Raw genomic sequence first — 215,246 nt, forward strand, 5'->3', positions numbered from 1 at the left:
GGCGCAGGGCGCGCGGCTCACCGGTCTCGCTGCTGCCGCTGCGGCCGGATTTCGCAACGATATCCGACAGTTCCTTGAGCGCGTTAATCTGCTCGGCGACGGCGCGGCGGATGGCCGAGGTCGATTCCTTGGCCTCCTCCGGCATCTCGATGACGCCTTTCTTGAGCTCGGCGCGGGTGAGGTCCAGCTCGCTCTTGATGGAGCCCGCAGTGCGCCGCATCTCCTCGGTCGCGTCGGCGAAGCGGCGCGTCGCCGAATCGACGACCTCGGCGATGGCGGTGCGAATCTTCTCCGCCGATTCCATCGTCCGGCCCTCGGCATTCTGCATCGTCTGGCCCACAAGAGTCTCGAAGGAGCGCATGACTTTCTCGAGGTCTTCCGACTTCTTGACCAGACCGACGGCGAGGTCTTCCAGCGACGACTGCCGCTCCAGTGTGTGCTCGAGATTGCTCTGCGCGGAGCTCAGCAGGTCCGAGGCGCTCGACAGCAGGCGGCTGTGCTCGTCGAACTTGGTCGCGATCGAGGCGACCTCGCGCAACGTCGCCGACGACAGATCGGTGAGCCGCGTCGTGTTGGAATCAACGAGGCGCGCCGAGCTGGCAAAGGTCTGGGCCGCCTTCTCGGTGGTCGCCGCGAAGCTCTGCGTGCTGCCGCTCAGGCGCTCCTCGACCTGGCCGAGATTGACGGCCGCCTGGTCGATCAGCTGACTGAGCTGCGCGCTGGAGGTGGTCATGCGGCCGATAAGGTCGGCAACGCTGTCGGCCAGCGTCGAGCGGGCGCCCTCGACCGCCGAGAGCGTCTCCGCGGTACGGTTGGCGAGCGCATTGACGAGGGCCGCGTTTTCGCTGCGCAGCTTCTCGGTCGCCTGTTCGGTGACCTCTTCCATCCTCTTTTGCAGCTCGGAGCCGCCCTGGGCGAAGCGCTCGACCAGCGGACGCGCCGTCTCGTCGAGAATCTTCGACATTTCGGCGGAGCGCGCCGCAAGGATGGTGTTGAGCTCGCGGGTGTTGGCGCCGATGGTCTTTGCCGCCTCGTTGGTGCTCTGGCCGATATGCTGGCCGACCGCGGTGAAGGTTTCGGCAATGACGTTGGCGCGCGAGATGAGCTGCGCCTCGGCGCTGGAGACCTGCTCGTTGAGCCTCTGACCCATCGTTTCGGCGCCATAGGCGAGCCGGTTCTCGACGCTCGCAACCTGCTCCTCGACACGGGCCGCGGCCGCAGCGGCGCTCGAGGCCAGGCGTTCGTCGGCACCGGCGAGCGCCTGCTCGATCTCACGGGCGTGGACGGCGAGTTCCTGGCCGGTCTGGCGGGCACGGTCGGCGACGCGCTGCTCGGTGGCGGCGAATGCGCCGACAATGGTGTCGGCATGTTCGCCGATGGTCGAGGTGCTGCTGGCGATGCGCGACACCAAACGGTTGTCGGCGTCGTCGAAGATGTGGGCAATTTCAGACGCCCGCGACGACAGCGCCTCCGAACCTTCGGCAATGCGCGAGATCAGATGCTGGTCGGCGGCGTCGAAGATGCGGCCGAGATCCGAAGCGCGGGCGGCCAGCGCTTCGGCCGATTCGGTGATGCGCATGCTGAGGCGCTCGTCCGCGCCCTCGAAGTTGCGCAGGATGTCGCCGGCGCGGGCTGCGAGCGACTGCGCCGTTTCGACCGCGCGGGCGACCAGTTTCTGGTCGGCGGCGTCGAAGGTGCCGGCGATCTCGCCGGCGCGGGCGGCGAGCTTGTCGGCGGTTTCCTCGGCACGGGCCATGAGCGCGTTGGACGCGTCATCGGCGCGGGCCATCAGCATACTCGAGGTGTCCTGCGCGCGCTCGTGCAGGCGGCGGTCGGCCTGCTCGAAGGCGTTGGCAATCTCTTCGGCCCTGGCGAGCAGCGCAGCCGAAGTCTGTTCGGCGCGTTCGGCGATCTTGCGATCGGCGTCGCTGAAGGCAGCGCCCGCCTGCTCGTGCAGCGTGCTGGTGATTTCCATCACCTTGTCGCGCAGCGCGCCGGCAACGAAGACTGCGGTCTTTTCGAGGACGCCGCGGACATTGTCGACGCCGGCCGAAAGCGCACGCTCCATGGTGCCGGCGCGTTCTTCGATGACGCCGGTCTGGCGGCTGAAGGCCTGCTCGATCTTCTCGACATCGGCAGCGATCGCCGCCGAGATGTCGCTGCTCTTGGCCGCGATCTGGTCGATATGGCCGGACACCGAACGGTCGACGTCCTTGCGCGCTTCGGCGAGCTTGACGAGGTCATCTTCCAGCGCGCGGGCCAGCATGTCGCGGCCTTCGGACAGCTTGCCGATGTGACCGGCGATGACGCCGTCGATCTCCGAGCGGCTTTCCGCCAGCTTCTGCAGATCGGATTCAAGCGCTCGCTTGAGGATGTCGCGACCTTCGGCGAGCTTTTCCACCTGGCCGGAGACCAGCCCGTCGATGCCGGCGCGGCTCTCGGCGAGCTTGGCGAGGTCGGCCTCGAGGGCGCGCGTGAGGACATCGCGGCCTTCCGCGAGCTTGTCCACCTGGGCGGCAACGAGGCCGTCGATCGAGACGCGGCTTTCGGCGAGCTTGGCGAGGTCCGCTTCGAGCGCACGCTTGAGGATATCGCGGCCTTCGGCCAGCTTCTCCACCTGGCCAGCGACCAGACCATCGATCGAGGACCGGCTTTCGGCCAGCTTGGCGAGATCGTCCTCCAAGGCCTTGGACAGGGTCGAGCGGTCCTGGACCAGCCTGTCGGCGTGGGTCTGCATGAGGCCGCTGGCTTTGGCCATGTCGGCATCCAGGACGCGCGACAGCTCGGCGCGATGGTCGGCGATCTTCTGCGAATGATCGACGATGGCGCTCTGGATGGTGTTGAGGTCCGCTTCCAGCGCGCGTTTGAGGATATCGCGGCCCTCGGCAAGCTTCTCGACCTGGCCGGCCACCAAGCCATCGATGCTGGAACGGCTCTCGGCCAGCTTGGCCAGATCGTCCTCGAGCGACTTCGACAGCACGGCGCGGTCCTGGACGAGCCTGTTCTGGTGATCGGAGATTGCGCCGCCGACGGTCTGCAGGTCGGCCTCCAGGGCCTGCGACAGCTGAGCGCGTTCCTCCTGCACCTTCTCGGAGTGTCCCGCAATGGCACCCCTGATGGTGTTGATGTCGGCTTCCAGGGCGCGCTTCAAGATATCGCGGCCTTCGGCGAGCTTCTCGACCTGGCCGGCGACCAGGCCGTCGATCGAGGCGCGGCTCTCGGCCAACTTGGCGAGATCGGATTCGAGCGTCTGGGACAGCAGGCTGCGGTCCTCGACAAGCCTGCCGGCGTGGCTGTCGATCAGGCTTCGGATTCCGCTCAGGTCGCTCTCCAGCGCGCGGCTGAGTTCACCCCTGTCCTCCGCGAGCTTGGCCGAATGGGTCTCGATCAGGTCCCTTATCCCGGCGATGTCGGTCTCCAGCGCCTTGGCGAGCACGGCGCGGCCCTCGGCGATCTTCTCGACCTGGCCGGCGACCAGGCCGTCGATCGAGGCGCGGCTGTCCGCCAGTTTGCCGAGATCGGCCTCCAGCGCGCGCGCCAGAATGTTGCGGCCCTCGGCCAGCTTGCCGACATGTCCAGCGACCATTTCGTCAATTATGGTGCGGGCTTGCACGAGTTTGCCGGAGTCTTCGTTCAGCGCCTGGGAGAGGCGGTTGCGACTCTCTTGGAGTTGCTCAAGATGGGCGCCGAGCGAGGCGTCGATGGCCGCGTGGGACTCGTTGACCTTGCGCAGGTCCTCTTCCAGCGCGCGAGAGATAAGGCTGCGGCCCTCGGCCAGTTTTTGGACCTGACTGGCCACGGCCTCATCGATGCCGGCGCGACTCTCGGCGAATTTCGCGAGGTCCTCCTGCATGGCGGCGGCCATACGGTTGCTGCTGTCGGAGAGCTTCCGGCTGTGGTCTTCGATGGCTTCGTCAATGCCGGCGCGAGCATCGGCGAGGCGCTGGATGTCGGAGTCGAAGGCGCGCGACACGACATGGCGGGCCGCCTCCATGCGTCCGGCGAAATCCGTGGCGCGGGCTTCGAGCATGGAAGAGGTCGACGAGATGATGTCGGCCATGTCGGCACCGATCTGGGTCTTGCCCTGATCGATCATCGACGACAGCTGGTCCTTGCTCTCGGCGAAGGTGTTGGCGATCTCGCGCGCACGTTCGACCAGAGTTTCGTTGATCTGGCGGGCACGCGCTTCGAGCGCGGCATTGAGCTTCTGGGTGCCGGTGTCGAGTGCTTCGGCGCGGGTCTGGAACTCGCTGATCAGCGCCTGGCCGCGCTCGGCCAGCGTCCGCTCGATGCCGCTGAGGCTTGCTTCGAACTCGGAGTTCAGTGTGCGGGCGGCGCCGCCGAGCAGCGAAACCATGCCGTTGGTGCGATCGTCAAGAAGATCGGTCAGCGAACGGGTAAGGCCGTCCGTGGTGTCGGTCAGCTTGGCGATGCGGGTGTCGAGCAGGCTGGCGAAGGCCTCGCCCGAGGTCGACAGGCGGTCAGTGATCGTGTCGAGCCGGGTTTCCACCGAATCGAAGATCGACAGCGAGCTCTCGTTGATGCGATCGATCAGCGTGTCGCCCGAATTGTTGATCGTCATCGACAGCTTGGTCGAGGCATTGAGGATCGAATCGCGGATGATATCGCTGGCGGCACCGATCTCGTCGCGCAGCGTCTCGTGCGCGCCGTGGATCGAAGCGCGCACGCGCTCGGCATGGCTAACGACAGCTTCGCGCTCGCTGCCCAGCCCGTCGACCAGCGAGCGGATACGCGCTTCGTTCTCGGAATAGGAGCGCTCGATCTGGTTGACTTCGCTGTGGACGAGGGTTTCGAGCTCGACGGCGCGGGCCAAAGTGCGTTCGATGCCTTCACCCATGGCGGCGACCTCGCGGCGAACGGCCTGACCGATCATCATGACGCGGTCTTGGGCAAGGTTTTCCGGCTCGGCGAGGCGGAAGGCCACTTCGGTCATGGATTGCGCGGCGATGCGCATTTCCTGCGCGCGCCGGATCATGGCGGCGAAGGCCCAGAACAGGATGACTGGGATGATCGCCGCGACCGCCAGGCCGATCAGCTCGGGGCGGGCGAAGAACTGGTCGAGAGTGCGGATCTGCCAGATGCTCGGCCCGAACAGCAGGTTGGCGAGGCCGCCGGCGCCCGCGATCCAGGCGAGTGAAATGAACGCGATCACCCAGTAAACGGTGCTCGAAGCGCGCCGGTTGAGGCCATGCAGAAGCGTCCGGTAATCCTTTTGGCGATCGTCATTGGCCGGCGTGAAACCGGCAGGAGCCGGCGTAAAACCGTTCGGTTGCGAGGCGCGCGATTCGAGCGGGCGCAGTTCCGCCGGCTTCGGCTGGGGCGCCGCCTTCGCGGCCTGAGGCTCATTTGCCGGCTCGATTCTATGGCTGCGGCCTTCGCGCGCCAGTTCATCCGCGGCCGCCGAAATCTGGGCCTCGAGATCTTCCATCGACGCCGCCATGTCGAGCCCGCCTTCGTCGCCGTTCAGGTCAAGGTCAAGCGCCTTTTCCAGTTCCGCGGCCACGTCGCTCTCGAGAGATTTGGTCGTCGTCGGTTTCTTAGCCATGCCTTCGCTACCCTGTACTAGCTGCCGCGGGACTTATGATTTTGGCCTGATTCTGGCTTGTCTGGTCCCAGACAGGAGGCTGAAAATGGACGTTCGTATCGTAATGACACACACGGGTAAAGAAAACATGCATTCCCGGCGATACGTAAAACTTTAAATATAAGGTTAACGAGAGCGTGATTTGGCTGCCTCCGTGACAACATTTTTCCCCGGCAATCGTTAACCCGTTGGCGACGGGAATCCGCCTATTTTCGGGCCGCCGGCCGCCCTTTCTTGGAGTAGCAGTGCGTATGCGTGGCGAGATTGGTATTGCGTTTTCCATGCCCGGCGGGGACGTGTCGGGGACGGCAGGTTCGCGACCTGTGGATATGGCCCACCTTGCGCGGCAGACGATGGATGATCGCGCGCTCGAACAGGAGGTGCTGGCGCTGTTCGTGCAGCAGGCGCTTTCGGTGCGCGACAAGATCGTCGATGCCGATGCCAAGGAACGGGTGCTCCTTGCACACGGCCTGAAAGGCTCGGCCCGCGGCATCGGCGCCTTTGCCGTCGCCGAATGCGCTGCAGCCATTGAAAAGCAGCCTGAGGATGGTCGCATCCTGAGGAAGCTGGGCGTGCTGATCGATGAAGTGCGGGACTTCATCGCCGCCATCAGCCGGTAGTCCTCCAGGGAGCACATCCAGAAAAAACGTCATGCGGTGGCGCTTTCGCGCCGCAGTTGACTTGTCCGGCGGAGTGATTATCTCGGCTGCGACTCCTCAGGTGACAAATGGCCAAGCTGACTTACATCGCCAATGACGGTACTCAATTCGACGTGGAGGCCGAGAACGGCTCGACCGTCATGGAAAACGCGATCCGCAACGCGGTGCCCGGCATCGAGGCCGAATGCGGCGGCGCCTGCGCCTGCGCGACCTGTCATGTCTATGTCGACGAGGCCTGGACGGGTGAGGTCGGCGAGCCGGAAGCGATGGAGGAGGACATGCTGGACTTCGCCTACGACGTCCGGCCCAACTCGCGCCTGTCCTGCCAGATCAAGGTGCGCGACGCGCTCGACGGGCTGGTCGTGCGCGTTCCCGAACGGCAGGGCTGAACCAAGTCTCCATTTCCAATTTTGCCGTGGCTGCTTGGCAGCGGGCCAATGCTCATGCACTGTCGCCAGCATTCCCAAAATGGGGCGGAGCTGATGACGGACACGATCAAGACGGACGTACTCATTGTCGGGGCAGGGCCGGTCGGCCTATTCGCCGTGTTCGAACTCGGGCTCTTCGACATGAAGTGCCATCTCATCGACATCCTCGACCGTCCCGGCGGGCAATGCGCCGAACTCTATCCGGAAAAGCCGATCTACGACATTCCCGGCTGGCCGATGATCACTGCGCAGGGTCTGGTCGACAAGCTGCTCGAACAGATCCATCCCTTCAAGCCGGACTTCACTTTCAACCGGATGGTCTCAAGCCTCGAAAAGCTCGAGGACGGCAGCTTCCGCGTCACCACGGACGAGGCTGAGGTGTTCGAAGCCAAGGTGGTGGTGATCGCCGCCGGCGGCGGCTCATTCCAGCCCAAGCGACCGCCCATCCCGGGCATCGAGAGCTACGAAGGCAAGAGCGTGTTCTATTCGGTCCGGCGCATGGAAGATTTCCGCGGCCACGATCTCGTCATCGTCGGAGGCGGCGATTCGGCGCTCGACTGGACGCTCAACCTGCAGCCGATCGCCAAAAGCGTGACACTTGTCCACCGGCGTCCGGAATTCCGGGCTGCGCCCGACAGCGTCAACAAGATGTACGCCATGCAGGAGATGAAAGAGCTGGAATTCCTGGTCGGTCAGGTGAGCGGGCTCGCAGGCGCCGACGGCCAGCTCTCGTCCGCCACCATCAAGGGTGGCCCGGATGGCGACATCGAGGTGCCATGTACGCGCATGCTGCCGTTCTTCGGCCTCACCATGAAACTCGGGCCGATCGCCGAATGGGGGCTGAACCTGCATGAGAACCTCATCCCGGTCGACACCGAGAAATTCCAGACGTCGGTTCCCGGCATCTTCGCCATCGGCGACATCAACTGGTATCCGGGCAAGCTGAAGCTGATCCTCTCAGGTTTCCATGAGGTCGCCCTGATGGCGCAGGCCGCAAAACGCATCGTCAGCCCGGGCGAGCGCATCGTCTTCCAGTACACGACCTCGTCGACCAGCCTGCAAAAGAAGCTCGGCGTCCACGATTGACGTGATCATTCGGCGAGCACGGGCGCTGCGTGCTCGTCCTTGCCGCGCAGCGGCTTTTCCGGCATCAGCGCCAGCGCGATCAATGCCAGAACAAGAGTGATGCCGGCGGTGAGGAAGATCATCACGAACGGCATTGCCGATGTCAGCTCGATATGCGTCTGCGAGCCCTCGGCGGCGAGCGGCAGGCCGTAGCCGAGCGCGACGGCGCCGAGCAGGGCGACGCCAAGCGCGCCGCCCAGTGTGCGCAGGAAGGTCAGGACGCCAGTCGCGACACCGAGATGGGCGCGATCGACCGCATTCTGTACCGAGACGGTGCTGACCGGGAAGGTCGTGCCACTGCCGAGGCCAATGAGGGTCGTCAGGATTTCGACTTCGAGCAGCGACGCGTGTGTCGCAATGGCACTCAGCACCCCGATGCACGCGATCGCCAAACTGACGCCGACCATGGCAATGCGCTTGTAGTGGACGAAGCGCGGGATCATGCGGCCGCTGAAAGTGGCACCGGCAACGGTGCCGAGCAGGAGACCCAGCATGGCGATGCCGGATTCACTGACCGAGAGCCCGACGACCGATTGCAGATAGACCGGCAGGTAAACCGACGCCCCGATATTTGCCGCCTGCAGCAGGAACATCGACAACGTGCCGGCGAGCACGATCCGGTTGCCCAGCACCTCGAGCGAGATCAAAGGCTCACTGGCCCTCAGCAGCCGCAGCGCGAACAACGCCCAGAACGCGGCCGAGCAGGCCACCAGCCCAAGGATTTCCGGCGAGAACCACGGATAGGTGCTGCCACCCCAGTTGAGCGCCAGAAGCAGCAGCGCCGTGGCGATCACCAAGAGCACTGCGCCCAGCCCGTCGATGCGGTGATGTTTTGCCGCGATCGGCAACTTCTTCAGCGGATTGTTGATGATGGCCATCGCCAGGAAGCCGATCGGCAGGTTGATCCAGAAGATCAACGACCAGTGGAGATGCTCTGCGAAGACACCGCCAAGCAGCGGGCCGGCGACGCTGGCCACCGCCCAGGTGCCGGAGATCCATGCGGCGTAGCGGGCCCGCTCGCGTGGCGGCACCAGATCGCCGATGACGGTTTGCGTCAGCGCGAAAAGGCCGCCACCGCCGGCCCCCTGGATCGCCCGGCCGATGACCAGCACCAGCATGTTGGGGGCCAGGGCGCTGACCAGCGATCCCAAAAGAAAGATCAGGATGGCGGCGTAGATGACCGGCCGGCGGCCGTAGACGTCGGAAATCTTGCCGTAGAGCGGCGCCATCGCGGTGGCCGTCAGCAGATAGCCGGTCACGATCCAGGGCAGGTATTCGGCGTGGCCGAGCGCGCGCGCGATCGTCGGCAAGGCAGGCGACACAATGGTCTGGTCAAGCGCCGCCAGAAGCATCGACAAGAGCACGCCGCCGATGATGGCGTTTTTCTCGCTCTCGCTGATCGACGGCGAGGCCGTTGTCCTCATCGTCGTGCGATTGTCGACGGTCTGGTCCATGCGTCACTCTTTCAAGGTCGGTGCGCCGTCGGCAAGAAGCAGCCGGTGCGGGGCGTCCTGCGCCCGTCATTCGTATCTCGGTTTCCAAAGTCCGCCGGACGGCAAACCCGATATATGTCGGTCGATATAGGCCGTTTTCGACCGATGCTCGAAAGTTTTCTGGAATCTGGCACCATTGTTTCGGCGGTGTTGGCTTTCGCCGGCACCACCGGTCAAATGGTCAAGCCGGCGGCAACCGCCCGCTTTGGGTGCGCTGCATCCGGTAGCGCAGGAGCCGGATGATTCGGCTCTCGAAATTGACGCTTTCGACGCGGTCGAACTGCACCTGGGCGCGATCGTGCTTGGCGAGGATGGCGGCCGAGATCTGGGCGGCCTGGGCCTTCGCGGCTTCGCAGGTCCTTTGCGGATAAGTCGCCTTCAGCGCGTCCTCGAGTTCGCGCGCGTGGTTCTTGGCGATCTCGACATGGCGCTCTTCGTGGCGCTTGATGTCGGCCGACAGCGTATCCCAGAACAGCCTGACCTGCGGATCCGCCTTGCGCGGGCGCCGCCATTCCGGGAGGATCACCTTGACCTTCACGGTCACCTGCGCGTTCGCGATCCGGCAGGAATTCGCGGTCTGCGCGTAGCTGACGCGGGTGGTGAAGGCCATCTGCGTTGCGCCCGGATGCCGGGAGCCGGTGCTCTTCACTTCCGGTCCGTTTTTCGTCAGCTGTTTTTCGATGTCGTCCAGCGTGCGGCCGCCGACGCTGAAATAGCTGTAGGTCTTCACCAGATTCGCCGCGGCGGCCGGCGTGGCGGCCAGCGTGAGCATCAGGGCGCAGAGCAGGGAACGGTTCATCATGTTGCCTCTTCACGCACCTTGCTTTACGGCCGTTGCCGGCGCAACGAAATTGATTTCGCGCGGATCACGCATGGTTGATGGACAATGACGACAAGGCGGTGGCAGCTCGCGCATGGACGCCATCTCGACCTCGGCCCCAAGTCGGTCGTGGTCGGCATCCTCAACGTCACGCCGGATAGTTTTTCCGACGGGGGATTGTTCATCGCGCCGGAGAAGGCGATAGCCCAGGCGCGCCGCATGGCGGAAGAGGGCGCGGCCATCATCGACATCGGCGGGGAATCGACGCGGCCCGGTTTTGCCCCGATCAGCGCCGAAGAAGAGCAGACGCGGGTGCTGCCGGTCATCGAGGCGCTCGCGGCATCGGGCGAGGCGCTGATTTCGGTCGACACCTATCGCGAGGACACCGCGCGGCGGGCCGTCGCTGCGGGGGCGCATATCGTCAACGATGTCTGGGGACTGCAGCGCGAGCCCGGCATCGCGAGAGTCGCGGCCGAGACCGGCGCCGGCCTCATCATTATGCATACCGGCCGTGAACGCCAGAAGCTGCCGGACGTGATCGAGGACCAGCTTCTGTTCCTCAGCAAATCGCTGGAGATCGCGCGCGCCAGCAATGTTGCCGAGGACCAGATCGTGCTCGACGCCGGTTTCGGCTTTGCCAAGGAAACGACGGAGGAAAATCTCGATCTGATGGCGCGGTTCTCCGAGCTTCAGGCGCTCGGCTTTCCGCTGATGGCGGGAACGTCGCGAAAGCGTTTTATCGGCGGCGTCACCGGGCGCGAGCCCGCTGAGCGCGCTGTCGGCACGGCGGCCACGAGCGTCATTCTGCGGCTCAAGGGAGCCGATCTTTTTCGCGTCCACGATGTCGCAATCAACGTGGATGCGCTGGCGATGGCCGATGCTATGCTGGCGCGAGAAAAACTTTCTTCCGGACGCTGACGATGTATGTCATCCGCATGAAGAACTGCGCCTTCTTTGCCCGGCACGGCGTGCTGGACGAGGAGGAGACGCTCGGTCAGCGTTTTTATGTCGACGCCGAACTCACCGTCGAGCCCAGCCGGCCGCTGGAGGACGATTCGATCGAGGATACCGTCAATTACGGCATCGCCTTTGCGGTCATCGAGAAGATCGTCACCGGGCACCGGCGTTTCCTGATCGAGGCGCTGGCGCTGGAAGTGGCGAAAGCGCTGGCGGCGCGCTTTCCGCAGATCAGGAAAGCGGAAATTACCGTGCGCAAGCCGAACGCCCCGGTTCCGGGCGTGCTCGATTATGTCGAGGTGACAGTTGTCTGGCCTCAATAGCGCCGTCTACCTTAGCCTCGGCGGCAATCTCGGCGATCCGGCGAAATCCATGGCCGCGGCGCTGCGCATGCTGGACGGCGACGACAAGACGCGCGTCACCGCTGTTTCCTCACTGTACCGGACGCCGCCGTGGGGCAAGCTCGACCAGCCGGATTTTCTCAATGCCTCCGCCGGGATCGAAACCGCGCGCTCGCCACGCGGCCTGCTCGATCTCTGCCTGGACGTCGAGAGGCGCCTGAAGCGGGTGCGCGAGGAACGTTGGGGGCCGCGCCTGATCGACATCGACATTCTGGTGTTCGGTGACCGGGTGATCCACGAGACGGGCCTTGAGGTTCCCCACCCGCGCATGCTGGAGCGGGCCTTCGTGCTGGCGCCGCTGGCCGAGATCGCGCCCGATCTTGTGGTCGGCAACAAAAGCGTGTCGGAGCGGCTCGGCGCCGTCGATATTTCGGGGATCGAGCGGCTGCCGTCCGGCCGCGAGTGGTGGCTCGCTTAGATTAGCCGAGGGTGGGATTGGTTGGAGGAAGACGGATCTTGGCCGTGGCGATCATCCATTCAACCACTTCCACGGACGCTTCAGACTCAAACAGGGTCACGGTCATCTTCCTATCGAAATCCGAAAAGAAAATCTGGGCCACAATGTGCCCGTGTTGGTCGGCGAGTTCCAGATACATGCCATCGCGTTGGACGTCGCTTCCGATCGTGGCTTCGTAGGTCCGCCCTGCTAGCACGATCATGTGTTGATTATCCGCAGTTTGCCTGTTCAGCCGGAGAAACCGCCGCCCTCGAGAAACGTCTTTTCCTCGGGCGTCGTCTCGCGGCCGAGCATTTTGTTGCGGTGCGGAAAGCGCCCGAAGCGCTGGATGATCTCCAGGTGCTCCTTGGCGTATTTCAGATAATCCGGCGCCCTCGCCGCTGTAAGTTCGAGCGAGCGTTCCTGATCCGCGAGCGACTCCGAATGCTCAAAGGGGAGATAGAGGAAGACACGGAGTGACTCTTCAAGCGCCATATCATGACCGGCGGCGATCGCCCGATCGGCGAAATGCCTGGCCAGCGGATCGGTCGCGTACATATGCCCGGTGCCGCGGAAGCAGTTGCGCGGAAACTGGTCGAGCAGGATCATCAGCGCCAGCGATCCTTCGGCATGCTCGCTCCAGGCGTCGCATTCGCGCCGGGCGGCGGCGTGGTGCAGCTCGAGGAAGCAGTCGCGGAAGCCGGAGTCGAACGCGTCGTTCTTCTCGAACCAGGCGTCCTCGCCGGCATCGCGCCAGAATTTGGTGACGGCAAGCGCCCGCGGGTCGAGTTCTGCCATGCGTTGCTCCTCAGCTCTTCGTCTCTGCCTTGTTCAGCACGCCGGCCGTCTCTTCGTTCAGCGCCCGGCCGGCGCGGCGCGGCTGCGCGAGCGGGGTCGGGATCGGCGTGCCGATATTGCCTTTGAGAAAGCGCTGGCCGGCGCGGATACCTTCGGCGAGCTGTGTCTCGATGCGAGCTGTGTCGCGGCGGCGAACGTCCTCGATCACCTCGGCTACCTCCTCCGGATCGACGCCCAGCGCTTCCAGGGCCGAGCCGCCGAAGACCAGCGCCGATTCAAAGGTCTCGCGCAACTGATAGTCGACGCCGGCGCGGATGAGTTGCAGCGCGGTGCCGCGGTCGAAGGCGCGCGCCAGGATAGTGACCAGCGGGAATTCGGCCTTGATCAATTGCGCGATTCGCACGGCCACGTCCGGTTTGTCGACGCAGATCAGCACGGCGCGCGCGCGGCCAGCGCCCGCCGCACGCAGGATGTCGAGCCGCGTGCCGTCGCCGTAATAGACCTTGAAGCCGAAATCGGCCGCCGCCTGGATCATCTCGACCTCATTGTCGATGATCGAGACGTCGAGGCCGCGCAGAAGCAGCGGCTGGCTGGCGATCTGGCCGAAGCGGCCGAAGCCGATGATCAGCACGCTTCCGGTTAGCCCGTCGGCGATGTCGACGCCTTCCAGCGATTGCTCGTCGCGCGGGGTGAGGTAGCGCAGTGCCAAGATAGCCACGGGCGTCAGCACCATGGAGATGATGACGATTGCGGTCAGCGTGGAATTGGCCTGGCCGTCGATGATGCCGACGACGGCGGCCGAGGAATAGAGCACAAAGGCGAATTCGCCGCCCTGGGCCATGACGACGGCGCGCTCGAGCGCCTCGCGATGGCCGCTCTTGAGCATACGCGCGACCAGATAGATGCCGAGCCCCTTCATGACCATATAGGCGACGACATAAATGGCGACTAGGCGCCAGTTCTGGGCGACGACGCCAAGGTCGAGCGACATGCCGACGGCAAGAAAGAACAGGCCGAGCAGGATGCCGCGAAACGGCTCGATATCGGCTTCGAGCTGGTGGCGGAAGGTCGATTCGGAGAGCAGCACGCCGGCGAGGAACGCACCCATCGCCATCGACAAACCGGAAAGCTGCATGGCTAGCGCCGACCCAAGCACCACCAGCAGGGCGGCGGCCGTCATCACTTCGCGGGCGCGGGCATCGGCCAGGATGCGGAAGAGCGGGTTGAGCAGATAGCGACCGGCCACGACGAGGCCGACGATCGCCGCGATCCCGATCCCCACTTCGGTCAAGCGCTCAGACAGGCTGGTCTCCGCGCCCCCCGGCGCCAGGAACGCCACCAGCGCCAGAAGTGGCACGATCATCAGGTCTTCGAGCAGAAGGATCGAGACGATGCGCTGCCCTTTGGGCGCGGCGATCTCGCCGCGCTCCTCGAGCAGTTGCATGACGATCGCGGTCGAGGTCAGCACGAAGCCGGCGCCGGCGACGAAGGATTGCGCGATCGGAAAGCCTCCGGCCAGGCCGACAAGCGTCAACAGAACGGCGCAGACGCCAACCTGCAGCGCGCCGAGACCAAAGATTTCCCGGCGCAGGCCCCAGAGTCGCGACGGCTGCATTTCCAGGCCGATGATGAACAGGAACATGACGACGCCAAGCTCGGCGACGTGAAGGATGGCTTCCGATTCGGAAAAAATGCGGAGGCCGAACGGCCCGATGACCACACCGGCAGCGAGATAGCCGAGGATGGAGCCCAGCCCGATGCGCTTGAAGATCGGCACGGCGATCACGCCGGCAGCGAGCAGCGCCACTACCTGTACGAGATCGCTGCCCGATGCTTCAGCCGCCATGACTACCGTCCTTTCGTTTCAGCACTCCTTGCATGCAGCGGGAGTGCGAGGCAAGGGCAGGGGGCCTGGCAGGAAGAGCAGGGGTGTCGGCCCGAAAACGAGCGTGTGCCGTCAGGCAAACTCCCGCTGCAGCTTCGTACACAAGTTTACGGAGCCCGGTCGTTGCGCGCCGCCACAATCAAAGGTTAAGGCCGGTAGGCTTTGGCTATGGAGCTTCAGCCATTGGAGGGCAGCGGCGATGGGCCGCTGCCTTTTTTTGAGGAGATGACTGACATGAAGAAGTTTTTGCTCGTTGCCGTTGGCGTTGCGGCGCTGGCCGTTTCGGCCTGTTCGAAGGGACCGGAGTGCACACAGGAGATCGCCGCCAAGAAGGCGCAGGACATGGCTGCCGCGCTTCAGGAAGCAATCACCAAGGATCCGAGCAAGGCGGCTGATCTGACGGCCAAGGTGCAGGCCGTGACGACGAAATATCAGAATGCCACGACGCTGGACGAAGCCTGCAAGGCATATGACGAAGTGACTGCCGCCATCAAGGGTTGAGCCAAGTCAAAACGAAAGAAGGCGGTGGCCATTGGCTGCCGCCTTTTGTCTTCCTCGATCGCCTTTGCTCAGTTCTTCGCGATCGAGCCGACTTCGACCGTGTCGACCCGCTTTAGGCTCATGCCGATGACCGGCACCAGCTGCTTGTCGACGCGCACGGCGACCGTCACGGTCATCGAATTGTCGTCGGGAACGCGCGCCTGCATGACGCCGTTCAACTGATTGCGGTTAATGGTGAAGACGACCTTTTGGGGATCGACGACATTGCCGCCGACAATGTCCATGCCGTTGCCGGTCGAGCCGCCCATGAAAGTGCCTTTGTAGCCATCCCGGCCCCGGCGTTCGACCGTCGCCGACATCTTCTGGGTGAAGACGCCGACCCGGCAGTCGCCGTCTAGCGTCATGCCGACCTTGCCGTCCGGCGTGGAACCGTTGAAATTGCAGGTGAATTTCGTGCCCTTGTATTTGCCGGCGATGATTTCGCCAGGGCCGACCCATTTGCCTTCGACCGAGCGGAAAAACTGCTTGTCAGCCTCTGCTCCAAAGGCCCTTTCGACGAGGCCGAGCGGTACGGCGGCCGCAACCGTTGCGGTCATGACGCAGGACAAGATTACGCTTCTCATTGACAACACCCGGCACGAACGAGTCTGCTGTTGGAACCAGAGTGACCATGAAGAAGATTGGTTAATGCTTCGTCACTGGCGACCGTTTCTGCATTCACCTTACTGCTCGCTTCGGCCATCCTTTCGCGTCGCGAACGAGGTCAATGCCGAGAGGAAATCGCCTAGCCCCGGTCGCTTTACCGCAATGAACGGCAGCGGGCGCGTCGTTTCCATCGCCGCGATGCCGATGCGCGCCGTCATCATGCCGTTGACGACGCCTTCACCAAGCTTTGCCGAGAGCTTCGCGGCAAGGCCGTGGCCGACGATCTGCTGCACGAAACTGTCGCCGACGGCGATCGAGCCGGTCACCGCGAGATGGGCAAGCACACCGCGCGCCAGGCGGAAGAAGCCCAGCGTGCCGGGACGGCCGCCATAAAGTTCCGACAGGCGCCGGATCAACCTGCCGGCTTCGAACACGACATAGGCGACGTCGACCAACGCGCGCGGGCTGACCGCCGTCACTAGCGAGACGCGCTTCGCGGCCTCCAGGATCATCATCTTGGCGCGGGCATCGAGCGGCGACAGAATCTCGGTCTCGGCGAGCCGCACCAGATTGGCGCCATCGATGATCTCGCCTCGCAATTCGGCGAGCGAGCGGCGGCCGGCCGCAGTCTCCGGTTTAGCTGCGACAAAGGCGGAAAGCTCGTCGACCAAAACGCGCGCGGCCTTGGGGTCGTCGCGCGCAACCGCATCCACGGCCCGTCGCTGTAGTTTCTCGACCTCAGCGAGGCGTGCGATGGCGAGGAACTCGCGGATCAGGACGATAAGCAGCGACAAAAGCGCGATGGCCGCCATGCCGGCCGCCAGCCAGCCCAGCCATTCGGCGCGCGCGAAAAGATCACGGATGAGCTGATCCGTCCACAGGCCCACCGCGAGCGAGACAAGCACGCCGAAAGCTCCGAAAAACAGGCGTGCCAGCAGCGTGCGCCTCCTTGGAGCGGTCGCCTGTGGCGGCGGACCCTGCTCAATATCCGGCTGGTCGAAAACGTCGATCTCCGAGGGAATGACCACGGCGACATCGGCCCTGGCGGCGCGTGGCCTGCGCAGGGGCTGTTCGGTGCGATGCTTCTGCGGCGCCTCGTGCCTTGGCGCGGGCTCGGGCTCGATGCGGAAGGCCGCCGGTTTGCGGGGCGGATTCATGCCAGACGATCTCCGATCAGGAACTGAAGCGCGCGGTCGAGGCGAATATGCGGCAAAGACAGCGTGACGCCTTCGGCCGTCCGCTCGAGCTTCGGCGGACGAAAGCGCACGAAACGGATCGCCGGTTCATTGTGTTCCGCCTGCTGCCCGGAAGCGTCGAACACGGGATCGACCTTTTCCGGCAAGTCACCGGGAAATATGGCTGTTTCGGCTTTGCCGTCGAATGTCTCGCCGTTGATCTTCTCGCCTTTCAAGGGCGTGCCGATGATCACCGGCAATGTCTCGCGGCCTTGCTTCACGATGCCCTCGCGGGTCGAGCGCACCGCCGCCATGGCGACCACATCGACATCGGCGCCGCTGAAATTGGCCCGCGCCACCGCGCGGTCGGCGAGGCGGCGCACGATCGCCTGCAGCCGGTCATGGCTTTCGTGGTGCAACTGGTCAGCTTTGGTCGCCGCCACCAGGATGCGGTCAATGCGCCTCGAAAACAGGTCGGTGACGAAATTGCCCCGCCCGGGTCGGAAGCAGGAGAGGATTTCGGTGACGGCCCGTTCGAGGTCGGCCATGGCGGCCGGGCCGGCGTTGAGCGCCTGCATGGCGTCTATCAGCACGATCTGGCGGTCGAGCCGGGTGATATGCTCGCGAAAGAACGGTTTTACGACATGGGTCTTGTAGGCTTCGTAGCGGCGCTCCATCATCGCCTGCAGCGATCCGGGGCGGCGCCGTTCCGACAATTTCATCAGCGGCGCGAAGGTCAGCGCCGGCGAGCCTTCGAGATCGCCCGGCATCAGGAAACGACCCGGCGGCAGCGTCGACAGCGCACGTTCGTCGAGCTTGCAGGCCGTGAGATAGGCGGCGAAGCTTTCGGCGAGACGGCGCGCCGTCATCTCGTCCGCGTCAGCGTCCGGATCGACCGAGGAGGCCAGCTCCTGCCACGCCTGTGACAGGTCGGAGCGGACCGGCAGGGCGGCCAGCTCCACCGCCTCGCGCGAAAAATCGGCGAAAGATCTACCGAGCAGCGGCAGGTCGAGCAGCCATTCGCCGGGATAATCGACGATGTCGATCGACAGCTTTCCGGCCGAAAACAGCCGGTTCCAGCCGGAGGCCGACTCGTATTCGATGGTCAGCCTCAGCTCTGAAATGGCGCGCGTCGAATCCGGCCAGACACGGTCGTCGACCAGGGCCGCGACATGGTCCTCGTACTGGAAGCGCGGGACGGCGTCGTCCGGCTGCTCCTCGAGCAAGGCGCGGGCGATGCGGCCCGATTTTTGCGCTTCGAACAGCGGCAGCCGCCCGCCATGGATAAGGTTATGGACGAGAGCGGAAATGAACACCGTCTTGCCGGCGCGGGAGAGGCCGGTGACGCCCAGTCGCAGGGATGGGGAGAAGAGCCCGGCGGCCCGGCCCGACAACGTGTCGAGCGCAATCCTCGCCTCGTCGGTGAAAGTGGTCAGCGATGATGCCAAATCTGCCTCTGGGTCGCCCGTCAGGGCCCGATATAGGCCTTGGGCAAGGCGTTTGAAATGGTGTCAGAGATCGGCGGGACTGAGAAAGGCCTCGAGATAACCACGGCCTTGACCTGCTTCACCGAGATTGCCGGGAAAACGCACGACGGCGAGTCCGGAAGTGGGAAAGCCGTGGTTGAGCATGCCTCGCGCGGTCTCATCGCCGTCGCCCGACACCGCCATGGCCAGGTCCTCGGTCATCGGATTGTGGCCGATCACCAGCAATGAGCCGGCCCCGCCGTTCTTACGAATGATTTCGAGGTAACCGGCGGCATCTTCGCTGTAGAGTGTGTCGAAGAACAGCACCCGGCCGGTGTCGGTGCGGCCCGCAAGGCCTTCCAGGGTCTGCCGTGCTCGCTTGGCGTTGGAGCAGAGCGTGACATCCGGCACGTAGTCCCGGGCCCGCATGGCGTCACCCATCGCCTCAGCGTCGGCCATGCCCGATTCGTCGAGCGGACGATCGAAGTCACGAACACCGGGCAGCGCCCATCCGGCTTTGGCATGCCTCAACAGATAAAGTCTGCTCAACCGGCTCCCCCTTTATGTTGAATACGCTGAGCGTTTTGGCGATTAGTCACCAGAACGGTGTCGTGCACAATGGCATAGGACGCGCAACCGCGCCGAATCGCTGATGATTTCGATCCCGACCGTTGAGAAATGGCCGCCGCGAATGCCTGCTGCTGCGAAGACTAACAAATGCGTGAAACTGTTATTGTTTCCGCTTGTGCAGCCCCTTGTCCGCGAATATATAGGCGCCAAATTTGGGGTTGTTGGGTGAGTCGAATGAACGACATCGTTACCGCCGATTACGTACCCTCCGAAGACGAGCCGTTCATGAACGAACGGCAGAAATCATACTTCCGCCAGAAGCTTATCACATGGAAGAATGACATCCTTCGCGAAGCGCGTGAAACACTCGAAATCCTCCAGCAAGAAAACGCCAACCATCCCGACCTAGCCGACCGCGCCTCTTCCGAAACCGACCGAGCCATCGAACTGCGCGCCCGCGATCGCCAGCGCAAGCTGATCTCGAAAATCGACTCCGCGCTGCAGCGGATCGACGAAGGCACCTATGGCTATTGCGAGGAAACCGGCGAGCCGATCGCGCTGAAGCGGCTCGACGCCCGCCCGATCGCGACGCTGTCGATCGAGGCGCAGGAGCGCCACGAACGCCGCGAGAAGGTCTACCGCGACGACTGACGCGGGTTGGGACAGACGCAGGTTTTGCGAAAATGGCCGGATCTTTCCGGCCATTTTCTTTTTTGAGCGGCAATCCTTTGGGGGTCAGCGTTTGTGGCTGGCCAGCTCGCCGAGAAGCTTGGTCATCTCGTCATCGAGCGAGGGCTTCGCCGCCGGCTTGCTTGCCGGTTTGGAATGGGACTCCTCCAACGATGCCTCGAGCTCGTGCATCAGTGTGTCGTCGATCGAGTCGTTGGAGGGCTGCGGCGGGGCCTGCCGGCCAGTGCCATTCGTCCCATACGCAGGGAGCGGCATGACTTTCGCGGCCGGGGGAGGCGGTACCGGCGGCTTTGCCGGAGGGGGCGCCGCGCGCGGGCGCGACACGGGCTCGCTCACGGGAGCCGGCGCCGGTGCGGTCGGCTGCCTGGCCGGGGCGGGTGCGGGCTGAGGCGCCCGCGGGCGCGGCGCGGCGGCCTGCTGCTGGCCGCTGTCTCCGGTCAGCGCCGGACGGCGAGGTGCTGCCAGCCTTATGTCTCGTTCGACCACGACATCAGTCGGGCCGCCGATCAGGATGAGGTGTTCGATATCGTCGCGCCGCACCAGCACCAGCCGGCGGTGGCTGTCGACAGCGGTGGCGTCCATGACGGCGAGCCGTGTCTTGCGATTCCGGCCTCCGGCAACGAAGGTGCCGAAAGTCAGGTTGCGGACTACCTTGATGACGAGCAGGACCACGACCAGCAGAACAAGGGCCGCGAACGTCCATAGAATTGCAGCGACATAACCCGGCCCCGCTACGCTATCCAGCCACTGCAGCATCGGTGCACCCAATCGCCTTTGAAGTGACGCGACACTAGACCTTAGGGACTAGCCTCCGCAAGGCGACATCACCCATCGTGAACAGTTTGAAACATGAATCGTTGATTTTATCGGACATTTGCCGTCCGGGCCTTTTCCGCTACAGGAGAATGTGATTCAACCGGCCGTTCGCGGGTGTCGGGGCATCGGAATCACGAGCAGGGGGCACATGGCCAAGGAAACGCGCGGCGATTTCTATCCGGTACCGATCGTCGACCAAAACACGCGTCCGGGCGCCATCGCCAGGCTCATCATCTTCATCGTCGTTTTGACCGGCGCGGCGGTCGTTTTCGGGTTGTTCCGCGAGCGCCTCGGCGATCCGTTCCTGCTCGGCATGCTTGGCGTGCTCGCCATGATCGGCGTCGGCTTTCTGTTCGCGACGGCGATCGGCTTCGTGCAGATCGCCCCGCGTTCAACCGGCGACGAGCTGTCCAAAGCGTTCGTCGATTCAATGTCGCAAGGCCTCCTGGTCACCGACACCAAGGGTCGCGTAATCTACGCCAACCGGGCCTATGCCGAGATGACGGGGGCCGCTTCGGCGGCGGACCTCAAGACGGTCGAGGGGCTGCTTTCGGACGTCCCCGAGGCTTCAATGACCATCTACCGGCTGGCGTCCGGCCTGCGCGACGGCCAGGCTGGCGACGGTGAATTTCGCCTGGCGCAGTCGATCAAGCCTGGGGCCGAGCCGGGCGCGCGCTGGTACCGCGTCCGTGCCCGCGCCTTCAATGTGCCGGGCCAGCGGCTGCCGATGCTTGCCTGGCAGATCGCAGACATCTCGCAGGAGCGGGCGGAACAGGAGCGTTTCTTCCTCGACCTGCAAAAGGCGATAGACCATCTCGACCACGCGCCCGCAGGCTTCTTCTCGGCCGACCAGGAAGGCCGCGTTACTTATATCAATGCGACGCTTGCCGAATGGCTAGGCATCGACCTTGCCAGCTTCACCCCGGGCGCGGTCACGCTGCCGGAGATCGTCGCCGGCGACGGCATGGCGCTCGTCCGCTCGGTCAAGGCTGATCCCGGCGCCACGCGCAACGCCGTCATCGACCTTGATCTGACGACAATGAGCGGCCAGGCACTGCCTGTCCGCTTCATGCACCGCGTTTCGGCAAGCCGCGAAGGAGTGAACGGGCCGACGCGCACCATCGTGCTCAACCGCACCCAGGGAGAGGACGCGTCCGCCGACCTGCGCGCCTCGGAGGTGCGCTTCACGCGTTTCTTCAACTCGACGCCGATGGCGATAGCCGGCGTCGATGCCGGCGGGCGCATCCTGCGCACCAATGCGCCGTTCCTGTCGCTGTTTTCGTCCGTCGTCGACCGAGACGCTGTCGACCGGCGCGTGCGTTTCGAGAGCGTGGTGCATGAACGCGACCGGCCGGCCTTCGCCGCCGCCTTCGAGAAGGCGCGGCAGCGGCAGGCCAATATCGAGCCGATCGACTCGTTGCTGCCCGGGCATGAGGAGCGCCACATCCGCTTCTACGTGAATGCCGTCGCCGACGGGGCCGGTAGCGAGGGTGCGGAGGAATCGGCCATCGTCTACGCCGTCGAGACTACCGAGCAGAAGGCGCTCGAGGGCCAGATGGCGCAGAGCCAGAAGATGCAGGCGGTCGGCCAGCTTGCCGGCGGCATCGCGCACGACTTCAACAACGTGCTCACCGCCATCATCATGGCGTCGGACCTCCTGCTCACCAACCACCGGCCGTCGGACCCGTCCTTCCCCGACATTATGAACATCAAGCAGAACGCCAACCGGGCGGCGTCGCTTGTTAGGCAGTTGCTGGCCTTCTCGCGCAAGCAGACCTTGCGGCCGGAAGTTCTCAACCTGACCGATGTGCTTGCCGATCTGCGCATGCTGCTTGCCCGCCTGGTGGGCAACGATATCAGGCTAAAGATCGACCACGGGCGGGATCTGTGGCCGGTCAAGGTCGACATCGGCCAATTCGAGCAGGTGGTGGTTAATCTCGCCGTCAACGCGCGCGATGCGATGCCCACCGGCGGCGATCTTACCGTGCGCACCCGCAACGTCATGGCCGAGGAGTGCAAATCCTTCCCGTATCGCGAGCTTATCCCGGCAGATTATGTGCTGGTCGAGGTCGAGGACACGGGCAGCGGCATCGCGCCGGAGGTGCTGAAGAAGATATTCGAGCCGTTCTTCACCACAAAGGAGGTCGGCAAGGGAACGGGCCTTGGCCTCTCGATGGTCTATGGCATCATCAAGCAGACCGGCGGCTTCATCTACTGCGATTCCGAAGTCGGCAAAGGCACGGTGTTCCGCATCTTCCTGCCGCGTCACGTGACGGAGGTGAAGAAGGCGAGCGAGCCTGCCGACACTGCGGCGGCGGCAGCTCCAGCCAAGCCGGCCGACACGGCGAAGGACCTCTCAGGTTCGGCGACCGTGCTTCTGGTCGAGGACGAGGACGCCGTTCGCATGGGCGGCGTGAGGGCGCTGACTTCGCGCGGCTACACCGTTCACGAGGCTTCCTCCGGCGTCGAGGCGCTGGAGGTCTTCGAGGCGCTCGGCGGCAAGGTCGACATCGTGGTGTCCGATGTGGTGATGCCGGAAATGGACGGGCCGACGCTGCTCGGCGAATTGCGCAAGCGCCAGCCGGACATAAAATTCGTCTTCGTTTCCGGCTATGCCGAGGACGCCTTTGCCAAAAACCTGCCGGCCGACGCGCATTTCGGCTTCCTGCCCAAACCATTCTCGCTCAAGCAACTGGCGACGATCGTCAAAGACGTGCTGGAATCTTAAAGCGCATCGGTGAAGCAGATCAGGCGACGCGCTTCAGATCATTGCTTGATGCAGGTCGTTTCCCCAAAAGCGCTGCGCCCTTTTAGGCGACATGTCTTAAACAGCTACCGCTTGCACATTGCAGCGAGCCTGCCATGATGGCGATCGGATGGGTCCTGTCATGGGGGTGATAGCGCGTGACGCCGCACATCGAGGCGGGCAGGGGAGATTATGCCGAAACGGTGCTGCTGCCGGGCGACCCCGAGCGCGCGCAGTGGATGGCGCAAACTTTTCTGGAGGCGCCGCGCTGCATCAATCTCCGTCGGGGCGCCCTCGGCTTCACTGGCCGTTTCCGCGGTAAGCCGGTCAGCATCCAGGCAACCGGCATCGGCGTCTCTTCTTTCCTGATCTATGCCCATGAGTTGCTGGACTATCATGGCGTGAAGACGCTGATCCGCACAGGAACATGCGGCGCATTGTCGGATGACGTTCCGCTGCGGGGCTTGGTCGTTTCAAGCGCCGTGCGCGCCGAGGGCCCAATCAGCGGGCAGGTGTTCGGACTTTACCAGCCGGCCGGCCCCGATGAGGCGCTCCATGCGCTGGCGCTGCAGCGGGCCGCCGATCTCGGCATTGCCTGCAGCGCCGGCCTGACCGTCTGCAGCGACATCTTCCATCATCCCGATGGCCGCGCCCGCTTCGACGAGCCCAGGGCGCTCGGCGCGCTGGCAGTCGACATGGAAACCAGCGCGCTCTACCGCATCTCGGCGCAGTTCGGCGCGCGCGCCCTATCGCTGCTGACCGTGGTCGACCACGTCGCCGCCGACGAGCAGACCGAGTATTCCGAACGCCAGGCGCTGTTCACCGACATGACCCGCCTGGCACTGGAAGTCGCGGTCACTGCTTAGGCGGTTTCCGCTTCAACTGCCCCTCGGCTGTCGGCCGGTGACCCGCAGATAAAGCGGCAGGTTGTGCGCAGCATCGAAGCGAAGTTCCTTGTTCGATCAATGTTTCGTGCAGGTGGAGGCGGTAAAGGCGCCGTCCTGCTGCTTCATGATGATGTCGAAGGAGGGAGCGCCTGGATCGTCGAGCGTCGCCTGTGTCAGCGAGATCGAGTTGCCGCCGCTCGTATAGCCGCCGAGCGGGCCGAGCCAGCTGATCTCGCCATTGGCGTCCATCTGGTAGTTGTAGGTTCCCGACGTGCCGAAGGTCACTGGGCCGCTATAGACATTGCCCTTGATGGTGATGTCGCCGAGATTGATGAAGAGGCCGAGCAGATAGACCTCGCAATGATAGACGCCGTCCGGAAGCTTGCCTTCGGCGAAGTCCGCGCCGGCCTTGCCCACGGCCGGCGCAAGAAGCAGCAAGCTCAGAAGAATGCGAATCGGGAAGGCCATGCGGTCGCTCATTTCGGCGGCGACCTTGCCCCATTTTGCCGCTGCCCCGCAACTGGCCGGCGAGTGCCGGCACGGAGACGAGATTAAGCATTGGGCAATTTCATGATTTGGGTAAAATCTAGGCAGAGCTGCGCAATGTTTTCTCAAACCCAGGGTGCTTGATCGGCGTCGTTTTATTCGCTTATCAAGAGCTAAGTGTTTGTATTTAATAACTATTTCTCCTGATCCCCGCATGCGTCCGCGTTTGGCACGTCGCTTGCAACCAAGTTTGATGAGATCGGATCGTCAACCATCACCGGTTGACGAGCGGAAGGGTTGCCTTCGAGGGGAAGGCGCTCGACCGGAGCGCGGCGTATGACCGCGCCCGGTCGGGCATCGCATCGTGCCGCAGGGCAGGGAGATTTCTCCGCTGCTCACGGTGCGCGAAATCTGAAGTCCGGCTTCGCGCCGCTTCGGCGCGGCGTCCGCAACATCTCTTCGAGGTGTTTGCGGTGCTGAAGCAAATGCCTTCGCGGCGCGGCGGCGACCTGTGCGGCGACCAGCGGCAGCTCGCCATCGGGCGGGCGCTGGTGATGCGGCCGAAGCTACGCACGCCGTCGCCGGTCTCGCGATGCAGAATAGATTCCTCGTGCGGACGCCTAGATCATTGCGGATTATGCACCATTAATGACGCTTCCAAGTAACGGAATGGATCCTTGGGTCTTCGCTCCGGTTCGCGTCGTTACGCGGAAGGATGACGAAGTGTTCGACGGCTCTGGTGTGGCCAATAGCGCATGCTAGTCTTTGCATGGCCTTGGTGAGTCGGGCTCTTTCCGTATCAGTCGAGATGAAGGGGGATGGCGCGGGCTCCGCCCGCAAGGTCCGCGCAAGCAAGCTCGCCTAGCTTTCCCCGCAGTGATTGTCGGTCGATGCGTCCAACAAAAGCTTGCCAGGGGAAGGCGATGGAACGTTTTGTCGAGGACTATCAGAAGCGGCGGCTGACCGAGCGCGTCGATATCATGACGGCGATCAACATCCTGATGTCGCAGGGCTACGACGAGGATGATCTGCTCGGCGAAATAACCAAGGTTTTTTACGTCGACCTCGACGCCTATAACGAAGTAATCGGGCACCATTGACGGCTTGAGCCGCAAGACTTTAACCGTTCCGGAATTGCTCTGAGCTTCAAGCGCAGCGGTGGATGTCGAGCACGCGGCTGCGAGGGAAGACTCCGACATTCCGTAAGGTCAGAGGACGAACACCGACAACAGCAGTATGATGCCGACTGCCATCATCACCAGACCTGGCCAATTCTGAGATAGGCCGAGGAAACGGAGTCCGCGTCGCCGCGGCTCCAGTGTGGGGCCTGGTGTTGCCAGGTTCGGCGCCGGACGGTCCGGCGCTGTAGATGCCGGGTCACTCAGGCGTCCGCGCCTCAAAGTGGCGCCTGCCATGTAGACGACGCCTGCGATGGTAAGCAACGCACCGAGGATGACGGTCATCTTCCCTCGCTCCTTTCCGACGCTGCGGGATGTGGCGAGCGTTTCGCGAGGTCGCCGTACCGATCTTTCGGCGAGATAACCCTCCGCCGACCTCGCGATCGGCTGGGACAGAACGGTCAACATGGCCGGCAGGTTCCGACAAGCCAACTGCCGACGGCGTGCCGCGCCGGGCAAACTTCCGGCGTTCCAACAAAGAGCCGCGCCAGTTTAGGCCGCCACCCGCTTCATCAGCGCCATGGCACCGAAGGGCGCACGCACCTTGCCCTCGCTTATGAAATAGGCGAACACGTCGCGCGGCTTGACCGGCGCGTCGGTCTTGGGATCGGCGCGCGGCAGGTCGGCCGGCTGCCCGCCTTCCGCCCAGGTCTTGACGCGGCCCGCCCATTCGTCGAGCCCTTTCGGCGTGTAGCAATCGGGATTGTCGTCGCTGCCGGTTTGCAGGCGGGCATAGACGAAATCGCCGGTGACGTCGGCGATCGCCGGATATTTGGCGTGGTCGGCATAGACGATGGCGGCATTGTATTTGCGCGCCAGAGCCGGAAATTCCGGCACGATGAAGGTGTCATGCCGCACTTCGAGCGCATGGCGCAGCGGCACGCCGTCCTGTTTCTCGGGCAGCAGCTTCAGGAAGGCCTCGAGATCGTCGGCATCGAATTTCTTCGTCGGCGCGAACTGCCACAGGATCGGTCCCAGCTTGTCGCCGAGCGCGACAATGCCCGAGCCGAGGAAGCGCATTATCGATTCCCCGGCCTCGCCAAGCACGCGGCGGTTGGTGACGAAGCGGTTGCCCTTGAGCGAAAAGACGAAGCCCTCCGGCGTGTCGTTCGCCCACTTGACGAAGGTCGGCTCCTTGAAGCTGGAATAATAGGTGCCGTTGACCTCGATGCTCGGCACCTGGCGGCTGGCAAAGTGCAACTGCTTGGCCTTGGCGAGCTTGTCCGGATAGAAGGAGGTGTCCCAGGGCTCGAAGGTCCAGCCGCCCATGCCGGAGCGGATCTTTCCTTGGCTCATCGTCTTCCTCCTCCGAGTTTTGAGTACGGCTCAGGCTGCTTTGTCGACCGGCTTGGCCATGTCGACCAATATCCATCCTGGCCGGTATGGGTTGGCGCGGCGACCCGTCTCCCGATAGCCGTAAGCCGAATAGAGCGCGATGTTCCGCTCCATGCGCGAACTGGTGTAGAGCCGCACCTCCGGCACGCTCCATGACCGCGCCTGCTCGTCGGCGAAGTCGAGCAGCCTGATGCCGAGCTTCCTGCCCTGGAAGGCCGGCGAAACGGCAACGCTGAAGATCATGGCATGATGGTCGTGCCGCTCGAGGACAAGCAGCCCGGCCAGATCGGAACCATCCTCCAGCAGCCAGACCTCGCCGCGCGCAATGCGGGGTGCATAGTCCTCGGTCACCGGGATCGGCGGCGCGCCGAACAGGGCGGTATAGGGGGCGTAGGCGTCCGTGGTTATCGCGACGACAGCTTGGAGATCACCTGCAAGCGCTTGCCTGATCTTCATTTGAGACTGTTCCAAACGCTTGCCGACCCACTCGCTCACTCGGCCGCTTCGCGCTTGCCCCCGGGGCGCCGCTCCAGAAGCTCCTTCAGGAACTGGCCGGTGTAGCTGTGCTTTTCGCGCACGATCGCTTCCGGCGTGCCGGAGGCGACCAGCTCGCCGCCACCGTCGCCGCCCTCGGGGCCGAGGTCGAGCACCCAGTCGGCTGTCTTGATGACTTCGAGATTGTGCTCGATCACCACCACCGTGTTGCCCTGGTCGACCAGCTCATGCAGCACTTCGAGCAGCTTGGCGACGTCGTGGAAATGCAGGCCGGTGGTCGGCTCGTCGAGGATGTAGAGCGTCTTGCCGGTCGCCTTGCGCGACAGTTCCTTGGCCAGCTTGATGCGCTGCGCCTCGCCGCCTGAGAGCGTCGTCGCCTGCTGGCCGATATGGATGTAGCCGAGCCCGACCTGCTTCAGCGTCTCGAGCTTGTCGCGCACGCCGGGCACCGCCGAGAAGAACTCGACGCCTTCCTCGACCGTCATGTCGAGCACGTCGGCGATCGACTTGCCCTTGAACAGCACGTCCAGCGTCTCGCGGTTGTAGCGCTTGCCATGGCAGACGTCGCAGGTGACGTAGACGTCGGGCAGGAAGTGCATCTCGATCTTGATGACGCCGTCGCCTTGGCACGCCTCGCAGCGGCCGCCCTTGACGTTGAAGGAGAAACGGCCCGGCTGATAGCCGCGCGCCTTAGCCTCCGGCAGACCGGCGAACCAATCGCGGATCGGCGTGAAGGCGCCGGTATAAGTGGCGGGGTTGGAGCGCGGCGTGCGGCCAATCGGCGACTGGTCGATATCGATGACCTTGTCGAGGAACTCCAGGCCCTCGATGCGATCATGCTCGGCCGGATGCTCGCGCGAGCCCATGATGCGGCGTGAGGCCGCCTTGAACAGCGTCTCGATCAGGAAGGTCGACTTGCCGCCGCCGGAGACGCCGGTGACGCAGGTGAAAGTGCCGAGCGGGATCTCCGCCGTGACGTTTTTCAGATTGTTGCCGCGCGCGCCGACGACCTTGATACGCCGGTTCTTTTTCGCCTCGCGGCGCACCGCCGGCGTCGCGACCTCGAGCTCGCCCGACAAATACTTGCCGGTGATCGAGGCGGGCGTCGCCATGATCTGCTGCGGCGTGCCTTGCGCGATGATCTCACCGCCATGGATGCCGGCGGCCGGGCCGATATCGACGACATAGTCGGCATGCAGGATGGCGTCCTCGTCATGCTCGACGACGATCACCGTGTTGCCGATGTCGCGCAGGTGCTTCAGCGTATCGAGCAGGCGGGCATTGTCGCGCTGGTGCAGACCGATAGACGGCTCGTCCAGGACGTAGAGCACGCCCGTCAAGCCTGAGCCGATCTGCGAGGCCAAACGAATGCGCTGGCTCTCGCCGCCCGACAGCGTGCCGGAATTGCGCGACAACGTCAGATAGTCGAGGCCGACATCGTTCAAGAAACGCAGGCGCTCGCGGATTTCCTTCAGCACCCGGACGGCGATCTCATTCTGCTTTTCGTTGAGCTGCGCCGGCAGATCGGTGAACCACCGGTCGGCCTTGCGGATCGACAGCTCCGTGACCTCGCCGATGTGCCTGCCGGCGATCTTGACTGAGAGCGCTTCCGGCTTCAGCCGGTAGCCGTTGCAGGCGGGGCAGGGGGTGGCCGACATGAAGCGCTCGATCTCCTCGCGCATCCAGGCCGATTCCGTTTCTTTCCAGCGCCGGTCGAGGTTGGGGATGACGCCCTCGAAGGTCTTGGTCGTTTTGTAGGACCGCAGGCCGTCGTCATACTGGAAGGTGATCTCGCGCTCGCCCGTGCCGTGCAGCACGGCCTGCTGCGCCTCGGCGCTCAGATCCTTGAACTTGTCGCCGAGCTTGAAGCCATAGGCCTTGCCCAAGGCCTCAAGCGTCTGCGCGTAATAGGGCGAGGTCGATTTCGCCCACGGGCTGATGGCGCCGTCGCGCAGCGAGACATTCTCGTCCGGCACAATGAGGTTGGCGTCGATGGCGCGCTGGCTGCCGAGGCCGTCGCAGGTCGGGCAGGCGCCGAACGGATTGTTGAAGGAGAACAGCCTGGGCTCGATCTCGGGAATGGTGAAGCCGGACACCGGGCAGGCGAATTTTTCCGAGAACATGATGCGCTCATGCGTCTCGTTCTTCGACTTGTTGACCGAGTCCTCGCCCGTCCGGCTGGCGTCGAGCGGCTTGTCGGCGAACTCGGCCACCGCAAGCCCGTCGGCGAGCTTCAGCGCCGTCTCCATCGAATCCGCAAGCCGCGTCGCCAGATCGCCGCGAACTACGATGCGGTCGACGACCACGTCGATGTCGTGCTTGTATTTCTTGTCCAGCGCCGGCACGTCGGCGATCTCGTAGAAGACGCCGTCGACCTTGACGCGCTGGAACCCCTTCTTCTGCAGCTCCAGAAGTTCCTTGCGGTATTCGCCCTTGCGGCCGCGCACGATCGGCGCCAGCAGGTAGAGACGCGTGCCCTCGTCCAGCGCCAGCACGCGGTCAACCATCTGGCTGACCGTCTGGCTTTCGATCGGCAGGCCGGTGGCCGGCGAATAGGGAATGCCGACGCGGGCGAAGAGCAGGCGCATATAGTCGTAGATTTCGGTGACGGTGCCGACTGTCGAGCGCGGGTTGCGCGACGTCGTCTTCTGCTCGATCGAGATGGCGGGAGACAAGCCGTCGATCTGGTCGACGTCCGGCTTCTGCATCATTTCCAGGAACTGGCGGGCATAGGCCGAAAGGCTTTCGACATAGCGACGCTGACCCTCGGCATAGATGGTGTCGAAGGCAAGCGACGACTTGCCGGATCCCGACAGGCCGGTCATGACGATCAGGCTGTCGCGCGGCAGGTCGAGATCGACGTTCTTGAGATTGTGTTCGCGCGCGCCGCGAATGGAAAGATATTTTTGGTCGGCCATCGCCGGTCGCCGCCTCAGGTCTGGAATTTGCTGGATTGGCGGGTTTGTCCCGGCCATCCCCTATGTAGGTAATCTCGTCGCCGCGTCGAGAGACGCCACAATCTCGACCAAAGCGTTTAACCGCCTTTCGCGCGAGCGGGCAAGCGGAAAGAACAAAGGCCGAACACCCTCCTGACAAAGCGCTGTGGAAACAGCGGCTGCAAAAACCGTCGCGACCGATCAGTCGAAGGCATTCGACCTTACCTGGACGTAACCTCCGATCGATCACATTTTTCTGTAACCGGCTCTTCAACGGTTGACGTCTCGGACCCATGGGGGCAGTCTCAAAGGCGTCAACGAAGCCGGCCGTCTGTCGATGGCCTCGTCACCCAGAGGTGGCCTGCGAGACGCCGCAGGCTTCAGCGATTTGCGCTTCGGACGACATTGCCACAACGGACCAGGAGCGGAGCATGACGCCACCGGACAGTCCCTTGAGGCTCCACGAAGCGATGGAGCCGCGGCGGGCATAGTGCCAGGGTAGGCGTGAGCGCCTCCCGAAAAACGTGACCTGCCGATTCCTACAATCAGAGACCATAGTCGGATCGTCGGCTGAAAGCCGCGTTGCATCCGAAACAGAACGCCGGCAGTCCACTCCCGGCTAAAATTGGGTTTCAGATCCATGAAAGCCCCGTCCACCTGCGGAAGCAGTGGCGGGGCTTGCATTTTGCGAGCCGGAGGTCCGTCGCCGGCGTCCGCAATGCGGGGTAAGCTTCAGTGGTTGGGAGGCCTGATGGCGCCCGTTGCCATGTCGATGGTTATGCTGCCCGAAATCCTGACATCGGTGTCGCCGATCTTGAACGTGCCGTTGCTGCCGGCTGGCAGTGCGTCGTCAGGCTCGGGCTGCGGCGCGGGCTTGGCGATACGGTAGTCGCTGCTCACGCCGGGCAGTTTTTGTGTCGAATTGTCGTCGGCAAAAGCGGCGGTGCCGACCGCAAGCACGCCGGCGACTGCGACAACGGCAAAACCCAGATTCGTCAAGGAACGCGCTCGGATCATGCGCGAACTATAGAGGCGCGCCGAAGGCGAGGCCAGATGCGCCGCAATCAATTTGCCGCGCGGTCAGGCCGCCTTCTTGCGCGTGTCGTAGACATGGTCGACGAGCCCCCAGGCCTTAGCTTCCTCGGCGGTCATGAAATAGTCGCGGTCGAGCGTGCGCTCGACCTCGTCGTAGGTCCGGTCGCAATGCTTGGCGTACAGCTCCGTCATGTGGCGCTTGGTGCGCAGGATGTCCTCGGCGTGGCGCTGGATGTCGGAGGCCTGGCCCTGGAAGCCGCCGAGCGGCTGATGCAGCACGATCCTGGTGTTGGGCAGCGCGATGCGCCGACCGGGCGAGCCTGCCATCAACAGGAATGAGCCCATCGAGGCGGCAAAGCCCATGCACACCGTCGACACCGGGCAGGAGATGTACTGCATGGTGTCGTAGATGGCGAAGCCGCTGGTCACCACGCCGCCCGGCGAGTTGATGTAGATCGATATCTCCTTGTCGGGATGATCCGATTCCAGCGACAGGAGCTGCGCGCAGACCAGCGCCGACACGCCGTCATTGATCTCGCCGTTGATGAAGACGATGCGTTCGCGGAGCAGCCGCGAGAAAATGTCGAAGGCGCGCTCGCCGCGGCTCGACTGCTCGATTACCATCGGCACGAGATTGGCAAAGGCGCTCATCGCAGATCTCCTCGTTCTTTGGTCAAGCCGCGCGCAGCGCCATGCTTGGCGCGTTGGCGGCAGCTGGGCTTTTGCGCGCGTCGAGCGAAATCCGGCAGCGGGCGCCGGAAACGGCGACGACAGGTTGCGCGACCGTCGCGAAACCATCATGGACGATGCTGAGATGCGTGCCGCCGGAAACCGTGCGCGCGAGCGTGAAGGTGACAATGCTGTCGAAGATGGGGCCGTCGAATGCCGGTAGCCGGTCGGCAGCGTCCACGCCCGGTCGCTCGCGCCAGGAATAGCGCAGCAGCTTGCCGGGGTCGGCCTCGAGCACTTCGCACTCGATTGGCGCGTTTGGTCCGGCAAAGGCAAAGCGCTCACCGATCGCCGGCTTGATGTCGTTGGGCATCAGCCACGCGGCGAGCAGTTCCGGCTCGGTGAGCGCCCGCCAGACTTTTTCCGGCGGATCGGGAAGCTCGCATTCGAAGCTGAGCGGCGCGTTGGCCGCTGCCGGGTGTTTGGCAATCGTCATTGGTCCATTTCCTTCAGAACCCTCTTCAAACGCTCGATGCGCTCCGGCCAGAAGGCGCGGTAGCGTTCGATCCAGCCGAGCAAGGGATCGAGTCCTTGCGGGTCGGCGCGGTAATAGGCGTTGCGGCCGGCGCGCCGCTCGATCACCAGTCCGGCGCCGCGCAGCACGGCAAGATGCTGTGAGACGGCCGGCTGCGACACGCTCACGCCGGCGCGCAGCTCGGACACCGTCAATTCGCCGGCCGCGAGCCGCTCGTAGACGGCCCGGCGTGTCGGATCGGCCAGCGCCCGGAAAATCTCTGCTTCGATCATGCACAAAGCATAAGTCGATACTTATTGGTTTGGCAAGCGCCGTTTTAGGCCGTCCAGCGTCTCACCGGCTCCGCCGCTCCGTCGAAGCTTGCCTCGAAGATTGGCGATGCGAGCACGGCATGGATGTGAAGCGTGCCGGAAGCTACGTTTCGAAAGCCATGCTTGCGGTGCGCGGGAATGATCAGGGACTGCCCGGCGGCAAGCACGGCCCGTCGGTCGTCGACCCACATTTCGGCTTCGCCGGCAATCACCGTCAGTACTTCCTCGACTTTGTGCGCATGCGTTGGTGCGCCGCTACCCGGTCCGACCCACTGCTCGAATATGCAAAGGCCCGCCGCGCCATTGGCGGCGGCAACATGCATGCGGGTTTCGACTCCGGCGCGCCACGTTTCGCGCGGCTGATCCTCATGCGAAACAACGTTCATTCCGATATCCCCCTTGTTTCCTGCCCAGGAATACTACCTGTTGCTGACATTCCTTGACAGAAACAGCGGTCAAGACTAGAACGAAGAGAGAACAAAAACCTTGTGGGAAAAGCCAGCCTTCGCGGGCATGGGCGAACCGCAGGCTGTAAGGTGAGCGACTTAAAATTTGTTTCGGATGAGCGCGGAGAAGTACGATGGCGGGTAGCGTCAACAAGGTCATTCTGGTCGGCAATCTCGGGGCGGACCCTGAAATCCGCCGCCTGAATTCGGGCGACCCGGTCGTCAACATCCGCATCGCCACGTCGGAAAGCTGGCGCGACAAGAATTCCGGGGAGCGCAAGGAAAAGACGGAGTGGCACAATGTCGTCATCTTCAACGACCAGCTCGCCAAGGTGGCGGAGCAGTATTTGAAGAAGGGCATGAAGGTCTATGTCGAGGGCCAGCTGCAGACGCGCAAATGGCAGGACCAGACCGGCAACGATCGCTACACGACCGAGGTCGTACTGCAGAAATTCCGTGGCGAGCTGCAGATGCTCGACGCGCGCGGCGAAGGCGGCGGCCAGGTCGGCAGTTATGCCGGCGGCGGCAACAGCCGGGGTTCCGATTTCGGCCAGTCGGGCCCGAACGAAGGCTTCAGCCGTGGCGGCGGTGGCGGTTCCAGGGGCGGTGGCGGTGGTTCATCGCGCGAGCTGGATGACGAGATTCCGTTCTGAAGGTCTCGCAATCGTCGTTTGAGGGGAAGGCGCGATGTCGCTCGGACCGTTGCTGACAGCGCCTCCTCCCATTCCATGGCACGCGTTCGCCGCCTTCGCCGCGCTGGCGATAGGCGGGGCGCAACTGGCATTGCCGAAAGGCACGACACGCCACCGCGTCTTGGGCTATGCCTGGGCCGCGCTGATGCTGGTCGTCGCCGTCTCGAGCTTCTGGATCCAGCGGATACGCCTGATCGGGCCGTTCAGCCCGATCCACATCCTGTCGATCCTGGTGGTTGTCACCGCCCCGCTGGCGGTCTGGTATGCGCACACCCATAAAGTGGCCGCGCATCGCAGCGCCATGATCAAGCTCTACCTATTTGCGCTGATCGGCGCCGGCATCTTCACGTTGGTGCCCGGCCGCATCATGCACACGGTCGTATTCGGCCAATAAACAATTTCGAGCGAAAGTGCGTCGCGGTTTTCCGTCCGGAATTGCCTATAGTTGATAGTTGCGGCGATAGTCCGCTTGCAAAGCAGCGTCTAAGGAAGATCATCGTGAAAGCACGCGTCAAATGGGTTGAGGAACGCACCTTTGTCGGCGAGTCCGGCAGCGGTCACAAAGTCGTGCTGGGCACGGCGCGTGGGCCGGAAGGCCGGACGCCAGGGCCGAGCCCAATGGAGCTGGTGCTGATCGGCACCGGCGGCTGCTCGGCCTACGACGTGGTCCATATCCTCGAAAAAGGTCGCGAGGCGGTCGAGGACTGCGTGGTCGAGCTGGACGCGGATCGTGCCGAGACGGAACCGCGCGTCTTCACCCGCATCCACATGCATTTCATCGTCAAGGGTCGCGCGATGTCGCACGACAAGGTGAAAAGGGCGATCGACCTGTCGATCGAGAAATACTGCTCGGCCACCGCGATGATGGCCAAGACGGCGGCCGTCACGCATGATTTCGAGGTGGTCGATACAGCAGTGAAATAAGGCAGTAGGGATGCTGCTCAGGCAGCCATCAGCGCCCTGACGCCGTCGGCGACGAACTGCACCGCAAGCGCCGCCAGGATGACGCCGAGCAGCCTCGTCAGGATCGAGCGGCCGGTCTGACCGAGGATGCGGTCGATGCGCTCTGCCAGCACGAACACCAGAAAGGTGAGCACAAGACAGATCGCGATGATGCCGACCAGCGCCGCTTGCGCGGCAAAGCCCTCGAAGTGTCCTGACAGCAGCACTGTCGCCGATATCGCGCCGGGACCGGCGATCAGCGGGATCGCCAGCGGAAAGGCGGCGATGTTGTGGATCATGTCCTTGGTGATGGCGACGTCGCCGATCTTCTCCTTGCGGTCCTGACGGCGCTCGAACACCATTTCGAAGGCGATGAAGAAAAGCAGGAAGCCGCCGGCGACGCGGAAGGCCGGCAGCGTGATGCCGAACACCGACAGGATCGAGGCGCCGGCGACGGCGAACAACGCCATCACCAGAAAGCCGATCACCGAAGCTCGCACCGAGACTTGCTGGCGCTCGTCCCGGTTCATGCCACGCGTGACGGCGAGGAAGAGCGGTGCCAGCCCGGGCGGATCGATGGTCACCAGGATGGTGACGAAGGCGTTGAACAGGGTGTCGAAGCTCGGCATCGCTGGTCCCCTCCCGCCTGGCGAAGCCCAAGCCCTGCATTCGTAGAGCAAAGCGGGAGCGGTGGGAACAGGACGGGAGGATTTCAGCCGGCTATTCAGCTTTGCTGCAATAAGCCTCGAGCCGGTAGCCGTCAGGGTCGATTACGAAGGCGGCGTAGTAGTTGTCGCCATAGGCGACGCGCAGGCCGGGCCGGCCATTGTCCTTGCCACCCGCAAGCAAGGCCGCCGCATGGAAAGCGTCGACGCCGGCGCGTGTCGGTGCGGCAAAGCAGAAGTGCAGGCCGGAGTCCGCGTCGGCCGGGACCGGCCGGCCGGCCTCATTGACCCAGAGTTCTACGGTCCTGGCGCCGTAGCCGAGCGAGCCGGGTGACTGGCTGAGGCACGAGTAGCCGAGGGGCTCCAAAGCGGCGTCGTAGAAGCGTTTCGAGGCGTCGCAGTCGCGGACGCCGATCGAGATATGGTCAAGCATCGTTTTCTCCATGATTACAGGTGGTTGATCGGTCAGGCTGGAGTCGAGCGCCGCGCCAGGAACTCGACCTCCATGCGCCAGGTTTTGCCGCCGTCATGCGAACGCTCGCCAAGCCAGCGGAAGGCGTTCTCGGTGATGTGCGAAAAGCTCCAGCGCACCGAGGAGCCGGTGCCGTCGGCGCCGATCTGCACGATTGTGTCGCCTTCGGCGCGGCCGAGCTGGCGGCTGTAATACTGGTTGCGCGGATCGCTCCAGAAGATATGCCAGGCGTCCGCGCCGGGGTCGTAGACGCGCAACGTCGTGCCGTAGAAGGTCCATGGCCCGAGAGAGGCTTGCACCCCGGCATTCCGCGCCGGCAGGATCCAGACGTCCTGGACCGCCCTGCCCTCCAGAACCCAGCCGAAATGCACCTCGCCGCGCCCGGTTAACCTGGTGCCGTCCTCCAGCGTGCGCGTGGCGTCGAAGGTCCAGGCGCCGATGAAGCGGCCGTAGAGTTTGAGCTTCTCGGCGAGATCCGGATTGGGAGCGTCGCTGTGCAGGGCTTCGGCAAAGGGATCGGTCATGGTTGCTGCCTCGTTTGTCAGGAGAGGCGAGCAATAGGGGCATGGCGGGGTTCTGGGCTTGGGAAAAATTGCTATTTTTTCGCGATGGCGACGACTGAGAAAAACCTGGCCTCAGGGCATGGCTGGCAGGTGTCCGACGTGATCTGCACGGCTCGCGCCGGCGACCGCCCGTTTGAGGAACAGCATCGCGGTTTCTGCCTCGCCGCCGTGACCAGAGGCACGTTCCGCTACCGGACGCGCCAAGGCACCGCAATGCTTGCTCCAGGCGCCATCCTGCTCGGCAATCCGGGCGCCTGCTACGAGTGCGGCCACGAGCACGGCGCCGGCGACCGCTGCCTCTCCTTCCATTTTTCGCCGGCCTATATGGAGCGCGTCGTCGCCGATGTGCCGGGCGCAAGCCGGCTCGGCTTTGCCGACCCACGCCTGCCGCCCTTGCCGGTGCTGGCGCCGTTGCTGGCGCAAGCGGAGGCGGCGCAGCAAACGGGCGACGGCGAGGCGTTCGAGGAACTCGGTCTGCGCATTGCCTGCGCGGTGGTCGGGGCTGCGGCCAATTCGTCCGAGGTTGCCTGGACACCCAGCGCCCGCGACCAGAAACGCGTAGCCGAGGCGGTGCGTTTGATCGAGCTCAACGCCGATCGCCCGCTTTCGCTGACCGAACTCGCCGACGGCACGGCGACCAGCCCGTATCATTTCCTGCGCACGTTCCGTCATGTCGCCGGCATGACGCCCTATCAGTTCCTGCTGAGGACCAGGCTGCATCGGGCCGCGGTGCGGCTGTGCGCGTCGAACGAAGCGATCTCGACGATTGCTTTCGATGCCGGCTTCAACGACCTTTCGACCTTCAACCGGAGGTTCCGGCGCGAGATGGGAGAAGCGCCCGGCGCCTACCGCTGCAAACGGGCGGGCAGACGCGGGCATTAGCCAAGGCCGTTCGGGATCGACTTGGCCTGCGAGCTCAAAGTGTGGCTTTGGCCATATCGTCGCAATCAGCGGTATCCATTTGAAATTGCCGCCGAAATTGTCTTTGGAAAAGTGTGGTAGCCATTGGAGTTTCAGCCCGGCTTCCTATATAAGCGGCGAGTGATTCCCGACTGGATTGTGACCTGATTTGACCGACCAGAAGACACCGCGCGGGCCGGAGGGCGGCCCCACCGGCATCGAGCCGATTTCGATCATCGAGGAGATGCAGCGCTCCTATCTGGATTACGCCATGAGCGTGATCGTCAGTCGGGCGCTGCCTGACGTGCGCGACGGCCTGAAGCCGGTGCACCGCCGCATCCTCTATGCCTCGCATGAGAGCGGCTATCACTGGAACCGCAAATATGTGAAGTCGGCGCGCCCGGTCGCCGACGTGATGGGTAAATACCATCCGCATGGCGACGCCTCGATCTATGACGCGCTGGTGCGCATGGCCCAGGATTGGTCGCTGCGCGTGCCCCTGATCGACGGTCAGGGCAATTTCGGCTCGATCGACGGCGACCCGCCGGCGGCGATGCGCTACACCGAGTCCCGGCTGACCAAGGTTGCGCATGAGCTGCTGGAGGACATCGACAAGGAAACCGTCGATTTCCAGGACACCTACGACGCCTCCGCCACCGAGCCCAAGGTGCTGCCGGCCCGCTTCCCGAACCTGCTCGTCAACGGCTCGGGCGGCATCGCCGTCGGCATGGCCACCAACATCCCGCCGCACAATCTGGCCGAAGTCTGCAACGGCGCCATCGCCATCATCGACAATCCGGCGATCGACCTGCCTGCGCTGATGGAGATCGTGCCCGGTCCGGATTTCCCGACCGGCGGCATCGTGCTTGGCCGCTCCGGCATCTACAATGCCTATTCGACGGGCCGCGGCTCGATCGTCATGCGCGGCCGCGTCAACATCGAGGCGCGCGGCAACGACCGTGAATCGATCATCATCACCGAGATTCCCTATCAGGTGAACAAGGCGGCGATGATCGAGAAGATGGCCGAACTCGTGCGCGAGAAGCGCATCGAGGGCATCTCCGACATCCGCGACGAGAGCGACCGCCAGGGCTACCGTGTCGTCGTCGAGCTCAAGCGCGAGGCGGTCGCCGATGTCATTTTGAACCAGCTTTACCGCTTCACGCCGCTGCAGACCTCGTTCGGCGCCAATATGGTCGCGCTGAACGGCGGCAAGCCGGAAGTGCTGACGCTGATCGACATGCTGAAGGCCTTTGTCGGCTTCCGCGAGGAGGTTATCAGCCGGCGCACGAAATATCTTCTGCGCAAGGCGCGCGAGCGCGCCCATGTGCTGGTCGGTCTCGCTATCGCCGTCGCCAACATCGATGAGGTGATCAAGCTGATCCGCACCGCGCCAGATCCGCAGACGGCGCGCGAGCAGTTGATGGAACGGCGCTGGCCATCGCACGACGTCGCTCCGCTGATCCAGCTGATCGATGATCCGCGCCACCGCATCAACGAGGACGGCACCTACAATCTATCCGAGGAGCAGGCCCGCGCCATCCTCGACCTGCGCCTGCAGCGCCTGACCGCGCTCGGCCGCGACGAGATCGCCGACGAGTTAAACAAGATCGGCGCTGAAATCCTTGATTACCTTGACATCCTGTCTTCTCGCGCGCGCATCCAGCAGATCGTCAAGGACGAGCTGATCGCCGTCCGCGACGAGTTCGGCACGCCGCGCCGCACGGAACTCGCCGAGGGCGGGGCGGACATGGAAGACGAAGACCTGATCCAGCGCGAGGACATGGTCGTCACGGTCAGCCATTCCGGCTACATCAAGCGCGTGCCGCTGTCGCTCTACCGGGCGCAGCGCCGCGGAGGCAAGGGCCGCTCCGGCATGTCGACCAAGGAAGAGGATTTCGTCACCCGGCTATTCGTCGCCAACACGCATACGCCGGTGCTGTTCTTCTCCTCGCGCGGCATCGTCTACAAGGAAAAGGTCTGGCGCCTGCCGGTCGGCAACCCGCAGTCGCGCGGCAAGGCGCTGATCAACATGCTGCCGCTCGAGCAGGGCGAGCGCATCACCACCATCATGCCGCTGCCGGAGGACGAGACGAGCTGGGGCGAGCTCGACGTGATGTTCGCGACCACGCGCGGCACCGTGCGACGCAACAAGCTGTCCGACTTCGTCCAGGTCAACCGCAACGGCAAGATCGCCATGAAGCTGGAGGAAGAAGGCGACGAAATCCTCGGCGTCGAGACCTGCACGGACAATGACGACGTGCTGCTGACGGCGAATTCCGGCCAGTGCATCCGCTTCTCGGTCTCCGATGTGCGCGTCTTCCAGAGCCGCAATTCCGTCGGCGTGCGCGGCATCGCCATGGCCGAAACCGACCGCGTGATCTCGATGTCGGTGATCGAACATGTAGATGCTTCACCGGCTGAGCGCGCGGCCTATCTCAAGCGTGCGGCATCCGAGCGTCGGCTTGCCGCCGGCGGTGCAGCCGAGGAGGAAGAGATCGCGCTGACCAATGAGGAGATCGGCGAGGAAGCCGAGCTTTCCGACGAGCGCTACGAATTCCTCAAGATGCACGAGCAGCTTGTGCTGACGGTGACCGAATACGGCTACGGCAAGCGTTCCTCGTCCTATGATTTCCGCCTGACGGGTCGCGGCGGCAAGGGCATCCGCGCCACGGATGTCTCGAAAGTGGCCGAGATCGGCCGGCTGGTCGCGACCTTCCCGGTCGGCAACGACGATCAGATAATGCTGGTATCGGATGGCGGGACCGTCATCCGCGTGCCCGTCGATGGCATCCGCTTCGCCAGCCGTGCCACCAAGGGGGTGACCATCTTCAACACCGCCGAAGGTGAGAAGGTGGTGTCGGTCGAGCGGATTTCGGAGCCGCAGTCGGACGAGGAAGCCGAGGAAGCGCCTTCGGGTGAAGCCGACACCGCAGAAGATTCGGGCGAGGGAAATCCCGAATAGCCTTACTGCGCGCCACCGGCCCTTGGCCGGTGCGATCATGGCTGGAAGTCAGCGGCGGTGGTACAGGTTGCGGCCTACGAAGCCATCGAGCCGCTTGGTGTTGGTCTTGATGCGCACCCGCGCCGCTTCCTGGTGCAACCCGAATGCGGTGGCGATCAGCATCACGATGGTCATTGCAGTGGCAAGCATGTAGATCAGCATTTGCGTGTTCTCCTGCGATCACAACGATAAAGATGGTGCTTTGGTTTCATCTCCTGAAGCGGCAAGCTGGTGAATGCTGCGTGAAGCGTTCGTGATTGTCGCATTCGTCTGTCGTTGACGTCCGTGAAAAGGTTCACGATCGGGCGCAGCAATGGGATTTGCCTTTGTCGGAGAGGCTCGCTAGAAGCCTGCCATGACCGAACGCACCGCCCTTTACGCCGGCTCCTTCGACCCGCTGACCAATGGTCACCTCGACGTGTTGAAGGCTTCGCTTGCCGTGGCCGACACCGTCTACGCTACAATCGGCATTCATCCCGGCAAGACGCCGCTGTTTTCCTTCGAGGAACGCGTGAAGCTGATCGAGGCCGCGACCAAGGCGGAATTCGGCCGCGACAGCGACCGCATCAAGGTCGTCTCGTTCGATGGGCTGGTCATCGACGCCGCCAGGAAGCATGGCGCCTCGATCATCATCCGCGGCCTGCGCGACGGCACCGATCTCGACTATGAGATGCAGATGGCGGGCATGAACGAGACCATGGCGCCGGAGCTGCAGACGGTTTTCCTGCCGGCCAGCCCGTCTGTGCGCACCATTACCGCCACACTTGTCCGCCAGATTGCGTCGATGGGCGGCGACATCCGCCCGTTCGTGCCGGCGGCGGTCGCAGGCGCCCTCACTGCCAAATTCGCGAAATAGTGCATGTCGCCCAAAGGTGGATCCCGGTTTTGGGGCAACGACATGCACCCAAACAAAGACTTTCGGAGAACCTCATGCAGCTGAAAAAGCTTGCTTCGTTGCTTGTCGTGCTTGCCGGCGTTTTGGCGGCGTCCTTGCCGGCCTCGGCAGCCGACAAGGAAAACACCATGATCATCACGCTGAAGGACGGTGACGTGACCGTCGCGCTGCGTCCCGATCTGGCGCCGAAGCATGTGGCGCAGATCAAGAAGCTGGTGCGCGAGGGCGCCTATGACAATGTCGCCTTCCATCGCGTCATCGACGGCTTCATGGCCCAGACCGGCGACGTCAAGTTCGGCAACATGAAGAAGGGTTTTAATCCCGAGGCTGTCGGCACGGGCGGATCCGACCTTCCCGATCTGCCTGCCGAGTTCTCGCAGACCGAGCAATTCACCCGTGGCGTGGTCGGCATGGCCCGCTCACAGGACCCGAACTCGGCCAATTCCCAGTTCTTCATCATGTTCGCGCCCGCGCCGAACCTCGACGGGCAGTACACCATTGTCGGCAAGGTGGAGAGCGGCATGGATCTGGTGGACAAGATCAAGAAGGGCGATGAGGCGGACAACGGCACGGTCAAGGACCCGGACCGCATGATCAAAGTCCGCATCGCTGCCGACAGCAAGTAACTGCTCGATTTTCAAAAGGATTTTCTGACATGGCTGAGATCAAGGACCGCGAGAACGCGCTCATCATGGAAACGACCAAGGGCGAGGTCGTCATCGAAATGTATCCGGACCTTGCGCCCGGTCACGTCGCGCGCATCAAGGAATTGGCGCGCGAGGGCGCCTATGACGGCGTGGTGTTCCACCGTGTCATCGACGGCTTCATGGCGCAGACCGGCGACGTCAAGTTCGGCAACTCCTCGAAGCCGACCTTCGCCCCGTCGCGCGCTGGCATGGGCGGCTCCGACAAGCCGGACCTCAAGGCCGAATTCTCCAACGCCAATCACGGCCGCGGCACCTGCTCGATGGCGCGGGCGCAGAACCCGAACTCGGCGAACTCGCAGTTCTTCATCTGCTTTGACGATGCCTCCTTCCTCAATCGCCAGTACACGGTCTGGGGCCAGGTCATCGAAGGCATGGAGAATGTCGACAAGATCAAGCGCGGCGAGCCGGTGCAGGATCCCGACAAGATCGTGTCGCTGAAGGTCGCGGCCGACGTCAAGTAAGGCATAGTACGATGATGGGCGCAGTCTGGTCCCTGCTCGGCATCCTGTCCGGCGCCTTCATCGCCATCCAGGCGCCGATCAACTCGCAATTGGCGCGCGGCCTCGGCCTTCCGGTCGCGGCCGCCGCTTTCTCGTTCCTGTCGGGCGCCGTCGTTCTCGGTATCATCGCGATCGCCGTGGTGAAGCTGCAGGGCCTCTCGCTCGACTGGAAGGCGCCGGCACCCTGGCTGTTCGTCGCCGGCGGCATGCTCGGCGGATTCTACGTCACGCTCTCCACCATTCTTACGCCGCGCATCGGCGCGGCGGCGCTGATGGCCTTCCTGGTCGCCGGCCAACTGATCGCCGGCATGCTGGTCGACCGGGCCGGCTTCCTTGGTGTTGCCGTGCGCGAGGTCTCGCTTGGCCGCGTGGCCGGCGCCGTGCTGCTGCTCGTTGGAGCGCTGCTCATCCGGCTCTACTGATGCGCGTCGATCTTTTCGACTTCGACCTGCCGGAGGAGCGCATTGCGCTGCGCCCGGCGGAGCCGCGTGACAGCGCCAAGCTATTGGTGGTCAAACCGGGCGAAACGCTGCGCGACCGCACCGTCAGCGATCTGCCGTCGCTGCTGAGAGAAGGCGACGTGCTGGTATTCAACGATACCAAGGTCATTCCGGCCCAGCTGAAAGGCATCCGCAAGCGCGGCGAAGCGATGGCGCAGGTCGAGGCCACGCTGCATATGCGGCTCGCGCCGGACCGCTGGCGGGCCTTCATGCGGCCCGGCAAGCGCATCGCCGTCGGCGACCGCATTCATTTCGGCCACGACCAGAATTCCTGCTTCCTCGGCCAGCTCGACGCGACAGTGATCGAGAAGGGCGAGGCGGGCGAGGTGTTGCTCGGCTTCGACCTCTCGGGCGTCTTTCTCGACGAGGCAATGCACGCCGTAGGCCATATCCCATTGCCGCCATACATCGCCTCGAAGCGAGATGACGACGAGCGCGACCGCAGCGACTACCAGACCATCTATGCCAGGGAAGAGGGCGCGGTCGCGGCCCCCACCGCCGGCCTGCATTTCACGCCGGAGTTGTTTGCAGCGCTCGAAGCCAAGGGCATCGAGCGGCGCTTCGTCACGCTGCATGTCGGCGCCGGCACTTTTTTGCCGGTTAAGGCCGACGACACCGCCGACCATAAGATGCACGCGGAAACGGGCTTGGTGAGCCAAGAAACGGCAGACGCGCTCAACGCTGCAAGGGCGCGGGGAGGGCGGCTTGTCGCCGTCGGCACGACCTCGCTGCGCCTTCTGGAAAGTGCTGCGCGTGAGGATGGCAGGATCGAGGCCTGGTCCGGGCCGACCGATATCTTCATCACCCCCGGCTACCGCTTCAAGACAGCTGACATGCTGATGACCAATTTCCATCTGCCGCGCTCGACGCTGTTCATGCTGGTCTCGGCCTTCAGCGGACTGGACGCGATGCGTTCGGCCTATGCGCATGCCATCGAGAGCCGCTACAGGTTCTACTCCTACGGGGACTCCAGCCTGCTTTATCGAGCGGAGACGAGCGATGGACGATGATCTAGAGAGAATGGACCGCGAGGCGCTCATCGCGGAAGTGACAAAGCTGCGCGCCGGTATCCGCGCGCATCGCGATGCGACCGGCCATGATCTCTGCTGGCATCATCCCGACCTCTGGGACCTGCTGCCGGAGAAGACCGAGCCGGCGATCGCCGTGCCGCCGTGGCCGAAATTCATGCGCGGCTGCATCCGCTACCGGCAGTCGCTCGACAAGCAGGCACCCGGCGCCCCGGTGCACGACAAGGAATTCGATGGCTGAGACTTTCTCTTTCAAGCTGCTCGCCACCGACGGCAAGGCGCGGCGCGGCCTCATCAGCATGCCGCGCGGCGAGATCCGCACGCCGGCCTTCATGCCGGTCGGCACCGGCGGCACCGTCAAGGCCATGTATATGGATCAGGTGCGCGGCGTCGGCGCCGACATCATCCTCGGCAACACCTATCATTTGATGCTCAGGCCAGGCGCCGTGCGTGTGGCGAAGCTCGGCGGCCTGCATGAATTCGCGCGCTGGCCGCACCCGATCCTGACCGATAGCGGCGGCTTCCAGGTAATGTCGTTGTCGAAGCTGAGGAAGCTTAGCGAAACGGGCGTCACCTTCCGCTCGCATATCGACGGTGCGCGCTACGAGATGTCGCCGGAGCGGTCGATCGAAATCCAGGGGCTGCTCGATTCCGATATCCAGATGCAGCTCGACGAGTGTACGGCGCTTCCCGCCAAGCCGAAGGAAATCGAGCGCGCCATGGAACTGTCGCTGCGCTGGGCCGAACGCTGCAAGACGGCGTTCGGCGATCAGCCGGGCAAGGCGATGTTCGGCATCGTGCAGGGCGGCGACAGTGCTGTGATGCGCGTGCGTTCGGCGCAGGCGCTGGCGGCTATGGACCTCAAAGGCTATGCCGTCGGTGGGCTGGCGGTCGGCGAGCCGCAGGCGGTGATGCTGGAGATGCTGGGCATAACCTGCCCGGAACTGCCGGCCGACAGGCCGCGCTACCTGATGGGTGTCGGCACCCCGGACGACATCTTGAAATCCGTGGCACGCGGCATCGACATGTTCGACTGCGTGATGCCGACGCGCGCCGGCCGCCATGGTCTGGCCTATACGCGCCGCGGCAAGATCAACCTGCGCAACGCCCGCCATGCCGACGATCCGCGTCCGCTGGACGAGGAAAGCGACTGCCCGGCCGCGCGCGACTATTCGCGCGCCTATCTCCATCATCTCGTGCGCTCGCAGGAGTCGCTCGGCGCAATGCTGCTCACCTGGAACAACCTGTCCTACTACCAGAAGCTGATGCAGGACATCCGCGCCGCGATCGAGGCAAAAGCCTTCGAGACGCGCGCTGCCGAGATTTCGGAATACTGGGCGAGGGGCGATCTGCCGGCGCTATGAGCGCTTTTATGTGCTCACCGAAGTCGCGGCGCGCAGGCTGCAGCCGGTGATCTTAAAGCTGCCGTCGGGCTGCTGTTCGAGCGTGTACACCGCCTCATAGTCCTTGCCATCGGGCCCGACGATCAGCACCTGCTGGACGATCGAGGCCGGCCCGGTCTGCTCCACCTTGCCGAAGGAATAGTTCTGCGGCCTGCGCACCGGCGCATAGCCGTTGGTCACCATGTTCATGAAGGTGTCGACGGTCGGGAAGATCCGCTTCACATTTGGCGCGGCGAAGCTGTAGGCGGTGGCGCCGTCATCGGCGAGAAAGGCCTTGAGCTGGCTGTCGATGACTGTTTGCGCCGCTTTGATCTCGGCGTCACCGGCGAAGGCCATGGATGCAAGAACCATCGGAACGAGAGCGAGTGCGAACAATACGCGGCGCATGGCCTGTCTCCAGAATTCGCGTGGAACAACTATCATACGCTGGCCGGCGTGCCGTGGTTTCACCGTTTCGCAGATTTCTTGCCTGCATGGATGCCTCCGCTAGGACCTGACCTGAGGTGTTCCCGAACTGTCCTTGGTGGCGTCCCCGGGCCGGTGTGGCATGCCAATCGCGGAGTTGCGGCAAGCGGCCGCCAAGGCGCGTGCAGCCTGATGCTTGAAAGCCCGTCGCCAGTCTGCCACAAGGGCCGCTCATTCGCGAAGACTGGCAGGACCGGGAAATGAAGGCATTTTTCGTGCAGATAAAGTGCGATCTGGGCAAAGCCTATGAGGTCGCCAGCGCGCTCGCCGATGCCGAGATCGCCTCCGAAATCTATTCGACCGCCGGCAATTACGACCTGCTCGCAAAATTCTATGTCGACGACGAGGAAGACATCGGCCACTTCATCAATGAACGGGTGCAGATCCTGCCTGGAATCAAGGACACCTTCACCATCGTCACTTTCCGGGCGTTCTGATTTGCCGTTTGATGCCCGCTCACCGGGCATGAACTGACCCGGCGTCGCTCCCGCTGCCCTAATCGTAGGCAATTTGCATAGGACGGCCGCCAGCGCCGCCCAAATCATCGATTGCGCTTGATTTTCTCCAGCCGGGCCAGTGAAATGGCTTCAGAGGGGAGTACGCGATTGGCAGCGTTCGACGAAATGCTTCCGGAAGTCTCCGGATTGAGAAGACCATACCAGGCTTATGATCGCTGGCTGAAGGAACAGGACCCGGCCAGGCTCACCCAGAAAATGGAGGACGCCGAACGCGTCTTCCGCAAGACCGGCATCACCTTCGCCGTCTATGGCGAGCAGGAAGCTTCCGAACGGCTGATCCCCTTCGACATCGTCCCGCGCATCATTTCCGGCCAGGAATGGCGCCGGCTGACGCAGGGCATCGAGCAGCGCGTGCAGGCGCTCAACGCCTTTCTCGACGATATCTACCACCGCCAGGAAATCCTGCGCGCCGGGCGCGTTCCCAAGGAGCTGGTGGCGAAGAATGAAGCGTTCCTGCCGGAGATGATCGGTGTGAGACCGCCGGCCGGCGTCTACACCCACATCATCGGCGTCGACATCGTGCGCATCAGCGAGAATGAATTCTACGTGCTCGAGGACAATGCCCGCACGCCGTCGGGCGTCTCCTACATGCTGGAGAACCGCGAGACGATGATGCAGCTCTTCCCGGAGCTGTTCCAGCAGATCAAGGTGCGGCCGGTGGAGAACTATCCGCAACTGCTGCGCCAGTCGCTGGCGGCGGTGCGGCCGCAGAGCGCAAAGGGCGCGCCGACCATCGCGGTGCTGACGCCGGGCAGCTACAACTCCGCCTATTTCGAGCACGCCTTCCTCGCCGACCAGATGGGCGTGCAACTGGTCGAAGGACAGGATCTGCGCGTGGTCGACGGCCATGTCACGATGCGCACCACCGAGGGCTACAAGCAGATCGACGTGCTTTACCGGCGCGTGGACGACGCCTTCCTCGATCCGCTGACCTTCCGGCCGGATTCCGCGCTCGGCGTGCCGGGCATCATGGATGTCTATCGGGCCGGCAACATCACCATCGCTAACGCGCCGGGCACCGGCATCGCCGACGACAAGGCGATCTATTCCTACATGCCCGAGATCGTCGAGTTCTACACAGGCCGCAAGGCGATCCTCGGCAACATCCCGACCTGGCGCTGCTCGGAACCCGACAGCCTGAAATATGTGCTGGAGCACATCGGCGAGCTTGTCATCAAGGAAGTGCACGGCTCCGGCGGCTACGGCATGCTGGTCGGCCCCGCGGCGACCAAGAAGGAATGCGAGGCGTTCGCCAAGAAGCTGCAGGCCAAACCCGGCAACTACATCGCCCAGCCGACGCTCGCGCTGTCGACATGCCCGATCCTGACCGAGAAGGGGCTGTCGCCGCGCCATGTCGATCTCAGGCCTTATGTGCTGGTTTCGGATCGTATCCAGATCGTCCCGGGCGGCCTGACTCGCGTCGCGCTCAAGGAGGGGTCGCTTGTGGTCAACTCTTCGCAAGGCGGTGGGACGAAGGATACGTGGGTGTTGGATGATTAAAGAGCGAATAGAGAGTAGCGAATAGCGAATAGCGAATAGGGAAAGAGGGGGATCCGACGCAATCAATTCTTACAGGGACCTAATTGTTTGGAAGGTGGCCAAGCTGACGAAATCGGAAAAATGCTGCGATCGATGATCAGGAGCCTTCAATAGAGATCATGAAATCTTTTTTTCGCTACTCGCTACTCACTATTCGCTATTCGCTCGACACCGGAGCAAGCTGACATGCTTCTCGGCCGCACCGCCAACGGTCTCTACTGGATGAACCGCTATATAGAGCGGGCCGAAAACATGGCGCGCTTGGTCGATGCCGGCCTGCGCATGGCGCTGACGCGGACGCAGAACGCGTCGGAGGAATGGAACTCCGTGCTGCTCAGCGCCGGCTCCGACCTGGCCTTCTCGCAGAAATACCAGGACTACACTGTCGCCAACGTCTCGGATTTCCTGCTGCGCGACACTTCGAACCCGTCGAGCACGATGGCCTCGATCGAGACGGCGCGCAACAATGCGCGCATGGTGCGCACGGCGCTGACGCGCGAGACCTGGGAGAGCATCAACGAGGCCTGGATGTCGCTGAAGCGGATGCTGGCACGGCCGATCGACGAGCGCGATCTGCCGACGGTGCTCGATGCGATCAAGCGCGAGACGGCGCTGATCCGCGGCTCGTTCTACGGCACGATGCTGCGCAACGAGATCTTCGACTTCTCGCAGCTCGGCACCTATGTGGAGCGCGCCGACAACACGGCCCGCATCCTCGACGTGAAATACTATGTGCTCTTGCCGTCGATCTCCTGGGTGGGCTCGACACTCGACAATTATCAATGGGAATCGATCTTGCGCTCGGTGTCGGCGCACCGCTCCTACCGGTGGGTGTATGACGCGGACTACAAGCCGACCAACATCGCCGACTATCTGATCCTCAATGTCCGTATGCCGCGCTCGCTGACCTTCTGCTATCGCTTCCTGGGCGAGCATCTGAGATTCCTCGCCGACGACTATGGCGAGCGCCATGCCTGCCACGCCACCGCCGAGAAAATTCAGACGATGCTGAAGAAGGGGTCGATCAAGGATATTTTCGACCACGGCCTGCATGAGTTCCTGGCGGAATTCATTCGTGACAACACCAGGCTGGGGGATGAGATCGCCCTGGACTACCGGTTCTACTGAGCGCTGGAGAGACAGGCGCCATGCGGCTCAAGATCACACACCGGACCGAGTACCGCTACGATGCACCGGTGCAGTACCTGTTGCAGCGGCTGCGCCTGATGCCGGTTAGCGGATCGACTCAGACGGTTGCGTCCTGGGTGATCAAAATCGACGGCGCGCGAGAGGAGGTTCGCTTCACGGACCATTTCGGCAATGACACGCAGCTGGTGAGCGCCGAGGGCGGCCAGCACACCATCATAGTCGAGGCGGCGGGCGAGGTGACGACGCGCGACACTGCCGGTGTGTCCGGTGCGCATCATGGTTTCGCGCCGCTCTGGCTGTTCAGCCAGCAAACGCCGCTTACGACCGTCGGCGACGGCATTCGCGACCTGGCCGCGTCGGTCGGGGAGGGGACGGATATCGACAGGCTGCACAAGCTGATGGGCGCGATCCGGGAGCGCGTCGCCTATAAGCCCGGGACGACCAGCGCCGTGACGCCGGCGGAAGAAGCGCTGACGCTCAAGGCCGGTGTCTGCCAGGATCACAGCCACATCTTCACCGCCGTGGCGCGCGTGATGGGCTTCCCCGCGCGCTATATCAGCGGCTATCTGATGATGGATGCCTCGGTCGAGCAGGCGGCAAGCCATGCTTGGGCAGAAGCGCATGTGCCGAGCCTGGGGTGGGTTGCCTTTGATCCCGCCAACGGTATCTCTCCCGACGAACGCTATGTAAGAGTAGCGACGGGTCGGGACTATCGCGATGCCTCGCCTGTGTCGGGAATACTGCTGGGGCAAGCGGAAGAGAAGCTTGCCGTCACCGTCACGGTAGAGCAGTAGTCTCTGCCAAGATTCACCAGAAGAGCGACCATGACCTATTGCGTCGGCCTCAAGATCGATCGTGGACTCGTGTTCATGTCGGACACGCGCACCAATGCCGGCATGGATTCGATTTCGACCTTCAGGAAAATGCATGTCTGGGAAGAGCCTGGCGAGCGCGTCATCGTGCTGATGTCTGCAGGCAATCTTGCCACGACGCAAGCCGTGGTCAGCCTGCTGGACGAGCGCAACAAGGCGGCCGGCGACCGTCACGAGAAGCTGCTCGAGACCCCGTCAATGTACCAGACGGTGCGGCTGGTCGGCGAGACGGTGAAAGAGGTGATCGCACAGTCTTCGCCCGCCGGCGATCAGGCGGATTCCTATTTCAACGCCTCCTTCATCCTCGGCGGCCAAATCAAGGGCAGCCAACCCCGGCTGTTCATGATCTATCCCGAGGGCAATTTCATCGAGTCGACCGACGACACGCCATTCTTCCAGATCGGCGAGACCAAATACGGCAAGCCGATCATCATCCGTGCCTATGACCGTACGATGAGCCTGGCCGAGACGGTGAAGCTGCTGTTGGTCTCCTTCGACTCGACGCTGAAGTCGAACCTGTCGGTCGGCCTGCCGCTCGACCTGCTCTTCCTGGAACTGGATGCTTTCAAGGTCGGCCTGAAGAAGCGGATCGGTCATGACGACCAATATTACCGAACCATATCGGATGGCTGGTCCAACGCGCTAAAGGCGGCCTTCGCCAGCCTGCCTGATTTTCCCGGCTAGGGCGTTCGCCTACGAGGCGCATTATATTTAACATGTTAATTAAAGGTCGAAGTGGCGGGCCGATCAAGGTCCGGCGGCTGCTGAGAGGATACATGGACAAGAAAGAATTCCGCGATTGGTCGAGGCGAGCCGCAGATTGGGGCGTGGACTACCGGTCCAGCCTGCGCGATCGTCCGGTGCGGCCGGCGATCGCGCCCGGCGACATATTCAGGAGCATCGAAGAGTCGCCGCCCGAGACGGCCGAGCCGATGGAAAAAATCTTCGCCGATTTCGAAACGAAGATCGTGCCCGGGATGACGCATTGGCAGCATCCGCGCTTCTTCGCCTATTTCCCGGCCAACGCGGCGCCGGTCTCGGTGGTGGCCGAGTATCTCGTCTCGGCGATGGCCGCGCAGTGCATGCTGTGGCAGACCTCGCCGGCGGCGACAGAGCTCGAGACGCGCATCGTCGACTGGATGCGCCAGGCGCTGGGCCTGCCCGAAGGATTCTCCGGTGTCATTCAGGATTCGGCTTCGTCGGCGACGCTTGCCGCGGTGCTCACCATGCGCGAGCGGGCGCTTGACTGGCAGGGAAACAGACAAGGTCTCGCCGGCCAGGCGAAGCTGCGTGTCTATTGCTCCAACCAGGTTCACACCTCGATCGACCGAGCGATCTGGGTCGCCGGCATCGGCGAGGAGAATCTCATCCGTATCCCGGTAACCGGTCGTTTTCGCGCGATGGATACGGCGGCGCTCGAGGCGGCAATTATCGCCGATCGCGAGGCCGGCCTGCTGCCGGCGGGCATTGTCGCCTGCGTCGGCGGCACCAGCACTGGCGGCACCGACGACATCGCTGCCGTAGCGGCCGTGGCGAAGCGGCACGGCCTTTACCTGCACGTCGATGCGGCCTGGGCCGGGTCGGCGATGATCTGCCCGGAGTACCGGCATTTCTGGGCCGGTGTCGAGAGCGCCGATTCCATCGTCTTCAATCCGCACAAATGGCTCGGCGCGCAATTCGACTGCTCGATCCAGTTCGTCAGCCAACCGGAAGACCTTGTGCGCACGCTGGCCATCAAGCCGGACTATCTCAAGACCAGAGGTCATGACGGCATCATCAACTATTCGGAATGGTCGGTGCCGCTTGGCCGCCGATTCCGTGCGCTGAAACTCTGGTTCCTGCTGCGCGCCCACGGACTGGAAGGATTGCGCAAGATGATCCGAAACCATGTAGCCTGGAGCGAGGGACTTGCCGCACGCCTGGCCGGGGAAGCGGATTTCGAGCTCGTCACCGAGCCGATGTTGTCACTGTTCTCGTTCCGCCATCGCGCTCCTCAGGGTGCCGATCCAGACGAGCACAATTTGCGTCTCGTCGATGCCATCAACACGGACGGACGCATCTATTTGACGCAGACGCGCGTCGATGGTCGGGTGGCGATCCGCTTTCAGGCAGGACAGTTCGAGACCACGGCCGGCGATATTGATGCGGCCTTCGATGTCGTCACAGAGATTGCGCGCCGGCTTACCATTGAGGCAACAAACTGATTGCAGACCGGTTTGCCTTTGCGAGAAGGTGAATTTCCTTAGCCGGCTGTCCCTTTCCATCACTTTCGTTTTCCGATATAGACGGAAAAAACGAAAATGAAGGATAGCGGATGTTCCTTTCGCCCCGTCACGCCGAGATCATCCAGATGGCGAAGGACAACGGCCGGGTGCTGGTCGACGACCTGGCGACACATTTCAGCGTGACGCCGCAGACCATCCGCAAGGACCTCAACGATCTCTGTGACCAGCGGCTGCTGACGCGCATCCATGGCGGGGCGCTGTTCCCGTCCGGCATCGAGAACATGGAATACGAGGCGCGGCGCAAAATCGCTGCCGATGAGAAGGAGGCGATCGGCCGCGCGGCGGCCAGGCTCATTCCCGACAACGCCTCGCTGTTCATCAATATAGGCACCACGACGGAAGCTGTCTCAAAGGCGCTTCTCGACCATAACGGGCTTATGGTCATCACCAATAACATCAACGTTGCCAATAGGATGCGGATCTATCCTTCGATCGAGGTGGTGATCGCCGGCGGCGTTGTACGCGGCTCCGACGGCGGCGTCGTGGGTGAGGCCGCGGTGGATTTCATTCGCCAGTTCAAAGTCGACTACGCCGTCATCGGCGCCTCGGCCATCGACCATGACGGCGCGCTGCTCGACTTCGACTTTCGCGAAGTGAAAGTGGCGCAGGCCATCATCGCCAATGCGCGTCATGTGATTCTCGTCTCCGACCGGACAAAATTCGAGCGCACGGCGCCGGTTCGCATTGGTCACCTGTCGCAGGTGAACACCTTCATCACCGACCGTTGCGACATCCCTTCGGTGCGCCGGATTTGCGAGGAAACGGAGGTTCGTTTGATCGAGACAGCGCTCGGATAACGTCTCTTCACGGACATCTCACGCACCTGTGATATTTCGTTTGACATTCGGATCGAGTTCGAAATAATCCCGCCACGGTTTCGCGAAACACAAAAATGGTGCAATGCGAAATCGTGGAGGAACCCTGTGGACGCATCTCCGATCCATGACATTTTTGTCATAGGCGGCGGCATCAATGGCTGCGGCATCGCCCGCGACGCCGTTGGCCGCGGATTTTCCGTATACCTCGCCGAGATGAACGATCTCGCCAGCGGGACTTCCTCCGGCTCGACCAAACTGATCCATGGCGGGTTGCGCTATCTCGAGTTCTACGAATTCCGGCTGGTGCGCGAAGCGCTGATGGAGCGCGAGGTTCTGTGGAAGAACGCGCCGCATATCATCTGGCCGATGCGCTTCGTGCTGCCCTACGCCAAGGGCCTGCGTCCGGCCTGGCTGATCCGGCTCGGCCTTTTCCTTTACGACCATATCGGCGGGCGCAAGCTGCTGCCGGCGACCAAGACGCTGGACATGGCCACCGATCCGGCCGGCAAGCCGCTGAAGCCGCTGTTCCGCAAGGCGTTCGAATATTCGGACGGCTGGGTCAACGATGCCCGCCTCGTGGCGCTCAATGCCCGCGACGCGGCCGACCGCGGCGCCGTCATCCGCACTCGCACCAAGGTGGTCAGCGCGCGCCGCGAGAGCGGGCTGTGGACGATCAAGATCCAGAACGTGCTGACCGGCGAGATCGAGGAAGTCCGCGCGCGTCTTCTCGTCAACGCCGCCGGGCCGTGGGTCGATCAGGTATTGGCAAAAACCGTCGGCCAGAACGATGTGCACAATGTTCGGCTGGTGCAGGGCAGCCACATCGTCATCGGCAAGAAGTTCGACGATCCGCGCGCCTATTTCTTTCAGAACAAGGACGGACGCATCATCTTCGCCATTCCTTACGAAGAAGAGTTCACGCTGATCGGCACCACCGACCGCGACTTTCCCGGCGATCCGCATGAGGTGAAGATCAGCGATACCGAGATCGACTATCTTTGCGCCGCCGCGAGCGAATATTTCGCCCAGCCGGTCAAGCGTTCGGACATCGTCTGGACCTATTCGGCGGTGCGCCCGCTTTATGACGACGGCGCCTCGAAGGCGCAGGAGGCGACGCGCGACTATGTGCTGAAGGCCGATGGCGGGGAGGGTGCTGCCCCCTTGCTCAACGCCTTCGGCGGCAAGATCACCACGTTCCGCCGGCTGGCGGAATCGATGCTGGAGAAGATCGAAGGCTTTCTCGGCAAGCGCGGCAAGCCATGGACCGCCAACGCGCCGCTGCCCGGCGGCGATTTTCCGGCGACCGGGTTCGACGAGCAGGTATCGAGGCTCAAGAACGCCTATCCGTTCCTCGACCAACGGCTGGCACGCAGGTTGACCCGGCTTTACGGCACGCGCGCGGAGAAGCTGCTTGGCCTCGCCAAGTCGAATGCCGATCTCGGCCGCAATTTCGGTGCCGACCTCTACGAAGCCGAGGTGCGCTACCTGGTCGAGAACGAGTGGGCGATCACCGCCGAGGACGTGCTGTGGCGCAGGACCAAACGCGGCCTGCATTTCAGCCGCGAGCAGACGGCGGCATTGGAAGAATTCATGCGCGGGTTGAGCAGCCGCCATGTCGCCGCGGCGGAATGAGGATCGAGCGCTGATGCGCAAGGCCTGGGAGGAGGCGTGATGCTGGAATTGAGGAACGTGACGAAGGCGGTCGGCGCGCAGGAGCATATTCGCGACGTGTCGCTGACGCTTCAGCACGGCTCGCTGAATGTCCTGCTCGGGCCGACGCTTTCCGGCAAGACCAGCCTGATGCGGCTGATGGCCGGGCTCGACGCGCCAACTTCGGGCTCCGTCTGGTTCGACGGCAAGGACGTCACCGGACAGCCGGTGCAGAAGCGCAACGTTGCCATGGTCTACCAGCAATTCATCAACTACCCGGCGATGACGGTGTACGAGAACATCGCCTCGCCGCTTCGGGTTGCCGGCGTCGAACAGGCCAGGATCGACAAGGAGGTGCGCAACGCTGCGGCACTTCTCAAGCTCACGCCCTATCTCGACCGCACGCCGCTCAACCTCTCGGGCGGCCAGCAGCAGCGCACGGCGCTTGCCCGCGCCATCGTCAAGAACGCCAGCCTGGTGCTGCTCGACGAGCCGCTCGCCAATCTCGACTACAAGCTGCGCGAGGAATTGCGCGCCGAACTGCCGAAGATTTTCGCCGCGGCGGGCACGATCTTCGTCTATGCCACGACCGAGCCGCACGAGGCGCTTTTGCTCGGCGGCAACACCGCGACGCTTTCGGAAGGTCGCGTCACGCAGTTCGGCCCAACCGTCGAGGTGTTCCGCAAGCCGGTCGACCTGGTGACGGCGCGGACCTTCGCCGACCCTCCGCTCAACACCATTGTGCTCGCCAAGAAGGGATCGGACTTCCTTCTCGAAGGAGGCGTGAAGCTGCCGGTGCCGCCCGAACTGCTCGGCATTCCGGATGCCAGCTACACGATCGGCTTCCAGCCGCACCATTTGTCGCTGGAGCGTCCCAACCCCGGCGCCGTGCCGGTGCGGGCCAAGGTCACCATCACCGAGATCACCGGCTCGGAAAGCTTCGTCCATCTCGACTTCGCCGACGCGCGCTGGGTGATGCTCGCGCACGGCATCCTCGATTTCGAGACCGACGACGAGGTCGAGGTGTTCATCGACCCGCGCCACATCATGGTCTTCGACCAGAACGGCCGCGCGGTGACTGCGTCGAAGCTGGCGGCCTGAGGAGGGAGCGATGGCACGCATCGACGTCAACCACATCCGCCACTCCTACCTGACCAATCCAAAGAAGGATTCGGATTTCGCGCTGAAGGAAGTGCATCACACCTTCGAGGACGGCGGCGCCTATGCGCTGCTCGGGCCGTCCGGCTGCGGCAAGACCACCTTGCTCAACATCATCTCGGGGCTGCTCCATCCCTCGCACGGCCAGCTTCTGTTCAACGGCCGGAACGTGACCAATCTGTCGACGCAAGAGCGCAATATCGCCCAGGTGTTCCAATTCCCGGTCATCTACGACACCATGACCGTCTACGACAATCTGGCCTTTCCGCTGCGCAACCGCCGCGTGCCGGAGGCCGATGTCGACCGCAAGGTGCGCGAGACGCTCGACATGATCGATCTCGCCTCGATGGCGAACCGGAAGGCGCGCCGGCTGACCGCCGACCAGAAGCAGAAGATCTCGCTCGGTCGAGGACTAGTGCGCTCGGACGTCAACGCCATCCTGTTCGACGAGCCGCTCACCGTCATCGATCCGCATATGAAATGGGTGCTGCGTTCGCAGCTGAAGCAACTGCATCGCCGCTTCGGCTACACCATGGTCTATGTCACGCACGACCAGACCGAAGCGCTGACTTTCGCCGATCGCGTCGTGGTCATGTATGACGGCGAGATCGTGCAGATCGGCACGCCGGCCGAGTTGTTCGAGCGGCCGCGCCACACCTTCGTCGGCTATTTCATCGGTTCGCCGGGCATGAATGTGCTTCCGGTTGCGCTCGAAGGCAGGACGGCGTTGCTCGGCTCGCAGCGCATCGAACTGCCGGGCGCACCCAAGGCCGAAGCCGGTCCCGTCGAGCTCGGCATCCGTCCCGAATATGTCCGGCTCGGCCGCGAAGGCATGGCGGTTTCCGTCAGCAAGGTCGAGGATGTTGGCCGCCACAAGGTGGTTCGCGCCAATCTCGAGGGCAAAGAGATCGCCGCCGTCATCGGCGAGGACGATGAGGTGCCGACCGAACCCAGGGTCCGCTTCGATCCGGCCGGCATCAACATCTATGCCGATTCATGGCGCGTCGAGATGGGGGCGTAGATGGAAAAGACCTGGAACAACAAAGCCTGGTTCCTCGTCCTGCCGGTGTTGGTGCTGGTGGCCTTCTCGGCCGTCATTCCGCTGATGACCGTCGTCAACTATTCGGTGCAGGACACGTTCGGCAACAATGTCTTCTTCTGGGCCGGCACCGAGTGGTTCGAGGAGTTGCTGGCGTCCGACCGCTTCTGGGAAGCGATGGCGCGCAACCTGATCTTCTCCTTCATCATCCTGGCGATCGAGGTGCCGCTCGGCATCTTCATCGCGCTCAACATGCCGAAGAAGGGATGGGGCGTGCCGGTCTGCCTGGTGCTGATGGCGCTGCCGCTGCTCATCCCATGGAACGTCGTCGGCACGATCTGGCAGGTGTTCGGCCGCAACGACATTGGCCTGCTCGGCTACTACGTCAACGCATTCGGCATCGACTACAACTATGTCCAGGATCCGATCGACGCGTGGGTCACCGTCATCATCATGGACGTGTGGCACTGGACGAGCCTGGTCGTGCTGCTCTGCTATGCCGGCCTGGTTTCGATCCCGGACGCCTTCTACCAGGCGGCCAAGATCGACGGCGCCTCGCGCTGGGCGGTGTTCCGCTATATCCAGCTGCCGAAGATGCAGCGCGTGCTGCTGATCGCGGTGCTGCTGCGCTTCATGGACTCCTTCATGATCTATACCGAGCCCTTCGTCGTCACCGGCGGCGGTCCCGGCAATTCGACCACGTTCCTGTCGATCGACCTCGTCAAGATGGCGCTCGGTCAGTTCGATCTCGGTCCGGCGGCGGCCATGTCGCTGGTCTATTTCCTGATCATCCTGTTGTTGTCGTGGGTGTTCTACACCGTGATGACCAACTACGACGCGGAGCGCTGAGATGGCGAGCGCAAACGAGACGACACGCGTAAGCGAAGCGGCGGTCACCGAGGTAGGCAGCACCCTTTCGCAGGACGAGGTGGCGAAGCTGATGCGGCGCCGGGGCGAGGAATCGCGCTGGTGGTGGATTGTGCCGACGCTCTACATCGTCGTGCTGCTGCTGCCGATCTACTGGCTCATCAACATGAGCTTCAAGACCAATGCGGAGATCGTCTCGTCGCTGACGTTGTTCCCGCACAATCCGACGCTGGCAAACTACCGCACCATCTTCACCGATGCGTCCTGGTATTCGGGCTACATCAATTCGATCACCTATGTGGTGATGAACATGGTGATCTCGGTGGCCGTGGCGCTGCCCGCGGCGTACGCCTTCTCGCGCTACCGCTTCCTCGGCGACAAGCACCTGTTCTTCTGGCTGTTGACGAACCGCATGGCGCCGCCGGCGGTGTTCGCCCTGCCGTTCTTCCAGCTCTATTCGGCCTTCGGCCTGATCGACACGCATATCGCGGTGGCGCTGGCGCACTGTCTGTTCAACGTGCCGCTGGCGGTGTGGATCCTGGAAGGCTTCATGTCCGGGGTGCCGAAGGAGATCGACGAGACCGCCTATATCGACGGCTATTCCTTCCCGCGCTTCTTCGTAAAGATCTTCATGCCGCTGATCGCGAGCGGCATCGGTGTCGCCTGCTTCTTCTGCTTCATGTTCTCTTGGGTGGAGCTTTTGATCGCCCGCACGCTGACGACGACCGACGCCAAGCCGATCGCGGCCACCATGACCCGCACCGTCTCGGCCGCCGGCATGGACTGGGGGCTGCTCGCCGCAGCCGGCGTGCTGACGCTGATCCCCGGCGCGCTGGTGATCTGGTTTGTGCGCAACTATATCGCCAAGGGCTTCGCCCTGGGGAGGGTGTGATCGATGAACCTCGACTTCTCCTGGATGGCGTGGACGTTGCCGACGGCGGCTTTCTTCGGAACGGTATTGCTGCTGCTGGTCGGCATGGCGGCCTGGGAATATGCCTCGCCGGGCGGCAATCCGCGCGTTGGGATCCTGCGCTTCGAAACGACGCGCGGCGACCGCCTCTTCCTGTCGCTGCTCGGCAGCGCCTTTATCCATCTCGCTTGGCTGGGTCTCGTAGGACCCAACCTGTGGTGGGCTCTCGCTCTCTCCGTGGTCTACGCGATCGGCGTATTCCGATACGTATAGAGGGGGAAATAGTTGGAGCGGCCGCGTGCCGGCGGCCGCTCCAGATCGCACTTGCAACCTAAGACTGGAGGAAACACATGCGACGGCAAATTTTTACATCAACGACAGCCATTGCACTATTGCTGGGCGTCGGTAACGCCTATGCCGGTATGGACGAGGCAAAAGCCTTTCTCGACAAGGAGATAGGTGATCTGTCGACGCTTTCGCGCGCCGATCAGGAAAAGGAAATGCAGTGGTTCATCGACGCAGCCAAGCCGTTTGCCGGCATGGACATCAAGGTCGTGTCGGAAACCATCGCCACCCATTCCTATGAATCGCAGGTGCTGGCGCCGGCCTTCTCGGCCATCACCGGCATCAAGGTCACCCACGACACGATCCAGGAAGGTGACGTCGTCGAGAAGATCCAGACCCAGATGCAGACCGGTCAGAACCTCTATGACGGCTGGGTCAACGACTCCGACCTGATCGGCACGCACTGGCGCTACCAGCAGGTGCGCAACCTGACCGACTGGATGGAAGGCGACGGCAAGGACGTCACCAATCCGAATCTCGACCTGAAGGACTTCATCGGCACCTCGTTCACGACGGCGCCCGACAAGAAGCTCTATCAACTGCCGGACCAGCAGTTCGCGAACCTCTACTGGTTCCGCTACGACTGGTTCAACGACGAGAAGAACAAGGCCGACTTCAAGGCCAAGTACGGCTACGACCTCGGCGTTCCCGTCAACTGGTCGGCCTATGAGGACATCGCCGCGTTCTTCACCGGCCGCGAAATCGATGGCAAGAAGGTCTACGGCCACATGGACTACGGCAAGAAGGACCCGTCGCTCGGCTGGCGGTTCACCGACGCCTGGCTGTCCATGGCCGGCAACGGCGACAAGGGCATTCCGAACGGCCTGCCGGTCGACGAATGGGGCATCAAGGTCGACGAGAATTCGCGGCCCGTGGGCTCCTGCACCGCGCGCGGCGGCGACACGAATGGTCCGGCTGCCGTCTACTCGATCCAGAAATACCTCGACTGGCTGAAGGCCTACGCTCCGGCCGAAGCGCAGGGCATGACCTTCTCCGAATCCGGCCCGGTTCCGGCGCAGGGTGGGGTGGCCCAGCAGATCTTCTGGTACACCGCTTTCACCGCCTCGATGGTCGACGCCAGCGCCAAGGCGGTGCTGAACGACGACGGCACGCCGAAGTGGCGCATGGCGCCGTCGCCGCATGGTGTCTACTGGAAGGACGGCATGAAGCTCGGCTACCAGGACGTGGGTTCCTGGACGTTGATGAAGTCGACGCCGACCGACCGCGCCAAGGCCGCCTGGCTTTACGCCCAGTTCGTCACCTCGAAGACCGTCGACGTGAAGAAGAGCCATGTCGGCTTGACCTTCATCCGCGAGAGCACGATCCACGACAAGAGCTTCACCGAGCGCGCTCCGAAGCTCGGCGGCCTGATCGAGTTCTACCGCTCGCCGGCCCGCGTCCAGTGGTCGCCGACCGGCACCAACGTGCCTGACTATCCGAAGCTCGCTCAGCTCTGGTGGCAAGCGATCGGCGATGCGTCGTCGGGCGCCAAAACCGCGCAGGAAGCGATGGACTCGCTTTGCGCCGAGCAGGAAAAGGTCATGAGCCGCATCGAAAAGTCGGGCGTCCAGGGCGATATCGGCCCGAAGATGGCCGAAGAGCATGATCTCGAATACTGGAACAAGGACGCGGTCTCGAAGGGCAACCTTGCGCCGCAGTTGAAGATCGAGAACGAAAAGGAAAAGCCGATCACCATCAACTACGACGAGCTGGTGAAGAGCTGGCAGCAGCAGTAACTGCATGACGCAGGCCCGCGAGCCTGTGTAGGAAATGCAGGGGAGGCGGCTTGGCCGTCTCCCCTGTTGCATGAGAAGTGGAGGGACGGAATGAGCGGTTTTGTGCTGGCCATCGACCAGGGAACGACCTCGACCAGGGCGATCGTCTTCGACAGCGAAATGAAAGTCGCCGGCACGGGCCAGCAGGAATTCACGCAGCATTATCCGGCTTCCGGCTGGGTCGAGCATGATCCGGAAGACATTTGGGCAAGCGTGCTCGCGACAGTGAAGGCGGCGCTGAAGGCTGCCGGTTGCGCAGCATCGGATATGGCCGCGATCGGCATCACCAACCAGCGCGAGACGGTGGTCATCTGGGACAAGGCGACGGGAAAACCGATCCACAACGCGATTGTGTGGCAGGACAGACGAACCGCGCCGCTTTGCCAGAAGCTCAAGAAGCAAGGGCTGGAGAAGACGTTCACGAAAAAGACCGGGTTGCTGCTCGATCCCTATTTCTCCGGCACCAAGATCGCCTGGATGCTGGACAAGGTGAAGGGCGCGAGAAAGCGCGCCGAGAAAGGCGAATTGCTCGCCGGCACGATCGACAGTTTTCTCATCTGGCGCCTGACCGGCGGCAAGGTACACGCCACCGATGCCACCAACGCCTCGCGCACGCTGGTCTACAACATCGAGAAGAATGTCTGGGACGACGAGCTGCTGTCCATCCTGAACATACCGGCCGCGGTCCTGCCGCAGGTGAAGGACTGCGCCGATGATTTCGGTGTCACAGAAAAGAGCCTTTTCGGCGCCGAGATGAGGATTCTCGGGGTCGCCGGCGACCAGCACGCAGCGACCATCGGCCAGGCCTGTTTCGAGCCGGGCATGATGAAGTCCACCTACGGCACCGGCTGCTTCGCGCTGCTGAACACCGGCGCCGATCTGGTGCGCTCGAAGAACCGGCTCTTGACCACCATCGCCTATCGGTTGAACGGCAAGACCACCTATGCGCTGGAGGGCTCGATCTTCATTGCGGGTGCCGCCGTGCAATGGCTGCGCGACGGCATCAAGGTGATCGGCAAGGCCGAGCAGAGCGGCGCGCTGGCGGCGACCGCCGATCCGGCGCAACAAGTCTATCTGGTGCCGGCCTTTGTCGGCCTGGGCGCGCCGCACTGGGACGCGGATGCCCGCGGCGCGATCTTCGGCCTGACGCGCAATTCAGGCCCGGCCGAGTTCGCGCGCGCGGCGCTCGAATCCGTCGCCTTCCAGACGCGCGACCTGCTCGACGCCATGCGCAAGGATTGGAAGGGCGCTTCCGCCAAGACCGTGCTGCGGGTCGACGGCGGCATGGTCGCATCGGATTGGACCATGCAGAGGTTGGCCGACATCCTCGACGCGCCGGTCGATCGGCCGACCATCCTGGAAACGACCGCGCTGGGTGCCGCCTGGCTTGCCGGATCCAAAGCCGGCGTGTGGCCGAAGGCGAAGGAGTTTGCCAAGACCTGGGCTCTCGATAAGCGCTTCAAGCCGGATATGGACGCCGCCACCCGTTCCGCCAAGCTGAGTGGCTGGCGCGACGCAGTGCGCAGGACGCTGAGTGTGCAATGAGGGGCGCGGGAGACACGGCAAGGCGAGGGGGCATGAAGCATCCGGACTGGTACCCCGCATGGCGTGACGAGGCTTTCGACCAACTGAACGCCAAGAACCATCGTTTGGAGGATGAATTCCGCCTCGGCAGCTGGCAGCGCTACGACTATGACTTAACCACCGGAAAACTGCTTTTTTCGGCAGATGGTGTCGTCAAGGTGGTCGCTCACATACAGATTGCCGGCTCTACAAGCGCCAAGGCGGACAACTGGCTATGGGCTTGGGCAAATTCAAATTTGCCGGGCGACCTTCTCAGCGACGCCAAACTGGTTCGGTCATTCGGCGAGGAGAAGGGCATAGACGAACTGGCGCAGGCTTATGTGCTCGACGTGGCCGATGACCTCGAAGCGCTTGGTTGGGGACTGACCGGTGCCATGGTTCGGATTTGCAACGCGCTCGGAGCCTATCGCTCACCGCGAGGGGAAGGCGGGGGCCTGTACCTGATATTGAAAAGCGTCAACTGGGCCAGCTGAATGAACAGAGAGCCCGTGCCTTGCGGCACGGGCTCGGTCAACGACCCTGGATACTGACTGGAGGCTGTCAGTAGGGCGAAACGCACTGCTGACGCGGGCCGTTGTAGGGCTGGAAAGTGTTGTCCGAGGCGCGATAAGACCGATAACGGTCATAGCACCACTGCACATGCGCATCGCCGCCACGATAGACGCGGTTCTGGCTGTTGATGATGGCGCCGGTAATCAGCGCGCCGGTGGCGAAGGCAGCGAGCGGGAACCAATAATCGCCATGCCGGCGATAGCCGCGGCGATATTCACGGTAGCCGCGATGGCCATTCCAGTAGACGACGCCGTCCCGACGCGAGAAATCGCGGTTGAAGCTGCGGTGTCGTCTCCAATCCCGATACTGCACGGTCTGGACATCCGACCAGAGGCCCTGGGATTGTGGCACATAGGCCGGCTGAGCGTTGACCGGCACCATCTCCGCCGCGATGAACGACGCCGAGAGGGCGGCTGCCATCAGGCCTGATGCGATCCTTTTCATCGATGTACTCCTCAAGGGTTTGGTAATCGTCCCTGTGTTGCGAAACGAGCCTGGGTTGCAATGGTTCCCGCATCTCCATCAACCTGTTGTTATCGTAGGGCTTTCTGAAGCGGCCCGGGTCCGGGTGATTGGTGGAGGCACCGAACGCTTCTCCCGGCCACCTTAAGCGCTCCCTTGGAATCCGTTCAAAAATCCGCCTTGGAAGCCGGTGTTTTTCCGGTTGACCGGTCGCGGCACTCTCCCTATGTTCCGCGCAATTTCGAGGGCGGCGTTTTGAGCCCGCGGGAGCGCGTAGCTCAGCCGGTAGAGCAACTGACTTTTAATCAGTAGGTCATGGGTTCGAATCCCATCGCGCTCACCAAAAATTCACGAAAGATCAATGTCTTAGGGATCCTGTTCTTAACAGAGCCGGAACGTGCGATTTTTGCGCGACCCCGTGCGACATTGGGAAAAGTCAACAGGGTCCATCGCCTATGCTGCGATCCGCAGGATCCTCGACATGTCGCGGTTGGCGCGATCCTGTCGAGAGCACAATGGCAGAGAGTGACGGCTGAGTGCCCTAGCTGGTAGCGCTGCCGGGACGGCTATTTTGGCCGCCACGGGCGGCAAATGGGCAACGCTCGTTTCTGATGGAGCCAACTGGGTTATCATGCAGGCGGCGTAATGCTATGAGGCGCGCATGCGTCTCGTGACATTGCTCCTGCTTCTTCTCGCCCTCCCTGCCAGCGCTGGTCAGGTCGAACGCCTAGGCCTGCTCATCACGCCATCGATGCTCCCCGCTGGGATCGGCGACAATATCGACGGCCCGTCGCTGGTCGAGATGCCCGATTGGGTGCCGAACAGGCTAGGTAGGTACTATCTCTACTTCGCGCATCACAAGGGCACCTATATCCGACTGGCCTATGCCGACCGGATCGAGGGGCCTTACAAGATCTATGAACCCGGCACGCTTCGCCTTGACCAGTGCCGGCCTTGCGAAAACCATGTCGCGTCGCCTGACGTTCACATCGATGAGGCGACGAAAACCATCAGGATGTATTTTCACTCGCCGTCTGCTTTCTCCGGCCATGAGCAGATGAGCTTCCTGGCGACGTCCCGCGATGGCCTGAATTTCCAGACCGAAGGCGCCGAGCTCGGCATCTACTACTTCCGCGTTTTCGACTATGGCGACGCGACCTACGCGCTAGGCAAGGCTCGCCTCTATCGCTCCACAGACGGCGGCAAGTCGTTCGTCGGCGGCCCGGCGATCTACAGCGCCCCCGGATCGAACCCGCAGAGGTTCAACGAACCCGGCAACATTCGGCACGCCGCCGGCCGCGTCGTTGGCGATACGCTTGAAGTCTATTTCAGCCGGCAAGGCGACGCGCCGGAATCAATCATGCGTGGCACGATCGACCTGACTAAGCCATGGCTCGACTGGACGCTGACGAATATAGAAACCGTCCTGAAACCGGAGATGCCATGGGAAGGCGCAAACCTGCCGGTCAAGCCGTCGCACGCCGGCAAGGAAGCTGCGCAGGCGAATGCGCTTCGCGATCCCGCTTTGTTTGAGGATGGTGGAAAAGTATTTCTTCTCTACAGTGTCGCCGGCGAGCAGGGTATAGCAATGGCTTTGATCCCATCTGCCGCATCGCAGGGAAGCGCGAAAGGCAGTCGCTAGGTCAGTCTGGGGGCGGGCTGTTGTGAAAATCTTTGTCCATGGCGGGATGCATAAGACTGCGACAAAATCGCTGCAATGGCTTCTCTACCAAAAGAGAGCGCTGTTGATCGAACGCGGAATTTTTTATCCGGATATTGGAGCGCTGCACCATCACAGCCTGCTCAGTACGAAGCGCAAAGGATGGTCTCCTCAGCTTTGCACGAACGAAATTCGAAACGCGGAGGCCGCAGGCGCCCACTCGCTTATTCTCTCGGCCGAAGGGGTCTCTATCTTATCGGCTGGGCAATTTCGCCAACTGAGCAGCACCTTTCGTGGCCATGATCTGACCTATATCTTTTGCCTGCGTCACTGGGCCAGTTACATGCCGTCCCGATGGTCGCAGTACTGTCGACGTCGAGACACCCAAACATTCGCTGACTATGTAGCAGCGGCTTCGAACCCTGCTCTCCGGCACGTGGATCTGCATTTCGACGATGTTTTGGGGAATGCGATCACCAGTGCTGAATGTGGCTTGAAGGTGGTTTCCTACAATAATGCGCTGGCTACTGACGGGGTGCTCGCGGCCCTGCTCCGCGCCTTCGACTTTGATGATAGTCTCGTGTCCGCACTCAACGATGAAGAAACATGGACTAATACGCGGGACGCGTGGCGCACGGTCGAAATTTCTAGACTGCTCAACGGTGCGTTGGCCTCGCGCCGTGGTCTTCGCCAGAATGAACTTTTTCGGGCTGTTGGCGAACGCAGGACATGCAGCGAGTTCTTCGATCTCTCGTCGCGCTTTGCCATGGTTGACGCTCAACTGATGTCCGATCTCGGCGATATGTTGGAAGATCGAGCCGAGGTAATTCGGTTCCCCGGCGCCGTGGGCTCCGACGTCGAGAGTTCGCTAAACTCCAAATACCTTCGGAACGTCACCAACCCGATAGACGGCAAGCTTTTTGCTACTACCGGCTGGTCTGAAGTGACTGCCACAAACATCACGTGGGAAGAATTCGAAGGCAAAGCACAGACCATTATGGATAGGGCTCTCTCGGAGATCGGCCTAAGCTAGAGCCCCTCGAAGATCTCCCAATTGACATTGCGCCAACAGGCTTGATATCGCATTGTTACCCACTGCACTCCGAGAACGCTGTTTTAGCAATTGCTTGCAATCAAGCCAAAGCAGGATCATGCTTATGAAACGGGCGGAGGAGGCCATCAAAGCTAGGCGGTGGTTGAATGGGTAAAGATCATGGACGCGGTCTGTTACGTCCCGGGCGCATTCTGTCTCTTGTCGGTTCTGGTGAATGTCGCAATGGCGTTTATCGTCATAGCACCGTTTGCCGCTACGCGCCTGCTCGTGTTGAGGATGCACGAGAACTCCGTCGAAAGCTTGCAGCCAGTCTAACCATACCCGACCAGGTGGCATTTGGCCTTCCTGTCTCGTCTTGGGACGGGAATGCTTGGCATCGGCTTTGCACCCCAGACATGGCCGGCTTGATCCCCGGCAGCTCGTCGGGCTTGAAGGCCGTTGTTGGGGCCTCGCCCGGCGAGTTCTTCCCAAAGTGACCCTGCCGGCGCTGCTGCTCTCTCGCTTCCATGTCAGCTCGCGTTGATAATAAATTGAGGCATCCTTGGCGCAGCATCCCGCCTAGGCCGCTCAACAGCCTTCCGTGAATTCTGACTGCCAGGTTCCGCAAGATCGCTTGCGGCGAGTCACTCATGCTCGGCATGCGGCTTGCGCGGGCAGGACGGTTGCGCGATGCTGCCGTTGGGGAGTGGTGTCGCAATATCGATTCTGTGGAATCACCACTATGTTCGTTGACTACTATGAGCTGCTCGAGATCAGCCCGAACGCGAATTCGGAAACGATCGAGCGGATATTTCGTTACTTTGCCATGCGCTACCATCCCGACAATCGGGATACCGGCAATGAGTCACGCTTCAGCGAAATCGTAGAAGCCCATAATACGCTCAAGGATCCAGTCAAACGCGCCCAATACGATGTCCAGTATAGAGACCATTTGAGCGTTCGCCGCGAGCTCGCCGAAGAAGCCAGCGATGCCAAAGGGCTTGAACGGGACGTTGTCATCCAGGCCAAGCTGCTGTCGCTTCTCTATGTAAAACGTCGACAGGATGTCAACAATCCTGGCATCGGCGATGAAGAGCTCGAACGCTTGTCGGGCTGCCCGCGAGAACATCTGGAATTTCATCTTTGGTATCTGAAGGCAAAGAGCTGGATAGCAAGGATCGAAAACGGGATGTTCGCGATCACCGTAGACGGCATCGATCGCGCCAATTCAGAGCATCGCCGTGAAACCGTCGCAACCAGGCTGCTGGATCATGCAACTTGACGATGCCCTCTGATACTGCCGGCTGATCGGTTGCTTTTACATTCGCGAATGCTTGTGTTCGAATTCGCCGGGGCCATGGTTGCCCGGCGAGTAGGATCGATCCGGTGTGGGCCGGCCGCGCCATGCCTGGTTCCGTGCAACCTGGCAGGTAGCGTCAGGATGGCGGCCCAAGGGGAGGATAAATTGCCCGAGAAGAAGGTGATTGCCGTCAAAGACTGGACTTGCGCCATGAGTGACGAACTCGGCCGCGTGGCCCTGACCGTCAATCCGACAGACGGTGAGCCGATCCTGGTCTTGCTGACGATCTTTCAGGCGGCAAAGATGGGGCGCGAGCTGCAGTCGCCGAAACGCGTTCAGTTTTCCATCTAACTGGGATCGAGACGTCGGCAAAGGCTGGAGCGGCACCCCAACCTTGTCGCCAGGCGGGGTGGCGGCTAAGCTCGATCCTTCCCGAAGGAGAGCTCGACCATGGCACTTGACCTTTCGGTGGATGCTTCAGCCGCTAAAGCGGCGACGCTGCCTGGCAAATATCTGTTTGGCCCGGTCGCCGATTTCCTCATGCTCGGCGGCAGCGCGTTTCTGATCCTGCCCATCCTGTTCCTGGTGCCGCTCGAATATGAAGGCCTCGTCGCTGCAACCATGGTCGTCGTGGCATATCTGGTCAACTACCCCCACTTCGCCCACTCGTACCAGATTTTCTATCGCAATTTCGGGCGCAAGGTGAGGGGCAACGGATACGAGAAGAGCCTGCAGCTTCGCTATATTTTCGCGGGCATCGTCGTCCCCCTGATCATGGCCGCGTTCTTTGCATATGGCGCGGCAAGGGCGGACTCTCGGCTGCTGGGATACGCAGCCAACGCCATGTTCTTCTTCGTCGGTTGGCACTACGTCAAGCAAGGCTACGGCATGCTGATGGTCGACGCCGTGCTGAAGCGTAAATTCTTCGACGATCGTGACAAGAAGGTGCTGCTGGTCAACAGCTATGTCGTGTGGATCCTGGCATGGCTCCAGACGAACACGGCGGTGACCCAGGGGAAATATTACGGCCTGGAATATTACACATTCGCGGTCCCTTCCTGGATAACCAACATTGCCCTGCTGGCGGCCGTCGCCTCGACGGCGGCCACGGTTCTGATGCTGATCAACCGCTGGCACAGAAATGGTCATGCGCTGCCGTATAACGGCATCGTAGCCTATGTCGCGTCGCTCTATCTGTGGATCCTGATTGCGAGGATAAACCCGCTCTGGCTGCTAGTGGTGCCGGCGCTCCACTCGCTGCAGTATCTGGCCGTGGTCTGGCGCTACCAGACGAACGTCGAGCGCGACGTCGCGGATGCCGCACAAGATCCGCAACCGAAGGTACTGTCCTTTCTCGGACCTCTCTACAGGCTTAGGGTTCTGGGATTCATCGTCGGGGGTGGTGCGCTCGGATATCTCGGCTTCTGGCTTATGCCGATGGCGATGACTGCCTTGATCCCCTACGACAAGCAAGTCCTCGGGTCCTCGCTGTTCTTCTTCATCGTGCTGATCTTCATCAACGTGCACCACTATTTTCTGGACAATGTGATGTGGCGCCGCGGCAATCCTGAAGTGTCCAAATACTTGTTCCGCTAACGCTGAAGCCGCAGGTCGGAGCGGCAGCCGGGTTCACGCCACCAACGACACATTCCCGCCGGCATGGCGCTCGAGGCGTCCGGCGAGGTCGAGCTCCAAGAGCACCATGGCGATCTGCGCGGCGCTCAGGCCTGTGTGGCGGATGATCTCGTCGACCGCGATCGGCGTCGGGCCGAGCGCTTCCAGCACGTCGGCGCGTTCGTCTTCGCCGGGCGGCGGCATTGCCGACAAGTCGGGCGCCTCGGCGAGCGGCATGGTCCTTGGCGGGCGAGTGCCAGCCAGCGGTGCCAGCGCGCCCAGAATGTCGGCCGCTTCGGTGACGAGCGTGGCGCCGTCCTTGAGCAGCGCATTGCTGCCGGCGGCACGCGGGTCGAGCGGCGAGCCCGGAACCGCGAAGACCAGTCGGCCCATCTCGCCGGCCAGCCTGGCGCTGATCAGCGAACCCGAGCGCTGTGCGGCTTCGACCACGACGAGCCCGAGCGCAATGCCGGCGACGAGGCGGTTGCGGCGCGGGAAATCCTGCGCTCGCGGCTGCCAGCCGAAGGGCATTTCCGAAACGATGGCGCCGCCGCGCTCGGCGATGTCGTCGCACAGACCGGCATTTTCCGGCGGGTAGGGCACATCGAGGCCGCCGGCCAGCACTCCGACCGTGCCGGTCGAAAGGCTCCCCTGATGCGCCGCGGTGTCGATGCCGCGTGCGAGGCCGGAGACGATGGCGTAGCCCTCGCGACCGAGGTCGCTCGCCAGCATGCGCGCCATCTTGATGCCGGCGAGCGAGGCGTTGCGGGCGCCGACGATCGCCGCCGCAGGGAGACGGAACACCGCGCCTTCACCCTTCACCGCCAACAGCGGCGGCGGGTTGTCCAGGGTCTTCAGCAAAGCGGGATAGTCTGCTTCGCCGATGCCGACGAAGCGGGCGCCGGCGCGCCGGGCCGCTTCCAACTCCGCCTCGGCTTCGCCGGCGGAGGGAATGCGAGCGATGCGGTTGGCGCCGCCCGAGATCATCAGCTCGGGCAGCATTTCGAGCGCGGCTTCGGCCGAGCCGAAGCGATTGATCAGTTCGCGAAAAGAGGCAGGGCCGACGTTCGGCGTGCGGATCAGGCGAAGCCAGGCAAGCCGTTGCCGCTCGCTAAGGCGCGGGCCGGCGACCGGAGCACTCACCCCTTCGCCCCGATCTTGCCCTCGGTGCCGGCGAGCAGCCGCGAGATGTTGGCGCGGTGCTTGACGAAGACGATCAGGCTCATCAGCGCGAACAGGCCGGCGATCTGAGGCGTGCTGATGAAGTAAAGCGCGATCGGCACGACCACCGTCGCCGCGAGCGCCGCGAGCGAGGAGTAGCGGAACAGGAAGGCCATGGCGAGCCAGACAACGGCGAAGACAACCATGCCCTGCCAGGCAAGCCCGAGCAGCACGCCGAGGTAGGTGGCGACGCCCTTGCCGCCCTTGAATCCTAGCCAGACCGGAAAGAGATGGCCGAGGAAAGCGCCGAAGCCGGCGAGCAGTCCGAAGTCCGGCGAGAAATGTCCGGCGATCAGCACTGCCGCGGTGCCCTTCAGCGCATCGAGCAGCAGCGTCGCAGCGGCGAGCCCCTTGTTGCCGGTGCGCAGCACATTGGTCGCGCCGATGTTGCCTGAACCGATCTGGCGGACATCGCCGAGACCGGCCGCGCGGGTAATCAAAAGCCCGAACGGGATCGAGCCGAGCAGGTATCCGAAGATCAGTGCGAGCCCGTAACCCATTGTCCCCCACCTATTTCAGCCGATCCAGCTGCTTCCGGCTTTGGTCGATTGATGTTCAGGCCGAAAACACTGTGCGGCCCGCTACCATGGTTTGCAAGACTTTGCCCTGAAGGCGCGCGCCTTCGAAACAGGTGTTCTTCGACCGCGAGTGCAGGCCGCTCTCGCTGACGATCCAGGGCTCGTCAAGATCGACCAGCGCAAGATCGGCCGCGGCACCCGGCTTCAGCGTGCCGCCGGGCAGGCCGAACAGTCTTGCCGGCGCGGTGGACAGGGTCTCAACCAGCCTGAGCAGCGGCACATCGCCATTGTGGTAGAGCCGAAGTGCTGCGCCAAGCAGCGTCTCGAGCCCGATCGCCCCGGCGGCGGCATCCGCGAAAGGCAGTCGCTTGGTATCGACATCCTGCGGGTCGTGCGAGGAGACGATGAGATCGATCGTGCCGTCCTTGATCGCCTCGACCATCGCCATCCGGTCGTCCTCGGCGCGCAAGGGCGGGGTGAGCCGGAAAAAGGTGCGGTATTCGCCGACATCGTTCTCATTGAGCGACAGATTGTGGATGGCGACGCCCGCCGTGACATTGGCGCCGTCGGCCTTTGCCCGGCTCACAGCGCCAACCGCCATCGCAGTCGAGATCTTGGCGGCGTGATAGGCGCCGCCGGTCAGCCGCGCCAGCGCCAGGTCCCGCTCCAGCGGGATGAGCTCGGCCTCGCGCGGGATGCCGGAAAGGCCGAGCCAGCTCGCATAAAGGCCCTCGTTCATCACGCCGGCCGAGGCAAGGTCGGCATCCTGGGTTTCATGCGCGATCACGCTACCGAAATCGCGGGCATAAGTCAGCGCGCGGCGCATGACCAAGGCGTTGGCGATCGTGTGTCGACCATCGGTGAAGGCCACGGCGCCGGCTTCGCGCAGCAGGCCGAACTCGGTCATCTCGCGGCCGTCGAGACCCTTGGTGATTGCCGCCGCTGGGAAGATGTTGACGCTTGCGGTGTCCCTTGCCGTGCGCAGCACGAATTCGACCAGCGCCACATTGTCGATCACCGGATTGGTGTCAGGCATCATGACGATGGAGGTGACGCCGCCGGCTGCCGCAGCGACGCTTGCCGAGGCGATGGTCTCGCGGTGCTCACCGCCGGGTTCGCCGATGAAGACGCGGGCATCGATGAGACCCGGAATAATCGTCTTGCCGGCGCAGTCGATGACGACAGCGCCTTCAGGGGCGCCCTGGTTCAGCGCCGCCTTGCCGGCAGCGACGATGCGGCGGCCGTCGACGATGACGGCGCCGATCTCGTCGACACCGCGCGAGGGGTCGACGATGCGGGCCTTGTCGAAGACCGTCACGCTCATGCGCCGCGTCCCTCCTGGTTGCGGCGCGGGTCTAACAGCGCTTGCATAACCGCCATGCGCACGGCTACGCCCATCTCTACTTGTTCCTGGATGACGCTCTGCGGCCCGTCGGCGATCTCCGAGGCGATCTCAACGCCGCGGTTCATCGGCCCGGGATGCATGACCAGCGCGTCCTCCTTGGCCGCTTTCAGCTTCTCGGCGTCGAGGCCGAAATAGCGGAAATATTCGCGGATCGACGGCACGAAAGCGCCTTCCATGCGCTCGCGCTGCAGGCGCAGCATCATCACGACGTCGGCGTCCTTCAGTCCTTCCGCCATCGAGCGCGAAACGATCACGCCCATCCTGTCGATGCCCGCGGGCAGCAACGTCGAGGGTGCGACCACCCGCACCTGCGCGCCGAGCGCGTTCAAGAGCATGATGTTCGAGCGCGCGACGCGCGAATGCAGAATGTCGCCGCAGATCGCCACGATCAGCTTCGACAGCGGGCCCTTGGCGCGGCGGACGGTCAGCGCGTCGAGCAGCGCCTGCGTCGGGTGCTCATGCGCGCCGTCGCCGGCGTTGACCACCGAGCAGCCGACCTTTTGCGCCAAAAGTGCTGCCGCGCCCGCCGACTGATGGCGGATGATCAGGATATCCGGACGCATGGCGTTGAGCGTCATGGCGGTGTCGATCAGCGTCTCGCCCTTCTTCACCGAAGAGCTCGCCACCGACATGTTCATGACGTCGGCCCCGAGCCGTTTTCCGGCGAGCTCGAAGGACGATTGCGTGCGGGTCGAGGCCTCGTAGAAGAGGTTGATCTGTGTCCGGCCGCGCAGCGTCGAAGTCTTCTTTTCAGATTGCCGCGAGATCGAGACGGCCCGGTCGGCGCGATCGAGCAGCAGCTCGATATCAGCGGGGGAAAGATCGCGGATGCCTAGAAGATGGCGGTGAGGGAACAGCGGCAGGGACGAAGCGTCGGTCATCTCAAGGCGCTGCTATAGGGTGCGGTCCGGCCAGCCGCAAGCGCCAGCTTTGGATTGCGCGCGTTCTCCCCGGTATTTTCGTCGCGCGCCTTGCATTGCTTGGCTATAAGGCCCGATGGCTTCGGATTCGCGACCGCGGCCTTGAGATGGTAAGGACCTCTCTGCCAACTGAAGGATTGGGCGTGACCGACGAGGTGATCAACCAGCCGCCGCCACTGACGGGCGGCAACGCATGGCGGGGCGATCCGTTGCTCATCCAGCTTGCCGAGCGTTTTTCCGATTCCGTCCGCAAGGATCTGGACGGGCTCGGCAGGTTCGTCATGACGCAGGAAGCACAGGAACTTGCCCGGCTCGCCAACACCGACACACCGAAGCTCAGGACGCATGACCGCCAGGGCCGACGCGTCGATCTGGTCGAGTTTCATCCCGCTTATCACGCGCTCATGCGACGCTCGGTTGCCGGCGGCCTGCATTCCTCGGTTTGGGAAAACGGCGATGCCGAGATCGGCCGCCGGCATCAGGTGAGGGCGGCGCGCTTCTACCTGACCGCGGAGCTCGAGACCGGACATCTTTGCCCCATCACCATGACCAGCGCTTCGCTGGCGGCGCTGATGGCGAGCCCAAAGCTGTTCCGCGAATGGGCGCCGCGCGTGACAACGCGCAAATACGACCAGAGCCAGAAGCCGCCGGTGCAAAAGACCGGGCTTACCCTCGGCATGGGTATGACCGAGAAACAGGGCGGCACCGACGTGCGCGCCAATGTCACAAAGGCCGAGCGCGCGGGAAACGGCTTCTATCGGCTGACCGGGCATAAATGGTTCATGTCGGCGCCGATGTCCGACGCCTTTCTCGTGCTCGGCCAGGTGCCGGAAGGGCTTTCATGCTTCCTGGTTCCGCGCATTCTGGGCGACGGCTCGGGCAATGGCTTCCGTTTCCAGCGCCTGAAGGACAAGCTCGGCAACCGCTCCAACGCCTCGTCGGAGGTCGAGTTCGCCAATGCCATCGGCGAGATGGTCGGCGAGCCGGGCGCCGGGATCAAGACGATCATGGACATGGTCACGCTGACCAGGCTCGACTGCGCCGTCGCTTCGTCAGCGCTCATGCGCGCCGGGCTGGCCGAAGCCGTCCACCACGTGCGCCATCGCCAGGTGTTCGGCATCAGTCTGGTCGATCAACCGCTGATGCAGCGGGTCCTTGCCGACATGGCGCTCGACGTTGCCGCCGCGACGGCGCTGTCGTTCCGGCTGGCGCGTTCCTTCGACGAGGCGGCGAGCGATCGCGGCGAGGCGGCCTTTGCCCGCGCCATGACGCCGGTGGTCAAATACTGGGTATGCAAGATCGCACCGGCCTTGCTTTACGAGGCGATGGAGTGCCTCGGCGGCAACGGCTATGTCGAGGAAGCGCCGCTTGCTCGCTATTACCGTGAGGCTCCGGTCAACGCGATCTGGGAAGGCTCCGGCAACGTCATGGCGCTCGACGTGCTGCGTGTGCTTGGCCGCGCGCCAGGCCTGTTCGAGGAGGTGCTGGCCGGCATCGACCGCGACCTCGGCGCCGGCGGGCGGGGTACCATCGGCGTGCTCAACGCGGCCATGCAGGTGGCTTCGACCGACCAAGGCTCGGCGCGCCTGCTGACCGAACAGCTGGCACTTTCGGCGGCGGCGGCGGAGCTGCGCCGGCTGGGGGCAGGGCGGATCGCCGACGCCTTCGTCGAAACAAGACTCGGCGGCCAATGGCGCACCACCTACGGCATGCTCGATTCGCGCCATGACGCGCGCATGATCATCGACACGCTCTACCCGCCGCTGAGCTGAGCAGCCTGAAAGGCGTTCGATCGCCGGCCTGTGGATTGCCGTTAACCTTAACGAATGGTTTCCGTTGCGGGGAGGCTTCGCGGAGCCCACTCTGTCCACCGGAGTAGGGAAATGTTAACCATGACGATCCCGTGCTCCCAGGCAGGAAGCGCATGCGGCACGTTTTGACATCATTTCTGGCCTTGCATTGGGCGGTCGTCTTCGCCCTGCTGGCCTACATCTGCATGGATGGCAATCGCGGCATCGCGTCGGCGCTCGGCGTGCTTGGCGTCTCGCTGCAAAGCAGCCGTTTCCCGGATCTCGATCATGCTCTCGTCGTGGCGCTGCTCGCGGTCGCTCTGCTGATCGTCGCGCTGCTGTTCTGCTGGGCCTTCGTCGAGACGCTGCTCAACATCGCGACAAGGCCGGATGCGGGCGATACGGTGGTGCGGATAGCCTTCATCTGCGCCTCCTTCCTGCTTTCGGTGATTCTCGTCGGCGGCGCCGCGCAAGGCATCAACGGGTTGTTCATGGTCGTCGCCATCCAGATGACGGCGCTGCTCGCCTCTTATGTCGCGGTGCTCGCCGAGCGACGCTCGGCTCTCGCCGCGGTGACCTTGCATGAAAGCGAAGCCAGCCTGGTTTCCCATCGCATGGCGGCGGGCGTCGCGCACAGCTCGCTCCTGTCCCGCATCTCCAGCCGACCGGAAACCAGACCCGGAGGTCGCCGCTGATGCGCGCCTTGTTCGCATTCTGGGCGGCCCCGCTGGTCCTGTTCTGGGGCTGGTTCTTCCTGTCTCTCAACGACATCAATTTCGGCTACGTGATGCTCAGCCGCCAATTGCACGACCTGGTCTTCCAGCTTTACGGCCAGATGCTCGGCGTCGATCCGGGAATCATCCCCGGTATGGTGGCGCGGGCCTGTGTGTTCGACAGTTTCCTGCTGCTCGGGCTGGTGGCATTCCGCCGCCGGCGCCAAATCGCCGAATGGATCAGGCGGCGCCGGGAAGGCCCTGTCAGCCCTGATCAGCTCGGCCGAGCGACTGGAGTCGGTCCAACGCTCCCTGCAGAATAAAGGCCGCCGCCGCCGAATCGATCTTGCCGGCGCGCTTTTTGCGCGAGAAATCCATCTCGATCAGCGTCCGTTCCGCCGCGACCGTCGACAGCCGCTCGTCCCATAGCACGAAGGGCAGGTCGGACAAGGCGGCCATGTTGCGCGCGAAGGCGCGGGACTTCTGGGCGCGCGGACCTTCCGATCCGTCCATGTTGACGGGAAGGCCGAGCACGATCGCGCCGACATTGTCCTTCTCGAGCTGAGCCAGCAACTGGGCGGCATCGAGCGAAAACTTCTTGCGCAGGATGACCGGGCGCGGATGGGCAAAGGACAGGCTTCGGTCCGACACCGCCACGCCGATCGTCTTGTCGCCCAGATCAAGCCCGGCGAGCGTGCGGCCGCCCGCGAGAAGTGCCGGCAATTCCTCGATGCTTATGATGCCCAACCGCTCGTCCTGGTTAGTCGCCGCGCGGCTTTTTGATCGGCCGCGGGACTTTCAATTTGCTTTCGGCGTTCTATCCTCTGGCAACGAGAAAATCGAGGAATCCCTTCATGAAACTGACCTGGTATGGACATTCGGCATTCCGCATCGAGACCAACGACGCCAAGATCCTCATCGACCCGTATCTGGTCGGCAATCCGTCATGGACGGGCGGCTGGGAAAATCCAGCCGAAGGGGTGACGCATGTTCTTCTGACCCATGGCCACAGCGATCATATCAGCGGAGCCGCCGAGGTGCTGAAGAAGAGCGGCGCCATGCTTGTCGCCAATTTCGAGATCTGCATGTATCTCGTCGGCCAGGGGGTCAGCGATAAGAAGATAAATCCCGGCAATATAGGCGGTACCGTCGATTGCGGTCCCTTCACCACCACTTTCGTCCAGGCTTTGCACTCCTCTTCGTTCGGCGGACAAGACGGTACCAACACCTATCTCGGCAATCCGGGCGGGCTCGTGCTGCATTTCCCGGAGGACAAGACGCTCTACCACATGGGCGACACCGACATTTTTTCCGATATGGGGCTGATCAACGAATTGCATGAACCGAAGATCGGCATCGTGCCGATCGGCGATCGCTTCACCATGGGCGGCGCGGTGGCTGCCCTAGCCTGCCGCCGCTTTTTCCGCTTCGATACGGTCGTTCCCTGCCATTTCGGCACCTTCCCGATGATCGACCAGACCGCCGACAAATTCGTCGCCGGCATGGAGGGATCCGGCGTCAAGGTGGCGCTGCCCGAGATCGGCAAGGCGATCACGATCTAGGCGTTCGCCCTATGTAGTAGGGTACACTACCTAGAGCGGCGCCCGAAGCACCGCATCCCGGTCGGCGGCATGATCTATGTTGCGCCGCAAGCGCGGCGCCGCTATAGCCCGCACTGGTTTTCCCGAGGCAAATAGACATGTCCGTTGATCTTCAGACCGTGAAGCGCGTCGCGCACCTTGCCCGCATTGCGGTGAGCGAGCAGGATGCCGAGCGCATGACAGGCGAGCTGAACGCCATCCTTGGCTTCGTCGAGCAGTTGAACGAGGTGGACGTCTCCGGCGTCGAACCGATGACTTCGGTCACGCCGATGGAGATGAAGAAGCGGCAGGATATGATCACCGACGGCAACAAGGCGGTCGACATCGTCGCCAACGCGCCGGCCACGGAAGAGAATTTCTTCCTCGTTCCCAAGGTTGTGGAGTAAGGGCAGGATGGCCGTCGAAATCGGCGTCGAGACGCCCTTGCAGGACGACGTGCGCGCGCTGGTCGCAGAACTCAACACCGCGCTGCTCGAACTGACGCCGCCGGAACATTGCTATCACCTCACCGTCGAGCAGATGGCTGGCCACGACACGACCGTGTTCGTCGCCCGCGACGCTGGCCTTGCGGTCGGCTGCGGCGCGCTGAAGCGTCATGCGGACGCGGTCGGCGAGGTCAAGCGCATGTACACGCGGCCCACGCATCGCGGCCAGAAGATCGGTGCCCAAATCGTTGCGCGGATCGAGGGTCTGGCGCGGCAGGAAGGCCTGAAGCGCCTGGTTCTGGAGACCGGCGATCGCCACCCTGCCGCCTGGGCCGTCTACGAACGCGCCGGGTTTTCGCGTTGCGGCCCGGTGCTGGATTATCCCGACTCGGAATGGTCGGTGTTTTACGAAAAGAGCCTTACCTGATGAGCGACCTCACACATCTCACCATTTCCGAGGCCCGCGCCAAGCTGCGCGGCAAGGAGATTTCGGCTGCCGAGATCACCGAAGCCTATCTCTCGGCGATCGAGCGCGCCAATCCGGTGCTCAATGCCTATGTCGCGGTGACCGGCGACAAGGCGCGCGAGATGGCCAAGGTTTCCGACGCGAAGCTCGGCAAGGGCGAGGGCGGGGCGCTCGAAGGAATTCCGCTCGGCATCAAGGATCTGTTCGCCACCGAAGGCGTCCACACCCAGGCCTGCAGCCATGTGCTCGACGGTTTCCAACCGCGCTACGAATCGACCGTCACATCCAATCTGTGGGCCGACGGCGCCGTTATGCTCGGCAAGCTCAACATGGACGAGTTCGCCATGGGCTCCTCCAACGAGACCTCCTATTACGGCCCGGTCATCAATCCTTGGCGGCGCTCGCGCCTCGACACGGTGGTGACGCCGACGACGCATCAGGGCGACGGCGGGTTTGTCTCGGCCGGCGGCGCGAAGACCGCGCGGACGTTGGATAACGCCCAGCTGGTGCCGGGCGGCTCCTCCGGCGGATCGGCTTCCGCGGTCGCCGCCTTCCTCTGCGCCGGCGCCACCGCGACCGATACCGGCGGCTCGATCCGCCAGCCGGCAGCCTTCACCGGCACCGTCGGCATCAAGCCGACCTATGGCCGCTGCTCGCGCTGGGGCGTGGTCGCTTTCGCGTCCTCGCTCGACCAGGCCGGTCCGATCGGGCGCGATGTGCGCGACGCCGCGATCCTGTTGAAGTCGATGGCCTCCTCCGACCCGAAGGACACGACGTCGGTCGACCGGCCGGTGCCGGACTACGAGGCGGTGATCGGCAAGCCGATCAAGGGCATGAAGGTCGGCATTCCGAAGGAGTACCGCGTCGACGGCATGCCCGAGGATATCGAGGCGCTCTGGCAGAAAGGAATTGCCTGGCTGAAGGATGCCGGGGCGGAGATCGTCGATATCTCGCTGCCGCACACCAAATACGCGCTGCCGGCCTACTACATCGTGGCGCCGGCCGAGGCCTCGTCCAACCTCGCCCGCTATGACGGCGTGCGCTACGGGTTGCGCGTGCCCGGCAAGGACATCGTCGACATGTATGAGAAGACGCGCGCCGCCGGCTTCGGCCGCGAGGTTAAGCGCCGCATCATGATCGGCACCTATGTGCTTTCCGCGGGTTACTACGACGCCTACTACCTGCAGGCGCAGAAAGTGCGCACGCTGATCAAGCGCGATTTCGAGACCGTCTTTGCTGCCGGTGTCGACGTCATCCTGACCCCGGCCACACCGTCGGCTGCCTTCGGCGTCGCCGACGAGGACATGAACGCCGATCCGGTGAAAATGTATCTCAACGACATCTTCACCGTGACGGTGAACATGGCCGGGTTGCCGGGGATATCGGTGCCCGCCGGCCTTGACCGCAAAGGCCTGCCGCTCGGCCTGCAGCTCATCGGCAGGCCGTTCGACGAGGAAACGCTGTTCCAGACCGCCCACGTCATCGAACAGGCCGCGGGCAGGTTCCAGCCGGACAAGTGGTGGTAGCGTTGTCCCTCATCTAGTCCGTTAGCGTTGTGGCGTCCTTTGCGCGTCCAAACGGACGCGCGGCGCCGTAATGGGGTGAGGGATGTTCTATTATCTTTCCAAGATCCTCTGGTTTCTCGTCCAGCCGCTCAATCTGGCGATCTTCCTGCTGCTCGCCGGTCTGCTGGCGGCGCTCTTCCGCCGCCCTCGGCTGGCCGGCACCGGCAGCGTGCTCGCCTTCCTGATCCTCGCGCTTTCGGCCTGGACCTCGCTTGGCGCAATGATGCTCAATCCGCTGGAGGAACGCTTTCCCAAGCCGCCGCTGCCGGACAAGGTCGACGGCATCGTCGTGCTCGGCGGCGGTTTCGAGGGCGCGATCAATCTGGCGCGCGGCGGCTATGAGCTGAACAGCGGCGGCGATCGCATGGTCGAGACGGCGATCCTCGCTAGGCGTTTTCCGCAAGCGAATGTGGTCGTCTCCGGCGGCAATGGCGAGCTTTTCCTGGACGGCGAGGGCGATGCCGACACCGCGCCGCGCCTGCTTGGCGCGCTGGGGGTCGCGCCCGATCGCCTGATTCTTGAGAACAAGTCCCGCAACACGTACGAAAATGTAGTCTTCACCCGCAGGCTGGTCGAGCCGAAACCGGGCGAGACATGGCTGCTGGTGACGTCTGCCTTCCATATGCCGCGCGCCAAGGCGCTGTTCGACAAGGCCGGTTTTCCAACCGTCCCTTGGCCGGTCGATTACCGGACCTCAGGCAAGGAAGGCATCGGTCTGTTCCGCGACAATCCGGCCGATTCGCTGCAGGCGACCACCATGGCGATCCGCGAATGGATCGGGCTCTCCGCCTATTGGCTGTCGGGCCGCATCGATCAACCTTTCCCGGCGCCGGGCGGCTGACCGAGCACTGCCTGGCGCGCGGCCGAGAAGAACTGGCGCCGCACAAGCACGGCAAGCAGCACCAGCGTCGACAGCACGAACACCGTCGGGCCGACGAACGAGCCGAGATAGCCGATCGAGAAGAAGACGGCGCGCAGGCCGGAATTGAAATGCTTGCCGGCAAGCACGTTCATGCGGGTGGCCCGCCACACCGCCGCCCCGCTGACCGGATTGCGCGAGGCCTCGCCATGCGGGACCGGCACGGCACCGATCAGGATCGAGCAGTAGTTGAACAGCCGGTAGGCCCAGCCGAATTTGAAGAAGGCGAAGGCGAGGATCAGCACCAGGCCGAACATCTTGGTCTGGAAGGCTTCGCGGGAGGATGCGGAGGCCAACGGCAGGTCAGCCATTATGGTTAGAACCCGGTCGGAAGCGCCGAGAAGGGCAAAGCAGCCGCCGAGCGCGATCAGAGAGCTCGAGGCAAAGAAGGCGGTGCCTTGCTGCAGCCCGGACATGATGGCGGTGTCGACTATGCGCACCTCGCGCTCGGCCATGTTGCGCATCCAGGCTTCGCGCTGAGCGTTCATGGCCATGGTCAGCGACACGCGGCTAACGAGCTTGCCGTCGGAGGCCAGCGTATGCAGCACCCAGACGACCAGGAAAAAGGCCAGAGCGGCCAGGTCTGTCGCCGAAAGATGAAGGGAATCGCCCATACGTTCTTTTACCACAGGCCGGGCGCTTCGACGGCGGAAGCAAGCGGTACATGTCGCTGCCGGAGCAAACAAGGTCGGCTGACGCCGCGCCGCGACATGCAAAACAGCGGAAACATCGCGAGAATTCCTATATGTAAGTTTTGAGCGGCCTCCAGGAGACAGCGGCGCGTGTTCCTTTCGGTTTTCGACCTGTTCAAGATCGGCATCGGTCCATCGAGCTCGCATACGATGGGGCCGATGACGGCTGCCCGCCGTTTCCTCGACGAGATCCTCGCCGACGACTGGCCGCGCCCGGCCGGCGTCAAGGTCGATCGGATCGGCGCCAGCCTGCACGGCTCGCTCGCTTATACCGGCATCGGCCATGGCTCGGACCGCGCCGTCATCCTCGGACTGGCCGGCGAGACGCCGCAGACGGTCGATCCGGATGAGGCGGATAGCATCGTTGCCCGCATCGGAACGGAGAAACGGATTTCACCGCCTGGGCATCCGGCCTACCGCTTCGACCCGGCCAAGGATCTGGTGCTCGACCGCAAGACGCCGCTGACCGGCCACGCCAACGGCATGGGCTTCTATGCCTACGATGCGTCCGACCGGCTGCTGCTCAAGCGCATCTATTATTCGATCGGCGGCGGCTTCGTCGTCTCCGAGGAAGAGTTGCAGCGCATGAAGGCCAAGGGCTCGGTGACGACGGAAGGCAAGAAGGTGCCTTATCCGTTCAAGAACGCCGTCGAGATGCTGGCGATGGCGGCCAAGAGCGGGCTTTCGATCGCCGAGATGAAGCGGTCCAACGAGGAAACGCATATGTCGCGCGAGGAGCTGGACGCCGGCCTCGACGCGATCTGGAGCGCCATGACAGGCTGCATCGACCGCGGGCTGTCGCAGGACGGCATCATGCCGGGCGGACTGAAGGTGCGGCGCCGCGCACGCCAATTGCATGACAAGCTGCAGGAACAGTGGCAGCAGAACCGGCCCAACCCCTTGCTCGCCAATGACTGGCTGTCGATCTATGCCATGGCGGTGAACGAGGAGAACGCCGCCGGCGGGCGCGTGGTGACTGCGCCGACCAACGGTGCCGCCGGCACGCTGCCGGCAGTGCTGCGCTACTGGCTGCATTTCCATCCCGAAGCTGACCAGCCGAGCATCCGCGACTTCTTGCTGACGGCCGCCGCCGTCGGCGGCATCATCAAGTCAAACGCTTCGATCTCGGGCGCCGAGGTCGGCTGCCAGGGCGAAGTGGGATCCGCTTCGGCAATGGCGGCGGCCGGGCTTTGCGCGGTCATGGGAGGCACTCCGGAGCAGGTCGAGAACGCCGCCGAAATCGCGCTCGAGCACCACCTCGGCATGACCTGCGATCCGGTCGGCGGCCTGGTGCAGGTGCCCTGCATCGAGCGCAATGCGCTGGGCGCGGTCAAGGCGGTGACAGCCGCCTCGCTCGCCATCAAGGGCGACGGGACGCATTTCGTGCCGCTGGATGCTGCGATCGAGACCATGCGCCAGACCGGTCTCGACATGAACGAGAAATACAAGGAAACCAGCCTCGGCGGACTCGCTGTCAACGTGGTCGAGTGCTGACCTTGCCCTTTCCACCGGCGGGCTTGGTTTGCCGAAGCGATCGAAACGGCCACGCTGGCCTCATGATTTGGCTGCAGTCGGCCTGTGCATAATCCCGCTTGGCGTTGAATGCCTTCGGCGCTGTCGCTAGATTGCGGGCATGTCTCTCAATCTCGTCAAACTCTGCGTCGGCTGCGACAGCGTCGAGGACCTGGAAGAGTGGATCGCCTTCCGTCTCGACGAGCGGTGCCGCGCTGGCGAGCCGGCCGAGCACTGGCACACCACGCGCATGGTGCCGACGCGCGGTGGGGAGATCACCGATGGCGGCTCGCTCTACTGGGTGATCAAGGGCAACGTCCAATGCCGGCAGCTGATTACGGAGATCCGGCCTTTCGTCGATGGCGAAGGCATCGGCCGCTGCCATCTCGTGCTTGATCCCGAAGTGGTGCGCACCGACTGGCAGCCGCGCCGCGCCTTCCAGGGCTGGCGTTATCTTAAGCCCTCCGATGCGCCGGCCGATCTCGGCAAGGGCAGGGCCGCATTGGCCGAGATGCCGCCGAAACTGCGCCTGGAGCTTGCGGAACTCGGCCTGCTGTAGGACTGCAGGTCCTCATCTTTCGCTTGCTGGCCCTTCGACCGGCTCGGTATGGGGCTTGCAAGCGCCGCCCCTGCGCCACATCTTGATTTTGATGCACAATCATTTGGATGGCGGTGCAAACTGATGGGCGTGATCATCGCATTGGCAGCCGTGCTCCTGATGCTTTTCGGCGCCGCGACAATCTTTGTGCGTGCCGACGCAGCGAGGATGGCGGACAGTCTCAGAACGCTTGGGCCCGCGCTGTTGGGCCTGATCGGCGCGACGATGCTCGTGGTCGGCCGCAGCAGCTTTGGCGGCCTGCTGATGATTGCGGGTGCAGGCTGGTATGCCTGGATGCGGGCGAGGCGACCGCCACCGAAGCTTGTCGCGGCCAAACGCTCAACCGTGCGCACCGCGGCTCTCGAAATGGAGCTCGACCACGACAGCGGCAAGCTCGAAGGCCTTGTTCTCGCCGGCCATTACGAGGGGAGAATGCTGAGCGCCATGGGGATCGAGGAGCTGCAGCAACTCCATGTCGAGCTGCGGCCGGACCCGGAGAGCCGCCAGCTGCTAGAGACGTATCTTGACGGCCGTTTTCCCGTCTGGCGCAAGGACGCGCAGCCGGACAGTGGCGAAGGGCTGGGTGTTGCGCCAGGTGCGGGCGCCATGACTAAGGAGGAGGCCTACAAGATCCTTGGTCTTGAAGCGGGGGCTGCCGCGGCGGATATCCGCAAGGCGCACCGCCGCCTGATGCAGCGCCTGAACGCCGATGTCGGCGGCACGTCTGTCCTGGCGGCGCGGATCAATGAAGCCAAGGACGTCTTGCTCTCCAATCACGACTAGTCTCCTTCGACGCGGAACTTCCCGGGAGGTTCAAAAGCCGCCTATTGCTGGACGGCGTAGCACTCGATCTTCTTTCGCTTCAGGGCGTCGCAAGCTTTCCAGGCTGCGTCCTTCGAGCCGAAACCGCCGAAGCGGGCGCGGTAGTAGGTGACGCCGCCCTTGTCGAACGCGACCGTGAAGCCCGATGCGTCGGCCAGCACCTTCGGCGCCTGCTTGGTCGTCTTGTCGAGAAGCGCCTGAGCCCCCGATTGCGTCGGCGAGGACGCGACCTGCACCACCCATCCCGACGGCAGCGAGGCCGTCTTGACCGGATCGATGGCCGGGGCGGCGGCTGCGGCCGGCTCGGCGTAAGCGGCAACCGCCTGCGACGTGGCTTCGGGCTGTGATGCGGTTTCGGTCTCTGAGGTGGTTTCTTGGGGCGCGGGTGCCGGAGCCATGGCGGCCACCGCAACCGTCTTCACCTTCCTGACCTGGATCACCGGCTTGGTTTCCTCAGCGACCGGCGCGCTGTCATCGGCTGACGCGACTTCGGTGTCGTCGACAGCCGGTTTTTCGTCCGGAGTCGGCGCGTCATGCTTGGGCAGGAGGACCTTGGCCAGAGCCTTGATCGGATTGCCGCCGCCCGCCTTGGCGATCAGGTTGCCGCCGCCGCGGGTCGAGGCGCGCGGCAGATAGGTGTTGATCAGTGAAGCCATCTGGTTGTCGCGGCTGCGGCCGGAAGCGCCGCCCATCACCACTGCGACGAGGCGGCGATCGCCATCGGCGACTGAGGAGACCAGGTTGTAGCCGGAGGCGCGCGTGTAGCCGGTTTTGATGCCGTCGACACCCTTGATGCGGCCGAGCAGGCGATTATGGCCGTTGATGCGCTGGCGGCCATAGAGGAACGAGCGCTGCGAGAAATAGCCGTAATATTGCGGGAAGTGCTCGCGGAGCGCGATGCCGAGCATCGCCATGTCGTGCGCCGTGGTGAACTGGCCCGGGTCGGGCAGGCCATTGGCGTTGCGGAAGACAGTGCCGTTCATGCCAAGCTGGCGTGCCTTGGCCGTCATCATGCGGGCAAAATTGTCTTCGCTGCCGCCGAGTAACTCGCCCAGCGCGGTCGCCGAGTCGTTCGCCGACTTCGTCACCATCGACAGGATCGCGGTCTCGACCGGCACCGACCCGCCGGCGCGCACGCCGAGCTTGGTCGGCGGCTCGGACGCGGCATGGGCCGAGAACGGCACCGGCGTGTTCTTGCCGATCCTGCCCTTCGCCAATGCCTCGAAGGTGAGGTAGAGCGTCATCATCTTGGTGAGCGAAGCCGGATAGCGCCGGCCGTTGGCGTCGGCCGAATAAAGCACCCTTCCGGTCTTGGCGTCGACGACAATCGCGGCAGACTTTGCCGCCATCGCGGAGGCGACATCGGCGGCGACAATCGTCACCGCGAGCGCGGCAATCATGATCGCCTTGAAGGAGAATGAAGATTTGGAGACGAAGCCCGACAACGCCTGACGCACCGTTACTTACCCTGAATTTTCGTTGCCCCGGAGGCGGCAGAGGGGTGCCTGCCTCACTTCCGGCCAAGCTATCGCGGTCAGCGTTACCAATCCGTTTATGGTAACCGCCGCGTTCACCATTTTCTGGCGATTTGAGCCTCTGTTTATTCGAACTTTAGCGGTCGCCTGTCGCGCGGAGCCCTTGCGGCCCAAGGCAATCTTGACTTTTGTGCAGCGCACAATATATTCCGGTGCATTGCACAAGGGCGCCCGGGGCTAAATGGGCGTTTCAACCAAGGGAAGGCATGAAATGACCCAGACCTATGAGGACTTCGCGAAATACGGCAAGGAGTTTGCCGACACCGGGCTGAAGAGCTTTGCCTCGCTCACCAAGGGTGCGCAGGCGATCGCGACCGAAGCCGGCGAATACACCAAGAAGAGCTTCGAGGCCGGCAGCGCCGCCTTCGAGAAGCTGTTCTCGGCCAAGTCGATCGAGAAGGCCATCGAGATCCAGACCGACTACGCCAAGCAGAGCTACGAGAGCTTCGTGGCCGAGGCCAGCAAGATCGGCAATCTCTATGCCGAGCTCGCCAAGGAAACCTACAAGCCGTTCGAATCGGTCGTCGCCAAGGCGAAGTAATTTCGTCCGATCACATCGGGCAGGCTAGCCGGCCCGCAAAAACAACCCGGTCGCGGAAGCGCGGCCGGGTTTTTTCATGCGCCGCCGCAACCACCCGCGCCTTGCCGCATTCACGATTGAGAAATTCGCTGAAGTTTGCGTACCTAGCCATATTGTCAGCTAAACAGAAGGGCTTAAAATCGGCCATCGAAGACCTACATGTTGAACTCGCATGAGGATTCGAAAAGGCAGGACTACGTGACGATCGGTTTGACTGCCACGGCAGGCGTGGTGCGAATGCAAGGTGACGGCGACCGCAACGATCCCGGTCGCGGCACGGCGGTCATCACGCGCACCAAAACCAAGACAAAAAAGCCCAGCCTCTACAGGGTCCTCATCCTTAACGACGACTACACTCCCATGGAGTTCGTGGTCCACGTCCTGGAGCGTTTTTTCCAGAAGGACCGCGAGGCCGCCACACGCATCATGCTGCATGTTCATAATCATGGAGTGGGCGAGTGCGGGGTCTACACATTCGAGGTGGCCGAGACCAAAGTGTCTCAGGTCATGGATTTCGCCCGACAGAATCAGCATCCGCTGCAATGCGTGATGGAGAAGAAGTGAGGTAACATGCCGGCTTTCTCCCAAGGCCTGGAAAAGGCGCTACATCAGGCGCTGACATTCGCCAACGAGCGGCATCATGAATATGCAACGCTCGAACACCTGCTGCTGGCGCTCATCGACGACACCGAGGCGGCCGCGGTGATGCGCGCCTGCAATGTCGATCTCGACGAGCTCAAGCACACCGTTCTGACCTATATCGACACCGAGCTTGACAATCTCGTCACCGGTTACGACGAGGATTCGAAACCGACCGCCGGGTTCCAGCGCGTGATCCAGCGCGCCGTCATCCATGTGCAGTCGTCCGGCCGCGAGGAGGTGTCCGGGGCCAATGTGCTCGTCGCAATCTTTGCCGAGCGCGAAAGCCATGCGGCCTACTTCCTGCAGGAACAGCAGATGACCCGCTACGACGCGGTCAACTACATCTCGCACGGCATCGCGAAGCGCCCCGGCGCTTCGGAGTCGCGCACGCCGCGCGGCGCCGACGATGAGCAGGGCGGCCAGAACGGCGCCGAGCCGCAGGAGGACGGCGGCAAGAAGAAGCCGCAGGACGCGCTGACGGCCTACTGCATCAACCTCAACAACAAGGCCAAGGCCGGCAAGATCGATCCGCTGATCGGTCGCGAAAGCGAGATCAATCGCACCATCCAGGTGCTGTGCCGGCGCTCCAAGAACAATCCGCTCTATGTCGGCGACCCCGGCGTCGGCAAGACGGCGATCGCCGAGGGCCTTGCCAAGCGCATCGTCGAAGGAGACGTGCCCGAGGTGCTGCAGGACGCCACCATCTTCGCGCTCGACATGGGCACGCTGTTGGCCGGCACGCGCTATCGCGGCGACTTCGAGGAGCGGCTGAAGCAGGTCGTTAAGGAGCTCGAGGACTATCCGGGCGCGGTGCTGTTCATCGACGAGATCCACACCGTGATCGGGGCAGGGGCCACGTCCGGCGGCGCCATGGATGCCTCGAACCTGTTGAAGCCGGCGCTGTCGTCCGGCGCGATCCGCTGCATCGGCTCGACAACGTACAAGGAGTTCCGCCAGTTCTTCGAGAAGGACCGCGCGCTGGTGCGGCGCTTCCAGAAGATCGACGTCAACGAGCCGACCATCGAGGACGCCATCGAGATCATGAAGGGCCTGAAGCCCTATTTCGAGGAGTTCCACAAGGTCCGCTACACGAGCGAAGCGATCAAGGCTTCGGTGGAGTTGTCGGCCCGCTACATCAGCGACCGCAAGCTGCCGGACAAGGCGATCGACGTGATCGACGAGACCGGCGCCTCGCAGATGCTGGTGCCTGAGGCCAAGCGCAAGAAGACGATCGGCATCAAGGAAATCGAGGCGACGATCGCCACCATGGCGCGCATCCCGCCGAAGACGGTTTCGGCGGACGACGAGAAGGTGCTGCAGGGTCTCGATGTCGAGCTGAAGCGCGTCGTCTACGGTCAGGATACCGCAATCACAGCGCTGACGTCGGCGATCAAGCTGGCGCGGGCGGGCCTGCGCGAGCCGGAGAAGCCGATCGGCTCCTACCTGTTCTCGGGGCCGACCGGCGTCGGCAAGACGGAAGTGGCCAAGCAACTCGCGGCCTCGCTCGGCGTCGAGCTGATCCGCTTCGACATGTCGGAATATATGGAACGCCACACCGTCTCGCGGCTGATCGGCGCACCTCCCGGCTATGTCGGCTTCGACCAGGGTGGACTGTTGACCGACGGTGTCGACCAGCATCCCCATTGCGTGCTGTTGCTCGACGAGGTGGAGAAGGCGCATCCGGATCTGTTCAACATCCTGTTGCAGGTGATGGACCATGGCAAGCTGACCGACCACAACGGCAAGCAGATCGACTTCCGCAACGTCATCCTGATCATGACGACCAATGCGGGCGCATCGGACGCTCAGCGCGCGGCGATCGGCTTCGGCTCGACCAAGCGGGAGGGCGACGACGTCGAGGCTATCAACCGGCTGTTCACGCCCGAATTCCGCAACCGTCTCGACGCGATCATTCCGTTTGGCTCGCTGCCGATACCGGTGATCCATCAGGTGGTGCAGAAATTCGTCATGCAGCTCGAGGCTCAGCTTTCCGAGCGGGGCGTCACCTTCGACCTGTCGCCGGACGCGATCGCCTGGCTGGCCGACAAGGGCTATGACGAGCGCATGGGCGCGCGTCCGCTCGGCCGCGTCATTCAGGAGCACATCAAGAAGCCGCTGGCCGACGAGGTGCTGTTCGGCAAGCTGAAGAAGGGTGGCACGGTGCGCGTCACCGTCGAGAAGAAGGAAACCGGCGAGACCGGCCTGAAGCTCGAATCGTTGGCCGATGAAGCTCCGGTGAAGCCGAAGAAGGAAGAGCCGGAGGACGCGCCGAAGCCGAGGAAGGCGGCGGCGAAGAAGCCTGCCGCCAAGAAGGCCGTGGCGCAGAAGCCGGAGCCGAAGGGCAAGGACGGCGGCAAGCGAAGCCTGGTGCCGCAGCTGCCCCGCAAGGGCTGATCGACCTGAAGCGCGTCCCGCTGAAACGGATTCAGGCGGCGCGCGCTAGGTGCTTGTTACCAAAACGGCCGCCCGTCTTTGGGCGACATGCATTGCAGTCAAAAAGCCCCGGCAACGGGGCTTTTTGATTGGGAGGAACCGGCACGTGACGGCTGGCCAAATCATCCATACGGAATGGCGCGCGGCCCTCCGGAAGTCGAGCATTGCCGCCCCGGGAAATGTTTGCTGGCTGCAGAGTCAAGCAACGCCGTCCGGCGCGAAGCGTGTCAGGAAATATCCGCACGCCTTCCAGATCATGATCGACAAGAGCGCACCCGCGTAGCCGTCGATGGCATAATGCCAGCCAAGCGCGACTGAGCCGACCATTATCATGGCAGCGAATGCCCACATCAGGATACCGGCCGGCCGGGAGCGCCGCGTTGCGTACAAAGAGAAAAGCACCGCCATCGCCACGTGCATGGACGGGAAAGCGGATATGCCGATGCTGCCGACGGTCGCGCCGGTATAGCCGCTCCATAGCATGTCCTGCGTGCTAAGCGCCCAGATCGGATAGATGCGATCGGCGGCGGCGAGTGCCTGCATGAGGGGACGGAAGTCACCGCCGAGTCCCAGTCGCTCGTAAAAGCACGGCCCTGCCGACGACAGCCCCATCGCCAGGAAGAAGCCGCCAAGCGTCCATATCAGCATGAAGCTCATCAGGAACTGATGACGCAGCTTCGTATCTTTGCGCGTGATGCAGGCGGTGAAAACCGTGGCGATGAGCACGATGAACCAGAAATTGTAGGCGAGATTGAGCATCCTCAATGCAAATGGCGACTGGACGACAAACCACAGCCATTCGTCCGGGGCTCTACCGAAATGCAGGATCCGATCGGCGTGGGCCAGCGCCTTGTCCCATGCAAAAGGGGAGAGGATTGCGATGGCTCCTTTCAGAACACCGACGGCGGATACGAAGGCGATGCTGGCGGTCAGGCCGTTGAGGCTGTTGGCCGTGCGTTCGGCGTCGCCGAAAAAGCTGCCCAGCGATTTCAGGAAGGTGCCGAGCGGTTCGGGATCCCGTTTGACCAGCGCAAGGTGGAGAAAAATCCCAAGTGCAAAGACGCAACCGCAGATCCAGAAAGCGATCAAAAGGTACTCAATGTATTCTTTCAATATGCCGAAATCCGGCATGTTTCCGGTGCGCATGCCGATCGCTATTGCCAGAAGCAGAGCGCCGACGGCCAAGGCGTGAAGCAATCTGTGTCGTCGAAAGGCGTGTGCCAGGGCGATCAGAAAAGCCCGTCCGCCAGCCATCCTCGCAAGGGGGGTCGACGCCGCAACCGAATTGTCCATGGTTTGAAACCCAATAGCTCGCCACGCCCCAGCGTTCTACAGCGAGATGGTTCGATATTTCCTAACCAAACGATTCGAGTGCAAACGGTCGCATCCGGGCGCCGCACGCGGCCGGGGAAAACGCGCCGGGGTTGTCGCGGCAAACCGATATAGGATCGTCAGTGCGAGGCTGTCAGTCGGCCTTCAACGGCGACGGGACCGCGCGCTTTAGTTCCCTAGGGCCGCGCGGATCTTGCCGGCGTTCTCGGCCAGCACTTCCGGCTTTTCCATCTGCCCGGAATGGGGCTTCAGCGGCACGCCGTCGAAGCGCGGAATGACGTGGACATGGAGATGATAGACGGTCTGCCCGGAGGCCGGCTCGTTGAATTGCATCAAGGTGACGCCGTCGGCATTGAAGGCCTTTTTCACGGCAACCGCCACCTTCTGCACCACGGCAAACAGCGGACCGAATGTTGCCGGATCGGCGTCGAGGATATTGCGCGACGGCGCCTTCGGCACCACCAGCGTGTGGCCGACTCCTTGCGGCATCACATCCATGAAGGCTACGACCGCATCGTCCTCATAGATGCGGTGCGAGGGGATTTCGCCGCGCAGGATTTTCGCAAAGATGTTGCCGGGATCGTAGGCTTCGGCCATGGCGGGCACTCCGGATTAGGTGTCGTCGTCCGGTGTAGCGAAGCCGCTTCCGAGCGGCAAGACGATTGAGCCGATCTGTCGGCAGCGCGGTCGGCCATCGCTGTTGCATGATCGCAGGTGTTGTCGTCTGATACGTCAATGTCAGGATGGAGCGACTGTGAAGTGGATCGTCGCCGGATGGCTGTTGTTGTTCATTGTGTCGGCGCTGTTCTTCATCGCCGCCGCGTGGCGCGCAGGCGATCTGCTGGCGCTTGGCGGCGGCATTTTCTTCCTGGTTGCCTGCTTTTCGTTCCTCGTTCCGATCGCGGCCCGAAAGCCGCAATGACTGTGGATGGCAAGGCCCGAGCTATTCCTTGAGATCCTTGCGGAACGGGGTGTGCTCTTCGAGATACTCCCCCATCCGCTCCACCTCGCGCCTCTCGCGGCGAAGGTAGTCGGCGACCGCGTTGCGCAGGCCGGGATGGGCGATGTAGTGCGCCGAATGCATGGTCACCGGCTGGTAGCCGCGCGCCAACTTGTGCTCGCCTTGCGCGCCGGCCTCCACCACCTTCAACTTGCGCTCGATCGCGAAGTCGATCGCCTGATGGTAGCAGACCTCGAAATGCAGGAAGGGGTGATCCTCGATGCAGCCCCAGTTGCGGCCGTAAAGCGCGTCGGACCCGATGAAGTTGATGGCGCCCGCAATGTAGCGGCCGCTGCGCTTGGCCATGACCAGGAGAATATCCTCGGCCATGCGCTCGCCGATCAGCGAGAAGAACTGGCGGTTGAGATAAGGGCGGCCCCATTTCCTGCCGCCGGTATCCATGTAGAAAGCGAAGAAATCGTCCCAGACGCGTTCGGTGATGTCCCTGCCGGTCAGCCAATCGATGCTGATGCCGTCGGCCAGCGCCTCGCGACGCTCCTTTTTCATCGCCTTACGCTTGCGTGAAGCGAGCGTGGCGAGGAAGTCATCATAGCTCGAAAAGCCTTCGTTGAAGAAATGGAACTGTTGGTCGGTCCGGTGCAGGAAACCCGCTGCTTCGAGCGTCGCAACGTCGGGCTCGGCGGCGAAGGTGACATGCGCGGAAGACACGCCGAGCTTGTCGGTCACCAATTTCAGGCCGGCGGCGAGGCCGGCCCTCACCGCGCCTTCGTCCTCGCCCCTGCTTACGAGCAGGCGAGGGCCGGTGACGGGCGTGAACGGCACCGAGCATTGCAGCTTCGGATAATAGCGCCCACCTGCGCGCTCGAACGCGTCCGACCAGCCGTGGTCGAAGACATATTCGCCCTGACTGTGCGATTTGAGATAGCAAGGCACGGCGCCCAGCAGCTTGCCTTGCGCCGTCTCGAGCCTGAGGTGATGACCCTGCCAGCCGGTGCGCCGCACGGCACAGCCAGAATCCTCAAGCGCGCTCAGAAAACCGAATGAAACGAGGGGGTTGTAGCCGTTTGCTTTGTCGCCGCGCGTGGTTGCGGCGAAGCCGTTCCATTCATCGCAGGTGAATGCGCCGATGGTCGCCGCGACGCGGACCGAATAGTCCGCATTCGCTGTCGGTCCATCGTCGTCGTCACCCTGATCCATCCGGCTTATTTAAGCGTCCTCAGGGCAGCTACAAGTCACGTTTCAGGCACTGCCTCACAGCATGATGCCGAAAGTGCGAAGCGGTTTTCGGACGGCATCATGCTCTCTCTCAGATTGATTTCGGCGGATCTGATCCAGGTCGTTCGACCTGAAATCATCCAGCTCTAGGCGACCTTAACCAGGTCCGGCTCAAAGCCCTCGAAGGTCATCTGGTCGGCATATTTGAAGGTGAGGTCGACCGCCGGCTGGTCGTGCACGGTCCAGGTGATGACCGGCATCTTGAGCTTTTCGCGCACGAAGCTGACGAACGGGTTCGGCAGATCGCCGGCGGCGTAAGAGGTGAAGGCCAGGTTGTGCGCCAGCATGGCAAAATGCGCCTCGATCAGCTGGTCGTCCTTGCCGTAGGCGGTCAGCCCGCCGGGAATGCCCGGCGCCTCCTTGGCGAAGTCGCGGATCAGCCAATGGTCAAACGACATGATCGCCACCTTGCCAGTGTAGCGCTTGAGCAGCCTGCCGACGCTCGCGACCAATCCGCTGTCGTGGCCGGGAACACCTTTCAGCTCGACCACCAGCGGCACGCGTCCGTCGATCAGGTCGAGCGCCTCCTGCAACGTCGGCACATGATCTTTCGTGCAGCCCACCTTGAGCGCGGTGAGCTCGGCCGCGGTGCGTTGCCAGACGAAGCCATTCTCGCCTGTCAGGCGTTTCAGGTCGCAGTCGTGGATGATGACGGGAACGCCGTCGGACGAGACATGCACGTCGCATTCGATCGCGTAACCGCGGTCGGCTGCCGCGGCGAAGGCCGACAGCGTGTTCTCCCAGCGTGTCTTGTTCATGTCATGGAAGCCGCGATGCGCGACGGGGCGGGCAATCAACCAGGAAAGGTCGGTCATGTCAGGCTCGTTTCACTCGACTTCGAAGATCGCTTCGATCTCGACCGCGGCATTGAGCGGGAGCGACGCAGTGCCGACGGCGGAGCGAGCGTGCTTGCCACGTTCGCCGAGGACCGCGACGAGGAAGTCGGAGGCGCCGTTGGCGACCAGATGCTGCTCGACGAAGTCCGGCGCCGAGGCGACGAAGACCGTGATCTTGACCAGCCGGCGGATTTTTTCGAGATCGCCAAGTGCTGCCTTGGCCTGCGCCAGGATGTTGATGGCGCAGAATTTTGCGCCCTCCTTGCCGGCGGCGGTATCGATGTCGCGGCCAAGCAGCCCGCTTGCCTGCAGCTTGCCGTCCTTCAGCGGCAGCTGCCCGGCGGTGAAGAGCGTGTTGCCGGTCCGGCAGTAGGGCACGTAGTTGGCGGCCGGCGCTGCTGCGGCCGGAATGGCGACGCCGAGATCGCTTAGCCGCTTTTCGATTGTTTCGCTCATTGGTTTTCCCTATTGCTGGAAGGCGCCGCGTTGGCGGGGCCGAAATTGCTATTTTTGCCTCGCTTCCGCCACGACTTTTTTTAAGCTGGACCATCTTTCCCTGCGGCCTGCCATCGGCCGCGACGATCGGAGCACTGCATGCGCTTGACGCGCCTTTTCCTTTCCGCCGCTCTCCTGTCGGCGGCCATCCCGATGGCTCCGGCCCTTGCCGTGCCCGCGCTGCAGGCGCACCGCGCCGTCTATGATCTCACCCTCAACAAGGCGTCCGACCGCTCCGGCATCACGGGCATCTCCGGCCGCATGGTCTATGAGTTCAACGGCTCTCCCTGCGAGGGCTATACGGTGAAGTTCCGTTTCGTCACGCAGATCGTCACCAGCGAGAACACCAGGCTGACCGACCAGCAGACGACGACGTTTGAGGACGCAGAAGGCAAGACCTTCTCCTTCGTGACGAAATCCTTCGTCGACCAGAACCTCGACAAGGAAGTCAAGGGTATGGCGACCAGGGAGCCGAAAGGCCTCAAAGTCAACATCGACAAGCCCGAGAAGAACACGCTCGAGCTCGCCGCCACGCAGTTCCCCACCCAGCACCTCGTGGAGCTGATCGGCAAGGCCGAGAAGGGAGAGAACTTCTATCAGACCAATCTGTTCGACGGCTCCGAGGATGCCAATAAGGTGATGACGACCACCGTCGTCGTCGGCAAAAGAGCCGACGCCGACAAGGCGGACCCGGAAGCGCCGGCGCTCGCCGAGCTTGCCACCGACAAATACTGGCCGGTCGACATCGCCTATTTCGACGACACCGACAAGAGCGGCGAAGAGGTGCCGGAGTACCGGATCAGCTTCAAACTGCATGAGAACGGCATCACGCGCGACCTCGTCATGGATTATGGCGACTTCTCGATGACCGGCAAATTGGTGAACCTGTCGCTGTTCGATCAGGCCAAGCCCTGTCCGGCCTCGAAATAGCGGCGGGTTAACCGCTACGGCGATCCGTCGCCGAGCCTGACTTGAAGACGCCGCAATCCCGTTCCAGCATCCCGTAGGCATTTCGGGGGAAAAGCTTGGGCAGGATCGACGTGTTCGTGGCGCCGCGACCCAATCCGGCGCTGATCAAGGTGATGACGATCGTCAACCGCATCGTCATGTTGCGAGGGGTTCCCGGCTTCCGCGACCTGTTGCCGTTCAATCGGCTCGCCGGCCTGCGCGGCGTCGCCAATATCCGTCACATCGACTTTCCCGTCGCCGACCAGCAGAAGCTGCACGCCTGCTGCGGCGAAGGCCAAGCGACGTTCATCACGCCCAACCATCCGGAATTCTTCACCGACTGGATGATCGACAAGGAGATCGTCTCGCGCGTCAGCCCGCTTGCCGCCTCATGGGCAACACATGGGGTGGTGAACGGGCTCGGTCGGCTGATGCAGAAATTCTGGCTGGCCAACAATCTGATCGCGCAGATTCCCGGCAACAGCGAAGCCGCCAAGGCGCATTCGGTCGATTGGGCGCTGAAAGGCCATGGCGTGCTGCTTCATCCGGAAGGCAGCGTCGGCTGGCACGGCAACCATGTCGCGCCGCTGCTTCCCGGCGCGGTGGAGATGGGGCTGGCGGCGCTGAAGCGCGGGCGCGAAACCAACAAGGATTTCAAGGTCTGGGTGGCTCCTGTTGTCTGGAAGCTCGCCTTCATCGGCAATGTCGAGCGGCCGCTCGCCAGGGAATGCGCCTATGTCGAGAAAAAGCTGAAAATGGAAAGTGTTGCAGCCGGCTCCCTGCCGGAGCGCGTCTACAGCATCTATTCAGGCCTGCTGTCCCTCGACGAGCAGGCCTGCGGCCTGATCGCAGAGGCGGGCGCTTCCTTTGCCAGCCGCCAGCAAAGGGTGCTGGCCGAGCTTGGCCTGCGGCTCGCCGATGCCGTTGCGGCCGAACCCGACCTCGATTTGGCCGAGTTGCTGCGGCGTTCACGCCGCTGGCTGCGCGAGGGCAAGGCTGATGCGGATGAGCAAAAACGCGTGCGAAAACTGGCGGAAACTATCCAGCGCGTCCAGCGCGTCGGCTCCTGGGCCTTCGCCAATCAGACGATAACCCAGGAGGAGATCGCCGAGCATCTGAAGCGCATCCGCAACGACTATTGCAAAGGCGCTTTGCGCGATTCGATCAACCGCTTCATTCCGCAGCCCGCCGGGCCGCGCTGCGCTCACATCCGCGTGCCCGAGCCGTTGGCGCTTCATGCATATGATGGTTCGGTCGAAGAGGCGCTCGCCGTGCTGCGCTCAAGGATGCAGGAAGCGGTGTCGAGGATCGTGACCGAACTTGAAGCCGCCGGCGGCTTCATTTCCTATCCGAATCCCTTCTATCATCGCTGACTTCGCGTCGGCCCGGGGTGATTGTGAGCGGGCCGCCGATGTCGGTTGGAGTGCGGCAAGCTCGATGGCTGTCTATGTCGATGCGGCGATCTGGAAATGGGCCGGCCATCGCTGGTGCCATCTGCTCGCCGACGACACCGACGAGCTCCACCGCTTTGCCGCCGAGCTCGGCCTCAAGCGCTCGTCCTATCAGGGGCCGCCGAAGACTTCGGCGCCGCATTACGATATCACCGGCTTTGAGCGCGACCGCGCCGTGCGGCTTGGCGCGGTCGAATGCAGTCGCGAGGAGATTGTCGCCGTCTTCCGCCGCGTCAGAGTGCCGAACGGCAAGACCCGACGCTGACGGAGTTTTGATGCATGTCGTTGTCCCAGAACCGCCGAACACTTCTGGGCGACATGCATAAGTGCGCGGATCGCCGCAGGTGAGGGCGTTTTCCGGTAGCTCGCTTGCGTTTACGAGACTTCCCCTCTATATGCGCGCTCATTCCACACACGGACTTTGGTGTCTGCCCGGGAGAAATCCGGCTGAAACCTCCGGTGGCATCAGGACATAAGTCCGAAATGCCTGTGTCCGTGGAGGCCAACCGGAAAGGAACTAAAGAATGGCTCTGCCTGATTTCAGCATGCGCCAGCTTCTGGAAGCTGGTGTTCACTTCGGACACCAGACCCACCGCTGGAACCCGAAGATGGCGCCCTACATCTATGGCGCCCGCAACAACATCCACATCATCGACCTGTCGCAGACGGTGCCGCTGCTGCACCAGGCCCTGAAGCAGGTTTCCGACACCGTCGCCAAGGGCGGCCGTGTGCTGTTCGTCGGCACCAAGCGCCAGGCTTCGGACATCGTCGCCGACGCCGCCCAGCGTTCGGCCCAGTATTATGTCAACTCGCGTTGGCTGGGCGGCATGCTGACCAACTGGAAGACGATCTCGAATTCGATCCAACGCCTGCGCAAGCTCGACGAGACGCTGGCCGGCGAGGCCCAGGGCCTCACCAAGAAGGAGCGCCTCAACCTCGACCGTGAGCGCGAGAAGCTCAACAAGGCGCTGGGCGGCATCAAGGACATGGGTTCGACGCCGGACCTGATGTTCGTCATCGACACCAACAAGGAGGCGATCGCCATCCTCGAGGCCAAGCGCCTCGGCATCCCGGTCGTCGCCATCATCGATTCCAACTGCGACCCGGACAAAATCGACTTCCCGATCCCCGGCAATGACGACGCGGCCCGCGCGATCCAGCTTTATTGCGACCTGATCGCCAAGGCTGCGATCGACGGCATCGCCCGGCAGCAGGGCGCGCTCGGCATGGACATCGGCGCGTCGGCCGAGGCTCCGGTCGAACCGGCGCTCGACACTCCGGCCACTGAAGCTCCGGAAGCTTGAAAAACGAAGGCCGGCTTCGGCCTTCATCTTTCCAATAAGTTGGCGCGTTAAAGCGCTTTTGCCGGGCGCATCATCGGGATTCGATGGTGCGTCGGCGCTTTTGAAACAAAGAGGCGACAATGAGCATTTCGGCTGCACAGGTCAAAGAACTCCGCGACTTGACCGGCGCGGGCATGATGGACTGCAAGGCGGCGTTGAACGAAACCAACGGCGACATGGAAGCGGCCGTCGACTGGCTGCGCAAGAAGGGCATCTCCAAGGCCGACAAGAAGGCCGGCCGCACCGCGGCGGAAGGCCTGATCGGCGTCGATTCCGGTGTTCGCGAAGCCGCGGTCGTCGAGGTGAACTCCGAGACCGACTTCGTCGCGCGCAACTCCGCCTTCCAGGAAATCGTCGCCAACGTCGCCAAGGTGGCGCTCGCCTATGGCACGACCGAAGCAGTTGCCGCGGCCAAGTATCCGGGCTCCGACAAGTCAGTCACCGACACCATCAAGGACGCGGTCGGCACCATCGGCGAGAACATGGGCTTCCGCCGCTCGGCCAAGCTCACTGTCCCGCATGGCGCGGTGGCGACCTATGTCCACAATGCCGTCGCGGATGGCCTCGGCAAGCTCGGCGTGCTGGTCGCGGTCGAGACCACCGGCAATGAGCATGCGGCGAACGCCTTCGGCCGCCAGGTCGCCATGCATGTCGCCGCGACCAACCCGGTTGCGCTGACTGCCGAGGAAGTCGACCCGGCCCTGATCGAGCGCGAGAAGGCGATCTTCTCCGACCAGGCCCGCCAGTCCGGCAAGCCGGAAGCGATCATCGAGAAGATGGTCGAGGGCCGGCTGCGTAAGTTCTATGAAGAGGTCGTGCTCCTGAAGCAGGCCTTCGTGCTCAATCCCGACATCACCGTCGAGAAGGCGCTGAAGGATGCCGAGAAGGAGATCGGCGCTCCGGCGAAGATCACCGCCTATCTGCGTTATGCGCTGGGCGAGGGCATCGAGAAGGAAGCGACCGATTTCGCGGCGGAAGTCGCGGCCGCGGTCAAGAAATAGCCCGAAGCAAAAGTAAGGCTACAGAGCTCAGGCAACTCGGCCGGGTGTCCGCATGGATGCCCGGCCGATCTCTTGAGCGGTATCGATAAAGGCTCTGAGCTTCGGCGCCATCGATGCCCTGCGCGGGAAATAGAGGAACAGGCCCGGCTCCTCGATCGCCGTCTTCGGCAGGATCTGAACCAGACGACCCGCGGCGAGATCGGCGCGCACCAGCGGCTCGAATACGTAGGCGAGCCCGACGCCAGCAAGCGCAAGATCGATCGCCGCAAGCGAATCTGTGACGATGGCCGTGCCGCGCGTCTCGACCACGACATCCTTGCCGTTCTCGTTCAGATCCCAACGATAGAGCCCGCCGGAGCGGACAAGCCGGTAGCCGATGCAATTGTGCCTCGCCAGGTCGGCTACGTCGCGCGGCCGGCCGTGCTTTCCGATATAGCCGGGCGAGGCGACAGCCACTGCCTTGACGGGAGGCGTAAGCCGCACGGTGATCATATCCTGTGCGATCATCTCGCCCAGCCTGATGCCGGCATCGAAACCCTCGCCGACGATATCGACCAGGGCCTGGTCGGCGAAGACCTCGACCGTCACCTCCGGATAGCGTTCGGCCATGGCCGCGATCACCGGCGTGACCGCCAGGGGGATCGCGATATTGGACGCATTGATCCTGAGCAGGCCGGAGGGCCTGCCCTTGACGCCGCGGATGCGGTCGATGCGCTCGGAGATGTCCTGCAGGGCAGGGGCCGCGGTCTCCACCAGCGCCTTGCCGGCTTCGGTCAGCGAAACGCTGCGCGTGGTGCGCGCAAACAGCGGCTGGCCGATGCGCTCTTCCACCAGCCGCACCGCATGACTGACCGCCGACGGACTCATGCCGAGCTCGGCCGCGGCAAGCGCGAAGCCGCCGCGCCGAGCCACGGCGACGATCACCGGCAGATGCGTCAGCAGATCTCGATCCATTCATGAATAATATCGCATAGTCCTTGCGAACAATGCAATCTTATCGATGCCGCCAAGCTGGTCCACATTGGCGCCAACACACGGGCGGTGGGGCCGATGCGCAAGGAGAAAAAACATGAATGCTTTGAGACATGTGACCTTCGCGGCAGGACTGGCACTGGCGCCCGTCGATGCCGGCGGAGCCGAACCAATGGGCTGGCAAACGCTCGCCGACGAGCGCGCCGTCATCCGCATCGCGGATGCCATTGACCGCGCCGTCGATGCGCAGGATTGGAAACTCGCCCGCAGCTTCTTCGCCGACCGGGTTACCGCGGACTTCAGCAGCCTTTCCGGACAGCCCGCGGCCAGGGTCGCCTCCGACGATCTGATCGGCGCCTGGGCTGCCAATCTCAAAGGCAGCAAGACGAGCCTGCACCTGCGGACCAACCACCAGGTCGAAATAGAGGCCGATACGGCGACCGTCCGTTCCAACGGCTATGCCTGGAACAGGATGGAAGGCAATGGCGATCCGCTCTGGGAGGTCTGGGGCACCTATGAGCATCGCCTGAGCCGATCGGGTCAAGGCTGGAAGGTGGACGGCTTCACGTTCCGCATGACGCATGAGCGCGGCAATCCCTGGGTGAAAGCGACGCCTGGCCAATAAGCCCATACCAAACACGATCGGAACACGTCATGAGCATGAACTATTACACGCTCGGCAATAGCGGCCTGCGCGTCAGCCGGCTGGCGCTGGGCACCATGACCTTCGGCACCGAATGGGGCTGGGGTGCTGACAGGGAAACCTCCCGCGCCATGTTCGACGCCTATGTCGAGGCTGGCGGCAATTTCTTCGACACGGCCGACCTCTACACCGGCGGGACGGCAGAGACCTGGCTCGGCGAATTCGTCGCCGAGCGCGGCTTGCGCGACAAGGCGGTGATCGCCACCAAATTCACGATGAACAAGGAACCCGGCAATCCGAATGCCGGCGGCAATGGCCGAAAGAACATCATGCGCGCGGTGGACGCTTCGCTGAAGCGGCTCGGAACCGACTATATCGATCTTTACCTCATGCATGTCTGGGACAGGCTCACGCCGGCCGAGGAGGTGTTGCGCACGCTGGACGATTTGGTGCGTGCCGGCAAAGTACGCCATATCGGTCTTTCTGACGTGCCGGCCTGGTATGCCGGGCGGGCGCAGGCGATCGCCGAACTGCGCGGCTATGAGCCGGTCTCGGCCCTGCAGCTCGAATATTCGCTCGTCGAGCGCTCGATCGAACATGAATTCGCGCCTTTCGCCTCGCGTCACGGCGCCGGCATCATGGCGTGGAGCCCGCTGGCCAGCGGCCTGCTAAGCGGCAAATACCGCCCGGCGCAAGCCGGCAATGCCGGCCGGCTCGACGGGTTCCGCAACACCACGCATCCGGGTTTCCAGAAATTCAGCGAACGCAATTGGGCGATCGTTACGGAACTCGAGAAGGTGGCTTCCGAACTCGACCGAAGCATGGCGCAGGTGGCGCTGAACTGGGTTGCGGCGCAGCCGGGTGTGGCCACCGTCATCCTCGGCGCGACGAAACTTGCCCAGTTGCAGGACAATCTGCGGGCGCTCGACTTTTCAATCCCTGCCGAACTTCGCAAGCGGCTCGATTCGGTGAGCCTTGCGCCCGCGCCGTTCCCGCATTCCTTTTTTGGACCCGAGATTCAGGTCAGGGTGGCCGGCGGTGTCGTGACCGGCGACAAGCCGTCCGGCTATTCGCTGCCGGTCCTGATCGAAGGCGAGGCGGTCAGCATCAGCAGCAACTGATCGGAAAAGCCTGGAATTTTGAGCGAGGGCGCGGCGTGACATCGCCGCGCCCTTCGTGTATCGGGTCGAACCATCGTGCCAGCGCCGCCAGGCGAAGCGGGGCGCCTTCGCCTCCAGATTTGCCCGCGCCGAGATTTTTCGAGGAACCAGATGACGGTGAAGCCCCTCTATCGACGTGTCTTGCTGAAAGCTTCGGGCGAAGCCTTGATGGGGGAACAGCATTTCGGCATCGACGTCTCGGTCGTCGACCGTATCGCAGCCGACATTGCCGAGGCGCGGGCGCTTGGCGTCGAAGTCGGAGTCGTGATCGGCGGCGGCAACATCTTCCGCGGCGTGGCCGTCGCCTCCAAGGGCGGCGACCGCGTCACCGGCGATCACATGGGCATGCTCGCCACCGTCATCAACTCGCTGGCGCTGCGCACCTCGCTGAACAAAATCGGCGTCGACGCCGTGGTGCTTTCGGCCATTGCCATGCCGGAACTCTGCGAAAGTTTTTCACAGCGCCAGGCGACCGCCTATATGAATCAAGGCAAGGTGGTGATCTTTGCCGGCGGCACCGGCAATCCGTTCTTCACCACCGATTCGGCCGCAGCGCTGCGCGCCGCCGAGATCGGCGCCGACGCGCTGTTCAAGGGCACGCAGGTCGACGGCGTCTATTCGGCCGACCCGAAGAAGGATCCGGATGCGGTGCGCTTCGACCGCATAAGTCATGCCGAAGTCATCAAACGCGGGCTTACGATCATGGATACGGCCGCGATTGCACTTGCGCGTGAAAACAACATTCCGATAATCGTCTATTCGATCCACGAAAAAGGTGGTTTCGGCGAAATTCTAAGAGGCGGCGGCCGTTGCACGATCGTCGCGGACAATTGACCGGGGCCGAAGACGGCTGAATGATCGCCGGTCCGGTCGAGATTAGAAGACAAGCATTGAACCGGCGAACGGGTCGAGGAGATGATCATGAGTGGCGAGTACGACGACCTCAAGCGGCGCATGGACGGGGCGATCGCGGCCTTCAAGCACGATCTCGCTTCGCTGCGCACCGGCCGCGCTTCTAGCAACCTGCTCGACGCCGTGCAGGTCCATGCCTATGGCACGACGATGCCCATCAATCAGGTGGCCAACGTCACGGTTCCGGAGCCGCGGATGATTTCGGTATCGGTTTGGGACAAATCGATGGTGAGCGCCGTCGACCGCGCTATCCGCGAGGCCAATCTTGGCTTCAATCCGATCGTCGACGGCACCAATCTGAGGATTCCTTTGCCCGAACTCAACGAGCAGCGCCGCAAGGAACTGGTCAAGATCTCGCACGGCTATGCGGAGAACGCCCGCGTCGCGGTTCGCCATGTCCGTCGCGACGGCATGGATTTCCTCAAAAAGGCGGAAAAGGACGGCACGATCAGCGAAGACGATCATCGCAAGCGCTCCGACCAGGTTCAGAAGCTGACCGATGAGATGATCAGCACCATCGATCACCTGCTTTCCGATAAGGAAGCTGAAATCATGCAGGTTTAGGGTCGGTTTCTCACCGGCTCGAAAGCGAGACCATGACAACCCCCGCGCATGTCGCGATCATCATGGACGGAAACGGACGCTGGGCCAAGGCGCGCGGCATGCCGAGGCTCGCCGGCCACCGCGCCGGCGTCGAAGCCTTGCGCAAGACGGTGCGCGCCGCGCCAGAGCTCGGCATCTCCTATCTGACGGTCTACGCCTTCTCCTCTGAAAACTGGTCGCGGCCGAAGTCCGAGGTCAGCGACCTGATGGGCCTCCTGAAGCTCTTCATCCGCCGGGATCTCGCCGAGCTGCACCAAAACGGCGTGCGGGTGAGGGTGATCGGCGACAGGGAAGGGCTGCAGCCGGACATCAGAGGCCTGCTGCAGGAGGCCGAATCGCTGACCGCGGGCAATGAGGCGCTGACCCTGGTCATCGCCTTCAACTATGGCGGGCGCGACGAGATCGTGCGCACCGCGCGCAAGCTCGCCGATGCCGTGGCTCGCGGCGAAATGACAACCGACGCCATCACGATGGAGAGCTTTGCCGGCGCGCTCGACACCGAGGGCATTCCCGATCCGGACCTCGTGATCCGCACCAGCGGCGAGCTCAGGCTGTCGAACTTCCTCTTGTGGCAGGCCGCCTACAGCGAGCTCGTCTTCCTGCCTTGCTACTGGCCGGACTTCAGCCGGGAGCACTTGGCCGACGCCCTGCGCGACTTTGCCGGCCGCGAACGCCGTTTCGGCGGGCTCGCCGCCCGCGACGTCGCCTTGTAGCGCGGCATCGATGAGCAATCTCCAGCAGCGTGTCATCTCGGCCATCGTGATGGCAGCCGCCACACTTGCGCTCACCTGGCTCGGCGGGCTGCCGTTCCGCCTGTTCTGTGCGGCGATCGCGGCGTTGATCTTCTACGAATGGACGCGCATGTCGCGCGCTGAGAACGGTGCGACGCTCGGCTTTCTGCCGGAAGTGCTGATTCTGGTCTTCATCGGCGCGCTGGTCGCCGGCCTGCCGGCACTGTGGCTGCTGCTTCTGGTCGCAGCCATCACTGTTATCGTCGCTGTTGCCGCGCGACTGCGGGGAGCAGCGCAGTGGGAGGCCTCGGGGCTGGCATACGCGTCGCTGTCCGGCTTGTCGCTCGCCTATCTGCGCGGGGACAGCCACTCAGGATTGATCGCCATCCTCTTCCTGTTCGCGGTCGTCTGGGCGACCGACATAGCGGCCTATTTCGTCGGCCGCAGGGTCGGCGGCCCGAAGCTTGCGCCATCGATCTCGCCCGGCAAGACGCAGAGCGGCGCGCTTGGCGGCGCTGTCGGCGGCATCGCTGCCGGATTGGTGCTGGCAATCGCCGCCGGGGCCGGCAATCTCACTATGCTTGGCCTCGTCGCCTTGGCGCTCTCGATCGTCTCGCAGATCGGCGATCTGTTCGAATCCTGGGTCAAGCGCCGGCACGGCTGCAAGGATTCAAGCAATCTCATCCCCGGCCATGGCGGCGTCATGGACAGGGTGGACGGGCTTGTCGCGGCTGCGTTCGCCCTGTACGTCATCGGTTGGATTGCGGCGGGCGCCGACCATCCGGCAATGGGGCTGTTTCCGAACTGACTGGCGTCGCCAATGGGCAAAACGACGCGTGCCACGGATTCGCCCGGATTGATGCCACAGTCGCGGCGGACTGTCGCGCTGGGCGAATTTTGAGGGCATGACTTGAACGAGATTCTTCACGCGCTCTTCAGCACGCAAGGCTTTGTCCTCGGCACCCTTGTGCCGTTCCTGTTCGTGCTCACCGTCGTGGTGTTCGTGCATGAGATGGGCCACTACCTCATCGGCCGCTGGTGCGGCATCGGCGTCAAGGCTTTTGCCATCGGCTTCGGCCCGGAGCTCTTCGGTTTCAACGACCGCCACGGCACCCGCTGGAAGCTTTGCGCCATTCCGCTTGGCGGCTACGTGAAATTCGTCGGCGACATGAACGCGACATCGAGCCAGCCGAGCACCGAAGACCTCGAATCGCTGAGCGAGGCCGAGCGCGAGGTCGCCTTCCACACCCAGCCGATCTGGAAACGCGCGGCGACCGTCGTCGCCGGGCCGCTGTTCAATTTCCTGCTGACGATCGCCGTGTTCGCGGTGCTGTTTTCGCTCTATGGCCGCCCGGTGATGGAGCCGATGGTGGCCGAAGTCAGCGCCGGGAGCCCGGCGGCGCGGGCGGGCATTCAGCCCGGCGATCGATTCGTCAGAGTCGACGGCAACAAGGTGGAGACCTTCGCCGACGTTCAACGCCTGGTTTCGGGCCGCGCCGGCGATGCCATCACCTTCACCATGTTGCGCGACGGCAAGGAAATCACCGTCACCGCGACACCGGAACCGATGGAGCAGCAGGATGCGCTGGGCAACAAGGTCAAGGTCGCGATCATCGGCGTGGCCAACAATGCGGAGCTCGGGCAGCCGCGACTGGTCTCCTACACGCCCGCGGGCGCGCTGGCGGCAGCTGTCGAGGAAACCGGGCATGTGATCGAGCGCACGGGGCAATTTCTGCAACGTTTCGTCGTCGGGCGCGAGGACAAATGTCAACTCGGCGGCCCGATCAAGATCGCGAAAATGTCGGGTCAGGCGGCCAAACTCGGCTTCGAGTGGCTGGTGCAGCTTGTTGCATTCCTGTCAGTCGGGATAGGGATTCTCAATCTGCTACCGATTCCCCCTCTCGACGGCGGCCACCTCTTGTTCTACGGCGTGGAGGCCGTCATAAGGCGGCCCGTGTCGGAGCGGATGATGGAGATGGCCTACCGGACCGGTCTCCTTCTGGTGCTCGGATTTATGGGCTTCGTTTTTTGGAATGATCTGTTTGGGTGCTGAAATCATGAAGGAATTTGGCTTCGGCCCCATCCATATTGAGACGCCGTTTACCATGCGTGGGGATATGCGTGACACGAAAGCCACGCAACAGGGTTAAGTAAATACAAATTAACCGGGAGCCTTGCGTGTAGGGGAAATCCGGTTAATACGGTAAGGGAAAATACCGCACGTCCGGTTTTCTCGCCGTGGGGACTACGAGAAAAAGGTACAAAAGCCCGATGAAGGCAGCATCCAAGTTTCTGAGCGCCGCGTCCGCGGCGGCTTTGTCCGCCGCCCTGGTTTTGCCAGGCGCGCTCGCAGTGCAGTTCGTTGCCACATCGGTAGCCGAAGCAGCAGTGGTCAGCAGGGTCGAGGTCAGCGGCAACCAGCGTGTCGATGCCGAAACCATCCGCAATTACATCGCGATCAAGCCCGGCAAGGCGTTTTCAAGTGCCGATATCGATAGCGCCGTGAAGGCGCTGTTCGGCACCGGGCTGTTCTCGGACGTCCAGATCAATCAGGTCGGCTCGACCCTGGTCGTCAAGGTTTCCGAATACAAGGTCGTCAACCAGGTCCTGTTCCAGGGCAACAAGAAGCTCAAGGACAACGCGCTCCAGGCCGCTGTCCAGCTGAAGCCGCGCGCGACCTTCTCGCAGCAGGCGCTCGACGCCGACGTCGAGGCGGTCAAGGCTGCCTATCGGCGTATCGGCCGCGACGACGCCGCCGTGACCACTCAGATCATGGACCTCGGCGACAATCGCGTGAACGTGGTCTTCAACATTAACGAAGGCGCGCGCACGCAGATCGCGGCGGTCAATTTCGTCGGCAACAGCGCTTTTTCCAGCCGACGCCTGTCGGACGTCATCAACACCAAGCGTTCGTCCTGGCTTTCGTTCGTGCTGCGCGACGACGTCTATGACGAGGACAAACTGCGCGCCGATCAGGAGTTGCTGCGCCGCTTCTACTACAATCACGGTTACGCCGATTTCCAGGTCGTTTCGGCCGTTGGTGAGTTGGACGAAGCCACCAACAAATACACGGTCACCATCACCGTGCAGGAAGGCGAGCGCTACAACTTCGGCGACATCAGTGTCGAGAGCACGATTCCCGAGGTCGACTCAAAGTCGCTGGAATCGGTGGTCGAGACGCACAAGGGCGATGTGTATAACGCCAAGGACGTCGAGGACACGATCGTTGCGCTCACCGAAAAGGTCGCCGGCTCAGGCTATGCGTTTGCCCAGGTAACGCCGCGCGGCGACCGCAATTTCGAGAATCACACGATCTCGGTCGTCTACACAATCGACCAGGGCACCAAGGCCTATATCGAGCGCATCGAAATCCGCGGCAACGACCGCACGCGTGACTATGTCATCCGGCGCGAATTCGACGTCAGCGAAGGCGACGCCTTCAACCAGGTTCTTATCCAGCGCGCGAAGAAGCGGCTGGAAGCCCTGGATTATTTTGAAAAAGTCGACATCTCGACGGTCCCTGGGTCCGCTCCGGACCAGGTCGTCCTAGTGGTTGACGTGGTCGAGAAGTCGACCGGTGAGTTCTCGGTCGGCGCCGGCTATTCGACCGGCGGCGACACGCCGGGCCCGTCCGTCGAAGGCTCGATCACCGAGCGCAACTTCCTCGGCCGCGGCCAGTACATCAAGCTGTCGGCCGGCGGCGGCAAGAACTCGCGCGACTACGCGATCTCCTTCACCGAGCCGTATTTCCTCGGCCGGCGCATCGCCGCGGGCTTCGATATCTACAAGTCGACCCGTGAGTACAACCATTACGATACGGACGTCACCGGCGCGACCATTCGCTTCGGCCTGCCGATCACCGACAGCATTTCGACGCAGCTGGCGTATAATATCTCGCAGGAGAAGTATTCGATCGCCGATGGCTGCTTGACCAGCGGCGTCTACGATCCGTCCAAGTGCACGATCTCCCAGGCCATCCGGGACGGCGTCGCCGAAAGCCCATGGACCAAGTCGTCTGTCAGCCTCGGCCTGGTCTACAATACCATCGACGACATGAAGAATCCGCACGAGGGTCTTTACATCACAGGCACAACGGAAGTCGCCGGTCTCGGCGGTGACGCCAAGTGGGTGAAGTTGACCGGGCGAGCAAGCGTCTACCAGACCTTGTCCGAGCAGTTGGACCTAGTCGGCCTGGTGTCGGGTGGCGCTGGCTATATCGCGGGCTATGGCAATGGCGATCTGCGCATCTTCGACCACTTCCAGAGCAATGACCGCATGATCCGCGGTTTCGCCTATGGCGGCATTGGCCCGATTGCCAGCGACACCAGTGGAGACCATCTCGGCGGCACGACCTATTTCAATGCCTCGGCGGAAGCCCAATTCCCGATGCCGGTTATTCCGGAAAGCTTCGGCTTGCGTGGCGCTGTGTTTGCCGATGCGGCAACGCTTTACGGCAGCAAGCTCGATCCTGCTTTGATCAAGCCGGGGTCGGCTGACATGCATCTGCGCGCTTCGGTCGGTGTCGGCCTAATGTGGGCTTCGCCGTTCGGTCCGATCCGCATCGATTATGCGATTCCGGTCGAGAAGCAGCCGGGCGACGACGTGCAGGAATTCAACTTCGGCATAGCGACCCGTTTCTAATCCGCGGGTTACGATGTTTCCGGGTCGTGTGATGACCCGGAATCGACTGATCCGACCTAGCTGGATAATGTTTGTGGAATGACCGATCCGGTGTTCTTCGCGCCTTCACGCCGGTATACGGCTGGCGAGGTCGCGAATCTGACCGGCGCCAATCTTATTGATTCCTCGCAGGCCGACATCGCCATCGACGCGCTGGCGCCCGCCAATGAGGGTGGCGACGGTGCGCTCGTCTTTGTCGACGGCAAGCGCAATTTCGCCTTGATGCATTCGCTCAAGGCGGCTGCCGTTCTCTGTCCCGCCGACTTCGCCAACAGGGCGCCCCAGGGGATTGCGGTGCTGGCGCATCCGCGCCCGCAGCAGGCCTTCGCCATGGTGGGGCGGCTGCTCTTTCCGCAGGCCGCCACGCCCGGGCCGATGACCGGCGAAACCGGCATTTCGCCGCAAGCGCACATCGATCCGTCCGCGCATGTCGAGGCGGGTGCGATCGTGGAGGCGGGCGCCGTGATCGGTCCCGACGTTTCTATCGGGAGCGGCACGGTCATTGCGCCCCATGCGGTCATTGGCCGCTCCTGCAAGATAGGTCGTGATGGCTATGTCGGTCCGGGTGCCAGCATCCAATATGCGCTGATCGGCAACCGCGTCATCATTCATGGCGGTGCAAGGATCGGTCAGGACGGGTTCGGCTTCGTGGCCGGCGCGAAGGGACCTGAGCGCGTGCCGCAGATCGGCCGCGTCATCATCCAGGACGACGTCGAGATCGGCTCCAACTCGACCGTCGATCGCGGTGCGATGTCCGACACGATCATCGGACAAGGTACCAAGATCGACAATCTGGTGCAGATCGCCCACAATGTTCGTATCGGCCGCAATTGCATTATAGCCGGGCTTTCGGGTATTTCCGGTTCCGTCGTCGTCGGCGACAACGTCACCATGGGTGGCGGCGTCGGCCTCGCCGATCATTTGACCATCGGTCCCGGGGCCAAGCTTGCTGCGAGAAGTGGATTCATGAGCAACGTGCCGGCGGGCGAGGTCTGGGGAGGCTATCCGGCGCAGCCAATGGCGGAAGCCATGCGTGAGATCGCGATGCTGCGCAGGCTGGCCAGGACGCGCAAGCAGGGCGACGGAAATGGCTGACACGGTTGCGACGACACTTGAGGCGGTCGACATAATGGGGCTGATGAAGCTCCTGCCGCACCGTTATCCGTTTCTGCTGATCGACCGCATCGTCGAAATCGACGGCGACGACTCCGCGGTCGGCATCAAGAACGTGACTATCAACGAACCGCATTTCCAGGGCCATTTCCCGCAGCAGCCGGTCATGCCGGGCGTGCTCATCATCGAGGCCATGGCCCAGACCGCCGGCGCGATCTGCATTCGCAGCCTCAATGCGGAAAAGCCGTCGCTGGTTTATTTCATGACCATCGACAACGCGAAGTTCCGCAAGCCGGTCGTCCCCGGCGATCAGCTCAGGATCCACGTCAAGAAGATCAAGAAGCGCGGCAACCTGCTGAAATTTGCCTGCGAGGCGATGGTGGATGGCGCAAAGGCCGCCGAAGCCGAAGTTTCGGCTATGATGGTCACCGGCTGACGGTTTCTAATGCTCATGAAAGTTCAGACATCAATCCACCCTTCCTCGGTCGTCGAAGAAGGCGCCCAGCTCGGCGAAGGTGTGCGTATCGGACCCTTCTGCCATGTCGGCGCCGATGCCGTCATCGGCGATCGCGTCGAGCTGGTCAGCCATGTCTCGGTGATGGGCGCGACCACCGTCGGCGGCTCGACCAAGGTCTATCCAATGTCGACGCTCGGGGCGCCGCCGCAGAACACCAAGCACAAGGGCGGGCGCACGACGCTGGTCATCGGCGGAAATTGCACCATCCGCGAAGGCGTCACCATGCATGTCGGCACCGATTCCAGCCGCGGCGAGACGGCGATCGGCGACAATGGCAATTTCCTGGCCTATGCCCACATTGCCCATGACTGCGTCGTCGGCAAGAATGCCACCTTCGCCAATGGGGCGACGCTCGGCGGGCATTGCGAGATCGGCGACAATGTCTATATCGGCGGCCTGACCGCCGTGCATCAGTTTGTCCGCGTCGGCGACAACGCCTTTATCGGCGGCTGCTCGGCGGTCGTCGGCGACGTCATTCCCTATGCGATCGCGGTCGGCAACCGCGCCAAGCTGCGCGGGCTCAACGTCATCGGCCTGAAGCGCTCCGGCCTGCCGCGCGCCGAAATCTACATGCTGCGAAGGGCTTACAGGGCGATTTTCGACCACTCCCGCACGGTCGGGGAGAATGTCGAGATCGCCAAGGCGGAGTTCGCCTCGTCACCGACGGCCATGAAGATGATCGACTTCATCACCAGTCGCGGCAAGCGGCATTATGCCGTCCCGCCGCTTAAGGGCGGTGGCGGCGATGACGATGGCGATGACGAGGGCTGAGCCCGCCGGGTCAGGGCTTGCACTCGCGCCGGGCTCCAGGGTCGGCATCATCGCCGGTGGCGGCAGCCTGCCGGTCGAAGTGGCGGAAGGTCTGGTCAGACAGGGACATTCGCCTTTCATCATCCTGGCCGAGGGCGAGGTGGATCGCGAAGCGGACTTTGCCGCCTACGAGCAGGCGACGCTTGCGCTCGAAGACATCGGCTTCCTGCTTCCCTTGCTGAAGCGCGAAGGCATTAGCCACCTGGTTCTTGCCGGCGAGATCAAGCGCAGGCCGCGGCTTGCGAAGATACGTCCAACGCTCAGTCTGCTGACGATAATCCCCTCCGTGGCAATGGCGCTGGCCCGCGGCGACGACGGGCTTCTGAAGGTTCTGACGCGCGGGCTGGAAAGGCGCGGTATCACGGTGGTCGGAGCGCATGAGATCGTTCCAGATCTCGCTGCCGGCGAGGGCATGCTGACCAAGGCGGGACCAAAGCAATCGGACTGGCGCGATATCGAGGCGGGCAGCGCGGCGGCCAAGGCAATCGGCGAGCTCGACATCGGCCAGGCGGCGATTGCAATTGGGGGGCGGGTTATCGCGTTGGAAGGCATCGAAGGCACTAAGGGCCTGCTCGAGAGGACGCGCGAATTGCGCGGGCACGGCAGGCTCGCCGGCAAGACGCGCGGCGTACTCGTCAAATGCGCCAAGCCAGGGCAGGAGCTGCGCGCCGACTTGCCCTCGATAGGCCCGCAGACGGTCGAGGCCGCACATGCGGCCGGCCTTGCCGGCATCGCCGTCGAAGCCGGCCGCTCGCTCATTCTCGAAGGCCCGGTGACTCTCGCGCGGGCCGATGCGCTTGGCTTGTTCATCGTCGGATTTACCGCGACGGAGCCGACCGATGGCCAGTGAGAGGCCGCTCAAGATCGCCATCGTCGCGGGCGAGGAATCGGGCGACTTGCTTGGCGCCGACATCGTGCGTGCGCTCGAGAAGACCACCGGCCGTAAGATCCGGCTCGTCGGCATCGGCGGCCGGCATCTGCAGGAACTGGGGCTGACACCGCTCTTCGACGGCAGCGAGATCGCGCTGATGGGCTTCAGCGCCGTCTTGCGCGACCTGCCGCGGCTGATGCGCCGGATCAGCCAAACAGCCGGCACCATCGCGGCGGAGCGGCCGGATTGCCTGATCACCATCGACAGCCCTGATTTTTCGCTGCGGGTCGCCAAAAGGGTCCGCGCCGCCGCGCCCGCCATCCCGATCGTCCATTATGTCTGCCCGAGCGTGTGGGCATGGCGGCCGGGCAGGGCGGCGGCGATGAAGCCCTATGTCGATCACATCCTCTGCATTCTGCCCTTCGAAGTGAAGGCGCTCACCCGACTTGGTGGGCCGCCCGGCACCTATGTCGGCCACCGGCTGACCCAGGATCCCGGCGTGCTTGGCGCCGCCAAGGCGCAGGGCTTGCCGCGGGACCTGTCGGAGGATCGCGTGAAGACGCTGCTCGTGCTGCCCGGCTCGCGCCGCGGCGAGGTGCGCCGGCTGATCGAGCCGTTCGGCAAGGCGATATCGGTCTTGCATCAGCGCGGTCACCGCTTGCGGCTGATGCTGCCGACGGTGCCGCATGTCGCCGACCTGGTGAAGGCGTCCGTCACGCGTTGGGACGAGAAGCCAGAGATCATCACCGATCCGGAGCGCAAATGGTTGGCTTTCGGCAAGGCCGACGCGGCTCTGATCGCCTCCGGAACAGTTTCGCTCGAGCTTGCGCTTTGCGGTGTTCCAATGGTCTCCAGCTACAAGCTCGATCCGATCGCGAGGCAGCTGCTGCGGCATCTGGTGACGACCTGGTCGGCGCTGCTGCCCAATTTGATCGCCGATCGCGCGCTGGTGCCGGAGTTCTACGATCAGTATGTCAGGCCGGAGAACCTGGCGCGTCAGCTGGAAGCCCTGTTTGCCGATACCGGCATGCGCGCCTGGCAGCAGGCAGGCTTCGCCGAAATCGCCAGGCGCATGGCGACCGACAGGCCGTCGGGCGAGATTGCTGCAGAGGTGGTGCTGGGATGTATCAAGAAAGCGAATAGGGAGTAGCGAATAGCGAGCAGGCTAGGCGCGAGCGCCGACGGGTTTCTTTCCCTATTCGCTACTCGCTATTTCGCTATTCGCTCAATCACCGCTTCGCAATCGGCACGTAGTCGCGCTCCGTAGCGCCGGTGTAGAGCTGGCGCGGGCGGCCGATCTTCTGGTGCGGGTCTTCAATCATTTCCTTCCACTGCGCGATCCAGCCGACGGTGCGGGCGACCGCGAACAGCACGGTGAACATGGTGGTGGGGAAGCCCAGCGCCTTCAGCGTGATGCCCGAATAGAAGTCGACGTTCGGATAGAGCTTCTTCTCGATGAAATACTCGTCGGTCAGCGCGATCTTCTCCAGCTCCATCGCGATGTCGAGCAGCGGATCATCCTTGATGCCGAGCTCGCCCAGCACCTCATGCGCTGTCTTCTGCATGATCTTGGCGCGCGGATCGTAGTTCTTGTAGACGCGATGCCCGAAGCCCATCAGGCGGAACGGGTCGTTCTTGTCCTTGGCGCGGGCGATGAATTCCGGGATGTGATCGACATGGCCGATCTCGCCCAGCATGTTGAGGGCCGCCTCGTTGGCGCCGCCATGCGCGGGGCCCCAGAGGCAGGCAATGCCGGCCGCGATGCAGGCGAACGGATTGGCGCCCGAAGAGCCGGCGAGGCGAACCGTCGAAGTCGACGCGTTCTGCTCGTGATCGGCGTGCAGGATGAAAATGCGCTCCATGGCGCGCGCCAGCACCGGATTGATCTTGTACTCCTCGCACGGCACGGCAAAGCACATGTGCAGGAAGTTGGCGGCGAAATTCAGCTCGTTCTTCGGGTAAATGAAGGGTTGGCCGATGTGGTATTTGTAGGCCATCGCCGCGATCGTCGGCATCTTGGCGATCAGCCGCATGGAGGCGACCATGCGCTGATATGGGTCCGAGATGTCGGTCGAGTCGTGATAGAAGGCCGACAGCGCGCCGACCACGCCGCACATGACGGCCATCGGATGCGCGTCGCGGCGGAAGCCGGTGAAGAAGCGCGACATCTGCTCATGCACCATGGTGTGGCGCGTCACGCGATAGTCGAAGTCGTCCTTCTGCGCCTTGGTCGGCAATTCGCCGTAGAGCAGGAGATAACAGACCTCGAGGAAGTCGCCGTGCTCGGCGAGCTGGTCGATCGGGTAGCCGCGATGCAGCAGGATGCCGGCGTCGCCGTCGATGAAGGTGATCGCCGACTCGCAGCTTGCCGTCGAGGTAAAACCGGGATCGTAGGTGAAGGCCCCGGTGGTGCTGTACAGCGCGCCGATGTCGATCACGTCGGGCCCGGTCGAGCCGCTTCGCACCTTGAATTCATGCGTCTTGCCGGCGAACTCGAGCCTTGCGGTCGACTCACGCGCCTTGCCGCCCGATTCCAGTTTTGTCGCAGCTTCGCTCATTGCAAACTCCTTTATGTTTTCTCATGCCGGCAAGGCAGTTCCTGCAAACGACACGTCGAAATCACCGGAATGCGCGAACTTGCCACCGCATTTTAGGAGGTGCGTGCCAGATTGGGCCAAGGCCTAATGTTGCACTGCGAAACACACCTTTCAATGCCAATCTTCTTGGGCCAGTTCGCTCCTAATCGATTTGATCCGCAACCCGCGCCAGGCTCTCCTCACGGCCGAGCACGGCGAGTACATCGAACACGCCGGGCGAGGTGCTGCGGCCGGTGAGCGCGGCTCTCAGCGGTTGGGCCACGGCGCCGAGCTTATGGCCGCCGGCCTGCGCAAAGTCGCGAATAGCGGCTTCCGCGGTTGCGGCGCTCCATTCGCTGGAGATCGCGGCGAGCGCGGCATGGGTACCGCGCAAAATGGCGCGGGCGTCGCTGCCAAGCAACCCCGCAGCCCTTTCGTCGAGCTGCAAGGGCCGCTCGGCGAACAGGAAGCCGGCTCCATCGACGAGTTCGACCAACGTCTTTGCCCGCTCCTTGAGGCCCGGCATGGCAGCAAGCAGCTGTGCCTGGCGCCTGTCGTCGAGCTTGGCCGCAAGCGCCGGGCCACCCTCGAGATAGGGCAGGGTGGCTACGAGAATATCAAATAGCGCCTTGTCGTCCATCTTGCGCATATGGACGCCGTTCAGCGCCTCGAGCTTGGCGAAGTCGAACCGGGCGGCGCCCTTGTTGACGTCGGCGATGTCGAACCAGGAGATCATATCCTTGATCGACATCACCTCGTCGTCGCCGTGGCTCCAGCCGAGCCTGGCCAGATAGTTGAGCAGGGCCTCCGGCAGATAGCCCATGGCGCGATAAGCCTCGACGCCGAGCGCGCCGTGGCGCTTCGACAGCTTGGCGCCGTCGGCACCATGGATCAGCGGGATGTGCGACATCGACGGCACGGTCCAGCCCATGGCGTTGTAGATTACGGTCTGGCGCGCGGCGTTGGTCAGGTGATCGTCGCCGCGGATGATGTGGGTGACGCCCATATCGTGATCGTCGACGACGACGGCATGCATGTAGGTCGGGTTGCCGTCCGAGCGCAGGATGATGAAGTCATCGAGGTCCTTGTTCGGGAATCGCACCTCGCCCTGTACGCGGTCGTGCACGACGGTCTCTCCTTCGGTCGGCGCCTTGATGCGGATGGCGCCCTTGACGCCGGGAGGCGCCTCGGAGGGGTCGCGGTCGCGCCACTGGCCATTGTAGCGCGGCGGCAGCCCCTTGGCCCGCGCCGCCTCGCGCATCGCCTCCAGCTCGGCAGGCGTCTCATAGCTGTAATAGGCCTTGCCCAGTCGTACGAGCTCCTCTGCCACCTCACGGTGGCGCGGCGCTCGCTCGAACTGCGACACGGCCTCGCCGTCCCATGAGAGGCCGAGCCAGGTCAGCCCGTCCAGGATAGCGGCTGTCGCCGCTTCGGTGGAGCGCTCGCGGTCAGTGTCCTCGATGCGCAGCAGCATCGTGCCGCCCGTGTGCCTGGCGTAGAGCCAGTTGAACAGCGCCGTGCGCGCCCCGCCGATGTGCAGATAGCCGGTGGGCGAGGGGGCAAAGCGGGTGACGACCTTGTCGGACATGGAACTCTCGGAAGAAGCTCTGAAGCGGGCATGATTGCGCGGACTTTCGCGCGGTGGGCGTTCATGTAGCATAGGAGGTCTGGGGCGCAAGGGGCAGACCCGATGGCTGGACGTGGCCGGGGTGCGGAGGATGGCGAGAAGACGACGGCTGGCGTGAGCGAGCGCCTGCTGTTTGCCGACACCGTGCCTGCTGAGGCAGTACCGGTTTGGGTTCCCGTGCCGCGTCCGGCCACCGAGATTTCGGACGGCGACGCCGTCGTGAAGCCGCCTCCGCCGGCAGCGATCGACTTGATCCGCAGGCGGTTCCGCCGTGCCTCGTTTTCCGCGATTCGCCGGGGTGTGGCCGAGGCAGCCTCCACCGAGCTCGACCGCGGCATCGGCTTCCTCCTGGTGCCGGTGTTCCTGGCCGCCGGCGTGATACTCTATTATTCCTTGAGCGCCGAGCCGGATCTTTACAGACCGCTGGCGGCGGTGGCGCTGATGGCTCTATGCGCGGCGGTTTCGCGTCCCTGGCTGAAGACACACCTGGTCTTTATGGCGGCGCTGTTTTGCGCGCTGGGCTTCGTCGCCGCGAAGGTCGAGACCTGGCGCGCCGCTACACCGATGCTCGGCTCCGAAATCCAGACGCGGCTGACAGGCCGCGTCGTCATCGCCGAGGAAATGGCCAATGGCCGCGTCAGGCTGACCATCGATCTCCTCTCGACCGCGCATCCAAAGCTGCGCTACGCACCGGATCGCGTCAGGCTCTCGGCACGCAGGATCCCGGCCGGCATGAAGGCCGGATCGCTGGTGACGGGTTACGCGCGGCTCCTGCCGCCGACCGGGCCGGTCCGTCCCGAAAGCTATGATTTTTCCTTCGACAGCTATTTTTCCGGCATCGGCGGCAGCGGATTTTTCCTCGGCGACCCGAAACTCATTCCGCCAACCGACCCGATCGCTCAGACGAGCATCGCCTCAGCCATCGAGAACGCGCGCGAAAATATTGCGGACCACATCAGAAGCACCGTCGGCGGACCCGAAGGCGAGATTGCCGCCGCACTGATCGTCGGCGTGCGCGCCGGCATTCCCGAGGACATCAACGAGGCGATGCGGCGGACCGGCATCTATCACATCATCTCGATTTCGGGCCTGCACATGGCGCTGGTCGCCGGCATGGTCATGCTTCTGCTGCGCGGCGCCTTTGCGCTGTTCCCGGATTTTTCGTCACGCCGGCCGGTGAAGAAATATGCCGCGGCAATCGCGGTTATGTCGATCGCCGCCTACCTCGTCATCTCCGGCGTGGTGGTCGCCGCCGAGCGAAGCTTCATCATGCTGGCCGTGATGCTGATCGCCGTGCTTTTCGACCGCGCCGCGCTGACGATGCGCAATTTGGCGATCTCGGCCATCGCCGTCATCCTGGTGTCGCCGCATGAAGTGGTTGGCCCGAGCTTTCAGATGTCGTTCGCGGCAACCGCCGCCCTTGTCGGCGCCTATGCCGGCTGGTCCGACTACCGCGCCGGCAAGGTGAGAGCGCCGCCGGCAAAGCGTTCGTTCCTGCGGTTCATGTCGCACAAACTGGCAGTCGGAGCAGGTGGCGCCGCGATGACGTCGATCATTGCCGGAAGTGCCACGGCGCTGTTTGCCATCTGGCATTTCCAGCGCGTCTCGCCGCTTAGCCTGCTGGCCAATCTCGCGATCATGCCGATCGTCACGATCGTGATGTTTCTCGCCGTCGCCAGCGCGGTCATGATGCCGTTCGGCTTCGACGGGCCCTTCCTCTATTTGATGGGCAAGGGCCTGGCGGCGATGATCGCGATCTCGGCGTGGATTTCGGAGTGGTCGCCGGTCGATGCCGTGGGCCTGATCTCGATCCATTCGGTGCTGCTGGCGACGATCGCGCTCGTCATCGCCACGATGGCGACTACGTGGCTCAGGCTGGCCGCGATTCCTTTCGCTGCCGCGGCCGTCATGATGATCCCGCAGGTGCGCACGCCCGACCTGCTGATCTCGGAGGACGCGCATCTGGTGGCGATGCCGATCGGCGGCGGCGAACTCGCCATCAATCGTGCCCGCTCGAACGAGTTCACCACCGATAACTGGAAACGCGCGCTCAAGGCCGAAACGATCGTGCCGCCGGAGACATTCGCCAAGGGCACGCTGGACATAGCCGATCCCGTCGACCTGCCGCCTGGATCGCCCTTTTACTGCACGGGCGATCTCTGCATTGGCCGGCATCCATCAGGCGCGATCGTCGCGCTCGCCGAAAAACGCGAAGCTGCCCGGCCTGCCTGCGACTTCGCAGACCTCATCGTCATCAACGACGCCACGGCCTACAATCCCTGCCGCGATCCGCGTGTCCTCGTTGTCACCAAGCGGCAGCTCGCGCGCGACGGCAGTGCCGCCGTCTTCTTCGATCCGCAATCGGCGACGGCGCGAGCAACCATTCAATACGCCGTCGAAAAACCGTACCGCCCTTGGCACGAACAGCGGCGCTACTCGCGTGAGGCGAGGGGGTTGGCGCCTTACAAGAAGCCCGAGAAGCCGAAAGCCAAGCCGCAGCCCCTCAGTAGCGGCGGATGAGCCCGACGAGCTTGCCCTGAACCTTGACGCGATCGGGACCGAAGATGCGCGTCTCATAGGCCGGATTGGCAGCCTCGAGCGCGATGGAGGCGCCCTTGCGGCGGAAGCGCTTCAGCGTCGCCTCCTCGTCATCGACCAGCGCCACGACGATCTCCCCGGGGCTCGCAGTGCTGGCGTTGCGGATGATGACCGTGTCGCCGTCGAAGATGCCGGCCTCGATCATCGAGTCGCCTTTGACCTCGAGCGCGTAGTGCTCGCCGCCCGCGATCATGTCCGGCGGCACTGTGATCGAATGCGTCTGGTGCTGGATGGCGTCGATCGGCACGCCGGCGGCAATGCGACCCATCACCGGGATGGAGACGGCTGAACCGGCGTCGTCGTCATTGCTGGGCGTCGGCGTGCGGGCGGGCGCCGCGGGTTTGATCTGGCGGCCGAGATTGCCTTGGCCGCCCTGGATGACGCTCGGCGAGAATTTCTTCGCCGCATTTAGGCCGGGCGCGATCGAGTCAGGTAGGCGCAGCACTTCAAGGGCACGCGCCCGGTTCGGCAGCCGGCGAATGAAACCGCGCTCCTCCAGCGCCGTGATCAGGCGGTGGATGCCCGATTTCGAGGCAAGGTCGAGCGCTTCCTTCATCTCATCGAAAGACGGCGGAATGCCGCTTTCCTTGAGCCGTTCATGGATGAACATCAGCAGTTCATGTTGTTTGCGCGTCAGCATGGCGGCCCCCATGGGTTCTGAAACCAGAATCAGAAAAACAAACCCAGAACAAACACTATCTGTTCCAGTTGTGTTCCGCAACCGTTTAAAGTTTAGTGAATGTGTTGACGTTTTGTTCAGCGTAACATCAGAACGCTGCATTCCTCGCCGGCTTCAGCCGCCGGTGCGAAGGGTTGGCGCACGATCAGGCCATTGGCATCGGCGAGCATCCTCAACATCGAGGAATCCTGGATGCCGAACGGTGTTGCGATCAACGCCCCCGCATCTTCGCGGACCACGGCGCGCACATAGTCCTGCCTGAGATCGTTGGCGTGCATTGCGACGCCTAACCGGGCCGTGCGGATTTCCTGACGGCAGGACCGGCCGCCCAGCCGCGCCAGAAGCGGCTTCAGGAACAGCTGCGAGCAGACCAGGCTTGCGACCGGATTGCCGGGCAGGCCGATGCAGCGAATGTCGCCGAGCCGGCCAAACATCAGCGGCTTGCCGGGACGCATGGCGATCTTCCAGAAGTCGAGCTGCATGCCTTCGCCGGTCAGCACGTCATGGATCAAGTCGTGGTCGCCGACGGAGGCGCCGCCAAGCGTGACGATGACGTCGGCGCCGGCCTTGACCGCCTTCTTGACCAGGGCCGCGATCGCGTCCTTGCGGTCGGCGGCGATGCCGAGGTCGAGCGCGCGCGCGCCGACCGACTGGGCCGTAGCTGTGACGCCACAGGCATTCGACGAGATGATCTGGTCGGGGCCGAGCGCGCTGCCCGGCGGCAGCAATTCATCGCCGGTGGCGATGATGGCGAGCAGCGGCTGCCGCACCACGTTGAGACTCGGATGGTTGGCCGATGCCGCCAGCGAAAGCGCCGCCGGATCGAGCTGGCGGCCTTTTTCAAGGAGCAGGTCGCCCTCGCAGAAGTCGAGGCCGCGGCGACGGACGTTTCGTCCCTCCACGGTCGGCTCGGTCACTTCGATGCCGCCGCCGCCGAGATCGCGGACATTCTCCTGGATAACGATGGTATCGGCGCCTTCGGGGAGCGGCGCGCCGGTGAAGATGCGCACGGCCTCGCCCTTGCCGACAGAGCCGGTGAAGCCACGCCCGGCGGGCGCCATGCCGATCACGGAGAGCCGGGCCGGCGCCGAGGCTACGTCGGCGGCCCGTACGGCATAGCCGTCCATCGCCGACGCATTGAAGGGCGGCTGGGTGCGCAGAGCCACCACCGGGTCGGCCAGCACCCGGCCGGCTGCTTCGGCCAGCGGCACGCTTTCGCCTGGCAGCGCGGTCGCGCCGTCCAACAGGCGTTGGAGCGCCTCGGCGACCGGAAGCAAAGCCATGCTAAGAACCTGCCTTGTAGTCGCCCGACTTGCCGCCGGTCTTCTCGACCAGCCTGATGCCGGAAATCGCCATGGCGCGGTCCGCTGCCTTGGCCATGTCGTAGATGGTGAGGCAGGCGACCGACGCCGCGGTCAGCGCCTCCATTTCCACCCCGGTCTTGCCGGTAACCCTGGCAAGCGCGCTGACCCTCAGGCCAGGGAGCGCGTGGTCGGGCTCGATCTCGACGGCAACCTTGGTGAGAAGGAGGGGATGGCAAAGCGGGATGAGCTCATGCGTCTTCTTGGCCGCCATGATGCCGGCGATGCGCGCCGTGCCCAGCACGTCGCCTTTCTTGGCGTCACCGGCCAGGATCATCTCCAGCGTTTCCGGCTGCATGGTGACATACCCTTCGGCGATGGCCGTGCGCGTCGTCTCGGCCTTGCCGCCGACATCGACCATGTTGGCTTCGCCCTTGGCGCCGAGATGCGTAAGCGCGGGCATCCTCAAACGGCCTCGGCCGGCGCCTTGCCCGTCAGCAGAAGGGCGGTCGCGGCGGCCACGTCGGCCTGCCGCATCAGGCTTTCGCCAACGAGGAAGGTGCCGATCTTGCTCTTTTCCAGCCGGCGGCAGTCCTGATGGGTGAAGATGCCGCTCTCGCTGACCAGCAGCCGGTCGTCCGGGACCATGGCGGCAAGCCTCTCGGAAACGTCGAGGCTGGTTTCGAAGGTTCTCAAATCGCGGTTGTTGATGCCGATCAGCCGCGACGAGAGGCGAAGCGCGCGTTCCATCTCCTGTTCGTCATGCACCTCGACCAGCGCGTCCATGCCGAGATCGAAGGCCGTGACTTCCAATTCACTGGCCAAGGCGTCGTCGACGCTCGCCATGATGATGAGGATCGCGTCCGCGCCCCAGGCGCGGGCTTCATGAACCTGATACGGGTCGAAGAGGAAATCCTTGCGCAGGGCGGGCAGGCCAACGGCGGCGCGCGCTGCGGTCAGAAAGCCGGGCGCGCCCTGGAAGGACGGTGCGTCGGTCAGCACCGAAAGACAGGCAGCACCGCCTTGCTGATAGGCCCTGGCGAGCGCCGGCGGGTCGAAGTCGGCGCGAATCAAGCCCCTGGAAGGGCTGGCCTTCTTGATCTCCGCAATCAGCGCGAAGCCGCCGGCCTTCCGCTTGGCCTCAAGCGCCGCAAGGAAGCTGCGCGGGGGTTCCGCATCCTTGGCCTTCGCCTTGACCTCGGCAAGCGGCGCGCTGAGCTTTGCGGCGGCGATCTCATCGCGCTTGTAGGCTTCTATCTTGCGCAGGATATCGGACAAAATTCTAACCGTTCGAAATCTCGATGAGCTTGTCGAGCACCGCGAGCGCCCGGCCGCTGTCGATGGCCTGCGCTGCTGCCTCGATGCCATCGCCGAGCGTCGTCGCCTTGCCGGCCACCACCAGCCCGGCGCCGGCATTCATCAGCACGGTGTCGCGATAAGCGCCGGCAGCGCCGCCCAGCATATCGCGCAATGCCTTGGCATTGTAGGCCGCTTCGCCGCCGCGCAGATCCTCTTTGTTATGCCGCTTCAGTCCGACCGCTTCCGGAGTGAGGGTAAAGGTGCGGATCTCGCCGCCGGCGAGCTCTGCGACCTGCGTCTCGCCCGTGGTGGTGATCTCGTCATAACCGTCGCCGTGCACGATCCAGGCATGATCGGTACCCAGCGCCTTCAGCGTCTCAGCCACCGGCATGATCCATTCGGGCAGGAAGACGCCAACCATCTGCCGGCCGACGCCGGCTGGATTCGACAGCGGCCCGAGCAGATTGAAGATGGTGCGCGTGCCGAGCTCGCCCCGGACAGGACCGACATGCTTCATCGCCGGATGATGCGCTGGCGCGAACATGAAGCCGACGCCGGCCTCCTGGATGCAGCGGCCGATCGTCTCCGGTGCGATGTCGACCTTGACGCCGAGGGCCATCAGCACATCCGCCGCGCCGGTCAGCGAGGACAGGCCGCGATTGCCGTGCTTGGCCACCGGAACACCCGCGGCGGCGATGACGAATGCCGATCCGGTCGAAATGTTCACCGAGTGCGAATTGTCGCCGCCGGTGCCGACGATGTCGATGGCGCCGCGCGGGGCTTCGACGCGGAGCATCTTGGCGCGCATCGTGGCGACCGCGCCGGAGATCTCGCTCACGGCTTCGCCGCGCACGCGCAACGCCATCAGGAAGCCACCGATCTGCCCCGGCGTCGCGTCGCCCGACATGATGATGTCGAAGGCCTCGCGCGCTTCCTCGAAGGAGAGCGCGGTGCCGGTCGCGACCTTGGCGATATATGTCTTAAGCGCGCTCATCGTGTCTGTGCTTGGGAAACGGCGGCCGGATCGATACGAACGTCATATTGCGACTGCAGCTGCGCCACCAGCTGATCTAGCAGGTCGTCGGATATGCCGGCGCTGAAAGATTTCTGCGCGTCTTCCGGGACAGAGCTGCCATCGGCACCGGCAGGTTCGAAGACTTCGGCAACCTTGAACAGGATCTGACCGTCGCCGGTGGGCGAGGGGATCAGGCCCGTGCTGCCTTCGCCGACGCCGAACATGGCCGCCGCGCCCTCCTTGCCGAAATCGGCATCGTCGGCTTCGCGCTTCAGGCCGCGCTTGGTCTGCTTCTCGAGCTTAAGCTCGCCCGCGATCACGTCGAGCGTCGCACCGGCCTTGAGGCGCTTTTCCAACTCCCCGGCCTTGGCGGTGAGCCGCTTGTCGGTCTCGGCCGCGGTCCAGTCGGCCACCACCTTCTGGCGAACCTCGTCCAGCGTGCGGTCGCGCGCCGGCGTGATCGACTGGACTTCATAGAAAACGAAGCCGTTGGCGGCAGTGGTCAGGCCTTCATTCTCGGTGTTCGGCTCGGCCTCGAAGACGGCCTTGATGAGGTCCGCCGATTGCGGCAGGTCGTTGACGATCGTGCCGTCCGGCCGCTGGCCGGTACGGTCGATGGCGTCGATGGTGACGACCTTGAGCTTTAGCTTGTCGGCCGCCTGGGCAAGCGAGGCACCGGAAGCGCGGGTGTCCTCGTAGCTGTCGTGGACGTCGAGCAGGACGCGGCTTGCCTCGCCGAGCGCAAGATCCTTGCGGATCTGGTCGGACACTTCCGAAAGCGGCTTCACCACCTGCGGCTTGATCTCGGTGACGCGCAAGAGCACCGGGCCGAAGGCGCCCTGAACCACCGGGCTGACCTCGTTGACGTTGAGCGAGAAGGCTGCGTCGGCCACCGCCTTGTCGGCGATCTTGTCCTTTGCCAGCGTGCCGAGCACGGTGTCGGCCTGCGTCTTGCCCTCTGCGGTGACGATCTTGTCGAAGGTGGCGCCGGCCTTCAGGGAGTCAAATGCCGCCTTGGCCGCGTCCGGCGTCTTGAACACCAGCTGTTCGATGGTGCGCATTTCGGGCGTCGTATAGCGCGCCTTGTTCTTGTTGTAGTCGTCAGCGACCTGCTGATCGGTGACCGCCGTCGGGTCCATGATGTCCTGCGGCTCAAGCCGGATATAGGAGAATTTGCGGTATTCCGGCGCGGCGTAGTTCTTCTTGTTGGCTTCGAAATAGGTTTTCAGCGCGCTGTCGGACGGCGCCTCGATCGGCTGGACGAGTGTCTTCGGCAGGACGAGATAGTCGATCGTGCGGTCCTCTCCGCGATAGAGCGCGACCGCCTTCAGGAAGGTCTGCGGCGCCTTGAGGCCGTCGGAAATCGCCTCGACGATCTGTTGGCGGACCGCCACCTGCGAGCGGTTCTTCAGATAGTCCTCGGGTCGCATGCCGATCTGGCTCAGCAGATATTCGAAGGTCCTGCGGTCGAACTGGCCGCCTGGACCCTTGAAGGCCGGATCCTCGCGCGTCAGCTCGGCCAGCCGGTCCTTGGAAAGGCCAAGCCCGAGCTTGCGAGCCTGCTCGTCGAGAACGGCGCCGGAGACGAGCTGCGCCAGGACCTGGTTGTCGAGGCCGAGCAGCTTAGCCTGTTCATGCGTGATGCGCTGGCCATATTGCTGCGACAGCAGGTTGATCTGGCGATCGTAGGCGAGGCGGTATTCGTTGATCGAAACCGTGGTGCCGCCGGCGGTAATCACCGAATGATGGCCAGCCAAGCTTCCCGACAGGCGCCCGGAAATACCCCAGACGGCAAAGCTCACCACCAGCAAGGACAGCAAAGCTTTCGCGACCCAGGTGCCCGCCGCGCTTCTCAAAATACCAAGCATGCCCACTTCCGATCTTTGCGCATTTTCGCATGCGCCGACTCTGAAACAAGCGCAATAGCGTCCTTCCGGCCCACTGTCGATTGCTTTGTGGCCCGATTTTGGTAGTGAGGGCGCTGCCTTATGTTGCCTGGAGAACTCGACGCCATGACCCCTGGAATCCGTCCGCTCGTTGCCGGCAACTGGAAAATGAACGGCACCAGCGCCTCGCTCAACGAGTTGAGGATGATCGGCAACGGCTTCATGAGCGGCCTCGATGCGGAGACGGAAGCCCTGGTCTGCGTTCCGGCCACCTTGCTTCACCAGGCCGCAGAGATCCTTTCGCGGACACCGGTTCGCGCCGGCGGCGAGGATTGCCACCCCAAGGAGAGCGGCGCCTATACGGGTGAGATTTCGGCCGAGATGCTGAAGGATGCCGGCGCAAGCCATGTCATCGTCGGCCACTCCGAGCGGCGCGAGCAATGCGGCGATGACGATGCGATCGTCAATGCCAAGGCTTCGGCCGCCTGGCGGGCAGGGCTGGTGGCCATCATCTGCATCGGCGAGACGCGCGCCGAGCGTGAAGCCGGCGCGACGCTCGATGTCCTGTCGCGGCAGCTCGACGGTTCCGTGCCGGCGAGCGCCACCGCCGCCAACACCATCATCGCTTACGAGCCCGTCTGGGCCATCGGCACCGGCCTGACGCCGACCGCGGCCGACGTCGCCGAGGCGCATGCCCATATCCGTGGCAAGCTGACGGCGCTGCTCGGCGATGCCGCGGCCAGAATGCGCATTCTCTATGGCGGTTCGGTCAAGCCGTCCAATGCTGTGGAGCTGCTCGGCGTCGAGAATGTCGATGGCGCGCTGGTCGGCGGCGCCAGCCTGAAGGCGGCCGACTTCCTCGCCATTGCCGAAGCCTATATGCACATGTCATAGCCGCAGACGGCGGCAGGGGCGCGGCCCAAATCGTTGCAATGGCCGCATTGCTCCCCATATTCCCGGCCACGGGCTTGGAAATGCCGCCAAAGCATTGTAAGGAGCCGCCTCCAAATCACCGGTCGTATGCGCGGCCGCGCAAGGCCTCGCCAGGATAAATTATGGAAACGGTACTGATCGTCGTTCATCTTATGGTCGTGCTCGCCCTTGTCGGCGTGGTGCTGCTGCAGCGCTCCGAAGGCGGCGGTCTCGGCATTGGTGGCGGTTCCGGTTTCATGACGGCGCGGGGCGCAGCCAACGCGCTTACCCGCGCGACTGCGATCCTGGCCGCGGCTTTCTTCGTGACCTCGCTCGCGCTCTCCATCCTTGCCCGCTACGGTGAGAAGCCGATCGACATCCTCGACAGGGCACCGGCTTCGACCTCGGGCAATGCCGGCAAGGGCGTGCTCAACCAATTGCCGGGCGCCACCGGTCCGGTGGGCAGCTCGCAGCCGGCGGCGCCGGCTGGCGGCACCGCGCCGGCCGCCCCGTCGGGCGGAATGACAACCACGACGCCGCTGTCGAATGGCGGCACCACCACGGCCCCGGCCACTGCTCCCGCAACACCGGCGCCCGCGAATCCGACCACGCCGCCGGCCGCGAACGGCGTTACCTTGCCGGTCACCCCGCAGGTTCCGAACCAGTAGCCGGACAAGCATTGCTGCCGCGATCTGTTGTTCTTTGAACACAGTCGCGGCAAATGCCGCTCGATCACGAAGATTCAACCAAATGTAACGCGTCGCTCAGCTTGAGGGCGCGCTGGCTAATCGATTATAGATTGCGCGCGGCACTTTTCGGCGTCCTTGGGGGGCGCCGGGCGACGCCGTTGGGCAACTAGCATAGAAAATCGGATCTTCGCCATGCAGCTTCGCAGCTTCATCCTTTTGGGATTCTGTGCCGTATTCGGCATGGGCTCCGCGGCCTTTGCCTCACCGGCAAACCTGGCCGCTTCGCCGTCGGTAGAGAAGACCGACGCAATTCCCGTCGCCGCCAAGAGCGACGCATCGCAGCTGAGGCTTCTCAAGAAGAAGAAAAACCCGACTCCGGACGACCTCGCGCAGATCGAAAAGCTCGAGGCCAAGATCGCTGCCGACAAGGATGCGGCCAAGCAAAAGGCGCTCGAAGCCCGCAAGCTGGCAATGCGTGAGGCGGCCAAGGCCAAGGCGGATGCGGCGCGTCAGGAATGGCTCTCCAAAAAGGGTTCGGCCGCGCCGGCCGAAGTGGCTGATGCGAAGCCCGGGAAGAAGACCGTCAAGATCATCGAACCGCTCACGCCCGTGGCGCCGATCGCCTCGCTCCAGGCCGAGGAGCCAATCCCGGCCGAGGCGATGAACATCACGGCCACCGGCAACAACGGTGAGTTGCGAAGCGAACAACCCGGCCAGAAGCGGGCGAGCAGCGGCGGGCTGTTCGCGGGCCTGTTCGGCGGTTCCTCGGTGACCTCGATCAACTATCTGCCGGAGACCCGCGCGCTTGATTCGGCGCTCGCCAAGAAGGATGCCAAGAGGCCGTTCAAGGTGAAGCCGGAGTTCGTGCCGCAGGACGTCGCCTTCACCGGCTATGAGCCCGGGACGATCGTCATCGACACGACTGCTCGCCGCCTCTACCTCGTCGAATCGTTTTCCACCGCGCGCCGCTACGCCATCGCAGTCGGCCGTGAAGGCCTGCAGTTCAAGGGGACGGTGGCCGTCGGCGACAAGCAGGAATGGCCACGCTGGATCCCGACGCTCGACATGCAGAAGCGCGAGCCGAAGCACTATGGCCAGTACAAGGACGGCATGCCCGGTGGCGGCGAAAACCCGCTCGGCGCGCGCGCCATCTACCTCTATGACGGCAAGAAGGACACGCATCTGCGCATCCACGGCACCATTGCACCGCAGTCGATAGGAACCAGCGCTTCCAACGGCTGCTTCCGCATGATCAACGAGCACGTCATGGATCTCTACAGCCGCGTTAAGATCGGCACCAAGGTCGTTATTATCTAACGCGTTGAAGCAAACTGCCGAAAGGGCCGGCACCACCGGCCCTTTTTCTTTGATCAAAGCGCGTCGCGTTGAAAGACGCTGGTGCCGCGCTTTCGAGTTTCTGTTCTGATGCCTGCCGTTCTCCCAAAACCACTGCACAGTTTTGGGCGGCATGCTTCAGAGAAATGCCCGTCCGGACACAGCGCCATCTTGGGAAAAAGCCTTCGCGGCGGTTTTTTCTCTGGCGGAATCAATCACGCCGCGTTAAGCGATGACTCCCATGGCGCGATATGTATTCATCACAGGCGGCGTGGTTTCCTCACTCGGAAAAGGCATCGCTGCAGCAGCTCTTGGGGCTCTTCTGCAGGCGCGTGGCTATCGCGCGCGGATCAAGAAGCTCGATCCCTACCTCAATGTCGACCCCGGAACGATGTCGCCGTATCAGCATGGCGAAGTGTTCGTGACCGACGACGGCGCCGAGACCGATCTCGATCTCGGCCATTATGAGCGTTTTACCGGCCGCTCGGCCAACCAGCAGGACAACATCACCACCGGCCGCATCTACAAGAACATCATCGAGCGCGAGCGGCGTGGCGACTATCTCGGCGCGACCGTGCAGGTGATCCCGCACGTCACCGACGAGATCAAGCATTTCGTCCTTGAAGGCAATGACGATTACGATTTTGTGCTGTGCGAGATCGGCGGCACTGTCGGCGACATCGAGGCGATGCCGTTCCTAGAGGCGATTCGCCAGCTCGGCAACGACCTGCCGCGCAACAACGCGGTCTATGTGCATCTCACCCTGATGCCGTACATCCCTACCGCCGGCGAATTGAAGACCAAGCCGACGCAGCATTCTGTCAAGGAATTGCGCGGCATCGGCATCGCGCCCGACATCCTTCTGGTGCGCGCCGACCGGCCGATCCCCAAGGAAGAGCGCCGCAAGCTTTCGCTGTTCTGCAATGTGCGCGAGAGCGCCGTCATCCAGGCGCTCGACGTGCCGCACATCTACGACGTGCCGATGGCGTATCACAAGGAAGGGCTGGATTCCGAAGTGCTCGCCGCCTTCGGCATCGATCCGGCGCCGAAGCCGCGGATGGAGCCCTGGCAGGCGCTCTCCAGCCGCATCCACAATCCGGAAGGCGAGGTGACGATTGCCGTCGTCGGCAAATACACCGGCCTCAAGGACGCCTACAAATCGCTGATCGAGGCGCTGTCGCATGGCGGGCTTGCCAACCGCGTCAAGGTCAAGCTCGACTGGATCGAGAGCGAGATCTTCGAGAAGGAAGACCCGACGCCGTGGTTGGAGAAGGTGCACGGCATCCTCGTTCCCGGCGGTTTCGGCGAGCGCGGCTCCGAGGGCAAGATCCTGGCCGCGAAGTTCGCGCGCGAGCGCAAGGTGCCTTACTTCGGCATCTGCTTCGGCATGCAGATGGCCTGCATCGAGGCTGCGCGGTCGCTCGCCGGCGTCGAGCATGCCTCTTCCACCGAATTCGGCCCGACCGAGGAGCCGGTGGTCGGCCTGATGACGGAATGGCTGAAGGGCAACATGCTGGAGAAGCGCAGGGCTACCGGCGATCTCGGCGGCACCATGCGCCTCGGCGCTTATCAAGCCGACCTCGCCAAGGGGTCGAAGATCGCCGAGATCTACGGCGACACGCAGATCTCCGAGCGCCACCGGCACCGCTACGAGGTGAACATCGACTACAAGCAGCGGCTTGAGGATTGTGGCCTGGTCTTTGCCGGCATGTCGCCAGACGGGGTGCTGCCGGAGACGGTGGAATATCCCGACCATCCCTGGTTCATCGGCGTGCAGTACCACCCTGAACTGAAGAGCCGCCCGCTCGAGCCGCACCCGCTGTTTGCAAGCTTCATCGAAGCGGCGGTGGAGCAGTCGCGGCTGGTCTGAACGATCGGCCGGCGACCATGCGAACTTACGTCGCGCTGCTCTACAGCATCATCCTGGGCGAGGGGCGGCGCGTTGTCATGTCCGAGCTCAAGGCGATGGCCGAAGCCATCGGGCTGAAAAACGTCCGCACGCTGGTCGCCACGGGTAATCTGGTCTTCGAGGCGCGGACGGCCAGCGTTTCCGGTCTCGAACGGCGGCTGGAAAAGGCCTTCGAAGAGACTTTCGGCCGCCATGTTGACATCATCGTGCGCGGCGCAGAAGACTGGCTGAAGCTTGCTGCCGCCAATCCGTTCCCGGACGAATCGGCAAAAGCCGGCGATCAGGTCGCGGTGCGGGTGATGCGCCGGCCGGCGCCGGAAGAAGCCGCAGCGGCTCTTACAGCCTATGCCGCCGCGGACGAGAAGGTGCTGACGGTCGACGGCGATATTTGGGTCGTCTTTTCGCGCGAGCGGCCAAGCTCGCGGCTGCTCGCCGCAGCAAACCACAAGCGCATGGGAATCGGCACATCGCGCAACTGGAACACGGTGCGCAGACTGTCCGAGATGGTCGCCAAATAGGTTGAAATAAGGGTGGCTTTCGCCGCCCCGACTACTCAAGTCTCAACCCTCCGCGCCGGAGCAGGGCGAATCCGATTCCTCGATCGTTCACCGAAATCTGAGGCAGGCGACCGTTCCGATGAAAGGCCGCTGAGAAACACCTGCACGCAATCTGGAGATGATTCTCGTTTCGAGAAGCTGGCGCAAAACGGGAGATTTGATAAGGTTTGCTCAAGTCTACATGTCAGGGGGCATCGTGAGTTTGTAAGTAAATCTCAGCCACGCTTACAAGTGCCTAGCACGACACGGGCGTGGATTACACCGAAGAAGAACTGGGCTCGGCCGGGGTAGGGATGGCAAGCTTCTTTCGGACAGCACCTCAATGCGGGGGCGATAATCGCAATACCGTTCCAAGACAGCCAAGAGCTGGCCATACCGGCACGCGATTCCTGTTGCAACTCATCGGTTCATATTAGAGCGATGCCGGGAAAGCCCGACACAGAGTTCCGCCGTGCTTCAAACGAGGAGACGGAGCGGCTCACAACGGGTGAGCCGCTGCAAAATTGTCGAGCCGTCTCGGCTCTTATCGGGCATTCAGTGGGGGTTGGGCGGCGTATACGGCTGGCCAAGAGCCTCTGAAACCGCAACAAATACACGCGTTGCAGGCGAAGAGCAGACCGTGTCGCGTGGATCGTCGGTCAGCGTCGGCTCCGCCTTGCAATCGCCGGAAGCAATGTCGCTGTTGGTCTGGACCACGGCGGCTATGTCCGCACCTGCCTTGTAAAACAAGGTCGTGTTGTAGCCTGGCAGTTCGCCCGTATGGCCCACCCAGCCGCCGATGCAACCGACGCCGATCCCGTAGCCGGCCGCGCCCGGGAAGGTCAGCCGCTCCTTCTGCGCAGCTGCCCCCAGCAAGCCGTTCCCGGTGCCCAGTGCCCGAGCATAAACCAGCAAATCGTCGATATTGGAAATCAGTTCCCCTGCAGTCCATCCCCAGGATGGGTTCCAGTTCGTCGCGTTGCTTGGTGCATCCGGCTTGGCAAAATCCCCCTGCAGGGTAAAACCCTGAGCATAGGGCACCGGCATATCCACCGAGTCACCCGGCCAGGACGTGTTCCTGAGCTTCAGCGGATCAAAGATCTGCTCCTTGAAAACCTCGCCGACGGTCTTTCCAGTAACCTGCTCCATGACCATGCCGAGCAGGATAGTGTTGGTGTTCGAATAGTTGAACGAGGCTCCGGGCTCGAAGAGAGGCGATTCAGCCACGCCGATGGCCACCAGCTCCTTGGGCGCGAAGATCGTTTGAGGCTTGGAGAACAAGACATCTTGGAATTTTGCACTTTGGGTATAGCTCGCAATGCCGCTGGTCATATCGGCGAGCTGGCGGAGCGTGATCCGATCGCCATTGGGGATGCCGGGTACGTATTTCTGGATCTTGTCGTCAAGCGACAGCTTCCCAGCTTCGGCCAGCTGCATGATCGCTGTGCCGGTGAATGTCTTGGTAACTGAACCGATGCGCGTGTGCATCCCCACAGCCATGGGTGTGCCGGCGGAAGGGTCGGCCTTGCCATACGCCGCCTTCCATATTCCGGAAGGTGTCACCACGCCGACGATGACACCCGGTGCCGCCGTCTTGGGCAGCGCGGATCGAACCGCAGCGTCAAGCTTCGCGCTGAGCTTCGAGGGCAGCGGCGTTGCCTTGGCCGGAACCGACCCATCGGCAATCACTTTTTCGATGTTCGCAACACATCGCGCGCTATCGGCTGCGAATGCATATTGGGAGGAAAAAGCAAACAGGGCGACGGAACCGATGCAGCGGACGATCAGACGAAACCCATTCTCTTCCATTGCCATTCTCCACATTTAGAAAAAGGTCGAACGAACATCATGGTGAGCAGTCAAGGATCGAAAAGTCGAGAGCAGGGCGTTTTAGAGCTCTTGGGGAGTGCACACCGCCGGCGTTGATTTGCGAGCGCAAGTTCGTATAAACGAACATTTTCAACCCGGACGGGAACTCGCCTCTCCAACCTGCGCCCTCCGCGTAAGCTTCGTTCCGAGGCAAAGATACGATAAGATAAGGTCCGGAGCCAAGGTTTGTCGCTGGGCGTGGAGCGCTTTGGCAGAACTCGCCTGGCCGGCGTTAGTGCCAGCAAAATGGTGCTCCGCGGCTTGGAGAATGGCGATGTTCGACTTCGAAAATATTGGTCCGAAGCGAAAAGCGGGAATCTTCCGAAAGTATCGGAGACTTCCACCGTTCCGGTGACACGAAGGCACGTGCTCGCAAGCTCAACCCTGCCGTTTCTCGTCGCCTTTGCCGGTGTTCGGCGGGCAGCGGGCGGATCGCAGGATCCGGTGTTTCAACTGACCAAAAGCTAAGTTCCTGATCGCAGGGTCGCGCTCCTTCAATGCGTGATCGAGGACAAAGGGTTTTACTCTTCCGATGTTGATGGACTGTTTGGCCCGCACTGGGGACTACGAGGTCGATCTATATGACAACGCGGCTTTGGCAAGGTTGGCTATCGCGTCTTACTCCCACGAATTCGGTTCCTGATATCCTTTCACGGACGACCAGCTTCTGGCGGGCTTTGCTGTTACGGACAGCTATATAGACTCAACAGGCAAGGACGTGGTCGCTGTCTCTCCTGAAGAAATGAATCCTACCATTACATCATTGAGCCCGAGGTCGAACTGCCCTGACGCAACTTTTTCGAGCGCAAAGACGCCCGCATTGGCTGGCCCGAAATGGTAGGCAAGTGAGACGAAGCAAATGGGGCGGCTTTCGCCGCCCCGACTGTGTTAAGCCTTGGCCATGCGTGCGCCGGCGCCGAGCGCCATTGTGCGCAGCACATAGTAGACGGCGCCCGCGATCGCGACCCCGAAGAACCAGCCATAGACGCCCCACCACGACGGCAGCCAGTTGGTGAAGTTGGGCAGGATCGAGGAGAAGATCGCGCCGATGCCGGCGGCGATGAAGGCGTTGACGTGCCAGCCGCCCTGGAAGCGAAACTCGCCATCTTCGCGGTAGAGCGCGTTGACGTCGACCTCGCCTTTACGGATCAGATAATAGTCGACCATCATCACGCCGAAGATCGGCCCCATCGTCGCGCCGATGATGTTGACGAAGGAGGCAGCGCTGCCTTCCCACGGCGCAAACGGATAGAGCACCAGCGCGATCAGCGCCGCGATATAGCCGCCCTTCTTGAAGTCGATCTGACGCGGGAAGACGTTGGAGAAGTCGAAGGCCGGCGAGACGAAGTTCGCCACGACGTTGATGCCCAGGGTCGCCACCGCGAAGGTCAGCGCGGCAAGCGCCGCCAGGAACCAGCTGTCGAATTTGGCCGAGATCTGGTCGGGGTGGAGCAGCACCTCGTGATAGACGTCGTAGGCGGCGATCGTGGTGACGCCGGCGACCAGCGAGAACAGGATCAGGTTGACCGGCAGGCCCCAGATGTTGCCCTTGCGCAGCGCCGCGTTGTTGGGCGCGTAGCGGGCGAAGTCGCAGAAGTTGAGGTAGAGCGCCGAAAAGTAGGTTACCCAGATTGCCGCCACCGCGAACAGCGCGGTCCACGAACCCGGCTCGCCTGGCACGCCGGCATCCTTGGTCTTGTCGAGCAGCACGTCCATCGGAATATCGCTGGTGAAGGCGAAGGTGCCCGACTTGACGCAGAGATAGATCGCCAGGATCAGCATCATCACCCAAACGGCGGGTCCGGCCCAGTCCTGGAAGCGCCGCACCGTTTCCATACCCTTCTGGATGATCAAAAGCTGCAGCGCCCATATGACGACGAAGCAGATCACCTCCAGGGTGGAATGGCCGAGCAGATGCGAGGTCCGGTTGAATTCGTCGAACCACTGCAGCCGCGTCAGCAGCGCGACGATTGCGCCCGACGCGGCGGCCGTCTGGGCGCCATACCAGAAGCAGGCGACGACGGCGCGCACCAGCGCCGGAATGTTGGCACCCCAGATGCCGAAGGAGGCGCGCGCAAGCACGGGGTAGGGAACGCCAGTCTTCACGCCGGCATAGCCGACAAGGTTCATCAGGAAGTAGATGATCAGCGAGCCGATGCCGATGGCGATGATGAAGTTGACGAAGCCGCCGCAGAACAGAAAAAGGCTCGCGGCGAGATAATAGCCCCAGAGGCTGTGGACGTCGGAAGTCCAGACGTTGAAGATTGAAAACGGCCCCCAGTTCCTGACTGTTGCCGGAGCCAGATCCTCGTTGTAGAGGTCCGGCGAAGCGCCTTGTATAGTCATTGCAACTGTCCCCTTTTGCAAAACGCGGCGTCCCCGCGTTAACTGGTGAGGGTAAGCCTGACGCTGGGGAACCTACAAGCAATCCATTTGCCGGCTTTGGCCTTAAAGTCATTCAATGAGAATCGCGCTTCTCGTCGCGCCAAAACAGGAATCGCCTTTACTTGAGTCGGCTTGCCAATCGCGCCCTGTCCGGTTCCGAACTTTTTCGACCAGCAACCAAAATTGTGTGGAACCAAACCCCTGGACATGCGTTTATGCGGGTTCGGCCGCTTTGCGGTCGACCGGGAGGATAGTGATGGATCGCTTGCATTTCTTTACCCCAGTGCGGATCGCGCGTGGGCAGGGATACCCCTTGGAGGAAGTCGACAGCGTCTCTGAAGCGATGGTGTTCCTGCGGAAGTGGCCAACGGGGAGACGCGGCCCCGTTTATCAATGCGCCGTGAATTGCTGCTCGGCAGCTATGGCTGGCAAGATGTCGGCTGAGGAGGCGAGAAAGGCTTTTGTCGGCTTTGCCCGCATCACTCGGATTCTCGACGATGAGATGGCGCTGCCTCTGGGTGGCGTTTCGATGGACAATGTCTACGCTCTGAGGCGCTAGCACGTTCGAATCCTTCGGCAGCATGAGACGTCGGCCTGAGGCCGACGTCTCGGTGGTGTTGTGTGCTTACTGGCACGAGTTGCTTCGTTTCAATTCTCCCTGAAAGAGCGTGTGAGGGAGGCTTCCACCGGGGCCAGCATGTAGTCGAGCAAAGTGTGCTCCCCGGTCAGAATCATCACTTCCGCCGGCATGCCGGGCGATAGACGGACGTCGTGCAGTTCTTCGAGATCGGCCGCGTCGACCTTGACCTTGGCGAGGAAATAGGGCTCGCCGGTCTTCTCATCCGTCAGCCGATCGGCCGACACCGAGGTGAGCAGACCGTGGATCTGCGGCAGATGCCTGCTCGGATAGGCCGTCAACACCACGCGGGCGGGCATGTCTGGATGCACCACATCGATATCCGTGGTCTTGATGCGTGAATCGATGACCAGATTGGGCTCGTTGGGCACGATATCGAGAAGCGGCTGGCCGCTGGCGATCACGCCGGATTCGGTCGTTACGCGAAGATTCATCACCGTTCCCGCAATCGGCGCGACGATGTCGGTCCTGGCCAGCACATCCTGGCGCGAGGGCAATTGGCTGCGCAATTCGGCCAGGTCGATGCGCACCTTGGCGAGATCCTCGTTGGCGCTCTCACTGTCCTGCTGGCGCAGGTTGAGGAGTTGGAACTGGGTTTCGCCGATCTGCTGATCGTTGCGGGCCACTTGAGCCCGGTTTGACGCTTGGTTGGCGCGGATATCGGCCTGGGAGCGCAGCAGCGCCAATATCCGCGGCAAGCGCTCCAGCCCCTTTTTGTAAAGCTCTTGGGCGGAAGCGATCTCCTGGTCGATCAGCCTGAGTTGCTCGGTCTCTGCGGCGATCACGTCTCTTGATCCCGCACTTTGCTCCTCAATCTGCGCGATGCGCTTGTTGAGGATCTGCGTGCGCCCGTCGCGGGTCGCGAGGCGGCTGTCGAGCAGCGCCTGCTCTTCGGCGACCACGTTTCGCCCCAGCTCGCTGTCGATCGAGGTCAGCTCCTTGGGGAAGGCGACCCGATTCTGGCCGGCAAGCTCGGCGACAAGGCGCGCCTCGGTTGCCAGCAGGCGGATATAGCGCCCCTGCAACTCGTCGTAGCGGCCCTGCGCCTCCGTAGTCTTCAAGCTGATGAGGACCTCTCCGACGCCGACCTTATCGCCCTCCTTGACATGAATCGCGCCGATAATGCCGCCTTCAAGGTGCTGGACCGTCTTGCGATAGCCTTCGGGGCTGACGACGCCATCGGCGACGACGGCACTTGCCAGAAGCGCGACGCTGGACCACACGGCGACGCCGCCGACGAAGACGATCGATGAAACATAGCCCAGCATACGCGCCGGCCGGGTCCGTTGATTGAGGTCGCCACTGATTGCCTGGAATGCATGTGACCGCCGCCGGAAGAATCGGGAAATCAGGAGCAGGACGAGCGCGCCGGCGGCCACAGTCAGAGCGATACGCGTCGGCCAACCCAATCCGTCATACCAAATCGAGGCCGCGGCGGTCAGATCCTCGGCCAAGATGCTCAGCGTGCCGGTCAGCTCACGCAGGCTGTCCGCCAGCCCGTTCAGAAGCGTCGAGAAGTCCATGGCTCACTCCACCGCTTTCAGGTTTGCCGGCGCGAAGGCGGCAATCTTGTCCCGCATGGCCCCCGGCATCGGAATGCGCCTGGGCTGGCCTGCCAGCGCGCCGAGCACCTCGTCGCGCGTGCCGAGCATCATGACCGATCCGTCGCGGAGGAGGACGATGTTGTCAGCCGTGCGCAGAAGACTGGTCTGATGGCTGACGATAACGACCGTGCGGCCGCGCTCCTTCAACTGCTGAAGCACGTTGAACAGCGCCGCCTCTCCTTCGCCGTCGAGGCCGGTGTTCGGCTCGTCGAGTACGATCAGCGGCGGGTCGCCGAACAGTGCCCGAGCCAGCGCGATGCGCTGCCGCTGACCGCGCGAGATCCGGACGCCGTGCGGTCCGACCTCGGTCCGATAGCCGTTCGGCAGCCGCAAGATCATCTCGTGAATGCCGGCGAGCTGGGCCGCGGCGATGACGGCTTCGCTGTCGACGTCGCGCAGGCGCGCGATGTTCTCGGCGATTGTTCCCGGGAACAATTGGACCTGTTGCGGCAGGTAGCCGATATGCTGGCCGAGCTCGTTCGACGGCCAATTCCAGACCTCCGCACCATCCAGCCTGACATGGCCCAGCGAGGGTCGCATCGTGCCGACGATGAGACGGCAGAGCGTGGTCTTGCCGGAGCCGGACGAGCCGATCACGCCGCAGTTCTGGCCGGGCTCGACACCGAAGCTTATCGCGTTCAGCAGGGCCTGCGGGGTTCCCGGCGCGTAATAGTGCAGGTTCTCTAACTTCAGCCGGCCTTGCGGGCGCGGCAAGGTGACGCCGACGTTCTGCGACGACCCGGTGGCGGCAAAGAGCTTGATCAGGTTCTGGCGCGCGGCCCGAGCGTTGACCAGGCTGCGCCAGGCGCCGATGGAGCGTTCGATCGGCGCCAGCGCGCGGCTGAGCAGGATGGAAGCCGCAATCATCGACCCGCCCGTGAGTTCGCGGTGCAGGACGAAATAGGCGCCGAGCCCCAGCACGGCCACCTGGAGGGCGAGGCGCAGGGAGCGCGACAGGCTGCCGATGACGGTGGTGCGCTGGAAAATCCGGGACTGCAGAGCTGTGAGAGCTTGCTGGTTTTGCTCCCAGCGCAGCAGCGCCGGCTCGGACATGCCGAGCGAGCGCAATGTTTCGGCGCCATCGACAAATTGACCGACGGCGGCCTGGCTGCGGCGCAACCCTGCGGCTGCTTCCTGGTTTTTGCGGCGAGTGAGGAAATCGTTGGCTAGAGCGCAGCAGAACAGAAGCACCGCGCCGGCAAGGCCGAGCACCCCCAATGCCGGGTGCAGAAACCACATGAACGCCATGAATACCGGCGTCCATGGCGCGTCGAGAAAGGTCAGAATGCCGTCGCCGGCAATGAAGCTGCGAAGATCGCTAACGTCCTTCAGGCCGGCTTCGACGTTGCTGCCGGCCAGGCGCGCCGCCATGGCGCGTTCGATCACCGGGACGCTGAGCTGGTCGTCCAGCCATTGGCTGATATGTCCCAGCATCATCCGGCGGGCATGTTCCAAGAGGCCATAGACGGCAATGGCGCCGATGACGGCAAGGGTGAGCCACAGCAGCGTGTCGATCGAGCCGCTCGACAGCACCCTGTCATAGATCTGCAGCATGTAGATGGTGCTGGCAAGCAGAAGAAGATTGGTTAGCAAGCTGAAGAGGAAAAGGGCCGGCGCCTGGCGGCGCGCCAGACGCATCACCTCCTGGAATTGCGGCCTTGGCTGCATCATGGAACCCCCCGTTTCGATGCCTTACTGCCGAGTTCCAACGGGGGCAGCACTTGGCCGCCCCCGCTGCTTCTGTTTCAGGCGATGTCGACGAGTATGTGCTGGACGGTGGTCATATCGCCGTCCGCGTCCGCGATTTGGACGCCGAAGTCGAGGTGCGCGTCCGGCGTCGTGGTCTGCGTCGTGGTGAAGCCGATGTCCACGATCTTGATGACGTCGTTGTCGGCGACGGCTGTATCCACACCGTTCACCTTGGCGACGTCGTTGTCCCAAATCACCAACGGGGCGGAAAGGCTGCCACCATTCGCGCCGACCGCGCTATTCAGGTCGATCGCGGTAGCACCGCCGAGAGCGGCGTTGGTACCGGCCGGCGCACTACCGGCCCCGACCAGACCGTTGCCGGACTGCATGATCTGGACGCCTTGGAGCACCCAGTTCTCACCGGCACCGTTGTAGTCGTTTCGCTCTATGATCACTAGGCCGTCGTTGTTATCAAGCTGGAAGTCGGCGGCGTATGCGGAAGGTACCTGACCCGTCTTGTAGATGTCGGCGTTCGAGATGTAGATCGCCTTTGTCGTCGTAAGCGCCGGGTTGGCAGTAGACACGAGATTAACGATGACCATCAGGTCCTCGTTGCCGATACCGTCAAACTTGATGGCCATGTCGTTAGCCGCCTGGGTCGGCACGTGATTGGCACCGTTGTCGGTCGAGATACCCGGTGAGGTGTCGAAGAACCGAAGCGTCAGTGCCTCGCCCTTCTGGATAGTGTCGCCAGCGACCCCGTTCGTGGTCTGGGTTGCAGAAACCCAGTCTTCGTTGTTGTTGGTGACGAACTGGCCGGGGTTCCACACCTTGTCACCAGCAACCGGCGCGCCGTCGTCATCGCCGAGACCTAAGGGGATGCTCGAAGTTGCCGAGTTCGCCGTGAACTGCACGAAGAAGTCCCGATCGGTCGTTTCGGGTGTGCTGTCCGCCTCGAAGAGCTTCTCCACCACGATCAACGGGTGACCGGTATTGCTCGTGGGCTGCTTGGAGAGAAGCTCACTGGTGTGCAGGATGTCCCTGGTGAAGCCCTCCACCGCGTCGTTCAAGGTGATGGTGTAGGTGTCACTGTCCTTGTTGAAGACAAGGGTACCGCCCGCCGTGGCCATCTGATTGCCGGCCGTGTTCGGGTCGCTATCGTAGGAGATTTGCCAATTGAACGAAGCTTCGGTGGCGCTTTCCGACTGTAGCGTCGCGAACGAGCTGATGAATGGGGTCGGCGTGCCAGGGACAAGACCGGTGAGATTGCCATCAAGGCTGAGCTGGATGCCGGGAAGCACGCCATCCTGGTCGACGAAGTCCGAGTGCGTGGCGTCGTAGTAGGAAGCCGGGCGGCCGTCCGAACCGATGTCGTAGCCAAAAGCACCAGATGCCGTTTGACCGACTGCGTTGCCCAAGGTCTCGTGAGTACCATTGCTTCCACCCCCGGATGCGTCACCGTCGAACGGCACCGTGATCGTCGGGCCGTCGTCCTTGAAGGTGAGGTTTTGGCCGATGTTGAGTGTGGTCGATGTATGATCACCGTCCTTGTCGGTAATGGTCGCGGTGAGCGTAACTAGGTTATCCGCGTCCAGTGTCTTGCTTTCGTCCGGGTCGCTGGTCGGATGGACCACTGCCCGGAGTTGATCCAGGGTGACGCTGCCGGTGCCGCTAACAGAGACCGTGAAGACAAGGTCATTGCTCGTGGCGGTGCGACCTTCGATCACAGTGCCATTGAGCGAGAGGACGACGGCCTGACCGGTTAAGGTGTCGGTAAGGCCGGTCGAACCAGCAGTAAAGCCGAGTGCGTAGGTGACCGTGCCTGCGCCGTCCGCACCGAAGGCCGTGCTGAAGTTCGCCGCAAAGCTCTTCGTGTCGTTAGTCGTAAGAACCGTGTCGTCGACAGTGAGCGTAGGCTCGGTGCCGGTCGTCGAGATGCTCGGGCCGTCGTCCTTGAAGTTGAGGTTCTGGCCGATGTCGAGGGTGGCCGGTGCGTGGTCGCCGTCCTTGTCGGTAACCGTCGCGGTCAGTTTGATCAAATTGTCGGCGGCCAGAGTCGTGCTCTCGTCCGGGTCGCTGGTAGGATGGACCACCGCGCGGATCTGATCGAGGGTGACGTTGCCCGAGGCATCGACAGAGACCGTGAACACGAGGTCGTTGCTCGTGGCGGTTCGACCTTGGATGACGCCGCCATTCAGCGAGAGGACGACCGCTTGCCCGGTCGCGGTGTCGACAAGTCCGGTCGAACCGGCAGTAAAGCCGAGTGCGTAGGTCACCGTGCCGGCCCCGTCAGCACCGAAGGCCGAGCTGAAGTTCGCCGCGAAGCTCTTGGTGTCGTTGGTGCCAAGAACCGTCTCGTCGACAGTCAGTGTCGGTTCGGTGCCTGTCGTTGAAATACTTGGACCGTCGTCGTTGAAGTTGATGAAGGAGCCGACTTGTTCGTTGTGGGCATTAGCAACGTTCCCAGCGAAATGCACCTCTTTGACGTCGAAATAATCTTTCTCACCGTCAATATTCGTGATGGTGAATCGGTCAAAAGTTCCGCCCGAGCCGCCCGCCGTAGTAAAATCAACCGTAACGCCTTCGCCGACGTTGTGGAGGATCATTCCGGTGCCGTTGAGATCAACTGTGATGCCAAGGGCAGAGGCCGTCGTGGCGACGCCATTCAACTTGAACGTTACTCCGGTGATATTGATCTCGGTATCGTTGTCGTCACCCGGCAACGCGGCGCCTTTTGCGTTGTCGTCGTTGTTGTAGGCGTGGACCTCGATGTCAGCTACTGTGTTAGTAGGCGTGGACTGCGAAATCGAGAAACCGGCGCCGGAGACGTTCTCGATGTGGCCTGTGTAGTTGGGCGCCAGCGGCGAGTTGGTAAAGTTCTTGCCTGCACTTTGGGTGCCGCCACTGATCAGGTCGATCTGAAGTTCACGGCCGAAGCGCACGTCCTGAGAAGAGACACCCAGACCTTGCGTGCTGACATTGACTTCAGCCTGTGTAGTGCCGTCGTGAGCCGTGACCAGAATTTTCTGTGTGCTCGCCGTGTCGGCGTCGAGGATATACCAATTGTTGTGTCCGGGAGGGGCGTCGCCGAGCTGGCTGAAATTGAGCACGGTGGTGCCGGTGACCGATGCGTACACCTTGTTGAGCAGATCGATCTGGTCGTTCGGGTCGTTCGCGTCCGGATGGAGCAACGGCACATACTGGACTAGGTACAAATCTGCGTTTGTTGCGCTGGTGCTGACCAGTCCAAACGAGAAGGCGAGATCCCCGGTCGCGGCGGGCATAGTGGCCGCACTGGAAGTGCCGATGACGCCGATCACGACGTTTGAATGCGTCGGGTCCTGGAACAGCCAAACATAGTTGCCATCCACCGTTCTAATGCCGCTGTTGACGCCAACGGTGGTGGAAAACGGCGTTCCTGAGGAATTCTGGGTAAGAACGACCGAGGTGATGGTTTCCCCTGCGTTCGCCGTGGCTACCACGAAATTGGATTGGAAGGCGACCTCCGGTGAGGTCAGTCCGCCCGAACTGTCGCGACTTAGGAGATAGGCCAAAGTGGGGTCATTGTTGCCGATGGGATTGATGTCGTCACCCTGAAGACCCGTGGTCTCGTCGATGATGATGTCTTGAGCAGTGATGTCGAGTGCCATTGAAACTCTCCCTGGTTTCAATGCGACAGGCGCGAAATCAGCCCCAACGCTGGCAGCCGGCCGCATGGGCGCGCATCCACCAGCGGAGCCGGTGCCGCGCGTCATCGTTGAACGAAACTGGAGTTATCGGCTTAACCCGGGGTAGAGGGTGTTGAGGGGACCGCCGCTTCCCCGCTCCTTGCCCCGTCAGGCAATTCTGGGCGGATGCGTCCTATGCGCATCGGTAACCCACCAACAGCGGGCACCAAGGATTGATGATAAGGGCATACTCAACCCGCCCCTCTTCAACAGGCTATTGACTGCCTGTAACGCCTCCCGCTCAGAACATGAGCACGAAAAGTTTACTCTTATTTGTGGAAACTTAAACTCGTACTGTTGCTTTTTTGGAAAAATTGTGAAGCAAAAATGGTCCAACCGAGTGTGGGACCTTTGTCCCTGCTCTTTTCAACTATTTGAAGAATGTTGTCGCCAGCATCTACCGAATCTGGATGAAGGTAGAGCGGAAACACCTGAAAAAGGCTTTGCAACCAATGCTTGCGACGCACACCATTGGTGGATGGGGCGGTCGCGCGGTCCTTTCACCGTCAGCTGACGCGCCGCGCGCCGCTCTACACCGAGTGTGGTCGCGACGGCGTCATCCAGGGCGAGGCGGGCCTGCTTGGATTCGAGGATTCCGAGCATCCCGTTGCGCAGCAATAAAACTCGGAGCCGCGAAAGCTTGTCGAAGCGAGGGTGATCACAACGCGTTCGGTTGCGACGGAAGTCAAACCTCGGCGTCGGCTAAGTACGCGGCAGTGCTGGACGCGATGGCCGCTACGCAGCGCGTTCGGATCGTGAATGGTGGGCGCTGGTTGTGCCACACGCCATATACATGTTCGGACTGTTTCCACGGCCTATCGCCGGCGGCGCTCTACCGGCAGATTGTCCACCGGATGCCATGCCGGCTGGAATATCGTGCAGCGGAACTAAAAATCCCACCGCCCCTTTAGGTATGCAGCGTTGGACCGAGAGGCGTGTTGGCGAGGGATGCCGGCACGACGCGGATGCCATCCGGGCGGTTGGAGGCGGATTTGGCAGTTGATGTGGCGCGTGCGAAGAGCGGCATTCGCCTCACGGTGATCGCGGTGGCGGCAGTGCCGCTGCTGTTTTTGTTGAGCGGTCTTGTCATCCGCTACGCCGCATTCGCATCGGTGTCGCCGGATCCGAGCCTAGCGGCCTATGCCCGCGCCTTCTGCAAATGGGATTGCTCCTGGTATGTCGGCATTTCCGAACAGGGCTATGAGCGCTTTCCCATTCCTGGCCGCAGCAATGTCGGGCGCTGGGGGTTCTTTCCGCTTTATCCGATGCTGGTGGCGGCGGTCCGCACGATTCTGCCCTTCTCCACGATCGCGATTGCGACGGCGGCATCGCTGGCGTGCGGCTACCTCTCGTGCCTGGTGGCATGGCCGCTCATGGACAGGAACATGCGGGCCTATGTGCTTTATTGCGCCTTCCTGCTGAGCGGCCCGTTCTCGTTCTATTTTGCCACCTTCCTCACCGAGCCGCTCTTCGTGCTTTTGACGTCCTGCCTCTTCCTGGCGCTCAAACGCTCGAACCATCTCGCCGCGGGGTTGTCTTGCGCGCTGCTCTCGGCAACGCGGGTCGTCGGCGTGCTGGCCGTGTTCGCGATCGTCATTCGCATGTTCGAGGAGCATCGCGCCAAGGGCGGGTCGGCCATCGGCTTCCCACGCTGGCTGCTCGGCCGGCCGGATCTCATCATCGCCATACTCATCTCGCCCGCCGGCCTGTTCGCCTACATGCTCTACCTTTACGTCACGGTCGGGGACGGCTTTGCCTTCGTGCATGTCCAGCGCGCGTTCGGGCGCGTGGCCGGCAACCCGCTGCTGTTCCTTTGGGCGGGGCTGTCCTATCACCCCGGGGCCGGTTGGTGGCCCAGTGCGCCGCAATGGAGCGCGTCGACGGCAATCGTGGGACTGGCGCTGGCGGCGGTGCTCGCGGCGCGCAGGCAAATTGGCGCGGCCCTGTTCTGCGCCATGGCCATCATCCTGCCTTTGACCTCGAATCTGGCTTCGATGGTCCGCTATGTCGTCGGCCTCGCGCCGCTGACGATGCTGACGGCGGTGCTGCTGTCGGGCTCGAAGGCGACATTGGTCGCTGCGCTGATTGTCTTCCTCTTCACCTGCTACTTCATGACCGTGGCCTGGCTTGGAGGCTATCTTGCGCTGGTCTGAGCTGACGGAATCGACCAGGCCGGTAATCCTGGGTGCCGGCTACGCGCTGGCGGGCGCGCTTGCGGCAGCCGAGATCGCCATCCTGGCGCTTGCCCTCAGCCCGAATGTCAACGACGATTACCGCGCCTATTACATCGACAAGACCACCACATGCCTCAACCGGGACGCCGTGGGGCGCTACACGCTAGGCCGGACCGTATCGTTCCGCTCCGACGGCGCCCGGGAAGCAACCACCATGATGGTCTGCGGCTGGTCGGGGCCAGTGGCGGACGGCACCCATTCGCTGGGCGAGAGCTCTCGCCTGCGCCTTACCCTGCCGCCGCTCCGCGACGGGCTTCGGGCAACGCTGGAAGTGGCCGCCGTTATTCGCCCGCCGCAGACCTGGCAGAGGATCGTCGTGTCGGCCAATGGGACCGAGGTGTATCGGGGGACGCTGTCGGGCGATGTGGCGACAACTGTGTCCTTCGTCATTCCGCACGCCGTGCTGGCTGGCAAGGCGACACTGGACATGGCCATCGAGTATCCCGACGGCATTCCGCAAAGCGCCGATGCGAGCAACATCTACAACCGCGCCATCAAGCTGAGATCTTTCCGGCTGGACACGCTTTGATCCTCAGGACGGCCCGTCATCGCGCAGGCGGCGCTCTGCAAAGACCCAGCGATCGAGCACAAGAAGGTTAAGCGCTGGGATGGCCAAGGAAGTGAGGAGAACGGGAACGGCGAGCGGCAGGCCGAATGTCACCGTCAGCAGGTACGGTGCCGCGTAAGCCATAGCGAGGCCGGCAATCGTCAGCAATACGAAACGCGGCGCCTGCGACCGGTGCGAGCCGGCCGACATGAAGGTGAAGGATTTGTGCGCCAGATAGGAAAACAGGGCGGCGGCCGCGTAAGCGGCGAGCGAGGCTTCGACGGGCGCGAGGCCGAGCCAATCCGATCGGGCAAAGATTGCGGTCAGGACGGCATAGAGGATTGTGGCGACAAGGCCGACTGAAGCGAAGCGCCCCAGGAGCTTCGCGCCGGCGACGGGACGATTCTCAGGCGCGGGCGACACAGGCATACTGCGCTCCGAGCGGCAGCCAAGCGAGCGCGCTTTCCAGTTTCCGGGCAAGCGGCTTGGCCGACGGCAGGAGCAGAAAATGCTCGCAGTGCGCGTCGCGGAAGCCCGCCTGCTCAAGCAGCGATGCCGCCTTGCCAGCGCGGAGCAGGACGGCGTCCTTGTCGAACGGGCATCTCAACACCGCCATACGGGTCAGCGGGTTGTAGGGATTGTGCTCGATGATGCAGCCAAGTCCGCCTCGCCGAACGACGCGCCGCATCTCGCGGAAGAAATCCAGCCACGACTGAGGCGGCACGTGGTGGACGACGCAACTGGCGAACGCCAGGTCGAACATGCCATCCGCGTAAGGCAGGCGTGAGGTGGTGCACACGCTGTATGCGACGTGCGGGTTCTCAGCGCTGGCACGCGCGAGTGACTCCTTCGACACGTCGCAGCCCTCGAGTCGATCGAAGACATCGGCGAGATGCGGATGAAGCGAGCCCACGCCGCAACCGACATCGAGCGCGCGCACGCCTGCGCCGCCCCGCCGGAGGTCCTGCTCGAGGACCAGTCGTCGCAGAAGCTCGGCCTTGGCACGCAGGAAGAAATCATGGCGCAGCCCGGAGAACCGGATCGAGCCCTCGACTGCCTCACTGTAGCTGGACCTATAGCTGTCGAAGAGTTCGGACATCCGCCGTGACCCCGTTCCTGGACTTGCGAAACGAAGCGCGCTTGTCGCGGGAGGCGACGCGCATCGGCCGGTCGAAGCCACTCAGCCTTTCGATAACGTAGAGCGGGCGCCGTTTGACCTCGGCATGGATGCTGCCGACGTAAAGGCCCATCACGCCGGTCATGAAAAGATTGATGCCGATTAGCAGCGACACGATCACCACCGTGGATGTCCAGCCGGCAATCACGCCGGTTTCGAGGATCCAGGCCGCGATGGCGTAAGCGCCGAACGCCAGGGCGAGAGCGGAGATGGCCAACCCGGTCAACAGCACCAGTTGCAGAGGCCGCTCCGAAAAGCCGATGATGCCATGGATGGCAAGCCGCATCATCTTCCAGAACGGGTATTTGGTTTCACCAAGCGTCCGCGCCGGGCGCTCGAACGGCACCGCCGCCTGCTTGAAACCCATCCAGCCGAACATGCCCCTGACGAAGCGGTCGTGCTCCGGCATGCGCTTGAACGTGTCCAGCGCCTTCCGGCCGACGAGGCGGAAGTCGCCGACATCGCGCGGGATCTCGACCGGTGTCATCCTCTCCAGTAGCCGATAGAACAGGCTGGCGGTAAAGCGCTTGAACCAGGTTTCGCCCTTGCGGCTGACGCGCCTTGCGTAGACGACTTCGAAGCCGTCCTTCCACTTCGCCACCAGGTCGAGAACGACCTCGGGCGGATCCTGCAGGTCAGCGTCCATGACGATGACGGCCTCGCCGGAGGCCGCTTCCATGCCGGCGCTGATGGCGATCTGGTGGCCGAAGTTGCGGGAGAGCTCGATCAGGCGGAAGCTCGGTTCGGCGGCGACCATGCCGCGCAAATAGCTCACGCTTCGATCGCTGCTTCCGTCGTCGACGAAGATGACTTCGGTGTCTCCGTCCAGTTTTGCGGTCAGTGCGCTGATCCGCTCGACCAGCCGGGGCAACACCTCCTCCTCATTGTATATCGGCAGCACCAATGAGTAGCGTAGGGACGGTGCCCGCGTCCGGATCCGCTGGACAGATTCTTGCATGGGATTGCAATGGAACACCGGCCAGAAAGTTCCATAAGCAGGCGCTAATTGCGGAAGAAATGGCGCTGTTCCTCGCCAAAAAAGGCGCGCAACGTTCGGTTGAAATCTAACCCGGTACCGACAGAAGTCCTTGGATCGAGGATTTTGATGCCCATCTTTTTCAGGCCGGGCGGATGGAGCGCCACCAGATCGCGAAAGATCGGCGCTGCATCGTGCGCCGATCTCGGCGTTCCTGCGGCGCAAAACCTTTCTTGAGATGCCCCGTGACGAACCTGGGCTCTCCAAGAGCCGGATTTTAGTTTAGGGAAGGTGTCCAATTCGTCTGCGCCCCGTGTGCACGGACGCATCGGAAACCGGAAAAACGGCCCGTCCCGTGGGGGAAAAGACCACACACGACGTGGCCCAACATTTTTGAAACAACAAAAAAATGTCGAAGTATCAAGATTTCAGAATAGCCATAGCACCAATGATGGACTGGACGGACCGGCATTGCCGGTTCTTTCACCGTCAGCTGACGCGTCGCACGTTGCTCTACACGGAAATGGTGGTGGCGGACGCAGTCATCCATGGCGCACGCGAGCGCCTGCTCGGCTTCGACGGTGCCGAGCATCCGGTTGCGCTTCAGCTTGGCGGTTCGGATCCGCGAAAGCTTGCCGAAGCGGCGGTGATCGGCGAGGCGTTCGGTTACGACGAAATCAATCTTAATGTCGGCTGTCCGTCCGACCGCGTCCAGTCGGGCACTTTCGGCGCCTGCCTGATGAAGACGCCGGTGCTGGTCGCCGAATGCATCGCGGCGATTAAGGCGGCGGTGAGAATCCCCGTTACGGTCAAATGCCGCATCGGCGTCGATGACCAGGACCCCGAACCCGCTCTCGACACGCTCGCAGACGGCATGCTGACGGCCGGCGCCGATGCGCTCTGGGTGCACGCCCGCAAGGCGTGGCTGGAGGGGCTTAGTCCCAAGGAAAACCGCGAGATCCCGCCGCTCGACTATCCGCGCGTCTATCGGCTCAAGACCAGGAAGGCCAACCAATTCATCGGCATCAACGGCGGCATTCAATCCCTTGACGAGGCAGAGGCGCACCTCGCTTATGTCGACGGCGTCATGCTCGGCCGCGCGGCCTATCATTCGCCCGGCATCCTCACCGGCATCGATGCCGCATTTTACGGCGAGGCGCCGGTCGCTTTCGACTACGCGGCGCTGATGGACGCCATGGCCGCTTACGCCGCGCGTCACATCGAGAAGGGCGGACGGCTCGGCCATGTCACGCGCCATATGGTCGGGCTGTTCCACGGTCTCCCGGGCGCGCGCCGCTACCGGCAGATTTTGTCCACCGACGCCAACAGACCCGGCGCCGGGCCAGAGGTGCTGAATACGGCGTTCGCGGCAATAGATTTCGTGGCGGCGGAAACCGAAGCCGCTTGAGGCGGATCGGCGGCAGAGCATTTCACCGTTCCACAGAAACGGCGAACCGCTCCATCTGTTTGTCTAGACGAAATTCGGGGCGGATAAGCGGGAATCTAGTCGCGCAGGATCATCCGGTCACCCCGCACCTCGAAACCCGACAGCGAGCCGATGAAGTTCATGCCGAGCAGGCTTTGCTCGAGCATGCCGGGCGCCGCGACCATCACCGGCATATCCTTGCGCACGATGCCGCCGATCGCCATCTCGTCGGTCCTGACCGTTGCCGCACGCGCCATGCCGTTGGCGGTCGAGACGTCCACGGTGTAGCTGAGCGCCGCTGGGTTGAAGCCGGCCGCCTGGGCGTCCTCCGCCGTCAGCACCGTGCTGGTCGCGCCGGTGTCGACCACCGTGCGCACCGGCCTGCCGTTGACGAGGATTCGCGCCTCGAAATGGCCATTGCCGGCCTTGTCGAGCGTCACGGTGGCACGGCCACTATCGACGCCAAGCGCCAAGGGGCTTCCCGGAACAAGGCCGGCGGTGACGCGGCTGACAACATCCTGCAGCTCGTAGCGGTACTGGTAGCCGGCGATCAGCGCCAGCACGATTGCCGCCCAGACGCCGAAGTTGCGCGCCATGTCACCGAGCGGCCGGCCAGAGCGAATAAGGCTGGCGCCGATTACCGCCACCAGGACTCCAACCCAGATCAGCCTGCTGAAATCGTTGTTCTCGATGCCGAAGGTGCGGCCGGCGGAATCATTCATCATCAGCAGGATCAAGCCGGCGCCGATCACCAGCATGACGACCCAGAACAGACGATTCATGGCCAGCCCTTTCTTACAGCCAGCTCTTTCACAGCACGCCGCGCTCGCGCGCCATGCGGGCGCGCCGCGTCTCGCGGCGGGGCCGGCGTTCGACCGTCTCCAGCCGCGCCGGCAACTCGGCCATGACTGCACGCCGGACTTCCGGCGTCATCGCGATCCACCCGGCGATCTCATCGCGCGTGCGGCCGCAACCGAAACAGAAGCCGGTTTTCATGTCGATGGAACAGACGAGTATGCAGGGAGACTCGATGGCGGTCATGCTGTTCTCTTGCCTTCACTCCACATGGTGCAACCGCAACGCCAATGCAAGCCCTTCGCGATGCGCCGTCGACCGGCGCTTTCGCGGCATTGCCGGGCGGTTGTGCCAGGCGGTGAAGGCGGCTATGCCGCTGGCTGTTCCTGCAAAGAGACCGCATTCGATATGACCGCAAAGCCTTTCGATGATTTCCGCACTCTGCTGGCAACGCTGCCGCCGGCCGACGCCGCCGCCGAAACCCGCGTTCGCACCCTGTTTGCCAAGGCCGACAAGCCGAAAGCTTCGCTTGGCCGGATTGAAGATGTCGCGGCATGGCTCGCCGCTTGGAGCGGGCGTGCGCCGCCGGCCGTCAATCGTCCGCTTGTGGCGATCTTTGCCGGCAACCACGGTGCCGTTCGGCATGGCATTTCGCCGCGGCCGGTTTCGGCGACCGCCAATGCCGTCGAACTCTGCGCCGCCGGAGGTGCAGCGATCAATCAGATCTGCATCGCCAACGATCTCGGCCTGAAGGTCTTCGACCTGGCGCTGGATATTACGACCGGGGACATCACGGAAGAAGCGGCCCTCGACGAGCGCGGCTGCGCCGCCACCATGGCCTTCGGCATGGAAGCGGTCGCGGGCGGCGCCGATCTTCTTTGCCTTGGCGATCTGGGCGTCGGCAATTCAACCATCGCGGCCGCGCTCAGCGCTGCCCTCTTCGGCGGCAAGGGGTCCGACTGGGTTGGACCTGGATCGGGGGCGGACACGGCGATGATGGCGCGCAAGGCCGAAGCGGTCGACCGGGCGCTTGCTTTCCACGGCGCCGGTCTCGGCGATCCGCTCGAAGCCTTGCGCCGCGTCGGCGGGCGCGAGTTCGCGGCAATCTGCGGCGCCATTCTCGCAGCCCGCATGCAGAAGATTCCTGTGCTGCTCGACGGGTTCGTCGCGACGGCTGCTGCCGCGGTTCTGCACAAAGCCTATCCTTCCGCGATCGACCACTGCCTGCTCGCCAGCCTGTCGCCGGAGCCGGGCCAAGCCAAAGTCGCCGAACGGCTTGGGCTCGAGCCACTGCTCGATCTTGCTGTCAGTCACGGCGAAGGAGTTGGGGCTGGACTTGCCGCCGGTCTCGTCAAGGCCGCGGCGCTCACGAGCTCCGGTATGGCGGCGGCGGTTCGGGTCCAACCGGCGTCCCGGAGCTAACGCCGGCGGGCGGCGACAGCCTTGGTCGGCAGCGCGGGCAATTCCTCCATCACTCGGCTCAGCGGGAAGATGGCGATGGCCTCGGTGCCTTCGCGCAGCTTGGAGTGCAGCTCGAACTCGCCGCCATGCATGTCGAGCAGACCCTGCACGATCGGCAGTCCGAGGCCCGTTCCCTGTTCGGCGCTCTTGATGGCGATCGAGCCCTGGCCGAAGGCGGAAAGAACCACTGGGATTTCCTCTTCCGGAATGCCGGGACCGTTGTCCTTGACCGAGATGTACTGACCGCCGCCCGCCGTCCAGCCGACGCGCACACGCACTTCGCCACCCGACGGCGTGAACTTGATGGCGTTGGACAGCAGATTGAGCGCGATCTGCCGGATGGCACGCTCGTCGCCGAACAGGCGCGGCAGCGCGGTCTCGAACTCCTGGATGACGCGGATGTCCTTGTTGCGGGCTCTCAGTTCCATCATATGGCAGCAATCCTCAACGATCGTCACCAGCACCACCGGCTCCTCGTTGAGCTGGTAGCGGCCGGCCTCGATGCGCGACAGGTCGAGGATCTCATTGATCAGATCGAGCAGATGCTGGCCAGATTCGTGCACATCATGCGCGTAATCGCGATAGGTCGGGTTGTTCATCGGCCCGAGCACTTCATTGGCCATCACTTCGGAGAAACCGAGGATGGCGTTGAGCGGCGTCCGGAGCTCATGGCTCATCGAGGCGAGGAAGCGCGACTTCGCCAGATTGGCGTCCTCGGCGCGCCGCCTGGCCTCGTCGGACATGGATTTGGCAGTCTCCACCTCGGCGATCAGCGCGTCCTTCTCGGAGCGGAAGGAGAGCAGCATCCAGGATGACTGGTTGAGATGGCGCGCGACGTAGCCGAAGAAGGGCAGGGCAGCGACCAGAAGCGCCGCCATGATCCCTTCGATCGGCATCCACAGGCGCAGGACGGCATAGACATAGACCGCGACGGGAACGGCGAAGGTCGCCAATAGCGCGCCGCCCAGGGACGATGCCATCACCGCAGTCGTCGCCATGGCGACCAGGAGCACCATGGCCTTGACGACATGGAACTGGTCGACCTGGCATGTGGAGCACCCCAGCCAGGCGAACCAGGCCCAGCCGAGGCCGCAAAGCGAATGGCCGATCAGGAAATCGCGGCGCGTCTGCACAGGGTCGAGCTCGGCCGCTTCCGCGCGCTCGACGCGCCGCGCCATGAAAGTGACGATGGCGTAGCAAAGCAGCATGAAGAGAGCCCAGACGGCGACCTGGTTGCCCAGGCCCGCGAAGCGGCCGATGGCCGCTACCACAAGCACAAGCAGAGGAATCGCGGCCGCACTGACCACCATGGCGCGTGCATGGAGCTTGAGCAGCTCGCGGTCGAAATCGAGGCTGCCGGCCTGCTGCGAAAGACGGTCACGCGTCCTGCGCACCGCGCGAGCCACATCGCTGTTGCGATGCGGTTTCCTGCGGTCCACAATGAATTTGTCCGCTGTGTCCGAGCGTAGCAAAGGCATGCAAGTTCAATTTCTGCGCGCAGCGATTTTCAGTTCGTTAAGCTACGTTCGAATGATTAAGAGACTGTTTGCCATATGAGCCGTTCCTGGTCGCGAAGACCGCGCCGGCGCTATGTTCCGCGGCCTCCGCGAAGCCTTTTGCGCAGGCTTCTGGATTACGGGCTGGCCGTGGTCCTGCTTGGCCTGTCCATCCTGGTGGCGGCGCGGCTCGACCGGTTCGAGACGCGACAGGAGCAAGGCACGGCCATCGTCAGAGACGGCGATTCGATCACGCTTGGCGCCGAGCGCATCCGCATGCGCGGCATCGACGCGCCGGAATACACACAGACGTGCCGCAAGGACGGGGCCGATTATGCCTGCGGCAGGCTTGCGCGGCAGTCGCTGGTGCGGCTGATCGCCGACAGGCCGGTCTCCTGCAGCGGCTGGCAGCGCGACCGCTACGGCCGGTTGCTCGGCGACTGCAAGGCGGGCGACACGGACCTCAACCGCGCGCAGGTACAGTCCGGATGGGCCGTCGCCTTCGGCGACTTCGAAACCGGGGAGGCCGTCGCGCGGGCTGCCAAGGTGGGCATCTGGGCTGGCTCCTTCGATCAGCCGCAGGACTGGCGCGACAGCCATCACAATCAACCCGTCGAAAGGAAGCACGGCGCACTGGCTTCGCTCGGCGATGCGTTGCGTGAGCTTGTTCGTTTCTGGTGATGCCCGCTTCGGGGGATGCTCTGTTTGCCAACATGTGGTCTTGCCAAACCGCTATGCAGTTTTGGGCGACATGCATTGCAGCGCGCCCTAAGATTGGCATGAAGATCGGAGACTAGAATGAAGCTGTTCGATGGCGGCCGGGCGCCCAACCCCAGGCGGGTTCGGGTTTTCCTGGCTGAAAAGGGGCTAGCCGTCCCTTTGGTGCCCGTGGACATGGGCGCGCTGGAGCATCGCAAGGAGCCGGTGGCGTCGCGCAATGCGCTGCGGCGGCTGCCCGTGCTCGAACTCGACGACGGGACCATCATCACCGAATCCATCGCCATTTGCCGTTATTTCGAGGAGTTGCATCCCGAGCCCGCCCTGTTCGGAACAGGCGCGCTCGGCAAGGCCATGGTGGAGATGTGGCAAAGGCGTCTGGAGCTAAACCTGATGAGCTGCGTGGCCGCCGCGTTCCGGCACATCCATCCGGCAATGAAGGAATGGGAGGTGCCGCAGATCCCGGAATGGGGCGAGGCCAACAAGCCGAAGGCCATCGAGTTCCTGCATCTCCTCGACCGGGAGTTGGCGGATAGGGAATTTGCCGCCGGCGACACCTATTCGGTCGCCGACATCACCGGGCTGATCGCCATCGATTTCATGAAGCCGGCACGCATCAAGGTGCCTGAGGAATGCGGGAATGTGCTGCGCTGGCACTCAGCGCTCTCCAGCCGGCCAAGCGCTGCTGCTTGAGGCTTGTTTTTGGAGAACCCGCCGGACATGAGCGAAGCGCTGGAGAGCCTTGCCGCCAAGGTGCGGGCTTGCCGCATCTGTGTCGAGCAGCCGCGCGGCGGGCCCCTGCCGCATCAGCCGCGCCCGGTGCTTGTGCCTTCGTCGAAGGCCCGCATCCTGCTTGCCGGCCAGGCGCCGGGCACGAAAGTCCACATCTCGGGCATGCCGTTCACCGACGCTTCCGGGGATCGCTTGAGGAACTGGCTCGGCGTCACCCCCGACGAGTTCTACGACACGGAAAAATTCGCCATCGTGCCGATGGGTTTCTGCTTTCCGGGCCAGGACACCAAGGGCGCCGACCTGCCGCCGCGGCGCGAATGCGCCACCGCCTGGCGCGCCGATCTGATGGCGCTGATGCCGCAGATCGATCTGGTGCTGACGATCGGCGGTTATGCGCAGTCCTGGCACATGGGCACGGCGCGTGGGCCGTCGCTGACGGAAACGGTCAGAAACTGGCGCGCTGTCTGGGATGCTGCAGCCGGGCCGAAAGTGCTGCCGCTGCCGCATCCGTCATGGCGAAACACCGGCTGGCTGAAGAAGAATCCGTGGTTTGAAATGGATTTGCTGCCATTCCTGCGCTCGGAAATCCGCTATCGCCTCAATTAGGCATCTTGCAAGAAATCACTCGCTTTTGCCGGCATTGGCAGAATTTCTTTCTTGTGAAAGGGCCTGATAAAAAGGATTATAGCCAAACTATTCCGCTGGAGCCTTCCCATGGACCGCCTAGACAGAAAAATTCTTCGCCTCCTGCAGGAGGACGCGACGCTTGCGGTCGCCGATGTCGCCAAGAAAGTCGGCCTGTCGACCACGCCGTGCTGGCGGCGCATCCAGAAGCTCGAGGAAGAGGGCGTCATCCAGCGGCGCGTGGCCATTCTCGACCATGAGAAGGTCAATGTGCGCGTCACCGTCTTCGTTTCGATCCGCACCAATTCGCACAGCCATGAATGGCTGCGGCGCTTCTCCGAGGTCATCCAGGAATTTCCGGAGGTGGTCGAGTTCTACCGCATGAGCGGCGACGTCGATTACCTCTTGCGCGTCGTGGTGCCCGACATTGCCGCCTACGACGCCTTCTACAAGCGGCTGATCGCCAAGATCGAGATCCGCGACGTGTCGTCCTCGTTTGCCATGGAGCAGATCAAGTACACGACCGAGATCCCGCTCGACTACATGATCCTGGACAAGGAGTCGGGGGCCAACGCGGCCTGAGCACGGCGCTCGCGCTTCCCGCTATGCGCGAAGTTGCGAGACCTAGTTCTTCTTTTTGTTGAGGAAATTCCACGGCGAGTTGACCGGGAGCGTGACGGCGTCCGGCACGCTGTCGACATCAGCCACCTCGGCCTTGCGCACGGTATAGCCGGACTGCACGATCAAGACGCCGTCCAGGATGAAGAGTTGGCTCTTCTCCATGCCGGGCTTCAGCACGCCGGTGACGGAGACCGGCTGGTATGCCTCCGCCATCCTGTAAGGATGCGCCGGCGTTACCAGCACGATCTGGTTCGGCGGCGGCGTCGGCATGTGGCTGCAGGCGCCGGTCCAAGGCACCAGCAGGAACTGGTAGACGAGGTCGCCCTCGCGATCGACCGGCAAGGCGTAGCCGGACAATTGAACGGTCTTGTCCTGCAGATTGAGCGACAGTGTCTCACCGTGATCGGGCAGTTTTGCCGCGATCATCGGCAGGTTGGCGTCCTCGGCGACCGCCTGCGTCGCCGGGCGCAAGTCTTTCCAGAAGATATGCGCGACGTCGGCCGCGGCGTCGGCTCTCGCGGTGGCGAGCATAAGCACGATCGCCAGCGTCGCGCTTGATCTGAAACGCCTGCTCATGGTGGTCATCCTCCGCCAGTCCCATTTCGGAAGCGAGTAAAAGCGTCGTGAGCTTACTTCGCTGAGATCACAGTCGTGTGGTCGCGAGCCGTTCGAGCTGTTTGACATCGGAAAGCTCCTTCACCGCGTCCTTGCCGATCCAGCGTGCCGTCTTGTCGGACGACGCCGCCAGTTTCTCGGCCAGCGCAAGGGCAGGGGCGTGCAGCGCCCTCGACCGCTTGCCGATCTGCCGCAGTGCCCAGTTCACCGCCTTGCGCACGAAGTTGCGCGGATCGCCCGCATGCCTTTCGATCAGCGGCAGAGCAGCGAGGAAGCTCGCGTCCGGCTCCTTCTTCAGATGCACCGCCGCCCAGGCCAGCATGGCAAAGGCGGTGCGGCGGACAAACTCGCGCTCGTCCTTGGCGAATTCCTCGACCAGCTCACGCCAGAACGGTGTTTCGGCGAACAGGTCGGCAACGGTATCGACAATCTCCCAACTGTCGAAATCGGCGGCCCAGCGCCGGCATTGACCGATGTCGAGCTTCTTCGGCTCGCCGGTGAAAGCGGCCATCAATCGCGCTTCGCGAATGTCGGTGTCCCACAAGAGCAGCGACCGTTCCTGGTTCTTCTTCAGCTTGCGCGCCAGCGGCCGCAGATCGGAATTGCCGACGCCCAGCGCGGTTCTCGTGTTGATGCCGAATCGCGCCATGCCGGCGCGGTTTTTCTCGCTGCCGATCGAACGCAGATGGGCGACGATCTCGTCGGCGCTCCAGCTCGGATCGGGCAGGACCATCGCCGTCTATTTTTCCAGGCGGGCGAGCAGCGAGGACGTGTCCCAGCGCCTGCCGCCCATGTCCTGCACGTCCTTGTAGAACTGGTCGACCAGCGCGGTCACTGGCAGCTTGGCGCCGTTGCGGTTGGCCTCGGCGAGGCAGATGCCGAGATCCTTGCGCATCCAGTCGACGGCGAAGCCGAAATCATATTTTCCGGCGTTCATCGTCTTGTGGCGGTTCTCCATCTGCCAGGAGCCGGCAGCGCCCTTGGAGATCACCTCGATGACCTTCTCAATGTCGAGCCCGGCCTTCTTGCCGAAATGGATGCCTTCGGCCAGCCCTTGGACGAGGCCGGCAATGGCAATCTGGTTGATCATCTTGGTGAGCTGGCCGGCGCCCGCGGGTCCCATCAGCCCGACCATGCGGGCATAGGCATCGATGACTGGCCTGGCCTTGTCGAAGGCGGCCTGCTCGCCGCCAACCATGACGGTCAGCACGCCATTCTCGGCGCCCGCCTGGCCGCCCGACACCGGCGCGTCGAGGAAGGAAAAGCCGGCCTTTCCGGCGGCTTCGGCCAGTTCGCGCGCGACTTCGGCCGAGGCTGTCGTGTTGTCGATGAAGACGGAGCCCTTCTTCATCGCGGCGAAGGCGCCGCTGGCGCCTGTCGTCACCGAGCGCAGGTCGTCGTCATTGCCGACGCAGGAGAAGACGAGATCCTTGCCTTCGGCCGCCTCGGCCGGTGTCAGCGCAAGTCTGCCGCCATGCTGGGCGACCCATTGTTCGGCCTTGGCGGTCGTGCGGTTATAGACGGTGATGTCGTGGCCGCCCTTGTTCCTGAGGTGCCCGGCCATCGGATAGCCCATGACGCCAAGACCGAGAAATGCAACCGATGCCATAAGCCTGCCTTCCAACAAAACAGAGGTTTCAGTGGCGGAAGGTCTAGGCTATGCGAAATTTTCGTCAAGGCGCGCAAAGCCGCATCGACTGGTGCAGGCCTGTCCGCTGACGACGCTCTATCGTTTGAGGTGAATGGTGATCCGGCGTTCGATCCATTCGACGCCGTGACGCAGGATTTCGACCAGCACCAGGTAGACGATCGCCACCCAGATATAGGCCTGGATGTCGAAAGATTTTGCGTAGGCGAGCTTCGCGTTGCCCATCAGGTCGTAGACGGTGATGATGGCGACAATCGCGGAAGCCTTGATCATCAGGATGAGCTCGTTGCCGTAAGGCCGCAGCGCCACGATGATCGCCTGCGGCATGATCACCTTGCGCAGCGTCTGCAGCTTGTGCAGGCCGAGCGAGGCCGCGCCTTCCCACTGGCCCCGCGGAACGCTTTCGATGGCGCCGCGCAGGATCTCTGCCTGATAGGCGGCGGTGTTGAGCGAAAAGGCAAAGACGCCGCAGTAGAACGCCTCACGGAAGAACCACCATAGTCCGACGGTTTGCAGCTCGGGGCGGAACGAGCCGATGCCGTAATAGACGAGGTAGGTCTGCACGAGCAGCGGGGTGCCGCGGAAGAAGTACACGTAGCAATAAGCCAATCCGGAAAGGATGCGGTTCTTGGACATCCGGCCGTAGGCAACCGGCAACGAGAGAATAGCGCCCGCCACCATCGAAACGGAGACCAGCGACAGGGTGGTTGCGAGCCCCTGCAGATAGGCCGGCGCGTATCTGGCGAAGAAATCGGCGTTCCAGGCGTGGACCAGATAGGCCACGATGCCGATGCCGAAAAGGCCCCAGAGGCAGACCAGCGCGTAGCCTATGATGCGCACGCGCGGCCAGCCGCGAGCCCGGGGCGGTGGCCTGTCAACCGCAATAGCCTGGCTGACGCTCATCGAGCCTCCCTCCGCCCGAGCGAGCGCTGGATATAGCCGGTGGCGACCGAGGACAGGATGGCCAGCACAAGGAAGACCAGCGCCGCGACACTGTAAAAGAGGAAGGAATGCTTGGTGACGCGCGCCGCGACACCGGCATTGCGCAGGGTTTCCGCTAGGTTGACGACCGACACCAGCGAGGTGTCCTTGAGCAGGCTGAGCCAGCAATTCTCCAGACCGGGGAAGGCGATGCGCAGCAGTTGCGGCAGGATCACCAGGCGCATCGTCTGCCATTTCGAAAGGCCAATGGCGTAGCCGCCCTCATACTGGCCCTTGGGAATGGCGCGAAAGGCGGAGAGAAAGACTTCGCTGGCGTAGGAGGAGAAGATCAGCGCCAGCACGATCATGCCGGCAATGAAGCTGTTCACGTCGATTGTCGCCTCGGGCTCGAACAGGCGGACGACATATTGCAGCAGCAGCGGCATGCCGAAGAAGAACAGGAACAGCGTCACCAGCTCGGGCAGGCCGCGAAAAACAGTGGTGTAGATGTTGGCTGCGAGCCGGAGCGCGGGCTCTTCGTGTTGCTTGGCGAAGGCGACGAAGAACCCGATCGCCAGGCCTATCGGCAATGTCGCAAGCGCCAGCGCGACCGTGACCAGCACACCAGACGCAATGTCGTCACTCCAGCCATCCGGTCCCCAACTGAGAAGTGTCCAAATGCTTTGGGCTGGCATTGGCGGGGCGTGTCTCCGTGGCGATCCCGGAATGGAGGCAGGGCGGCGAGGTGATCCTCACCGCCCTGGGCGCAAATGATCAGGACTCGGCGCCGTAGACGTCGAACTTGAAGTACTTGTCGTTGATTTCCTTGTACTTTCCGCTCTTGCGGATAGCGTCGATAGCGGAATTCAGCTTGTTGACCAGGTCGGTCTCGCCCTTGCGCACGGCAATGCCGGCGCCCGGTCCGAAGATCTCGACCGGCTGCGGCGAGGGCTGGCCGAGGATCTTGCAGCAGGCGCCGTCGGGCGAATCCAGCCACTGCTGCAGCACGACGATGTCGTCCTCGATGGCGTCGAGACGGCCATTGGCGAGATCGGCCTGTTCCTCGGGGCTGCTCGGATAGCCCTTGATCGTGCTGTCGGTGTAGGTCTTCGAGGCATAGTTGAAGTGGGTCGTCGTGGTGGCGACGCCGATCGTCTTGCCGGCGAGGTCCTCCTTGGTGACGCCCTTGAGCGGCGAATCCTTCGGCACGGCGATCGCCGACGGCGTGTTGTAATATTTGTGGGTGAAGTCGACCTTTTCCTGGCGCTCTGGCGTGATCGACATGGAAGCGACGATGGCGTCGAACTTGCCGGCCTGGAGCGCCGGGATGATGCCGTCCCAATCCTGCGCGACGAAGGTGCACTTCACCTTCATTTCGTCGCAGAGGGCCTTGGCGATGTCGATGTCGAAGCCGACCAGCTGGCCGTCCGAGGTCAGGTTGTTGAAGGGCGGGTACGCGCCTTCGGTGCCGATCCTCAGGGTCTTTTCCTGAGCCTGGGCAACGCCAAGTGTCAGCAGCGCGGCCGAAGCGGCAAGCGCGATACGCAGTGCAATACGCATGATAATCCTCTCATATTGTCATGGCCGCTGTCCCGTGCGGCTCTTGTGGGCGGAGCCTTTTTGACCGCCCGCTGCGCGGGATACTCCCACTCTTTGCAAGAAAAAAGCAACTGCAAAACAACAGCAAACGGCAATCGCCGTGTGCCGCTGCGTTACTTGGCTGGACTGACGAGACCGGTCGCGCGCTCGATAAAATCGGCTATCGATTTCGTATCGTCGAGGTTGAAGACGGGCAGCTTTTCGCCTTCGACCGGAAAGTCGGCGGCGACAGCCACGATGTTCGGGTCGTTGATCGAAAGCGGCGTCCGGTCCTTGGCCTCCAGCCGTCTCGCTTCGATCTTTTGGTGTGCTTCGCGCTTGTAGCCTTCGACCAGCACGATGTCCGAGGGCGCCAGCCGCGCCAGGATGTCGTCCAGCGTCGGCTCGTCCTCGTTGCGCAGTTCGTGCATCAATGCCCAGCGCCGGCCGGAGACGACCGCGACCTCCATCGCGCCGGCCTGGCGGTGGCGGAAACTGTCTGTGCCGGGCTTGTCGATGTCGAAGTCATGATGGGCATGCTTGACCGTCGAGACCGTCCAGCCGCGCCGAACCAGTTCGGCGACCAGCTTCTCGGTCAGGGTCGTCTTGCCGGAGTTCTTCCAGCCGGTGATGCCGAACACGCGTCTCATGGCTCAAGTCTTTGCAACAGACGCTCGGCCTCCGCAAGATCGTCGGGCGTGTTGATATTGAAGAACGGGTCGATCCGCTCGCCTCCGGCTTCGAGCATCGGAAACTCCACCTCGACAAAACCATGCCGATCCATGAAGGCCGAGACCCGTCGATTGTCCTCCTCAACCAGGAAATGGCGCAGGGCATCGCGCAGGCCGAGCGGCCAGAGTGCGAAGGTCGGGTGCCACCTGCCGTCGGAACTGGCGACCGCGATCGCGCCCGGCCGTGCCCGAGCGGCAACGGCCAATCGCTCGACGAGATCGCCAGGGAAGAACGGCGTGTCGCCGGCCGCGCTGACCAGCGACCGGTAGCCCGTGTCCGCTGCCGCCCATTCGAGGCCGGTGAGGATGCCGGCGAGCGGGCCGGCATGGTCCTCTATCGTATCGGCAAGCACCGGAAGGTTGGTGCCGGCAAACCGTGCCGGATCGCCGTTGGCGTTGAGCACCAGCGTGGCGACCTGCAGTGTGAGACGCGCGGCGACATGCTCGATCAGCCTGACCTTGCCCAGCGAAAGCAGCGTCTTGTCGCCGCCGCCCATGCGGCGCGATTGGCCTCCCGCCAGGATGATGCCTGCAACGCTTCGATCCATCGGGCCTATATGCCGTCCGGCGCCATGTCGGGTCCAGCGCTTTCGGCGGCAGGCTGGCGCCTGCCGACGAGGCGCTCGCGGTAGAGCGCGTAGAGGCCGGAGCCGATGATGATCGCGGCGCCGACGATCATCGGCAGGTCGGGGATATCGCCGAAGATGACGAGGCCGAGCACTATCGACCACAGCAGCGCCGTATAGCGGAAGGGCGCGATGAAGGAGATGTCGCCCGAGCGCATCGCCATGATGATGAACTGATAGCCGATGAGCACGAGCACGGCGGCCAGCGCCAGCAGCGCCGTCGCCTCGGCGGTCATTGGCGTCCAGCCGCCCATCGGCGGGAGCAGCAGCGCACCCAGGATCGTCATGGCCAGCGCAGTCGCGGTCGATACCAGCATGGTCGGGATCGCTTGCGGGATGCGCTTGGTGGCGAGATCGCGCACCGCGCAGCAGCCGACGCTCGCCAGCGCCAGCAACGAATAGGCGCTGAAACCCTCGAAGCCCGGCCGCACGATGATCAGCACGCCGGCAAAGCCGACGGCAATGGCGAGCCAGCGGCGCCAGCCGACGCCCTCGCCGAAGAACAGTGCGGCGCCCATCGTCACGGCCAGCGGCAGCGCCTGCAGAACGGCGGAGACGTTGGCGATCGGCAAATGGGCAAGGGCGATCAGGAACGACACGGTCGCGCCGGCTTCGCCGGCGACGCGCAACGCGACCATCGGCTGCAGCATGGCGCGCGGATCAGCAAGCGCGCCGCGCCGCCAGGCGAGCAGACCGACGAAGAGCGAGGCGAAGGCGCCACGCACCAGCATTACCTGCGCCATGTTCATCGATTCGGATGAGAATTTGGTGATCGCGTCGTTCAAGGTGAAGCCGATCATGGCCACGACCATGAACAGTGCGCCGCGAAGATTTGGCGAAAGAGGCAAGGGCGCTTCCGGGTTATGTTCTCTCGCAAGCGTCTAACAGCCAGCGGCAAGACAGCAACGTCAAAGAAATGGGCCACAGGAGGTTCCTGCGGCCCTCAATATCGGCTGCAATCCCGGAGCGATTATTTCGGTGTCAGCGTCTCGGTGCCGTTGCCGTTCTGGCCGGCGATGGTCCACAGCCCGTGCAACGAGCCGTCCTTCTCCACCTTGTAGACGACGAGGCCGATTTCCTTGCCCATCACATAGCCGGCGGAAAAGGCATCATCGTTGCGCATGCAAATGCCGTCGGAGGACGAGCCGCCGGTTTCCCAATGGATCGTGCAGGTTGTGTCGCTGGTCAGTGTGATGGTTGCCTCGCCGCCATATTTCGATCCGTCGAAATTGGTGCCGGCGACAGTGTAGGTGCCACCGATCGACTGAGCGGCCGCAGGCACCAAGGCAATCCCGAGCATTGCAAGCGAAGCCAAGAATTTGCGCATGAGAATTCCCCCTGAATGCGAAAATCGCTTCATGAGGCTAGGCCGGAACAAGTCGGCGGTAAATCGGGTGGAAGTCGGCGCGGATGGTTTATTTCCAGTGCGCCGAGCGCAGCTCAAGGGCCGCGCAGGCTGGCGGCGATCGCCCCGGTCAGCGGATCGTATTTCGCCTTAAGCGAGGAAGGATACTCGATCCAGACGGTGCGGATGACACCATCCTTTCCGAACAGGCGCCGTTCGTAGAAGACCTTGTCGCCCTTGACGCCAGAAACCACCGCCCAATTCTTCCCGGACTTGCTGTAAGTGATCTTGTAGCCCGGCCCGGTGTTTGCCTTTTCGTCGGCGACGAAGCCCTTCGGAGTGTCGTTGTCGATGTTATAAACGCCCGAGCAGGTCAGGCTGGCGCCGTCGGGCGCGCTCCATTGCTGCCCATCGCCGTTTTCTGGCTCGGGCAAGCGGTCGCTGAAAATCTCGTCGGGAAAGGTGCAGGACGTGCCGAAGCGCGCATTGACGTAGGTGAACGGCTTTGCGATTGCCGCTGTCGTCGCAATCGTCAGCAATGAGAAGGCGATCACCAAAGGCGCGCCCTGGACGAGATGAACACACTTCATGATGCCCCCAAGGTCCGTGACCGAGGGTGATCCTGCACCAAATCGGAGAAAAAATCAGCCGCCGGTGACGCTCATATGGCGCGATACCGAGGGTCGGCTGGTGCGGCGGTCGATGACGAAATCATGGCCCTTCGGCTTGCGCCCGATCGCCTCGTCTATGGCCTCGCCGACCAGCTCATTGCCTTCGGAGGCGCGCAGCGGCGCTCTCAGGTCGGCGGCGTCCTCCTGGCCGAGGCACATATAGAGCGTGCCGGTGCAAGTCAGCCGGACGCGGTTGCAGCTTTCGCAGAAATTATGCGTCATCGGGGTGATGAAACCGAGCCGACCGCCGGTCTCGGCGACCTGGACATAGCGGGCAGGGCCCCCGGTCTTATAAGGAATGTCGGTCAGCGTGAACTGGCGCTCAAGCGAGGCGCGCAGCAGCGACAGCGGCAGATACTGGTCCGTGCGGTCGGCGTCGATCTCGCCCATCGGCATGGTCTCTATGACCGTCAGATCCATGCCGCGACCATGCGCCCAGCGCAGCATCTCCGGTATTTCAGCGTCGTTGAAGTCGCGCAGCGCCACGGCATTGAGCTTGACCTTCAGGCCTGCCGCTTGCGCGGCGTCGATGCCTTCCATGACCTTGCCGAGATTGCCCCAGCGGGTGATCTGGCGGAATTTGTCGGCATCGAACGTGTCGAGCGAGACATTGATGCGCTTCACGCCGCAGTCGGCGAGCTCGGCGGCAAAGCGCGACAGCTGCGAGCCGTTGGTGGTGAGCGTCAGCTCTTCCAGCGCGCCGCTCTCAAGATGCCGCGACAGCTGGCGAACTAGGTGCATGATGTTCTTGCGCACCAGCGGCTCGCCGCCGGTCAGCCTCAGCTTCCTGACGCCCTTTTCGATGAAGACGCTGCAGAGCCGGTCGAGCTCCTCGAGCGAGAGCAGATCCTTCTTGGGCAAAAAGGTCATGTCCTCGGCCATGCAATAGGTGCAACGGAAATCGCAGCGGTCGGTAACCGACACGCGCAGATAGCTGATCGTGCGACCGAAGGGGTCGATCATGTCCATTGCAAGCGCTTCCGTGGCCTGAGCAGCGTCGTTATATACGGCTATGTGATACGATCCAACCGCGCATTCAAGATAGAAGCTCTCGATCTTTGGTAACATTCCCCGACCGACATTCTCTGTCGGCTGCCTTCTATCACCTTTTCGCACTGCGCGAACCGGCGTAGGGAAGGGCGCAACGCATATAGGAAGAAACATGACGGCGCCGAAGGAACTCAGGGTCTCGAAGGACCGCAAGCTGCTCACCGTGACCTTTGCCGGGCATCAGCCGTTCGAACTGCCGGCGGAGTTCTTGCGCGTGGCCTCGCCTTCTGCCGAGGTGCAGGGCCATTCGCCGGATCAGCGCGTGACTGTGCCCGGCAAGCGCAATGTCGCGATTCTTAAGATCGAGCCGGTCGGCAACTACGCGGTGCGCATCACCTTCGACGATTTCCACGACACCGGGATCTTCACCTGGAACTATCTTCACACGCTCGGGCATGAAAAGGACGAGCGCTGGAACGCCTACCTTGCCGAGCTGGCCGAGAAGGGCCTCAGCCGCGACCGCTAGCCTGGCGCCAAGACGTTCGATTGGGTGTCGTCAAAGCGTCATGGACATAGGTAGCGCCGGCAAAAGGTCAGGAGGCGAAAAGATGTCGCTCATCACATCGGTCGAACAGCTCGAAGCCCTCTACGGCCTGCCTGGTGAGGCCTCGGTCGTCAAGGAGCTCGACCATGTGATCCCCGAATATGCAGCCTTCATTGAAGCCTCGCCTTTCGTGGCGCTGGCGACCTGCGGGCCGGAGGGGCTGGACTGCTCGCCGCGCGGCGATCTCGCCGGCTTCGTGCGCCTCCTGGACGAAAAAACGCTGATGATGCCCGACAGGCGCGGCAACAACCGCGCCGATTCGCTGAAGAACATTATTCGCGATCCGCGCGTCGGGCTGCTCTTCCTTGTGCCGGGCTCCGGCACGACGCTGCGCGTCAACGGCCGCGCCCATATCACAGCCGATGCCGAGCTTTGCGCGTCCTTCATGGTCGATGGCAAGCCGGCACGGTCGATCACCGTTGTCGCCGTCGACGCGGTCTATTTCCAGTGCGCACGCGCCATCGTGCGCTCGGAGCTGTGGAACCCGGCAAAGCATGCCGACCCTAAGTCGCTGCCGACGCCCGGCCAGATCCTCGAGCTCACCAGCCGCAGGAATATCAATGGCGCCGCATATGACAAGGAATGGCCGGAGCGGGCAAAGAAGACCATGTGGTAGCGGCATCGAGAGCGCCGGTCAGGCCTCCTTCAGGACATCGGCGATCTTGCGCATCTGCTCGCCGATCATGTCGCACTGCTCCGGCGTCGACTGGCTCATCGCCTTCTCGATGAGCGCCATATGTACTTTCAGCGCCCGCATCAGCAGGGCCTCGCCGGCTTCGGTGAGGTTCAACCGCAGCACGCGTTTGTCCTTTTCGTCACCCTCTCGACGCAGCAGGCCGCGGGCTTCCAGTTGCGGCAATAGCATCGTGATGTTGGAGCGGCCGACCAAGAGCTTGCGAGCAAGGTCGTGCTGCGACATCCCGGGATGACGGTAGAGGTTCATCAGCACGTCGAGCTGCGCCGGTTTGAGGTCGAGCGGCGCCAGCTTCACCGCCAGCGTGCGCTCCAGCACATGACAGGCGCGCGCCACCGCAACCCAGTTGCGGAAGCGCGGATTGTCCCAGGGCAGCTCTTGCTTAATGTTCATGTTTGAACTATTATGTTCATGCTTGAACGAATGGTTGGACCGACACTATGGCATCATTTGGATTGAAGGTCATCCGAGGCGTCTTCGGCGCGGCCGAGCATGTCGCGCCGCGTCTCAGTGGCCGCGCCGCGTTCGAATTGTTCTGCCGCACGGCAAACGTCAAGGCCTTGAGCGATGGCGAGCGCCGCGCAGTCGAGCGCGCTGCGGGTTTCATGGCCGAGGCGCGCCATCACCGGCTGAAGACGAAGGCGGATTGCGTTGCGGTGCATGAGTTCCGGCCGGGGCCGGGCAGGGGCTCCCGCGGCACCGTGCTTGTCATCCATGGCTGGCGCTCGCGCACCGAATATATGCGAACTCTGATCGATGGGTTTCGCGACGCCGGCTACAAGGTGGTCTCGCTTGACCTGCCGGGCCACGGCCATTCGCTCGGGCGACATCTCAATATGGTGACCGCGGTCGACGCCGTGCGAGTCGCAGGCGAATGGTTCGGCCCGTTTGCCGCTGCCGTCGGCCATTCCTTCGGCGGCGCCGTCGCCGCCAATGCGGTTGCCGCTTCGGTGAAAGGCATGCCGCCGCTTGCGGCCGAGAAACTGGTTCTAATCGCGGCGCCGAGCTCGCTGCCGGCGATCTTCGACGATTTCAGCCACCGGCTCAATGTCGGGCCGCGCTCCCGGGTCGCCATGGCGGATCGGGTGAAGCATTTGTCGGGACGGCCGCTCAGCGATTTCACGGGCGACCGCCAGCTCGCTGAGGCTCCGGTGCCGACGCTGATCATCCATGCGCCGGACGACCGCGAAGTCCATGCCGATCACGCAAAACGATATGCGGGAGCCGGCGATCATGTGAGCTTGCATTGGGCCGAAGGGCTTGGCCACCGCCGCATCCTTGCCGACAAGGATGTCGTCGCGCGCGCCGTGGGCTTCGTCGCCGAGGAACGGCAACCGACGCTGCATTGAAAATGACTGCGGGAGACGCCTGCTGGCGTCTTCCGTCCGTAGTTGCGAATGGCTCAGTCGGCCTTCTTCTTCTGCCCTGGCTCGACCGGCAGGCCGGCAGCCTTCCAGGCTGTGTAGCCGCCAAGGATGTGTTTGACCGGGGCGAGACCCATGTCCTGCGCCGTCTTGGTCGCCAGCGCCGACCGCCAGCCGCCGGCGCAGAAGAAGACGAAGGTCTTGCCGGAGGCGAAGAACGGCTTGTGGTAAGGGCTTTCGGGGTCGATCCAGAATTCGAGCATACCGCGCGTCACATGCTTGGCGCCGGGAATCTTGCCGTCGCGCTCGACCTCGCGGGGGTCACGTAGGTCGACGAAGATGGTGCCGTCATCCTCCAGCAGCCCGGCAGCTTCCTCAGGCGAAACCACCTCGATCTCGGCATTCGCTTCGTCGAGAAGTTCGCGATATCCCTTCTTCACTGCGCATCCTCCAGGCCATGGCTCGCGCCCGCCGGAATTTCGATCACAAAGACTGCTGTTTGTCACGGGCCGATGTTTGTCAGGAGGGAAGGTCGGCCATGATCGCCAAGGCCGCACAGCGCCAACGCCTGATTGTTACCGAGGCGTCTGAAACCGGGAGCCGCCCTGCCGCATTGTGTCTCACACGGATGTGAAACTGTTCTGCAACACGGTCGCGAAAATTTATGGAAGCTTAACGGAATCAGTATGAATCGGTACAGTCGCGCATTACATCCGCCATGCGGAGGGCGGGACCGTCTAGCGGCGCGGAACGGGAAACCGGTTTCAACCGGTGCGGGTGAAGCATGAAAATCCTCGGGAACAAAATGGCCGTCATGCCGATCGCGATCGCGACGGCGCTTGCCTTCGGCCAGCAGCCGGCGAGCGCGCAGGGGCTGTTCGACATGCTGTTCGGCGGCGGCATCCGGCACAATTCCCAAGGAGAATTTCCGCCGCCGCCGAAGCCGCGCAAGGTGCAGCCTGGCACAGGCGGTAGCGTCAGGATCAGCAGCCCGACCTACAATACCTACAGGGCCGACAAGCTTGTGCGCGTCGACTTCAAGTCGCTGCTGCCCGCTCCGCCGCCCGCGACCGCGCAAGATGCTGCCTTTGTGCCCTCCGTAACCGGAAGCGCGTTCCGCGACGCGCTGGCGGGCCTGAGCGATTATGAACTCTTTGCCGAGCCCGATATCGCCAAGGCGCTCATCGCCTACTATTCGGCCAATCCGGATTTCATCTGGGTGACAGGGGATGCACCCAACAGCAGGGCGCAGGATGCCGTGCGGGTGCTTGGCGGAGCGGCGAGCTATGGCCTGACGCCTGCCGATTATTCCGTCGATGTTCCTGCGGCGGCCACGAATGCCGCCTTGCCCGAAGCGCGGACCAAGGAACTGGTTCGCTTCGAGATGGCGCTATCGGCGCGCGTGCTGCGCTACGCCCATGACGCCCAGAGCGGCCGAGTCGATCCGAACCGCATGACCGGCTATTACGATTTTCCGGGCAAGCCGCTCGATCTCGAAGGCGTGCTGAAGACGCTGGCGCACACGCAAGAGGTGCGCACCTATCTCGAATCGCGGCACCCGCAGAACCCTGAATATCAGGCGCTGCGCGTCGAGTTGGAGTCGCTCCAGGCAAGCGAGGAGAACGAGATCGTCGTCGATCCGAAGCTGCTCCTGAAGCCCGGTGAAAGCAGCCCGGAACTGCCCAAGCTTTTGACTTTGATCGCGCGCAATCTCGATGACGAGATGGGCGGTGACTTTGGCGAGACCCTCGCCCGGCTCGGCAAGAGCGAGCTTTACGGTCCTGACCTGGTGCCGGTGATCAAGGCGGTGCAGAAGCGGGCCGGCATGAAGGGCGACGGCGTCATCGGCCCGCGCACCGTCGCCTCGCTCGCCGGAACGTCCAAGGCGGACAAGGTCGAGAAGGTCATGGCGGCGCTTGAAGAGCTGCGCTGGCTCCCCTCCGATCTTGGCAGCCCGCGCGTCTTCATCAACCAGCCGGCCTTCACCGCAAGCTACATCGACAACGGCGAGGAGAAGCTGAAGACCCGCGTGGTCATCGGCAAGGTCACCAACCAGACCGCATTTTTCTACAACCAGATCAAGCAGGTCGACTTCCACCCCTATTGGGGCGTGCCGCAGTCGATCATCGTCAACGAGATGCTGCCGAGGCTGCGCAGCGATCCGGGCTATCTGGACCGCGCCGGCTATGAGGTGACGGATTCCAGCGGCAGGCGAGTTCCCTCTGCGGCGGTGGACTGGGGCGCCTACGGTGCCAAAATCCCGTTCAGCGTGCGCCAGCAGCCGAGCGAGGCCAATGCGCTTGGCGAGTTGAAGATCCTCTTCCCCAACAAGCACGCCATCTACATGCACGACACGCCGCAGAAGTCGTTCTTCGGGCGCGACATGCGCGCGCTGAGCCATGGCTGCATACGCCTGCAGGATCCGCGCGGCATGGCGGCCGCTGTGCTCGGCACGTCGGTCGACGACATCGCCGAGAAGCTGAAGCATGGTCATTCGACCGAGAATGTCACGCGCGTCATCCCGGTCTATGTCGCCTATTTCACCGCTTGGCCGGACATGTCCGGCAAGGTCGAATATTTCGACGACGTCTACGATCGCGATTCGAAGCTGATGCAGGCGCTGGATGCGACCGAAGCGGTGCGCGCACCGTCAACCTAAGCGCTCGATGAGCGGCCGCCTGAAACCGGCATCACGTCCGGCAATGAGCCAATAAACGAAACCGGCCACCAGCCCGGCCGCGACGATGATGCCAAGGTCGGCCCAGCGTTCCGGATCGTGCGGCGCGCCCGGCGAGAGCAGCATGAAACCGGCGGCCGCAACCACGCCGCCGAACAGCATATGCAGCCAGAAGCTCCGCAACGAGAAGACCTCGGCAATAAGCGCAAAGATCAGAGTCTGCATGCCGGTCGCCACGATCGTCAGGAAATAGACGAACATGCCAAGCGGCGGCACGACCAGCACGGCGACGGGCGTGAACTGCATCAGCTCGAAATAGCTTGGGGCGTTGGGCAGCGAGCTCAGCGCTGCATAGATCGCGACCAACGCGACCAATCCGACGAGCACCGCGATCAGATAGCCGGCGAGCACCATCAGGATGCGCTTTAGAACGTAGCCAACCATTCCCATGCACCCCCGTGCCCGCAATCATGGCGCGCAGTCAGCCATCAAACGTGCATCGACGCAAGTCTCGGATAGGGAGGCGCCGGCCCAGCTGCGGGCGGCCGTATCAGGCGTTACTTCGGTTCGCCGGTGACCGGATCGTAGGTGATTTCGACCTTGGCCTTGTCGGTCGTGTAATAGGTAACGGTATAGCCGTCGCTGCTCCAGCCGACCTCCTTGATATATTGGAAGTCGCTCCGCTTCTCGACCTTGGTCAGGATTTCCGAGAGCTTCTTGGCATTTTGCGGCGGCAGCGCTTGCGCTTCGGCCGCGAAAGCCGACCCGCCGACAAGGAAAAACGCGATACCGCTTGCCAAAAGAACACCGCGCATGACTGCCCTCAATCTCTCGTGGTGGCATGAACGCGCTGACAACTCGAATCCGGGCCCGTTGGTTCCGCCAACGGACCGCAACGCCTTGCTCCACAGTTGGTCCGTCACGGCCGGCGCGACTTCTATTCGCGAAAGCTTAAATAAGTAAAACGGCGTGAATCCAACAAGTAAGGAGGCTTCTGCAACATCGGACTTCAGGTAACGAACGACTAACCATGGCTTGCGCCGAAACCGCCTTCCATTAGCTGTTCGTGGTAGAGCTTTTGGCCAGACCCTGTTAGAGTCCCGGACCAACAGGGTGGCAACGGCGCGCCGAGCCTGCCGGGGATCTTCCATCGGCAAACGGCGAAGGTTTTTTGGAGCGGAAGTCGCCTGTTCTGAACCGAAAACAGGGACCGGGGGCTCAACCATGGCTGAACGGAACTATACCCGTCAGCTTGCGACAATCATTTCTATCGACGCCGTTGGTTTTTCGCGGCTGATGGGCATCGACGACGAGCGCGCCGTCGCGGCCTTCGAGGAAAGGCGCGATATCATCACCGACAGTTGCGGCGCCTTTGGCGGCCGCACGTTTGGCGTTGCCGGCGACAGCATCATGGCCGAATTCGGCAATCCAATCGAAGCCTTGCGCGCGGCGTTCGATTTCCAGGACCGGATCATGGCGCTCAATGCCTCGGCCGCGGATGAGATGCGCATGCCGTTCCGGGCCGGGATCAACACCGGAGACGTCATCGTCCGCGAGGGCCGCCTCTATGGCGACGACGTCAACATTGCCGCGCGCCTGCAGGAATTCGCTCCACATGACGGTCTAGCCATCTCAGAGACGACCTGGCACCACGTGAAGGACAAGACGGCCGCGGTTTTCACCGACCTTGGCGAGTTCATGCTCAAGAACATCGCCCTGCCTGTACGTGTGCTGATCGCCGGACGCGGCGGCAACGGCGCGGCGATTGCTGCGCCCCTGGCCGCCATCCCTACCGCTCCCGTCCATGACAGACTCGCATCGAAGGGCCCGCCGGCAATCGCGGTGCTGCCGTTTCACGGCAGCAACGGAGGCGAGCCTGACGTCGGCTACATGGCCGACGGCATTGCGGAAGACATCATCTACGGCCTGTCCAACACCCGCTGGCTCTCGGTAATCGCGAAGGGCTCCAGCTTCCAGTTTCGCGACGACCAGCTCGGAACCAGGCTCATCGGCAATGCGCTTGGCGCGCGCTACATCGTCGGCGGCACGCTGGCGCGCCACAGCGGGCAGATACGCCTCAACGCCTCGCTGACCGACACGTCGAACGGGCGCCTGGTCTGGTCGCAGCGCTTCGACCGCGACCTCATCGACATCTTCAGGCTGCGCGACCAGATCGGCAGCGAGATCGTTTCGATCCTCGACAAGGAGGTCGACCGAGCCGAGCAGGTGCGCACCTTCCAGGTGCCGTGGGAAAGCCTCGAGACCTGGCAGCTGGTGCGGCGAGGCCGCTGGCACATGAACAGGCGCACGCGCAAAGACACCGAGATCGCGCTCGAATTCTTCGAGAAGGCTTACCAAGAAGATCCGAATTCCAGCGCCGTGCTGAACGAGCTGGCATGGTGGTATTTCTGGCGGGCATGGCTGCGCTTCGGCGACAGCGACGACCTGGCCAAGGTCGAAGAATTTGCGCGCAAGTCGCTCTTGATGGACAGCCTCGACGCGCGGCCGCACGCCTATCTCGGGGCGGCCGACATCATGCGCGGCCAGCCGGCATCGGCGGCGGAGCATCTGGCCGAGGCGATCCACATCAATCCGAGCTTTGCCTTCGCCCGCTCGGCAATGGGCAGCGCGCGGCTGCTGCTTGGCGATGCCGCCGGCGCGATCCCGTTCTTCCTGGATACCGAGCGGCTGAGCCCGTTCGACCTCTACCGCTTTCACAATCTGGGCGAGCTGGCTGCCGCATACTGTTTGGTCGAGGACTGGCCGGCCGCAATTGCGGTTGCCGATCGCTCGCTCAACCTTTCGCCGGGCTATTTCTACGCCAGGTTCCTCAAAATCGGCGCCTTGATGCGGAGCGGCCGTCTTGAGGAGGCCGAACGCGAACGCGCCATTCTGGCAACCAGGCATCCCGATTTTTCTGAGCAGCGGATTCGCTGGATACCGTTCGTCGATCCTGCGAAGAACAACTTCCTGATCGCGAATTTCGGCCAGGCCAAGTCCATCGCATGATTGCTGGAACCGAACACCGATGATTGTGAAAAAAATCACATACGCCGGACCGAACCAAACCTAGGCCAGACAATAGCCGGCATCGCAGTGACGTGGACAGCCGGGGGGCTCGAACGCGCATGATCAAGTTGAAGTATTTCGCTGCTGTCCGCGCTGCCCAGAAGAGCCAGCGCCCTGTCGCCGAAATGCCGCCCTTCGATATCGACCGGCTCCGCGCCAAGGGGCTTGCGTCCCGTATCGCCGGCTTCCTTTTCAACGACCCGCGCTGGCTGCTGGCGCTGCTGCGCCGCTTCTGGCCGAACCTGGCCTTCGGCAATTTCCTGCTTGTCACCAAAGGCGTCGATGTGCGCGACATTTTGGAGCGCGGCGACGAGTTCGAGACGCCGTACGGACCGGAAATGGCGGAACTGGCCAGGGGATCGAACTTCATCCTCGGCATGCAGGACGGGGCCGCCTACCGGCAAATGAAATCGGCCGTGCTGAGCGCCTTTCCGCCGGCGGAAGTCGAAGCCGCCGTCAGGCCGATCGCCGAGCGTCATTCGCGCGACATCATGACCCGGGCCAGCCCCGGCTTCGACGCCATCGGCGGGCTGATGAAGATCGTTCCGGTACGCATCTGTCGCGACTATTTCGGCCTCGAGATCGACGATGAAACCGAATTCGCCGACTGGTCGATCGCGCTCAGCGCGCTGTTCTTTTCCGATCCGACAGCGAGCCCAACGACACGTCAGCTCGCGATCGTCGGCGGCGATCGTCTGATCAAGGTCATCGACCGCTCGATTGCCGCGATCAGGGACAGGGGAGGGAAGGACGAACGGCCGCTGGCGCGCCTCGTCGCGCTCATGGATCAAGGGCGCCTATCGCAGCCCGACATCCATTCGATCATGCTCGGCATGATTGCCGGCTTCGTTCCGACCAATGTGCTTGCCGGCGGCAATTGCCTGGACGTCATCCTGTCGCGGTCAGATGCAAGGCAGGCTGTCGACGCAGCCATTGCAGCGGGCGGTACCGGCAAACTCGATCGGGCGATCCTGGAAGCCATGCGCTTCAAGCCGATCTGGGTCGGTCCGTGGCGCTACACCGCCCGTGACGCGGTCATCGGCCAAGGCACGCGGCGAGAGCGCCTTGTGAAGGCCGGAACGGTCGTCATGCCGGCGACGCTTTCCGCTATGTTCGATCCGGAAATCGTGCAAAGGCCAAACGAATTCGACACCTCGCGGCCTTCTCGCGATTACATGGTGTTCGGCCACGGCATTCATCTGTGCATCGGGGCCGAGATCGCCCGCATTCAGATCGGCGAATGCGTTCGCGCCCTGTTCAGCAAGCCCAAGCTCCGCCGCGCGCGCGGCAGAGCCGGCAAGATGGTCAATGTCGGCGCCTATCCGGCCAGCCTCAAGGTCGATTTCGAGCGCTCGCCGCTTTGCCGCACAGTCGACCAGTCGATGGTCACCGTGGTTTGCCCGATCAGGCGTGCGGTGCCGCTGGATGCCGTGCGCGACAAGGTCGGCGCACTTGGCAACCCGGCGATCGACGAGGTGGGCAATGCGCTCGACAATGTCGGCACGGTCCACTTCGCCAGCCTGGCTGTCGCCGCCACCGGCAGGGACGAGAAATCGGACCTCGAGACGGGCGCGCTCGTACTCGAAATCTCCGGCGACGGCAGCACCGACGATGTCATCGGTGCCATCACGCAGGCCATAGGCCACCGCCTGCGGCCGATCTTAAGGGCCGTGTGCGGTCTGCCCGACGACTCTTCGCTGCAGGACTTCCTGAAGAAGCATCACATCGAGATCTCGCCGTCCTTCGGCAGCACGGCAGGGCTGGTTTTTTCCGGAACGCCTGGCCATTCGGTGCGCCGCATCCTGGCCGAGGCAGAGCTCGCCGACAGCGTGCGCGAGATCGTCGAAAAGCCGCGAGCGGGTATTGGCAACGCCCTTGCTGTGCTCACCGAGGCGCGCCGGCATGCCCAGTCGCTAGGACAGTTCGGCTGGGCCTTCGAGCCGGCTGAGAGCCTGCTGGAGCGGCCTCCGGGCCGCTGGTGGCGAGCCTTGACGACGACGCTGCTTGCGCCGGCTGTGCTCGCCACCGTCGCGATCGTCATACTTGCCTGCTGGCGCATGACCTATGTGCTCGTGTTCGGCAATCCGCACGGTGTCACCTTCACCAACGTCGCAATTGCCGGCACCGCGCTTCTGCTGGCGGTGCTGGGGCTGCTCGCGATAGCCCTGCTGTTCATCGGCTTGTGCTTCCTCAGCCTGCGGCGCCTCGAGGACAAGGACCGGCCGCAGAACACGCCGGTCGATCTCGGCGCGCTGGACAGGATACTCGCCAATGAGGACCACTGCGCGCAAAACCATCTCACCGCGATATCGACGATGAAGGCCGGCACCTTGCGGCGACTGGCGCTGAGGCTTTCCTTCTATCTGATCTCGATATCGGCGCAGAAAGTGTTCAAGCCGGGGTTCCTCGCCACCATAAACACCATTCACTTCGCCCGCTGGGTGCTGCTGCCGGGCACCGACAAGCTGATGTTCTTCTCCAACTATGGCGGCAGCTGGGAAAGCTATCTCGAGGACTTCATCGCCAAGGCCTCAGAGGGCCTGACCGGCGTATGGAGCAACACGGAAGGCTACCCGCGCACGCGTTGGCTCTTCCTCGACGGCGCGCGCGACGGGGACCGCTTCAAGCGCTGGGCGCGGCGTCAGCAGGTGCCGACGCTGTTCTGGTACTCTGCCTATCCGCATCTCAACACCGCGCGCATCCGTATCAACTCGAAGATCCGGCGCGGCATTGCTTCCGCCACCGGCAGCGAGGCCCGCAACTGGGTGAGCCTGTTCGGCTCGCTGCAGCGGCCGCAGGCAAGGCCGGCTGCAACCGTCGGCCGTGAACCGGCGCCTTCGCCCGTGGAAGAACTGGAAGCCGGCGAGATCCAATCCATTTTCTTCGGCCCGTTCGGCGCGCTTGGCCACGCGCATATGCTGGCGATCCGGGTGCCGGAAGAACTGCCGGCCATGCAACGCAGAGCGTGGCTGGACTTCGTCATCGACAAGACCAGTTTCGGCGACGGCGTGCCGGCCGGACGCGCCATGACGGTGGCCTTCGGTCCCGACGGTTTGCGCCGTCTTGGGCTGAAGGGCGGCGTCGACGACGATCCGCTGGACACATTCCCAGCTGCCTTTCGCCACGGCATGGGCAATCCAGAGCGCAGCCGCATCCTCGACGACACCGGCCCCGATGCGCCTGACAAATGGCAGTGGGGTTCGGCCACGGCGCCGGTCGACGCAGTCGTCATCTGCTACGCCGCGGAGCCGGCGGTACTGAAGGGGGAGGTTGCGGCCGCGAAGCGAAAGACGACAGGCGCGGGGATGAAGATCGTTGCCGAATTGCCGCTTGTCGTGAACCGCGAGCCAAAGAAGGACGGTGGGACAACGCAACATGCCGGCAACGACGGCAAGCCGGAGCGCGCCCGCGCCTACGAGCATTTCGGCTTTGCCGACGGCGTCTCGCAGCCGATCGTCAGGGGTACGTCGCGCGCCAGCAAGGGTGCCGCGCCGATGCACCTGGTCGCGCCGGGCGAGTTCCTGTTCGGCTATCGCGACGAGCATGGGTTCTATCCAGCCTCGCCCTCCGTCCGGGCAGCACAGGATCGGACCGGCATCCTGTCTCAGGTGCGGCGCAACCGGCAGATCCCCGGTCAGCCCCCGCCGCCGCGCGATTTCGGCCGCAACGGCTCGTTCCTGGTCGTGCGCCATTTCGAGCAGCATGTCGAGTTATTCGATGACTATTGCAAGCATGCCGCCGCGCGGGCTGCGCGCGAGACCGGCGACAACGCCATCACGCCGCGCTGGGTCGCGGCCAAGATGCTCGGCCGCTGGCAGGACGGCAGTTCGCTGGTGCGCAACCCCGATGGCCGCCCGGGTCGTGGCGTCGACAACGACTTCGCGCTCGGCGCCGAGGACCCGCAGGGGCATCGCTGTCCGCTCGGCTCGCACATACGCCGTTCCAATCCGCGCGACTCGCTTGGCGAGGATCGCGAGACGCAGATCAGGATCGGCAAGCGCCACCGCATCCTGCGCGTCGGCCGCACCTATGAGAAGAAGGACCGCAGCGGGAAGGTCGAGAAGGGGCTTCTCTTCATGTGCCTCAACGCCGACATCGAACGCCAATACGAGTTCATTCAGCAGACCTGGGTCTCGTCGAGCTCGTTCCAAGGCCTTGTCGGCGAAAAGGATCCGACGATCGGCGCGCGCGACGGCGGCGGCCGATTCTCGATTCCGTCCTGGGAAAAGGTGACGGTGCTCAGGGACATGCCGCAATTCGTCACCACGAAAGGCGGCGGCTACTTCTTCATGCCGAGCCGGTCCGCGCTGCGCTACCTGATTTCGCGGCTCTGATTCGGGTCAGAATCGTTCAGTCGTCGTCCTGCGAAGCGGCGATGTGGTTCAGCGCGGCGGCATTTGTGATGCGCAGCCCGCCGCGTTTGATGTCGATCATGTGCCGGTTGCGCCAGTCGTTGAGCGTCTTGTTGACCGACTCGCGCGTCGCGCCGAGGAATTCGCCGAGTTCCGATTGCGAAATCGGGATCCAGCCGGCGGGGTCGGCCATGACGCCGCTGAGGAACACCAGCCGTTTCGCCAGCCGGGCCTCGATGCCGAAGAAGGCCTGGTCGCCAAGCTCGCCGCTGACCCAGCGCAGCCGCGTGCACAGCAGCTCGATCATGGCGCGCGCTAGCGGTGGATTTTTTTCAATGCGATCAAAGAGTTGCGTGCGACTGAGAGAAACTAGCTCGCATGCGGTGAGGCAAATGGCGGTTGCCGTGCGCGGGCGTCCGTCGAGCGCGCCGATCTCGCCGATCAGGCTGCGCGACAGCTCGATATTGGCCACCAGCTTCTGCCCGCCCGGTGAATAGAGCGAAATCTCGACCGTGCCGCTCATCACGCCGTAGATGCGGTCGGATGCGTCCTCCTGGACGAACAGGTGCTGACCGGCGGCATAACGTTCGACCTTGCAGCCGCCGAACAGCAAATCGAACTGGCGCGGATCGATCCGCGCCAGACGCGGCAGGGTGCTCCTGTCGTCTGCGCTGGCTGTGGACATGATGCGGTTCCGCCTCTCGTTGAGCGGAAATTGTATGACAAGTGCATGCTCGATCAAGGCCTGTCTCCTTTGGTGCGATTGCGGCAACACACGACGGCCTTTGTAGATCGGGCGCCAGACGTGCGCTGCCGGCATCAAATTGTCCGGCAACTGTCCCTTGCAGCGGGAAACCGGAGCGCGCTGGCGGACGCGAACCGAACTACGAAACGCCGTTCGCGCGCGTGGCGGGAGGTGACCGACGCGCGCGAACAGCAAATCTGAAAATGGCTAGTGATCGAAACTCCCTGCCGAGCTTTCAGGTCCGGAGGCCGTTGGAGCCCATGCATCAGTGCCACCCGGTGCGATATCTGTGCGCGACGCCTCCGCGGCGTATGTGAAGGCGATCACAGAAGCGTCGCCTGTCCAGCAGCGGCTTGCCGCCGCCCTGCATGGACCAGTCCGACGACCCCGACCGACGAACTCAGCGCCTTCGAACGAAATGTCGGCGACAAGGGCAGCGGCCCGGTTGTCGGCACCCGCCGCAGCAGGCACCATATTGCGGCAGTGCTTCAAAAGGCAATTGCGGAAAATCGAAAACCGATCTATGGAGCGCGCGGCTGATTGAGGGCGGCCATCATCCTATTTGCATAGGTTCGCTGCCCCATGCCCGATAACTTCTCGCGTGTAATCGCATTTCTTGCCGTGGTTATGGCCCTGCTGTTTGCCGGGCTGCATTTCCAACAGGGCAACATCATAGCCACGCTCTACTTCATGACCGGCGCCATTCTGGTGACGGGAGTAACGCATTTGAATGTGCGCCGAGGCCTGATCTAAGCGGCCTCCCGGACGCGAGCTGCCCCGCTGCACGAAATCGAAGAGGTTCATCGCGGCCGGATCATCCAACTTTCGGTAAGTTGGATGGTGGGCGATGCAGGGATTGAACCTGCGACCCCACCCGTGTGAAGGGTGTGCTCTCCCGCTGAGCTAATCGCCCGCTCGTTGCCCGAAGGCCGAAGCGAGCCGCGATATAAGGGAGGCGCGTGCGCGAAGTCAAGGCAATGTGCCGACGTTATCCTGCGGACCGATTTCGGGTTCCTGCCGGCTCGATCTGGGCAGGCGCTCAGCGCGCCGCAGCGATCAGACGCTGGGCCAATTCCGGCGTCAGCGTGTCGAAATGCGAGATCACCAGCGTCGGTTCGAACTCGCGCACATGACGATCCGTATAGCCGAAATCGACCGCCACCACCGGAATACCGGCCGCCTTGGCGGTGTCGATGTCGGTCTGCGAATCGCCGACCATCAGGGCGTTGTGCGGATCGCCGCCAGCCAGTTTGATGGTTTCGGTCAGATGGCGCGGGTCGGGTTTGCGGAAGGCAAAAGTGTCCTGGCCGCAGATCGCGGCAAAGTATTTGTCGAGACGGAGCGCGCCGATCAGCGTCGCCGAATTCGCTTCATACTTGTTGGTGCAAACCGCCATCAGATAACCGGCGGCCTGGAAGTGGTCGAGAGCCGCGACCACGCCGGGATAGGGGCGGGACTTGCCTGGAATGTTGATCGTGTAGTGGTCGAGGAAAAGCTTCAGCAGCCGGTCGTGCTCTTCCGCCATCAGCGCCTTGTTTTGCGCCGCATGCGCGCGTTCGATCATCACGCGGCCGCCATGGCCGACGTAGCGCTTGAAGCCGGCTTGGTCGACCGCGGCAAGCTCCGCGGCCGCCAGGCTGTGGTTGAGGCTGTCGAGCAGATCCGGCGCAGTGTCGATGAGCGTCCCGTCGAGGTCGAACACGATGATCGGTCGGGTCATGGCCAGTCCTGAATAATTGAGGTTCCGCAGCCGATACAAGCTGGGCGGTGGTCAAGCAAGCCGCCTCCATCGGTCCACAGGCAGAGCCTTTGACGGGACAGGCAAAAATGCTAGGAGGCGCGCCAAACCATGGAAATCGGGGACAGGAGCGGCATGGACGCAAGGCAGATGAAGGTCGAGGCCGCGCGTGCAGCGCTCGCCCATGTCAGCAGCGGCATGCGGCTCGGCATCGGCACGGGCACGACCGCCGACGAGTTCGTCCGGCTGCTCGCCGAAAAGGTCGCGACCGGCCTCAGCGTCATCGGCGTGCCCACATCCGAGCGCACCGCGGCACTCTGCCGCGAGCTTGGCGTGCCGCTGTCGACGCTCGAGGAAACGCCGGAGCTCGACCTCACCATCGACGGCGCCGACGAGATCGATCCCGCGCTGACGTTGATCAAGGGCGGCGGCGGGGCGCTGCTGCGCGAGAAGATCGTCGCGGCGGCGTCGCAGCGCATGATCGTGATTGCCGACCAGTCCAAGATGGTCGAGACGCTCGGCCGTTTCCCGCTGCCGATCGAGGTCAACAAGTTCGGCCTGCGCGCCACCGAGATCGCGGTCGGCGCGGCGGCGGCAAGCCTCGGCCTTGCCGGCCCGGTGACATTGAGGATGACGGGGGAGCAGCCATTTGTTACAGACGGCGGCCACTTTATCCTCGATGCATCTTTTGGCCGCATTCCGGATACAAGAGCGCTTTCGAATGCTCTCTTCGCCATTCCAGGCGTCGTCGAGCACGGTCTATTCATCGGGCTGGCGTCAACCGCCGTCATCGCCGGCGGCGACGGCATCCAAACCGTCCATGCCGCCCGAAAACCAGGGAGTTCTATCTACCATGATGTTGCATAAACGGGTTCGCCGCTTTTCGACCATTCTGGCGGCCTCAGCGGTGCTTGCGCTGTCCTCGCCGGCGTTTTCGCAGGATATCAGCGAATCGCATCTGAAGGCCGCACGGGCCGCAGTTGCGGCTATCCACGCCACCGACCCGTTCGACAATATCCTGCCGCAGGCGGCGGCCGCGCTTGAGAACCAGCTGATCCAGAAGAATCCCGACATGCAGGAACTGATCGGCAAGACGGTCACCGAAAAGGCGATGGGCTTGGCGGCGCGCCGCGCCGACCTGGAGAAGGAGGCGGCGCTCGCCTACGCCAAGGTGTTTTCCGAAAAGGACCTCAACGATATCGCCACTTTCTACAGCTCGGAAGCCGGCAAGAAGCTGCTCGACAGCGGCCCGGCGGTCACGCGCGACCTGGTGAAGGCGGCCGACATTTGGCAGAACGGGGTCGCCCGCGACCTCGCCCAGCAGGTCGGCGAAACGCTCGCCGCCGCCGCAAAGGCCGCGGCTCCGGCCAAGCCTGCGAAGGATGCGACCGCTCCTGCCGACGGCTCCGCACCTGCCGATAATTCGGCGCCTGCAGACGACCAGGCTCCTGCCGACAACTCGGCTCCTGCCGACAATTCGCAGAACTGATCCGCATCAAGCGGCCGACGGCCGACTGGACCAGAAGAGCCCGGATTTCCGGGCTTTTCTTTTGCCTGCTGTCCGCCTACCTGTGACACACTTCCATTGCGCAGGAGTCCTTTCGATGGCCGGTTACGACTACGATCTCTTCGTCATCGGCGGCGGCTCCGGCGGGGTGAGGGCGGCCCGTGTGGCTGCCTCGCTCGGCAAGCGCGTCGCCATTGCCGAGGAGTATCGCTATGGCGGTACTTGCGTCATCCGCGGCTGCGTGCCGAAGAAACTTTATGTCTATGCCTCGCAATTCCCCGAACATTTCGCCGATGCCGCCGGCTATGGCTGGATGGTGCCCGAGGCAAGCTTCGACTGGCCGACGCTGGTCGCCAACAAGGACAAGGAGATCGCCAGGCTGGAGGCGATCTACAAGAGGAATGTCGAAGGTGCGGGCGGCGAGGCCTTCCACTCGCGCGCCGTGCTGGTCGATCCGCATTCCGTCTATCTCACTGCCGAAGACCGCACCGTCAGCGCCGACCAGATCCTGATCGCCACGGGCGGCCGTCCGGCTCCGCACCCGGCGCTTTCCGGCCACGAATATTGCATCTTCTCCAACGAAGCCTTCGATCTCAAGGAATTGCCGAAGGCGATCATGATCGAGGGCGGCGGCTATATCGCCGTCGAATTCGCCAACATCTTTCATGGACTGGGCGTCGACACCACGCTGGTCTACCGTGGCCAAGAAATTCTTTCGCGCTTCGATATGGACCTTCGCCGCTCGCTGCACGAGACAATGGAGAAGAAGGGGATCAGGATCCTCTGCCGTTCGATCTCGGAATGGGTGCGCAAGACCGCTGAGGGCAGACTGGACGTGCTGCTCTCCAGTGGTCAGACGCTGACCGTCGACCAGGTCATGCTGGCGATCGGCCGCATCCCGAACACGGAGAATATGGGCCTCGAAGGCGTCGGCGTTGAGCTCGGCAAGACCGGCGCGATCATCGTCGATGAATTTTCCCGCACCAGCATCGACAATATCTGGGCGATCGGCGACGTCACCCACCGCGTGCAACTGACGCCGGTGGCCATCCACGAAGCGATGTGTTTCATCGAGACAGCCTTCAAAGGCAATCCGACAGCGCCAGACCATGATACCATTCCGACGGCCGTGTTTTCGCAGCCCGAGATCGGCACCGTTGGCCTATCCGAGGACGAGGCGGTCAAGCGCTTCCCCGACATCGAGATCTATCGCGCGTCTTTCCGTCCCATGCGGCACACGCTGTCGGGCCGTGACGAAAAGATGCTGATGAAGCTGGTGGTCGACGGCGCGTCGCGGAAAGTGCTCGGCGCCCATATCCTGGGACCGGACGCCGGCGAGATGGCGCAGCTGCTCGGCATTCCGCTGAAGGCGGGGCTGAGCAAGGACGATTTCGACCGCACCATGGCCGTCCACCCGACAGCGGCGGAGGAGCTGGTCACCATGTACAAGCCGACCTATCGCGTGAAGAACGGCGAGCGCGTTTGAAGCCAAGCCGGGAAGGCGCCGCCGGCCATGCCGGCGGCGCGAAGTTTCTTGGCTAGAGGAGCGTGCCGCGCAGGATCACCAGAGCCACCGAGAAATAGATCACCAGCCCGGTGACATCGACCAGCGTGGCGACGAACGGTGCCGAGGCGCTTGCCGGATCGAAGCCGATGCGCTTCAGCGCGAAAGGCAGCATCGATCCCGACAGCGAGCCGAAGGTCACGATGCCGACCAGCGCCGCGCCCACCGTTGCCGCGATCAGCATCCAATGCGGGCCATAGTCGTAGAAGCCGAAATACTGCCAGAGCGCGATGCGGCAGATGCCGACTATGCCGAGGATCGAGCCGAGCACCAAACCGGTCGGCAGCTCGCGCAAGGCGACACGCCACCAGTCGCGAAGGCCGATCTCGCGCAGTGCCAGCGCGCGGATGACGAGCGAGGTCGCCTGCGAGCCGGAATTGCCGCCCGAGCTCATGATCAGCGGGATGAAGAGGGTGAGCACGATCGCCTTCTCCAACTCGCCCTCGTAGCTCTGCATGGCGTTCGCCGTGAGCATCTCGCTGAGGAACAGTGCGCATAGCCAGCCGGCCCGCTTCTGGATCATGGCGAGAAAGCCCATCTTCATATAGGGCTCGTCCAGCGCCTCCATGCCGCCGAAACGATGAACGTCTTCGGTCGTTTCCTCGACCATGGTGTCGATGATGTCGTCGATGGTGACGATGCCGAGGATCTTGCCGTGATCCACAACCGGCAGGGCGAGCAGATCGTATTTGGAGATCGTCTGCGCCAGCGTTTCGCGATCGGTCAGCGGCGTGACCGTGACCGGCATGCGATCCGGCGCCACCGACAGGATCGAGTCCTGAGGCTCGCCGGTGATCAGCCGGCGCAAGCCCGTCGCCCGCAGCAGGAGCTGCGTCTCCTTGTCGGTGATGTAAATCGCATAGACGGTCTCGCGCGTGCGCTCGACTTTGCGGATGTAGTCGAGTGTGCGGCCGACGGTCCAGTCCGAAGGCACGCTGACGAACTCGGTCGTCATGATCGAGGCGGCGCTGCCTTCGGGATAACCGAGAATCGAAAGCAGCGTCGCGCGCAGCGGTGGGGCAAGCGCGCCAAGCAGTTCCGAGCGCGCAGGCTCATCGAGCTCGCGCAGGATGTCGGCTGCGCGGTCGACCGACATGGCGGTGAGCAGCTTGCCTGCTTTCGCGCGCGGCAGGGCTGCGGCGAGTTCCGGCGCGCTTTCGAGCTCCGGCTGGTCGAAGATTTCGACCAACCGCTCGAACGGCACCGCGCAGAGCAGCTCGATGGCCGTCTCGCGAGGTTCGCGGTTGAGGGCTTCGACGACGTCGGCGACGTGGTCGTTGGCAAGAACACGGGCAACGGCGACCGCTTCGTCGTCCAATACGGATGCGAATTCATTCATGGCTCACTCCTTGCCGTCCGGCACGACGTGAGCCGTCAGGTCACGTCAAGGCGGACGGCGGTTGCGTTCGACTGTGACTGTCGCCAGGCATGGCGGGTTTGACCTTTCTGCTCGCGGGGTAGCGCATGACTCCCCGAAAAATCGGCTCCGATTTTCGGAAAGGATCATGCGCAATTCTAAGATTCTACAGCGTCCTTTACGCGTCCGAAGGGCGCGTGGCGGTGTAGGTTTTAAATCTGCGAGCGGGCGCAACATAGGAGCGCGTTTTGCCGAGTCAATCGCGAAGAGCGCTGAAAATGAGCGAAGCATTGCCGGATCGCGAGACTGTGATCGACAGTGGCCGCTGCCGAGGCGACGGACCAGGGCTGGGCTGATTGCTATTTCTGCTTGAGCCGCCGGAAGCGCAACCATTTGTCCTCGGCCGGCCGGGGCTGCGCGAGGATCGTCGTGAGCTCGCGCGGCAGAGCGGGAGCGAGCGGCTTCTTGGTCGCGACGCCATCGGAGATCGCCACGACGCTATGATAGAATTCCTCTCCGGAAAGCGACCGCGGCGGAACGGCCTCGTGCATCACGCTGATCACGGTTACATCGGGGCAATTGACCTTGATCGCTTCGTGGAAGGCGATCTTGCCTTCGGGGTCGAGAGCGCCGGTCGCTTCGTCGAGGAAGAGCAGTCCCGGCTGCTGCAGGATGATGCGGGCTACCACCAGCTTCTGCTTCTGCCCGCCTGACAGGACCTGATCCCAGAGCTTGCCTTCGCGGCTCTCATCGGCCAGGTGGCCGATGAATTCGCCGAGTCCGGCCTTGTGCAGCGCGGCCGCCACCAGCACGTCGGTGTGATCGTTTTCCGAACCCGGCAGACAGACGAGCTGCTTCAGCGAGACCTGCTGCAGCTTGACCTCCTGGGCGGCATAGAAGCTCGTCACCCCTTCCGGGAACACGATGGTGCCGCGACCATAGGGCCACAGACCATTGATTGCCTTGATCAGCGAGGTCTTGCCGCAGCCGGACTCACCCTTGAGGAATGTCCACTCGCCGCGGCGGAAGCGCAGGTTGGCGGCGCTCAGGAAGGGCGTCGCATCCTCGCCCTGATGCGCCAGCTCCAGCTTCTGGATGGTCAGGCCGAAGACGGGATTTTGCGTGGCATAGCTGAAGTCCGAGCGGCCGGTCTGGCGATAGAACTCCTGCGGCTGCTGGACGTTCTCGATGGCGCTGGCGAGCTCGGTCACACGCTGGCTGTTGGCTCTAAGCGTGGCGATCGCGGGCATGACATGGATGAACCACGAACACTGGCTGATCAGCTGCGCGACCATTTCGGAGCCGGTTATGTAGCCCTTGAGATCGAAGCCGTTGTGAATGAAGGGCACGAGACCGGGTCCGTAGGAAACGATGCGGGCGCCGATGAAATTGTAGATCAGCTCGAACGACATGTAGCTGGTGTTGACGACGTTCAGCCGCCCCCAGGTCTTGTCGATGTCGACATAGAGCTTGTCGTGCATCGTCTTCTGCACATCCTCGCCGTGTGAGGCGGCGACGTGGAAGCTGCGGCGCAGGAAGGTCGTCAATTCGCTGCGATAGCTGCCCTCGGCCTGTTGCATGCGGATGTTGAGACGTTCGAGTAGGCCGCCGAGCTTCACCGCAATCCAGGTGTTGAGCGGCACGTAGGTCGCGACCGCCAGGAAGGCGAGCACGGCGCTGCCATAGCTGCCGAGGAACTCCAGCCCTTTGACCTCCACCGAGGCCCCGATCAAATTCTCGCCGACGAAATAAAGCGAGGTCGCCACACCCAGCACGCCCATGGCGAGGCCGATGGCGCCGCCCGTCATGTCCTTGATCGATTCCTGGATGCGCTGGTCCATGTTGTCGGGAGCGACGATACCGCCTGCAACCGAGCCATGCTGGGCATGGAAATGGGTATGGTTGCCGTCGAGCAGCGCCCGGTTGAATTGGCTGTTCAGCCAGCCCCGCCATTTGCGATGCAAGGTTGCGGAAACGAGATTGCGCACTCCGGTGAAGCCGGCGTCCTTGAGCACGACCAACAGCACCAACATGCCGGCATTGGTCAGAAGCGTCTGGAGCGGATTGATATTGGCGGCGTCGTGGAAGAAGGCGATCGAATTCACCAGCTCGCCCGATGCCACGGCAAACCACACGCCGGCCTTGCTGGAGAGCGCTGTCAGCAGCGCGATGACGAGGGTGAGGGTCCAGGCTTCCTTCCACCGGTCGGAGAACCAGTAGGCTCGCATCAGCCCCCAGAATGTGCGCATCGACGATACCGGCGTCAGAGGCGAGGGCCTTGCCGCCTCGCTGGATGTTTGCTCCGGTATTGTACGTCGCGGTCTACCGACCCGAATCACGATCCCGCCCGAACCTTTCCTGTTTTGTTACACATGGTAACACCAATTGATCATTTTCCATTAATTTTCTTCCTCCGAATGGGAACAGGGTTACCGGCCGTGGCATGAAGGCAACAGAAAAGCTTTGCCGGCTGATATCTATCGGAGGGGAATTCGTGTTTTGGTTCAGCCGGTTGGGAACAGAGTTTCGGCTGGAAAGGACTTTCCCCAGGGGAAGCCAAAAACACGGTTTTGTGAAGGAATATTCAGCCCGATGCGCGGCCGGTCCATGGTTGAAGGGCTCGAAAAGTCCCTTCAGGAGACCTGGGGTTACCTCGAATCAACCACCGTAGACCGCGGGAATCTCTCTCAGCAGTCATCACGGGCTTCCGCGTCGGCTAGCGAAGGGGTGATGCGAACTTGGTCTAGCCCGCCGTTTCGAGCTCACCGCGCGCCTTGGCCGCAGCGACCTGGCGGATAGCATCGGCCAGCGTGTCGGCGTCCTGCGCGCCCATAACGGCATATTTGGCTTCGAGCAGGAAACAGGGCACGCCGGTGATGCCCATGCGCGAGGCGGTGGCGATCTCGTTGCGCACCGCCTCGACATCGGCATCCGTGGGCAGCAGCGTCTCGACCACGGAACCGTCCATGCCGGCTTCGCGGGCGGCTTCGGTTAGGACGGCATGGTCGCCGAGATTGGCGCCTTCCTCGAAATTCAGCTGGAAGAGGCGTCGCACCAGCCGGTTCTGCACGTCCTCGCCGGCAGGCCCCGCCCAACGGATAACGCGGTGGGCGTCCAGCGTGTTGGGAGCGACCTTGATGGCGCTGAAGGCGAAATGGATCCCTTCCGCCTCGCCGAGCGGCTCAATGCGCGCATGGATCTGCTGGATGCGTTCCTCGCTGCCGAATTTGCCCAGCATGTATTCGCGGCGATCCATGCCGCCTTGCGGAATGGTCGGATCGAGCTGGAACGGCCGCCAGCGCACGTGCACGTCGATATCGCCGGCAGCGGCGATCGCCCTGTCCAGCCGCTTCTGGCCGATGAAGCACCAGGGACAGACGACATCCGACACCACATCGATGGTGATCGAGTTCTCCGCGCTCATGCTCGTCTCCTTGCTTGGTCCGTGTCAGGCGGGGGATCGCGTCAGTTGGGCTTTCGCCACCATGTCGGCAGCTGATAGCCGAATATGGGCGTCTTTTGCGGATGTTCCAGGTAGCTCCAGTAAGCCAGCCACTGCTGCGTGTTGTATTGCATGGGCACCATGTAGTTGCCCGATATCAGCAGCCGATCGAGAACGCGAACCGCGGCGACATAGTCTTCCTTCGTGCGGGCATTCAGCATCGCGTTGATCGCCGCATCGACCGCGGGATCGGCGACGCCGGCCAGGTTGAATGAACCCTCCTGCTTGGCGGCGACGGATCCCCAGCGTCCCACCTGCTCGCTGCCGGGCGAGAGCGAATTGTTGAAACCGCTTGTGCCGATCAGCACCTCGAAGTCGAAGCGCTGCTTGCGCGACTGGATCTGATCGCCGTCGAGGCCGCGGATGGTTACATCGATGCCGATCTTCTCCAGCGTGCGCTGATAGAGAGCCGCAAGCCGCTCCTCGTCCTGCGATGACGTCATGATCTCGAAGCCGAAGGGATTGCCTTCAGGGTCGAGCATCCGGCCGTCCTCTACGTGATAGCCAGCGCTTTTCAGGAGCTCGAAAGCCGCTCGCAGCACCTTGCGGTCCTGGCCGGAGCCGTCGGTGACCGGCGGCCGCCAGGTTCCGTCCATCACCTCGGCAGGGACGCGGCCGGGGTAGGGGGCAAGCAGCGCCTTCTCCCGGTCGTCGGCGGGATGGCCGAGCGCGGACAGCTCGGAGTTCTGCCAGAAGCTCATGGTGCGATTGAACTTGCCGGCGAACAGGTTTTTGTTGGCCCATTCGAAGTCGTAGAGCATGCCGAGCGCACGCCGCACGACCGGATTGGAAAACTTCGGCAGCCTGGTGTTGAACAGGAATCCCGTCACCACGGGCGGAATACCGGTGTCGAAATATTCCTGCTTCACATCACCCTTGCGAAAGGCCGGGAAGTCGATATCGCGGTCGCGCTTGACCGGATCGGTCTCGTCGTCGAGGGCGCAGATGCCTTTCTTGAACGCTTCCGTCTTCGCGTTGGCGTTGAGGAAATACTCGATGGTGATCTGGTCGAAATTGTCGAAGCCGCGCTTCGATGGGATGTCCTTGCCCCAATAATTGGGATTGCGCTTGAACACGATGCGCTGCCCAGGCTGCACCTTGTCCACGGTATAGGGGCCGCTGCCGGTCAGCGGCTTCAGCGTGGTCTTGTCGAAAGTCTCCTTGTCGAAGGCGTGCTTGGGGATGATCGGCGTCAGCGCGACGATCAGCGGAAATTCGCGATTGGCCTTTTCGTTGAAGGTGAACTTCACGCTGTGGTCGCCGGTCTTCTCCAGCCTGGCAATCATGCTCATGCGATCGCTGTAAGGCGGGCGGCCCTTGTCCTTGAAGACATCGTAGGTGAACAGCACGTCCTCCGGCGTCACAGGCTGGCCGTCCGACCATTTGGCCTTGGGATTGAGGTGGAACTCGATGCTCTTGCGACCCGGGTCCATGTCGGCGCTGTCGGCGAGCAGGCCGTAGAGGCTGAAGGGCTCGTTGTAGTTGCGCTGCATCAACGGCTCGAAGACCAGGTTGCCGTAGACCGTGTCGATCATGCCGCGCGCGGTGGTGCGCAGGCTCTTCAGGATGAAGGGGTTGAGATTGTCGAAACTGCCGACGACGCAATAGGTGACGCTGCCGCCCTTCGGCGCGTCGGGATTGACGTAGTCGAAATGCGTATAGTCCGCAGGCAGCGCCGGCTCGCCCTGCATGGCGATGCCGTGCTTCGGTTCCGACAAAGCCGGAAGCAGCGAGAGGGCCAGAAACGAGGTCGCGGCGATCAGCCGAACGAGAACGCGGTCCATGACCGTCTCCTTGCCGGGCAGCTTGGTGATTCGACATGCACCCTAGAGCATTTCGCTCCCCGATTGAATCGGCGCGCGCCGGTCGCTTGGGTTCAGTCGACGCATCGCCGATGAGGCTCGTCCAGGGCAGGAGAACGCGGCAAGAAAACGCGGAAACCGGGCTGGATTCGGCGCCGCTGGCAGTGTAACACGCGCTCCGAAGTCATGCTGTTGCCTCATTTGGGCAACAGGTAGCGGGACCACACGGCAGGAAGAAGCCGGTCCCCGGGATCATTTGAGAGGAAAGTGCACCATATGACGAGCAACGCGTATCGCCTTTCGGTGCTGGCCGCAGGCGTGGTCGGCGTTCTGGGCGCCGGGCTTTTCACCGCTTCCGCGCAGCAGCCGCCGCAGATTCCGCAGGGCTGGTTCAAGGCCTGCACCAAGCAGGAAGACGTCGATATCTGCAACGTGCAGAACATCGTCACAGCCGGCAATGGCCAGCTCGTCACCGGCGTCAGCCTGATCGAGCTCAAGGGCAAAGTGAACCGTAAGGTGTTCCAGGTGACGGTGCCGACCGGCCGTCTCGTTCCTCCGGGCATCGGCCTGCAGATCGATTCCGGCAAGGCGCAGAAGCTCGACTATGTGATCTGCTTCCCGGATCGCTGCGTGGCCGAAGTGCCGCTGACCGACCAGCTTGTCGCGTCCTTCAAGAAGGGCCAGCAGATCACGCTCACCTCGGTCAATTTCCAGAACCAGCCGAACCCGATCAAGGTTGCGCTGACGGGCTTCAGCGGCGCCTATGACGGCCCGCCGCTGCAGCAGTCGGACATCGAGGACCGCCAAAAGAAGCTGCAGGACTTCGTCGCCAAGAACAACCAGGACTTCGCCAAGAAGCTTAAGGAAGAGCAGGACAAGGCGAAGACCGCCAACTGATTGTTGGAGCGTTTCTCCAGCATGCTAAAAAGCGAGCGGGGCAGGCGCCCCGCTTTTTTATTGTCGCTTGTTCAGCCCTCAGTGTTTCGAGTGACCTTTCGGCTCGTAGCGCCCGTCGGGCAGCTTGTCGAACATCTCGCCGATCTGCGGGTGCCGCACCGGCTCGCCCGACCGGTCCTCGAGCAGGTTCTGCTCGGATACATAAGCGATGTACTCTGTCTCGGAGTTCTCGGCGAGAAGGTGATAGAAAGGCTGGTCCTTGCTTGGACGCATGTCCGCCGGGATCGCTTCATACCATTCTTCGGTGTTGGCGAATTGCGGATCGACGTCGAAGATCACGCCACGGAACGGAAACAGCCGGTGGCGAACAACTTGTCCGATCGCGAATTTGGCCGTCTTCATCGCACTCACCACTTCGGTCCCGAGGCGCCGCAGCGGCTTGCGCGCACAGGGCGCCTAAGGTCTTGAATCTACACGTCACGCGCTCAAAAATCGACCCCGACTTTCGGCTTGGTACGATTTGGCGCAGACGTTGCTCCAATGCAATGCTTTACCGACGCCCTGGCCACCAAGCTACCTATCGGCAGGCGCAATGCTCGGCCGAAAGCGGTAGTTTGCAAATGTGCCTCAGCGCGCGGCCTGTTTCCTGAAGCCGCCGGCGAGCGCCCGAAAACCGCTTCCCGGCCGCAGGCCTTCGCGCATGAAGAAGGCGCGCAGCGGCGCGAAGCTGCCCAGCACGTTGAGGCCAGCGCTGCGCGCAAGCTGCGCCGGGAGCATGTCGGACAGCAGTGACATGTTGAGCAAGTTCACCGCACTGCTGCGCGCCAGGATGTCCGGACGGCGCCGCGTGTCGTAGGCGGCAAGGCTCAGCCTCGACCCGGGATCGTCGCGATTTTCGCTGGCGATTCCAATTAGATCGTCGATATCCCTGATGCCGAGATTGAGGCCTTGTGCCCCGATCGGCGGGAAGACATGAGCAGCCTCGCCGACAAGCGCCACACGGTTTTGCGCGAACCGACCAGGCGAGGCCGCCGAAAGCGGGTAGACTTGGCGGCCGGGCTCGACCGAGACCCGGCCGAGCATGGACTGCATTTGCTCTTCGACCCGAACAGACAGCATGGCATCGTCGAGCGCGGCCAGTTCCTGTGCCGTTTCCGGCTTCACCACCCAGACGAGACTGGAGCGCTTGCCCGGCAGCGGCACCTGCGTGAACGGCCCGGTCTCGGTATGGAATTCAGTTGAGATGAAGCCATGCTCGCTGCGATGGCTGAAATTGAGAACGAGCGCCGACTGAGGATAGGGTCGGGCGGAGGCCCTGATGCCGGCGGCCTCGCGCGCCGGCGACAGGCGCCCGTCGGCGGCAACCGCCAGCGATGCCGAGACCTCACTGCCATCGGCGAGGCTCGCATGTGCGTGGTCGGCGTCGAGCCGCCAGGCATCGACCATCGACTTTCGCCACTCAATGCCGGGATTTGCGGCGACCTTCTTGGCAAGCACCGGGATCAGGACTTTGTTCGGCAGGTTGAGCCCGAACTGCTCCTCGCCGATTTCGCTGGCGCGGAAGGTGACGGTCGGGCTGCGGATCAGCCGGCGCGTTGCGTCGACGATGCGCATCATTTTCAGCGGCGCCGCCTGCGGTCTGAGTTCGTCCAGCACACCCAGCCGGTCGAGCACCTTGAGAGCAGGGTTCATAAGGGCGGTGGTGCGGCCATCGCCGCTGGCGGCCTCGGGGCCAGCCAACGTTACGGCAAAGCCTGCCTCGGCAAAGCCGAGTGTCGCGATCAGGCCGGCCGGGCCGCTGCCGGCGATCAATATGCGAACTTTGTCACTCTGCTCCACGCCAGGCTTCCATGTTGATGGCGGCCCGTCGGCCTGCATGCGGTATAGGGCAGATCGGCGGGCTTGATCAACGCGCCGATTCGGCCCATTCGATTGGCATGAGCGCCCAGGAGCACGATTTCCGCCATCTCGACCGCGCCGGCCGCGCCACGGCGGGACTGGCGCGCAGCCCCCGCCTTGCCGTGATGCTCACTATCGGTGCGGGCGTCGTGCTTGCCTGGTGGATCCTCGCTGCCATGGCTATTCGCGGCGCCGAAAGCCGCGTTGCCGGCGGCGCTCCGGGCGATGCGCTGCTGAAGAACCTGCCGCCATTGCCGCTGCCGGATTTCCTCGACCGGTTCTTCGCTTTGTGCCTTGCGCCGGCGCCGCTTTCAGGCTCGTTGGCGGCGTCGGCGCTCGTCCTGATGTGGTTCATAATGGCGGTGGCGACGATGCTGCCCTCGGCGGCGCCGATGATCCGCACCTATTGCGAGATTGCCGATACCGCTCGGATCAAGGGAGAGCCCGTCGCCCATCCGCTGGTTCTGGTGATGGGATTTCTCGCGACTTGGCTTGCCGCCTCAGTGGCGTTCGCCGCGCTGACGCTCATAATCTATGGCTTTGTCGCCGCGGGACAGGTGCTCGATCCTGTCGTCGGGGTTGCCGGGGCCGCCGCCTTGGCGATTGCCGGCCTCTATCAGTTCAGCGGCTTGAAGCAGGCGTGCCTCAAGAGGTGCCGCAACCCGTTCTCGATCCTGTTTGCCAACTGGAGCGCGAAGCCGGGGCGTGTCTTTCGCCTGGGAGTGGAGCAGGGCGTCTGGTGTCTCGGCTGTTGCTGGGCGCTGATGCTGGTCATGTTCGCCGTGGGCGCGACGAACATCTTCTGGATGGCGCTGATCAGCCTGTTCGCTCTGATCGAAAAACAGACCGCGGGCAGGCTGGCCAGCCAGGTTTCCGGTGCGATACTGCTTGTGTGGGCCGCCGCCCTGCTATTAGTTTCCGCGTGAGGGAGATTTCGATGGCCGATCAGAGCTGGGCGATGAAGGGAGAGCTGGTACTCTCCTGCAATTGCACGGTTTTCTGCCCCTGCGTTCTGTCGCTCGGCAGCCATCCGCCGACCGAAGGCTATTGCCAGACGTGGGCCGGGTTCCGCATCGACGCCGGCCATTTCGGCGAGGTCGATCTTTCCGGCCTTAATCTTGGTCTGGTCATGGAAATCCCGGGCTATATGAGCCGCGGCAACTGGAGCGCCGGCCTGTTCATCGACAAGCGCGCCTCCATCTATGCCGTGAAGGCCCTGACAAAAATCTTCACCGGGAAGGCGGGCGGGACCACTTCGCTACTGTCGATTCTTGTTGGAAACTTCCTTGGCGTGGAACAGGTGCCGATCACCTATGAGACGCGTGACAGGACGCGCGTTTTCCAGATACCGCGGATTATCGACGGCGCGGTGACGCCGATACCCGGCAAGGACCGCGACAAAGACACCGTCATTACCAATTCCGAATACTGGATCGCACCGGAAATCATCGTGGCGAAGTCGGACAAGAGCAAGATGCGCGCCTTCGGCCGCAATTGGAATTTCGCCGGCCGTTCGGCCGAGATATGCAAGCTGGATTGGCGAGGCCCGTGAGCAAGAACACAGCGGCCCGGAATGCGGCCAAGAAAATCGCGGAGCGGATTCCGCGGCCGAAGAAGAAAGTGACGTGGCCGCAGGCGCGGGCTTTTTCCGTGCACCTGCTGACTGCGTCCGGCTCGTTCCTCGCCTTCCTGTCGCTGGTGGCGGCGAGCGAGGGACGTTGGACGGCAATGTTCTGGTGGCTCGGGCTGGCGCTCTTCGTCGACGGCATCGACGGCCCGATCGCCAGGAAGCTCGAAGTCAAGGAGATCCTGCCGACATGGTCGGGCGAGCTCCTCGACAACATCATCGACTACGTGACCTACGTGCTTATTCCGGCCTTCGCGCTATACCAGCGAGGCTTGATGGGCGAGAACCTGTCGTTCCTGTCGGCGGCGATCATCGTCGTCTCCAGCGCGATCTACTACGCCGACACCGGCATGAAGACGAAGGAGAACTTCTTCAAGGGGTTCCCGGTCGTCTGGAACATGGTGGTGTTCACGCTCTTTGTCATCGAGCCGGGGCAGTGGGTTTCCTTCGCCGTGGTCGTGGTCGCCGGTATTCTCACCTTCCTGCCGATCAACTTCATCCACCCGGTACGGGTGGTGCGGCTCAGGCCGATCAATCTCGGCATGACGCTGTTATGGTGCGCCTTCGGCGCGCTTGCATTGGCACAGGCCGCACTTGCCTCGTTCTATGACAAGATCGGGGTTCTGAGCGAGCAGGTCAGCATCTTCACCAAGGCCGGCATTACGGTTACCGGGCTCTATCTCGCCTGCATCGGCGGCATCATGCAGATGTTCCCCAATCTTGGCGCCAGGAAATCCTGACTCGATATCCAGCTTCCGTCCTTTTCCGAGAAAGTTGAGCAATGTCCAAAGCGATCCGCATTCACGCCCATGGCGGACCCGAGGTCCTGACCTATGAGGAAGCATATCCCGGCCAGCCGGGCGCCGGGCAGATTCTGATCAGGCATACCGCGATCGGCCTCAACTTCATCGACGTCTACCATCGCTCGGGCCTTTACCCGCCGCCCGGCGGCTTTCCGCTGGTCCCGGGCGGCGAGGCGGCGGGTGTGGTGCTGGCCGTTGGCGCCGGCGTCGACTGGCTGCAGCCCGGCGATCGCATCGCCTATGCCGTCAATGTCGGCGCCTATTCGGAAGAACGCGTGATCGCCGCCGACCGCGTGGTCAAGGTGCCGGACGGCATCAGCGACGAGCAGGCGGCGGCCATGATGCTGAAAGGCATGACGGCCGAATATCTGCTGCGCCGCACCTATAAGGTGAAGGCGGGCGACACGATCCTCTACCATGCCGCGGCCGGCGGTGTCGGCCTGATCCTGGGCCAATGGGCAAAGCATCTCGGCGCGACGGTGATCGGCACGGCGAGCTCCGTCGACAAGGTCGAGCTCGCCAAGGCACATGGCTTCGACCATGTCATCAATTACAAGGAGCAGGATTTCGTCGCCGGCGTCGCCGCCATTACCGGCGGCAAAAAGTGCGACGTCGTCTATGATTCCGTCGGCAACGACACTTTTCCCGCTTCGCTCGACTGCCTGAGGCCGCTTGGCATGTTTGTCAGCTTCGGCCAGTCGTCCGGGCCGATCCCGCCTTTCCCGATGTCGCTTCTGGCGCAGAAAGGCTCGCTCTATGCGACCCGCCCGACAATCTTCGTCTACAACGCCAAACGCGAGGACCTTGTGGCCTCGGCGCAAGCGCTGTTCGAGGTAGTGCTGAGCGGCGCCGTCGAGATCAAGATCAACCAGCGCTACGCGCTGAAGGACGCGGCACAAGCGCAGTCCGATCTCGAGGGCCGCAAGACGACGGGCACAACCATCCTCATCCCCTAAGCCGGCTGCCTTGTTTTTCAGCGCCTTGCCGCGCCTCAAGGCAGTGGTTTCCCCGACAAGCTTACTGGTTTCCCTCTTGCCCTGAACAGGCCTATCTTACCCCTTGAGTTTCCGCTGGAATTCTTGAAGCTCTTTCAAGTTGCGTGCCGCTTTCCGACCGAAGCCGGCCGCGCATACGATACCAGCGGGAACACAGAACATATCCGGGTAACTGGATGGGAGGCACTGTGAGTGCAAATCATGACAGGGCGAACCTGCTGGAGGTTCGTGGCCTTACGAAGATTTTCGGCACGCTGACGGCGTGCAACCATATCGACCTCAACATCGCGAAGGGCGAGATCCACGCCCTGCTCGGCGAGAACGGCGCCGGCAAGTCGACGCTGGTGAAGATGCTGTTCGGCTCGCTGGAACCGAATTCGGGTGAAATTTTCTGGAACGGCCAAGCCGTCAGGATCACCAGCCCCGGCCTCGCCAAGAAGCTTGGCATCGGCATGGTGTTCCAGCATTTCTCGCTTTTCGAGGCGCTGACGGCGGCCGAGAACATCGCGCTTTCGCTGAACGACGGCTCGCCGATCAGCGCGATTGCCGCGAAGGCGCGGGCGCTCTCCTACAGCTACGGCCTGCCGCTCGATCCGGAATCGCTGGTCGGCGATCTTTCCGTCGGCGAGCGCCAGCGCATCGAGATCATCCGTTGCCTCTTACAGACGCCCCAACTCATCATCCTCGACGAGCCGACTTCGGTGCTGACGCCTCAGGAAGCCGACAAGCTGTTCGAAACGCTGGAGCGGCTTCGCGCTGAAGGCAAGTCGATCCTTTACATCTCGCACCGGCTGGAAGAGGTCAAACGCATCTGCGATCGCGCCACGGTGCTGCGCCACGGCAAGGTCGTCGGCCACTGCAACCCGCGCCAGGAGACGGCCGCGTCGCTAGCCCGCATGATGGTCGGCAATGAGGTCAAGGCAGTGGTGCGCGCGCCGGCCAAGGGCATCGAGACCGCGCCGGCATTGCTGGAGATCCGCGGGCTTACCCGCAAGCCGGCGACGCCGTTCGCCATTCCGCTCAAGAACATCAATCTTTCGGTACGTGCCGGCGAGGTGATCGGCATCGCCGGTGTCGCCGGCAACGGCCAGGGCGAGTTTTTCGAATCCGTCTCCGGCGAGGTGCTGCAGCAGGATCCCGGTTCCGTGCGCATCCGCGGCAAGGATGCGGGCGGCGTGTCGATCACCGGCCGGCGGCTGATGGGCGCCGCCTTCGTGCCGGAGGAACGGCTCGGTCACGGCGCGGCGCCGCGGATGAAGCTGTCGGAGAACCTTTTGCTGTCGCGCCATGCCACCGACGGCAAGTCCTTCGTCGGCTCCGGCGGCATGGTCAGGAACGCTTCCGTCTACAGCGCCGCCCAGCGCATCATTGCCGCGATGGACGTGCGCAAGAGCGCTCCCGATCCGGAGGCCGCGGCGCTGTCCGGCGGCAATCTGCAGAAGTTCATCGTCGGCCGCGAGCTCGACCGCAAGCCGAGCGTGATGGTCGTCAACCAGCCGACCTGGGGCGTCGACGCCGGTGCCGCCGCCCATATCCGCCAGGCGCTGATCGAGCTTGCCCGCAGCGGCTCGGCGGTTCTCGTCATCAGCCAGGACCTCGACGAATTGTTCGAGCTGTCGGACGCGATCGCGGTCATGCACAACGGCGAATTGTCCGCGCCGCTGCCGATCGCCGAAGCCACCTTCGAGAGGATTGGCCTGTTGATGGGCGGCGCCGAGCCCGGCCACGCCGAACACAGCATGGAGACGGCATGATGCGCCTCGAACTGGTCAAACGCCCGCAGCGCTCGGCGCTGTTTTCGGTGCTCTCGCCCTTCATCGCCTTCGCGCTGACGATGATTGCCGGCGCCATCATGTTCGCGTTGCTCGGCGTCAATCCGCTCAATGCGTTCAATGTCTACTTTGTTCAGCCGATCAGCGAGGTCTGGCAACTGCATGAACTGGCCATCAAGGCGGCGCCGCTGATCCTGATCGCCGTCGGCCTGTCGGTTTGCTACAAGGCCAACATCTGGAACATCGGCGCCGAAGGTCAGTTCATTCTGGGCGGCATCTTCGGCTCGATCATCCCGGTGCTGTTCCCCGAATTCGAAGGTCCGCTGGTGCTGCCGCTGATGCTCTTGCTCGGCATGGTCGGCGGCGCCCTTTATGCGGCCATCCCGGCGCTGCTGAAAACCCGCTTCAGCACCAACGAGATCCTGACCAGCCTGATGCTGGTCTATGTGGCGCAGCTTTTCCTCGACTGGCTGGTGCGCGGACCGTGGCGCGACCCGCAGGGCCACGGCTTCCCGCAGACCATCCAGTTCGGCGACTCGGCCGTCCTGCCGGAATTGATGCCGGATGCCGGCCGCGCCAATTGGGGCTTCGTCTTCGCGCTGGTCGCCGCTGTCACGGTCTGGCTGATGATGAGCCGCATGCTGAAAGGTTTCGAGGTCCGCGTGCTGGGCTCGAGCCCGAGGGCAGGGCGCTTCGCCGGCTTCGGCCTCAGCAAGATGGTCTTCTTTACTTTCCTGCTGTCCGGTGCATTGGCTGGCCTTGCCGGTATCTCGGAAGTCTCAGGCGCCATCGGCCAGCTACAGCCGGTGATCTCGCCCGGCTATGGCTTCACCGCCATCATCGTCGCCTTCCTCGGGCGGCTCAATCCGCTCGGCATCGTCGCGGCAGGCCTGGTGCTGGCGCTGACCTATCTCGGCGGAGAGGCGGTGCAGAGCGCGCTCGGCATCTCCGACAAGGTGGCGCGCGTGTTCCAGGGCATGCTTTTGTTCTTCGTGCTCGGCTGCGACACGCTCATTCATTATCGCATTCGTCTGATCGGCTTTGCCGCGCCACGACTCGAGGCCGCGCCCAAGCTGGAGGAGGCACGCTGATGGACATCACAGTCAACATCCTTTTGACCATCGCGACCGCGGCGACGCCGCTCTTGATCGCGGCGATCGGCGAGCTGGTGGTGGAACGCTCCGGCGTGCTCAACCTCGGCGTCGAGGGCATGATGATCATGGGCGCCGTCGGCGGCTTTGGCGCGGGCTATCTTACCGGATCTCCCTGGATCGGGCTGCTTGCCGCAATCGTCGTCGGCGCGCTGTTTTCGCTGCTCTTCGCCGTTATGACGCTTTCCCTGGCGACCAACCAGGTGGCGACCGGCCTGTCGCTTACGCTGCTCGGGCTTGGCCTCTCCGGCATGATTGGCACCAGCTTCGTCGGCCAGCCTGGCGTCAGGCTGCCGAACCTCGACATCCCCGGCCTGACCTCGATACCGGTCGTCGGCAAGCTGACCTTCGGCCAGGACCCGTTGTTCTACGTCTCGATCGGGCTCACCGCCGCCGTGATGTGGTTTCTGTTCAGGACGCGCACTGGCCTCACGCTGCGCTCGATCGGCGACAGCCACGCGTCGGCCCATGCGCTCGGCATCAAGGTCATCCGCTACCGTTACCTCGCCGTGATCTTCGGCGGCGCTTGCGCCGGGCTTGCCGGCGGCCACCTGTCGCTCGTCTACACGCCGCAATGGGTCGAGAACATGAGCGCGGGACGCGGCTGGATCGCGCTGGCGCTGGTGGTCTTTGCGTCCTGGCGTCCGTGGCGGGTGCTGGCCGGCGCTTACATCTTCGGCGCGGTGTGGATCGGCCAGCTTCATGCACAGGCTTTCGGCATTCCTGTACCGTCCCAGTTTCTTTCTTCGCTGCCCTATCTGGCAACCATCGTGGTTCTCGTTCTAATCTCGCGGAACAAGCGGCTGACGATGATGAACACGCCGGCTTCGTTGGGGCAGCCATTTGTTCCGGATCGTTGACGACAACAAAAAAACGGGAAGCTCCAAGGCTTAACTCAGAGAGGTAACACGATGAAGAAACTGCTTATTGCGCTGATGACCACGGCCGCGGCTCTGTCGCTGGCGGCAACCGCCGAGGCGGCCGACAAGCTGAAGGCCTGCTGGGTTTATACGGGGCCGATCGGCGACTTCGGCTATTCCTATCAGCACGACCAGGGTCGCCTCGAGGTGGAGAAAGCGCTCGGCGACAAGGTCGAGACCGCCTATCTCGAGAACGTCTCGGAAGGCCCGGACGCCGACCGCGCCTTTGAGCGCCTGGCGCGCGAGAAATGCAAGATCATCTTCGGCACATCGTTCGGCTTCATGGACGCCGAGGTTAAGGTCGCCAAGAAGTTCCCGAAGGTGATGTTCGAGCACGCCACCGGCTACAAGACGGGCGACAATCTCGGCATTTACAACGCGCGCTTCTATGAAGGCCGCTATGTGCTCGGCCAGATCGCGGCCAAGGAATCGAAGAAGGGTCTTGCCGGCTACATCGTCTCCTTCCCGATCCCGGAAGTGGTGATGGGCATCAACTCCTTCATGCTCGGCGCGCAGTCGATCAATCCGGACTTCAAGGTGAAGATCGTGTGGGTCAATACCTGGTTCGATCCGGGCAAGGAAGCCGACGCCGCCAAGGCGCTGTTCGACCAGGGCGCCGACATCATCGTCCAGCACACCGACTCGACCGCCCCCCTGCAGGTCGCCGAGGAGCGGAAGCTGCATGGGTTCGGCCAGTCGTCGGACATGATCAAATTCGCGCCGAACGCGCAGCTGACCTCGCTCACCGACGAGTGGGGCCCGTATTACATCAGCCGCGTGCAGGCTGCCCTCGACGGCACCTGGAAGCCGGACAATGTGTGGCTTGGCATCAAGGATGGCGCCGTCAAGCTCGCGCCCTTCACCAACATGCCTGACGACGTGAAGGCAATGGCGGAGGCGACCACCAAGAAGATCGCCGATGGCTGGAACCCCTTCACCGGCCCGGTGGCGAAGCAGGACGGCTCGCCTTGGCTGAAGGACGGCGAGGTCGCCGACGACGCCACGCTGCTCGGCATGAATTTCTACGTCAAGGGCATCGACGACAAGCTGCCGCAGTAAACAGCAGCCTGGCATCAAAACAAAAAGGGCGCCCCACCGGCGCCCTTTCATTTTCAGCCAATCCCGCTTGTCAAACGGCCGAGCCGTAGAGATCGTAGGCGTCGGCGCGCTCGACCTTGACCGTGACGATCTCACCGGCGCGCAGCGGCCGACGCGACTGGATATGCACGGAGCCGTCGATCTCGGGGGCGTCATATTTGGTGCGGCCCTTGGCCGAGGTGCCATGCCCCTCGTCGATCAGCACCGGCAGCCGCTTGCCGACCTTCCTGGCCAGCTGCGTCGCCGAGATCTTCTGCTGGCGCTGCATGAAGCGGTGCCAGCGGGCTTCCTTGATCTCCTGCGGCACTTGTTCCAGGCCGAGGTCGTTGGAGCGCGCGCCCTTGACCGGCTCATATTTGAAGCAGCCGGCACGATCGATCTTCGCCTCGTCCAGCCAGTCGAGCAGCATCTGGAAGTCGTCTTCCGTCTCGCCGGGGAAACCGACGATGAAGGTTGAGCGGATGGCGAGATCCGGGCAGACCTCGCGCCAACCGCGGATCCGCTCCAGCGTCTTTTCGCCATGAGCGGGACGGCGCATGTTCTTCAGCACCTGCGGCGAGGCGTGTTGGAAGGGGATGTCCAGATAGGGAAGGATCTTTCCCTCGGCCATCAGCGGAATGACGTCGGCAACATGCGGGTAGGGGTACACATAGTGCATGCGAACCCAGATGCCGAGCTTGCCGAGCTCCTCTGCAAGGTCGAGGAACTTCGCTCGCACCTCGCGGTCGCCGAACATGCTCGTCTGATATTTGATGTCGATGCCATAGGCGCTGGTGTCCTGCGAGATGACGAGGATCTCCTTGACGCCGGCCTTGGCGAGCTTTTCGGCCTCGCGCAACACGTCGGCCGCCGGGCGCGACACGAGGTCCCCGCGCAGCGCCGGGATGATGCAGAAGGTGCAGCGATTGTTGCAGCCCTCGGAAATCTTCAGATAGGCGTAATGCCGCGGCGTCAGCTTCAGGCCCTGGGGCGGCAGAAGATCGATGTAGGGATCATGGCTGGGGGGAGCCGCCTCATGCACCGCCGCCATCACGCTCTCATAGGCCTGCGGACCGGTGATCGCCAGCACATTGGGATGCTTCTCGCGAATGACCTCCGGCTCGGCGCCGAGGCAGCCGGTGACGATGACGCGACCGTTTTCGGAAAGGGCGGAGCCGATCGCGTCGAGCGACTCGTCGCGCGCGGAGTCGAGAAAGCCGCATGTGTTGACGACAACGAGGTCGGCGCCATCATGCTTGCGGGCGATCTCGTAGCCTTCAGCGCGGAGCCGCGTGATGATGCGCTCGGAATCGACGAGCGCCTTCGGGCATCCAAGGCTGACGAAACTGACACGAGGGGCAGACATAAGCTTTTCCAGGTTTTTCGGGATCGGCGGCGCCATACCACACTAATTGCGGCATTGGTATGGGCTGGTCCTTGTTGCGGCAAAACGCAATGCGAGGCCAGATCAGTGGCCGGCCAAAGCCCGCGTCAGGTGGCGGCAGTCAGCTCACCGCGTTGTTGACATGCGGCCAGATTTCCATCGTGCCTCTGTAGACCATGTCTAGCGCGACATAGAGGATGATCAGCAGGCCGATATAGGCAATCCAACGGTAACGGTGCAGCAGCCGCGCAATGAAGCTGGCGGCAAGGCCCATCAAGCCGATCGACAGCACGAGGCCGACGATCAGCACCCAGAAATGATCACGCGCGGCGCCGGCGACGGCCAGCACGTTGTCCAGCGACATCGACACGTCTGCGACGACGATCTGCAGCGCCGCCTGGCCAAGCGTCTTGCGCGGCGCCTTGCCGGCAACCGCCTTGTCGCTGTCGAGATCGGAATTGGCGAGCGCCTCCGTCGCCTCGTGCTCGTCGGCATGGGAGGTGCGCAGCTCGCGATACATCTTCCAGCATACCCATAACAGCAGGATGCCACCGGCGAGCAACAGTCCGACGATTGCAAGCAGCTTGACGGTAACCGCCGCGAACAGGATGCGCAGCACCGTCGCTGCCACCACGCCGATCAGAATGGCCTTTTTGCGCTGCTCCGTCGGCAGGCCGGCGGCCGCCAGTCCAATGACGATGGCATTGTCGCCCGCAAGCACCAGGTCGATCGCGATGACCTGGACAAGGGCAGTCAGGCTTGCGGCGCTGAAAATATCCATCGTCTGGAGCCTTCCTGTTTGCGAAATGTCGATCTTCGAGTGTTCTAACGCCGGAGCGATTCACCGATTGATGCGATCGCGTTCTAAGTCTTTGTTTTCACGCAATTCCGGCGGGAAAAACGGCTGCGCGCCTTTCCTGGAATTGCTCTACGTGCATGGTTCCTGCACGTCAAGAGAACTCACGAAACAAGCGGTTGCCGCTCGTCTGGTTCCATTGGGTTCAAATGAGTTTGCACTCGAAAGGCCGATTTGCGCGCAACCGACCGCGGCAGTCGGTCAATCGTAAAGATTGTATTTTGCCCAGTCGGTTTCCGGGATCTCGTCACCGATCTTGTAGAGCAACTGCAGCACCTGCATGTGGTCGGGCGCAGTCTGGCACTTGAACTTCAGCCGGAACCATTGACCCTTGCTGCGAAAGGCGGCGCCGGGGCTCCTGATCGCGTCGGCGCTCATCTGGGGCGTGGCGAAGGCATAGGCCACCACACGGTCGGCCTTGAATTTGCGATCGTCGTGGCTGATCCGGTCGAGCACCTCGGCGTCGCAACGCTGTTCGAGACGAGTCTGCGGATCGAGTTTCAGCAGGCCGGCACGAAGTGCGTTGTCCATCGCCTTGGCCGGCCAGGCCAGCGCCAGAGGCGCCAGAACCATCAGGCAGAGCTTTTTCATGGGCGCGACAAGCAGCATATTCTGTCTGAGAAATCAACCAAACGCACGCGCTTGTGACATGGGTGCCGGCTCGGCCAGGCCAGCCATGCGGCACAAGCCAATCTCGGGCTTCGGCGACTGGGCTATTGCCATTGTTCCGGGGTCCGCGATGAAACGATCTCCGCTGCCGAAGAACTGTCAAGAACCTGTCAGACTTGGGTCGTATAGAGCAGGGACTGTAGAGCCTCTTTTTCTCCTCGTCGGGCGGCAGTATTGTGCTTTCAAAGTGCTGGAGCACAATCCTGCCCGGTTTCGCAGGCTCAGCCGCCGAACAGATTTGCGTTGGAATACTAAAACGAAGAACCGTCAGTGATGAGGTTTACCTGCTTATCGGATCCGTGTGACCAATGGATGGTCTATGATGTATTTTTCGACCTTCCGGCGGAATTGTCGGGCCGACTGCTGCTTGGATTAACGCAAAAGGGCGCAGAGCATTTAACTGAGCAAGCGAACATAAAAACTGTGTCGACCTGCCTGACGATGGAAACCGGCCCCGGTGGGAAGGCCGTTAGCCGGAAAGCACTTTACCAAAAATGTTTCGCTGCAGGGTAGCGCTATAGGTTCCGTGGTTTGCAAGATGATCCCATACGGAGAAACAGGCCGTGAGTGCGGCCAGAGCAAGAATCATGCGCATTGGAACTCCCCACGGCGCCCGAAAACGTCCAATGGTAAGTTCGTGTCAGATTGGAGGCTATTGCTAATATAGTGGGTAACCCTACACCGATCGCGGTATGCTACAGCAAGCGGATAGCAGGGCGAGCTACGCGGACTTTGCGCAGCCGCCGGCACTTTCCTGGTGACTTAGCGAGCGATAGCTAGTCCGATACCGATGCCAACCCCCACGGCGACCCCTAAAAAGAGCTTGCTGGCGAAGTCCAGGGCGAACGCGCGCACAGCCGTATAAATATCTGTTCGGGGCTGCCTGACAGCAGCCGCAAGGTCATCGAACATCGCTTCCATAGGTTGCCACCCGCGATTTCTTCGACCTGCAAGACTAGATCAGTTCTGGTGAGATGGGAATCCTCCGATCCATCAAAATTTAACGATCACGAAAGCTCGTTGGTAGGCACGTGTGGTAACGGTTGATTCAACCATCGCTGGTATAAAGCAAAGTCAGGTGGCGGCCCCGACAGAGGGCGGGGGGTGCTGGGCCTGCCGGAGCCGCCGGCGCGGGAGTGGGCGCTACCCGCGCTGTCCCAGAATAGGACAGCGCGGGTCTACAATTAGTTAAAGCTAATAGAATTTTGCCGGCGTGCCGCCGCTTTGTGTCGGCTGTCCTCCAGCGGTGTGTCCGCCGCCCGCCCGGCAACGTGCGGCTGAGGGGCGCAAGCCGCCGACCGTGAGGTCATGAGTCTGGTGCGCTCCTGAGATCGGTGTTCTCCACTGGACAAGAAACGTTGACGCCATGTGCCTGACGCCGGCGGCCCGGCAGGCTGGCGGGGTAGGCCAGCAAACGCCGGGCCTGACCGGTGGGCTCGGGGGCGAGACACAGCACTGGCTGCCGATAAACATACGCTTGTGCTGATGTGGCCGGTACATATCAAGAAGTTGATGGCGTAGTAGCCTAAAGGGGCCTCAGCGCACGAAAGGACGCGGCAGAGCCGCCAACCTGCCGGAGCCAGCTAGTGAAGCTTGCCCCTCGGAGGCTTGGCGGTCAGCCACTTCAATTTGACGCTGTTAAGCTCTTGTTCGAGCTCCAGCGCGAGCCGGACGATGGGGTCCGGAATGGAAATCGCGTCTCTCCCGCCCTTTGCCACCTGCGTCTTCGCCGAAAGCTCCGAGACTACTTTGGATCCGGCCGATTTCGACAGCAGTCGGGACAGGTGCTCCCGCTGCAAAGCGTGAACCTCTTCCAACAGGCTCAGGAACCTCAACGCATCCACTGTCGGCAGCCTGTTGGTTCTCAAGCGGGCAATCCGCTCGTGCTGGCGCGCGATGTGCCGCTCGCCATGTCGAACATGACGCTGCGCCATGCTGATGTAGTCTTCGAGAGACATGGCGCACAACGCGAAAACAGGCATCTCGTTCCTTCGGCAGGATCTTGCAGGACAATCGGATGGGGCACGGGACGCACCCAAGGCTCGCCGGACCAATAACGCAAAGCAGGGATTGGCGCAGATGGCCGTCCACAGCGAAACGGTCGCCGCGCAGGAGATGATATGCCGACGGGGTTGGGAATGTGGCGGAGGGAGTGCCCGCCACTCCGCCGTTTCTGGCGATTTTGCTGCTCATAACCCGTTGTAAAGCACGATAAAATCAATAAAGTCACGTTTGCGGTTATGGCAACGGGATCGGAAATGGCTCGTCATAAGCTCTCGGAAGCTGGTCTGAAGCGCATCGACAAGGCTGGCATCTATAGCGACGGGGACGGCCTATTCCTGCGCGTCAGGAAGGGCGGCAGCCGTCAATGGTTTTTCATCTACAAACGCGAAGGGAAACGGACCGAACTCGGCCTGGGCGGCTACGGGCAGGGAACGGCGCCGGTCTCGCTCGCTCTGGCACGTGAGAAGGCCGAGGCATTGCGGCAGCGCCTGGCGCGTGGCGAAGAACTCGGGATGAAGCCAAACCCGAGTCCTCGCACCATCACCTTCGAGCACTGCATGGATGAGTTGCTGAAGGCGAGGGCAGGGGACTGGAAGAACTCGAAGCATAAGGCGCAGTGGGAAATGACCCTGCGCGAATATGCGCAGCCGCTCCATGCGCTCCCTGTCGCCGATATCGCGCTCGGCGATGTCAAAGAATGCCTGCTGCCTCATTGGCAGAAACGGCCAGAGACGGCGGACAGGCTTCGTTCGCGTATTCAGGCTGTCATCGATTACGGGATCGCCCACGGATGGCGCACGGCAGGCAATCCGGCGCGCTGGCGCGGGTTGCTGGATAAGGTGATGCCAAAGCGTCAAAAGCTGTCACGAGGCCACCATGCGGCGCTGGCTTATGGCGACACGCCAAAGATGATGGCGAAGCTGCGCCAGTCTTCCGGCACGGCTGCGCGGGCCGTCGAGTTTCTGGCCTTGACCGCGACTCGCTCCGGCGAAGTTCGCGGCGCTAAGTTCCCGGAGATCGACACCAAAGCGAAAACCTGGACCATTCCGGCCGAGCGGATGAAGGCGGGAAAGGAGCACGTTGTCCCGCTCACCGATCGCGCACTTGCCCTCGTGGAAATCATGCGGCAGCGCGCAACGTCCGACCTCGTTTTCGGCGGCGGCATTGAGGATCGTCCTATCTCTGATACGGCGATGACCAAGGCGCTGCGGCTTGCCTCTCCCGACAAGGCGGCGACCCTGCACGGTCTTCGTAGCTCTTTCCGCGACTGGTGCGGCGATTGCACCAGCTTCGAGCGTGACGTTGCAGAGGCCGCGCTCGCGCACACGATCCGCGACAAGACCGAGGCAGCCTATCGGCGCAACACGGCATTGGAGAAGCGGCGTGAGTTGATGGCCGCATGGGAGGCCTATCTTGACGGACGCTGAGATTTTGATGCGGGCGCTCAACGACGAGGCGACCGAAGAAGAACAGCTTCACCTCATCGACAAGATATTGGACGCGCTCAAACTCTATGACCGGCATGTTCAGCTCGGGCTGGAAATGCAGGAAGCAAACGGCGATGAGTTGAGAACGCTCCAGGCGGTTCGCCGCTACCTTTCAGAAACAGCCATTCCGCCATGGATCACCATGCCGATCTGGCTCAGGATCACCGATCTTCGAGAAAAGTCTGTTCGGAAGTCGAACGCGTCGCTGCCGGAGGCACAGCTGTGGCCGAAGGCTTTGGCTGCAGCCGCCATTTCGCAATACATGTTGCTCGGCTTGCGGCCCCTAATAGATGCCGCCGACCACGTTGCCGCACTGACAGGCTTTGACCGGGATCTGCTAATCGACTTCCGAGAAAACACCAAGAAGGGCAAGGAAAAGACCGACAGGAAGAAAGCATACCAACACAGCATCGAGTTCTTGCAAACGATTCCCGCCGACAGGTTTGACGCCGAGATTTCAGAAATGCTCGCCCAAATTTCAGCGATCCCGACCGAAAGGAAACGCGCCGACCGTAGAAACCGTAAATAGGACCTTTGATTTACGGGGCAAACCTGCTGCATCTGAAGAGCCGTTCACGGGGACGGCATTGCTGACATTGCCGTTCCAGACCGCAAACCGGGACGGCTAAAACTTCAATGAAGTTGCCGTTCCAAGCACGGGAAACGGCACCTTGGAAGACCATCCCCTTATCTCGATAAAGCAGGCATCGGCGCTGACTTCACTGTCTCGCGGCGCCATCAACATTATGCGTCGCCAGGGCATGTTCCCCCCGGCGGTGCAGCTTGGCGAAAAGCGCATAGCCTTCGTCCGCTCCGAAGTCGATCAATGGATTCGTGAGCGCATCGCAGCCCGTACCCAGGAGGCTGCGTAAATGGCATTCGAAACCACCGATCACACCAGCGACGCCGGCCATCTGGAGCCGATGATCGAATGGCTTCGCGAGAACCGCGCCATGTGCGGCCGGCCGATCGTTCCCTTCCTCCGCCGCAAGTACGGTGTCAGCGCACTCGACGCCTGCAAGATCCTTCGCCTTTCCCGACTCCGAGACGATTGGCCGGCGGACGATCAGGGAGGCGCCCATGCTGAGGCCTCCTGAGAACGAAAAAGCGGCGGCGTGCCCTAACAACACGCCAACCGCCTTCAAGACGTCATCCCTGGCAGGAAATGACTGCACTGAGCATAGCAAAAAGCGTCGCCGCACTCAACGCCAACCTAACTCGAAATGGGCAAGCCAGAACGCCTGGCAGGCTCGAAACCTGGAGAAGCGTCGCGCTCATGTCGCGGTTCGCAGAGCGATCCGCTCCGGCAAGCTGACGAAGCCCACGCGCTGCGAAATGTGCGGTGAGGTGAAGCCGCTCGACTGCCACCACGACGATTATTCCCCGTCGCGCGTCCTGGATCTGAAATTTTGGTGTCGGCCCTGTCATGCCGGCCATCATGCGCGGCTGCGGAAACGGGGAGGCGCCGATGGCTAAAGGCCCTGTCTTTTCCCCCAATCCAGCACGCGTGATTGCAGATCAGAACCTCACGGCTCTCGACATTCGCGTTTTGACGGCGATCGCCGTGCATGATCGCTTCAGCAAAAACGGAATCGGCTGCACGGCCAGTCACACCCGACTGGCCAACCTCGTCGGCTGCCACCTCAAGAGCCTGTCTCGCTCAATCAGGACGCTTGCCGAACGCGGCTATGTCGGCGGCCGGGCGAATCCTCTGAACCCGAAATCTCGGTGCTACTACGTCGTCTACAACGACCTGGACGAGGCCATTCTGAAGTCCGTCAAGGGTAACCAGCCTGTTACCTACACAGGTAACGAGCCTGTTACCAATCAAGCGCCGACAGGTAACCAGTTCGCTACCCCACGGGTAACCAACTCGTTCCACATAGGTAACCAACTCGAAAAAAACGCTCAATCAATTCAAGGAGATGCTGGCTATAATATATTCAGTGAAACTGTAAGAGATCCTGTAGAAACAGAAAAAATATATCCCGCAGAAGCGGCGTCACCTGTGGTTCCGCCCTCCGACAAGAAGGGCAATGAGCGGGCGAACTCCGTCAGCATCGGCGCCATGCTGGCCATGGTCGAGCGTGGGACGAAGGCCGGCCAGGTCAAGAACCTGAAGCAGTGGTTCGACTGGCTTGACGGCCTTGTCGGCGATCGCGGCACCTTGGATCAACTCGACGCCAACTACTGGCGAGCCTGCCGCCTCTTCGAAGAGATCGGAGGGGCGCTCGATGCAGCATGAGAGACGTTCCGCCGAGCTTGGGAAGGAAGAGGAGCCCAGAGCCTCTGTCGGCGCTCTGCCTCCAGATGTCGGTCAGGAAACCGGCACTCCCAGATTGAAGAACCGCACCAGTGCCGAGATGAGGTCTTCGGCCGTTTCAGCATCAAGGTGCAATTCGATCAACTCGTCATCGTCGCCGATCAGTTCGATGCTTCCCAACAGCGGTTTGGTCGAGACAGTCGTTAGGTCGTTTCCTTGGTATTCGGCGATCATCCTTGATCTCCCTCATCAGCCGTCGAGGCGAGCGTATCTCCTGGTACGGTGGGGTCAATATCGATCGCAGGTTGGTCTACCTTCCGGCCTCGCTGATCTTCCTCAGTCGGCGCCGAGCTGCTTTGGCTCGCGCTTGCCCGTTTCGAATGCGGTCGCAAAGTGCGATTGCAACAGCGATCCCGCAATTCTCATCGAGCATTGCCTCCGCTTTCTTCAAGGCGAGTTCGGCTCGCTTCGCGCGTTGTCGGGCGAGCGCCACTTCCAAAACGACAAGTTCCATCTTCCGGCATTCCGTGGGTTAGCAGTCCCTTCATTAGGGCAACCGACGTGCACCGGGATTGTTCCGAATGAGTGGAGGCGGCGGGCATGAGCATTGCGCGCAAACTGGCCGCCGCCCGTCGCATGCTCGCTGATGCGACCGCCATCCTTGCCGAAATCGAGGTGGAGGCAGAGCAGGAGAAATCCTCGAGCCCGACCTGGGTAGAGACCGGAGTCGCGGCCGAGGCGCTCGGCATCCCGCTCGATAGCGTCAGAAACCTCTGTCGGCAAAAGGGCTACGGCCGCAAGCGTGGCGGGCGGTGGGAAGCCGACATCGGAGCGCTTCGAACCTATTTCGGAAAACGCGACAATCGCGACGAGACGCATCGCGTTTCGGGCGGCATAAAATGATCATGAACCTGATCAGCAAAATTATCCCCGTCGCAAGCGATGCATCCTTTTTCCGGGCAGCATTGCGCTTGCCGAAGCCGAGCGCGGAATATGTGATAGCCAAGGACGAAGCGCGCCGCGCATCCTCCAATCTTCGCTCTCTGAAAACTCGCCGAGAGGCGCTTCAGATTGAAGCGTGTGTCGACAATCCGTGCCACGACAGGCTTGCGACACAGACGTTGCACTCCATGCTTGACGACCTGGAGGCAGATATTCGAACGGCCACCGAGCGTGACCGCGAAGCTTTTGCCGATCTGGGGCGCCTGCGCTCAGCCTATCGCGACCATGCTCACGCTGCTCTAGCCGACGACATCGAGGGTCTTGGTGCACTCATTGCCCAGCGCCTCGAAGAGATTCGCGAATTGCTCGAAATTGCCGAAGCCCTCAATGGCCAGGCACGCGAAGCGCAAGTTGAAATGATGCCGACACTCATCCGCGAGGCACCGATAGCCCTGCGGCTGCTCGAACCTGTCGCCGCCACCATCAACAAAATGATCGAGAAAGGAACACGACGTTGAGCGAACCTTGGAACAGGCTTGTGACCTATCTGGCGGGCGAACGCTGCATCTACGATGGCAAGCTGTACGAAGCGCGCTTCGATTTGTGTCGCGGGCTTAAACCAGCCGGGCCTCATAGCCAGAAGTTTTGGCGGGCGCTGCCACGGATTTTTCCAGCGGCAGCACGCAAGAGCGACGGCGCTCCTCAGAAGCGCAGCCATGACGACGCTGCGCGCCAGATTCTTGAAGTGGTTCGGGAGCATGACCGCAAGAGAAAGGCGCCGACCGGCTACCTAACCCGCGACATGAGCCACAGCTGAGGCCCGCTCCATGGAAGACGGCGTTGAAATCATCAACGGAGAGCGCTTCTGCCGGGGGTTCATCACCGAGCGGACAGATCCCTATTTCCTGGCGCTCCAGCGTGGCTATCAGGAAATCGCAGCGGCTCGCCTCGAAGTCACGGCGCAGCCCGTTGAGCGGGCATGGCGTCTGATCGGTCCTGAGACCTACGAGAAGTCCATTGAGCCAGATAGCACTGGCCTTCAGATCCATGGCATCGCGGCAACGCCGACCATCAACAGCCATAAACAGGCGCTCGATTGCAAGGGCATAGAAGTAGATTTGCCGGTGCCCTTGTTCTCTGAGCACGAGGATAAAGACCAGGCGATCGGCACAGTCTTTTATGTCAGGCGCTCGCCCACCTGCCTCTATGTGCGAGCGTGCCTCCATGGTCACTTCGCGGCAAAGTACGCTGAAAAGCTCATCAAGAACGGCATGGTCTCCTGCCTCTCAATAGCGCCGGTCCGAGGGAAGAGCACGCCGCTCGCCACGGTCGATGGCATTAGGTTCTTCTCTGGGATCAAGCTCGCTGAAGTCACCATCTGCCGACAAGGCGCCAATCCGGACGCTCGCTTCGAAGTCTATCGCAAAGGCGATGATGGCAAGAAGTTCTGGGGTGCCCAATCGTCAACCCCGCGCGTCAATCCGAGCATGTTTTCTCCTGACCTGGCCGAAGCCAAAGGCATCCCATATCGCGGGCCTTGGCGCGACAGCGAGCAATACGAGGCCGGACAGTTCGCAAGCCATCAAGGGGCGCTCTGGGCCGCCCTTATCCAAAGCAAGGGTGTTCGGCCCAATGAAGCGCCAGGCGTGTGGCAGTTATGCGTAAAGCGAGGCGCCGTCGAGAGGATGGAGAAGGCCCATGCCGGCACCAGTGCTTGATCAGATTGACGTGGTGCTGAGCGAGGACCGCAAGCACGTGCTGCTCTATGGCTATGCCGGCGACCAAATCTATCTTCAGCGCGTCCACCAGTCAGAGACCGAGCTAGATCCCGATACTGTCGAGGTGACCGAAGCCAGCAAGTGGCGCGGCAAAGGCAAGCCAGACGGATGGGTGAAGCTGTGAGCGGACACCTGGCCGAAGCCGTTCAATGGTTCACTGAGCACGAATGCGACCGGCGCGGCCCAGCCGGCTCACCGTATGAACTGATGAAGCGCACGTTCGCACTGAGCTTCGATGAGGCATGCACGGTCTGCCGCGAGACACGCAAGCTTGTGGGACCGTTCCCGAGCACCCCGGGGGGGCGATCACGAACTCAGGGCTCACACCTCGTGGACCGCTCGGGCAGCTTTTTTCGCATCAAATTGAGCAAAACATTCGCGAGGTAAAACCCTAGTGGCAAAAAACCTTCAACTCGTTGCCAACAACCCGCCCGTGATCGGTGCGCCACCGAGGCCGCTCGGCCAGCACGGGATGGCTTTGTGGCAGTCGGTCAACGGGCAATACCAAATCGAAGATGCTGCCGGGATCGAGTTTCTGGTCACCGCTTGCCAGGCGCTCGATCGAGCCGAGGCTCTGAAAGCACAGATCGATGCTGATGGCGCGGTCATTCGCTCAAAATCGGGCCTGAAGGACCATCCGGCCTTGAAGCACGAAATTGCAGCCCGCTCTCTGTGCATCCGGACTCTGGCAAGGCTCGGTCTCGACCTAGAGCCGCTTCATGGCGGCCCTGGGCGGCCTGCCGGCTCCTATAGGAGCTGATGCATTGCCGACCAAACGCACGCCACGGAACCGCAACGCAAAGCGCAGGATCACCCCGGCAGCTGTCGAGGCCTTCAAGGCCGGTGACTTCAAGGCCCTGCACCGCGCCCTAGGCTTGCGACCGTGGGAAATGAGCCCTCTTCCGATCGATGTCACGCCGCTGGGCTGTGACCCAGAGCGTCCACCGAATCATCCTGACGCAACCCTCTTTGCCCAATCTTTCGGTCAGGCAGTTGAGCTGCAACGCGCTCTTTTGGAGGCGGTGCAGTGACCCAGGAAGAGCGGCTCCACATCGCCCGAAATCTGATCGTCGCTGGCATCGAAATGGCCTTCCAGGTCACCGGCAGCGGCCTGGCTGCGCTTGAAGAGACTGAGACCGCAATGGGGGCCTTCCTCGCCGCGCACAATGCGAAGCTGACGGCTGAGATCGAAACACTCGAAACACAAGGATCTGCCTAAATGGTCGCAAGCGTCGGCTCGATCAGCATCGACTTATCGACAAACGCGCAGAAGTTCGCATCCGGCTTCAAGTCGGCCGCGACCACTGTCGAAAGCCAAAGCGCGCGCATGGCCAAAAGCGTGGCGGCTGTCGAGAGGAATGTTGCCTCGATCGGCGGGACGCTCAAGACCTTTGTCGGCGGCTTGGCCGCTGGCGCCGGCATTGCCTCCATCGCCTCTCTGAGCGGAGCTTTCGACACTCTCAAGCAAACGATCAGCGAATACGACGAGATCGCCACGAACTCAAGGCAAGTGGGCCTCAAGCCGGAGACGTTCCAGGCCCTATCGTTTGCAGCCAAGCAAGCGAATGTCGAACAAGAGACCTTCAACACGTCTCTAACCATCTTCGCCAAAAATGCGGGCTTGGCAGAGAAGGGGACCGGCGCGCTGTATGCCGGCCTGAAGAAACTCAATCCTCAGCTTCTACAGAACATCATCAACGCCAAGGACCAGGAAGAGCGGCTAAAGCTCGTTTCCGATGCGCTGGCGCAGACGAACGATGCCACGCAGAAGGCGGCGCTTGCCGCAACGGTCTTTGGCAAGAGCGGCGTCGAAATGGCCCGCTTCCTCGACCAGGGCCGCGCGTCGATCGAGGCGATGAAAAAGTCCGCTCGCGACATGGGCATCATCGTCCCCGATGACCTCCTTCAGCGGGCTGGCGAACTGGACGACAAACTCGATGTTCTGAGCAAGATCATTCACGTTCAGCTCGGCGAAGCCGTCATCAACCTGGCGCCTGTCCTTGAGAAGGCGACCATCGGCTTTGCCAACTTCTCAAAGAGCGTGAATACCGCTTCCAGCGCCCTGACCGATTTCGTTAACGACCCGAGTTGGGCAACGCTCGAAAAGCTTGTGGTGTCAATCGGCGGTGAGCCCTTCAAGGAAAATAGCCTCCTCGGGCACCTCGCCAACGGCACGATGGATTTCGGCACGTCAGCCGAAGATATCTCCGCCATCACGAAAGGCATCGACTTTCTAAAGCAAAAGATCGCCGAGCTTCAGGATCAGGCCGCGAAAGGGGCCGACGTTCATATTGAACTAACGGAGGCCCAGCAGAGCCTCAATGATCTTGAGACCCGGTTGCGCCAGATTCAGGGCGTTGGCGTGTCTGCGGCCAATGAAATCCGCGCTGGCTTCGCAGAAGCCTTTCGTGCAGCCGAGAATGCCTCAATGGAAGCCCTGGCGTCGATGCGCGGCGCCGCTGCTCCTGGCTCTCTGCCAAACGTCACGCGCTACGGCGGAAACCCGAACCAGATCGAACTTCCAGACCAGAGCCGAAACGTTCAGACAAACGTCAACGGCTCTGGCGTCACTGTCACCAAATACAACGCGGATACGGCTGACAACACAAAGGAGACCGCCGGATACGCCCGCGACACGGCCGACAATATCGACACGCTCGATCGAAACACCAACGGCTATTTCCGCGACCTCGGCAACACCGTCAACAGCAGCGCGGCCACGATCAGCCATTCAGTCAGTTCGCTTTCGGACTTGATTGGCAACGAGTTCGGCCAACTCCCCAGCTACCTGATCGCAGCCCTTCAGTCACAGGGCGGAGGCCTAAACACCGGCAACATTTCGAGCGAATCTCATCTGTTCGGGCCGAACTATGACTCCCAGCACGGCAGCTATGTCGGTCCGATCCTGAATGGCGGGATAGCCCCGCACTACAGCCTCGGTTCAATGACGAGCGGCGGATCATCCGACACGCAAGTCTCCGTTGCTCAGCCCGGCTCGGACATCACGCTGAACTATTACGCCGCCCCCGGCGAAAGCACAGAAACCGCCAAGCAGCGGGCGCGCGAAATGTTCAATGAACTAACCCTTCAGGCGTCGAGGGCATAATGCTGGCACCCCTGATCGCAGGCCACGCAA

The 215,246-nt window shown here is 62.9% G+C and carries 212 protein-coding genes, 2 tRNA genes and 2 pseudogenes; 126 read left to right on the forward strand and 90 right to left on the reverse strand.

Features of this window, described 5'->3' with window-relative positions; all coding sequences use genetic code 11:
• Positions 1 to 5,566: kinesin (locus A9K66_RS03440; RefSeq protein WP_067319712.1), on the reverse strand; the 5,566-nt coding region annotated here is incomplete at its 3' end.
• Between the two features lie 290 nt (positions 5,567 to 5,856).
• Here A9K66_RS03440 and A9K66_RS03445 point away from each other — a divergent pair.
• The 3 genes from A9K66_RS03445 (at position 5,857) to A9K66_RS03455 (ending at position 7,778) form a co-directional block, all read left to right on the forward strand.
• Positions 5,857 to 6,225: an Hpt domain-containing protein gene (locus A9K66_RS03445; RefSeq protein WP_066992375.1), complete on the forward strand. Its 369-nt coding sequence runs from the start codon at positions 5,857 to 5,859 to the stop codon at positions 6,223 to 6,225.
• Between the two features lie 107 nt (positions 6,226 to 6,332).
• The gene (locus A9K66_RS03450) at positions 6,333 to 6,653 is read left to right on the forward strand and encodes a 2Fe-2S iron-sulfur cluster-binding protein (protein WP_066992377.1); all 321 of its coding nucleotides are present in this window, start codon (positions 6,333 to 6,335) and stop codon (positions 6,651 to 6,653) included.
• Between the two features lie 93 nt (positions 6,654 to 6,746).
• Entirely contained in the window at positions 6,747 to 7,778 is a 1,032-nt protein-coding gene (locus A9K66_RS03455; protein WP_067319714.1) for an NAD(P)/FAD-dependent oxidoreductase, read from the forward strand.
• Positions 7,779 to 7,783: 5 nt separating this feature from the next.
• Here the strand turns inward: A9K66_RS03455 and A9K66_RS03460 are convergent, their stop codons facing one another.
• Entirely contained in the window at positions 7,784 to 9,271 is a 1,488-nt protein-coding gene (locus tag A9K66_RS03460; RefSeq protein WP_067319716.1) for an MDR family MFS transporter, read from the reverse strand.
• A 220-nt stretch (positions 9,272 to 9,491) separates the two neighbouring features.
• Positions 9,492 to 10,112 carry a DUF922 domain-containing protein gene (locus A9K66_RS03465; RefSeq protein ID WP_067319718.1) on the reverse strand — a complete coding sequence of 207 codons (621 nt, stop codon included), beginning with the start codon at positions 10,110 to 10,112 and terminating at the stop codon, positions 9,492 to 9,494.
• Positions 10,113 to 10,196: 84 nt separating this feature from the next.
• On the opposite strand from A9K66_RS03465, the gene folP reads away from it, so the two are divergent.
• Genes folP through folK form a run of 3 tightly spaced genes read left to right on the forward strand, consistent with a single transcriptional unit; the run spans position 10,197 to position 11,906 of the window.
• Entirely contained in the window at positions 10,197 to 11,048 is an 852-nt protein-coding gene (gene folP, locus A9K66_RS03470) for a dihydropteroate synthase (protein WP_067319720.1), read from the forward strand.
• 2 nt (positions 11,049 to 11,050) lie between these two features.
• The gene (folB, locus tag A9K66_RS03475) at positions 11,051 to 11,410 is read left to right on the forward strand and encodes a dihydroneopterin aldolase (RefSeq protein WP_067319722.1); all 360 of its coding nucleotides are present in this window, start codon (positions 11,051 to 11,053) and stop codon (positions 11,408 to 11,410) included.
• The gene (gene folK, locus A9K66_RS03480; RefSeq protein ID WP_067319724.1) at positions 11,394 to 11,906 is read left to right on the forward strand and encodes a 2-amino-4-hydroxy-6-hydroxymethyldihydropteridine diphosphokinase; all 513 of its coding nucleotides are present in this window, start codon (positions 11,394 to 11,396) and stop codon (positions 11,904 to 11,906) included. The genes folB and folK overlap by 17 nt, the downstream gene beginning before the upstream one ends.
• 1 nt (position 11,907) lies before the next feature.
• Here folK and A9K66_RS03485 read toward each other — a convergent pair whose 3' ends face one another.
• From A9K66_RS03485 to A9K66_RS03495, 3 genes are read right to left on the reverse strand one after another with little or no spacing between them, the layout of a single operon-like run.
• Entirely contained in the window at positions 11,908 to 12,147 is a 240-nt protein-coding gene (locus A9K66_RS03485) for a hypothetical protein (RefSeq protein WP_067319726.1), read from the reverse strand.
• A 26-nt stretch (positions 12,148 to 12,173) separates the two neighbouring features.
• The gene (locus A9K66_RS03490) at positions 12,174 to 12,722 is read right to left on the reverse strand and encodes a DUF924 family protein (RefSeq protein WP_067319728.1); all 549 of its coding nucleotides are present in this window, start codon (positions 12,720 to 12,722) and stop codon (positions 12,174 to 12,176) included.
• Positions 12,723 to 12,732: 10 nt separating this feature from the next.
• Entirely contained in the window at positions 12,733 to 14,568 is a 1,836-nt protein-coding gene (locus tag A9K66_RS03495; protein ID WP_067319730.1) for a monovalent cation:proton antiporter-2 (CPA2) family protein, read from the reverse strand.
• 273 nt (positions 14,569 to 14,841) lie between these two features.
• On the opposite strand from A9K66_RS03495, the gene A9K66_RS03500 reads away from it, so the two are divergent.
• Positions 14,842 to 15,108 (forward strand): hypothetical protein, encoded by a 267-nt coding sequence (locus tag A9K66_RS03500; protein WP_067320126.1) that lies wholly within the window; start codon positions 14,842 to 14,844, stop codon positions 15,106 to 15,108.
• A 68-nt stretch (positions 15,109 to 15,176) separates the two neighbouring features.
• Here the strand turns inward: A9K66_RS03500 and A9K66_RS03505 are convergent, their stop codons facing one another.
• The 4 genes from A9K66_RS03505 to A9K66_RS03520 form a co-directional block, all read right to left on the reverse strand.
• Positions 15,177 to 15,704 carry a hypothetical protein gene (locus tag A9K66_RS03505; protein WP_245299552.1) on the reverse strand — a complete coding sequence of 176 codons (528 nt, stop codon included), beginning with the start codon at positions 15,702 to 15,704 and terminating at the stop codon, positions 15,177 to 15,179.
• Positions 15,705 to 15,830: 126 nt separating this feature from the next.
• Entirely contained in the window at positions 15,831 to 16,910 is a 1,080-nt protein-coding gene (locus A9K66_RS03510) for a YcjF family protein (protein WP_067319732.1), read from the reverse strand.
• Positions 16,907 to 18,376, reverse strand: coding sequence for a YcjX family protein (locus A9K66_RS03515; protein ID WP_067319734.1), 1,470 nt, complete (start codon positions 18,374 to 18,376; stop codon positions 16,907 to 16,909). The genes A9K66_RS03510 and A9K66_RS03515 overlap by 4 nt, the downstream gene beginning before the upstream one ends.
• Before the next feature lie 63 nt (positions 18,377 to 18,439).
• Positions 18,440 to 18,943, reverse strand: coding sequence for a histidine phosphatase family protein (locus A9K66_RS03520; RefSeq protein WP_067319736.1), 504 nt, complete (start codon positions 18,941 to 18,943; stop codon positions 18,440 to 18,442).
• A gap of 255 nt (positions 18,944 to 19,198) precedes the next feature.
• Between A9K66_RS03520 and dksA the strand changes: the two genes are divergently transcribed.
• Entirely contained in the window at positions 19,199 to 19,615 is a 417-nt protein-coding gene (gene dksA, locus A9K66_RS03525; protein WP_040972254.1) for an RNA polymerase-binding protein DksA, read from the forward strand.
• Between the two features lie 84 nt (positions 19,616 to 19,699).
• On the opposite strand, the gene A9K66_RS03530 is transcribed toward dksA, so the two are convergent.
• The gene (locus tag A9K66_RS03530; protein ID WP_067319739.1) at positions 19,700 to 20,410 is read right to left on the reverse strand and encodes a flagellar biosynthetic protein FliO; all 711 of its coding nucleotides are present in this window, start codon (positions 20,408 to 20,410) and stop codon (positions 19,700 to 19,702) included.
• A 208-nt stretch (positions 20,411 to 20,618) separates the two neighbouring features.
• Between A9K66_RS03530 and A9K66_RS03535 the strand changes: the two genes are divergently transcribed.
• Both A9K66_RS03535 and A9K66_RS03540 read left to right on the forward strand, forming a co-directional pair.
• Complete coding sequence (locus tag A9K66_RS03535) at positions 20,619 to 23,198, forward strand: PAS domain-containing sensor histidine kinase (protein WP_067319741.1); 2,580 nt, start codon at positions 20,619 to 20,621, stop codon at positions 23,196 to 23,198.
• Between the two features lie 176 nt (positions 23,199 to 23,374).
• The gene (locus tag A9K66_RS03540) at positions 23,375 to 24,082 is read left to right on the forward strand and encodes a purine-nucleoside phosphorylase (RefSeq protein ID WP_066992426.1); all 708 of its coding nucleotides are present in this window, start codon (positions 23,375 to 23,377) and stop codon (positions 24,080 to 24,082) included.
• 96 nt (positions 24,083 to 24,178) lie between these two features.
• Here the strand turns inward: A9K66_RS03540 and A9K66_RS03545 are convergent, their stop codons facing one another.
• Entirely contained in the window at positions 24,179 to 24,571 is a 393-nt protein-coding gene (locus A9K66_RS03545; protein WP_067320129.1) for a hypothetical protein, read from the reverse strand.
• Positions 24,572 to 25,512: 941 nt separating this feature from the next.
• Here A9K66_RS03545 and A9K66_RS29045 point away from each other — a divergent pair.
• A complete protein-coding gene (locus A9K66_RS29045; protein WP_082953673.1) occupies positions 25,513 to 25,689 on the forward strand; it encodes a hypothetical protein in 177 nt (58 codons plus the stop codon).
• A 108-nt stretch (positions 25,690 to 25,797) separates the two neighbouring features.
• Here A9K66_RS29045 and A9K66_RS03550 read toward each other — a convergent pair whose 3' ends face one another.
• The 9 genes from A9K66_RS03550 to A9K66_RS03590 all read right to left on the reverse strand — a co-directional run bounded on the left by A9K66_RS03550 (position 25,798) and on the right by A9K66_RS03590 (position 33,469).
• Complete coding sequence (locus tag A9K66_RS03550) at positions 25,798 to 26,052, reverse strand: hypothetical protein (RefSeq protein WP_067320133.1); 255 nt, start codon at positions 26,050 to 26,052, stop codon at positions 25,798 to 25,800.
• 207 nt (positions 26,053 to 26,259) lie between these two features.
• On the reverse strand, positions 26,260 to 27,063 hold the full coding sequence (locus A9K66_RS03555; protein WP_067319743.1) for a DUF72 domain-containing protein: 804 nt from the start codon (positions 27,061 to 27,063) through the stop codon (positions 26,260 to 26,262).
• Between the two features lie 30 nt (positions 27,064 to 27,093).
• A complete protein-coding gene (locus A9K66_RS03560; RefSeq protein ID WP_067319745.1) occupies positions 27,094 to 27,558 on the reverse strand; it encodes a GNAT family N-acetyltransferase in 465 nt (154 codons plus the stop codon).
• 35 nt (positions 27,559 to 27,593) lie between these two features.
• Complete coding sequence (gene uvrA / locus A9K66_RS03565; RefSeq protein WP_067319747.1) at positions 27,594 to 30,515, reverse strand: excinuclease ABC subunit UvrA; 2,922 nt, start codon at positions 30,513 to 30,515, stop codon at positions 27,594 to 27,596.
• A 750-nt stretch (positions 30,516 to 31,265) separates the two neighbouring features.
• The gene (locus A9K66_RS03570; RefSeq protein ID WP_095825348.1) at positions 31,266 to 31,532 is read right to left on the reverse strand and encodes a hypothetical protein; all 267 of its coding nucleotides are present in this window, start codon (positions 31,530 to 31,532) and stop codon (positions 31,266 to 31,268) included.
• 81 nt (positions 31,533 to 31,613) lie between these two features.
• Complete coding sequence (locus tag A9K66_RS03575; RefSeq protein ID WP_067319749.1) at positions 31,614 to 32,219, reverse strand: ATP-dependent Clp protease proteolytic subunit; 606 nt, start codon at positions 32,217 to 32,219, stop codon at positions 31,614 to 31,616.
• Positions 32,220 to 32,241: 22 nt separating this feature from the next.
• Positions 32,242 to 32,733: an SRPBCC domain-containing protein gene (locus tag A9K66_RS03580; protein ID WP_067319751.1), complete on the reverse strand. Its 492-nt coding sequence runs from the start codon at positions 32,731 to 32,733 to the stop codon at positions 32,242 to 32,244.
• Positions 32,730 to 33,044 carry a metalloregulator ArsR/SmtB family transcription factor gene (locus A9K66_RS03585; protein ID WP_067319753.1) on the reverse strand — a complete coding sequence of 105 codons (315 nt, stop codon included), beginning with the start codon at positions 33,042 to 33,044 and terminating at the stop codon, positions 32,730 to 32,732. Before A9K66_RS03585 ends, A9K66_RS03580 begins: the two co-directional genes overlap by 4 nt.
• Before the next feature lie 44 nt (positions 33,045 to 33,088).
• A complete protein-coding gene (locus A9K66_RS03590) occupies positions 33,089 to 33,469 on the reverse strand; it encodes a cupin domain-containing protein (RefSeq protein ID WP_066992456.1) in 381 nt (126 codons plus the stop codon).
• A gap of 194 nt (positions 33,470 to 33,663) precedes the next feature.
• On the opposite strand from A9K66_RS03590, the gene A9K66_RS03595 reads away from it, so the two are divergent.
• The 3 genes from A9K66_RS03595 to A9K66_RS03605 all read left to right on the forward strand — a co-directional run bounded on the left by A9K66_RS03595 (position 33,664) and on the right by A9K66_RS03605 (position 35,145).
• A complete protein-coding gene (locus tag A9K66_RS03595; protein ID WP_067319755.1) occupies positions 33,664 to 34,182 on the forward strand; it encodes a single-stranded DNA-binding protein in 519 nt (172 codons plus the stop codon).
• A gap of 34 nt (positions 34,183 to 34,216) precedes the next feature.
• On the forward strand, positions 34,217 to 34,615 hold the full coding sequence (locus tag A9K66_RS03600) for a DUF2306 domain-containing protein (RefSeq protein WP_067319757.1): 399 nt from the start codon (positions 34,217 to 34,219) through the stop codon (positions 34,613 to 34,615).
• A gap of 104 nt (positions 34,616 to 34,719) precedes the next feature.
• Complete coding sequence (locus tag A9K66_RS03605; protein ID WP_067319759.1) at positions 34,720 to 35,145, forward strand: OsmC family protein; 426 nt, start codon at positions 34,720 to 34,722, stop codon at positions 35,143 to 35,145.
• Between the two features lie 17 nt (positions 35,146 to 35,162).
• Here the strand turns inward: A9K66_RS03605 and A9K66_RS03610 are convergent, their stop codons facing one another.
• From A9K66_RS03610 to A9K66_RS03620, 3 genes are all read right to left on the reverse strand, one after another.
• Positions 35,163 to 35,792, reverse strand: a complete 630-nt coding sequence (locus tag A9K66_RS03610; RefSeq protein ID WP_066992466.1) for a MarC family protein — start codon at positions 35,790 to 35,792, stop codon at positions 35,163 to 35,165.
• A gap of 91 nt (positions 35,793 to 35,883) precedes the next feature.
• On the reverse strand, positions 35,884 to 36,261 hold the full coding sequence (locus A9K66_RS03615) for a VOC family protein (protein ID WP_067320139.1): 378 nt from the start codon (positions 36,259 to 36,261) through the stop codon (positions 35,884 to 35,886).
• Positions 36,262 to 36,293: 32 nt separating this feature from the next.
• Complete coding sequence (locus A9K66_RS03620) at positions 36,294 to 36,824, reverse strand: hypothetical protein (RefSeq protein WP_067319760.1); 531 nt, start codon at positions 36,822 to 36,824, stop codon at positions 36,294 to 36,296.
• A gap of 84 nt (positions 36,825 to 36,908) precedes the next feature.
• Between A9K66_RS03620 and A9K66_RS03625 the strand changes: the two genes are divergently transcribed.
• Together A9K66_RS03625 and gyrA are read left to right on the forward strand one after the other, a co-directional pair.
• Positions 36,909 to 37,745: an AraC family transcriptional regulator gene (locus tag A9K66_RS03625; protein ID WP_067319762.1), complete on the forward strand. Its 837-nt coding sequence runs from the start codon at positions 36,909 to 36,911 to the stop codon at positions 37,743 to 37,745.
• Positions 37,746 to 37,932: 187 nt separating this feature from the next.
• On the forward strand, positions 37,933 to 40,728 hold the full coding sequence (gyrA, locus tag A9K66_RS03630; RefSeq protein WP_067319763.1) for a DNA gyrase subunit A: 2,796 nt from the start codon (positions 37,933 to 37,935) through the stop codon (positions 40,726 to 40,728).
• Between the two features lie 48 nt (positions 40,729 to 40,776).
• On the opposite strand, the gene A9K66_RS29050 is transcribed toward gyrA, so the two are convergent.
• A complete protein-coding gene (locus A9K66_RS29050; protein ID WP_082953674.1) occupies positions 40,777 to 40,929 on the reverse strand; it encodes a hypothetical protein in 153 nt (50 codons plus the stop codon).
• A gap of 193 nt (positions 40,930 to 41,122) precedes the next feature.
• Here A9K66_RS29050 and coaD point away from each other — a divergent pair, with 193 nt between their 5' ends.
• From coaD to tgt, 7 genes are all read left to right on the forward strand, one after another.
• Positions 41,123 to 41,623 carry a pantetheine-phosphate adenylyltransferase gene (coaD, locus tag A9K66_RS03635; RefSeq protein ID WP_067319765.1) on the forward strand — a complete coding sequence of 167 codons (501 nt, stop codon included), beginning with the start codon at positions 41,123 to 41,125 and terminating at the stop codon, positions 41,621 to 41,623.
• A gap of 167 nt (positions 41,624 to 41,790) precedes the next feature.
• Positions 41,791 to 42,288, forward strand: a complete 498-nt coding sequence (locus tag A9K66_RS03640) for a peptidylprolyl isomerase (protein WP_245307383.1) — start codon at positions 41,791 to 41,793, stop codon at positions 42,286 to 42,288.
• Positions 42,289 to 42,317: 29 nt separating this feature from the next.
• The gene (locus A9K66_RS03645; protein WP_066992487.1) at positions 42,318 to 42,830 is read left to right on the forward strand and encodes a peptidylprolyl isomerase; all 513 of its coding nucleotides are present in this window, start codon (positions 42,318 to 42,320) and stop codon (positions 42,828 to 42,830) included.
• Between the two features lie 11 nt (positions 42,831 to 42,841).
• Entirely contained in the window at positions 42,842 to 43,291 is a 450-nt protein-coding gene (locus tag A9K66_RS03650) for a DMT family transporter (RefSeq protein WP_066992491.1), read from the forward strand.
• Positions 43,291 to 44,379 (forward strand): tRNA preQ1(34) S-adenosylmethionine ribosyltransferase-isomerase QueA, encoded by a 1,089-nt coding sequence (queA, locus tag A9K66_RS03655; protein ID WP_067319769.1) that lies wholly within the window; start codon positions 43,291 to 43,293, stop codon positions 44,377 to 44,379. The genes A9K66_RS03650 and queA overlap by 1 nt, the downstream gene beginning before the upstream one ends.
• A complete protein-coding gene (locus tag A9K66_RS03660; RefSeq protein WP_067319771.1) occupies positions 44,369 to 44,638 on the forward strand; it encodes a hypothetical protein in 270 nt (89 codons plus the stop codon). Before queA ends, A9K66_RS03660 begins: the two co-directional genes overlap by 11 nt.
• Positions 44,631 to 45,761: a tRNA guanosine(34) transglycosylase Tgt gene (gene tgt, locus A9K66_RS03665; RefSeq protein WP_067319773.1), complete on the forward strand. Its 1,131-nt coding sequence runs from the start codon at positions 44,631 to 44,633 to the stop codon at positions 45,759 to 45,761. Before A9K66_RS03660 ends, tgt begins: the two co-directional genes overlap by 8 nt.
• 6 nt (positions 45,762 to 45,767) lie before the next feature.
• Here the strand turns inward: tgt and A9K66_RS03670 are convergent, their stop codons facing one another.
• Positions 45,768 to 46,187, reverse strand: a complete 420-nt coding sequence (locus A9K66_RS03670) for a DUF4864 domain-containing protein (protein WP_066992501.1) — start codon at positions 46,185 to 46,187, stop codon at positions 45,768 to 45,770.
• Positions 46,188 to 46,465: 278 nt separating this feature from the next.
• Here A9K66_RS03670 and A9K66_RS03675 point away from each other — a divergent pair, with 278 nt between their 5' ends.
• From A9K66_RS03675 to A9K66_RS03750, 16 genes are all read left to right on the forward strand, one after another.
• Positions 46,466 to 46,702: an Lrp/AsnC ligand binding domain-containing protein gene (locus tag A9K66_RS03675; RefSeq protein WP_066992504.1), complete on the forward strand. Its 237-nt coding sequence runs from the start codon at positions 46,466 to 46,468 to the stop codon at positions 46,700 to 46,702.
• A gap of 168 nt (positions 46,703 to 46,870) precedes the next feature.
• Positions 46,871 to 48,283, forward strand: coding sequence for a circularly permuted type 2 ATP-grasp protein (locus A9K66_RS03680; protein ID WP_066992507.1), 1,413 nt, complete (start codon positions 46,871 to 46,873; stop codon positions 48,281 to 48,283).
• Between the two features lie 225 nt (positions 48,284 to 48,508).
• Positions 48,509 to 49,450: an alpha-E domain-containing protein gene (locus tag A9K66_RS03685; protein ID WP_066992511.1), complete on the forward strand. Its 942-nt coding sequence runs from the start codon at positions 48,509 to 48,511 to the stop codon at positions 49,448 to 49,450.
• Between the two features lie 20 nt (positions 49,451 to 49,470).
• Positions 49,471 to 50,265: a transglutaminase family protein gene (locus A9K66_RS03690; protein WP_067319775.1), complete on the forward strand. Its 795-nt coding sequence runs from the start codon at positions 49,471 to 49,473 to the stop codon at positions 50,263 to 50,265.
• Between the two features lie 30 nt (positions 50,266 to 50,295).
• Complete coding sequence (locus A9K66_RS03695) at positions 50,296 to 51,027, forward strand: peptidase (RefSeq protein ID WP_067319777.1); 732 nt, start codon at positions 50,296 to 50,298, stop codon at positions 51,025 to 51,027.
• 92 nt (positions 51,028 to 51,119) lie between these two features.
• On the forward strand, positions 51,120 to 52,547 hold the full coding sequence (locus A9K66_RS03700) for a pyridoxal-dependent decarboxylase (RefSeq protein ID WP_067319779.1): 1,428 nt from the start codon (positions 51,120 to 51,122) through the stop codon (positions 52,545 to 52,547).
• A gap of 110 nt (positions 52,548 to 52,657) precedes the next feature.
• Positions 52,658 to 53,425: a DeoR/GlpR family DNA-binding transcription regulator gene (locus tag A9K66_RS03705; RefSeq protein WP_066992523.1), complete on the forward strand. Its 768-nt coding sequence runs from the start codon at positions 52,658 to 52,660 to the stop codon at positions 53,423 to 53,425.
• A 126-nt stretch (positions 53,426 to 53,551) separates the two neighbouring features.
• Positions 53,552 to 55,078 (forward strand): glycerol-3-phosphate dehydrogenase, encoded by a 1,527-nt coding sequence (gene glpD / locus A9K66_RS03710; protein WP_067319781.1) that lies wholly within the window; start codon positions 53,552 to 53,554, stop codon positions 55,076 to 55,078.
• A gap of 39 nt (positions 55,079 to 55,117) precedes the next feature.
• Positions 55,118 to 56,197 carry an ABC transporter ATP-binding protein gene (locus tag A9K66_RS03715; RefSeq protein WP_067319782.1) on the forward strand — a complete coding sequence of 360 codons (1,080 nt, stop codon included), beginning with the start codon at positions 55,118 to 55,120 and terminating at the stop codon, positions 56,195 to 56,197.
• A gap of 10 nt (positions 56,198 to 56,207) precedes the next feature.
• The gene (locus A9K66_RS03720; protein WP_067319784.1) at positions 56,208 to 57,275 is read left to right on the forward strand and encodes an ABC transporter ATP-binding protein; all 1,068 of its coding nucleotides are present in this window, start codon (positions 56,208 to 56,210) and stop codon (positions 57,273 to 57,275) included.
• On the forward strand, positions 57,276 to 58,142 hold the full coding sequence (locus A9K66_RS03725; RefSeq protein ID WP_066992534.1) for a sugar ABC transporter permease: 867 nt from the start codon (positions 57,276 to 57,278) through the stop codon (positions 58,140 to 58,142).
• A gap of 1 nt (position 58,143) precedes the next feature.
• A complete protein-coding gene (locus tag A9K66_RS03730; RefSeq protein ID WP_066992537.1) occupies positions 58,144 to 59,052 on the forward strand; it encodes a carbohydrate ABC transporter permease in 909 nt (302 codons plus the stop codon).
• 3 nt (positions 59,053 to 59,055) lie between these two features.
• Entirely contained in the window at positions 59,056 to 59,343 is a 288-nt protein-coding gene (locus tag A9K66_RS03735; protein WP_067319787.1) for a DUF2160 domain-containing protein, read from the forward strand.
• A 77-nt stretch (positions 59,344 to 59,420) separates the two neighbouring features.
• Positions 59,421 to 61,151: an ABC transporter substrate-binding protein gene (locus tag A9K66_RS03740; RefSeq protein WP_066992542.1), complete on the forward strand. Its 1,731-nt coding sequence runs from the start codon at positions 59,421 to 59,423 to the stop codon at positions 61,149 to 61,151.
• Between the two features lie 90 nt (positions 61,152 to 61,241).
• Positions 61,242 to 62,735: a glycerol kinase GlpK gene (gene glpK / locus A9K66_RS03745; RefSeq protein WP_067319790.1), complete on the forward strand. Its 1,494-nt coding sequence runs from the start codon at positions 61,242 to 61,244 to the stop codon at positions 62,733 to 62,735.
• A gap of 32 nt (positions 62,736 to 62,767) precedes the next feature.
• Positions 62,768 to 63,247 (forward strand): DUF6882 domain-containing protein, encoded by a 480-nt coding sequence (locus tag A9K66_RS03750; RefSeq protein ID WP_067319793.1) that lies wholly within the window; start codon positions 62,768 to 62,770, stop codon positions 63,245 to 63,247.
• 67 nt (positions 63,248 to 63,314) lie between these two features.
• On the opposite strand, the gene A9K66_RS03755 is transcribed toward A9K66_RS03750, so the two are convergent.
• Positions 63,315 to 63,770, reverse strand: a complete 456-nt coding sequence (locus A9K66_RS03755) for a BA14K family protein (protein ID WP_066992550.1) — start codon at positions 63,768 to 63,770, stop codon at positions 63,315 to 63,317.
• A gap of 285 nt (positions 63,771 to 64,055) precedes the next feature.
• Here A9K66_RS03755 and A9K66_RS03760 point away from each other — a divergent pair.
• The 6 genes from A9K66_RS03760 (at position 64,056) to A9K66_RS03785 (ending at position 69,377) form a co-directional block, all read left to right on the forward strand.
• Positions 64,056 to 64,131: transfer RNA gene (locus tag A9K66_RS03760), tRNA-Lys, on the forward strand.
• A 318-nt stretch (positions 64,132 to 64,449) separates the two neighbouring features.
• The gene (locus A9K66_RS03765; RefSeq protein WP_197507438.1) at positions 64,450 to 65,430 is read left to right on the forward strand and encodes a hypothetical protein; all 981 of its coding nucleotides are present in this window, start codon (positions 64,450 to 64,452) and stop codon (positions 65,428 to 65,430) included.
• A gap of 22 nt (positions 65,431 to 65,452) precedes the next feature.
• Positions 65,453 to 66,481: a hypothetical protein gene (locus A9K66_RS03770; protein WP_156750999.1), complete on the forward strand. Its 1,029-nt coding sequence runs from the start codon at positions 65,453 to 65,455 to the stop codon at positions 66,479 to 66,481.
• A 742-nt stretch (positions 66,482 to 67,223) separates the two neighbouring features.
• Positions 67,224 to 67,763 carry a J domain-containing protein gene (locus A9K66_RS03775; protein ID WP_067319800.1) on the forward strand — a complete coding sequence of 180 codons (540 nt, stop codon included), beginning with the start codon at positions 67,224 to 67,226 and terminating at the stop codon, positions 67,761 to 67,763.
• A gap of 183 nt (positions 67,764 to 67,946) precedes the next feature.
• Positions 67,947 to 68,132 carry a hypothetical protein gene (locus A9K66_RS03780; protein ID WP_066992556.1) on the forward strand — a complete coding sequence of 62 codons (186 nt, stop codon included), beginning with the start codon at positions 67,947 to 67,949 and terminating at the stop codon, positions 68,130 to 68,132.
• 99 nt (positions 68,133 to 68,231) lie between these two features.
• The gene (locus tag A9K66_RS03785; protein ID WP_067319807.1) at positions 68,232 to 69,377 is read left to right on the forward strand and encodes a hypothetical protein; all 1,146 of its coding nucleotides are present in this window, start codon (positions 68,232 to 68,234) and stop codon (positions 69,375 to 69,377) included.
• Positions 69,378 to 69,410: 33 nt separating this feature from the next.
• On the opposite strand, the gene dprA is transcribed toward A9K66_RS03785, so the two are convergent.
• From dprA to A9K66_RS03805, 4 genes are read right to left on the reverse strand one after another with little or no spacing between them, the layout of a single operon-like run.
• Positions 69,411 to 70,538, reverse strand: a complete 1,128-nt coding sequence (dprA, locus tag A9K66_RS03790; RefSeq protein WP_067319811.1) for a DNA-processing protein DprA — start codon at positions 70,536 to 70,538, stop codon at positions 69,411 to 69,413.
• The gene (gene plsY / locus A9K66_RS03795) at positions 70,535 to 71,116 is read right to left on the reverse strand and encodes a glycerol-3-phosphate 1-O-acyltransferase PlsY (RefSeq protein WP_067319814.1); all 582 of its coding nucleotides are present in this window, start codon (positions 71,114 to 71,116) and stop codon (positions 70,535 to 70,537) included. The genes dprA and plsY overlap by 4 nt, the downstream gene beginning before the upstream one ends.
• 55 nt (positions 71,117 to 71,171) lie before the next feature.
• Positions 71,172 to 72,458 (reverse strand): dihydroorotase, encoded by a 1,287-nt coding sequence (locus tag A9K66_RS03800; protein ID WP_067319817.1) that lies wholly within the window; start codon positions 72,456 to 72,458, stop codon positions 71,172 to 71,174.
• A complete protein-coding gene (locus A9K66_RS03805) occupies positions 72,455 to 73,420 on the reverse strand; it encodes an aspartate carbamoyltransferase catalytic subunit (RefSeq protein ID WP_067319820.1) in 966 nt (321 codons plus the stop codon). The genes A9K66_RS03800 and A9K66_RS03805 overlap by 4 nt, the downstream gene beginning before the upstream one ends.
• Before the next feature lie 182 nt (positions 73,421 to 73,602).
• Between A9K66_RS03805 and A9K66_RS03810 the strand changes: the two genes are divergently transcribed.
• The 3 genes from A9K66_RS03810 to A9K66_RS03820 all read left to right on the forward strand — a co-directional run bounded on the left by A9K66_RS03810 (position 73,603) and on the right by A9K66_RS03820 (position 76,285).
• Positions 73,603 to 75,231 (forward strand): DNA alkylation response protein, encoded by a 1,629-nt coding sequence (locus tag A9K66_RS03810; protein ID WP_067319823.1) that lies wholly within the window; start codon positions 73,603 to 73,605, stop codon positions 75,229 to 75,231.
• A gap of 152 nt (positions 75,232 to 75,383) precedes the next feature.
• Positions 75,384 to 75,944 (forward strand): hypothetical protein, encoded by a 561-nt coding sequence (locus tag A9K66_RS03815; RefSeq protein ID WP_067319827.1) that lies wholly within the window; start codon positions 75,384 to 75,386, stop codon positions 75,942 to 75,944.
• Positions 75,944 to 76,285, forward strand: coding sequence for a DUF6105 family protein (locus tag A9K66_RS03820; protein WP_066992578.1), 342 nt, complete (start codon positions 75,944 to 75,946; stop codon positions 76,283 to 76,285). Before A9K66_RS03815 ends, A9K66_RS03820 begins: the two co-directional genes overlap by 1 nt.
• On the opposite strand, the gene ruvX is transcribed toward A9K66_RS03820, so the two are convergent.
• The gene (gene ruvX / locus A9K66_RS03825; RefSeq protein ID WP_066992581.1) at positions 76,227 to 76,709 is read right to left on the reverse strand and encodes a Holliday junction resolvase RuvX; all 483 of its coding nucleotides are present in this window, start codon (positions 76,707 to 76,709) and stop codon (positions 76,227 to 76,229) included. The genes A9K66_RS03820 and ruvX overlap by 59 nt on opposite strands.
• A 107-nt stretch (positions 76,710 to 76,816) precedes the next feature.
• Here ruvX and A9K66_RS03830 point away from each other — a divergent pair, with 107 nt between their 5' ends.
• From A9K66_RS03830 to A9K66_RS03850, 5 genes are all read left to right on the forward strand, one after another.
• A complete protein-coding gene (locus A9K66_RS03830) occupies positions 76,817 to 77,524 on the forward strand; it encodes a metal-dependent hydrolase (RefSeq protein WP_067319830.1) in 708 nt (235 codons plus the stop codon).
• 137 nt (positions 77,525 to 77,661) lie between these two features.
• Entirely contained in the window at positions 77,662 to 77,949 is a 288-nt protein-coding gene (gene gatC / locus A9K66_RS03835; protein WP_066992584.1) for an Asp-tRNA(Asn)/Glu-tRNA(Gln) amidotransferase subunit GatC, read from the forward strand.
• 7 nt (positions 77,950 to 77,956) lie between these two features.
• The gene (locus A9K66_RS03840) at positions 77,957 to 78,415 is read left to right on the forward strand and encodes a GNAT family N-acetyltransferase (RefSeq protein ID WP_067319833.1); all 459 of its coding nucleotides are present in this window, start codon (positions 77,957 to 77,959) and stop codon (positions 78,413 to 78,415) included.
• Positions 78,415 to 79,980, forward strand: a complete 1,566-nt coding sequence (locus tag A9K66_RS03845) for an amidase family protein (protein ID WP_067319835.1) — start codon at positions 78,415 to 78,417, stop codon at positions 79,978 to 79,980. The genes A9K66_RS03840 and A9K66_RS03845 overlap by 1 nt, the downstream gene beginning before the upstream one ends.
• An 82-nt stretch (positions 79,981 to 80,062) precedes the next feature.
• Positions 80,063 to 80,860, forward strand: a complete 798-nt coding sequence (locus tag A9K66_RS03850) for a YdcF family protein (protein ID WP_067319838.1) — start codon at positions 80,063 to 80,065, stop codon at positions 80,858 to 80,860.
• Here the strand turns inward: A9K66_RS03850 and A9K66_RS03855 are convergent.
• Entirely contained in the window at positions 80,833 to 81,552 is a 720-nt protein-coding gene (locus A9K66_RS03855; protein ID WP_067319841.1) for a DUF599 domain-containing protein, read from the reverse strand. The genes A9K66_RS03850 and A9K66_RS03855 overlap by 28 nt on opposite strands.
• Before the next feature lie 168 nt (positions 81,553 to 81,720).
• Between A9K66_RS03855 and A9K66_RS03860 the strand changes: the two genes are divergently transcribed.
• The 3 genes from A9K66_RS03860 to A9K66_RS03870 all read left to right on the forward strand — a co-directional run bounded on the left by A9K66_RS03860 (position 81,721) and on the right by A9K66_RS03870 (position 84,523).
• Positions 81,721 to 83,124: an L-serine ammonia-lyase gene (locus tag A9K66_RS03860; RefSeq protein ID WP_067319845.1), complete on the forward strand. Its 1,404-nt coding sequence runs from the start codon at positions 81,721 to 81,723 to the stop codon at positions 83,122 to 83,124.
• A 139-nt stretch (positions 83,125 to 83,263) separates the two neighbouring features.
• Positions 83,264 to 83,701 (forward strand): DUF1489 family protein, encoded by a 438-nt coding sequence (locus tag A9K66_RS03865; protein WP_067319848.1) that lies wholly within the window; start codon positions 83,264 to 83,266, stop codon positions 83,699 to 83,701.
• A 123-nt stretch (positions 83,702 to 83,824) separates the two neighbouring features.
• Complete coding sequence (locus A9K66_RS03870; protein ID WP_067319851.1) at positions 83,825 to 84,523, forward strand: molecular chaperone DnaJ; 699 nt, start codon at positions 83,825 to 83,827, stop codon at positions 84,521 to 84,523.
• 41 nt (positions 84,524 to 84,564) lie between these two features.
• Here A9K66_RS03870 and A9K66_RS03875 read toward each other — a convergent pair whose 3' ends face one another.
• Entirely contained in the window at positions 84,565 to 86,019 is a 1,455-nt protein-coding gene (locus A9K66_RS03875) for a D-alanyl-D-alanine carboxypeptidase (protein ID WP_067319855.1), read from the reverse strand.
• Positions 86,020 to 86,308: 289 nt separating this feature from the next.
• On the opposite strand from A9K66_RS03875, the gene A9K66_RS03880 reads away from it, so the two are divergent.
• On the forward strand, positions 86,309 to 86,638 hold the full coding sequence (locus A9K66_RS03880) for a phasin family protein (RefSeq protein WP_067320145.1): 330 nt from the start codon (positions 86,309 to 86,311) through the stop codon (positions 86,636 to 86,638).
• A gap of 10 nt (positions 86,639 to 86,648) precedes the next feature.
• Here A9K66_RS03880 and A9K66_RS30020 read toward each other — a convergent pair whose 3' ends face one another.
• On the reverse strand, positions 86,649 to 86,825 hold the full coding sequence (locus tag A9K66_RS30020; RefSeq protein ID WP_156751000.1) for a hypothetical protein: 177 nt from the start codon (positions 86,823 to 86,825) through the stop codon (positions 86,649 to 86,651).
• Positions 86,826 to 86,914: 89 nt separating this feature from the next.
• Here A9K66_RS30020 and clpS point away from each other — a divergent pair, with 89 nt between their 5' ends.
• Both clpS and clpA read left to right on the forward strand, forming a co-directional pair.
• Positions 86,915 to 87,241, forward strand: coding sequence for an ATP-dependent Clp protease adapter ClpS (gene clpS, locus A9K66_RS03885; RefSeq protein WP_041000825.1), 327 nt, complete (start codon positions 86,915 to 86,917; stop codon positions 87,239 to 87,241).
• A gap of 6 nt (positions 87,242 to 87,247) precedes the next feature.
• Positions 87,248 to 89,713, forward strand: coding sequence for an ATP-dependent Clp protease ATP-binding subunit ClpA (gene clpA / locus A9K66_RS03890; RefSeq protein ID WP_066992605.1), 2,466 nt, complete (start codon positions 87,248 to 87,250; stop codon positions 89,711 to 89,713).
• Positions 89,714 to 89,950: 237 nt separating this feature from the next.
• Here clpA and A9K66_RS03895 read toward each other — a convergent pair whose 3' ends face one another.
• A complete protein-coding gene (locus tag A9K66_RS03895; protein ID WP_245307377.1) occupies positions 89,951 to 91,045 on the reverse strand; it encodes a phosphatase PAP2 family protein in 1,095 nt (364 codons plus the stop codon).
• A gap of 207 nt (positions 91,046 to 91,252) precedes the next feature.
• Positions 91,253 to 91,681, reverse strand: coding sequence for an HIT family protein (locus tag A9K66_RS03900; RefSeq protein ID WP_066992609.1), 429 nt, complete (start codon positions 91,679 to 91,681; stop codon positions 91,253 to 91,255).
• Between the two features lie 157 nt (positions 91,682 to 91,838).
• Between A9K66_RS03900 and A9K66_RS30635 the strand changes: the two genes are divergently transcribed.
• A complete protein-coding gene (locus A9K66_RS30635) occupies positions 91,839 to 92,006 on the forward strand; it encodes a hypothetical protein (protein WP_197507439.1) in 168 nt (55 codons plus the stop codon).
• Between the two features lie 21 nt (positions 92,007 to 92,027).
• Here A9K66_RS30635 and A9K66_RS03905 read toward each other — a convergent pair whose 3' ends face one another.
• The 3 genes from A9K66_RS03905 to A9K66_RS03915 all read right to left on the reverse strand — a co-directional run bounded on the left by A9K66_RS03905 (position 92,028) and on the right by A9K66_RS03915 (position 94,612).
• The gene (locus A9K66_RS03905; protein ID WP_067319858.1) at positions 92,028 to 93,242 is read right to left on the reverse strand and encodes a GNAT family N-acetyltransferase; all 1,215 of its coding nucleotides are present in this window, start codon (positions 93,240 to 93,242) and stop codon (positions 92,028 to 92,030) included.
• 164 nt (positions 93,243 to 93,406) lie between these two features.
• Entirely contained in the window at positions 93,407 to 94,135 is a 729-nt protein-coding gene (locus A9K66_RS03910) for a glycerophosphodiester phosphodiesterase (protein WP_067319862.1), read from the reverse strand.
• 12 nt (positions 94,136 to 94,147) lie between these two features.
• Complete coding sequence (locus A9K66_RS03915; protein ID WP_066992618.1) at positions 94,148 to 94,612, reverse strand: RidA family protein; 465 nt, start codon at positions 94,610 to 94,612, stop codon at positions 94,148 to 94,150.
• A gap of 138 nt (positions 94,613 to 94,750) precedes the next feature.
• Between A9K66_RS03915 and A9K66_RS03920 the strand changes: the two genes are divergently transcribed.
• From A9K66_RS03920 to tsf, 5 genes are all read left to right on the forward strand, one after another.
• Positions 94,751 to 95,581: a cell envelope integrity EipB family protein gene (locus tag A9K66_RS03920; RefSeq protein ID WP_067319865.1), complete on the forward strand. Its 831-nt coding sequence runs from the start codon at positions 94,751 to 94,753 to the stop codon at positions 95,579 to 95,581.
• A gap of 95 nt (positions 95,582 to 95,676) precedes the next feature.
• Positions 95,677 to 96,972: a hypothetical protein gene (locus A9K66_RS03925; RefSeq protein ID WP_067319869.1), complete on the forward strand. Its 1,296-nt coding sequence runs from the start codon at positions 95,677 to 95,679 to the stop codon at positions 96,970 to 96,972.
• Positions 96,973 to 97,036: 64 nt separating this feature from the next.
• Positions 97,037 to 97,315 carry a DUF4031 domain-containing protein gene (locus A9K66_RS03930; protein ID WP_067319872.1) on the forward strand — a complete coding sequence of 93 codons (279 nt, stop codon included), beginning with the start codon at positions 97,037 to 97,039 and terminating at the stop codon, positions 97,313 to 97,315.
• Positions 97,316 to 97,574: 259 nt separating this feature from the next.
• On the forward strand, positions 97,575 to 98,354 hold the full coding sequence (gene rpsB, locus A9K66_RS03935; protein WP_059188654.1) for a 30S ribosomal protein S2: 780 nt from the start codon (positions 97,575 to 97,577) through the stop codon (positions 98,352 to 98,354).
• Between the two features lie 119 nt (positions 98,355 to 98,473).
• A complete protein-coding gene (gene tsf, locus A9K66_RS03940; RefSeq protein ID WP_067319875.1) occupies positions 98,474 to 99,394 on the forward strand; it encodes a translation elongation factor Ts in 921 nt (306 codons plus the stop codon).
• A 27-nt stretch (positions 99,395 to 99,421) separates the two neighbouring features.
• Here tsf and A9K66_RS03945 read toward each other — a convergent pair whose 3' ends face one another.
• On the reverse strand, positions 99,422 to 100,348 hold the full coding sequence (locus tag A9K66_RS03945; protein ID WP_067319878.1) for a LysR family transcriptional regulator: 927 nt from the start codon (positions 100,346 to 100,348) through the stop codon (positions 99,422 to 99,424).
• Positions 100,349 to 100,463: 115 nt separating this feature from the next.
• On the opposite strand from A9K66_RS03945, the gene A9K66_RS03950 reads away from it, so the two are divergent.
• The 13 genes and pseudogenes from A9K66_RS03950 to lpxB all read left to right on the forward strand — a co-directional run bounded on the left by A9K66_RS03950 (position 100,464) and on the right by lpxB (position 113,556).
• A complete protein-coding gene (locus A9K66_RS03950; protein WP_067319881.1) occupies positions 100,464 to 100,991 on the forward strand; it encodes a nuclear transport factor 2 family protein in 528 nt (175 codons plus the stop codon).
• 29 nt (positions 100,992 to 101,020) lie between these two features.
• Positions 101,021 to 102,130, forward strand: a complete 1,110-nt coding sequence (locus tag A9K66_RS03955) for an aldo/keto reductase (RefSeq protein WP_067319885.1) — start codon at positions 101,021 to 101,023, stop codon at positions 102,128 to 102,130.
• Between the two features lie 150 nt (positions 102,131 to 102,280).
• On the forward strand, positions 102,281 to 103,003 hold the full coding sequence (gene pyrH / locus A9K66_RS03960; RefSeq protein WP_067319888.1) for a UMP kinase: 723 nt from the start codon (positions 102,281 to 102,283) through the stop codon (positions 103,001 to 103,003).
• Positions 103,004 to 103,090: 87 nt separating this feature from the next.
• Positions 103,091 to 103,645 (forward strand): ribosome recycling factor, encoded by a 555-nt coding sequence (gene frr, locus A9K66_RS03965; RefSeq protein ID WP_082953689.1) that lies wholly within the window; start codon positions 103,091 to 103,093, stop codon positions 103,643 to 103,645.
• Between the two features lie 20 nt (positions 103,646 to 103,665).
• Positions 103,666 to 104,397: pseudogene (locus tag A9K66_RS03970) on the forward strand (isoprenyl transferase); the annotation flags it as partial.
• A gap of 10 nt (positions 104,398 to 104,407) precedes the next feature.
• A complete protein-coding gene (locus A9K66_RS03975; RefSeq protein ID WP_067319895.1) occupies positions 104,408 to 105,223 on the forward strand; it encodes a phosphatidate cytidylyltransferase in 816 nt (271 codons plus the stop codon).
• A gap of 102 nt (positions 105,224 to 105,325) precedes the next feature.
• On the forward strand, positions 105,326 to 106,468 hold the full coding sequence (gene rseP / locus A9K66_RS03980) for an RIP metalloprotease RseP (protein ID WP_066992647.1): 1,143 nt from the start codon (positions 105,326 to 105,328) through the stop codon (positions 106,466 to 106,468).
• A 218-nt stretch (positions 106,469 to 106,686) separates the two neighbouring features.
• Positions 106,687 to 109,056, forward strand: a complete 2,370-nt coding sequence (gene bamA / locus A9K66_RS03985; RefSeq protein WP_067319898.1) for an outer membrane protein assembly factor BamA — start codon at positions 106,687 to 106,689, stop codon at positions 109,054 to 109,056.
• 78 nt (positions 109,057 to 109,134) lie between these two features.
• On the forward strand, positions 109,135 to 110,190 hold the full coding sequence (gene lpxD, locus A9K66_RS03990) for a UDP-3-O-(3-hydroxymyristoyl)glucosamine N-acyltransferase (protein WP_067319901.1): 1,056 nt from the start codon (positions 109,135 to 109,137) through the stop codon (positions 110,188 to 110,190).
• Entirely contained in the window at positions 110,183 to 110,644 is a 462-nt protein-coding gene (fabZ, locus tag A9K66_RS03995; protein WP_066992658.1) for a 3-hydroxyacyl-ACP dehydratase FabZ, read from the forward strand. The genes lpxD and fabZ overlap by 8 nt, the downstream gene beginning before the upstream one ends.
• Positions 110,645 to 110,659: 15 nt before the next feature.
• Positions 110,660 to 111,496, forward strand: coding sequence for an acyl-ACP--UDP-N-acetylglucosamine O-acyltransferase (gene lpxA / locus A9K66_RS04000; protein ID WP_067320155.1), 837 nt, complete (start codon positions 110,660 to 110,662; stop codon positions 111,494 to 111,496).
• On the forward strand, positions 111,483 to 112,385 hold the full coding sequence (lpxI, locus tag A9K66_RS04005) for a UDP-2,3-diacylglucosamine diphosphatase LpxI (RefSeq protein WP_067320158.1): 903 nt from the start codon (positions 111,483 to 111,485) through the stop codon (positions 112,383 to 112,385). Before lpxA ends, lpxI begins: the two co-directional genes overlap by 14 nt.
• Positions 112,375 to 113,556 carry a lipid-A-disaccharide synthase gene (lpxB, locus tag A9K66_RS04010; RefSeq protein WP_067319903.1) on the forward strand — a complete coding sequence of 394 codons (1,182 nt, stop codon included), beginning with the start codon at positions 112,375 to 112,377 and terminating at the stop codon, positions 113,554 to 113,556. Before lpxI ends, lpxB begins: the two co-directional genes overlap by 11 nt.
• A 79-nt stretch (positions 113,557 to 113,635) precedes the next feature.
• Here lpxB and gltA read toward each other — a convergent pair whose 3' ends face one another.
• Positions 113,636 to 114,964, reverse strand: a complete 1,329-nt coding sequence (gltA, locus tag A9K66_RS04015) for a citrate synthase (RefSeq protein ID WP_067319906.1) — start codon at positions 114,962 to 114,964, stop codon at positions 113,636 to 113,638.
• 181 nt (positions 114,965 to 115,145) lie between these two features.
• Entirely contained in the window at positions 115,146 to 116,570 is a 1,425-nt protein-coding gene (gltX, locus tag A9K66_RS04020; protein WP_067319911.1) for a glutamate--tRNA ligase, read from the reverse strand.
• A gap of 102 nt (positions 116,571 to 116,672) precedes the next feature.
• Here gltX and A9K66_RS04025 point away from each other — a divergent pair, with 102 nt between their 5' ends.
• The gene (locus A9K66_RS04025) at positions 116,673 to 119,129 is read left to right on the forward strand and encodes a ComEC/Rec2 family competence protein (RefSeq protein WP_067319914.1); all 2,457 of its coding nucleotides are present in this window, start codon (positions 116,673 to 116,675) and stop codon (positions 119,127 to 119,129) included.
• Here A9K66_RS04025 and lexA read toward each other — a convergent pair.
• From lexA to A9K66_RS04055, 6 genes are all read right to left on the reverse strand, one after another.
• Positions 119,113 to 119,847 (reverse strand): transcriptional repressor LexA, encoded by a 735-nt coding sequence (lexA, locus tag A9K66_RS04030; protein WP_067320161.1) that lies wholly within the window; start codon positions 119,845 to 119,847, stop codon positions 119,113 to 119,115. The genes A9K66_RS04025 and lexA overlap by 17 nt on opposite strands.
• A 116-nt stretch (positions 119,848 to 119,963) precedes the next feature.
• Positions 119,964 to 121,169 carry a gephyrin-like molybdotransferase Glp gene (gene glp / locus A9K66_RS04035; RefSeq protein ID WP_067319918.1) on the reverse strand — a complete coding sequence of 402 codons (1,206 nt, stop codon included), beginning with the start codon at positions 121,167 to 121,169 and terminating at the stop codon, positions 119,964 to 119,966.
• 1 nt (position 121,170) lies between these two features.
• Positions 121,171 to 121,650 (reverse strand): cyclic pyranopterin monophosphate synthase MoaC, encoded by a 480-nt coding sequence (gene moaC / locus A9K66_RS04040; RefSeq protein ID WP_067319921.1) that lies wholly within the window; start codon positions 121,648 to 121,650, stop codon positions 121,171 to 121,173.
• A gap of 2 nt (positions 121,651 to 121,652) precedes the next feature.
• Entirely contained in the window at positions 121,653 to 122,468 is an 816-nt protein-coding gene (gene trpC, locus A9K66_RS04045) for an indole-3-glycerol phosphate synthase TrpC (protein WP_067320163.1), read from the reverse strand.
• A gap of 1 nt (position 122,469) precedes the next feature.
• Complete coding sequence (trpD, locus tag A9K66_RS04050; protein WP_067319924.1) at positions 122,470 to 123,480, reverse strand: anthranilate phosphoribosyltransferase; 1,011 nt, start codon at positions 123,478 to 123,480, stop codon at positions 122,470 to 122,472.
• Entirely contained in the window at positions 123,477 to 125,369 is a 1,893-nt protein-coding gene (locus A9K66_RS04055) for a peptidyl-prolyl cis-trans isomerase (protein WP_067319927.1), read from the reverse strand. Before A9K66_RS04055 ends, trpD begins: the two co-directional genes overlap by 4 nt.
• Positions 125,370 to 125,513: 144 nt before the next feature.
• Between A9K66_RS04055 and tpiA the strand changes: the two genes are divergently transcribed.
• The 5 genes from tpiA to A9K66_RS04080 all read left to right on the forward strand — a co-directional run bounded on the left by tpiA (position 125,514) and on the right by A9K66_RS04080 (position 130,750).
• A complete protein-coding gene (gene tpiA / locus A9K66_RS04060; RefSeq protein ID WP_066992805.1) occupies positions 125,514 to 126,281 on the forward strand; it encodes a triose-phosphate isomerase in 768 nt (255 codons plus the stop codon).
• 161 nt (positions 126,282 to 126,442) lie between these two features.
• Positions 126,443 to 126,967 (forward strand): preprotein translocase subunit SecG, encoded by a 525-nt coding sequence (gene secG, locus A9K66_RS04065; RefSeq protein WP_067319931.1) that lies wholly within the window; start codon positions 126,443 to 126,445, stop codon positions 126,965 to 126,967.
• A 213-nt stretch (positions 126,968 to 127,180) separates the two neighbouring features.
• Positions 127,181 to 128,305 (forward strand): L,D-transpeptidase, encoded by a 1,125-nt coding sequence (locus A9K66_RS04070; RefSeq protein WP_067319934.1) that lies wholly within the window; start codon positions 127,181 to 127,183, stop codon positions 128,303 to 128,305.
• A gap of 250 nt (positions 128,306 to 128,555) precedes the next feature.
• Positions 128,556 to 130,193, forward strand: a complete 1,638-nt coding sequence (locus A9K66_RS04075) for a CTP synthase (protein ID WP_082953678.1) — start codon at positions 128,556 to 128,558, stop codon at positions 130,191 to 130,193.
• A gap of 17 nt (positions 130,194 to 130,210) precedes the next feature.
• The gene (locus A9K66_RS04080; RefSeq protein WP_067319938.1) at positions 130,211 to 130,750 is read left to right on the forward strand and encodes a DUF1697 domain-containing protein; all 540 of its coding nucleotides are present in this window, start codon (positions 130,211 to 130,213) and stop codon (positions 130,748 to 130,750) included.
• A 573-nt stretch (positions 130,751 to 131,323) separates the two neighbouring features.
• Here the strand turns inward: A9K66_RS04080 and A9K66_RS04085 are convergent.
• Together A9K66_RS04085 and A9K66_RS04090 are read right to left on the reverse strand one after the other, a co-directional pair.
• The gene (locus A9K66_RS04085) at positions 131,324 to 132,577 is read right to left on the reverse strand and encodes a serine hydrolase domain-containing protein (RefSeq protein WP_082953679.1); all 1,254 of its coding nucleotides are present in this window, start codon (positions 132,575 to 132,577) and stop codon (positions 131,324 to 131,326) included.
• 948 nt (positions 132,578 to 133,525) lie between these two features.
• Positions 133,526 to 134,983 (reverse strand): NCS1 family nucleobase:cation symporter-1, encoded by a 1,458-nt coding sequence (locus A9K66_RS04090; protein WP_067319942.1) that lies wholly within the window; start codon positions 134,981 to 134,983, stop codon positions 133,526 to 133,528.
• Between the two features lie 295 nt (positions 134,984 to 135,278).
• Between A9K66_RS04090 and A9K66_RS04095 the strand changes: the two genes are divergently transcribed.
• A complete protein-coding gene (locus tag A9K66_RS04095) occupies positions 135,279 to 135,581 on the forward strand; it encodes a DUF982 domain-containing protein (RefSeq protein ID WP_067319945.1) in 303 nt (100 codons plus the stop codon).
• An 89-nt stretch (positions 135,582 to 135,670) separates the two neighbouring features.
• Here A9K66_RS04095 and A9K66_RS04100 read toward each other — a convergent pair whose 3' ends face one another.
• The 3 genes from A9K66_RS04100 to A9K66_RS04110 form a co-directional block, all read right to left on the reverse strand.
• Positions 135,671 to 137,182, reverse strand: coding sequence for an HlyD family type I secretion periplasmic adaptor subunit (locus tag A9K66_RS04100; protein WP_067319948.1), 1,512 nt, complete (start codon positions 137,180 to 137,182; stop codon positions 135,671 to 135,673).
• A 3-nt stretch (positions 137,183 to 137,185) separates the two neighbouring features.
• Positions 137,186 to 138,934, reverse strand: coding sequence for a type I secretion system permease/ATPase (locus A9K66_RS04105; protein WP_245307379.1), 1,749 nt, complete (start codon positions 138,932 to 138,934; stop codon positions 137,186 to 137,188).
• A gap of 74 nt (positions 138,935 to 139,008) precedes the next feature.
• Positions 139,009 to 142,602 (reverse strand): DUF5801 repeats-in-toxin domain-containing protein, encoded by a 3,594-nt coding sequence (locus A9K66_RS04110; RefSeq protein ID WP_067319951.1) that lies wholly within the window; start codon positions 142,600 to 142,602, stop codon positions 139,009 to 139,011.
• 1,070 nt (positions 142,603 to 143,672) lie between these two features.
• On the opposite strand from A9K66_RS04110, the gene A9K66_RS04115 reads away from it, so the two are divergent.
• Both A9K66_RS04115 and A9K66_RS04120 read left to right on the forward strand, forming a co-directional pair.
• Complete coding sequence (locus tag A9K66_RS04115) at positions 143,673 to 144,833, forward strand: hypothetical protein (protein WP_245307380.1); 1,161 nt, start codon at positions 143,673 to 143,675, stop codon at positions 144,831 to 144,833.
• On the forward strand, positions 144,820 to 145,443 hold the full coding sequence (locus A9K66_RS04120) for a hypothetical protein (RefSeq protein WP_067319957.1): 624 nt from the start codon (positions 144,820 to 144,822) through the stop codon (positions 145,441 to 145,443). The genes A9K66_RS04115 and A9K66_RS04120 overlap by 14 nt, the downstream gene beginning before the upstream one ends.
• Positions 145,444 to 145,446: 3 nt before the next feature.
• Here A9K66_RS04120 and A9K66_RS04125 read toward each other — a convergent pair whose 3' ends face one another.
• From A9K66_RS04125 to A9K66_RS04135, 3 genes are read right to left on the reverse strand one after another with little or no spacing between them, the layout of a single operon-like run.
• The gene (locus tag A9K66_RS04125; protein WP_067319961.1) at positions 145,447 to 145,890 is read right to left on the reverse strand and encodes a GtrA family protein; all 444 of its coding nucleotides are present in this window, start codon (positions 145,888 to 145,890) and stop codon (positions 145,447 to 145,449) included.
• Entirely contained in the window at positions 145,868 to 146,560 is a 693-nt protein-coding gene (locus tag A9K66_RS04130; protein WP_067319964.1) for a class I SAM-dependent methyltransferase, read from the reverse strand. Before A9K66_RS04130 ends, A9K66_RS04125 begins: the two co-directional genes overlap by 23 nt.
• Entirely contained in the window at positions 146,535 to 147,839 is a 1,305-nt protein-coding gene (locus A9K66_RS04135; protein ID WP_245307382.1) for a glycosyltransferase family 2 protein, read from the reverse strand. Before A9K66_RS04135 ends, A9K66_RS04130 begins: the two co-directional genes overlap by 26 nt.
• Before the next feature lie 184 nt (positions 147,840 to 148,023).
• Between A9K66_RS04135 and dusA the strand changes: the two genes are divergently transcribed.
• On the forward strand, positions 148,024 to 149,022 hold the full coding sequence (dusA, locus tag A9K66_RS04140; RefSeq protein WP_067319967.1) for a tRNA dihydrouridine(20/20a) synthase DusA: 999 nt from the start codon (positions 148,024 to 148,026) through the stop codon (positions 149,020 to 149,022).
• A 95-nt stretch (positions 149,023 to 149,117) separates the two neighbouring features.
• Here dusA and A9K66_RS04145 read toward each other — a convergent pair whose 3' ends face one another.
• Entirely contained in the window at positions 149,118 to 149,822 is a 705-nt protein-coding gene (locus A9K66_RS04145; protein WP_066992721.1) for a TIGR02281 family clan AA aspartic protease, read from the reverse strand.
• Positions 149,823 to 149,850: 28 nt separating this feature from the next.
• The gene (locus tag A9K66_RS04150; protein ID WP_066992723.1) at positions 149,851 to 150,081 is read right to left on the reverse strand and encodes a DUF1289 domain-containing protein; all 231 of its coding nucleotides are present in this window, start codon (positions 150,079 to 150,081) and stop codon (positions 149,851 to 149,853) included.
• A gap of 162 nt (positions 150,082 to 150,243) precedes the next feature.
• Between A9K66_RS04150 and A9K66_RS04155 the strand changes: the two genes are divergently transcribed.
• Complete coding sequence (locus A9K66_RS04155; RefSeq protein ID WP_067320173.1) at positions 150,244 to 151,257, forward strand: nicotinate-nucleotide--dimethylbenzimidazole phosphoribosyltransferase; 1,014 nt, start codon at positions 150,244 to 150,246, stop codon at positions 151,255 to 151,257.
• Here the strand turns inward: A9K66_RS04155 and A9K66_RS04160 are convergent.
• On the reverse strand, positions 151,254 to 152,774 hold the full coding sequence (locus A9K66_RS04160; protein WP_067319971.1) for a HAMP domain-containing sensor histidine kinase: 1,521 nt from the start codon (positions 152,772 to 152,774) through the stop codon (positions 151,254 to 151,256). The two genes, A9K66_RS04155 and A9K66_RS04160, sit on opposite strands and share 4 nt — an antisense overlap.
• Positions 152,775 to 152,849: 75 nt before the next feature.
• On the opposite strand from A9K66_RS04160, the gene A9K66_RS04165 reads away from it, so the two are divergent.
• The 4 genes and pseudogenes from A9K66_RS04165 (at position 152,850) to A9K66_RS04180 (ending at position 155,447) form a co-directional block, all read left to right on the forward strand.
• The gene (locus A9K66_RS04165) at positions 152,850 to 153,473 is read left to right on the forward strand and encodes a thermonuclease family protein (protein ID WP_067319974.1); all 624 of its coding nucleotides are present in this window, start codon (positions 152,850 to 152,852) and stop codon (positions 153,471 to 153,473) included.
• Positions 153,474 to 153,590: 117 nt separating this feature from the next.
• Positions 153,591 to 154,202, forward strand: coding sequence for a glutathione S-transferase (locus tag A9K66_RS04170; RefSeq protein ID WP_067319977.1), 612 nt, complete (start codon positions 153,591 to 153,593; stop codon positions 154,200 to 154,202).
• Positions 154,142 to 154,847, forward strand: a pseudogene (locus tag A9K66_RS04175) (uracil-DNA glycosylase family protein). The gene A9K66_RS04170 and the pseudogene A9K66_RS04175 overlap by 61 nt, the downstream one beginning before the upstream one ends.
• Before the next feature lie 108 nt (positions 154,848 to 154,955).
• Positions 154,956 to 155,447, forward strand: a complete 492-nt coding sequence (locus A9K66_RS04180; RefSeq protein WP_067319982.1) for an Lrp/AsnC family transcriptional regulator — start codon at positions 154,956 to 154,958, stop codon at positions 155,445 to 155,447.
• A 42-nt stretch (positions 155,448 to 155,489) separates the two neighbouring features.
• Here the strand turns inward: A9K66_RS04180 and A9K66_RS04185 are convergent, their stop codons facing one another.
• The 12 genes from A9K66_RS04185 to moaA form a co-directional block, all read right to left on the reverse strand.
• Positions 155,490 to 156,062 carry a DUF3299 domain-containing protein gene (locus tag A9K66_RS04185; protein ID WP_066992741.1) on the reverse strand — a complete coding sequence of 191 codons (573 nt, stop codon included), beginning with the start codon at positions 156,060 to 156,062 and terminating at the stop codon, positions 155,490 to 155,492.
• A 67-nt stretch (positions 156,063 to 156,129) separates the two neighbouring features.
• Positions 156,130 to 156,834 (reverse strand): DNA alkylation repair protein, encoded by a 705-nt coding sequence (locus tag A9K66_RS04190; protein ID WP_067319986.1) that lies wholly within the window; start codon positions 156,832 to 156,834, stop codon positions 156,130 to 156,132.
• Positions 156,835 to 156,840: 6 nt separating this feature from the next.
• On the reverse strand, positions 156,841 to 157,710 hold the full coding sequence (locus tag A9K66_RS04195; protein ID WP_067319989.1) for an NAD(P)-dependent oxidoreductase: 870 nt from the start codon (positions 157,708 to 157,710) through the stop codon (positions 156,841 to 156,843).
• A gap of 117 nt (positions 157,711 to 157,827) precedes the next feature.
• A complete protein-coding gene (locus A9K66_RS04200; protein ID WP_067319992.1) occupies positions 157,828 to 158,652 on the reverse strand; it encodes an ABC transporter permease in 825 nt (274 codons plus the stop codon).
• Positions 158,649 to 159,365, reverse strand: a complete 717-nt coding sequence (locus tag A9K66_RS04205; protein ID WP_066992752.1) for an ABC transporter permease — start codon at positions 159,363 to 159,365, stop codon at positions 158,649 to 158,651. The genes A9K66_RS04200 and A9K66_RS04205 overlap by 4 nt, the downstream gene beginning before the upstream one ends.
• Positions 159,366 to 159,444: 79 nt before the next feature.
• The gene (locus tag A9K66_RS04210; RefSeq protein WP_067319995.1) at positions 159,445 to 160,230 is read right to left on the reverse strand and encodes an ABC transporter substrate-binding protein; all 786 of its coding nucleotides are present in this window, start codon (positions 160,228 to 160,230) and stop codon (positions 159,445 to 159,447) included.
• A 152-nt stretch (positions 160,231 to 160,382) separates the two neighbouring features.
• Positions 160,383 to 160,898 (reverse strand): molybdopterin-guanine dinucleotide biosynthesis protein B, encoded by a 516-nt coding sequence (gene mobB, locus A9K66_RS04215; protein ID WP_067319999.1) that lies wholly within the window; start codon positions 160,896 to 160,898, stop codon positions 160,383 to 160,385.
• Complete coding sequence (mobA, locus tag A9K66_RS04220) at positions 160,895 to 161,527, reverse strand: molybdenum cofactor guanylyltransferase MobA (protein ID WP_067320002.1); 633 nt, start codon at positions 161,525 to 161,527, stop codon at positions 160,895 to 160,897. The genes mobB and mobA overlap by 4 nt, the downstream gene beginning before the upstream one ends.
• A 5-nt stretch (positions 161,528 to 161,532) precedes the next feature.
• Entirely contained in the window at positions 161,533 to 162,453 is a 921-nt protein-coding gene (locus A9K66_RS04225) for a DMT family transporter (protein WP_067320005.1), read from the reverse strand.
• 122 nt (positions 162,454 to 162,575) lie between these two features.
• Positions 162,576 to 162,932 (reverse strand): hypothetical protein, encoded by a 357-nt coding sequence (locus tag A9K66_RS04230; protein ID WP_067320009.1) that lies wholly within the window; start codon positions 162,930 to 162,932, stop codon positions 162,576 to 162,578.
• A 113-nt stretch (positions 162,933 to 163,045) separates the two neighbouring features.
• The gene (locus tag A9K66_RS04235; RefSeq protein ID WP_067320012.1) at positions 163,046 to 163,540 is read right to left on the reverse strand and encodes a hypothetical protein; all 495 of its coding nucleotides are present in this window, start codon (positions 163,538 to 163,540) and stop codon (positions 163,046 to 163,048) included.
• 54 nt (positions 163,541 to 163,594) lie between these two features.
• Positions 163,595 to 164,590: a GTP 3',8-cyclase MoaA gene (gene moaA / locus A9K66_RS04240; protein WP_067320015.1), complete on the reverse strand. Its 996-nt coding sequence runs from the start codon at positions 164,588 to 164,590 to the stop codon at positions 163,595 to 163,597.
• 193 nt (positions 164,591 to 164,783) lie between these two features.
• Here moaA and A9K66_RS04245 point away from each other — a divergent pair, with 193 nt between their 5' ends.
• Both A9K66_RS04245 and A9K66_RS04250 read left to right on the forward strand, forming a co-directional pair.
• Entirely contained in the window at positions 164,784 to 165,137 is a 354-nt protein-coding gene (locus A9K66_RS04245; RefSeq protein WP_066989863.1) for a DUF971 domain-containing protein, read from the forward strand.
• Positions 165,138 to 165,219: 82 nt separating this feature from the next.
• On the forward strand, positions 165,220 to 165,831 hold the full coding sequence (locus A9K66_RS04250) for a pyridoxamine 5'-phosphate oxidase family protein (RefSeq protein ID WP_067320176.1): 612 nt from the start codon (positions 165,220 to 165,222) through the stop codon (positions 165,829 to 165,831).
• 18 nt (positions 165,832 to 165,849) lie between these two features.
• Here A9K66_RS04250 and A9K66_RS04255 read toward each other — a convergent pair whose 3' ends face one another.
• On the reverse strand, positions 165,850 to 166,302 hold the full coding sequence (locus A9K66_RS04255; RefSeq protein ID WP_067320018.1) for a MarR family transcriptional regulator: 453 nt from the start codon (positions 166,300 to 166,302) through the stop codon (positions 165,850 to 165,852).
• A gap of 47 nt (positions 166,303 to 166,349) precedes the next feature.
• Here A9K66_RS04255 and A9K66_RS04260 point away from each other — a divergent pair, with 47 nt between their 5' ends.
• Positions 166,350 to 167,258 carry an alpha/beta hydrolase gene (locus A9K66_RS04260; RefSeq protein WP_067320019.1) on the forward strand — a complete coding sequence of 303 codons (909 nt, stop codon included), beginning with the start codon at positions 166,350 to 166,352 and terminating at the stop codon, positions 167,256 to 167,258.
• Between the two features lie 53 nt (positions 167,259 to 167,311).
• Here A9K66_RS04260 and A9K66_RS04265 read toward each other — a convergent pair whose 3' ends face one another.
• On the reverse strand, positions 167,312 to 167,713 hold the full coding sequence (locus A9K66_RS04265) for a rhodanese-like domain-containing protein (protein WP_066989852.1): 402 nt from the start codon (positions 167,711 to 167,713) through the stop codon (positions 167,312 to 167,314).
• Positions 167,714 to 168,057: 344 nt separating this feature from the next.
• Between A9K66_RS04265 and A9K66_RS04270 the strand changes: the two genes are divergently transcribed.
• Positions 168,058 to 169,932, forward strand: a complete 1,875-nt coding sequence (locus tag A9K66_RS04270) for a murein L,D-transpeptidase (RefSeq protein ID WP_067320023.1) — start codon at positions 168,058 to 168,060, stop codon at positions 169,930 to 169,932.
• Here A9K66_RS04270 and A9K66_RS04275 read toward each other — a convergent pair.
• Both A9K66_RS04275 and A9K66_RS04280 read right to left on the reverse strand, forming a co-directional pair.
• On the reverse strand, positions 169,924 to 170,394 hold the full coding sequence (locus A9K66_RS04275; protein WP_127248248.1) for a hypothetical protein: 471 nt from the start codon (positions 170,392 to 170,394) through the stop codon (positions 169,924 to 169,926). The two genes, A9K66_RS04270 and A9K66_RS04275, sit on opposite strands and share 9 nt — an antisense overlap.
• 113 nt (positions 170,395 to 170,507) lie before the next feature.
• On the reverse strand, positions 170,508 to 170,765 hold the full coding sequence (locus tag A9K66_RS04280; RefSeq protein ID WP_066989847.1) for a PepSY domain-containing protein: 258 nt from the start codon (positions 170,763 to 170,765) through the stop codon (positions 170,508 to 170,510).
• A 409-nt stretch (positions 170,766 to 171,174) separates the two neighbouring features.
• Between A9K66_RS04280 and A9K66_RS04285 the strand changes: the two genes are divergently transcribed.
• Together A9K66_RS04285 and A9K66_RS04290 are read left to right on the forward strand one after the other, a co-directional pair.
• Complete coding sequence (locus A9K66_RS04285) at positions 171,175 to 172,959, forward strand: adenylate/guanylate cyclase domain-containing protein (protein ID WP_067320029.1); 1,785 nt, start codon at positions 171,175 to 171,177, stop codon at positions 172,957 to 172,959.
• A gap of 119 nt (positions 172,960 to 173,078) precedes the next feature.
• Positions 173,079 to 177,353, forward strand: a complete 4,275-nt coding sequence (locus tag A9K66_RS04290; protein ID WP_067320032.1) for a cytochrome P450 — start codon at positions 173,079 to 173,081, stop codon at positions 177,351 to 177,353.
• Between the two features lie 16 nt (positions 177,354 to 177,369).
• Here the strand turns inward: A9K66_RS04290 and A9K66_RS04295 are convergent, their stop codons facing one another.
• Positions 177,370 to 178,056: a Crp/Fnr family transcriptional regulator gene (locus A9K66_RS04295; RefSeq protein WP_067320180.1), complete on the reverse strand. Its 687-nt coding sequence runs from the start codon at positions 178,054 to 178,056 to the stop codon at positions 177,370 to 177,372.
• A gap of 642 nt (positions 178,057 to 178,698) precedes the next feature.
• Here A9K66_RS04295 and A9K66_RS30640 point away from each other — a divergent pair.
• On the forward strand, positions 178,699 to 178,869 hold the full coding sequence (locus A9K66_RS30640) for a hypothetical protein (RefSeq protein ID WP_164750822.1): 171 nt from the start codon (positions 178,699 to 178,701) through the stop codon (positions 178,867 to 178,869).
• 85 nt (positions 178,870 to 178,954) lie between these two features.
• On the opposite strand, the gene A9K66_RS04300 is transcribed toward A9K66_RS30640, so the two are convergent.
• Both A9K66_RS04300 and A9K66_RS04305 read right to left on the reverse strand, forming a co-directional pair.
• A tRNA-Val gene (locus tag A9K66_RS04300) sits at positions 178,955 to 179,029 on the reverse strand.
• 126 nt (positions 179,030 to 179,155) lie between these two features.
• On the reverse strand, positions 179,156 to 179,836 hold the full coding sequence (locus A9K66_RS04305; protein WP_067320183.1) for a phosphoglycolate phosphatase: 681 nt from the start codon (positions 179,834 to 179,836) through the stop codon (positions 179,156 to 179,158).
• Between the two features lie 153 nt (positions 179,837 to 179,989).
• On the opposite strand from A9K66_RS04305, the gene rpiA reads away from it, so the two are divergent.
• From rpiA to gor, 3 genes are all read left to right on the forward strand, one after another.
• Positions 179,990 to 180,721, forward strand: a complete 732-nt coding sequence (gene rpiA / locus A9K66_RS04310) for a ribose-5-phosphate isomerase RpiA (RefSeq protein WP_067320186.1) — start codon at positions 179,990 to 179,992, stop codon at positions 180,719 to 180,721.
• A complete protein-coding gene (locus A9K66_RS04315) occupies positions 180,708 to 181,343 on the forward strand; it encodes a DUF2059 domain-containing protein (protein WP_067320036.1) in 636 nt (211 codons plus the stop codon). Before rpiA ends, A9K66_RS04315 begins: the two co-directional genes overlap by 14 nt.
• Positions 181,344 to 181,458: 115 nt before the next feature.
• Positions 181,459 to 182,847, forward strand: a complete 1,389-nt coding sequence (gene gor, locus A9K66_RS04320) for a glutathione-disulfide reductase (protein ID WP_067320039.1) — start codon at positions 181,459 to 181,461, stop codon at positions 182,845 to 182,847.
• A 52-nt stretch (positions 182,848 to 182,899) separates the two neighbouring features.
• On the opposite strand, the gene mgtE is transcribed toward gor, so the two are convergent.
• From mgtE to A9K66_RS04340, 4 genes are all read right to left on the reverse strand, one after another.
• Positions 182,900 to 184,264, reverse strand: coding sequence for a magnesium transporter (gene mgtE, locus A9K66_RS04325; RefSeq protein ID WP_067320042.1), 1,365 nt, complete (start codon positions 184,262 to 184,264; stop codon positions 182,900 to 182,902).
• A gap of 377 nt (positions 184,265 to 184,641) precedes the next feature.
• Complete coding sequence (locus A9K66_RS04330) at positions 184,642 to 186,531, reverse strand: ABC transporter ATP-binding protein/permease (protein WP_067320045.1); 1,890 nt, start codon at positions 186,529 to 186,531, stop codon at positions 184,642 to 184,644.
• 494 nt (positions 186,532 to 187,025) lie between these two features.
• Positions 187,026 to 187,706, reverse strand: a complete 681-nt coding sequence (locus A9K66_RS04335; RefSeq protein WP_067320048.1) for a DsbA family protein — start codon at positions 187,704 to 187,706, stop codon at positions 187,026 to 187,028.
• A 41-nt stretch (positions 187,707 to 187,747) separates the two neighbouring features.
• Complete coding sequence (locus tag A9K66_RS04340; protein ID WP_067320051.1) at positions 187,748 to 189,568, reverse strand: extracellular solute-binding protein; 1,821 nt, start codon at positions 189,566 to 189,568, stop codon at positions 187,748 to 187,750.
• A 285-nt stretch (positions 189,569 to 189,853) separates the two neighbouring features.
• Here A9K66_RS04340 and A9K66_RS04345 point away from each other — a divergent pair, with 285 nt between their 5' ends.
• On the forward strand, positions 189,854 to 190,483 hold the full coding sequence (locus tag A9K66_RS04345) for an invasion associated locus B family protein (RefSeq protein WP_095777677.1): 630 nt from the start codon (positions 189,854 to 189,856) through the stop codon (positions 190,481 to 190,483).
• 78 nt (positions 190,484 to 190,561) lie between these two features.
• Here A9K66_RS04345 and hspQ read toward each other — a convergent pair whose 3' ends face one another.
• The gene (gene hspQ, locus A9K66_RS04350; protein WP_066989816.1) at positions 190,562 to 190,885 is read right to left on the reverse strand and encodes a heat shock protein HspQ; all 324 of its coding nucleotides are present in this window, start codon (positions 190,883 to 190,885) and stop codon (positions 190,562 to 190,564) included.
• Between the two features lie 225 nt (positions 190,886 to 191,110).
• Positions 191,111 to 192,322, reverse strand: a complete 1,212-nt coding sequence (locus A9K66_RS04355) for a UbiH/UbiF family hydroxylase (RefSeq protein ID WP_067320189.1) — start codon at positions 192,320 to 192,322, stop codon at positions 191,111 to 191,113.
• A gap of 98 nt (positions 192,323 to 192,420) precedes the next feature.
• Between A9K66_RS04355 and A9K66_RS04360 the strand changes: the two genes are divergently transcribed.
• The 8 genes from A9K66_RS04360 to A9K66_RS04395 all read left to right on the forward strand — a co-directional run bounded on the left by A9K66_RS04360 (position 192,421) and on the right by A9K66_RS04395 (position 200,709).
• Positions 192,421 to 193,308 (forward strand): DUF2182 domain-containing protein, encoded by an 888-nt coding sequence (locus tag A9K66_RS04360; RefSeq protein ID WP_067320055.1) that lies wholly within the window; start codon positions 192,421 to 192,423, stop codon positions 193,306 to 193,308.
• Positions 193,309 to 193,319: 11 nt separating this feature from the next.
• Entirely contained in the window at positions 193,320 to 193,934 is a 615-nt protein-coding gene (locus tag A9K66_RS04365) for a DUF1326 domain-containing protein (RefSeq protein WP_066989810.1), read from the forward strand.
• Positions 193,931 to 194,749, forward strand: coding sequence for a phosphatidylcholine synthase (pcsA, locus tag A9K66_RS04370; protein WP_066989933.1), 819 nt, complete (start codon positions 193,931 to 193,933; stop codon positions 194,747 to 194,749). The genes A9K66_RS04365 and pcsA overlap by 4 nt, the downstream gene beginning before the upstream one ends.
• 41 nt (positions 194,750 to 194,790) lie before the next feature.
• A complete protein-coding gene (locus A9K66_RS04375; protein ID WP_067320058.1) occupies positions 194,791 to 195,768 on the forward strand; it encodes a quinone oxidoreductase in 978 nt (325 codons plus the stop codon).
• Between the two features lie 215 nt (positions 195,769 to 195,983).
• Positions 195,984 to 197,561, forward strand: coding sequence for an ABC transporter ATP-binding protein (locus A9K66_RS04380; protein ID WP_067320061.1), 1,578 nt, complete (start codon positions 195,984 to 195,986; stop codon positions 197,559 to 197,561).
• Complete coding sequence (locus tag A9K66_RS04385; protein WP_067320065.1) at positions 197,558 to 198,670, forward strand: ABC transporter permease; 1,113 nt, start codon at positions 197,558 to 197,560, stop codon at positions 198,668 to 198,670. Before A9K66_RS04380 ends, A9K66_RS04385 begins: the two co-directional genes overlap by 4 nt.
• Positions 198,670 to 199,590, forward strand: coding sequence for an ABC transporter permease (locus tag A9K66_RS04390; protein WP_067320068.1), 921 nt, complete (start codon positions 198,670 to 198,672; stop codon positions 199,588 to 199,590). The genes A9K66_RS04385 and A9K66_RS04390 overlap by 1 nt, the downstream gene beginning before the upstream one ends.
• A gap of 51 nt (positions 199,591 to 199,641) precedes the next feature.
• A complete protein-coding gene (locus tag A9K66_RS04395) occupies positions 199,642 to 200,709 on the forward strand; it encodes a BMP family ABC transporter substrate-binding protein (RefSeq protein ID WP_066989795.1) in 1,068 nt (355 codons plus the stop codon).
• Positions 200,710 to 200,779: 70 nt separating this feature from the next.
• Here A9K66_RS04395 and rimO read toward each other — a convergent pair whose 3' ends face one another.
• The 4 genes from rimO to A9K66_RS04415 all read right to left on the reverse strand — a co-directional run bounded on the left by rimO (position 200,780) and on the right by A9K66_RS04415 (position 205,618).
• Positions 200,780 to 202,093: a 30S ribosomal protein S12 methylthiotransferase RimO gene (rimO, locus tag A9K66_RS04400; protein WP_067320193.1), complete on the reverse strand. Its 1,314-nt coding sequence runs from the start codon at positions 202,091 to 202,093 to the stop codon at positions 200,780 to 200,782.
• A gap of 139 nt (positions 202,094 to 202,232) precedes the next feature.
• A complete protein-coding gene (locus tag A9K66_RS04405) occupies positions 202,233 to 202,892 on the reverse strand; it encodes a TerC family protein (RefSeq protein WP_067320072.1) in 660 nt (219 codons plus the stop codon).
• A gap of 276 nt (positions 202,893 to 203,168) precedes the next feature.
• Entirely contained in the window at positions 203,169 to 203,576 is a 408-nt protein-coding gene (locus A9K66_RS04410) for a DUF930 domain-containing protein (protein WP_066989790.1), read from the reverse strand.
• Positions 203,577 to 205,219: 1,643 nt separating this feature from the next.
• Positions 205,220 to 205,618 carry a hypothetical protein gene (locus A9K66_RS04415; RefSeq protein ID WP_067320076.1) on the reverse strand — a complete coding sequence of 133 codons (399 nt, stop codon included), beginning with the start codon at positions 205,616 to 205,618 and terminating at the stop codon, positions 205,220 to 205,222.
• Positions 205,619 to 205,894: 276 nt separating this feature from the next.
• Here A9K66_RS04415 and A9K66_RS04420 point away from each other — a divergent pair, with 276 nt between their 5' ends.
• From A9K66_RS04420 to A9K66_RS29060, 5 genes are all read left to right on the forward strand, one after another.
• Positions 205,895 to 207,067: a site-specific integrase gene (locus tag A9K66_RS04420; RefSeq protein WP_067320079.1), complete on the forward strand. Its 1,173-nt coding sequence runs from the start codon at positions 205,895 to 205,897 to the stop codon at positions 207,065 to 207,067.
• Complete coding sequence (locus A9K66_RS04425; RefSeq protein WP_156751001.1) at positions 207,054 to 207,656, forward strand: hypothetical protein; 603 nt, start codon at positions 207,054 to 207,056, stop codon at positions 207,654 to 207,656. Before A9K66_RS04420 ends, A9K66_RS04425 begins: the two co-directional genes overlap by 14 nt.
• Before the next feature lie 142 nt (positions 207,657 to 207,798).
• Positions 207,799 to 207,999, forward strand: coding sequence for an AlpA family phage regulatory protein (locus A9K66_RS04430; RefSeq protein WP_067320085.1), 201 nt, complete (start codon positions 207,799 to 207,801; stop codon positions 207,997 to 207,999).
• Positions 208,000 to 208,224 carry a hypothetical protein gene (locus tag A9K66_RS30025; protein ID WP_067320088.1) on the forward strand — a complete coding sequence of 75 codons (225 nt, stop codon included), beginning with the start codon at positions 208,000 to 208,002 and terminating at the stop codon, positions 208,222 to 208,224.
• Positions 208,225 to 208,553: 329 nt separating this feature from the next.
• Positions 208,554 to 209,372, forward strand: coding sequence for a helix-turn-helix domain-containing protein (locus A9K66_RS29060; RefSeq protein ID WP_082953684.1), 819 nt, complete (start codon positions 208,554 to 208,556; stop codon positions 209,370 to 209,372).
• A 72-nt stretch (positions 209,373 to 209,444) separates the two neighbouring features.
• Here the strand turns inward: A9K66_RS29060 and A9K66_RS04450 are convergent, their stop codons facing one another.
• Complete coding sequence (locus A9K66_RS04450; RefSeq protein ID WP_067320097.1) at positions 209,445 to 209,624, reverse strand: hypothetical protein; 180 nt, start codon at positions 209,622 to 209,624, stop codon at positions 209,445 to 209,447.
• A 366-nt stretch (positions 209,625 to 209,990) separates the two neighbouring features.
• Here A9K66_RS04450 and A9K66_RS04460 point away from each other — a divergent pair, with 366 nt between their 5' ends.
• The 9 genes from A9K66_RS04460 (at position 209,991) to A9K66_RS04490 (ending at position 215,216) form a co-directional block, all read left to right on the forward strand.
• Positions 209,991 to 210,293, forward strand: coding sequence for a hypothetical protein (locus A9K66_RS04460; RefSeq protein WP_067320103.1), 303 nt, complete (start codon positions 209,991 to 209,993; stop codon positions 210,291 to 210,293).
• Positions 210,290 to 210,850 carry a hypothetical protein gene (locus A9K66_RS04465; RefSeq protein ID WP_067320106.1) on the forward strand — a complete coding sequence of 187 codons (561 nt, stop codon included), beginning with the start codon at positions 210,290 to 210,292 and terminating at the stop codon, positions 210,848 to 210,850. The genes A9K66_RS04460 and A9K66_RS04465 overlap by 4 nt, the downstream gene beginning before the upstream one ends.
• On the forward strand, positions 210,847 to 211,149 hold the full coding sequence (locus tag A9K66_RS30030) for a hypothetical protein (RefSeq protein ID WP_197507440.1): 303 nt from the start codon (positions 210,847 to 210,849) through the stop codon (positions 211,147 to 211,149). The genes A9K66_RS04465 and A9K66_RS30030 overlap by 4 nt, the downstream gene beginning before the upstream one ends.
• Before the next feature lie 10 nt (positions 211,150 to 211,159).
• Positions 211,160 to 212,050 carry a hypothetical protein gene (locus tag A9K66_RS04470; protein WP_067320109.1) on the forward strand — a complete coding sequence of 297 codons (891 nt, stop codon included), beginning with the start codon at positions 211,160 to 211,162 and terminating at the stop codon, positions 212,048 to 212,050.
• Positions 212,031 to 212,234, forward strand: coding sequence for a hypothetical protein (locus A9K66_RS04475; RefSeq protein ID WP_156751003.1), 204 nt, complete (start codon positions 212,031 to 212,033; stop codon positions 212,232 to 212,234). The genes A9K66_RS04470 and A9K66_RS04475 overlap by 20 nt, the downstream gene beginning before the upstream one ends.
• Positions 212,235 to 212,504: 270 nt before the next feature.
• Positions 212,505 to 212,870 (forward strand): P27 family phage terminase small subunit, encoded by a 366-nt coding sequence (locus A9K66_RS04480; protein ID WP_067320116.1) that lies wholly within the window; start codon positions 212,505 to 212,507, stop codon positions 212,868 to 212,870.
• 4 nt (positions 212,871 to 212,874) lie between these two features.
• Positions 212,875 to 213,141 carry a hypothetical protein gene (locus tag A9K66_RS29065; RefSeq protein ID WP_082953685.1) on the forward strand — a complete coding sequence of 89 codons (267 nt, stop codon included), beginning with the start codon at positions 212,875 to 212,877 and terminating at the stop codon, positions 213,139 to 213,141.
• Complete coding sequence (locus tag A9K66_RS04485; protein ID WP_067320119.1) at positions 213,138 to 213,329, forward strand: hypothetical protein; 192 nt, start codon at positions 213,138 to 213,140, stop codon at positions 213,327 to 213,329. Before A9K66_RS29065 ends, A9K66_RS04485 begins: the two co-directional genes overlap by 4 nt.
• Positions 213,330 to 215,216 carry a hypothetical protein gene (locus A9K66_RS04490; protein ID WP_067320123.1) on the forward strand — a complete coding sequence of 629 codons (1,887 nt, stop codon included), beginning with the start codon at positions 213,330 to 213,332 and terminating at the stop codon, positions 215,214 to 215,216.
• Positions 215,217 to 215,246 lie beyond the last annotated feature (30 nt).

The organism is Mesorhizobium sp. AA23, from assembly GCF_001672435.1.
GTDB lineage: Bacteria > Pseudomonadota > Alphaproteobacteria > Rhizobiales > Rhizobiaceae > Mesorhizobium.

Excerpts from the sequence above, each read along its gene's own strand:
- A9K66_RS03510 (WP_067319732.1), bottom strand. The coding sequence starts at position 16,910 with ATGAATCCGCCCCGCAAACCGGCGGCCTTCCGCATCGAGCCCGAGCCC.
- A9K66_RS03600 (WP_067319757.1), top strand. The coding sequence starts at position 34,217 with ATGTCGCTCGGACCGTTGCTGACAGCGCCTCCTCCCATTCCATGGCAC.
- A9K66_RS03905 (WP_067319858.1), bottom strand. The coding sequence starts at position 93,242 with ATGGATCAGGGTGACGACGACGATGGACCGACAGCGAATGCGGACTAT.
- coaD (WP_067319765.1), top strand. The coding sequence starts at position 41,123 with ATGACCGAACGCACCGCCCTTTACGCCGGCTCCTTCGACCCGCTGACC.
- A9K66_RS04290 (WP_067320032.1), top strand. The coding sequence starts at position 173,079 with ATGATCAAGTTGAAGTATTTCGCTGCTGTCCGCGCTGCCCAGAAGAGC.
- A9K66_RS03650 (WP_066992491.1), top strand. The coding sequence starts at position 42,842 with ATGATGGGCGCAGTCTGGTCCCTGCTCGGCATCCTGTCCGGCGCCTTC.
- A9K66_RS04125 (WP_067319961.1), bottom strand. The coding sequence starts at position 145,890 with ATGCCTGTGTCGCCCGCGCCTGAGAATCGTCCCGTCGCCGGCGCGAAG.
- A9K66_RS04255 (WP_067320018.1), bottom strand. The coding sequence starts at position 166,302 with ATGAACATTAAGCAAGAGCTGCCCTGGGACAATCCGCGCTTCCGCAAC.
- fabZ (WP_066992658.1), top strand. The coding sequence starts at position 110,183 with ATGGCTGACACGGTTGCGACGACACTTGAGGCGGTCGACATAATGGGG.
- A9K66_RS03900 (WP_066992609.1), bottom strand. The coding sequence starts at position 91,681 with ATGGCCGAAGCCTACGATCCCGGCAACATCTTTGCGAAAATCCTGCGC.
- A9K66_RS03920 (WP_067319865.1), top strand. The coding sequence starts at position 94,751 with ATGCGCTTGACGCGCCTTTTCCTTTCCGCCGCTCTCCTGTCGGCGGCC.
- A9K66_RS03945 (WP_067319878.1), bottom strand. The coding sequence starts at position 100,348 with ATGGATCGAGATCTGCTGACGCATCTGCCGGTGATCGTCGCCGTGGCT.
- A9K66_RS03685 (WP_066992511.1), top strand. The coding sequence starts at position 48,509 with ATGCTTCTCGGCCGCACCGCCAACGGTCTCTACTGGATGAACCGCTAT.
- A9K66_RS04475 (WP_156751003.1), top strand. The coding sequence starts at position 212,031 with ATGCCGGCACCAGTGCTTGATCAGATTGACGTGGTGCTGAGCGAGGAC.
- A9K66_RS03460 (WP_067319716.1), bottom strand. The coding sequence starts at position 9,271 with ATGGACCAGACCGTCGACAATCGCACGACGATGAGGACAACGGCCTCG.
- A9K66_RS04365 (WP_066989810.1), top strand. The coding sequence starts at position 193,320 with ATGGCCGATCAGAGCTGGGCGATGAAGGGAGAGCTGGTACTCTCCTGC.
- A9K66_RS03610 (WP_066992466.1), bottom strand. The coding sequence starts at position 35,792 with ATGCCGAGCTTCGACACCCTGTTCAACGCCTTCGTCACCATCCTGGTG.
- clpS (WP_041000825.1), top strand. The coding sequence starts at position 86,915 with ATGCAAGGTGACGGCGACCGCAACGATCCCGGTCGCGGCACGGCGGTC.
- A9K66_RS03805 (WP_067319820.1), bottom strand. The coding sequence starts at position 73,420 with ATGACCGACGCTTCGTCCCTGCCGCTGTTCCCTCACCGCCATCTTCTA.
- A9K66_RS03715 (WP_067319782.1), top strand. The coding sequence starts at position 55,118 with ATGCTGGAATTGAGGAACGTGACGAAGGCGGTCGGCGCGCAGGAGCAT.
- A9K66_RS03595 (WP_067319755.1), top strand. The coding sequence starts at position 33,664 with ATGGCGGGTAGCGTCAACAAGGTCATTCTGGTCGGCAATCTCGGGGCG.
- A9K66_RS03535 (WP_067319741.1), top strand. The coding sequence starts at position 20,619 with ATGGCCAAGGAAACGCGCGGCGATTTCTATCCGGTACCGATCGTCGAC.
- A9K66_RS04305 (WP_067320183.1), bottom strand. The coding sequence starts at position 179,836 with ATGACCCGACCGATCATCGTGTTCGACCTCGACGGGACGCTCATCGAC.
- A9K66_RS04075 (WP_082953678.1), top strand. The coding sequence starts at position 128,556 with ATGACTCCCATGGCGCGATATGTATTCATCACAGGCGGCGTGGTTTCC.
- mobB (WP_067319999.1), bottom strand. The coding sequence starts at position 160,898 with ATGAGACGCGTGTTCGGCATCACCGGCTGGAAGAACTCCGGCAAGACG.
- A9K66_RS03955 (WP_067319885.1), top strand. The coding sequence starts at position 101,021 with ATGAGCATGAACTATTACACGCTCGGCAATAGCGGCCTGCGCGTCAGC.
- gltA (WP_067319906.1), bottom strand. The coding sequence starts at position 114,964 with ATGAGCGAAGCTGCGACAAAACTGGAATCGGGCGGCAAGGCGCGTGAG.
- A9K66_RS03765 (WP_197507438.1), top strand. The coding sequence starts at position 64,450 with ATGCGTCTCGTGACATTGCTCCTGCTTCTTCTCGCCCTCCCTGCCAGC.
- moaA (WP_067320015.1), bottom strand. The coding sequence starts at position 164,590 with ATGGACATGATCGACCCCTTCGGTCGCACGATCAGCTATCTGCGCGTG.
- A9K66_RS03640 (WP_245307383.1), top strand. The coding sequence starts at position 41,791 with ATGATCATCACGCTGAAGGACGGTGACGTGACCGTCGCGCTGCGTCCC.
- A9K66_RS04095 (WP_067319945.1), top strand. The coding sequence starts at position 135,279 with ATGGATCGCTTGCATTTCTTTACCCCAGTGCGGATCGCGCGTGGGCAG.
- mgtE (WP_067320042.1), bottom strand. The coding sequence starts at position 184,264 with ATGAATGAATTCGCATCCGTATTGGACGACGAAGCGGTCGCCGTTGCC.
- A9K66_RS03775 (WP_067319800.1), top strand. The coding sequence starts at position 67,224 with ATGTTCGTTGACTACTATGAGCTGCTCGAGATCAGCCCGAACGCGAAT.
- A9K66_RS04380 (WP_067320061.1), top strand. The coding sequence starts at position 195,984 with ATGGGAGGCACTGTGAGTGCAAATCATGACAGGGCGAACCTGCTGGAG.
- lpxA (WP_067320155.1), top strand. The coding sequence starts at position 110,660 with ATGAAAGTTCAGACATCAATCCACCCTTCCTCGGTCGTCGAAGAAGGC.
- A9K66_RS03950 (WP_067319881.1), top strand. The coding sequence starts at position 100,464 with ATGAATGCTTTGAGACATGTGACCTTCGCGGCAGGACTGGCACTGGCG.
- A9K66_RS03670 (WP_066992501.1), bottom strand. The coding sequence starts at position 46,187 with ATGCGCCGCGTATTGTTCGCACTCGCTCTCGTTCCGATGGTTCTTGCA.
- A9K66_RS03560 (WP_067319745.1), bottom strand. The coding sequence starts at position 27,558 with ATGAAGATCAGGCAAGCGCTTGCAGGTGATCTCCAAGCTGTCGTCGCG.
- moaC (WP_067319921.1), bottom strand. The coding sequence starts at position 121,650 with ATGCCCGCGCTTACGCATCTCGGCGCCAAGGGCGAAGCCAACATGGTC.
- A9K66_RS30640 (WP_164750822.1), top strand. The coding sequence starts at position 178,699 with ATGCCCGATAACTTCTCGCGTGTAATCGCATTTCTTGCCGTGGTTATG.
- A9K66_RS04230 (WP_067320009.1), bottom strand. The coding sequence starts at position 162,932 with ATGCGCAAATTCTTGGCTTCGCTTGCAATGCTCGGGATTGCCTTGGTG.
- A9K66_RS03720 (WP_067319784.1), top strand. The coding sequence starts at position 56,208 with ATGGCACGCATCGACGTCAACCACATCCGCCACTCCTACCTGACCAAT.
- A9K66_RS03675 (WP_066992504.1), top strand. The coding sequence starts at position 46,466 with ATGAAGGCATTTTTCGTGCAGATAAAGTGCGATCTGGGCAAAGCCTAT.
- A9K66_RS04180 (WP_067319982.1), top strand. The coding sequence starts at position 154,956 with ATGGACCGCCTAGACAGAAAAATTCTTCGCCTCCTGCAGGAGGACGCG.
- A9K66_RS03550 (WP_067320133.1), bottom strand. The coding sequence starts at position 26,052 with ATGACCGTCATCCTCGGTGCGTTGCTTACCATCGCAGGCGTCGTCTAC.
- A9K66_RS04295 (WP_067320180.1), bottom strand. The coding sequence starts at position 178,056 with ATGTCCACAGCCAGCGCAGACGACAGGAGCACCCTGCCGCGTCTGGCG.
- glpK (WP_067319790.1), top strand. The coding sequence starts at position 61,242 with ATGAGCGGTTTTGTGCTGGCCATCGACCAGGGAACGACCTCGACCAGG.
- A9K66_RS04245 (WP_066989863.1), top strand. The coding sequence starts at position 164,784 with ATGACGGCGCCGAAGGAACTCAGGGTCTCGAAGGACCGCAAGCTGCTC.
- A9K66_RS29045 (WP_082953673.1), top strand. The coding sequence starts at position 25,513 with ATGGAACGTTTTGTCGAGGACTATCAGAAGCGGCGGCTGACCGAGCGC.
- A9K66_RS03830 (WP_067319830.1), top strand. The coding sequence starts at position 76,817 with ATGAAACTGACCTGGTATGGACATTCGGCATTCCGCATCGAGACCAAC.
- A9K66_RS04200 (WP_067319992.1), bottom strand. The coding sequence starts at position 158,652 with ATGAGCGTCAGCCAGGCTATTGCGGTTGACAGGCCACCGCCCCGGGCT.
- A9K66_RS04275 (WP_127248248.1), bottom strand. The coding sequence starts at position 170,394 with ATGGTTGGCTACGTTCTAAAGCGCATCCTGATGGTGCTCGCCGGCTAT.
- rpiA (WP_067320186.1), top strand. The coding sequence starts at position 179,990 with ATGGACGCAAGGCAGATGAAGGTCGAGGCCGCGCGTGCAGCGCTCGCC.
- trpD (WP_067319924.1), bottom strand. The coding sequence starts at position 123,480 with ATGAGCGCGCTTAAGACATATATCGCCAAGGTCGCGACCGGCACCGCG.
- A9K66_RS03750 (WP_067319793.1), top strand. The coding sequence starts at position 62,768 with ATGAAGCATCCGGACTGGTACCCCGCATGGCGTGACGAGGCTTTCGAC.
- A9K66_RS04085 (WP_082953679.1), bottom strand. The coding sequence starts at position 132,577 with ATGGAAGAGAATGGGTTTCGTCTGATCGTCCGCTGCATCGGTTCCGTC.
- A9K66_RS04280 (WP_066989847.1), bottom strand. The coding sequence starts at position 170,765 with ATGCGCGGTGTTCTTTTGGCAAGCGGTATCGCGTTTTTCCTTGTCGGC.
- A9K66_RS03495 (WP_067319730.1), bottom strand. The coding sequence starts at position 14,568 with ATGGCGGCTGAAGCATCGGGCAGCGATCTCGTACAGGTAGTGGCGCTG.
- A9K66_RS03530 (WP_067319739.1), bottom strand. The coding sequence starts at position 20,410 with ATGCTGCAGTGGCTGGATAGCGTAGCGGGGCCGGGTTATGTCGCTGCA.
- bamA (WP_067319898.1), top strand. The coding sequence starts at position 106,687 with ATGAAGGCAGCATCCAAGTTTCTGAGCGCCGCGTCCGCGGCGGCTTTG.
- dusA (WP_067319967.1), top strand. The coding sequence starts at position 148,024 with ATGTCGAAGTATCAAGATTTCAGAATAGCCATAGCACCAATGATGGAC.
- A9K66_RS04315 (WP_067320036.1), top strand. The coding sequence starts at position 180,708 with ATGATGTTGCATAAACGGGTTCGCCGCTTTTCGACCATTCTGGCGGCC.
- A9K66_RS03465 (WP_067319718.1), bottom strand. The coding sequence starts at position 10,112 with ATGATGAACCGTTCCCTGCTCTGCGCCCTGATGCTCACGCTGGCCGCC.
- A9K66_RS04235 (WP_067320012.1), bottom strand. The coding sequence starts at position 163,540 with ATGAAGTGTGTTCATCTCGTCCAGGGCGCGCCTTTGGTGATCGCCTTC.
- lpxB (WP_067319903.1), top strand. The coding sequence starts at position 112,375 with ATGGCCAGTGAGAGGCCGCTCAAGATCGCCATCGTCGCGGGCGAGGAA.
- mobA (WP_067320002.1), bottom strand. The coding sequence starts at position 161,527 with ATGGATCGAAGCGTTGCAGGCATCATCCTGGCGGGAGGCCAATCGCGC.
- A9K66_RS03695 (WP_067319777.1), top strand. The coding sequence starts at position 50,296 with ATGACCTATTGCGTCGGCCTCAAGATCGATCGTGGACTCGTGTTCATG.
- A9K66_RS04145 (WP_066992721.1), bottom strand. The coding sequence starts at position 149,822 with ATGAATCGTCTGTTCTGGGTCGTCATGCTGGTGATCGGCGCCGGCTTG.
- A9K66_RS04130 (WP_067319964.1), bottom strand. The coding sequence starts at position 146,560 with ATGTCCGAACTCTTCGACAGCTATAGGTCCAGCTACAGTGAGGCAGTC.
- tgt (WP_067319773.1), top strand. The coding sequence starts at position 44,631 with ATGGCTGAGACTTTCTCTTTCAAGCTGCTCGCCACCGACGGCAAGGCG.
- A9K66_RS04250 (WP_067320176.1), top strand. The coding sequence starts at position 165,220 with ATGTCGCTCATCACATCGGTCGAACAGCTCGAAGCCCTCTACGGCCTG.
- A9K66_RS03910 (WP_067319862.1), bottom strand. The coding sequence starts at position 94,135 with ATGACCGACCTTTCCTGGTTGATTGCCCGCCCCGTCGCGCATCGCGGC.
- clpA (WP_066992605.1), top strand. The coding sequence starts at position 87,248 with ATGCCGGCTTTCTCCCAAGGCCTGGAAAAGGCGCTACATCAGGCGCTG.
- A9K66_RS04490 (WP_067320123.1), top strand. The coding sequence starts at position 213,330 with ATGGTCGCAAGCGTCGGCTCGATCAGCATCGACTTATCGACAAACGCG.
- A9K66_RS03450 (WP_066992377.1), top strand. The coding sequence starts at position 6,333 with ATGGCCAAGCTGACTTACATCGCCAATGACGGTACTCAATTCGACGTG.
- A9K66_RS04260 (WP_067320019.1), top strand. The coding sequence starts at position 166,350 with ATGGCATCATTTGGATTGAAGGTCATCCGAGGCGTCTTCGGCGCGGCC.
- A9K66_RS03705 (WP_066992523.1), top strand. The coding sequence starts at position 52,658 with ATGTTCCTTTCGCCCCGTCACGCCGAGATCATCCAGATGGCGAAGGAC.
- A9K66_RS04360 (WP_067320055.1), top strand. The coding sequence starts at position 192,421 with ATGAGCGCCCAGGAGCACGATTTCCGCCATCTCGACCGCGCCGGCCGC.
- A9K66_RS03490 (WP_067319728.1), bottom strand. The coding sequence starts at position 12,722 with ATGGCAGAACTCGACCCGCGGGCGCTTGCCGTCACCAAATTCTGGCGC.
- A9K66_RS04335 (WP_067320048.1), bottom strand. The coding sequence starts at position 187,706 with ATGAGCGCGGAGAACTCGATCACCATCGATGTGGTGTCGGATGTCGTC.
- A9K66_RS30020 (WP_156751000.1), bottom strand. The coding sequence starts at position 86,825 with ATGGCCGATTTTAAGCCCTTCTGTTTAGCTGACAATATGGCTAGGTAC.
- A9K66_RS03815 (WP_067319827.1), top strand. The coding sequence starts at position 75,384 with ATGCGGCACGTTTTGACATCATTTCTGGCCTTGCATTGGGCGGTCGTC.
- A9K66_RS03865 (WP_067319848.1), top strand. The coding sequence starts at position 83,264 with ATGTCTCTCAATCTCGTCAAACTCTGCGTCGGCTGCGACAGCGTCGAG.
- gor (WP_067320039.1), top strand. The coding sequence starts at position 181,459 with ATGGCCGGTTACGACTACGATCTCTTCGTCATCGGCGGCGGCTCCGGC.
- A9K66_RS04465 (WP_067320106.1), top strand. The coding sequence starts at position 210,290 with ATGATCATGAACCTGATCAGCAAAATTATCCCCGTCGCAAGCGATGCA.
- lpxI (WP_067320158.1), top strand. The coding sequence starts at position 111,483 with ATGACGAGGGCTGAGCCCGCCGGGTCAGGGCTTGCACTCGCGCCGGGC.
- A9K66_RS04205 (WP_066992752.1), bottom strand. The coding sequence starts at position 159,365 with ATGCCAGCCCAAAGCATTTGGACACTTCTCAGTTGGGGACCGGATGGC.
- A9K66_RS03840 (WP_067319833.1), top strand. The coding sequence starts at position 77,957 with ATGGCCGTCGAAATCGGCGTCGAGACGCCCTTGCAGGACGACGTGCGC.
- A9K66_RS04210 (WP_067319995.1), bottom strand. The coding sequence starts at position 160,230 with ATGCGTATTGCACTGCGTATCGCGCTTGCCGCTTCGGCCGCGCTGCTG.
- A9K66_RS04340 (WP_067320051.1), bottom strand. The coding sequence starts at position 189,568 with ATGGACCGCGTTCTCGTTCGGCTGATCGCCGCGACCTCGTTTCTGGCC.
- A9K66_RS04390 (WP_067320068.1), top strand. The coding sequence starts at position 198,670 with ATGGACATCACAGTCAACATCCTTTTGACCATCGCGACCGCGGCGACG.
- A9K66_RS03700 (WP_067319779.1), top strand. The coding sequence starts at position 51,120 with ATGGACAAGAAAGAATTCCGCGATTGGTCGAGGCGAGCCGCAGATTGG.
- hspQ (WP_066989816.1), bottom strand. The coding sequence starts at position 190,885 with ATGAAGACGGCCAAATTCGCGATCGGACAAGTTGTTCGCCACCGGCTG.
- A9K66_RS03740 (WP_066992542.1), top strand. The coding sequence starts at position 59,421 with ATGCGACGGCAAATTTTTACATCAACGACAGCCATTGCACTATTGCTG.
- A9K66_RS03660 (WP_067319771.1), top strand. The coding sequence starts at position 44,369 with ATGGACGATGATCTAGAGAGAATGGACCGCGAGGCGCTCATCGCGGAA.
- A9K66_RS04090 (WP_067319942.1), bottom strand. The coding sequence starts at position 134,983 with ATGACTATACAAGGCGCTTCGCCGGACCTCTACAACGAGGATCTGGCT.
- A9K66_RS04470 (WP_067320109.1), top strand. The coding sequence starts at position 211,160 with ATGGAAGACGGCGTTGAAATCATCAACGGAGAGCGCTTCTGCCGGGGG.
- A9K66_RS04170 (WP_067319977.1), top strand. The coding sequence starts at position 153,591 with ATGAAGCTGTTCGATGGCGGCCGGGCGCCCAACCCCAGGCGGGTTCGG.
- A9K66_RS04405 (WP_067320072.1), bottom strand. The coding sequence starts at position 202,892 with ATGGATATTTTCAGCGCCGCAAGCCTGACTGCCCTTGTCCAGGTCATC.
- folB (WP_067319722.1), top strand. The coding sequence starts at position 11,051 with ATGTATGTCATCCGCATGAAGAACTGCGCCTTCTTTGCCCGGCACGGC.
- glp (WP_067319918.1), bottom strand. The coding sequence starts at position 121,169 with ATGGCTTTGCTTCCGGTCGCCGAGGCGCTCCAACGCCTGTTGGACGGC.
- A9K66_RS03975 (WP_067319895.1), top strand. The coding sequence starts at position 104,408 with ATGAGCAATCTCCAGCAGCGTGTCATCTCGGCCATCGTGATGGCAGCC.
- A9K66_RS03575 (WP_067319749.1), bottom strand. The coding sequence starts at position 32,219 with ATGAGCGCCTTTGCCAATCTCGTGCCGATGGTAATCGAGCAGTCGAGC.
- secG (WP_067319931.1), top strand. The coding sequence starts at position 126,443 with ATGGAAACGGTACTGATCGTCGTTCATCTTATGGTCGTGCTCGCCCTT.
- A9K66_RS03870 (WP_067319851.1), top strand. The coding sequence starts at position 83,825 with ATGGGCGTGATCATCGCATTGGCAGCCGTGCTCCTGATGCTTTTCGGC.
- A9K66_RS03725 (WP_066992534.1), top strand. The coding sequence starts at position 57,276 with ATGGAAAAGACCTGGAACAACAAAGCCTGGTTCCTCGTCCTGCCGGTG.
- A9K66_RS03915 (WP_066992618.1), bottom strand. The coding sequence starts at position 94,612 with ATGAGCGAAACAATCGAAAAGCGGCTAAGCGATCTCGGCGTCGCCATT.
- A9K66_RS03785 (WP_067319807.1), top strand. The coding sequence starts at position 68,232 with ATGGCACTTGACCTTTCGGTGGATGCTTCAGCCGCTAAAGCGGCGACG.
- A9K66_RS29050 (WP_082953674.1), bottom strand. The coding sequence starts at position 40,929 with ATGCTGATCTACATGCTTGCCACTGCAATGACCATCGTGATGCTGATC.
- A9K66_RS04055 (WP_067319927.1), bottom strand. The coding sequence starts at position 125,369 with ATGCTTGGTATTTTGAGAAGCGCGGCGGGCACCTGGGTCGCGAAAGCT.
- A9K66_RS04415 (WP_067320076.1), bottom strand. The coding sequence starts at position 205,618 with ATGCCTGTTTTCGCGTTGTGCGCCATGTCTCTCGAAGACTACATCAGC.
- A9K66_RS03625 (WP_067319762.1), top strand. The coding sequence starts at position 36,909 with ATGGCGACGACTGAGAAAAACCTGGCCTCAGGGCATGGCTGGCAGGTG.
- gatC (WP_066992584.1), top strand. The coding sequence starts at position 77,662 with ATGTCCGTTGATCTTCAGACCGTGAAGCGCGTCGCGCACCTTGCCCGC.
- A9K66_RS04185 (WP_066992741.1), bottom strand. The coding sequence starts at position 156,062 with ATGAGCAGGCGTTTCAGATCAAGCGCGACGCTGGCGATCGTGCTTATG.
- A9K66_RS04190 (WP_067319986.1), bottom strand. The coding sequence starts at position 156,834 with ATGGTCCTGCCCGATCCGAGCTGGAGCGCCGACGAGATCGTCGCCCAT.
- A9K66_RS04385 (WP_067320065.1), top strand. The coding sequence starts at position 197,558 with ATGATGCGCCTCGAACTGGTCAAACGCCCGCAGCGCTCGGCGCTGTTT.
- A9K66_RS04080 (WP_067319938.1), top strand. The coding sequence starts at position 130,211 with ATGCGAACTTACGTCGCGCTGCTCTACAGCATCATCCTGGGCGAGGGG.
- A9K66_RS03730 (WP_066992537.1), top strand. The coding sequence starts at position 58,144 with ATGGCGAGCGCAAACGAGACGACACGCGTAAGCGAAGCGGCGGTCACC.
- A9K66_RS03755 (WP_066992550.1), bottom strand. The coding sequence starts at position 63,770 with ATGAAAAGGATCGCATCAGGCCTGATGGCAGCCGCCCTCTCGGCGTCG.
- tsf (WP_067319875.1), top strand. The coding sequence starts at position 98,474 with ATGAGCATTTCGGCTGCACAGGTCAAAGAACTCCGCGACTTGACCGGC.
- A9K66_RS04270 (WP_067320023.1), top strand. The coding sequence starts at position 168,058 with ATGAAAATCCTCGGGAACAAAATGGCCGTCATGCCGATCGCGATCGCG.
- A9K66_RS04105 (WP_245307379.1), bottom strand. The coding sequence starts at position 138,934 with ATGATGCAGCCAAGGCCGCAATTCCAGGAGGTGATGCGTCTGGCGCGC.
- A9K66_RS03590 (WP_066992456.1), bottom strand. The coding sequence starts at position 33,469 with ATGAACGTTGTTTCGCATGAGGATCAGCCGCGCGAAACGTGGCGCGCC.
- A9K66_RS04195 (WP_067319989.1), bottom strand. The coding sequence starts at position 157,710 with ATGGCATCGGTTGCATTTCTCGGTCTTGGCGTCATGGGCTATCCGATG.
- A9K66_RS04420 (WP_067320079.1), top strand. The coding sequence starts at position 205,895 with ATGGCTCGTCATAAGCTCTCGGAAGCTGGTCTGAAGCGCATCGACAAG.
- A9K66_RS04450 (WP_067320097.1), bottom strand. The coding sequence starts at position 209,624 with ATGATCGCCGAATACCAAGGAAACGACCTAACGACTGTCTCGACCAAA.
- A9K66_RS04155 (WP_067320173.1), top strand. The coding sequence starts at position 150,244 with ATGACCGCAAAGCCTTTCGATGATTTCCGCACTCTGCTGGCAACGCTG.
- frr (WP_082953689.1), top strand. The coding sequence starts at position 103,091 with ATGAGTGGCGAGTACGACGACCTCAAGCGGCGCATGGACGGGGCGATC.
- A9K66_RS03545 (WP_067320129.1), bottom strand. The coding sequence starts at position 24,571 with ATGGCCTTCCCGATTCGCATTCTTCTGAGCTTGCTGCTTCTTGCGCCG.
- A9K66_RS03645 (WP_066992487.1), top strand. The coding sequence starts at position 42,318 with ATGGCTGAGATCAAGGACCGCGAGAACGCGCTCATCATGGAAACGACC.
- A9K66_RS03455 (WP_067319714.1), top strand. The coding sequence starts at position 6,747 with ATGACGGACACGATCAAGACGGACGTACTCATTGTCGGGGCAGGGCCG.
- A9K66_RS04150 (WP_066992723.1), bottom strand. The coding sequence starts at position 150,081 with ATGACCGCCATCGAGTCTCCCTGCATACTCGTCTGTTCCATCGACATG.
- A9K66_RS30025 (WP_067320088.1), top strand. The coding sequence starts at position 208,000 with ATGGCATTCGAAACCACCGATCACACCAGCGACGCCGGCCATCTGGAG.
- tpiA (WP_066992805.1), top strand. The coding sequence starts at position 125,514 with ATGACCCCTGGAATCCGTCCGCTCGTTGCCGGCAACTGGAAAATGAAC.
- pyrH (WP_067319888.1), top strand. The coding sequence starts at position 102,281 with ATGACGGTGAAGCCCCTCTATCGACGTGTCTTGCTGAAAGCTTCGGGC.
- A9K66_RS04100 (WP_067319948.1), bottom strand. The coding sequence starts at position 137,182 with ATGGACTTCTCGACGCTTCTGAACGGGCTGGCGGACAGCCTGCGTGAG.
- A9K66_RS03820 (WP_066992578.1), top strand. The coding sequence starts at position 75,944 with ATGCGCGCCTTGTTCGCATTCTGGGCGGCCCCGCTGGTCCTGTTCTGG.
- A9K66_RS03615 (WP_067320139.1), bottom strand. The coding sequence starts at position 36,261 with ATGCTTGACCATATCTCGATCGGCGTCCGCGACTGCGACGCCTCGAAA.
- A9K66_RS03800 (WP_067319817.1), bottom strand. The coding sequence starts at position 72,458 with ATGAGCGTGACGGTCTTCGACAAGGCCCGCATCGTCGACCCCTCGCGC.
- A9K66_RS03855 (WP_067319841.1), bottom strand. The coding sequence starts at position 81,552 with ATGGGCGATTCCCTTCATCTTTCGGCGACAGACCTGGCCGCTCTGGCC.
- A9K66_RS03580 (WP_067319751.1), bottom strand. The coding sequence starts at position 32,733 with ATGACGATTGCCAAACACCCGGCAGCGGCCAACGCGCCGCTCAGCTTC.
- A9K66_RS03555 (WP_067319743.1), bottom strand. The coding sequence starts at position 27,063 with ATGAGCCAAGGAAAGATCCGCTCCGGCATGGGCGGCTGGACCTTCGAG.
- A9K66_RS03690 (WP_067319775.1), top strand. The coding sequence starts at position 49,471 with ATGCGGCTCAAGATCACACACCGGACCGAGTACCGCTACGATGCACCG.
- A9K66_RS03445 (WP_066992375.1), top strand. The coding sequence starts at position 5,857 with ATGCGTGGCGAGATTGGTATTGCGTTTTCCATGCCCGGCGGGGACGTG.
- A9K66_RS04330 (WP_067320045.1), bottom strand. The coding sequence starts at position 186,531 with ATGCGCACATTCTGGGGGCTGATGCGAGCCTACTGGTTCTCCGACCGG.
- lexA (WP_067320161.1), bottom strand. The coding sequence starts at position 119,847 with ATGCTGACGCGCAAACAACATGAACTGCTGATGTTCATCCATGAACGG.
- A9K66_RS04160 (WP_067319971.1), bottom strand. The coding sequence starts at position 152,774 with ATGCCTTTGCTACGCTCGGACACAGCGGACAAATTCATTGTGGACCGC.
- A9K66_RS03850 (WP_067319838.1), top strand. The coding sequence starts at position 80,063 with ATGTTCTATTATCTTTCCAAGATCCTCTGGTTTCTCGTCCAGCCGCTC.
- plsY (WP_067319814.1), bottom strand. The coding sequence starts at position 71,116 with ATGGGTTACGGGCTCGCACTGATCTTCGGATACCTGCTCGGCTCGATC.
- queA (WP_067319769.1), top strand. The coding sequence starts at position 43,291 with ATGCGCGTCGATCTTTTCGACTTCGACCTGCCGGAGGAGCGCATTGCG.
- A9K66_RS04375 (WP_067320058.1), top strand. The coding sequence starts at position 194,791 with ATGTCCAAAGCGATCCGCATTCACGCCCATGGCGGACCCGAGGTCCTG.
- folP (WP_067319720.1), top strand. The coding sequence starts at position 10,197 with ATGACGACAAGGCGGTGGCAGCTCGCGCATGGACGCCATCTCGACCTC.
- A9K66_RS03930 (WP_067319872.1), top strand. The coding sequence starts at position 97,037 with ATGGCTGTCTATGTCGATGCGGCGATCTGGAAATGGGCCGGCCATCGC.
- A9K66_RS03845 (WP_067319835.1), top strand. The coding sequence starts at position 78,415 with ATGAGCGACCTCACACATCTCACCATTTCCGAGGCCCGCGCCAAGCTG.
- A9K66_RS04070 (WP_067319934.1), top strand. The coding sequence starts at position 127,181 with ATGCAGCTTCGCAGCTTCATCCTTTTGGGATTCTGTGCCGTATTCGGC.
- A9K66_RS03485 (WP_067319726.1), bottom strand. The coding sequence starts at position 12,147 with ATGATCGTGCTAGCAGGGCGGACCTACGAAGCCACGATCGGAAGCGAC.
- A9K66_RS04165 (WP_067319974.1), top strand. The coding sequence starts at position 152,850 with ATGAGCCGTTCCTGGTCGCGAAGACCGCGCCGGCGCTATGTTCCGCGG.
- A9K66_RS04110 (WP_067319951.1), bottom strand. The coding sequence starts at position 142,602 with ATGGCACTCGACATCACTGCTCAAGACATCATCATCGACGAGACCACG.
- A9K66_RS04410 (WP_066989790.1), bottom strand. The coding sequence starts at position 203,576 with ATGCTGCTTGTCGCGCCCATGAAAAAGCTCTGCCTGATGGTTCTGGCG.
- A9K66_RS03500 (WP_067320126.1), top strand. The coding sequence starts at position 14,842 with ATGAAGAAGTTTTTGCTCGTTGCCGTTGGCGTTGCGGCGCTGGCCGTT.
- A9K66_RS04025 (WP_067319914.1), top strand. The coding sequence starts at position 116,673 with ATGGCTGGACGTGGCCGGGGTGCGGAGGATGGCGAGAAGACGACGGCT.
- A9K66_RS03895 (WP_245307377.1), bottom strand. The coding sequence starts at position 91,045 with ATGGACAATTCGGTTGCGGCGTCGACCCCCCTTGCGAGGATGGCTGGC.
- A9K66_RS29060 (WP_082953684.1), top strand. The coding sequence starts at position 208,554 with ATGCCGGCCATCATGCGCGGCTGCGGAAACGGGGAGGCGCCGATGGCT.
- A9K66_RS03880 (WP_067320145.1), top strand. The coding sequence starts at position 86,309 with ATGACCCAGACCTATGAGGACTTCGCGAAATACGGCAAGGAGTTTGCC.
- gltX (WP_067319911.1), bottom strand. The coding sequence starts at position 116,570 with ATGTCCGACAAGGTCGTCACCCGCTTTGCCCCCTCGCCCACCGGCTAT.
- A9K66_RS04285 (WP_067320029.1), top strand. The coding sequence starts at position 171,175 with ATGGCTGAACGGAACTATACCCGTCAGCTTGCGACAATCATTTCTATC.
- rpsB (WP_059188654.1), top strand. The coding sequence starts at position 97,575 with ATGGCTCTGCCTGATTTCAGCATGCGCCAGCTTCTGGAAGCTGGTGTT.
- A9K66_RS03585 (WP_067319753.1), bottom strand. The coding sequence starts at position 33,044 with ATGATCGAAGCAGAGATTTTCCGGGCGCTGGCCGATCCGACACGCCGG.
- A9K66_RS04460 (WP_067320103.1), top strand. The coding sequence starts at position 209,991 with ATGAGCATTGCGCGCAAACTGGCCGCCGCCCGTCGCATGCTCGCTGAT.
- rimO (WP_067320193.1), bottom strand. The coding sequence starts at position 202,093 with ATGTCTGCCCCTCGTGTCAGTTTCGTCAGCCTTGGATGCCCGAAGGCG.
- uvrA (WP_067319747.1), bottom strand. The coding sequence starts at position 30,515 with ATGGCCGACCAAAAATATCTTTCCATTCGCGGCGCGCGCGAACACAAT.
- A9K66_RS04395 (WP_066989795.1), top strand. The coding sequence starts at position 199,642 with ATGAAGAAACTGCTTATTGCGCTGATGACCACGGCCGCGGCTCTGTCG.
- dksA (WP_040972254.1), top strand. The coding sequence starts at position 19,199 with ATGAACGACATCGTTACCGCCGATTACGTACCCTCCGAAGACGAGCCG.
- A9K66_RS03735 (WP_067319787.1), top strand. The coding sequence starts at position 59,056 with ATGAACCTCGACTTCTCCTGGATGGCGTGGACGTTGCCGACGGCGGCT.
- A9K66_RS03505 (WP_245299552.1), bottom strand. The coding sequence starts at position 15,704 with ATGACCGCAACGGTTGCGGCCGCCGTACCGCTCGGCCTCGTCGAAAGG.
- A9K66_RS03620 (WP_067319760.1), bottom strand. The coding sequence starts at position 36,824 with ATGACCGATCCCTTTGCCGAAGCCCTGCACAGCGACGCTCCCAATCCG.
- lpxD (WP_067319901.1), top strand. The coding sequence starts at position 109,135 with ATGACCGATCCGGTGTTCTTCGCGCCTTCACGCCGGTATACGGCTGGC.